The sequence below is a fragment of the Bradyrhizobium sp. cf659 genome (assembly GCF_900113725.1).
Taxonomy (GTDB): domain Bacteria; phylum Pseudomonadota; class Alphaproteobacteria; order Rhizobiales; family Xanthobacteraceae; genus Bradyrhizobium.
The window spans coordinates 338,188-565,298 of the sequence record NZ_FOQJ01000001.1 but is presented as its reverse complement, the minus strand read 5'-3'; the positions used below and the strand labels follow the sequence as shown (position 1 = coordinate 565,298).

Here is a 227,111-nt window from a genome sequence, read left to right as displayed (position 1 = left end):
GGCGAGGTGGCTGTTCAGCCCCCTCGCCGATCCTCACTGCTGGCTTCGCTCGAACGCGTCCTCGGCCTCGCCGTCGAAATACCCGCGGCGGCCCTGGTGGTCGCCGAGATCGTGATCCTGTTTGCCGGCGTGGTCGCGCGCTACGGACTGCACCGGCCGCTGATCTGGTCGGACGAGCTCGCCTCGATCCTGTTCCTGTGGCTGGCCATGCTGGGCGCGGCGGTCGCATTCCGCCGCTCCGAGCACATGCGCATGACCGCGGTCGTCGCGAGTGCCAAGCCCGCGATGCGGGCCTATCTCGATCTGGTCGCGACCGCTGCGGCATTGGCATTTCTGGCGCTGATCGTCTGGCCGTCCTGCGACTACGCCTATGAGGAAAGCTTCATCACCACGCCAGCGCTCCAGATCCCGAACATCTGGCGTGCCGCGGCGCTGCCGGCGGGCATCTGCCTGATGGCGGCGTTCGCGCTGCTGCGGCTGCTGCGCGCCGCCGATTACCGCATGGTGCTGACGGCCGTGATCTCCGTTGCCGTCGTCGTCGGTCTGTTCTGGCTGGCGCAGCCTTATCTGAGGCCGCTCGGCAATCTCAACCTGGTGATCTTCTTCGTCGGCGTCGCCGGCTTCTGCGTCTTTGCCGGCGTTCCCATTGCGTTCGGCTTTGGCCTCGCGATCTTCGGCTATCTGGCGCTGACCACGCGCACGCCGGTCATGGTGCTGATCGGGCGGATGGACGAGGGCATGAGCCATCTCATCCTGCTCTCGGTGCCGCTGTTCGTGTTTTTGGGGTTATTGATTGAAATGACCGGCATGGCGCGGGCCATGGTGGCGTTCCTGGCGAGCCTGCTGGGACATGTCCGCGGCGGCCTGCATTATGTGCTGGTCGGCGCCATGTACCTAGTCTCCGGCATTTCCGGCGCCAAGGCGGCCGACATGGCCGCGGTTGCGCCCGTGCTGTTTCCGGAGATGAAACAGCGCGGCGCCCGCCCCGGCGATCTCGTCGCGCTGCTTGCGGCCACGGGGGCCCAGACCGAGACCATTCCGCCGAGCCTCGTGCTGATCACGATCGGCTCGGTCACCGGCGTCTCGATCGCAGCGCTGTTCACTGGCGGCCTGCTGCCCGGCGTCGTGCTCGCGATTACGCTCTGCATGCTGGTGTGGTGGCGCTACCGCCATGAGGACATGAGCCATGTCCGCCGCGCCACGGGCAGCGAGATCGGCAAGACCTTCGTCGTCGCCCTGCCCGCGCTCGCTCTGCCCTTCGTGATCCGGTACGCCGTGGTCGAGGGCATCGCCACTGCCACCGAAGTCTCTACCATCGGCATCGTCTATGGCGCCCTGGTCGGCCTCCTGGTTTATCGCCGCTTCGACTGGCGGCGGCTGTTTCCGATGCTGGTCGAGACCGCGGCGCTGTCGGGCGCCATCCTCCTGATCATCGGCACCGCCACCGGCATGGCCTGGGGCCTGACCCAATCCGGCTTCTCGCGCTCGCTGGCGGCGGCCATGACGGGATTGCCGGGCGGCTCGGCGACCTTCATCGCCGTGTCCATCCTGGCCTTCACTATCCTCGGCAGCGTGCTGGAGGGCATTCCGGCGATCGTGCTGTTCGGGCCGCTGCTGTTTCCGATTGCCCGCGCCGTCGGCGTGCACGAGGTGCACTATGCGATGGTGATCATTCTGGCCATGGGTATCGGGCTATTCGCCCCGCCCTTCGGCGTCGGCTATTATGCCGCCTGCGCCATCGGACGCGTCGACCCGGCCGAAGGCATCAGGCCGATATGGGGCTATCTGCTGGCGCTGCTGGTGGGATTGATCATCGTCGCGATCTTCCCGTGGATCTCGATCGGATTTCTTTGAAGCGCTTTGAGGAGGATGTCGATGAGCGAGCGGCAGAACCCGTACAATATCGGCCTCGACAAGACGCCCGCCAACTACGTGCCGCTGAGCCCGCTGAGCTTCCTCGCGCGCAGCGCCGCGGTCTATCCCGATCACGTCAGCACGGTGTATGAAGGCCGCAGCTTCACCTGGGCGCAGACCTATGAGCGCTGCCGGCGCTTTGCGTCTTACCTCGCGGGCAAGGGCATCGGCGTCGGCGACACCGTCGCGGCAATGCTGCCGAACATCCCGGCGATGAACGAGGTGCACTTCGCGGTGCCGATGACCGGCGCCGTGCTCAACGCGCTCAACATCCGCCTCGATGCACCTTCGATCGCGTTTCAGCTCGATCATGGCGGGGCCAAGATCATCCTGGTCGATCCCGAGTTTTCGGGCGTCATCACCGATGCGCTGGCGCAGATGAGCGGACCGAAGCCGTTCGTGATCGACGTCGACGATGCCGCCTTCACGGGCGGCAAGCGCATCGGCGAGATCGAATATGAGGCCGCCGTCGCGCAGGGCGATCCCGGCTTCGCCGCGATCCCGCCGAAGGACGAATGGGATGCGATCGCGCTGAGCTACACCTCGGGCACGACCGGCAATCCCAAGGGCGTCGTCACCCATCATCGCGGCGCTTATCTCAACGCCGTCAGCAACATCCTTGCCGGCAATCTCGGCCAGCATCCGGTCTATCTCTGGACGCTGCCGATGTTCCATTGCAACGGCTGGTGCTTCCCCTGGACCATTGCTGCGGCCGCCGGCATCAATGTCTGCCTGCGCAAGGTCGAGCCGACCAGGATCTTCGAACTGATCAAGCAGCACGGCGTCACCCACATGTGCGGCGCGCCGATCGTCTACAACACGCTGATCAATGCGCCCGACGCGCCGAAGGGCAATGCCGCCCGCCGCGTCGTCGGCCTGATCGCAGGCGCGGCGCCACCCGTTGCGGTGCTCGAAGGCGCAGAAAACATCGGCATCAAGCTGACGCATGTCTACGGCCTGACCGAGGTCTACGGCCCAGCCTCCGTCTGCGCCGAGCAGCCCGGCTGGGACGAGCTTCCGCCGGCCGAACGCGCACGCATGAAGCGCCGGCAGGGCGTGCCCTACCCGCTCGAGGAAGGCGTCACCGTCATCAATCCGCAGACCATGCAGGAGGTGCCGCGTGACGGCGAGACCATCGGCGAGGTCATGTTCCGCGGCAACATCGTGATGAAGGGCTACCTCAAGAACGAGAAGGCCACGAAAGAAGCCTTCGAGGGCGGCTGGTTTCACACCGGCGATCTCGGCGTGCTCGACGAGCACGGCTATGTCATCATCAAGGACCGCTCCAAGGACATCATCATCTCCGGCGGCGAGAACATCTCGTCGGTCGAAGTCGAGGACATCCTCTACAAGCACCCGGCCGTGCTGTTCGCCGCCGTCGTCGCCAAGCCCGATCCGAAATGGGGCGAGGTGCCTTGCGCCTTCGTCGAGCTGAAGGACGGCGCCAGTGCGACCGAAGCCGAGGTCATCGCCTTCTGCCGCAGTCACATGTCGGGCTTCAAGACGCCGAAGGCGATCGTGTTCGGGCCGATCCCGAAGACGTCCACGGGCAAGATCCAGAAATTCCTGCTGCGCAACGAGGTCGGCTCGGCAAAGGCAATCTCGGCCTGAGCCGACGCCGATATCCCGCAATCACGTAAAGACGCGGATTGACGTTGTGTCTCTGCGGTCATCGCGATTCGCCCTGAAACCGATCATGCATGTTCGACGACATCGGGACATGACAGGAAAAGATTGGAAAACATTAGAGACACATTTACGATTCTGCCTCGTCGGATTCGCTGCTTCCACCTGATTCGCCGCGCGGGCTGCGCGGCCGGCGTCCGGCGCGGTTGGGGCGCTTCATGCGGTTTGTGTCTTGAGCGCAGACGTACGTGCGCGTCTGGCGCTGCTGCTATTGACGGCCGGATTGCTGCTGCCGCGCGCGGCTGACGCGCAGGTCATGCGCGAGTTCGGCGCGTTCGGGGGTGCCGAGAATCCTGGCCCTCCAGGTCCGAACGCGCCGGGCAGCGGTTTCAATAATTTTGGCGGCGGCAACAATTTTGGCGCCATGGGCGGCCCCATGTTCGGCGGCCCGCCGCCATCCGGCTTTGGCGGAGCACCGCCCGGCAATGGCAATGGCGGCGCCGGCGGCATGCAGCCGAACTATGGCTGGAACGCTGAGCCGCCGGGATTTGCGGCGCGGTTCGGCATGCGGCAGGCATTTGGCGGCGGCTCTGACGCCGCTTCGCAGGGCGGGACGGCGCAGGCCACGTTCCTGGCGATGACACAGTTCACGCAGACCCTGCTCGATCCCGCCATCGACGGCCGCGGCATCGGCTCGGCCGAGCTCGACGCAGAGCTCGCCGCCTACGCCGATATCGGCAACGACCCGACGCATGGCGGCATCGGCCGCGAGGCCTATGGAGCGATCTACGGCCGGCCCTCGCTCGCGAGCCCGCACTGGAACGTCTGGGCGGCCGGCTTCGGTGGCTCGCAGGTGTCGACCGGCGGCACCGGCTTGGCCAGCCGCAGCTTTGGTACCGTGGCCGGAGCCGATTACTCACTCTCGCCGCAGACCCGGATGGGCTTTGCGCTGGCCGGCGGCGGCACCGGCTTCGCCAACAATTTTTCGAGCGGCCGCTCCGATCTGTTCCAGGCCGGCGCCTTCGTCAGGCACACGGTCGGATCAGCCTATGTTTCGACCGGTCTGGCTTACGGCTGGCAGGCCATCAGCAACGATCATCCGGTGACGCCGGCCGGCTCCGGCCAGTTCGCCGCGGCGACCAACGCCAACGCCTATTCCGGCCGCCTCGAAGGCGGCTATCGTTTTGCCACGCCCTGGCTTGGCATCACGCCCTATGCGGCGGCGCAGGTCACCACCTTCCGCCTACCCTCCTCCTCCAACGCGCCGCAGCCACCTGGGCCGCCTGGCGCCGCCAATGCGTTTTCGGCCGCGCCCGGCAGCGACAGCTTCACCGACAGCCGCACCGAGCTCGGCCTGCGCACGAGCGCGTCGCTTGCCTTGCCGGGAAGCGTGGTGAACCTGCGCGGACGGCTCGCCTGGGCGCATGATTTCAGTGCGGGCCAATCGATCCCGGCGGCGTTCCAATCCCTGCCCGGTCAGGGATTTATCGCAGGCGGCACGGCGTTGGCGCCAAACGCTATGCTGACAGGCGTCGCAATCGAGTTGCGCGCCGTGAACGGCTGGTCCGCCGCGGCGAACGTCGACAGCGAAATGTCGAGCCTGATGCGCTCCTATACCGGCAAGGCCGTGCTGCGCTACGCTTGGTGACCAGGCGCATCGATCGGTGACGGTGAGCGGGCATCGTCACCGGCTCGCACTGCGATTCTCCTTGCCCTCACATCTTCTTGTAGGCGTCGACCAAGGCCTGGCCGTCGGCGCCAGCCTTCTTGAGCCAGTCGGCCGTGAGTTGCTCGCCGATCTTCTGGAAGCCGGCCTTGAGCGCCGGGCTGGGCGGCTCGATAGTCATGCCTTTGGCCTTGAGCTGATCGATGTACCAATTGGCCTTCTCTTCCCAGGCCTTCCAGCCGCGCGTCTCCGCGGTGGCGGCGGCCTTGAGGATCGCCTCCTGGGTCGGCTTGTCGAGCGCATCGAACGCGGCCTTGTTGACGAAGGTGTAGTCCTTCGGGATCCAGGCCTGCACGTCATAGAAATATTTCAGCGACTCCCAGGCCTTCGCATCGTAGCCCGTGCCGCCCGACGACATGAACGAGTTCACGACGCCGGTCGCCAGCGCCTGCGGCAGCTCGGCCGCCTGGATGGTGACCGACTGCGCGCCGACCAGTTCGCCGATGCGCGCGGTCCCGACATTGTAGGCGCGCCATTTCAGGCCCTTCATGTCCTCGATCGTGGCCAGCGGCTTGTTGACGTAGACGCCTTGCGGCGCCCACGGCACCGCGAACAGGAGCTTGAGACCCTGCGCCTCGAGCTTCTTTGTGATCAGCGGCTTGGAGGCCTGATAGAGCTTCATCGAGCCCGGGAAGCTCGTCGCAAGGAACGGCACGACGTCGACACCGAACACCGGGTCTTCGTTCTCGTGGATCGACAGCAGCACCTCGCCGATTTGCGCCTGTCCAGTCATGACCGCGCGCTTGATGTCGGGCGCCTTGAACAGCGAGGCCCCCGGATGGACCGTGATCTGAAGTTTGCCGGACGTGGCTGCGTCGACGTCCTTGGCGAACGCGACCAGATTCTCCGAGTGCGGATTGTCGGCGGGATATGCCGCCGGAAGATTCCATTTGGTCTGGGCCAAGGCCGGCGTTGCGGCCACCATGGCGCCGGCGATCAGGCCTGCACGGACGAAACGAGACTTCATCGGACTTCTCCTCACGGTCGAATTGAGATCAATCGGGGAAAGCGAGCTTAGGCAGCAGCAATACGATCTGCGGATACTCCGTGATGATGAACACGGCGCCCAGCAGGAGGACAAAGAACGGGAATGCCGCCCGCGCGACGGTGAACGTATCGCGACCGCTCATGTTCTGGAGCACGAACAGATTGAAGCCGACCGGCGGTGTGATCTGCGCCATCTCGACATGGATGATGAGATAGACGCCGAACCAGACCAGATCGAGACCGGCCTGCTTGACCATCGGCAGCACGATGACGGCGGTCAGCACGATCATCGAGATGCCGTCGATCAGGCAGCCGAGGATGATGTACATGATGCTCAGATAGAGTGCGAGCATGCCCGGTGTGAGCTGCTGCCCCTGAACCCAGGTGGCGAGCGCCGCCGGAATGCCGGTATAGGCCATCGCCGCCGTGGTGTAGGCCGCGCCTGCCAGGATCAGCATGATCATACAGGTCAGACGCGTCGCGCTCATGATGCTCTCGAGGAAGTTCTTGCGCGTGAGCGTGCCGCTCCACCACGCCAGCAGCAGCGCGCCGGCGACGCCCCACGCCGCGCATTCGGTCGCGGTCGCAAAGCCGAGCACGAGCGAGAGGAAGACCGCCAGGATCAGCAACAGGCAGGGCGCAAGCCTCGCCGACTCGCGCAGCTTCTGCCGGAACGGCATTGGCGGATCGCGCGGCGGAATCTTGTCCGGGTTCAAGAGCGACCAGATGATGATGTAGCCGGAATAGAGCGCCATCACGAGCGCGCCCGGCAGGAAGCCGCCGAGGAACACCTGGAGCACGGAGACGTTCGCCGTGACCGCGTAGACCACCATCGGGATCGAGGGCGGGATCAGGAGGCCGAGCGTGCCGGAGCCCGCGAGCGAGCCGAGGCTCAGGCCCTTGTCGTAGCCGCGCTTGTCGAGTTCGGGCAGCGCGATCTTGCCGATGGTCGCACAGGTCGCCGCCGAAGAACCCGACACCGCGGCGAAGATGCCGCAGCCGATCACGTTCACATGCGTCAGCCGTCCCGGCAGCCACTGGACCCAGGGCGACAGGCCGCGGAACATCTCCTCGGACAATTTGGTGCGGAAGAGGATCTCACCCATCCAGATGAACAGCGGCAGCGCGGCCAGCGTCCAGGACGAGCTTGCGCTCCAGGTGGTGGTCGCGAGCACCGAGCCGAGCGGCAGGCTCGTGGTCAGTGCCATCGCCGCGAAGCCGACGAGCCCGAGTGAGACTGCGATCCAGACCCCGCTCCCGAGCAGCAGGATCATGACGCCGAGCAGGATGAACGACAGCTCGATCATGCCGAGATTGGCCATGGTCAACCTCCGCCGCCCTGCGAGATGCGCTCGATGAATTCGTCGGGCGTCTCGTCCGGCGAGCCCTTCTCGTAGCTCGGCCGATTGCCTGCGATGACATTGATCATCTCGTCGATCAGCGCGATCGACAGGATCACGAGGCCGCCGGCAAAGCCGAGCTGGGGAATCCAGAGCGGCAACGCGACGACGCCTTGCGCCACGTCGTTGAAGCGCCAGGAGTCGTACGTCATCTGCAACGCATGTCGGGTGAAATACAGAATGAAGGCGGTCGCAATCCCAAGCGCCACGATCTCCGCGACCTGCTTGGTCCGCCCGTGCAGGCGCTCCAGCAGCAGGCCGACACGGATCATCTCGCCGCGTTTGAACGTGTGGGCGAGGCCAAGAAACGCCATCGCAGCCATGCACCAGGATGCGAAATCGTCTCCGGCCGGGATGTTGAGCGCAAACTGCCGCCCGACCGACATCACCATCATGATGGCGAAGATCGCGACCAGGAAGGCGCCGGCGGCAAAGCCCGAGCCAAGATAAAGCAGATCCAGAGCGCGTCGGAGCAGTCCGACAGCCTTTACGTCGTCGCCGTGCCCTGCCACGCGGCCCCCATCCTCATACTGCGGCGCAATCAAGCCCGGCGATATGCTGGCCTTGCCTGATTATCGCCTCCCGCCAACGTCTGTCTTTGAGACGTTAGACCAACACGATGCGGCTCGCGAAAGCAAGGAGCATGCCGTCTCGGCAGATTTCCACTGGATACGCTCAGCGCGTCTCCAGCCGCAGGCCGTCGTAAGCCGGCACCACGCCCGATGGCAGCGACTGCCGGATGACTTCGTAATCGACGTCGGCCGTCATGTTGGTGATGACCGCGCGCTTCGGCTTGAAACGTTCGATCCAGGACAGCGCGTCGTTGATGCTGAAATGGCTGCCATGGCTGGTGTAGCGCAGCCCGTCGACGATCCAGAGGTCGAGATTTTCCAGCGCTCCCCAGCTCTCGCGCGGGATGTCGTTGAGGTCGGGCGTGTAGGCGGCGTCGCCGATGCGATAGCCGAGCGCGGGAATGGCGCCGTGCTGCACCAGGAAGGCCGTCATCGTCACGGCACCACCCTTCCCCAGAATGGTCCGGCTTTCGCCGGCCTCGATCGAATGCCGGGTCAGGATCGGTGGATAGTCGCTGCCCTCCGGCGAGATGAAGCAATAGGAGAACCGCGCCATGATGTCCTTGGCGGTCGACAAGTTGAAGTAGGTCGGGATACGCCGCCGCATGTGCATGACGACCGAGCGCAGATCGTCCATGCCGTGGGTCTGGTCGGCGTGCTCGTGGGTCAGGAACACCGCGTCGATGTGGTCCACATTGGTCGAGAGCAATTGCTCGCGCAGGTCTGGCGAGGTGTCGATCACGATCCGTGTGGTGCCGTGCTCGGACGTCCGTTCGACCAGCAGCGAGCAGCGGCGGCGGCGGTTCTTCGGATTGCTCGGATCGCAGGCGCCCCAGCCGAGCGCCGGGCGCGGCACGCCGGCGGAGGAGCCGCAGCCCAGGATCGTCAGCGTCAGCGTCATGCGGCTCCCGGATTCAAGCTGGCACCTTGGAGAACAGGCGGAAGAAGTTTTCGGTGGTCTGGCGCGAGATCTCCTCAAACGACACGCCGCGCGCCTCAGCCAGCACCTTTGCGACCTCGACCACATAGGCCGGCTCGTTGCGCTTGCCGCGGAACTTGCCGGGCGCAAGATAGGGCGAGTCTGTTTCAACCAGAATACGGTCAGGCGGCAACTCGGCCGCGAGCGCGCGCAGGGCCTCCGACTTCTTGAAGGTCAGGATGCCTGTGAAGCCGATGTACAGGCCGAGCGACACCGCCTTCAGCGCCAGCTCGCGCCCGCCGGTGTAGCAATGCAGCACGGCGCGAAACGAGCCGCGTGCCGCCTCCTCTTCCAGGATGCGGGCGCAATCCTCGTCCGCCTCGCGGGTGTGGATCACCAGCGGCAGGCCGGTCGCGCGCGCGGCCGCGATGTGGGCGCGAAAGCCCCTCGCCTGCGCTTCCGGCGAGCCGTTGTCGTAGAAATAGTCGAGCCCGGCCTCGCCGAGCGCCACGACCTTGGAATGCTGCGTCAACGCGATCAGCTCGTCCGGCGCGATGCCGTCCTCCTCATCCGCGTTGTGCGGATGGGTGCCGACCGAGCAGTAGACATCCTCGAAGCGCTCGGCGATGGCCAGAAGCTGATTGAGCTTACGCACCCGCGTCGAGATCGTGACCATGCGCCCGATGCCGGCCGCTCGCGCACGCGACACGATCCCGTCGAGATCTTCCGCAAAGTCGGGAAAATCCAGATGGCAATGACTGTCGACCAGCATCGTGCGAACGCCTCAGGCTGCCGGCTCGATGTAGCGCGGGAAGGCCGGCGTCGGCGCGGGCAGCGTCGAGCCGGGCGCGATGCGCTTGGCGCCGCCGAGCGTCGCAAATTTGCGCTCGCCTTCGGGGACACCGAGGCTGTCGAGCAGCAACCCTGAAGCGGTCGGCATCGCCGGCTGGGCCAGGATCGCGATCTGGCGCACGACCTCGGCGGTGACATAGAGCACCGTCTTCTGCCTGGCAGGATCGGTCTTGGCGAGCGCCCACGGCGCCTCGCCCGCGAAATAGCGGTTGGCTTCCGCGACCACGGCCCATACGGCGTTGAGCCAGTGATGGATCTGCTGCGTCGCCATCGCCTCGCGGCTTGCTGCGATCATGCCGTCGGCCATCGCCAGGATGGCCTTGTCGTTGTCGCTGAACTCACCGGGCTCCGGCAGCACGCCGCCGAGTTGCTTGGCGATCATCGACAGCGAGCGCTGCGCAAGGTTGCCGAGATCGTTGGCGAGATCGGCATTGATGCGCGCGACGATGGCCTCGTGGTTGTAGTTGCCGTCCTGGCCGAACGGCACCTCGCGCAGGAAGAAATAGCGCATCTGGTCGACGCCATACTGGTCGGCAAGGTTGAAGGGATCGACGACATTGCCGACCGACTTCGACATCTTCTCGCCCCTGCTGAACAGGAAGCCGTGGGCATAGACCCGCTTCTGCACGGGAATGCCGGCCGACATCAGGAACGCCGGCCAGTACACCGCATGGAAGCGGATGATGTCCTTGCCGATGATGTGCACATCGGCCGGCCAATAGCGCCAGTTCCTGTCGCTTTCGTCGGGGAAGCCGACCCCGGTGATGTAGTTGGTGAGCGCGTCGACCCAGACATACATCACGTGCTCTTCGTCGCCGGGCACCTTGACGCCCCAGTCGAAGGTGGTGCGCGAGATCGAGAGATCACGCAGTCCGCCCTTGACGAAGCTCACCACCTCGTTGCGGCGCGAGTCCGGGCCGATGAAATCGGGTTTATCGGCATACAGCTTGAGCAGCTTGTCCTGATAGGCGGACAGGCGGAAGAAGTAGCTCTTCTCCTCGACCCATTCGACCGGCGTGCCTTGCGGCCCGAGGCGCACGCCGTCGTCGTTCAGGCGCGTCTCGTCCTCGGCGTAGTAGGCTTCGTCGCGTACCGAGTACCAGCCCGCATAGGTGTCGGCATAGATGTCGCCGTTCGCTTCCATGCGCCGCCAGATCTCCTGGGTGGAGCGGTGGTGTTGTTCCTCGGTCGTGCGGATGAAACGGTCGAACGACACGTTGAGCCGCTCGTCCATCGCCTTGAAGCGGGCCGCGTTGCGGGCCGCCAGCGCGGACGGGGTCAGGCCCTCGTTCTGTGCGGTCTGAATCATCTTCAGGCCGTGTTCGTCGGTGCCGGTCAGGAAGAACACGTCCTTGCCGTCGAGCCGAGCAAAGCGTGCCAGTGTGTCGGTGGCGATCGCCTCATAGGCGTGGCCGATATGCGGGTTGCCGTTGGGATAGGCGATCGCGGTCGTGATGTAGAAGACGTTGTCGCGCGCAGGGGCCGCGGCGGGCGCTGCGGCCTGCGAAGTTGCAACCGGCTTCGGCGCGCTTGGCGCTTTTGGCTTCGACACCTTGGGCTTCACGGCCTTCGGCGGCGTGGCGACAGGCATCGGTGCGGCGGCGGTCACGGCAGGCGCAGTCATCTTTGCCTTCCTGGCCACCTTCTTCGCAGGAGACTTCTTCGCAGGAGATTTGGCCGGCTTTTTGGCCGCTTTCTTCACCGCCTTCTTGGCGACGACCTGCTTCTTCGCAGCCTTCTTGCCGGCCTTCTTTGCCGACTTCGCGGCGCTCTTCTTCACGCCCTTCTTGGCGGCAGCCTTCTTGGTCTTCTCGACCTTCTTGGCGGCTTTGGACGCGCGCGCCTTCACGGCCTTTTTGGTGGCCTTCTTCGCAGCTTTCTTGCCGCTCTTGCGCTTGACGGATTTTTTAGCTCGCGTTGCCACGACGAATTCCTTTACCGGCTTCTCAAAATTTGGAAACGAACCTGCGTTAGGTTATTGTTTTGAGCATGATCCTCTCGGAAAACCGCTACACACTTTTCCGGATCATGCTCTAGCGCGTTGCGTCCGCCAGCCAGCCGAACACCGAGAAAACCAAGGGCTTTCGCTCCAGATTGTAGGTTTCGGTGTCGCGCGCGGCGCGGACGATCTTTTCCCATACCTCAGCTAGGCGCGCAAGGCGCGGCAGGTTCTGGTTGGCATTCGCCTCATCCGCATGCAGCCGTTCCGCGATCCAGCGGTCGATGCCGTCGATGAAGGCCGCAAGCGCGACGCGGTCGCTGGTGCCGAGCGAATCGCCGAGCGTGTGCAATTCGCGCGGATCGACCTGTGGAAGTCGCGCCAAAAGCGCCGCCGTACGCTGCTGAAGTTTCAGCGCATCGCCGCCGAGCAGCGTCAGCGCCCGCGCGACGCTGCCCTCCGAGGTCTCGGCCGCTTCGCGCAACGCCAGATCGGTTGGAGCGAGGCCGGCCGCTTCGGCTGCTGCACTGATCACCTCGTCCGTTCCGAGTGGCCGCAGGCGCAGCTTGCGACAGCGTGACTGAATTGTGGCGAGCACGCGCGCCGGCGCGTGGCTGACCAATAGGAACAGCGATTGCTGCGGCGGTTCCTCCAAAATCTTCAGAAGCGCGTTGGCCGCATTCGGATTGAGCTCGTCCACGGTGTCGACGATGCAGACGCGCCAGCCTTCGGCGGCTGCCGTCGAGCCGAAGAACGAGATCGTCTCGCGCGTCTCGTCCACGGTGATCACGGTGCGCATCACGCCGCGGTCGTTCGCCGTGCGCTCCAGTGTCAGCAGCCCGCCATGGGACTCTGCGGCGACCTGGCGCGCCACGGCGTCATCAGGGTCGACTGCGAGGCTCTCGGCGCGCTGCACGGTCGGCGCTAGCGGCTGCCCGTGCGCCAGCACGAAGCGCGCCATGCGATAGGCCAGCGTCGCCTTGCCGATCCCCTGCGGCCCGCCGATCAGCCAGGCATGCGGAATGCGCCCGCTGCGATAGGCCGACAGCAGCGCCGTCTCGGCCTCGCGATGGCCAAACAGACGGCTGGTCTCGCGCGGATGCGGAATGGCGCTCTCGCGCTCGGCCTGGCGCGGGCTCATGCCGACACCACAGAGGCCGGCGTCGGAAGGAGACGGTCACGCAGTGCGTTCCAGACGCGCCCGGCAACCGTGTCGGGGTCGGAATTGGCGTCGATCAGCACGCAGCGCGCGGGCTCGTCCGCAGCGATCTTGCGATAGGCCTCGCGCAGGCCCTGGTGGAAGCTGAGCTGCTCGCCCTCGAACCTGTCAGGCGTGCCGCTGCCGCGGCGGGCGGCCGCGCGCTGGAGGCCGATCTCGACCGGCAGGTCGAGGATGATGGTGAGGTCCGGCTTGAGATCGCCGATCGTGACGCGCTGCATCGCGTTGATCAGACCGGGCGAAACCCTGCCGAGGCTGCCCTGATAGGCGCGCGTCGAGTCGGCAAAGCGGTCGCACAGCACCCAAATGCCCTGCTTGAGCGCGGGCTCGATCACGGTGTGGACATGGTCATCGCGCGCGGCCGCGAACAGCAGCGTCTCGGCTTCGGGGCCGAGCAGCTTGCCCATGCCCGACAGCACCAGGTGGCGCATGATCTCGGCACCCGGCGAACCGCCCGGCTCGCGCGTCACAAGGGTGCGCATCCTTGCTGCCTTGAGGCGGTCGGCGAGCTTCTTGATCTGGGTGGACTTGCCAGTCCCCTCGCCGCCCTCAAAGGTGATGAAACGTCCGCGTCCGGACGGCCGCTGTACCGTACTGTCACTCATTGTCAGAGCTTCTCGGCGCCTGCGCGGAACATGCCGATCACGAGCTCGCTGGCGCCGTCGATGGCGCGGCGCATGGTCGAGCCGGTGCCGACTGCCTCGGCGGCATAGACCGGCGTCTCCACCGCGATGTTGCCGCTGCGCCAGACCTTGACCACACCGACCTTCTGGCCGGCTTCGACCGGGGCCCGCACCGGACCACTATACACGACGCGCGCGATCAGCTTGTCGCTGCCGTTCTTGTGCACCATCACCTTCACGGGCGTCTTGGCGACCAGCTTCACCGAACGGCTCTCGCCGCCGAACACCTTGGCGTAGCCGACCTGCTGATCGGCCGCGATCAGCGTGCGGGTCTCGAAATTGCGAAAACCCCATTCCAGCATCTTCTTGGCTTCCGTGGCGCGATCCTCGGGATCTTCGAGCCCGTTGACGACGACGATCAGCCGCGTGCCATTCTGTACGGCCGAGCCGACCATGCCATAGCCGCCCTCCTTGGTGTAGCCGGTCTTCAGGCCGTCAGCGCCCTCCATCGAATTGAGCAGCGGATTGCGGTTGGGCTGCCGGATCTTGTTCCAGGTGTACTCCTTCTCGCCGAACAGTTTGTAGAACTCCGGAAAGTCGAGGATGATGTGGCGGGCGAGGATGCCGAGCTCGCGCACCGTCATCTTGTTGCCGGGGTCGGGCAGACCGTTGGAGTTGCCGAAGGTCGACTTGGTCATGCCGAGCTCGCGGGCGCGCTTGGTCATGAAGTCGGCGGCAAAGATCTTCTCATTGCCGGCGATGCCTTCGGCCAGCGCGATGCAGGCGTCGTTGCCGCTCTGGATGATCGCGCCGTGCAGGAGATCGTCGACCGAGACCTTGCTGTTGATGGCGGCGAACATGGTCGAGCCGCCCGACGGCGCCCCGCCCCTGCGCCAGGCGTTCTCGCTGATCCGGTATTCGTCGGTCAGCTTCATGTCGCCCTTCTTGATGGCGTTGAAGACGACTTCCGCCGTCATCAGCTTCATCATGCTGGAGGGCGCGCGCAGCTCGTCGGCGTTCTTCTCGAACAGCACGCTGCCGCTGGAGGCCTCGATCAGGATCGCGGTGGGGGCATCGCCGTCAAAGCCGGAATCGTCCGCCTTCTTGGCGCCCTGGACGCTCTGGTTGGCAGCGTAGAGCACTCCGCACCAACCGAGGCTCGCGAGCAGCAGCCCGGCGACAAGCGCGCGCACCAGCATGCCGGAGGTGAAGCGGCTGCGACGGAGCGAAATGAGACGAAATGCCATGGCCAAGCCCTGAGAGCGGCGTTCTAACAGTTGGAACCGGCGCGAACAACATGAGGCTGGTGCCGGAACCCGAGATTGCACGATTCTCGTCACGCCCCTATCGTGGCACCTTATATTTCTCGACCAAACCCCTGAAACAAGGCGGAAAAGCGATGTCTTCCACCCGCGTGATCAAGGCCAATGGGATCGATCTGTTCATCCGCGAGGCCGGCCAGGGACCGCTGGTGGTGCTGTGCCACGGCTGGCCGGAATTGTCCTATTCCTGGCGCCACCAGATCGCGGCGCTGGCGGCCGCCGGGTTTCACGTCGTCGCCCCCGACATGCGCGGCTACGGCCAGAGCGCGGCGCCGTCTGACGTGAGCGCCTATTCGATCTTCGATACGGTCGGTGACATCGTCGGCCTGGTGCAGGCGCTTGGCGAGAGCAAGGCGATGGTGGTCGGCCACGATTGGGGGGCGCCGGTCGCCTGGCACGCGGCGCTGTTCCGCCCCGACATCTTCACGGCGGTGGCGGGCCTGAGCGTACCGCCGCCATTCCGCGGCCGCGGCAAGCCACTCGACCTGCTGCGTCAGGGCGGCGTGACCAACTTCTACTGGCAGTATTTCCAGGCGCCCGGCGTTGCCGAAGCCGAGCTCGAGCGCGATGTCGCCCGCACCATGCGCATCGTGCTCGGCGGACGCGGCCTTGCCGATCCCTCCGCGGCCATGTTCGTGCAGGAGGGCAAAGGATTTCTCGGCCACGCGATTTCCGATGAGCCGCTGCCGGACTGGCTGAGCGAGGCCGACCTCGCCTACTTCACCGAGACCTTCCGCAAATCCGGCTTCCGCGGCGGGCTAAACTGGTATCGCAACCTCGACCGCAACTGGGAGCTGACGGCGCCCTGGCAGGATGCACAGATCCACCAACCGTCCCTCTTCATTGCCGGCTCGAAGGACGCCGTCATCACCGGCCTGATCGGCGCCAAGCGCGTCAACGAACTCGAGCGCGTGCTGCCAAATCTCGCACGAAAACTGATCATCGAAGGCGCCGGCCATTGGGTGCAGCAGGAACGGCCCGACGAGGTCAACGCGGCGCTCCTGAAATTCCTGAGCGAAGCGTCGGCGCGCTAGCCGATATCCTTTCTCATCGTGATGTGCGCGGCGCCCGCCTGCCCCGTCTCGGCAAATCGGTGCCGCAGGTAAAACCGGCGTGCGGCCAGATTGCCCGCGAGCACCGTAAGCGTCAGCGCTCCGACACGCCGCCGGCGCGCGCTCGCCTCGAGCGCGTCGAATATCTCCGAGCCGACGCCGCGATTGCGCACAGCCGGCAACAGCGCGATGTCGATGACGTGCCAGCGCACGGGCACGCAATCGAGCAGGAGCCGGCCGATGGCCGTCGCCTGTCGCGTGATGATCAGCGAGATCGCACCGGGATATTGTGCGGCGTAGCCGGCAGCCTGGCTGCGCAATTGTTGCGCGATGACCTGCTCGAGGATCGGTCCGGACAAACCTGCTGCGGTGAATTCTCCCGCTCGCACCTCCCGGAAGAGCTCACGGACGAACGGCTCGTCAGCCGGGCTTGCTGGCCGCAGCCGCAGACCCGGATCGTCCGGGAGGATGTCGAGCGGCGCGCCGTCAATCATCCCGTCGCTTGATCCCGATCGATCAGGCGTTGTTGAAAGACGGGAATGTCCCGGCATAGGCGATGCACCAGACCAGCGCCTGGGTCGGCTGCATATTGTCGTGGGGCAGCCCCTGCCCGGTCATCGTGACGGCGTTAGGCGACAAAGTGAGATTGCCGGGCGGAGCCACGAAGCCGTTGAAGTTCGGATTGAGCGCGACCATGTTCATTCCCGTTCCAGGACCGGGCGCCGCATTTTGCGCCGTGCTGCTGCCAAGCTGTAGCGCGTGCGTATGTATCGCCATGTTGTCGGTGGTCAGGCTCACCTGACTGCTGCCGACGGTCTCGCCGACGACACGCGGCTGCAATCCTGGCCCCGTCCCCTGGCTGATCGTCACCGAACCGTTCAAGTTCGGCAAAGCGAAATTGGTTGTGCCATTTCCCCCGTAATAGGTGCCGATAAGTGCAAATAACGGAGAAAAAGCCTGAATCGGCAGGAGCTGGCCGAGGCAAGGCAGCCAGGCGCTGTTGAAGCCGCCGGTGGCAAAGGGAAACGGAAACGCCTGGATTTCGCCGACGAAGGGATCTGACATGTTGGCTTTCCTTGGGACGGACGCAATGCGCGGGCGGCCTAGCCCGGTGATGGAAAAATGCCGGCGTAGCAGATGCAGTAGTTGGCAACGACGGACGGCATCATGTTGTCGTGCCCGATGTTCTGGCCTGCCGTGGTGACGCAAGCAGCCATCGTCGCGTAGGGAGCGGCATTCATGACCGGGGCATAGAGATTGCCGGACGAACCGGTTGCAAGGTGCACGGTCGGTCCTGGCGTCGCAGTGGTGCCCGTGGCCGTCGAAGACAGCAGCGCATGACTATGCGTCGGCATCTCCGTCTCGATCAACGTATGGGCTTCCTCTCCGGCGATCTGGCCCAGGATGTAGTTCGGGAGGCCCGGCCCGGCGCCCTGGCCGATCGGAACGCGACCACGCAGATCGGGGAGATTGAAGCTCTGCGCTCCATCGCCGCCGTAGGTCGTACCAATCACCGCATAGAGGGTGTCGTATTGCGAGATCGGCAACGACTGTCCGCTGCAAGCCAGCCAACCATCCGGGACGCGCGGAAAGCCGAACAGGCGTATCTCGCCGATAAACGGATCTGCCATCTCGAATATCCCCCTGCCTGTGCGCGCCAGCAGATCGGTGCTGGTGCACCACGGGCGCTATTGTTCAAAGCCTTGAAAAGCTGGATCTGGCTTGCGGAAACTCTGCTCTGATGACCGTCTAGTTTCGCGACGGATAGAGTCCTTGCATCGCGATCAAATAGTTGATGACGAGATAGGGCTGCATGTTGTTGTGCGGCTGGCCACCGCCCTCATTCACCAAATTCGTGCCGACGGCCAATGGGGTTTCCGCACTTCCGGCAGCCAGGAAGATATATCTGTCGGCCGGCGCGGTAGTTGTGGCGAAGATATTGTTGGTGGGAGCGGCGCCTCGCCCCTGGCCGTTCGCAGCTGTCGCCTGGATCATGTGATTGTGCTGCGGGAGCTGCAGCCCCGTCATGTTGACCGACACCGATCCGCTGATCATGCCGGCAGGATATTGCCCGCTGCCGCCGCTCGAGCCGAGTATGGCGCGGCCGCGCAGATCGGGAAGCGCGAAGGTTCTGACGCCGTCACCACCATAATAAGTGCCGAGCAACGAGAACAGCGCCTGATTGGTCTGGATCGCGAGCAACGCTCCGTTGCAGAGTGCCCAATTCCTGGGAATCATCGCGCCGGCAAAGGGCATGATCTGCCCCATAACGGGCTGGTACGGCATAACCCCTCCCAAAAAAAATCAAGCGACCCGTCGTATGACGATGCGAACGACGGCAAGACTTAAATTAAAGAATGAATTCCGAGCGGCCTACTCGCTGAGATTGTTTCTCAGCCTGCGCTAACAGTCAAGCGCTGGCACAACCATAACTCGTCTATGTGCCGTTGCGGCAATCTTTACTCTAGCACGCACTTGTTGCCACAATGCAACGGTTCGCTGGAAAGTAGTACCCCCGAGTGGGTTTTCGGGGCGTTCAGCCTGCACGCGCTTGCAATTGGTTGCGGCGTCCGGTCCTAACTACACGCTAGAATTTACGTGACCATTTACACAATCAGGGATTTCAGGGCGGAAGCTCTCTTATCGAGAGCCGCCGCGAGGGGGGCCGGTGAGTCACGCAATTGCTGTGGCCGTGCCAGAAATAACCGGGGAATTGGCGGACTTGGCGCGCAGAAGCCAAACCGAACCTCGGCAGCTATTGCGAGGACTTTGGCGCGCCGCTCAACGAATCTGCATCGCAGCCGTCCTTATGCTCGGCGCCATGACGGCGGCGAATGCAGCCTGTAATTTCACGAGCGCTTCGACCACCGCCGCAACAATCACGTTGACCGGGACCGGCGCAGGGAACGCAGTCGGTCTCTGCGTGACCAACGCTACGGTATCGTTTGGCCTCTACGGCTCATCGAACGGCGCCAATCCGAACATCGACGCCTTCAACAACTACCCGATGACTGCCGGAGGTTTGAATCTAACGAACCTCAGCTATACGTCGTCCAAGGCTACCTACACGCTGGTCCCCGTCAACAATGGGTCCAACAACTCACACACGGACGAATACGACATCCAGATCAACTCCCTGTCGGGAGGCGGCACTGACACGATCACGCTTTGGTACGCGAGCGGTTGTAATCCAGGCAATACGTGTAACTTCACACCTACCTTCACCGATACGTCGTTCACGATCACGGTCAACCTGCCCTCGCCCTCGGTGACATCAATTTCTCCGACGGCGGGTCCGACGGCGGGCGGCAACAGCGTCGTCATCACAGGCACCAATTTCACCGGAACGACCGGCGCCGCCGGCGTGAAGTTCGGCGCCATCAACGCAACAAGCTACACGGTCAATTCCAATACGCAGATTACCGCGGTCGCGCCGGCCGGCTCCGCTGGTACCGTCGATGTGACCGTGACCACCAATGGCGTAACGTCTGCGACATCGGCCGCCGATCAGTACACTTATGTCAGCCCACCGACGGTGACCTCGGTCTCGCCGACATCGGGTCCGCAGACCGGCGGCACGACGGTGATCATCACCGGCACGAACTTGTCGGGTGCGACGGCGGTGACCTTCGGCGCCACGGCGGCAACAGGATTCACCGTCAATTCGGCGACCCAGATCACCGCCACGTCGCCGGCCGGCACTGGCACGGTCGACATTACCGTCACGACGGCCGGCGGAACGTCTGCGACTTCAGCGGCCGACCAATTCACTTACATTCCCGCGCCGACCGTCACCTCCATCTCACCGACGACAGGTCCGGGCGGCGGCGGCACGGTCGTGACCATCACCGGCACCAACTTCTCCGGCGCAACGGCGGTGACATTCGGTGCGACGGCGGCGGCCGGCTTCACCGTCAATTCGGCCACCCAGATCACGGCGACCTCGCCGGCCGGCACCGGCACGATCGACGTCAGGGTCACGACAACAGGCGGAACGTCGGCAACCTCGGCGGCGGACCAATTCACCTATATCCCCGCCCCCACCGTCACCTCGATCTCGCCCACGGCGGGGCCCACGGCCGGCGGCACGTCGGTGACGATCACGGGCACCAACTTCACCGGCGTTACGGCCGTGACATTCGGCGCGACGGCGGCCAGCTTCACGTTCAATTCCGCGACGTCGATCACCACGACATCGCCCGCCGGGACCGGCGTCGTGGATGTCAGGGTGACAACCCCTGGCGGGACGTCCGCAACGTCGGCGGCGGACCAGTTCACCTATCTCGGCCCGCCAACCGTCACCTCGATCTCGCCGACATCGGGTCCGCAGACCGGCGGCACGGCGGTGGTCATCACCGGCACGAATCTGTCGGCGGCCTCAGCCGTGACATTCGGCGCCACGGCGGCAACAGGATTCACCGTCAATTCGGCCACCCAGATCACTGCGACGTCGCCGGCAGGCACCGGAACGGTCGACATTACCGTCACGACGGCCGGCGGGACGTCTGCGACTTCAGCGGCCGACCAATTCACTTACATTCCCGCACCGACCGTCACCTCAATCTCACCGACGTCAGGTCCGGGTGCGGGCGGCACCGTCGTCACCATCACCGGCACCAACTTCTCCGGCGCAACGGCCGTGACGTTCGGGGCGACCGCTGCGACGGGCTTCACGGTCAATTCAGCCACCCAGATCACGGCCACCTCGCCGGCGGGAACCGGTACGGTCGACGTCAGGGTGACGACATCGGGCGGCACCTCCGCAACATCCGCGGCCGACCAGTTCACCTATATCCCCTCGCCGAACGTCACCTCGATCTCACCCACATCGGGCCCGCAGACAGGGGGCACGGTGGTGACAATTACAGGGACCAACTTCACGGGCGCCACAGCCGTGACCTTCGGCCCAGCGGCTGCGACGGGCTTCACGGTCAATTCGGCGACCCAGATCACGGCGACCTCGCCGGCCGGGACCGGCGTCGTGGACGTCAGGGTAACGACCTCGGGCGGGACGTCCGCGACGTCGGCGGCGGATCAGTTCACCTATTTCGGCACGCCGACGGTGACGTCGATCGCGCCGACGGGCGGCCCGCTCGCCGGTGCCACGTCGGTGACGGTCACCGGCACAAATTTCACCGGCGCGACGGCGGTCAAGTTCGGGGCGACGAATGCGACCGGCTTCACGGTCAACTCCGCGACCTCGATCACCGCGACTTCTCCTGCCGGGAGCGGCACGGTGGATGTCACGGTCACGACGCCGGGCGGAACGTCGGCCACCTCCGCTGCGGATCAGTTCACCTATGCCGCGGCGCCGGCGGTGACATCGGTTGCGCCGAATGCGGGTCCGGCGACGGGCGGGACGTCGGTCACCATCACGGGCACCGCGTTGTCCGGCGCGACCATTGTGAAGTTCGGCGCAACCAATGCGACCAGCTTCACGGTCAATTCGGCGACGTCCATCACGGCGGTTTCGCCGGCCGGCGCCGGCATCGTCGATATCACCGTGACGACGCCGGGGGGAACGTCCGCCACATCGGCATCGGATCAGTTCAATTACACACCTGCTCCGTCCGTCACCTCGATTTCACCGACCTCCGGCCCCGCGCTGGGCGGCACGTCCGTGGCGATCACGGGGAGCGGCTTCACAGGCGCCACCGCGGTCAAATTCGGCGCCAACAACGCGACGAGTTTCACAGTGAACTCGGCGACGTCGATCACGGCCACCTCGCCGCCCGGCGCCGGCACCGTCGATGTCACGGTAACGACGGTCGGCGGGACGTCGCTAACGTCGGCCGCAGACAGGTTCAATTATCTGTCCGCCACGACGGCGACGGCGCTCACCTCGTCGCAGAATCCAAGCAGCTACGGCCAGTCCGTCACGTTCACGGCGACCGCGAGCAGCTCGGGCGGAACACCGACGGGCACCGTGACCTTCAACGATGGCGGCACGCCGATCGGCACGTCCACGCTGTCGGCCGGCGTCGCCACCTTCGCAACGACCACGCTCGCCGTCGGCAATCACACGATCACCGCGACCTACAACGGCAGTCCAGCCTTCAATGCCTCGACATCCCCGGCCCTGACCCAGTCGGTCGACATTCCCGCCGACAGCGCCAAGCTGCGCGCGCTGCAGCTCAACGTCACCAAGATCGTGGCGCAAAGCTCGGGACAGGCGATCTCCGGCGCGATCGACACCGCGATCTCCGAAGGATTCAACGACGGCGGGCAATACATCACGCCGGGCGCGGGCGGCCTGCGTGTCAACTTCGCCGCCCAGCCTGACGGCGACGACGACGACAAGCCTCAGTCCGGGTCGCAAGGCTCGAACGCTTATGCCGGCGACGGAGGCTCCGGCAGGACCGGCCGTGCCGGCGGGCGCGGGTCCTCGCGGATCGACAATGCCTTCGCCGCGATCGATCGGGCAGCGCCGACCAAGGCCCCGCCGATGGCACGCTTCAAGCAGCAGAAGGACTGGCTGTTCTGGATCGACGTGCGCGGCACCGGCATCGACCGCTGGGGCTCGTCCGGCAGCATCGGCCAGGGAGCCACCCAGGCCACGCTCTACGGCCAGCAGATCAACCTGCTGTCGGGCCTGACCTATCGGGCGGCGTCCAATGTGCTGGTCGGCGTGGTCGGCGGCTACGAGAATTTCAGCTACACCGAGACCGACATCAACGGAAAGCTGAAGGGCGACGGCTGGACCGTCGGCGCCTATCTCGGCTGGAAGATCATCCCGACACTCCGCTACGACGCGGCGGTGACCTATTCGGGCATCGGCTATGACGGCACCGCCGGCACGGCCCAAGGCAATTTCAACGGCAATCGCTGGATGTTCGCGACCGGCTTCACCGGCAGCTACCGCTGGGCCAATTTCAACTTCGAGCCATCGGCCAAGGTCTACACGCTGTGGGAGCGGGAAAACGCCTATGTCGATTCGCTCGGCACCCAGCAGGCGGCCCGGACCTTCTCCAGCGGCCGCGCCTCGGCCGGCAACAGGGTCTCCTATCCCATACCGTGGCTCGATAGCGTGCTGCTGGCCCCCTACGCCGGCGTCTATGCCGACTACTACTTCACCCGGGACGACGCGGCCGCGATCATCGCCGCGGGCGGCGTGCCGCTGGCATCGACACCACTGCTCCAGGGCTGGTCGGCGCGCGTCACCGGCGGCATCGGTGCAAGGCTGGCGAGCGGCACCACCGTCGGCTTCGGTGCCGAGCTCGGCGGCATCGGCGGCAACACGCAGATCTGGACGTTCACGGGACGTGCGCGCATCCCGTTCTGATGCGCCACGCGGCGCCGAGGCGCCACTGACCGGATTACCTGCTTAGTAGAGGCCGCGGCCGCTCAGGATGCTGCGGGCCTCGGCGGCGCCGTCGGAGGCCGACGGAGCGGTCTCGGTGGCGTAGCGACCATCCTCGTCATAGGACACGGCGCGCGCGTTCTGGAGCGCCCGGCCCCGGCTGCGGCTCGAGGCCGACATTTCCGAGGTCGCACTGAGTGAGGCCATGTCGGCCGAGCTATTGCCGAGATTGTAGGGCCGCCCCTCCGGCATCGGAACCTCGCCGCGGATGGCGCCACGGTTCGACGAGGGTAGCTCCGGCACGAACGGCCTCGCCGAGGCGACCCGGACCATCGAGGGCGACGGCGCCGGGATCCCGGTGCGCAGGGTCGCCATCAGCTGGCGGTCATCGGAGCCTTCAAGCGGCGCCCGGCCGACATATTCGACGCGGACCTTGGCGACGCCATTGCCTTTGAATTCAAGGAGTTCGGCGGCTTTGTTCGAGACGTCGATGAGCCGGTTGCCGTGATAGGGACCGCGGTCATTGACGCGGACGATCAGCGACTTGCCGTTCGAGATGTTGGTCACCCGCGCATAGCACGGCATCGGCAGGGTCGGATGCGCCGCCGTCAGCGAGGTCATGTCGAACACCTCGCCATTGGCGGTCAGGCGGCCATGGAAATCGTCACCGTACCAGGACGCCATGCCCTCGGCACGGTAGTTGACGTCCTCCTCCGGCACGTAGGTCCGGCCGGCGACGATGTAGGGCTTGCCGACGCGGTAGGTGCCGCCGCCCTTGGGGACCGGATCACCCAAAGCCACGACCCGGGGGCTCGAGGACACGCCGTATTTCGGATCGACGCGGCTGGCGAATTTGTTGGAGGACGCGCAATTGGCGAGCGCGAGGCAGGTCGCGGCCGCCGCAACACCACGCGCGGCCCGCAAAACCGAATCTGACCGTCGGATCCCCATTCGCCCCAAATACCATTCTGCCGGAGGCGTGCCCAACCCGCTTTGGCGACGGGGAGCGCTGTCCGGTCCTTTGCACCGAGGCGGCCCACCACCGCTTCGGACGTCGTGACGATATCGCAACCCGAACACGGCGGAAATGGGGAGCCTGCGGCGATCGCGCGGAGATGGTAAACGCCGCGTTCGTTTTCCTCCGTTCATCTACGGAACGCAGGCCCCTGCTCTGTGCCACTCCTGGACATTCTGTTGCGCCAAATCCTCACTCCACCCCCATTGTCGCGCCGCTCACTGGAATTCTTTTGACTGTGCAAGGCCGCACGCGTTCTCTCGGACGCAAGGGCGGGATTTGGAATTTAATGATGATCGAGACGGTTTCGGCACTGATGGGTCTGGTAAGCGCGGGGATCTTCCTGGCCCATGCGTTTGAAGGTTACCGTACGAGGGCCTGAGGGCACTCGCGCGGGCGGCAAGCATCACCTCTTGCAAGACGGCACGTTCGGACAATTTTAATCGATCCGACCGAGCATTGCAGACGAGAGCGGCAGGTGTCCCATGCGTAACCATGACCTCGTATCGGATGGCTTCCTGGCACTGACCGCAGGCGGTCTGGTGCTGCTGTGCTCGAGCCTGGTCGCGCTGGCCTTCGGCTGATCGCAGACACCCTTTCCTCGCTTTCCAACCACGACCGTACTGCGCCGCAACACAGGTGTTGTCCGGAATTGCTCTGTTCCCGTTTAGTTGATTGAATTTCCGCGTTCGGCGCCTCGACTCATTTCAAGAGGCCATCACCAATGAAGGTGACGCAAATGCTTGCCGAGAAATTCTTCCTGGTCCTGGAATCGCTGATCCGCGGCGACCGGACCTATCCGGACGGAAGTCCCCGGGTCATCAGCACCTCACCGCACGTCCCGGTGAAGCTGCCCGACCGGAAATAGACCGGATCGTTTTCGCTTCCCGTCACGCGTTGCTCAGCGCAGACCGAGCAGCGAGCGACGATAGAAGCTGTCGCGGGCCTCGCCGAGGCAGACGAAGCTGCCGTCAAAACCCTGGCCGTAACGTCTCTGGCCCCTCGCGTAGTAGACGCCCTTCCTGAAATCCAGCCAGACCACCTGATCGCGCGGACAATGGCGCTGCGCTTGCGCCTCGTAGCGAAACGGCGTCAGCGGCGTAGCCGACACCTCGCCGGCGCCAAGCATCATCACCGCAACTAGCGCGATCCTCGCTAGCCCGTTGCCAAAGCCGCTCCGCACGTCCCGCCTCCCGCGATCCAGGCCGTCGCGCGACGGCCGCCCGGCACGGTAGCACGAAACGGCACGATCCCTGGAAGGCTGCAAGCGCACCTCGCCGTCTTCCGCCGGCCATCTTGTCGGGCTACATGAAAGCGAGATTCATCTCGATGCGAGGATGCTGCCTGAATGTCGGTTGAGCCTGTCCCCACAACCGAAGCCCGCCCGCCCTCGCCGCGCCTCGGCCTGCTGCCGATGATCATCTTCGGCTCGCGCTGGCTGCAACTGCCGCTCTATCTCGGACTGATCGTGGCGCAATGCGTCTACATCGCGCTGTTCCTCAAGGAGCTCTGGCATCTGTCCTGGCACGCCCTCGATCTCACCGAACAGCAGATCATGATGAGCGTGCTGGCGCTGATCGACGTCGTGATGATCTCCAATCTGCTGGTGATGGTCATCGTCGGCGGCTACGAGACGTTCGTGTCGCGGCTCGATCTCCAGGGCCATCCCGACGAGCCGGAATGGCTCGGCCACGTCAATGCGAGCGTCCTGAAAATCAAGCTCGCCATGGCCATCATCGGCATCTCCTCGATCGCGCTGCTCCGAACCTTCATCGAGGCCGGCAATCTCGGCTCGAACCGCGCCGGCTTCACCGAGACTGGCGTGATGTGGCAGGTGCTGATCCACATCACCTTCATCGTCTCGGCGCTCGGCATCGCCTACGTCGACAGGCTCAGCGACTCCGGAATGCGCAGACATGCTGACTGAGGACCGCCCGCACACCTTGCAACCCACCGCCTGGCCTGCGAGGCGCCATGTCCGCCGATGACGAGGTGTCTTTCAGGGCAGCACGCCCGGACGACGCTGAAACGGTGTTCGACATCACCAAAGCCTCGATCGCCGGTCTTGCACAGGGATGCTATTCGCCGTCGCAGATCGAGAACTGGATGGGCGAGCGGACACCCCGGTTCTACGAAGACCTGATCGCCAAGGGCCGAATGACCGTCTGCCTTCGCAACGGCGTCATCGTCGGCTTCGTCGATGCCGAGCCCGGCGAGGTCACCCGATTGTTCGTACTGCCCGAGGCGGCCGGCTCCGGTCTCGGCCAGCGATTGCTCGACATCGGTGTGGCCAAAGCGCGGCTGGGCCATAGCGGGCCGATCCGTCTCGAGGCCACGATCAACGCGGAAGCCTTCTACCGACGATACGGCTTCAGAAGCACGGGCAGAGGGCAATTCTCTCATGGCCTCGGCGGCGAGCCCATCGAGATCGTTCAGATGGAGCTGTGAGCATCAAACCGCGCGGCGCTCATTCTTTGGCTTCGAGCTGCTGAATCGCCTGATGCAGGCATTCCTGGAACTTGGCGGCGACCTGCTCGCGCGCCACGCCCTTGGCGGCGAGATCGCCCGACACCTTGTCCAGGACCTCGTCCATCGTCCGGCTCTCCAGATGGTCCGTCGCCAGCGCCGTCGAATAGTTCGCCGCGGCATCGCCGCTGAGCCCGAGCTGGCCCGCGGCCCAGAGCCCGAGCAGCTTGTTGGACCGGGCCGTGGCCCTGAACATGAGCTCCTCGTCGTGGACGAATTTGGCCTCAAAGCCCTGCTCGCGCTTGTCGAAGGTGGTCATGGACAGCTCCATTGCATTTTCGCTGATGAGGATCGGACTGGTTGGGAGCGAACGTCTCCGTCATTCACGTCAGTTGAGGATCATTTGAATCTTCGGGCGGAAGGCAAACGCCGTCAAGCCTGCCGCTCGTGGAAGCCACGGCTCCGCGGCAGACTCAGCGCCGCACGGCCGGAGACATCGAGAGCTGACGTGAACAGAGAGCTGCGGGAGTTTCGACGGATTGAACGGGTCTGCCTGAGGCCCAGTCGCCCTCCGGCGCATTGGCAGGCGCCGTCCAGGCGCGCAAGCTCGTCTCTGGCGCGATGCAACGGCACCAGGTCCAAAGATCAATCCAGGACATCTTGGTGCGACGACCGGGCTCGGTCAGCCCTTTGCCGTCGCCGCTTCGCGTGCAAGCCGCTCGGCCCTCAGCCGTTCCTTGTTGGCGTAGAACTGCTTCTGCGCCTCCTCGTGGTCGCGCATGGCCTTCTCAGCCTCGATCCGGCGTGCCGCATCGCGCGCCTGGCGCTGTTCGGGGGTCAGGGGTTTGCGTCGGAAGGAAAGGTCTTCGGTCATGGCAACACAACGCGGACGCAGCGAAAGAGTTCCGCAGGCTGAACCGAGCGGGCGGTCTGGACCGACCGAAATGCTCGCTTGCTCAGGACCTTACCGGCAGAAAACCTCAACCAATCCGGCGGGCTGCCAATGCGGAAATCCGAGCGGGTCCGCGCTGCCCGAAGGCCGCCCAAAACAAATCTCGAAAAACAACCCCATGCACAGTAGCTAAGTCCTGCTGGCGCAACGGCTTTTACAATTCACGAAACGCCCTTTGACGCGTCGGGCAAAACAGTGGCATCCTGCCACCTTCGGAAAATCCGTTGGCCATGAGCTTCGGCACCGGATCGGGGCACGCCGCAGCCGGATCGGTTGGCGCTCGACGCATCGCGGCAGCCAGCGGAGCAGCCGCAACCGCCCCAGCGCGCAGATGCCCTTCGCGGACAGGTTGCTGTCCACCGATGCCAAGCTGAAAGCTCCGCAACAATTCGCGCGGCGATCGACACCAGACGCTTGGCGCGCCGTCGCGCGAATGGGCCGACACGCAAATCGCCGGCACGAAACGTCAACCGCGTTTCCTCTTTCGCAGGATGAGGCGGCGCGTCGAGAGTTCGCGAGAGCTTCGGAACACGACGTCATTGAGACAGGTCAATACGAGCAGGCCCAAGCTCTGGGATCTTAACTTTGGCAAGCAGATGGAGACGGCCATGTCACAGCAGAGCAGCATGCATTTCTACCTCACTTGGGCCAAGGAGCGGATCGACGAAATGGACGCTGCATTGGCCTCGTTCGAGGTCAAAGTCGGCCAGGCCAAGGCTGAGTCCAAGGTCAAGACTGATCAGCTCCTGTCCGATCTGACGAAGCGCCGCGACGAGTTTCAGGCCCAGCTCAAGACCCAGGCCGAGGCGGGCGAAACCGCCTGGGCGGGCGCCAAGACGGAGCTTGAAAGGCAATGGGCTGGATTCGAGGCCCAGGTGAAGACCTACTTCGAAGGCGCCGGCAAACAGCTCGAGCAACAGCAGGCCACGTTCAAGGACGTTGCCGCTGCACAGTCCAAGGCCTGGCGCGAAGCTGCGGACAAATTCCGCGAGGCCGCGGGCAAAGTGGCCGCAGCCCGCACCGTGGATGTCGATGCCGCGCTCAAGCAAATGAAATCCGATGCGTCCGAAGCAGAAGCGCGTCTCCAGAAGCTGAAACAGGCCGGCAGCGAATCCTGGTCGGTCCTGAGTGCCGCTCTCGCCGAATCCCGGAAGGCGTTCGATCAAGCGAACAAGGCCGCATGGGACGCGCTGAAAGGCGCAGGTCCAAAGAGCTGAAATTTTCGCTTCCGAAGAAAGAGCATGGCGCGCCCGAGTGGCGCGCAGCGACGGAAGCCTTGCTTCTGGTGGTCGAGCGCGGCGGCTCGACCATATTCGCCCGTATCGGCGTCATGCGGGCGCGCTGAACAGACATTACGTCCCGGGGCTCAGTCCCAAGAGCAAGGAACCGCATTGGGGACGACGCAAGCTGAAGCGGGATCAATGATCGTCTTCCTCTGGGGAGACGCCATACGATTTTCATTTTTAGTCGGAATCAAATTGAGCCGTTGCTTCAATTATAAGGACGTCATTCATGACCAAGGAAAATTGCCTGATCGTCCACGTTGCTGGAAGACAGTTGGATCTGCTGCGAGGAGAAGCCTCCCGCATTGCAAAGGACAGTAAACTTGATTGGTGGATCGATCACGCCGATGTCGGCACGCGCTTCTGCTTTGAAGATGCGAAGGCGAAAGAAACCTTCGCTCTCACCTGCGACAATTTCGGCGTTCCGTGCCGCGACGGCTAACCAAGCCCAACGGGAAAGGCCGCAGGGTGGTTCCAGCCCCCACTGCGGCCATCCCGGATAAAGTAGAAATCGGTGCTCAAATCTCGCCGGTGTTCTTTCTATAGAACACCCCGTTCCGAAAATGGATTCCGTACAACTACCGGAGCGCGATGTTCCACGCATTGCTGCCCGAACGGGAACATGGCACGGGTTGCATTCCAGCCCCCTAGGACTCCCGGCTGCCGGTTCAATTGCGGATCAGAGCGCGCCGGGAGTGCCAGGTCCAACCGTTGCGCCCCCAAACCCTTTCCGGCGAACAGGAACGTGGTTGTATTGCCAAGTTTTTCCGATGCCCTTCCCCAAGGGCATTCGCTAGCACCAGCTCACCTGACCCCACTGAGCTGGGTTTTTTTGGGCCTATACTTGGCGATGCAGTCCCCAAAAGGCGATCAGCAGGAGAGCTGCGGCCCCAATTCCCAGCAATAGGAGAATGGCTTCCAGCATGGCGAATCAAGCTCCGCCCCTCTGGAAGGATATACCTTGCCGGATTTTAGTCACCGAGGCTCGCCAGCGGGGTGCCGCTCCCAAGAGGCAAATCCCTCATCTTCGCATTGCTCTTCGACGTCGTAGCCGCTCACGTGCCACGGCCGGCAGCTGCGCAAAGATAATCTGACCGGCATTGAAGCGCTCGACCCCGCGCAGCTCTTGCGCGAGCCGAGCGGAAGCGCTGCCGCAAATCTCTCAATGGTCATGTGTGTGTTGCTCGCTGGCGCGTCGGCGCGCGCGAGTCGGTGTGACGGTCGAGACAGAGGCCGCCCGATGGGCGGCCCTGTCATGCCGAACAGGAAACACGTCAGCGAGATCTGGAGCAGCGCAAATTCTTTCGTCCCCCGTGAGGGTCGTCAGAGGCTTCGCAGGAACCTACTAGCTCGCCTCCAACGGATATCATGATCATTGAGCGACCATAACTCTTCAGGGATCTCGTGAAGCATTGAATTTCGTCTGGCCGCGGCGGCCTCCCATTTTTGCGCATCTCGGCTGCCGCGCGATCCACGACGGCGGAGGGACAGGTGTTCGCCGTGTATGCAGCAGCCGGTAGCACGGCAGGGCCAAGCACCATCGGCGCCAAAACGCTTGTCCAGAATGCTTGACGCCTCACGGTGTTGCCCTCGGCCCCTTCTGAACAGATTAGATCGCTACAAGGTCGGCGGCGCACTGAAATGCATCATTGAGTCTCTGCATTTCTTCTTTGGTTACTTGCTGAATATGCTCGTTCATGTGAGCGGACCTTGTCCGGGCTGCAAGCCATCGCAGTCCTTTTGTGCGCTGCCTGCTCGGCAAAGTGTGCACGTAGATGGTAAACGCGATAAAGCCCCGCCGCCCAAGCGCCGCTGCGCTGCCGGTCGCGGAGGTATGCATCAGTCGTCCCAGACGCGCTTGCCGCAGCGGCATTCGAACATGCGAGTAATGGCTCCGCTTTCAGAGTCCACCACCGCTCGTACAAGCTTCATTTTCTTGCCGCAGATGCGGCAGGTTCTGATTGAGTTGTCCTCGACAACGCAAATCTTCTCAGCACGAAATATTTCCATAAGTCGCGCCCCCGTCCCAGGTGACCTAGTGGAGATTACAAACCTACTGAAGCAGGGAAAATGGAAGAACTGGATGCTACGCCCCGCGAGAAGTTTGCGACTGTACACGGAGCAAATCAAGACGCGCCGGCTATCCCGACGATCCTTTTGGGGTACCTCTTTAGGGTGGCCCGAGGGCCGGAACGGAGCGATCCGGTAATCAGAGCTTGGTCTTAATGTAATCCCTATGCAAAACGGTTGGTCGTTGGGCACCATCGAACAGAACGGTGATGCCGGTTGTACGATGGCCTATGGCGACAACGACGCCAACCTTGTCAGCCAGGTCTGGGCAACGAATTTTTCCGATTTCGCTGAGCTTGAAACGCGCGCCGACAGCAATCCTATCCATTTTCAAATCCATGGTTGCCTCGCAAAGAGACCGATCGCAATGAAACAGAGTGGTAGCAAAGCTCTTCAAAAATACCGGTGATTGTGGCGACTCATTGTTTCAGGACTATTTCGTAATTCGAGAACTATGCTGCGTCGCAGCCAGGTGCCTGGAACAACAATTGGTGACCGCCGTCTTTGGTTCCTAGCCGGCCCCGGCTGACCGCCGCTGCCTGGATAAGGCCGCCTCAGTTGGCGGGAAGATTGAAAGCAACCTCGGCAAGCTGCCCGCACTGTCCGGTGGTCTAGGCCATCGAGCGGGGGGCTGCCGCGCCAGCCCCGCACCAAAACAAGGTAAAAACGTGCCAGGCGCAGGGTCCGCGCTTGCGTCCTGTTCGACACGAAAAGACGGGATTAGGACGGAAATGGACTAGCAGTGGCGGAAGGGGTGGGATTCGAACCCACGGTACCCTTGCGGGCACGCCGGTTTTCAAGACCGGTGCCTTAAACCACTCGGCCACCCTTCCAAACCCGGAATTGCTGTCGCTTAACGCAGTCGACGGCGCATGGCAACGCGAAGTTGGGCCCCTCGAAGCAAGCCTGCCCCCTCGCCTGGCCGATCTGTCAGGCGAGCGTCAGCCTGGTCCTCTAACCTGGCAACAGGCTCGGCGGCCGACAGGCGCCGTCGACTCAGCAATCCCGGACACTGGCGACATCTCCCAGGGCGTCGCTGGTTGCGAGGCCCGGTTGGAGTCGTCTCCATGTCCGGGCCTCGTTTGCTGGCGCGCAAAAGAAAACGCGGCGCCCCATGGGAGCGCCGCGCGAAATTCGCTGATTGTTGCGCTGGCTCAGTAGCCGCAGGACGCGCAGCCCATCTGCACCGGGGCGTAGTAGGAATAGCCGGGCGAGACCATCTCGACGCGCTGGCGCGTGGCGTATTGCGGCGGGATGCGCTCGTACTGGACGCTGGGCGGGGCGACCATCACGGTCTGCGGCACCATCACGGTGCGGTACTGCGCCGGCGAGCGGTGCGCGACCACGGAGCCCGGCGACACCATCACGGTCTCGTCGACGGTGCGGTATTGCGGAGCGACGTACTGCTGCTGATAGCAGGTCGTGCACGGCGGCGGCGTGTAGCAATTGTAGCAGCCGGCGGAGGCAGCGCCCGTCATCGAAATCGCGGCGACGACCGTTGAGAAAACGACAGCAAGAGTACGAGACATTATTGTGGTGCCCCAGTTGCCCGAAATGGATTTGCGAAGGTCGCCGCAGTATACGCCGCAAAATCCTGCGCTGCCGAACTTCGTGGAGGCATCCTTAATGCGAACGGCCGGCTTACGCCGGCCGCTAAGGACTCGTTGACCATGCACGCGAGGCGCGAACGGTGCAGCGCTCAGTTCGAACGCCGCTTCACCTCGCGCACCGCACCGCGCGCGGCGCTGGTGGTGAGCGCAGCATAGGCCTGGAGCGCGGTGGAGACGTTGCGCTTGCGGCCCGTCGCCTGCCAGGCCGCGTCACCCTTCGCCTCTTCCGCCGCGCGCCGCTTGGCGAGCTCCTCGTCGGAAACCTCCAGGGTGATGCTGCGGTTCGGAATGTCGATCGCGATGCGGTCGCCGGTCCGCACCAGACCGATGTTGCCGCCTTCGGCGGCTTCCGGCGACAAATGTCCGATCGACAGGCCGGACGAGCCGCCCGAGAAGCGTCCGTCGGTGACGAGCGCGCAGGCTTTGCCGAGGCCCATCGATTTCAGATAGCTCGTCGGATACAGCATTTCCTGCATGCCGGGGCCGCCACGCGGACCTTCGTAAATGATGACCACGACCTCACCGGCGACGACCTTGCCGCCCAGGATGCCGTCGACGGCCGCGTCCTGGCTCTCGAACACGCGTGCCGGGCCGGAGAATTTCAGGATCGAGGCATCGACGCCGGCGGTCTTCACGATGCAGCCGTCCTGCGCGAGGTTGCCGTAGAGCACGGCAAGACCGCCATCCTTGCTGAAGGCGTGCTCGAAATCGCGCACGACGCCCTTCTCGCGATCGGCATCGAGTTCGTCGTAGCGGCGCTCCTGGCTGAAGGCAACTTGCGTCGGGATGCCGCCGGGCGAAGCGCGAAAGAAGGTGCGCACCGCCTCGCTCTTGGTGCGCTTGATGTCCCAGCGCTCCAGCGCGTCGGCCATCGTCGGCGCATGCACGGTCGAAACCGACGTGTCGATCAGGCCGGCGCGATCGAGCTCGCCCAGAATCCCCATGATGCCACCGGCGCGGTGCACGTCCTCGACATGCACGTCGGCGACCGACGGTGCGACCTTGCACAGCACGGGCACGCGGCGCGACAGCCGGTCGATGTCACGCATGGTGAACGCGACCTGCCCTTCATGGGCAGCGGCGAGCAGATGCAACACCGTGTTGGTCGAGCCGCCCATCGCGATGTCGAGCGTCATCGCGTTCTCGAACGCCTTGAAATTGGCGACGTTGCGCGGCGCCACCGAGGCGTCGTCCTGCTCGTAGTAACGGCGGACGAGATCGACGATGGTGTGGCCGGCCTCGACGAACAGGCGCTTGCGGTCGGCATGGGTCGCGACCACCGAGCCGTTGCCGGGCAGCGCGAGGCCGAGCGCCTCGGTCAGGCAGTTCATCGAATTGGCCGTGAACATGCCCGAGCAGGAGCCGCAGGTCGGGCACGCCGAGCGCTCGATCACCTTGACGTCCTCGTCGCTGACCTTGGAGTCGGCCGCGGCGACCATGGCGTCGATGAGGTCGACGGCCTTGGTCTTGCCCTGGAGCTTGACCTTGCCGGCCTCCATCGGGCCGCCCGAGACGAACACGGCGGGGATGTTGAGCCGCAGCGCCGCCATCAGCATGCCGGGCGTGATCTTGTCGCAATTGGAGATGCAGACGAGGCCGTCGGCGCAATGGGCGTTGGCCATGTACTCGACGCTGTCGGCGATCAGCTCGCGCGACGGCAGGCTGTAGAGCATGCCGTCATGGCCCATGGCGATGCCGTCGTCGACCGCGATGGTGTTGAATTCCTTGGCGACGCCGCCGGCCTGCTCGATCTCGCGGGCGACGAGCTGGCCGAGGTCCTTGAGGTGGACGTGGCCGGGCACGAACTGGGTGAAGGAATTGACGACCGCGATGATCGGCTTGCCGAAATCCGCATCCTTCATGCCCGTCGCGCGCCAGAGGCCGCGGGCACCCGCCATGTTGCGGCCGTGGGTGGTGGTGCGGGAGCGATAGGCTGGCATGGCGGTTTCCGTCCTCGGTTTGGCTGGCCGGGCGGGAAAATGGAAGCCGCCTCAGGCCTTTCCGGCCGGATAGCGCACGGGGTGGGTTGGTGCAACGGGAACTTGGCTTGGACAGGGCCGGATCGGCCTTTCGCAGGCCTCCCCTGCTCCCGACGCGGGCTACTGCAAGGTCGCGTCAGCGCCGGACAGACGCTGTAGCTAGCGCTTCGGCTTGGGCAGCACAATTCTACCCTGGGAGGCAATGCCACCCCACTTGGCGGACCAGCCGATTTCCGAGCCCGAGGATGGCTCAATGCTTGTCTGACCTCGTGCGCCTTGCAATGCAAACAGGGCGCCCTGGGGATCGACACATCGTGCGATCCAGCAGCCATCGGGCAATTCGATCGGACCCTGGAGGATCCGGCCTCCGCCAGCATTCACATGTTTCGTGGCAGCACCGATGTCGTCGACATTGAAGTAATGCAGCCAGCTCGGCTGCGCTACGCTCGGAAGTTTCGTGAGCATTCCGCCGACCGTCTGCCCACCCGCCGAAAACAGTTGATACCAGGCCGCTGGCTCGCTTTGAGCGTCGGCCTTCTGCCAACCGAATAATTCTCTGTAGAAATCGAAGATCACGGTCCGGTCGGCGGCCAGTAACTCATGCCAGCCTACGCGCCCCGGCTCGTCCGGCCGGCCCGGTTTCCGTCGGCCATATGCTGGTTCTTTGATCAGCCCGAACGTCGCCTCCTGCGGATCGGCAACGACTGCTATGCGGCCAATATTGGTGTCGGTCGGCGGCACAAGGACCGTGCCTCCAAGACGCCTGATCTGCGCTGCGGTTGCGTCCAGGTCGTCGACGGCGACGTATCCCATCCATCTCGGCGTCGCCCCCAATCTCCGCCCCTCTTCCGGGATATCCATAAGTCCGCCCAGCGGAGCGCCGCCGCTACGAAGCACCATGTAAGGCAGTTCCGGGGTCGATTCATCCTTCACGCCCCAGCCGACGGCCTTGCGATAAAATGCGCCCGCCGCCGCGACATCCGTGGTCAGGAGTTCATACCAAGCGAAACGCCCTGATCGATCTGCCACGCCGATCTCCGTTCAAGATTCGATGCGCTTGCGGCACTGCACCAAGCTGCACGCGCACCGAGAGCGTGGATCGTTGACGCGGTGTGTCAACTGGCCGTGCCGATTGCCGTTCATGAAGATGAATACATCCTGAACTTGCGGCGCCGCGCTTTTGTGCGCGTAATTGTTGCTCGCGTTATTTCCTGGGCGTAGACTTACCGCGGCTGGGATACTTCTTGCAATGCTCGGAGGTTTGACCATGCGGCAGGCGAAGAAGACTTCCAAAGGGAAGAAGCGAGTAACCAAAGTCGCCGTTCCAGCGTTCGGAGCCGCAGGGTTGACGTTCTCGCTGGCGGGAGGCGCATCGGCGTCCGCCGTGCCGCCACCCGACGCACAACAATTGCCGCACTTTGGAACGGGTCTGGCAATCACGCTCGATGAAGAGGAAATGGCTGACGTCTGCCTAGCCACCTTCCATCTCTTCGACAAGGAAAACGCCGGTAGCCGCGTGCAGCTGGCATGGCGCGGATGCGGCGGCTGCCGCGGCTGCAGAGGCTGTCGGGCTTGCCGTAGTTGCCGATGTGGCGTCGGTTGCCGATGTGCAGGTTGTGCAGTTGGTGTGGTGGGATGCGCCGTATCATGCGCGGGTTGCTGCGCATCGTGGGGCCGCTGCCGCTGGTGCTAGGCCTCGGCGCGTTCCGAATGTCAAACTCACGGGTTGATAGGTCATTGGCCGGCCTCAGGAAAGGGTCCGGCCAATTGCTTGATTTCGCTACGACGCTTGCATCGGCGGCTTGCGGGTGACAGCCCAATTCGTTTCAATTCTCTGGGAAAATGCCGGCGCGCGGGCGCGACGATCCGTCTTGCGCCGGGAATCTAGCGTAACGGCAACAGGATCAGCGTGCTGACTCAATGACTGCAACTCGCAAGACCCGCGTTGCGCGGCAGACCCGCCAAGACACTCTCCGATTTGCACCGAACTTCACCGCTTACGTATTGCCTCCCGATGCGGTTTGTCTCTATTCCGAGAACCGCAAATTCTTCCTGCACGGCGAACTCTACTGCGCCCTCGCCACCGCGATCGGGCAACACGGCAAGGCCAGGCCGGAGATCATTCGCCAGCTTTCGAAGCACTTTCCGGCCGACAAGATCGAGGAAGCGATCAAGCGGCTGCTCGATCGCCGATATGTCGTTGCGCGGACCCCGAAAGCGTTCGACGACGCCGTCGGCGGTTTCCTGGCAAGCCTCGGCATGCCCTTGGAGATCGCGGAACAAAATCTTCGTAATTGCCCCGTCCAGGTCGAGTCGATTGATGTCAAAGGCGCCAACGAGCTGACCGCGGCGTTGAGCAAGCTCGGCGTTCAAATCGCCAAGCGAGCGCCGAAGTTCACGATCACGCTGGCGAACGACTATCTCGACCGGCGACTTGCTGAACTGAACCAGGAACGTGTGGCCGGCAAGACGCCCTGGTTGCTGGTACAGCCATCCGGCCCGTTTCCGCTGGTCGGGCCCGTGTTCAAACCGGGCGAGAGCGCCTGCTGGACCTGCCTGTTCGATCGCATGATCCGCAACCGGGAGATTAAGGGGTTTCTTGACCGGGGACCGGCGCGTGCGGTTGCCACATCGCCGCTCGTCAGAGAAAGCGTCGGCCAGACTGGAATCCATTTTGCGGCCGTCGAGATCGCCAAGGCAATTGCCTCGGATTTTCGCACCGATTTGTGTGATCACATCGCAAGCTTCGACCTGACCGGCGCCGCCATCGCCAAGCACTACGTGACGCGACGTCCGCAATGTCCGACCTGCGGCAACAGGAAGCTGAACAACCCGCGCCGATCTCCGGCCCTGGTCGAGATTGCCGAGGGCAAGAGGCTCGTCATGACCAGCGGTGGATATCGCACCGTGACGTCGCGGTCGACGGTGTCGCGCTTCCGCAAGCATGTGAGCCCACTGACAGGGGTGGTGACCAGGCTCGAACGAATCGACGTCGACCTGCCGATGAACACCAACTACTTCGCCCAGCACAATTTCTCCGCGCCGGCCCACAGCATCGACCAGCTCAGATCCGGATTGAGCGGGGGCAGCTTTGGCAAGGGCTCGACCGCCGAGCAGGGCGAAGCCAGCGCGCTGATGGAATCGATCGAACGCTATTCGGGCATTTTCCAGGGCGATGAGATCAGGACGACGCGTCGATTTGCTGATTTCGCGCCTGGCGACGCGCTTCTTCCCAACGATATCCAGCTCTTCAGCGAAACGCAGTTCAAGAACAGGTTTTTCCAGCAACCGGACGATCCCCATCCGGTTCCCGAGCCGTTCGATCCCTCGACGAAGACCGAGTGGTCGCCGGTCTCATCGCTGCGCGACAAACGCTTCAAATATCTGCCGACGGGACTCCTGTACTTCTTCTATGGCGGCTTTCATACGGATTCCAACGGCTGTGCGGCCGGCAACACCCGCGACGAAGCAATTGTCCAGGGCTTCCTCGAACTGATCGAGCGCGATGCCTACGCGATCTGGTGGTACAACCGGGTGCAGCGCGCTGAGGTCGACCTCGAGCAGTTCGACGATTTCTATGTCCGGGATCTCCAGACTCAATTTGCGGAAGCCGGGCGCAAGCTGTGGGTGCTCGATATCACCACTGACCTCGGCATTCCGACTTACGTGGCGATCATGCACTGGATGCAGGATGGACACGAAAATATCGAGTTCGGCTCCGGCGCGCATTTCGACCGCCGCATAGCCCTGCTGCGCTCCCTCACCGAGCTGACCCAATTCATGTCCGTTAGCATGATGGGCGGTGCGAGCGACGAGAAGCCGACCCTCGACGGTGTCACACCGTTGCGTCTGGAAGACTACCCGTTCCTGACACCGAGCGATCGCCCTATCGTCCCCCCAGCGCCGAGCCTCAAGCTTCACGACAATACGCGGGACCAGGTCATCGCCTGCATCGAGATCGCAGCCCGTGCGGGCTACGATTTCCTCGTCCTCGACCAGACGCGACCCGACGTCGAGGTTCCGGTCGTCAGAGTGCTCGTTCCCGGCTTGCGTCATTTTTATCGCCGCTTCGCACCGGGCCGCCTTTACGATGTGCCGGTGAAGCTCGGATTGTTGGACCGGCCGCGACCGGAAAGCGATCTGACTTCATTCCTCCCACACACCTGAAGGGCTGCTCTTTCGTGCGCGCTCCCGGGAAAAAGCCGACCAGGAAGATCGCGCCGGACATTGCTGCCCGATTGAGCCATCGTTTCTCCCTCCAGATGCAGCCGGACGGAAACATCGCCGCCTCTCTGGGCGACTATTCCGTCAACCTCGGACAATTCAGCGCGGCTGCGATGGACCGGGCGCGACATCTGAGCACTGGTCTTTCGCTCGCTTCGTTTGCTGGCAAGAGCATCCTCGCCAGGGAAATCGACGCCCTGGTGCATCGCTTGGCCCGGCAGGGGCTTCTGGAATACCGCCTCTCCTCTTCGCGTAACACGCAGGACTTCGTGGTCATCGAGCCCCAGGTCCCCGAATACTGGCCGCGGCGCGCGAAACTGGGCAGCCGTGACACCGTTGCGTTGTCGCGCTTTGCCTATCTGCGTCGTCGCGGCAATGAGATGGTGCTGGAATCGCCACGCGCCGGCGCGCTGTTCCGGATTGGTGATCCCGCCATCGCCGCCACCCTTGCTGCGCTGTCGCAGCCTCGGAAGGTCGGCAAGCTCAACCAGAAGATAGCTTCCTCCACCCTCCATCTGCTCGAACTGTTGCTGGACAGCCAGATCCTGCTCAAGCTCGATGCGAAAGACGGACAAGGCCTGCGGGTGAACGAAGGCGACGGCAACTTCGTACTCTGGGATTTCCACGATCTGGTGTTTCACACGCGGAGCACGGAGGGTCGGCAAGCCAATCCGGTCGGCGCCGCCTTCACCTATGCCGGCGTCGTTCCGCCGTCGCCGGCGGTGCGTCCGCCCTGGGCCGGCAGCAAGATTGACCTGCGCAAATTCTCCTCCGCGGAGCCGAACTCTCTCTTCCCGAAGCTGTTGCGCGAACGCCATTCAACACGGGATTTCGACGACAGGAATCCGGTCACGCTCGGCGAACTCGCGCAGTTTCTCGACACCACCGCGCGCGTCGTGTCCGAATGGAAGAGCGAGCCGTATTTCGAGGGCGGTTCCGACGTCACCTACAGCACAAGGCCTTATCCGTCGGCGGGCAGCGCGTACGAGCTAGAATTGTACCTTACCGTCGCGAACTGCGACGGGCTTGCGCGCGGACTCTACCACTACGATGCAGGCAGCCACGCGCTAGTCGCGATCAGCGCTTCCCCCCAACAACTCCAGGCGCATTTGGCGGCTGCCCAGTTCGCCATGGACGCGCCGGGTCAGCCACAAATCCTCATCACGATCGCGGCGCGTTTTGGGCGGGTCTCCTGGAAATACAGCTCAATCGCATATTCGTTGATCCTGAAGGATGTCGGCAGCCTGATTCAGACGCTTTACCTGGCGGCGACCGATATGGGCCTCGGCGGCTGCGCCATTGGCAGCACCAACATCGATCTGTTCGCAAAGATGACGGAGTTGGAATTCCATATCGAGGGCCCGGTCGGTCAATTCGCGCTCGGGCGCGGCAAAAAACCGGAGGTCCAAGGCTAGAAGCGGGTGTCCGACGGCAAATCGGCGCACGCCTCAAGCCAGTCGCGCTATTGCAGGGTCGGATCGAGCCGGTCGCGCAGCCAGTCGCCGATCACGGAGACCGCCAGCGTGGTCACGACGATGGTGGTCGCCGGCGCCAGCATGATCCAGGGCGCCCGGGTCAAATATTCCCGGCCATAGCCGACCATGTTGCCGAGGCTGGTCATCGGCGGCTGCACGCCGAGGCCGAGGAAGGACAGGCCCGATTCCATCAGGATCACCTCGGGGAAGACCAGCGTCGTCGACACGATCAGCGTCGAGGCGATGTTGGGCAGGATGTGCCGGAGGTAGATCCGCGACGGCGTCGCCCCGAGCTGGCGGACCGCGGCGGCATAGCCTTGCGCATTGGCGGAGATCGCCAGTCCCCGCGCGATGCGGGCATAGCGCTCCCAGCCAAAAAATCCCATCAGGCCGATCAGCAGCGGCAGCGAATTGCCGAAGAAGGCGAGCACGGCAAGCGCCATGATCAGGAAGGGCATGCTGGCCTGGAAGTCCGACAGCATCAGCACGAGCTGCTCGACGAACCCGCGAAAATGTGCGGCGAGAAAGCCGAGCGCGGTGCCGACGATCGCCGAGATCGCGGTGGCGCCGAACGCGATCAGCAGCGAGATGCGGATCGAGACGAGCAGCCGCGACAGCACGTCGCGCCCGAGCTCGTCGGTGCCGAGCCAGTGCGCGACATTGCCGGGCGCAGCCAGACGATTGCGCAGGTCGAGCTGGGTGAAGCCATACGGCGCGATCTTCTCGGCGAGGGCGGCGATCATCAGCATCGCGACGATCCAGCCGACCGCAAGCGCGACAGACAGCGGGATCGCCGGCAGGCCGATGCGGCGGCGGACGCTAGAGCCCTTTCCGTTCCGATGAAATCGGAACGGGGCTCTAGATTCTAATTTTGACGCGTTTTCTTTACGCGAACCGGTATCCACTTCGCTTGAAAACGCTTCGGTGTCCTTCAGCGTCGCGTCGGTCATGCATGCGCTCCCTTGGCGCGCAGCCGCGGATCGAGGAAGCCGTACAGAAAGTCGACGACCAGGTTGGACGTGACCATGGTCAGCGCGACCAGCAGCAGGATGCATTGCACGACGGCGAGGTCGCGGTTGGCGACGGCGACGACGAGCAGGCGCCCTACCCCCGGCCACGAAAACACGCTCTCGACCACGACGGCGCCCGCGATCAGCGTTCCCACCATGAAGCCGAGAATGGTCACCGTCGGGATCGCCGCGTTCGGCAGCGCATGCGAGGTCACCACCTTGCGCCACGGCACGCCCTTTGCGGACGCCGTACGGATATAGGGCTGGCCCAGCACCTCCAGCATCGCGCTGCGGGTGAAGCGCGCCAGCACCGCTGCGCCGCCGAGGCTCAGCGTCGCGATCGGAAGGATCGCGTGGCGCCAGCTGTCCTGTCCGCCCGAGGGCAGCCATCCCAGCTGCACGGCGAAGACGAGCACCAGGAGCAGCGCGAGCACGAAGCTCGGCACGGTAAAGCCGGCGACCGCCGTCATCATCACGGCACGGTCGATTCCCGAGCCGCGATGCAGCGCGGCGTAGATGCCGGCGGGAATGCCGAGCGCGACCTTGAAGAAGAAGGCCGGCAGCGTCAGCGCCAACGTCGCCGGAATTCGCTCCAGCACGAGCTGGATCGCGGGCCGTCCGTCGCGCATGGAGCGCCCGAGCTCGCCTTGTGCGATGGCGCTGAAGTAATCGAGATACTGGAACCAGATGGGATCATCGAGGCCCCAGGCCTTGCGGAAGGCCGCGATGACCTCCGGTGGCGCTTCCGGTCCCAGGATCATCAACGCGGGATCGCCTGATAGCCGCAGCACGACGAAGGCGAAGGTGACGACCAGGACGATCGTCAGGGCCGCGCGTCCGATCCGGATGGCCAGATAACGCCCCATCACGCGGCGTCCCGTGTTTCGACCTGCGGACCCGTCACCAGATGGCACGCGACCTGCCTGTTGCCGCCGACGGCCGATAGAACCGGCACTTCGCTCGCACAGCGCGCGATCGCGCGCGGGCAACGCGGATGGAAGGCGCAACCCCGGGGGCGCGCGGCCGGGTTCGGTGGATCGCCGGCCAGCACGATGCGGCCCGCGCTGCGACGGCCCGGCGCCGGCGAGGCCGAGACCAGTGCCTGCGTATAGGGATGCTCCGGCCGCGCGAACAGGTCGTCGGCGCTGCCGATCTCGACGATGCGGCCGAGATACATCACGGCGACGATATTGCTGATCTGCCTGACAACGCGCAGGTCGTGGCTGATAAAGAGCAGCGTGAGACCAAGCTGAGCCTGAAGATCGGCGAGCAAATTCACCACCTGCGCCTGGATCGAGACATCGAGCGCGCTGACCGGCTCGTCGCAGACGAGGAAATCGGGTTTTGTCGCCAGCGCCCGCGCCAGCACGATGCGCTGGCGTTGTCCGCCGGAGAGTGCGCCCGGATAGCGCTCGCCATGCGCGGGCGTCAGCTCGACTGCCCGCAGCAACTCGCGGACACGTTCCTCGCGTTCGGCGGGCTCACCTACCCCATGAATGTCCAGAGGTTCCCGGATCTGGGCCGCGACCGGCAGCCGCCGGTCGAGCGCACCCAGCGGGTCCTGGAAGATCATCTGCATGCGCGCGCGTTGTGCACGCCAGGCAGCCGTCCCGGGTGCGGCCATCGGCTTGCCGTCGAACCGCACCTCGCCGCCATCGGGCGGCTCGAGGCCGAGCACGATGCGACCCGTGGTGGATTTGCCCGAGCCGGACTCGCCGACGAGACCCAGCGTTTCGCCCTTGGGGATGGCCAGCGACACGCCGTCGACGGCATGGACGGCCGTGCTCCGGCCAAACATCCCGGAGCGCATGGCATAGCTGCGCGAGATCGCGGCCACCTCGACGAGCGGCGCGCTCATTCGGCAGCGATCCCGAGCAGCGCGCGGCGCGAGGCCTCGGCGCGGATGCACGCGACCGCACGGTCGTTCGCGATCGGCGCCAGGCTCGGCGCGGCGAGGCCACACGGCTCAGCCGCCAACGCACAGCGCGGCGCGAACGCGCAGCCATCAGGCATATTCGCGGGATCGGGCACCGTGCCGGGAATCGCGGTGAGACGGCGCCGCGGTCCGTCGAGCGGCGGCAGTGCGCCGATCAGGCCCTGCGCATAGGGATGCACGGGATCGGCGAAGAGCTGGTTGGCCGGCGCCTCCTCGATGATGCGGCCGGCATACATCACCGCGACGCGGTCGCAATTCTCGGCCACGACGCCGAGGTCATGGCTGATCAGGACCATCGCCATGCTCATCTCGCGGCGGATCGACGAGAGCAGCTCCAGGATCTGGGCCTGAATGGTGGCGTCGAGCGCGGTGGTCGGCTCGTCCGCAATCAGCAAATCGGGATTTCCGGCGAGCGCCATCGCGATCATGATGCGCTGGACCTGACCGCCGGAGAATTCGTGCGGATAAGCCGACAGCCGCCGGCCTGCGTCGGGAATGCCAACGAGATCGAGCAGCCGCCGCGCTTCGGCTTTCACCGCTTCTCCGGAGAGATCGCGATGCAGCGCCAGCGCCTCGCACAGCTGCTTGCGGATCGTCAGCACCGGGTTGAGCGCGCTGGCCGGATCCTGGAAGATCATGGCGACCCGCCCGCCCCTGACCTGATCGAGCGTGGCGGCGCGCGCGCCCAGGATTTCACGTCCGTCGAGCCGCACCGAGCCCGAGACCCGCGCATGCCGCGGCAGCAGGCCCAGCGCGGCAAGCCACGTCACCGACTTGCCGGAGCCGGACTCGCCGACGAGGCCGAGGGCCTCGCCCTTCCCCAGGGCGAGATCGACGCCACGCAGCACCGGCACGCCGTTGAAGGCGACGCTCAGGCCTTCAATGCTGACCAGCGGCGACACCTCAAACCTCGAAATTGCCGGCGCGGAAATCCATCGCGAAGGCGGGCGAGGCCTTCCACTTGATCGATTTCGGCTTGGCCGTGAAGGTCGCATTCTGGTGCAGCACCGTGTAGGCGGGGTCCTCGCGCTCGGCGATCTCCAGCATGCGGCGGAACGCCTTCTTGCGCGCCGCCCGGTCGGTCGAGGTCTCCAAAAACTCCGAGAGCTTGTTCAGCTCGGTGTTGGTCCACTCGCCGATCTGCTGCTGCTGGCCGTTCGGCCCGTGCTGGGCGACCAGCGAGGAGACCGGATCGTTGAAGGCGGCCGAGTTCGACCAGTCACGCACGGCGCGCGTCGGCGCACGTTCCATGATCTGCGACCAGTTCTCCTTGGTCTCGATCTGGACGTTGAGGCCGACCGACTTCCACATCTCGACCAGGACCTGCGCGGTCGCGACCTGGTTGGTGTAGTAGTTGTTGAGCAGGCGATAGGGAATCGGATCGCCCTTGTAATTGGCCTGCTTCAGCAGATCCTGCGCGAGCTTCGGATCGTAGGCCGGCACGCTCCAGTCGGCGTTGAACATGTCGCCGTAAAATTCCCACTGAAGCCCCTTCGGCACGCGGGTGCGGCCGGCCCACAGGCTGTCGACGATGGCCTGGCGGTCGATCGCATGGGTGAAGGCGCGCCGCACCAGCGGATTGGCGAGCTGGGCGTGGTTCTTGTCGAACACGGTCAGGCGGTGATTGAGGATGGTGCCGCCCTGCACTTCGAACGCCGCGTTCTTCTCGATGCCGGCGATCTGGTCCGGCGGGATGTCGCAGGCGAACTGGTACTCGCCCGAGAGCAGCCCGTTGATGCGGCTCGCGACCTCCGGCACTTCGAGGAAGCGGATGCGCTTGAGCGGCGGACGGCCACCCCAATATTCGTCATGCGCTTCCAGCGTCAGCGAGACGTCGGGCTTGAGCTCTACGACCTTGTAGGGGCCGGTCGTGATCGGCTTGCGCGCCCAGTCGAGATAGCTTGCGGATTCGTCCCAGGCGCGGCGGTTCATGATGTCGGAGCCGTAGCGCGACAGCCGGCCTTCGATGGTGACGTCAGGCGTCGCGTTGTAGAAGCGCACGGTGTACTTGTCGACGGCGTCGACGCGCACGAGGTCCGGCCAGATGCGGCGCGCGACCGCAGGCACATCGGGCGGCAGTTCCTTGCCCGGACGCGGCGACGGGATCTTCTCGAAGGCCTGGATGGTGGAGCGGCTCTTGGCCTCGGTCTCGCCGAACATGCGCTCACGGCTGAAGGTGAAGACCACGTCCTCGGCGGTCAGCTCGTCGCCATTGTGGAATTTCACGCCCTGGCGCAGCTTCACCTCGACGGTCTGGTCGTCGATGCGGCGCCACTCGGTCGCAAGGCCCGGCACGGCCTCGAGGCTGCCGCGCCAGTTCTTCGAAATCAGGCCCTCCCAGATCGAGGAGAAGAACACGCGCTCGCCGACATTGGACTGCTCGCGCAGCACGTCGAGCACGTTCGAGTTGGTCACCTTCTGCACGGCGATCGTCACCGAGGGACGGTTGTCGCCTTGCGCGATGGCAAAGCGCGGCAGCAGCAGCGTGCTCGCGGCCGCGGTGCCGGATTTCAGGATGGTGCGACGAGTGAGTTTGCTCATGACGATAAGCCCTGCCCTTGATGAGGTCGGTTATTCAGCGAGGCCAAGCGCGGCGAGATGGGCTGCGCCGGCGCGGACGTCGTCGTGGTTGCGGAGTTCGAGGATCAGCCGCGGGTTCGAGGTCAGCCGGCCCAGCGCGCGGAACACGGCGACCCACGGGATGTTGCCTTCGCCCGGCGCCCAATGCCGGTCGGCGAAGCCGTCGGTGTCCTGGAGATGCACATGCGTCAGCATGTCGCCTGCGGTCTCGGCGTAGTAATCGACCGGCGGCGCGCCGGTGGAGATGTGCGCGTAATTGGCATGCCCGGTGTCGAGCGAGACGCGGACCTTGCCGCTCTCGAGCGCCTTGGCGAGGCGCACGCGGTCGCGCGGGTCCTTGTCCTCGATGTTCTCGATGACGATCTCGCAGCCCGTCGTCTCGGCCCGCGCGATCACTTCGGCAAGCGTCGCCCTGACCCGTTCGACCAGATTGCCGCGATTGTCCGGATAGAGATCGAGATTGTTGTGGTCCCAGGTCGTGAACGGCGAATGGATCACCATCTGCGTCGCACCGAGGAATTCGGCGGCCTCCAGCCCCTGGAGCAGACGCTTGGTCACCGCCTGGCGGATCATCGGATCGTGGCTGTCGATCTTGAAGCCCCAGAACGGTCCGTGGATGCCGAGACGGCCGGTGTGGCCCGCGAGCATCTGCTTGATGTCGCCGGCGGTCGCGCGCCAGTCGCTATCGAGGAGATCGGCGCGGAAAAAATCCTGGATCTCGAGGTCGCGCTGCCGCTCCAGAAGCCAGTCGCGATGCGCGGGGATCGATTTGATGGACAATGCGGCGCCCAGTACCGGCTTCGACATGGCTTGCTCCTTGGCCGTCAGCGATGACGGGAGCAGCGCTAGACCAGTTCAATGACAGGCCCGTGAAATCGAAGTTCCGCGGCAGCGAGGAGATGTGGACATCCTGCGCATCGCCAGCATCGATCTTGTGCAGCATGCCGTCGGCTTAGGCGCCCGCAGCTTCGCGCGCAGAAAGAAGCTCGCTCGTGTCCGTAGTGATCCGGAATGGAAACCTATTCCGATCTCACGTACATCGCGGGACATCGATCGGCGGCCACTTCCAAGGGCATCACCCTCTGATCGCGCACCACGGGGTTGGGGGACCACATGGGGCGGGAGATTGAAGGCTGGGGCAAGGTGACGAGGTCCGGACTCCTAGGCACTCCGGACCTCGAAACTTTCTACATCGAACGCAAACGCGCCGCCGAGCTGATTCAGCCCGGCGGCGCGTTGTCGTTTCAGCGCGTCTCGTCAATTCCGGCGCTTAGCGCGCTTGCGGCTCGATCGTCACCGTGCAGTCGCCCTGCCCTTGCGTCGCGACCACGATGTCGCCCGCCGGGACAACAACAGACGCGAACGTTCTGTCGGTGCGAAGGTTCCTGAGCAGGAACGAAGCCATTCACCGGTGAGCCGATCAGATCGCGCTCACACCGCGTCCTTCAGCGTCAGCCGTGCCGTGAACGTCACGCTGATCTTGCCGACCAGCGCCATGCCCTCGACTTCCGCGCCGCCGGGGAAATAGTCGCCGGAAAAGCCGCAGGTGACCTCCCTGCCTCCGAAGACGAGAGACCGGCCGACCGCTTCGGTGTGCTGATTGACGGTCATGTCGCCACGCCACTTCCCGTTCCGGAACGTGTAGCTGCCGGTGTAGTAGAAATAGCTGTCGCCGCCCATGATGCGTCCGTCGCAGAGCACGACCACGCCCCTCGCCTGCCCGCGCTTGCCGTCACGCATTTCGATGTCGAAGATGTAGAGGCCGTTGACGACGCTGGCCTCTTCACCCGCCTCTGAGCCTTCCCCGGCCGACATCAGATCGTCTCACCGGCAATGTCGATCCGCCGCGCCATTCAGTTCGGTACGTTCCGTTCGAGATCCTCGAGCCATGCCGCTGCGCTCGAATCCGACGGCGCGCGCCAGTCGCCGCGCGGCGACAGCGAGCCGCCGGCCGAAACCTTCGGGCCGTTCGGCATGGCCGAGCGCTTGAACTGGCTGAAGGCGAAGAAGCGGCGCAGGAACACTTCGAGCCAGCGGCGGATCTCGGGAAGATCGTAGGCCTTGCGCCGATCGTTCGGAAACGCTGGCGGCCATTCGCCCTTGGCGACATCCTTCCACGCCTGGAGCGCCATGAAGGCGATCTTGGACGGCCGCATGCCGAAGCGGAGCGTGTAGAACAGGTTGAAATCCTGGAGCTCGTAGGGGCCGACGGAAGCTTCGGTGCTCTGCGGTTTCTCGCCCGGCTTGACCGGAACCAGCTCGGGCGAGATTTCGGCCGACAGGATCGAGGCGAGCGTCCGGTTGACGTCGTCGCCGAACTGCTGCGAGGCGATCACCCAGCGGATCAGATGCTGGATCAGCGTCTTCGGCACGCCGGCATTGACGTTGTAATGCGCCATCTGGTCGCCGACGCCATAGGTGCACCAGCCCAGCGCGAGCTCGGAGAGGTCGCCGGTCCCGATGACGATGCCGCCGTGATGGTTGGCAAGGCGGAACAGATAGTCCGTGCGCAGACCCGCCTGCACGTTCTCGAAGGTGACGTCGTAGATCTTCTCGCCCTTGCCGAAGGGATGGCCGATATCCTTCAGCATCTGGGTTGCCGTGGTGCGGATGTCGAGCTCCTGCCAATTCGTCTGCAACGCCTTCATCAGCGCCAGCGCATTGCTCTTGCTCTCGCTGCCGGTGGCAAAGCCCGGCATGGTATACGCGAGGATGTTCTCGCGCGGCAGGCCGAGCAGGTCGACGGCCTTCGCGGCGACGATCAGCGCGTGGGTGGAATCGAGCCCGCCCGAGACACCGATGACGACGCGCTTGGTGCCGGTCGCGCGCATGCGCTGCACGAGGCCGGCGACCTGGATGTTGTAGGCCTCGTAGCAATCCTGCTCGAGCAGGCTCTCGTCGCTCGGCACGAACGGGAAGCGCTCGACCTTGCGCAGGAAGCCGATGTCGGAGGCCGGCGGCTTCAGCGCGAACGTCACCTTGCGGAAGAACGCCTCACGCTGCCGGCGGTTGTCGTCGAACGTCCCCATCAAGGCGCGCTCCTGCCTGAGCAGGTCGAGATCGACGTCGGCGAACGTGATCTGGCCACCCTGGCGGAACCGCTCGCCTTCGGCCAGCAGCACACCGTTCTCGTAGATCGAGGTCTGGCCGTCCCAGGCCAGATCGGTGGTCGATTCGCCTGCCCCGGCGGCGGAATAGACGTAGGCCGCGAGGCAGCGCGCCGAGGTCGACTGGCATAGCAGCGCGCGCGAGCGCGCCCGACCGATCGTGATCGGGCTGCCCGAGAGGTTGATCAGCACGCTGGCGCCTGCGAGCGCGAGCTCCGAGGCCGGGGTCACCGGGATCCACATGTCCTCGCAGATCTCGACGCCGATGGTCAGGCCCGGAACGTCCTCCGCCGCGAACAGCAGATCGACGCCGAACGGCGCGCGCAGATCGCCGATCGCGATCACCTCGCCGGCGATGCCGGCTCCGGAGGCGAAATGGCGTCCCTCGTAGAATTCGCGGTAGGTCGGCAGGTAGCTCTTGGGCACCACGCCAAGCAAATTGCCGCGATGGATGACGACGGCGCAATTGTAGATGCGATGGCCAAAGCGCAGCGGCGCACCGACGATCAGGACGGTCATCAGCGCCGAGGAGGCCTCGACGATCGCGGCCAGCCCTCGCTCGACCGCATCGAGCAGCGGGTCCTGCTTCACCAGATCTTCGATCGCATAGCCGGACAGGCACAGCTCGGGAAACACCGCAACCGCCGCCGACTGTTCGTGGCAGGCATTGGCGGCCGCCAGGATGGCCTTGGCATTGGCCGAGGGATCGGCGACGTGGGAGGTGGTCACGCAGGCTGCCACGCGCGCAAATCCGTGGGCGTAGATCGAGTGGAAAGTCATCGAGCGCAGTACCTTTATCTCTTCCCGGCCGGCCGCAGCCGTCAGCTCCGCACCCTATGTAGCCCATCGATCTGGCCCCGTGCAGGCCATCCGCCGTCATGCATAACGGATTTGCGTCTCGCTCTGGCCGGCGAGCTCAGGCGCTGCGGGCCAGGACGCCGGTCAGATCGTTGCGCAGCCACTCGGCGATCCGGAGCCAGGCATGCACGTGGGTTCGTGCGCCCATGAACAGGCCGAGATGATTGCTCGGCTCGGAGGCCGCCGCAATGAAGGCTGGCGGCGTGCCGACAAGGCCGGCGGTGGCGAGCGCCTGCGTCACCGGCACCACTTCGTCGTCGAGCCCGGCCAGCAGGAAGATCGGCGCCCTGACGTCCTTCAGATCAATCGCGCGGCCGAGCGCCACGAAGTCGCCGCCGGCAATCCGGTTCTCGCGGAAAATCCGGTTGACGATCTCGAGGTAATAAGTGCCCGGCAGATCGAGCGTCTCCACGTTCCACTGGTCGAAGCGCGCGAGCAGCGCCGCGCCTTCCTCGTCGGATAGCTCCTTCTGCAAGGCGGCTGCGATATCCTCGCGGCTTGGCGTCCTGGACCAGAAGCGCAGCATCTCCTCGCCACTGACATTGCCGCCGCCACGCGCGACGAGCTGGTCGTAGACCATTTCCGGAGCATTGCGGGCGAGCCGGGATAGCGAGGAATCGATCGACAGGTCGACCGGAGCGCCGACCAGGACCAGCCGTCGCACCTTGGCCGGAAAGCGCGCCGCGTAGAGCAGCGACAGCCAGCCGCCCTGGCACAGGCCGACGAGGTCGACCGGCGCGCCGATCTCGTCGACGGCGACGTTGAGATCGGACAGATAGCTGTCGATCGAGAGATAGCGCATGTCCGGGGTGGCCGAGCGCCAGTCGGTGAGATAGACCCGGTCGATGCCGCCATGTTGCAGCGACTGCACCACGCTGTGGCCGGGTGCGAAGTCGGCGATCAGGGCCCGATGCAGCGCATAGGGCGCGCAGACCAGCGCCGGCTGGCCGGACCGGTCCTTCGTGCAGTCGCGCAGGCGCATGGTCGCAAGCTCCAGCGCGACCGTGTTGGGCGTCGTCCATGGCAGGCTGCTGTCGGCCGGCTCGGCCGGCCCGCGCTCCATCCACCAGAAACAGGCTTCCATGGCGAGCCGGGCGGCCGCAAACGGCCACAGCAGCGGATCGCCAGGAATCTGATCCGGCCCGCCCAGCTGTTTGCCCGTCTTCTCCGCCATGGCTATCTCGCGCTTCTCACAGGAATGCCTCGAAGCTGATCACGGAAATGCCGAGCTCGCCAAAACTCCGATGGGCTGCGGAGACGGAACCGTCGAGGTCGATGCCACGGCAGGCATCCTCGATCACCACGACTTCGAACCCGGCCTTGCGGGCGTCCTCCGCCGAAAAGCGGACGCAGAAGTCGAGCGCGAGCCCCGCGACGAAGACGGTCTTCAACTGGCGCTCGCGCAAGTACCCGAGCAGGCCCGTCGGCGTCCTGTGGTCGTTCTCGAACAGCGCCGAATAGGAATCGATGCCGCGGCGAAAACCCTTGCGCACGACCAGGCTCGCCCGGGTCACGTCCAGTTCGCCATGGAATTCGGCGCCCGCCGTGCCCTGCACGCAATGCGTCGGCCAGAGCACCTGGGTGCCGTAATCCAGCTCGATGGTCTGGAACGGCTGCTTGCCCGCATGGTTCGCCGCGAAGGAGACGTGGTTGCCCGGATGCCAGTCCTGGGTGAGCACCACATTGGCGAATTTTTGGGCGATGCGGTTGATGGCTGGCACGACTTTCTCGCCACCGGGCACGGCCAGCGCCCCACCGGTGCAGAAATCGTTCTGCACGTCGATCACCAGCAGCACGTCGCGGTCGGAAATCTTCATCGCAAGGGCCCATTCCACCTGCCCGGCGCGACCGGCGCCTGACGCTCCCTCCAATGTCGATCTTCCGGCGCGGCTTCGCAACCACCGACTGCGTGTGGCCGTATCGCGCTGGCGGCCAAGGATCGCCTCCAGGATGCAACGGTTTAGCCTCGTCCGTGTTGACTAGGCACAATCAAGCGAGGATTCTCAAACCGTCCGCAAACTGCGGATCGGATCAGGAGCGGAGGCAAAGGTTCCCGAAGGCCGGCAAGGCCGCGGCAACCGAAGGACCATGGATCTCGGCAAGACAGGAAAAATTCTTCTCGCCGATATCGGCGGCACCAATGCGCGCTTTGCGCTGAGCCAAGGCGAACCGAGCAACGGCGACCAGACCGGACCAATCGACTATGTGAAGGTCGCCGACTTCCCGACCGTCCAGGAGGCCATTGTCGACGTGCTGGCGCGCCGGGCCGGCGGCGAGCCGCCCCAAAGAGCCGTGCTGGCCGTCGCGGGTCCCGTCACCAACAACCGCTGTGTCATGACCAACAGCCCCTGGGTCATCGACGGCAACGAGCTCCAGCCGACGCTTGGCTTCGACAGCGTTCATGTGCTCAACGATTTCGAGGTGGTCGCCTGGTCCCTGCCCGCCTTGCGGCCCGCCGATCTGATCCCGCTCGGCGGACAAGATGGCCTCCCCGGAGAACCGTTGCTGGTGGTCGGGCCCGGAACCGGTTTTGGCGTCTCCTGTCTGGTCGAGCGGCATGGGGCGCGGCTGGCCGTCGTCACCGAGGCGGGCCATGCCACCCTGCCGGCAGAGAACGAGCGCGAGGAACGGGTGATCGCGTGCCTGCGCCGGCGTTTCGGCCATGTCTCCATCGAGCGCGGCGCGCTGTCGGGCTCGGGCCTGCAAAGCCTCTACGAGGCACTCGCGGAGATCGACGGCGCCGAGGTGCCGCACCGCGACGCGGCCGCCATCACCAAGGCGGCCCTGGACGGCAGCTGCCCGGTCAGCCGTGCGACGCTGGAGATGTTTTGCGCCATCCTGGGCTCGGTCGCGGGCAACCTCGCGGTGACCTTCGGTGCCCGCGGCGGCGTCTATATCGCCGGCGGGATCGTGCCGCGCTTCCCGGACTTCCTCGCAGCCTCAGCCTTCCGCGCACGCTTCGAAGCCAAGGGACGCTTCCAGGACTATTTGCGCAACATCCCGACCCGGCTGGTCACGAAGCCCGATGCCAGCTTCGTCGGCCTGAAGATGTTCGCCGACCACAATGTGGATTGAGGCGCGAGCGCCCGGCAGCGCGGTTCCGGTAATTCACAGCTGATTGCAGCGCGCGAACGGTTCCACGCAGGATCGTGCTTGCTCGTTTGCACGCGATGAGAAACAATCCCCTTTGAGTGTGTGGCGTAGTTGCGGGGGCGTGACATGCGTAAGCAGGATCTGGGCTTCGACTATCACCGCTATCACCGCCTGCTGACCGAGGCGGATGATGAGGACAAGCGGCTGGCGCTGATCGAGCTCCTGATCGAGGAAAAGGCGCGAGACCGGCTGGCCGCCCAGCGCGCCTCGGACCGCGCCGCCATGACCGCCCATACCATCGCAACGGTGCTGAAGAACGGCCGCACCTGAGACTTGCAATTCCGCGCCGGGAGGGCTCGACTCCGCGAGCCGATTGCGATTCCGTTAACGATCCCTCGCAATCTCGCGTCAAACTTTTTGCTCTAAGAGTTCCCTCACCTGATGCAATTCAGGGGTCAACAAAGGGGGGAATGAACATGAGCATGATTTCGCTCGCCGCGATGCCGGCCGCCGTCGAAACGCGTTTCGCCGCTTCTTCGTTCAAGACCATCTTGCTGTTCTGCTGCACGGGCCTCGTCGCCTCGTTCGGCCTGATGGCGCGCGGCATCGACCTCACCGCCGGCCTGATCTGAGAACCCAACGAATTCCGTCGTCGATCGGCCGCCCCTGACGGGCGGCCATTTTCGTCGGTGCTCTCAGCGCGGCGCCGTCGCCCAGCGCGGCGTCTTCGCCGTCGCTCAGTGCGGCGCCTTCGCAGTGGCTTCCGGGAACATCGAATCGATCATCGCCTTGAGCTGATCGATCGAAATCGGCTTGCGCAGGATCGGCCTGCGGCGGAGCAACGACGGCAGCAGTTCCGGCCCGTAGCCGGTGGCGAACAGAAACGGCTTTCCGCGGCGCTCGATCAGGTCGGCGACGGGATCGACGTAGAGCCCCATGAGATTGATGTCGAGGATGGCGAGATCGTACTGCGCGGTCATCGCAAAGGCGCTTGCGTCCCGGACATTGTCCGCTTCCGCGACGACATGGTGGCCGAGCTCCTCCACCATCTCAGCCATCATCATCCGGATCAACGCCTCGTCTTCGACCAGGAAAACGGAGAGTCCGTCCGCCATATCAACCCCGCAGTCAGCTTGCGAAGCTAATCATACCCGAATTGCGGAGAGGATTCACGAATTCGTGGCGGGCGCCGTTAATTCGGACGCCGGCGATCCGATTCAACTTGATCAATCCAACCCGCGCTCGTGGCTGAGGCGGACCATCTCCTGGATGAAGACCTGCTTCTGCTTGTCGTCGAGGCTCGAATAGAGCGGTTCGGCGGCATCGGCGACATTGCGCTGGTCGGCGGCCCGGTCGATCAGGAACTGCGCCTCGTTGCGCATCTGCTCGATGATGTCGTCGGGCGGATCCCGCTTGGCGCGCGCAACCCGCAGGTTGAGCCGCTCTGCACCATTATGCCCCAGGTAGTGCATGGCGCTGGAGAACCCGTACCAGTGCTTCTCCTGATCGGAGGTGAGATTCAGTTCGGTCTTGATCCGCTCGATATAGGAATCGCTGTTGGCGACGATCTGCTCGGCGCTCTGTTGCGGCGCGCCGCTCTGGGTGAGGACCGTGACATCCTTGTTGTCCTGCGGCGCATTCTTGGCTTCCTTGCTCGCCTTGGCGCCCTTGCCCGCCTTGGCGCTCTTGGCATCCTTGTCCTTGCCGGCGCCCTGCTGCTGCTTGGCATCCTTGCTGGCGTCCTTGGCCGCCGGCGCCTGATTGCCATTGTTGCCGACGCCGAGCACGCCGGTGAAAACGCCGACCACGCCGCCGATCGCACCGCCGAGCACGCCACCGACCGGACCCGCCGCCTTGTTCCCGGCGGCCGCCCCCTCCTGAACGCCTTTGACCAATCCTTGAGCGTTCGCGACTGCGGCTGCGCCGAGCAGCAGCGCAAGCACGGACCCCAGCGCGAGCGATCGTCGCAGGTAGAGCCGCGCTGGCGGCGCCGGGTTGATCATTCTCGTCTCCATCGTCGAACTGATTAGCCTGTGCAACACTATCGTTTCCGCCGCTTCGAGGTCCAGACGCCGCCAATTGCTGTCCACGCCCGAAAAGTCTTTCTCGCGAAGCGGTTATGCAGGCTTATTCGAAACTGCGGCGTAATTGCGCACGGATCGTTCCAGGCCGGGTCGCGTAACGTGTGCGTCGCAAAAGGAGCAGCCGCAGTTCACGTCCGGCGCGTCGCACCGCAAGCACTGCCGCGCTTTCGGGCACAACGTTAGTTCTAGACGATCGCCATTCGGGCTTTCTCGACAGACGCGATCAATCATGATCTGATCGCGCTACCAATTTGCCGCGCTTCGCGTGACCTGCGATCGAAGCTGACGGCACCAACGAGGAGCGTTCGACAAGAATTCCAACAAGAAACGCCAACAAGAAAATGAAAATCAAGAGCAAGACTCGGAAGAGTTCAGAGGAAACACCAGAACAATAAAACACCCAAGCGAGGAAACGAGATGTCACGCAAGGCACTGACGCGACGTCAATTTGTGGCTGCCACTGCAATGTCCTCCGCGGCGCTGATCACGGCGCCCTATGTCCGGGGCGCTTACGCCGCCGGCAAAGTCTCGATCGGCTTCTGGGACCACTGGGTGCCCGGCGCCAACAATGCCTCCACCGCCCTCGTCAACGAGTGGGCGGCGAAGGAGAAGGTCGAAGTCTCGATCGACTACATCACCAGCAACAACAACAAGATCCAGCTCACGGTCGCGGCGGAAGCCCAGGCCAAATCCGGCCACGACATCCTGCAGATGCCGACCTGGTGGCCGCATGCCTATGCGGAAAATCTCGAGCCGCTCAACGACGTCATGGAGCCGCTCATCAAGCAGAACGGCGACGTCAACGGGACCGTCAAATATCTCGGCCAGGCCGGCGGCAAATGGCTCGCCATACCTGCGACTCCGGGCAGCCAGATCAAGGGGCCCTGCTCCCGTATCGATCTGATGAAGAAGCACGCTGGCATCGACGTCCAGGAAATGTATCCTGTGGGCGGGCCGCCGAAAGCCGACAACTGGACCCTGGACACGTTCCTGAAGGCGGCCGAGGCTTGCCAGAAGGGCGGCTTCCCCTTCGGTATCGGCCTCGGCGAAACCACTGACAGCGTCGACACTGCGGGTGCAATCTTCCAGTCGTTCGGAGCGGAGCTCGTCAACGCCAAGGGCGACGTCACGGTGAAGACCGACGCGGTTCGCCAGGCCCTCGAATACTACAAGAAGCTGATTGCCTTCCTGCCGCCGGACGCGCCGTCCTGGGATGACGCCTCGAACAACAAATGGCTGATCTCGGGCCGCGGCGCGATGATCCTGAACCCGCCGAGCGCCTGGGCCGTCGCCAAGCGCGACGCACCTCAGGTCGCCGAGCAGTGCTGGACCCACGGCTTCCCCGCCGGGCCGAAGGGCCGCTACGCGCCCTATCTTCCCTACTTCTGGGGTCTCTGGAGCTTCAGCAAGAACAAGGAAGCCGCCAAGAGCCTCCTCACCTATCTGTCACAGCCGTCATCGATCGAAAAGTTCGTCGCGGCAAGCGGCGGTTACGATCTGCCCGCCTATGCCAACATGACGACGCTGAAGACGTGGCAGGAAGAAGGGCCGCCGAAAGGCACACTCTATCACTATCCGAACCCGTACAACCATCAGACGCTGTCGATTGCAGCGTCACCGGCGCCGCCCAAGATCGCGCAGCAGATCTACTTCCAGGCGACGCTGACAAAGATGGCGCTGCGTTTCTCGCAAGGCGAGAAGATGGAGACCACGCTCGCCTGGGCGGAGGGCGAGTGCGAAGGCTTCATGCGGAGTTAGCCGGAGGTGTGCCATGGCGGTTCACGCCTCGCGCGTGAGCCGCCGGGCAACTCCTGGTTCCGGATCTGCCGCCGCAGGGAAGCCGACCGACAGGGCCGGCTTCCCGTTCGACATCCTTCAAGGAAGCTGTCTTCAAGGAAGTTATGTCATGGCTGACGTCGTCGTTGAGCAAGGTCGCGTGGTTCGTCCAACGGGCGCCCGCAAACGCACCGGCCTCCGTAATGCCATGGGACGCAAATCGACGGTGGCGTTCTTCCTGACGCTGCCGCTGATCCTGCTGATCACGCTGCTCGTGCTTTATCCCGCCGTCTATTCCATCCACCTCGCCTCCCTGAACAAGTCGATGCAGAAGTTCGTCGGCTTCGGCAACTTCACCTTCCTGTTCAATCGCGACACGTTCTGGATGGTGGTGAAGCAGTCCTGCATCTTCGCGATCACCGCCGTGTTCTTCAAGGCGCTGATGGGCTTCATCGTCGCGCATTTCGTGCACAACATTCCGGCCAAGGGCCAGCGCAAATGGCGCGGCATGCTGCTGGTGCCCTGGGTCATCCCGCCGGCGATGAGCACGCTGGCCTGGCTGTGGCTGTTCGATCCGTCCTACAGCGCCTTCAACTACACGCTCTCCTTCTTCGGCATCGGCCCCATCAACTGGCTCGGCGATACCTTGTGGGCGCGGTTTTCCGTCATTCTCGTCAACGTCTGGTACGGCGCGCCGTTCTTCATGATCATGTATCTGGCGGCGTTGAAATCGGTACCGGACCAGCTCTATGAGGCGGCCGCGATCGACGGTGCCAATTGGTGGCAGAAGATCTGGTTCATCACCCTTCCGATGATGCGCAACATCATCGCCATCACCACCCTGTTCTCGCTCATCGTCACCTTCGCCAATTTCGATATCGTCCGGATCCTGACGTCGGGCGGTCCGCTGGATCGAACCCACATCTTTGCGACCTGGGCCTTCAAGGTCGGCATCGAGGGCAGCGACATTCCGCTCGGCGCCAGCGTCTCGCTGTTCATGGTCCCGATCCTCGCCGTCGCGGCGATCTTCATCCTACGCGATGTCTCCAAACGCGGGAACGAAGCCTGATGAGCACGCTCGCAATCGACAAGTCAGGACCGACGCGCAAGGTCAAATATGGCAGCATGAGCCGCGACCGCGCCTGGGCGCTGCGCTGGTCCTACTTCTTCCTCGTGCTGTTCGCGATCTTCTCGCTGACGCCGCCGCTCTACATGCTGATCACGTCGCTCAAGAGCAGCGCGGAGATATCGGCAGCGACCAATCCCTGGTGGGTGTTCCACCCCACGCTGTCGAACTATGTCGAGCTTTTGACCTCGAACCAGTTCCTGCGGTTCTTCTGGAATTCGTCGATGGTCTCGATCGTGGTCGTGATCATCACCATGCTGATCAGCATCCCGTCGGCCTTCGCGCTGGCGCGGATGAAATTCTGGGGCTCGACGACGCTCGCCACCGGCGTGTTTCTCACCTACCTGATTCCCGACAGCCTGCTGTTCATTCCGCTGTTCAAGATGCTCGCTGCCGTCCAGGACATCACCGGCATCACGCTGCTCAACCGATGGTACGTGCTGCTGTTCGTCTATCCGACGCTGACGGTGCCGTTCTGCACCTGGATCATGATCGGCTATTTCGCCTCGATCCCGAAGGAGCTCGATGAGGCTGCGATCATCGACGGCGCCTCCTGGCTCCAGACCCTGACGCGGATCTTCATCCCCGTCGCCCTGCCCGGCCTGATCGCCGCCACCATCTTCGCCTTCACGGTGTCCTGGGCGCAGTTCCTCTATCCCCTGGTGTTCACGACGTCGATCGATCAGCTCGTGCTGCCGGTCGGCATCACCACCACGCTGATCAAGGGCGATGTCTTCAACTGGGGGCAGATCATGACCGGCGCACTGCTCGGCGCGGCGCCGCCGCTGATCATCTATGCCTTCCTGATGGACTACTACATTGCCGGCCTGACCGCCGGCGCGACAAAGGGTTGATGTCTCATGGCTGACGTTGCATTGCGGAAGGTGGTCAAACGTTACGATGATGTCGAAGCCGTGCGCGGCATCGACCTTGATATCGCCGACCATGAGTTCATCGTGCTGGTGGGGCCCTCGGGCTGCGGCAAGTCGACGACGCTGCGCATGATCGCAGGTCTCGAGGACATCAGCGACGGCGACATCATGATCGGCGGCGACGTCGTCAACGACGTGCCGCCGAAGGACCGCGACATCGCGATGGTGTTCCAGAACTACGCGCTGTACCCGCACATGACGGTCGCCGAGAACATGTCGTTCGGCCTGCGCCTGAAGCACTATCCCAAGGCCGAGATCAAGGCGCGGGTGACGGAAGCCGCACGGCTCCTCGACATCACCGACCTGATCGACCGCAAGCCGAAGCAGCTCTCCGGCGGCCAGCGCCAGCGCGTCGCGATGGGACGCGCCATCGTGCGCAATCCAAAGGTCTTCCTGTTCGACGAGCCGCTGTCCAACCTCGACGCCAAGCTGCGCGTGCAGATGCGCATCGAGATCAAGAAGGTGCACCAGAAGGTGCGCACCACCACGGTCTACGTCACCCACGACCAGGTCGAGGCGATGACGCTGGCCGACCGCGTGGTGGTGATGAACAAGGGGCGCATCGAGCAGATCGGCACGCCGAACGAGCTCTACCACAAGCCGGCGACGCGCTTCGTCGCGGGCTTCATCGGCTCGCCGGCGATGAACTTCATCCCGTGCCGGCTGGAGGACGTCGGCGGCACGCTCCAGATCCGCCTCACCGATCGCATCGCCTTTGCGCTGCCGCCGGCCCGCGCCGCGCGTTACAACGCGCTGCCGCGCACCGACAAGCTGCTGCTCGGCCTCCGGCCCGAGCACCTCACCGAGGCGCATGCGCATCTGGGGCCGGGCGTCGAGACCTTCGACACCGTGCTCGACGTCACCGAGCCGATGGGGATGGAGACCCTGGTCTATTTCGGGCTCGAGGGCACGCCGGTCTGCGGCCGCGTCGATCCCAATGCCGGCGCCAAGGACGGGGCACCCATGCGTTTGGCGATGGACCTCAACAATATGCACCTGCTAAACGAAGACAGCGGCGTCGTGTTGTGACGCCGACCTAAGAAACGCGAGCAGGCGGGGAGCGATGGCGACCAACAAGAAGAAGATTTTCGTTACACAAACTTTGTCGCAAGGGGCCCGCGCCCTCCTCACCCGGCGAGACGATATCGAGCTCGTCGAATTTGCGAACCTGATCTCGGCGAAGGATTTCGAGGCACTGTTGAAGAGCCATGCCCCGGTCCATGGCGTGGCGCTCGGCGCCACCGCCTTCGGCGAGACCGAGCTCGAGGCATCCAGGGACATGAAGGTCGTGACGCGGATCGGTGTCGGCTACGACGCGGTTGACGTGCCCGCCCTCTCCCGCCGCAAGGTGCCGCTGATGGTCGCCGGCAGCGCCAATTCGCCCTCGGTCGCCGAGCAGGCGCTGTTCATGATGCTGACGCTGGCAAAACGCGCGCAGGAGATGCAGGCCTGCGTCAAGGACGGCAAATGGGCCGACCGGCTCGGCATGCTGCCGTTCGATCTTTACGGCAAGACCGTGCTGGTGATCGGCTTCGGCCGCATCGGCAGCCGCACCGCCAAGCGCTGCCTGGCGATGGAAATGAAGGTGCAGGTCTACGATCCCTACAAGCCCGCCGCCGAGGTCAAGGCCGCCGGCTGCGAACCCGTCGCCGATCTCGACGCCGCGTTGCCTCACGCCGACTTCGTCACCATCCATTGTCCGAAGACGCCGGAAACGGTCGGCCTGTTCGACGCGGCCCGGATCGGCCGGATGAAGCCGAGATCCTATCTCATCAACACCGCACGCGGCGGCATCGTGAAAGAAGCGGCGCTGTACGACGCGCTCACGTCCGGAAAGCTCGCCGGCGCCGGCATCGACGTGTTCGAAGTGGAGCCGCCGCCGGTCAGCAATGCGCTGTTCGCGCTGCCCAACGTCATCATGGCCCCGCATGTCGCGGGCGTCACGGTCGAGGCCGTGAGCCGCATGAGCGAGCAGACCGCGCGCAACATCCTGAGCGTGCTGGACGGCGATCCCATCCGGCAGAACGTCATCAATCAGGACGTGCTGGTCTGAGCAGACCGCAAGGCGGGCGGCTAAAGCGCGATGAATCATCATCGCGCTTTAGATTATTGTTTGAGCATGATCTTTTCGGAAAACCGCTGCGCACTTTTCCGGATCGTGCGTTAGTCCGCCCGCCTTCGGAACGCCAGAATGCGTCCCATTTTGGTGCAGATCGAGCCCCAACTCAGCCTTAATCAAACCCGCGTAATAAGCCGAGCCGCGGCGGCAGTGGGACAAACTTGCCGGCCGCGTCGAGCTGGAGGATGGACCCTTGTCAGAAATCGACCCGACCGACCACGCGCTGGCGACCATCGCCAGCATCCTGGAGCACCCCGAGCCCGTTCTCGTCGTCCGCGACGCCGAAACGGAAACGGCGGCTGGCCATGAGGATTCGGTCGTCGACGAGCATCCGGTTGCCGATGAGCATCCGGTGGTCGAGGAGCAGCCGCTGGTGCCGGAGCACACCGATGCCGACGGCTACAGCAAGGTCGGTCCCGGGCCGATGGTCGCGATCCGCCTCAAATGGACGGTCCACCGCGGCGATGACGGCCAGTACTACGTCCACGAGACCATCGGCGAGCAGTCCGCACCGGTCATCAGCGGCCCGATGACGAGCGACGCCGCCGTGCATTTCGTCGACACGCACGAGGACGAGGCGCATCGGCGGTTCGAGCTGCTGCGCAGCGAGATCGCCGGCCGCAGCTCGCTCGCCGAGTTCGAGCGCAAGGGCGAAGCCTAAAGCGCGATCTAGCGCTCGCGGGGCCCGAGAAAATCCCGCTTCACGAGCTCGACGCCTGCGTGCCGCAACAGGTCGTAGGCCGTCGTGACGTGAAAGAAGAACTGCGGCACGCTGAACGTCAGCAGCAGCGTCCGCCCGGTGAAGGGCAGCTCGGTCCCGTTCTTCAGCCTGAAGAAGACATTCAGCTCCGTCGCCGCATCGATCTCGGCCCGCGGCAGGCCCTCGATGAACTCAATTGACGTTGCGATACGCGCCTGAAGCCCGGCCATGTCGTGCTCCAGCGCCGGCAGCGTCACCGGCTCGCGCTGCGCCAGCAAGGCCGGAGCGACCGTGGCGTGACGGCAGGCCTCGCCGACCTGCTGCGCCAGATCGTACATATTTGGCGCCAACCGCATGCCGAGCAGGACCGCCGGGTTGAACTTGCGGGTCTCGGCGTAGGCCACGCCCTTGTCCAGCAGCGCGGACAGGTTGCGCAAGTACGGAACGAAGAGGCCGACCGAGGCCTCGTACATCGAGATCGTCACTTCAAAATTCCTCCCAATTCCGTCTCGCCAGCGACTGGCATCTGGTCTAAATCCACGTCCGAAGAGCTGCACAATGACAGCTCGGGCTTGGGTAGAGAAGAGATGACCGTTCGATTCCTGTCGGCTTTGGCTGTGGCGTTGCTGGTGAACCTTTCGGCCCATGCACAGCAGGCGGCGCCCTCGCGCCTCGATGAGATCGTCAAGCGCGGCACGCTGCGCGTCGGCATGACCGGCGACTACAAGCCCTTCACCTATCTGGACAAGGCCACGCAGCAGTTCAGCGGCTTCGACGTCGACATGGCGGAAGCGCTCGGCAAGGCACTCGGCGTCAAGGTCGAATTCGTGCCGACGGCCTGGCCGAAGCTGATGAAGGATTTCGAGGCCGATCAGTTCGACATCGCCATGGGTGGCGTCTCGGTGACGCTCGACCGGCAGAAGAAAGGCTTCTTCTCGACGCCGATCATGCGCGAGGGCAAGACCCCGATCGCGCGCTGCGCCGACGTCGGCAAGTACCAGACGCTTCCTGATATCGACAAAAAGGGCACCCGCGTCATCGTTAATCCCGGCGGCACCAACGAGCGCTTCGCGCGTGCCAACATCAAGGACGCCGACATCACCGTCTTCCCCGACAATACCGTGATCTTCGACGAGATCGCCAAGGGCAATGCCGATTTGATGATGACCGACGCTTCCGAGACGCGCTACCAGCAGAAGCAGCATGCCGGCGTGCTGTGCGCCGTGCATCCGGAAAAACCGTTCGACTTCTCCGAGAAGGCCTATTGGCTCCAGCGCGACATGGCGCTGAAGGCCTTCGTCGACCAGTGGCTGCACATTTCCATGGAGGACGGCAGCTACAGGAAGATCTACGCCGCCTGGTTCGACTAGGGCATTTTCGAGCGAAGCGGGTATCGGCTCGCGTCAAGAAAACGCGTCAATACCAGAATCTGGAGCCCATTCCGATTCCATCGGAATGGAGCCTTAGACCGCGTCCACCTGTCGCTGCTTCGGCCAAATTGTGGACGGGTTCCGGGCGCATTGAACCCGAACCTGCCGGAGCACGACTCATACGGATGAAAGTGATCTAGATCACTTTTTGCGATCGAGCCGGGGCGTATGCGTCGGTCCGGGGACCATCTGTTCAGGAGAGGCGAAATGAGGAAGCTGTTGGCCACGGCCGCATTCCTTTTGGTGAGCACCGCTGCGCAAGCGCAGTACACTTTCGAATATGGCGGGCGCACCATCCGCATCGATCCCGACCGCGGCACGGTGCAGATTCCCGGCGTCTATGACAACACCGGCCAGGGCAAGGCCAAGAAGGCCAAGAAGAACGAGACAAGTCCGGGCCAACAGGCGCCGCAAGAGGCCAAGGCCGATCCGCAAGCCCCGGCTGCTCCTGTGCCGGCCCCTGCTCCCGTTGCGGCGCCGTCCGCAGCCGCAGCGCCGCCGCCCGCTGCGCCGCCGCCCCCGCCGGCTTCACCGCCGACCACCACCGCCAACACCGCGCCGGCCGACACGGCCGTGCTGCCACCGCCCGCACCGCCTCCAGCTCCTGCCGCGGTCGAGCAGCAGGCGGCTCCCGCCGTGACGCCCCCGCCGGCGCCGACCGTGGCTGCCGCCCCCCCGGTGCCGCCTCCGCCACCCGCGCCGACGCCTGCCCCCGCACCCGTTCAGTCCGCCGCTGTGGCGCCACCGGCTCCCGCAGCCGCACCGACGCGCGACCTCAATTCTCCGCTCGGCATCTGGCTCACCGAGGAGAAGGAAGGCAAGGTTCGCATCGAGCAATGCGGCAACAACCTCTGTGGCTATTCGGTCGACAGCAAGTCGAACCAGAACGGCGAGCAGGTCCTGATCAACATGAAGCCCGGCAAGGACCAGAAATGGTCCGGCCGTATCCTCGATCCCAACACCGGATCGACCTACGATTCGACGATCGCCTTGAAGGGCACGGATCGCCTGCGCGTGCAGGGCTGCGCCTTCGGCGGCATGTTCTGCGGCGGCCAGACCTGGACGCGGGTGAACTGAGTTCGGCTTCGACACTTTGACGGAGACAGGGGGGCCCGCGATCCGGGCCCCTTTGCTTTTGCCCGCGGTGTCATGGCGAGGTGCGCCACCTCACTGAGCCCGTAGCAGGCGTGACAGCCCTCACATCGCCGGTTCCGCAACCCGTGCCACGATCCTCGCAGGTCAACCCAAGGGGCGTGTCATGAACGGTTTTCGCAAAGGTCTCTTCGCCGCCATTGTCGCCATCGCCTTCCCGCTCACGCAGGCAGGCGCAGCGACAAGCACTTTCGACGGCACATGGAATGTCCGTATCTCGTCATCGAGCGAGACCTGCGGCAACGGCGCGACCGTCGCGATCGGCATCAATAACGGTCAGATCGCTTCGAGCAGCGCTGCGGTGTCCGCATCCGGCCGCGTCGCCGATGCCGGCAGCATCAACGTCACCTTGAGCACTGGCATCAAGCGTGCGGTCGGCTTTGGCCGGCTGAGCGGCGCGTCCGGCTCCGGCACCTGGCGCGGGGCCCTGTGCACGGGCACATGGACGGCGGAGCGGATGTAGGTATTGTGTCCCGGACAAGCAGCGACGCCATAAGCGCGTACACGCGCGTCTTCGACACGCTATGGCGTTGCTGCGCAGAGCCGGGACCCAGCGTCGTTCGTCGCAAAGCAGCTCCAGGCCCCGGATCGGCGACGCATCGCCATGGGGCGATGCGTCTTGTCCGGGGCACGAGAACTAGCCGACCGCGGCTCCGTACTCCGCGTCGGTCACCGGCTCCAGCCAGGTCGAGTAGACGCCGTCGAGCGCTTCCTGCATGGCGATGTGGCACATGCCGTTGGTCGGCGATGCGCCGTGCCAATGCAACTCGCCCGGCGGAATCCAGACGGTGTCGCCCGGGCGGATCTCTCTGACAGGGCCGCCCTTGGTCTGCACGCGCCCGACGCCGGAGATGACGTAGAGCGTCTGCCCGAGCGGATGGTGATGCCAGTTGGTGCGCGCGCCGGGCTCGAACGCAACGCGCGAGCAGTTCAGCCGTGCCGGCGCGGGCGCCATGATCACGGGATCCTGCCACACGGTGCCGGTGAAGTTTTCCTTGGGCGCGCGGCGGGTCGGCCGCGTGCCTGCGACGGTGATCTCCATGGGGTCCTCGCTTCTGTTACTTCTTGCTGGCGGCGTAACGCGCCTTGGTCTCGGCGTTCATGGGATAGAGGCCCGGCAGCACCGCGCCGTTGTTCACCTCGTTGACGATCCAGGCTTCCATCCGCTCCTGCTCGACGCCCTCATTGAGGACGTGATCGAGCATCGCCTGCGGGATCAGCACGCAGCCGTCCTGGTCGGCGACGACGATATCGTTCGGGAACACCGCGACACCGCCGCAGCCGATCGGCTCGCCCCAGCCGACGAAGGTCAGGCCCGCCACCGACGGCGGCGCGGCATAGCCGTCGCACCAGACCGGAAGATTGGTGCCGAGCACGCCCTCGACGTCACGCACCACGCCGTCGGTGACGAGCGCAGTGACGCCGCGCTTCATCATGCGCGCGCAGAGGATGTCGCCGAAGATACCGGCATCGGTGATGCCCATGGCATCGACCACGGCGACGCAGCCCTCCGGCATTGCCTCGATCGCGGTGCGGGTCGAGATCGGCGACGACCAGGATTCCGGCGTCGCCAGATCCTCGCGCGCCGGCACGAAGCGCAGCGTGAAGGCCGGTCCCACCAGCCGCGGCAGGCCCGGGCGCAGCGGGCGCGCGCCGCGCATCCATACATTGCGCAGGCCCTTCTTCAGCAGGACCGTGGTGATGGTGGCAGTGGTGATGCCGGCGAGGGTCTTGCGGGCTTCGGGGGACAGCGACATGGAAACAGACGAGCTCCGGATGGGCGGGAAAGAACGCGCGCATCTTGCGAGCCGGGCGCTTTCCGTCAAGGGCCAAGAACGCAGGGCCGCAGGGCGGTTATGCGACGCGATAACAAGGCCTTATCGCGTCCCCTTGCATTAATTTATTGGACTTGCGGACGCATTTACGCGAAGCAGGGTCCAGCGGAACTCAAGGCTGAGGCCGCGTTTCCCGAGAAGCCCGATTTCGACAGCCCATGGCCGCGACGCTTCCCCCGCCCCGCCTTCTGCCCAGTGGCGACAGCGCCGTCACGGTCGAGTTCAGCCGCACCATCGACGATGCCGCCAACCAGCGCGTGCTGGCACTCGACAAGGCGCTCGCAGCAAGCCCCATCGACGGCATCACCGAGACCGTGCCGACCTATCGCTCGCTGCTGGTGCATTACGATCCCGGCAGGATCGGCTTCGACGCGCTCGGCGAAAAGATCCTCCCGATCGCCACCCAGCCGCTGCCACCGGTCACCAAGGCGCGCCGCTGGCGCATCCCCGTCGCCTATGGCGGCGAACATGGCATCGACCTCGAGGATGTCGCCAAGGCGCTGAACACAACGCCTGACGACATCGTCGCCCGGCATGTCGGCGGCGACTACAAGGTTGCCATGATCGGCTTCACGCCGGGCTGGTCCTATCTCAGCGGCCTGGACAAATCCCTGCACATGTCGCGGCGGCAGAACCCGCGGCTGCTGACACCCGCCGGCACGATCTCGATCGGCGGCATCCAAGCTGGCATCCAGTGCCTGGCCGCCCCGAGCGGCTGGCATTTGCTCGGCCGCACGCCGGTGCGGACCTATCAGCTCCACCGCAATCCGACCTTCCTGACCGAACCCGGTGATCGCGTGACGTTTTTCGCCATCGACCACAAGACGTTCGCGGAACAGGACCGCGCCGCCGAGGCCGGCGAGATCATCGCCGAGCAGGTGGTCGCATGAGCCAGCTCATCGTCGCCAGCATCGGGCCCGCAAGCTCCGTCCAGGATGGCGGGCGGCTCGGTGCGCAGCGCTACGGCTTGACCGTGAGCGGGGCGATGGACCGGCTGGCGCTCGCGGCAGCGAACACGCTTGTCGGCAACGAGCCGCTCGCGGCCGCCGTCGAGATCGGCCCGTTCGGCGCCACCTTCACCGCCCGTGACGGCGCCGTGCGCGTGGCGATCGCCGGCGCGCCGCGCAATGCCGACGTCGCGGGGCGACCGGTCGCCATGGACACATCGGTGACGCTGAAGGACGGCGAGACGCTGACGCTGGGCTTTGCCCGCGGCGGCGCCTTCACCTATCTTGCGATCGAAGGCGGCATCAAAGGCGAGCCGGTGTTCGGCAGCCTCGCAGTCAATGCCCGCGCCGGCCTCGGCAGCCCCTACCCGCGCCCGCTCCAGGCCGGCGACGAGTTCAACGTCGATGCCGCAACCGGTGCGCCGGAACTACGGATCGAACTGCCGAAGCCCGCGAGCGGTCCAATCCGCGTCGTGCTGGGCCCGCAGGACGACGAGTTCGACGACGCCAACAAGGCGCTGTTCCTGGACAGCGAGTGGAAGATCTCGGCGACCTCCGATCGCATGGGCTACCGGCTCGAAGGCCCCGCGATCAAGCATCTGCACGGCCACAACATCGTCTCGGACGGCACCGTCAACGGCAGCATTCAGGTGCCCGGCAACGGCTCGCCGATCGCGCTGATGATGGACCGCGGCACCTCGGGCGGCTACCCGAAGATCGCCACCGTGATCACGGCCGATGTCGGCCGTCTCGCGCAGACCTCGGCGGGAACCGCGTTCCGCTTCAAGGCAGTCAGCATGGCGGAGGCGCAGGACGAGGCGCGCAAATTCGCGCAAGCCATCCGCAGCCTGCCCGATCGCCTCCGCTCCGCCGACACCGTCGCGCTCAACATCGAGGCGCTCAGCGATGCCAACGTCGCGGGCTATGCGGTCAGCGCGGTGGACGCCGGAACGTGGCAGGTCACGGCGGAGCCGTAACGACAAGACGACCAGAGGCGGAGAGCAACCATGAAGACGATCGATCTCAATTGCGACCTCGGCGAAGGTTTTGGCGCGTGGGAGATGGGCAACGACGCCGCGATGATCGAGCTGGCGAGCTCGGTCAACGTCGCCTGCGGCTTCCATGCCGGCGATCCCGACATCATGCGCCGGACGGTCGAGCTGGCGAAAGCGCGCGGCGTCTCGGTCGGAGCGCACCCTGGATATCGCGACCTGCACGGCTTCGGCCGGCATCCGATCGCGGGCCTGAAGGCCTCCGAGATCGAGAACCTCGTCGCCTACCAGATCGGCGCGTTGCAGGCGATCGCGACCGCGGCCGGCCACAAGGTCACGCATGTGAAGGCGCATGGCGCGCTGTCCAACGTCGCTTGCGAAGACGACATGACGGCCAAGGCGATCGCCGCCGGCATCAAGGCGGTCGATCCCAGCCTGATCTTCGTCGTGCTCGCCAATTCGAAGCTGGTAAAGGCCGGCGAAGCCGCCAATTTGCCGATGGTGCACGAGGTGTTCGCCGACCGCGCCTACGAGGACGACGGCAACCTCGTCTCGCGCAAGAAGCCCGGCGCGGTGCTGCACGATGCCAAGGCGATTGCCGAGCGCGTGGTGCGCATGGTGCAGGACGGCGCGGTGGTCTCGGTCACCGGCAAGGTCATCAAGATGCGCACCGACACGGTGTGCATCCACGGCGATACGCACGGCGCGGTCGAGATCGCGCGGACCTTGCGTCAGGCATTGAAGGATGCGGGGATCGAAGTGGCGCCGTTCAAGCGCGGGGCGTGAGGTCTTCCCGTCATTCCGGGATGATGCGAAGCATCAACTGCGCACCTGGGAATCTCGAGGTTCCGGGTTCGGCTTCGCCGCCCCGGAACGACAACAATTTAAAACGGGTGCACCGAGAGCGTGCCGAACACGATGGCCGCGATGACCGCGAAGGCGCTGTAGAGCCCAACGTGATGCATGCTCGCCCCGGTCCGACGCGAGAGCGAGCGCGCGTAGAAGTGCAGCCTGGCTTCCGCAGATAGTTCGCGCATGGTGGATCTCCAACGCCCCATTTGTGGGAGTATGAAGGATCAACCCTGGCGGGAGGCAAGATGGCGGCGGAAATAGCGATGACAGTTCTCTGAAGGCGCCCCGTCGCAGGCGCAAATTCTCTTCAACCGCGGGTTCCGAGAATCTTATTCGTTAAGATCCGAGCCAGTTGGAACCGGCCCGGATGACGATGGGATGACAGCCGGACTCAAGGCCCTGGACCCGGTCCAAATAAAACCGTCGAAAACAACCCCATGCACAGTAGAAACGCGCTTTCGGCGTAACGCCCGGCGCCTGCGCCGCCGGGACGATTCGCGCTGATCTTGTCGCGGCTTAGTAGACGTCAGCCTGGAAGCGGCCGGTCTTCTTGAGCTCGGCGACAAAACTGACGGCTTCGTCGGTCGAACGCGCACCGAACTGGGCGACAATGTCGACCAGCGCACGCTCGACGTCCTTGGCCATGCGCTTGGCATCGCCGCAGATGTAGAGATGCGCGCCCTCGGCGAGCCAGGTCCACAATTCACGGCCGACCTCGCGCATGCGGTCCTGGACGTAGAACTTCTTCTCGCCGTCGCGCGACCAGGCCAGCGACATGCGGGTGAGCAGGCCCGCGGTCTTCATCGCGTTGAGCTCTTCCTGGTAGAAGAAGTCGCAATCGCTGCGCTGGTGGCCGAAGAACAGCCAGTTCTTGCCGGGCGCGCCGGTGGCCTTGCGGTCGAGCAGGAAGGCGCGGAACGGCGCGATGCCGGTGCCGGGGCCGATCATGATGACAGGTGTTTTCGGATCCTGCGGCAGGCCGAAACCGTGCGCCTTCTGCACATAGACCTTGAGCTTCTCGCCCTCGGCGATGCGCTCGCCGAGGAAGGTCGAGGCGACGCCGATCCGTTTGCGCTTGCCGATGACGTAGCGCACGGAATCGACCGTCAGCGACAGTTTTCCCGGCGTCGCATTGTGCGAGGACGAGATCGAGTAGAGCCGCGGCTGGAGCGGCTCGAGCGCCTCGACGAAGGCCTCGGGATGCGGCCGGATGCCGGAAAACTTCTGGAGCGCTGCCATCACGTCGAGGGTGGCGGCATCGCCATCGGGATCCTCGCCCTGCGCCAGCGCCCGCGCCTTCTCGCGCTGCGCGCCGCCGGTGATGAAGGAGATCAGCTCGAACAGCGAGTCCGGCGCCGGCGACAGCGAAACGTCGTCGATCAGCACCTCGCGCAGCGTCTTGCCGTTCACCTTGGTGGTGTGGGAGGCGCCGAGCAGCGCGATGACCTGGTCGACGAGGCCGACGTCGTTGCGTGCGAACACGCCAAAGCTGTCGCCGACGACGTAATCGAGCTTGCTCGCCGAGAGATCGAACTCGACGTGATAGGTCTCCTTCTCCGACTTCCCCTTGTTGAGAAGGCGCCGCGACAGGAAGGTCGCTTGGGCCGGATTGTCGCGCGAGCGGCCCGGCTCCGCGATCGTCACGGTCACGGCCGGCGCTGCCACCGCATCCGTCTTGTCACTCGTCTTGGCCGCCGGCGCCTTGTCGAGCTCCTCGTAGAGCGACTTCAGCATTCGCGCGGTTTCCTTGCCGCCGGGAACGCAAAGGTTGAGCCGCGCTTCGCTGCGGGTGGCGATCGCCTCCGAATAGTCGTGGCAATTGTAGCCGCACTGGCCGCAATCCTGCTGCGCCATCGCCGCCATCATCTTGCGGCGGACGGGACGCCCCTCTGCAAGCTTCATCCGATCGGCGATCGGCATGGTCTGGTCGTGCCATGGCGCTTCGCCATCGTCGCCGTCGCCGGCTTGCATGACGGCGGCACCCTGCTCCGCCGACAAGGGCGTAGCCACATCAGGCGACAGCAGCCCGGCAAAGAAGCCGTTCAGCCAGGAGCGCTGCGCGTCGGAGAACGGCGCGCTGGCGGGAATGATATCGAGTTTCGGCGGAGGGGTGATCTGGTTCATGCGGACACCTGTGCATCGGCAAGCTTGCGCAGCGTCTCGCCGTCATGGCGGCGCGCAAAGGAGAGGAAGGTTTCGTCGGGCGAGGCGCGATGGGCGATATAGGCCTTGAGCAGCGCTTCGACCGTCTTCGGCGCGTCTTCGGCCTTGAGGTCGTGATAGACCTCCTGCCCGACGTCGGCATCGGGACCGAACCCGCCGCCGGTGAAGAGGTGGTAACCCTCGACCGTGTCGTCCTCGTTGACCGGCACCCGCGCCCCGATCAGTCCGATGTCGCTGATGTAGTGCTGCGCGCAGGAATGGTGGCAGCCGGTGACGTGGATGTTGACCGGCTTGTCCATGTCGACGCGCGGCTCGCACCAGTCGCCGATCTCGGCGGCATGGCGCTTGGTGTTGGAGGCGGCGAAGCGGCAGCCGGCATTGCCGGTGCAGGCGATCAGGCCGGCGCGGACATGCGAGGCCTCGACCGCAAGCCCGATCTGCTTGATCGCGGCAATGGCGAGCTCGACGTTCTCGTCGCGCACGCCTGATATCAGCAGGTTCTGCCAGACCGTCAGGCGGATCTCGCCGTCGCCGAGGTCGCGCGCGACCTTGGCGAGGCCCCGCATCTGGTCGCAGGTGAGCTTGCCGAGCGTCAGCGACACGCCGATCCAGTTGAGGCCGTCCTGCTTCTGTTTGTGCACGCCGATATGCGCCATGCGGTCCGACGCAGGCCGCGGCTGGAACGCCTCTTCCGGCACGCGCGTGAACGGCGTCTTCAGCCGCTCTTCGACGAGCTTCAGGAAGCCGTCATGGCCCATGGCGTCGAGCACGTATTTCAGCCGCGCCTTGTTGCGGTTGGTGCGGTCGCCATGGTCGATGAACACGCGCACGATGGCGTCGGCGACAGCCGTCGCCTGCTCCGGCTTGACGATGATGCCGGAGTATTTTGCAAAATCCTTGTGTCCGGTGATGCCGCCGAGGCCGAGGCGAAACCAGACCCCGGGCTCGACGCCGAAACCGTCCTTCACCTCGAACGCCGTGAAGGCGATGTCGTTGGTCTCCTCGAGCACGGCGATCCTGCCGGCACCGTCGAAGGCAACGTTGAACTTGCGCGGCAGGCCGTAGAGCGAGCGGTCGTTGAGGATGTGGTAGTGCCACTCGCGCGCAAATGGCCGCGTGTCGATCAGCTCCTGCGGATCGATGCCGGCGGTCGGCGTTCCCGTCACGTTGCGGATGTTGTCGGCGCCGGAGCCGCGCGAGCACAGGCCGAGGTCCTGGATGCCCTCGATCAGCTTGATCGCGTGCTTCGGCGGGATCTCGCGAAGCTGGAGGTTGGCGCGCGTCGTGACATGGCTGTAGGGACCACAGAGATCGTCGGCGAGATCGGCAAGGCCCGACAGCTGCCAGTGCTTCATGATGCCGTTCGGGATGCGCAGGCGGCACATGTAGGAGTCCTGCGTCGGCGCGACGTAGAAGATGCCGTAATAGCGCCAGCGGAAATTGTCCGCCGGGCTCGGCGGCGCATTGTCGAGCGCCTGCTGGCGCAGCCGCGGATAGGCGTCGAACGGATGCTCGTCGCGCTTGAACTTCTCCTGGTCGGCGAGCTTCTTGCCCGAGGCGATGACCTTGTCCTGCGCCTTGATGTGCACGGCGTCCGGACCGGTCGGCTCGGCATTCGCCTTGCCGGAGCCGCCACCAAGACCGCGACCGACCCGGCTGATTTGCAGGCCGGTCGTGAAGCCTTCGAGATAGCGCTTCTGCTCGTCGGTAAAGTCGACTGAGACTGTTTCGAGTTTCATGGTCAGTAACGAAGCTCCTGCGGCCACCGGGGTGGTATCGACGGAAAATTGCACGACCCGCGAGGCACTCGGCTGGCTCAAGAGCCTGCTCTGCACCCAACGGTCCGGTCAGCTTCGTTGCTGCGGGACTCGGCTCAGCAGGCGTCTGTGACAAGCTGGCCGCAGTGCAACATACAAGTTGCGTGCCAGCTTCACCGAAATGAGAATTGCTGTAGATTCAGACGATTAGGAGTGCCCCGGGAACTCCCGGGCGGGGAACTCTCACGAAATTCGAGCAGCCAGCCCAAAATTTAGACGAGGAGCCCAGGCGCCCAAAAACGATGCAGGGTCCGAGCGAGACCTTGTAAGTCTGAAATTCAGACATATAATCGCTGCATCGTCCCAAATACACACACGAGTGATGGTATGACGGTCCTCCTCACTACGCCTCTTGTGGTCGCTTTTCCCGCGACCGCCGTTGCCGCGTGTCTGCACGACGAACTGGCTGAGGCGGTGAAAGTCGAAGCAAGCCTCAGGGGCCTAACCTTACCCTCATCACCTGCCGATCTCGCGAAGGCCCCGGTCTCCATCGACTCCCTCGTCGCTGTCTCAATCCTCTCCGCAGTCGAGCCGATCGTGGGGTTCGAACTTCCGGACCATTTGGTGCGGACAGGTGGATACAGCTCGATCGAAAGTGCACTCGGACATCTGCTGCCCCGCATCGAGGGGCAATGGAAAAAGAAGAACGGAAGCTAACCATGAAAAATCCAGTTCAGCAGAATGAGACCGATGAACAGGAGCGTCGGCGCCTCGGCGACAAACTCCGGGAAGCTAGAAAATATTTGGGGCTCAAACAGGAGGAGGTTGCGGCCTACTTGAAGATACCTCGGACCGCTCTGACGGACATTGAAAATGGACAGCGTCGTGTCGAGGCTATCGAACTTGCTCGTCTCGCAAGGCTATATCGGCAGCCGATGGGATATTTCACCGGCGAGGAGGACGCTTCTGCCAACCTTCCTGTTGATGTCGCACATCTAGCGAGGCGTGCCGCTAATCTGTCACAACAAGACCGCGACGAATTGAGCCGGTTTGCGGAATACTTAAGGGCTCGGTCTCTCGCAGGGAGGCAGTAAGGCATGGCAACCAGCTACGCAGGCGCCGTCCGGGCTGGAACCATGGCCGCAGCTAGGGTGCACCGCCAACTGGGTCTCCAGGAGAACATCACCCAGTTCGGCGGAAACGTTGACGTCTTCGCCGCCATTCACGCACTAGACCTGCCTTTGCTGGTCCGCCCTCTAAAGGGACTACTCGGAGCTTATCTTAGCCAGCCGGCCCCGGGCGTCCTTGTAACGACAGAACGCCCGATGAGCATCCAACGCTTCACGGCCGCTCATGAGTTGGGGCATTTCGCAATGGGCCATGAGCCAAGTCTCGACGACGAAAACATACTCAGACGCATGCCATTAAAGGGAGGCAAGGACGAAAACTTCCAGGAGGTGGAGGCCAATGCGTTTGCTGTCGCCTTCATGCTACCTCGATGGCTGATCGCTTGGCATTCACAGCGTCAGGGTTGGACGGTCGATGCGTTTCGTCGTCCCAGCACGATTTATCAACTGTCGCTTCGGATGGGAGCCAGCTATGAGGCTACGTGTTGGACTCTGGCCCAAAACCAACTGATCAAACCTAACCAGGTCCAAGAGCTGCTTCAAACGCAGCCACGCGAAATGAAGGTCGGCCTACTGGAGGGCTACAAACCTCAGGACTATCGCGGCGACGTGTGGCTGTTGACCGAACGCGACGCCGGCACTCGGATCGACGGAAGCCGAAATGATCTATTTGTTCTTCGGCTCGAAGAGCACAGTGGGGGTGGCTACCTGTGGGATATCGATCAATTGAGGGCGAGCGGTTTCGCGGTGGTTCGCGACGCGCTTGAGTCCCACAATGATGACGGTGTTGGCAGTCATGTCATTAGGCGCGTTACCGCAGCTCCAAACGAAAGTCGTCGCGGTAGGATGTCGCTAGAGGAGCGTCGCCCCTGGGAAACTGATCAACCACTAGCGACACTGAATGTAGATTTCGACCTCACTGGTCCGGAAGAGGAAGGGCTGTCGCGAGCCGAAAGAAGAGTTCTACTTGAGGCGGCATGAGTAAGATTGTGCCGGCTAAAGACCTACGCTCGATGTTTGGCCCCGCACGGAACCAACTGGCGCGCCCAACGTGCCTCGCGTTTGCGGCCAGCGATGCGCACGCTGCGATGAGGTCGGGATGGGCTCCCTTGTCTTGCGAGTACATCTTCTTCCACGCTCAGCGCCGTGCAAACCGCTTACCGAGCGTTGGTGCTATTCCCTCCAAAATGTTGGAGGCGATCCGCCTTGACGGCCAACCTGAGGAAAGCGGGTGGCCGTACTTGAGCGCGACGCCAGTAGACTCGGGATCATGGATGCCACCTGCGGAGGTGGGCGCGTTGTACCGACGAAATGGAACAACCCCTGTCCCTACCTTCGATGCTATCGTCGGCGAGATCACAAACGAGCATCCCGTTATCCTTCTCACTATGCTGTCTCGCTCTTTCTTCCGACCATCATCGGAGGGCGTCGTTCATCCGGAGGCAGCTGAGGATCCTGAGCCGGAACGTCGTCATGCGGTGATCGGAGTCGGTCACGGTACTGCCGACGGGCATCGCGCCATTTTGGTACGGAACAGTTGGGGGGCCGGCTGGGGTAAGGATGGTTATGCCTGGCTGACGGAAGCTTTCTTAAAGCCGCGGCTGTTTGCCGTTGCGATGTTGACGGAGAACCTGAATGTACCTGCCAATTCCCCAGCAGCATGATTGTGCAAGCGCTTGGCGCGAGGCAGTTCGTGAGGTCGATGCTCGCCCCGGGCATTCGGCATACAACGTCATAATTGACGTCGCTGATCCGCTCGCAAGTACAACGCGGCAAGATCCTCGGGTCGCGGTGGTCGACGATTTCTTGAACGGTTTTGACAAGTCGGTTGAGACCGTTGCGAACACTATTATGCCCGCCGGGCTTTACCGCCGGTACGGCGCACCAGCATTCTTCGAGGTGTTTCATCAAAAGGTACTGCCAAAGGTCCAGAGAAACAGCCGATGGTCCGGATACTATTTCGAGAGAATGACCCGAATACCGAATCCGCCTGACGAGCCGATCAATCAGCTTTGGGAGATAGTAGAGCGCATCCGTGACGACAATGTCCGGGCGCTCAACAAATTCGAACTAACCGTCTTTGACCCTGCGCGTGACGTTGACGATTCTCCCTACGGCGGACAATGCCTCAGCCATATGAGCTTCAAGCTATTGCCCGGGGCAACAAAAACACTGGCGCTGACGGCAGTGTACCGCAATCACTTCTATATCGAGAAACTGCTTGGCAATCTGATTGGGCTCGGTCGTTTGATGGAGTTCGTGGCGAAGGAAGGCGGCGTCTCCGTAGGAAATCTAACCGTCGTATCCACGCACGCCGAGATCGATCAACCCGGCAAATGCAAGCGCCCCGCCATCAGCGGCTTGCTGACACGCTTCGATCAGGAATGTTTAGCCTTGGGAGCTACACAATCACCATCGAAGGGCAACTCCAGCACTGTCGGCTCGACGATAGCTGGTAGCCCATAAATTGCGTTGATGCCTGCAATGAACTCGGCTTGCCCTCCATAACTCGGATGGCGGACAGTTTCGACCGGTATGCTCAGACTGTTCAGCGCAATGCTTGCATCGCGTCCGATTGCAACGATACGGCGCGGCTTGAGCATAGAAATGAGTGCAAGCAAGAGCGGCCAAGTCGCCTCACGTTCTTGGCGAGTGTGGCAGCGATTGGAGAGCGGGTTCGCGCCTTCGTACGGATGGAAGGGAAATACGTTCCACAACATCGCCGGCTGATTGATTCGCGCCAGGACGGTCCAAATGATCGCCGCGGTGCGTTCCGCGACCGGAGGTCCCGACGTTGCCCGATCCAGCGATATGCCACCTAGCATCGCAGCAGCTCGGCCAAGGTGCACTTCGTCGGTGAGCGGGATGCCTGTTCGGCGACCGCCACGGTATCCCAGGTCGCGGGCAATCCAGAGGGTATCGACACGAGCATCTACAGCCGCTTCAAGGAAGCGTATCAGGTTCCTCTTTCGGACCCTCGGCCCATCACGTCGATCATGAAGCTCACAGCATTCGACGTAAGGGTTGAACACAGAAGGAAGACGCACCTGAGCCAAGGTTTCGGCGAATAGCTTGGGTGTGTTCAAGGTAATTTCTCGACCGTAAGCGTGTGGCGGTTCATATCGATCTTGACGAGGCCGCGACGGTGCTCTCTCAAGAATCGGAAAGCAGCATACCCCGTTAGAATGGCTTCTTCCCAGACCCACAATGGCCTGCTCTCGACTTCATAGCCGGAAACGAATTGACGAACGTGCTTCAATAGATCGAACGGCAAGTCACCGGCAGCCATGCCCGCGAAGAGATTGAGGTTTACTGCTTGCCCAAATATCCAGGTCGTCACTCCCTCCTCGATGAGCATAGCTCGCGCACCGTCTTGGGCTTCATCAATTTTAGGAGCGCTTTTTCTTTTGAGCCGGAAGAGCCCTCGAATCACCGGTGACCAGCTCAGGACCGCGACATAAGCATAGTGGAACACGTCATGAAAACGGTAGTCGTCCGGAGTCATTGCGTTATCGGTCAAGCGGTCGCCTATATTGATACCATTGCACCGCTGAAAGACGTACGTCTTGCCTCCGACTTCTCGCTCAAAAACTTCGACAGACAATGTGCGGGGTAGCTGTTCTTGCTCCGCTGCCTCGGCATCAAGAGCTGCGGGATAGATCCGTTCCTTGGGCCATCGGTCGAAGATTTTCGACAGGTTTTTGACAGCTGCAGCTTCCAGTGTAACGCCTGCCTCGGTCGCGGCCTTGATCAGGGTGCGAGTGATCGGAATAAGGCGCCCGGCCAGCGCGGACTGGTTATCTCTCAGCCGCCCAGCCTCCTGGTCAATGATCAGCAATCCAACTTCACCAGCCAGTTGAAGCAGGGTCTGTTCGAACGTTGGGCTGGGTGAACCGGTCTGGGGCATAATCGGGGGCTGTAACGCCGCAAACGACGAAACCTCCTGACCGAAGCTTTTCGAGATGATCTCCTGAAGAGTGAGGCCACCCCTGGCAGCGACCACTGTCAAATACCAAAGGACGTCTCCAAGTTCATCTACCACAGCGCCCGCATAGCCGATGTAAGAGGCTCGGTCGCGGTGTTTCTTTTTGACCTCGCTGAGAAGGCTACCAGTTTCGCCGAAGAGCCCGAGGAGCGGGAATGTCAGTGACCCAGCATCGCTCCGCTGGTCCGTCGTCAGAGCCTGTTCCACGTAACCCTTGATACTGAGAGGAGCAAAGTCGTCCTTCACTGCGTATCCCCCGCTTCTTGCCGCGTAAAAGCTGTACTACAGCAAGGGGACGACTGCTGGTAGTTAGACGAATTGCCGCCTTTCCAGTGCGCTCGACAACCAGTCAGAGGCGACAATTGGATTAGTTGCTTTGGCCCTTTCCGACATGGACGTAAACGGGCGCCCATTCAGAGAGAAATAACTCTCAGAACTGGCCGGATTTGCCCCCATCAATCGATGACAGAAGAATCGACTATTCTTAAGTAATATCAATAGCTTATAGTTATAATCGCCAGGCCCCATACATCCCAGCTGAAGTCGATGGGAGGAAACTCACTGAGAGTTGGATTTTAAGCCTTCCAACGCCCGACTTCGAAGGCCTCGAGATGCCCCCTGATATTGTCGGGATCGAACACGGGGCCGGCGAATGCCCCGAACGCCGCGGGAGCCTCACTGGGCGGCCGGCTCCCCAAGGCTGCATCATAAAGATCCGGCCTGAACACGGCCATCGCCGTCTTGACGCCATCCGGCGTCAGCGCCGTCTGCCCCCAGCGCACCATCTGCGCGTAGAGCCAGGCGGCCTGGACCGGGTCGGGGCGCCCTGCCCCTTCGCGTCCGACCAGCAAGTAACGGCCGCTTTCGCGGAAGGTGCCGTCGGGCGAGATCTTCAGCCGTCCCGTGAGCGTGCGCTGGATCACCTCGGCATCGACGCCGATCCGCTCCGGCTGCGCCAGGATGCGCGCCGCCTCGATGCGGTTCTCCGGATGCTCGATGAACTCGGCGGCCTTCACGGCCGCGCGCACGAGGCTGGCGACCATGTCCGGGTTTTTGTCGGCCCAGGTCTGGCGGACCGCCAGCACCTTCTCCGCCGCGTGGACGAGGATGTCGGAGACGAAATGCAGGATGTGGCCGATGCCGAGATCGACCGCGATCGAATTCCAGGGCGCGCCGACGCAGAACGCATCGACATGGCCGTTGGCGAGGCTGTCCACCATGTAGGGCGGCGGCAGCACCACCAGCCGCACGTCCTCGTCGGGATCGACGCCGGCCGCCGCCATCCAGAACCGCAATTGATAATTGTGGGTCGAGAACGGAAAGGTCATGCCGAAGGTCAGCGGATCGGCGCCGGCCTTGCGCCGCCGGGCAACCACCCGCGCCAGCGCTTTCGCCGTGACGAGCGGATCAAAGCGGTCGCCGTCGATCTGCTCCATCAGCGCGGCATGGAGCGCCGGCGACACCGTGATCGCGTTGCCGTTGATGCCGAGATTGAAGGGCGCGGCGATCGGCACCTTGACGTGGCCGAGCCCGAGCGAGGACGCGATCGCCACGGGCGCCAGCAGATGCGCGGCGTCGAACAGGCCGATATTGAGCTTGTCGCGGACGTTGGACCAGGACACCTCGCGCACCAGTTCGACGTCGAGGCCTTCGGCGGCGGTAAAGCCCTTGTCGACGGCGACGATCAGCGCGGCGGCATCGACCAGCGGGATGAACCCGATGCGGAGCGGTCCGGTCATTTCAGCATCTCCGACGCGGTGATGATCGACTGGGCGATCTCGCCGATTTTCTTCTTTTCGCGCATCGCGGTGGAGCGCAGCAGCACATAGGCCTCGTCCTCGGTGAGGCCCTTCACCTTCATCAAGATGCCCTTGGCGCGCTCGATGATCTTGCGGTCCTCGAGCTGCGACTTGGTGCGCTCGAGTTCCTCCTGGAGCTTGGCGAAGGCGTTGAAGCGGGACACGCAGAGGTCGAGGATCGGCTTGATGCGCTCCTTCTTCAGCCCGTCGACGATGTAGGCGGATACTCCCGCCTCGACCGAGGCCTGGATCGAGGCTGAATCGCTCTGGTCGACGAACATCGCGATCGGCCGGCGCACGGCGCGGCTGACCTGGAACATCGCCTCCAGCACGTCGCGGCTGGGGTTTTCCAGATCGATCAGGATGATATCGGGATCGACCGCATAAATACGGGCCAGCAGGCTCTGCATCTCGCGGATATGGGCGACCTGCGTGAATCCGGCCTCCCGCAACCCCTCCTCGAGGATCGCGGCCCGGATCGGACTTTCGTCGACGATCACGATTTTGGGCGACTGTTCGGCGCTCATGGCTCACTCACGACAGGTGATTCATCCATAGCACGCCGGAACGCCCTGCAAAGGGTTGTAATTGACAGCATTTAGGACTAGCTCCTGCCGATCAATCAGGCAGATTCAACAGATATGCAACAGACGGCTGCGCCCAAGGTCAGCTTCGTGTCGCTCGGGTGTCCCAAGGCATTGGTGGATTCCGAGCGCATCATCACGCGCCTGCGCGCCGAGGGCTACGAGCTCGCCCGCAAGCATGACGGGGCCGACATCGTCATCGTTAACACCTGTGGCTTCCTCGACAGCGCCAAGCAGGAATCGCTCTCGGCGATCGGCGAGGCCATGGCCGAGAATGGCAAGGTGATCGTGACGGGTTGCATGGGCGCGGAACCCGAGCAGATCGAGCAGGCCTATCCCGGCGTGCTCTCCATCACCGGCCCGCAGCAATATGAGAGCGTGCTGGACGCGGTCCACCGCGCGCTGCCGCCCGCCCATAATCCGCATCTCGATCTGGTGCCGCCGCAGGGCATCAAGCTGACGCCGCGGCACTACGCCTATTTGAAGATCTCCGAGGGCTGCAACAACCGCTGCACCTTCTGCATCATCCCGAAGCTGCGCGGCGATCTGGTCTCGCGCCCGGCCGACGACGTGCTGCGCGAGGCCGAGCGGCTGGTCGGCGCCGGCGTCAAGGAGCTGCTGGTGATCTCGCAGGACACCTCGGCCTATGGCGTCGATCTGAAATACGCCGAGAGCCCGTGGAAGGACCGCCAGGTCCGCGCCAGATTCCTCGACCTCGCGCGCGAACTCGGCGAACTCGGCGCCTGGGTCCGGCTGCAATATGTCTACCCCTACCCGCATGTCGACGAGGTCATCGCGCTGATGAACGAGGGCAAGGTGCTGCCCTATCTCGACATCCCGTTCCAGCACGCGAGCCCCGAGGTGCTGAAGGCGATGAAGCGCCCGGCGGCGCAGGACAAGACGCTGGCGCGGATCAAGCGCTGGCGCGAGGAGTGCCCTGACCTGGCCCTGCGCTCGACCTTCATCGTCGGCTTCCCCGGCGAGACCGACGCGGACTTCGCCTATCTGCTCGACTGGCTGGATGAAGCCGAGATCGATCGCCTCGGCTGCTTCAAGTACGAGCCGGTCGCCGGCGCGACGTCGAACGCGATCGCCAATCCGGTGCCGGAAGAGGTCAAGCAGGAGCGCTACAACGCGCTGATGGCGCGCCAGCAGAAGATCTCCGCGCGCAGGCTGAAGCGCAAGGTCGGCACGCGCCAGCAGATCATCATCGACGAGGTCGGCCCGACCGTCGCCAAGGGGCGGTCCAAGGCCGACGCGCCTGAGATCGACGGCGCCGTCTATTTGTCGAGCCGCCGCCCGTTGCGCGTCGGCGAGATCGTCACCGCGAAGATCGAGCGCGCCGACCAATACGATCTGCACGGCAGCGTCGCGGGGTTTTGACGCGTCAACGATCGCTGCTCCTACCGATCCAGCCGCGAACTCGTCGCATGTGAACATGCACAAGAGGTCGTCGTCATGCCCGGGCTTGTCCCGGGCATCCACGTTCTTCGTGCTGCGCGGCAAGGCGTGGATGGCCGGGACAAGCCCGGCCATGACGCTGCGGGAGCCTCGGTGCCCCAAACTCTCGAAGATCAGACCGTCGCTGGGCTAACGTGTAGTCACGCCCGCCATTTCGGGACCCAGCCGCCGCTCCAGTTGGACACATAGACCATTCCGTCGGCGCCGACGGCAAGTTCGTCATGTCGCTTCTCCCGACGCCTGCCATCCGTCATGCGCGGAAAACACCTCCTTGGCTGCGAACAGCCCGTTCACCGCCGCCGGGAAGCCCGCATAGACGGCCATCTGCATGATGATCTCCACGATCTCGTCGCGAGACAGCCCGACGTTCAGACCCGCCTCGATATGCACTTTGAGTTGAGGCGCGGCATTTCCGAGCGCCGTCAGCGCGGCGATCGTCGCGATCTCTCGATCGCGCAGGCCGAGGCCCTCGCGGCTGTAAATGTCGCCGAAGGGAAACTCGATCACGTATCGTGCGAAATCCGGAGCGATGTCGGCGAGTGAGGCGACGACCTTTTCGCCGGCCCTGCCGTCAATGCGTGACAGGGCCCGCTGGCCGCGATCGAAGCGGCTTTCGGCTTGTGGTTGGGCGTGCGTCATTTTCCTTCGTCCTCTGTTCGTCGCCGGCATAGCCGGCGATCTTGGTATCAAGGACGAGCAGGCATTCCTGGAGTTCGGCAATCTGCGTGCGAACCTGTTCCCGGTGGATTTCCAGCATCTGCCGCCGGGCTGGCCCGGTGGCTTCGCCTTCATCACGAAGCGCAGCATAACGCAACATGTCCCGGATCGGCATTCCCGTAGTCTTGAGCCGATCGAGGAATGCGATCCATGTGAGGATCGATGCGTCAAAGTCGCGCTGGCCGGAACGATCCCGGTCTGCGTATGGCAGCAGCCCGATGCGCTCGTAATAGCGCAACGTGTGAGTCGACAAGCCGGTTCGTTTTGCGAGGTCGCCGATCTTCATGTGTGCCCGTTCTCGTACTGACGCACGTACAGATACCCCTTCGAGCGCGCTCTAAGTCAAGGGGGATCGAAGGTGCCGTTCCCGCGAGGTCAAGATGGCACGACAGCAGAAGATTTCGGCGCGCCGGCTGGGCGGCAGCATCGCGGGATTCCGAGCTTCAGGATGCCGCCAGCCATTTCGGCACCCAGCGTGCCGGACGCGGTGCGCGGGCGAGATCGGCCTTCGCCTCGGACAGCAGCGCAGGCGCGCCGTCGATGATCGGGCGCAGATCGTATTCGAAGTTCGGCATGACGCGGCCGTCGGCGTAGAGCCCGAAATTCATCGCGTACCACAGCCCGAGCTCGGGCTGCGCGCGGCGCATCTCCTCGCGCAGATCACGCAGCAGGGATTCGATCGAAGCTGCTTCCTCGAACGGCTGCGGTCCACGCGTGAGGACGCGCGCCTGATACTGCGCGCCCGATATCGCGACCTCGAAGTTCGTCTTGTCCCAGGGCTTCTTCCCCTTCGGCAGATGCGCAGCCAGCCGCCAGCCGAGCTCGGCCATCAGGCGATGATTGGCCCAATAGTCTTCGCGGTCCCGGCTCCATTTTTCCACGAAGCCGCGAAAGTCGGGAAGCTCCGACGGTGCGTCGTCCGGCGTCATCGGCTCGCCGGCCGGCCGTCCGGCGAGCCACCGCGCGAGCTCGACTGTCTGACACTCGACCTCGTCATGCGGCAGCAGGTCGCTCCAGGCGTTCCCGAATTGCTGCGACGTCAGTTTTGCGAGCAGACCGTCGAGGCTCGGCGCGAGCAGCTCGTAGTCGCCTTCCGACCCGAGACCGACGATCGGCGGATTGTCCCGGTCGAGACCGGCACCGTACCACCCGCCGACGGCCGAGCCGTCGGGCAGCCGCATGAACAACGAAAACCTGTCGCGCAGGGGACTGCCGTCGACGATCGGCGCATGATCGGAGAACTGCCCTTGCAGGGAGAAGCAACCGACGCTGCCCCAGGGGCGCCCATTCAGCCAATCGGCGAAATCGACAAGCAGGGATGGCGCTTCGATGCCCGGCGGAAATGCGCCGCGAATGCTGTCGAGGTCGATCGGGTAAGGCGTGTCGGACAAGGCTGAATACTGTCTGGTTGGTCCCGCCAGTGTTGGTCTCAACGATCCGGCGTCCGGTTCGAACCAATTCGCGTCCTTCGATCACAAACGCGCCAGAGGCTCAATGGTTTCTGCGCGGCAATCGATGAAATACAATCACAAGGCTGGTATCCGGGGCGGGCTGTGCGCGACCGGCACTGCATTGATCCTGCTTGCACTTCCCGCCGCGGCGCAATCACCCTCACCCGCGCAGGCGCGGCAATGGTGTTTCGGCACCGACAAGGTCGGCGACGACCGGCGCCTCGCCGGTTGCTCGGCGGTGCTGCAAGCCAATCCGTCCAATGCGCTCGCGCTTGCCAACCGCGGCGAGATCTTCCGGCGCAAGGGCGAAACAGAGCGGGCCGTGGCCGATCTCAACCGCGCCATCGATCTCGATCCGAAGGATGCCGTCGCCTGGTACAATCGCGGCATCGCCTATGACGATCTCGGCGATCGCGACCACGCCATCGCCGACTATACGAGCGCGATCCGGCTCAAGCCAAACGACGCGCTCTATTACAACAACCGCGGCAATTCCTACATCGGCAAGAACGACTACGCGCAGGCGCTCGCCGATTACGATCGGGCGATAAAGATCGATTCGAAATTCGCGCTCGCCTATTTCAACCGCGGCACGGCCTATCGCGAGCACGGCGAGGCCGACCGCGCGCTCGCCGATCTCGACATGGCGATCAGGCTGGATCCCAACTATGGGCCGGCCTATGGCAACCGTGCGCGCATCTTCCGCGACAAGGGTGACCGGATACGGGCACTGGCCGATTTCGGCAAGTCGCTTCAGCTCACGCCGAACAACGACCGCGACGCCTATGCGCGCGCGAACATGTATTTCGACGACCACGATTACGCGCGGGCGCTGGAGGACTACGACCGCGCGATCAAGGCCAATGCGAGCTACGCCGGCGTGTTCAATGCCCGCTGCATGACGCGCGCAATCGTCGGCCGCCTGCAGGAGGCATTGGCCGATTGCGAACAGTCGCTGCGGATGCGCCCGAACGATCCCAACACGCTGGACAGCCGCGCCCTCGCCCACCTCAAGCTCGGCAATCTCGACGCGGCGATTGCGGACTACGACGCGGCGCTGAGCGCAAAGCCGGAGCTCGACAGCGCACTCTACGGCCGCGGCCTTGCGAAACGGAAAAAGGGCGATGCTGAAGGCGCCGAGCGGGACATCGCGGCGGCCAAGGCCATCAACGCCGGCATCGCCGATGTGTTCTCCCGTTACGGCGTGCAGTAGCTTCTCTGCCGCAACGCCATCGTGCCGCGCACGACCGCATGCCGGAATGTGACACTATAATGCATTCACGCGGAGGTCACGGACTCGTCCTAACTCTGCCGCGCTTTCAACGCGAGCGAGGATGATGATGAGCCGCCTCTCGGACATGCTGCGCACGCAGCGCTTCGACGATTACCGCTTCTACCACCAGAGCACCGTCAACCAGACGCTGCATCTCTTCAGCGCCGTGATCTTCCTCGGGTGCTATGCGCTGCTGTTCAGGGACCCAGCGCTCGCCGGCATCGTCGGCTGGGTTGCGATGCTGACGCGGCAGACCGGGCATTTCTTCTTCGAGCCGAACGGCTATGACGCCGTCAACGACGTCAGCAACGCGTACAAGGAAGCCGTCAAGGTCGGTTACAACCAGACCCGCAAGATCATCCTGCTCCTGGTCTGGGGCAGCGCGCCGCTCGCGCTGTACGCGTTCCCTACTCTGTCCGGACTGTTCGATCCGCCCGCCACGCGTCTCGACTTCATCCGCCACGTCGGCGCGCTCTGGCTGGCGATCGGCGTCGGCGGTGGACTTGCGCGCATGATCCAGCTCTTCGTCACGCGCGATGTCACGACCGGACTGGTATGGGGATTCAAGGTGCTGACCGATCCATTCCACAACATCGCCCTGTACTGGACATCTCCGCTCAAGCTCATGCGCGGCGAGCTCATCGACACCGCGATTGCGGATGCGGATTGGGGTGCGGATGACGCCGAAGAAGCTGCGCATCCGACCTGAGCGATGCACGCCAGGGATGTGTCTCGCAAAACACCCGCTTGACAAGCCCTGCCGTTCGGCTGTAGGGACGCGGCCCATGATCAACTCTCGGACCCATCTGCGCCAGGCCATGCGTCGTCGCTCCCGCGACGATGATGGGGTGCGCCATGTCCGACGACGCCGCTGAAGCACTGATTTCAGCCAGTTTTCGAGAAAGGCCGCACCCGCAAGGTGCGGCCTTTCTGCTTTTTGCGCGCCTTTTCCACCCGCCTCCAGAGGAGTTCGACATGACCACCGCCACCCATCCGTATGACGCGCTGATGGACATCACCGCCCGGCCGAAGGCCGTGTTCGTCCGCGGCGCCGGCTCCTACCTCTGGGACGACAGCCGCAAGCGCTATCTCGATTTCGTGCAGGGCTGGGCCGTCAACTGCCTCGGCCACTCCCCGCCCGCGATCGCCGATGCGCTTGCCAGTCAGGCCCAGCGGCTCCTGACGCCAAGCCCGGCCTTCTACAACGAGACCAGCCTCAAGCTCGCGCAGGCGCTGGTCGCAAACAGTGCCTTCGATCAGGTGTTCTTCGCCAACTCCGGCGCGGAGGCCAATGAGGGCGCGATCAAGCTCGCGCGCAAATACGGCAGCCTGCACAAGGGCGGCGCGTTCGAGATCATCAGCTTCGAAGGCGGCTTCCACGGCCGGACACTGGCGACGATGTCGGCCTCGGGCAAGAAGGCGTTCGAGCCCCTGTTCGAGCCGAAGGTCGCCGGCTTCAAGAAGGCGAAGCTCAACGACATCGCCTCGGTCGAGAAGCTGATCAACGACAACACCGTCGCTGTCATGCTGGAGCCGATCCAGGGCGAATCCGGCGTGTGGCCCGCGAGCGATCAGTTCCTAAAGGAGCTGCGCGAGCTCACCGAGGCGCACGGTCTGCTGCTCATTTTCGACGAGATCCAGACCGGCATGGGCCGGACCGGAAAGCTCTTCCACTACGAGCATGCCGGCATCGCGCCCGACATCATGACGCTCGGCAAGGGCATCGGCGGCGGCGTGCCGCTCGCGGCCCTGCTTGCGACCAAACGCGCCGCCTGTTTCGAGCACGGCGACCAGGGCGGCACCTTCAACGGCAACCCGATCATGTGCGCGGCGGGCCTTGCGGTGCTGGAGGAGGTCGGCAAGCCGGACTTCCTGAAGGCGGTCACCGAGACCGGCCTCCTGCTCGAAAGCGAGTTGCAGAAGGTCTCGGCACGGCACGGCCTCGGCGCCGTGCGGGGGCGCGGCCTGCTGCTGGCGCTCGACCTCAAGCTGCCGATCGCGCCCGGCATCGTTGCGCAGGCATTCGAGGCCGGCGTGCTGCTGAACGCACCGCAGGTCGACACGCTGCGCTTCATGCCGGCGCTGAATGTCACGCGGGCGGAGATCGCCGAGATGATCGACTGCCTCGACGCGATCTTGACCAAGGCCGGCGCGGCGAGACGCGTGGCGTAAGGCCAGTCTCGTGCCCCGGACGCAGCGCAGCGCCCCTTCGGCGGTGCGCTGCAGAGCCGGGGCCCATCTCGCCGCATCGTGTGTCGCATCTGGGTCCCGGCTCTGCGCCGCAACGCTTGCGCGTTGCGGCTTGTCCGGGACACGGGAGCTACGGCTTCAAGATCGACGCGCCGGTGGTCTTGCGGCTCTCGAGATCGATATGCGCCTTGGCGGCGTCCTTCAGCGCGTAGGCATGGTTGATCGGCACGTGCAGCTTGCCGTTGATGACGGCGGCGAACAGCGTGTCGGCGCCTTCCAGCAACTCCTTGCGCGTGCCGACGTAGTCGTTGAGCTTCGGCCGGGTCGCGAACAGCGAGCCGTGATTGTTGAGCTCGGCGATCGCGAACGGCGGCACGGGGCCCGAGGCGTTGCCGAACGAGACGAACATGCCGCGCGGCTTCAGGCAGGACAGCGAGCCCGGGAAGGTCGCCTTGCCGACGCCGTCATAGACGACATCGCAGCCCTCGTTGCGGCTGATCTGCTTCACGCGCGCTACGAAGTCCTCCTCGTTGTAGAGGATGACGTGGTCGCAGCCGTTGGCTTCCGCAAGCTCGGCCTTCTCGCGCGAGCCGACCGTACCGATGACGTGTGCGCCGAGCGCACTCGCCCATTGGCAGGCGAGCAGGCCGATGCCGCCGGCGGCGGCATGGATCAGCACGCGATGATGCGGCTCGACCTTGAAGGTCTTGTGCAGCAGATACCAGACCGTGAGCCCCTTGAGCATCAGCACGGCGCCCTGCTCGTGGGTGATGTGGTCGGGCAGCTTGACCAGCTTCTCCCAGGGGATGTTGCGCTCGCCGGTATAGGCGCCGAGATTGTGGTAGTAGGCGACGCGGTCACCGGGATGGAAATTCGTGACGCCCGGTCCGACCGCGATGACCTCGCCCGAGGCCTCGTTGCCGGCGATGAAAGGCAGCTCCGGCGCCTTGTAGAGGCCGGTGCGGTAATAGACGTCGATGAAGTTCAGGCCCACCGCATGCTGGCGGATGCGCACCTCGCCGGGGCCGGGCGCCGGCACGTCGACGCTCTCGTAGACCAGGGCTTCGGGGCCTCCGACCTTGTGCACACGGACGGCTTTGGTCATTGCCTGACCTCCTCTCGGTCGTCTTGACGGCAAGCGAAAGACATCACGACCACGTTGTCAACTCGACGCGGAATGGAACGGACCAAACGCGACTATTTGCTGGCCTTCCTGCGGTTACGCTTGGCCAGCACGTTGAAGAATTCCACCGCCGCCGAGAACGCAATTGCGAAATAGATGTAGCCGCGCGGGATGTGGAATTGGAAGCCATCTGCTACCAGCGCGACGCCGATCAACACCAGGAAGGCCAGCGCCAGCATTTTCGTGGTCGGATGCTCCGCGACGAATCGCGACACCGGCCCCGACGAAAGGTACATGATCAGGCAGGCGATCACGACGGCCGCGATCATGATCTCGATCTCCTGCGCCATGCCGATCGCGGTGATGATCGAGTCCAGCGAGAACACGATGTCGATCACGATGATCTGGACGATCACCCAGAAGAAGGCGTTGCGGCCGGAGGCCTGATCGCCCTCGCCGTCATCGGCTTCGACCTCGGCGTGGATCTCGTGCGTCGCCTTCGCGATCAGGAACAGGCCGCCGCCGATCAGGATGAGGTCGCGCCAGGAGAAGTCGTTCCCCTTCATCGAGAACACCGGCGCGGTCAGGCCGATCAGCCAGACCAGAACGCTCAGCAGGATGACGCGGAAGACCAGCGCCAGCGCGAGCCCGATCTGGCGGGCGCGTTGCGCCTGCTTCTCGGGGATGCGCGAGACGATCACCGACAGGAAGATGACGTTGTCGATGCCGAGCACGATCTCGAGCGACGTCAAGGTGAGCAGCGCGGCCCAGGCCTCGGGGCTGGTGAGCAGATGCATCATACGAAGGATCTTGCGAAGCGGATCAATGCGTCGCTGAAGCTGATCCAGAGCGCGATGCCGCACAGCGCGAGCGTCACGCCGGTACCGACGTGAAAGTCCATGTCCAGCGTGTAGAGGGAAAGCACCGCCCAGATCGCGATCAGCGACATCGTCAGCCAGCGCAGCCGCACGACGCGGACCGGATGCAGCACGTGGAACGGCACGAAGGTCAGCACCACGAGGGCCGCGACCAGCAGCGTCGACCACAGCGGCGGCCAGTGCAGCAGAAACAGGTAGAACGCGGCCGCGTTCCACAGCGCCGGGAAGCCGCGGAAATGATTGTCGTCGGCCTTCATGCGCAGGTCGGCGAAATATAATGCGCTGGTGACGATGATGGCGACGCCGAGCAAGGGAGCCGCGATCGGCAGCAGCAGCCCGCTCGCCACGATCGCGTAGGCCGGCACGAACACATAGGTGACGAAGTCGACCACGAGATCGAGCACGTCGCCCGACCAGTTCGGCTGCACGTTCTTGACGTCGAGCCGGCGCGCGATCGGACCGTCGATCGCGTCGATGATCAGCGCGACGCCCAGCCATTGAAACATCGCCGCCCAGTGCTCGCGGACGGCCTCCAGCATCGCCAGCAGCGCGATGGCCGCGCCGAAGGCGGTGAAAATGTGCACCGAGAAGGCCGCGGCGCGGATCGCCGGTCTCGGCTTCAGGGAATCCTGCTGGGTATCCATGGCTTCTGCTATCAGAATGAGACTGGTTTGCACATAAGCCATTGTGGCGCCCGGTCGCACAATTCGCCATAAAATCAGGGAAAAATAGGTGGGCTTGAATTTGCCGCGGGGCGTGTCAAATGTCGTTCCATGACAGACGCATCGACACTCTTTGACGCAGCCGTGATCGGCGGCGGACCGGCGGGCCTTGCGGCGGCCGTCGCCTTGGCGCAGGCAGGTGCACGGACCGCACTGGTGGCGCGCCGCGTGCCCTATGCCGACAATCGCACCACCGCGCTGCTCGGTGCCTCGATCGAGCTCCTGGAGAGCCTCGACGTCTGGCCGCGCTGCAAGGACAAGGCGGCCGCGCTCGAAATCATGCGGCTCGTCGACGACACCGGCCGGCTGTTCCGGGCGCCGGAGGTCCGTTTCTCCTGTCACGAGATCGGGCTCGACGCCTTCGGCTACAACATCGACAACCGCGCGCTGATGCTGGCGCTGGAAGAGCGCGCGGCCGAGCTGCCCGGGATCGTCCGGTTCGACGACGAGGCCGAATGCGTCGTCGTCGAGGCCGACGACGTCGCGATCCGCACCGCCTCCGCGCAATTCCTCACGGCCCGGCTCGTGGTCGGCGCCGACGGCCGGCATTCGCTATGCCGGGAGGCAGCCGGCATCGAGGTGACGCGGCGCGAGCTGACGCAGACCGCGCTCACCTTCAACGTCGGCCATGCGCGGCCGCATCGCAATGTCTCGACCGAGTTCCACACGCCGCACGGTCCCTGCGTGTTCGTGCCCCTGCCCGGCAACCGCTCCAGCATCGTCTGGGTCGCAGCTCCCGCGGACGCCGAACGGCTGCGCGGTCTAAGCGACGAGGAGCTGTCCGCGGCGATCGAGAAGCAGTCGCATTCCATTCTGGGACGCATGGCGGTCGAGCCCGGGCGCAACCTGTTCCCGCTGACGATCGAACGTCCCAAATCCTTCGGGCGCGACCGCATCGCACTGGTCGGCGAAGCCGCCCATGTCGTTCCCCCGATCGGCGCCCAAGGCCTCAACCTCGGCCTGCGCGATGCCGCCGACATTGCCAGGCTCGCGGGCGAAGCCATCGCATCGGGCCAGGACCCCGGCGCAGCCGACGTGCTCCAGCGCTACGACCGGGCGCGGCGCCCGGACATCCTGAGCCGGACCTTTGCAATCGACATCGCCAACCGCTCCCTGCTCAACGATTTCCTGCCGCTCCAGCCGGTCCGCGCTGTCGGCATGCACCTGCTCGGCGCCATCGGCCCGCTCCGGCGTTTTGCCATGCGGGAGGGGCTGACGCCGACCTGGCGGCGGTAGCTGAACCTGGGGCGCGACTAGAACAACGGGTCGCTCGCCATAAACTTATGTTTTAACAACGCTTTTCGAATCTCCACCGCCATCAGGCCGCGAGATCGACGCAGCTGCGCCGATCCGTAGCGAGCTTCTGGAGTGCCTCGGCAACCGCCGCGACCTTGCCGACCTCGAGGTCGCGCAGCGGCGGACGTACCGAGCCGCCGCTGAAGCCGCGCAAATTCATCGCGGCCTTCGTCGTCTGGGGCTGCCCAAACTCGCGCGCCAACGCGCGGAGCGGATACCACAGCCGGTGAAGGTTTCGCGCCGTCGTCGCGTCGCCGGCTTCCAGCGCCCGATAGGTCGCGAGAATGAGCTCGGGCAAGGCGCAGCTGTTGGTCGAGCTGACGCCGTCGAAGCCGCACATCACGGGTCCGAGGAATGCGAGGTCCGAAGCACAGAACAACCGAATGCGTCCGAACAGCCGATTTGCGATCTGATCGATGGCCGTCGGCGAGAGATCGCCCTGCTTCACACCGACCACGCCCGGAATGTCCGCAAGCTGCTCCAGCGTCGACGGCGACAACGTGATGCCGATGCCCGGCGCATTGTAGACGAGCACGCCGGTCCGAGAGAGCGGAACCACGTCTCGAAAGAACGTCACGATCTGAGCATCGGTGACTTCCGAGACGTAAGGCGGCGTCACCATCGGCAAGCCGCCGAGATCTCCGGCAAGCGTCGTCAGTTCGCGAACCACGCGAACATCGGAATCGGCGGTGCACAGCATCACCGGAACACGATCGCCGACGATATCCATGACGCGCCGGAATAGAGCAGCCCGCTCCTCGGTCGACATGGCCGGAAACTCGCCATAGGTACCGCCAATGAGGATGCCGTCAAAACCGAGACCGATGACCCGCTCGATATTGCGCGCCAGGCCCGCATGGTCGAAGGCTCCGTCGGCCCTGAACGGCGTAACCGTGATGTTGAAGAGCCCACGCAGTCGCGCGTGGCATTCAGTGATGTCCTTCATGAGGTCTGTCCTCGGCTCAAGTTGACGTCAGCCCGCGACACGCAGGATGGAGCGATCGATGGTGCTGAGCGGCCGGCAGCCGGTTTCGGTGACGATGACGGTCTCGCTGACGCCGACGGTGAATTGGCCGAAATCCCGCATTGCGACCGGCAGATGGAACGTCATGCCCGGGCGCAATTCGGTGGTCACTCCCGTGTACAGGCTGAGCACGCCTCCCTCGCCCCAATCGGGCGCAAAGGCGATGCCGATGCTGTAGCCGACCCGCTTCTTGAAGTTGTCGGTATAGCCGGCGCGATCGATGATCCGCTGACAGGCCAGGTGTGGCGCCTCGCAGGGCGCGCCCGGCTTGATCGCCTCGAGCGCCGCGGAGAGTCCATCCTGACAGGTCTTCTCCATGTCGATCGCGCGCTGCGGCATGGCACCAATCCAGGCGCTACGCATCAGCGCCGCGTGATAGCGATCATGGCTGGCGGCCATTTCCAGAAACGCGGGATCGTCGGCTCCGATCCGTCCACGCCGCCAGGTGCCATGCGGCACACCGCTGCGGCGGCCGACGGAGACCAGCGGCTCCATGCCGACATATTCGGATCCCGCGGCGATCGACGTTCCCACCATCGCGGAGACGAGGTCGTTTTCGCTGGCGCCGAGCTTCACCGCGGCAAGTCCTGCGCGCATGCCGGCTTCGACATAGGAAGCGGCCGTTGCGATCTTCTCCAGCTCGGCCGCCGACTTCACGATACGGAGCTGCTCGATGATCCCAGCCCCGTCGTGGAGCTTCCCAAGCTTGTCCTGGAGCGCCTCGTAAGTCGCGACCGGCAGGAACCAGCCGCGCTTGTCGATCGCAATGCGTTTGGCGGCCCAGCCGCGCGCCTTGATGACGTTCACCAGGAAATTCACCGGCTGGTCGCCGTCCTGGTAAACCTCCGCATCGGCAATGAACGTGTTCGCGATGAAGTTGAAATATTCGAGCTGACGGATGACGAAGGCCGGCTCGCCTTCGACCGGCAGGACCAGCGCCTGGAAGGTGTAATAGCCCGGTGTCTGCTGACCGGTGAGGTAGAAGATGTTCTCCGGTCCGGTGACGACCATGACGTCGATGCCGGCCTTGGCGAGGAGCGCGCGTGCACGTGCGACCCGTCCGTCATATTCCTGTTTCGGGAAGGCTGATTCAGATCCCTGCTGCACGCTCTCGTTAGTCATATCTCTCGTCTCCGATAAGCTTGGTGGTGGCAGCGTCGAACCTGACCCCGAGGCCAAGGGCGCCTTCTGCATGGACCGTTCCCGCGGTGTAGGAGATGCCCGAGGCCGGATCATCGAGCAGCCCGTCGGCCCCGTAGAGCTCGGCGAATTCAGGCATGGTCGCGCAGGCGACGTGCAGCGCCGCCGCGGTGGCCGCGGCTCCTTCGTTCATCTGGCCGATCATGAAGGGCACGCCGGCCGCCGACAGCTTCCGCGCCGCCGCGACGGTCGGCGCAATGCCGCCGAGCTTCACCAGCTTGAGGTGCGCAAACACCCGCCCCTCATAGGCACATATCCGTGTGACATCGCCGATTGAGGCGATGCTCTCGTCGAGCATCACCGCAATCGAGCTTCGCCGCGCGAGTTCATCGATGCCCGCCCAATCGCCGGCCGGCACCGGCTGCTCGACATAGACGAGATCGTAGGCGGCGAGCGCGTCAAGCCTTGCCAGCGCCTCGTCGGCGCTCCATCGCCCGTTGGCATCGGCTGCAATCTTCACCCGCCCGCCAAAACGCTCCCGCAGAGCCGCGATGCGACGCAGATCCCCGGCAAACTCCCCGACCGCGATGCGCACCTTGAGATCCGTATAGCCGCGGTCGACATAAGCCTGCGCCTGCGCGAGAAAATCCTGGTCGGAAGACCAGAACAGGGTCTGGTTCGTCTTGCAGGCCACATCCTGCGCCGGGGCGCCGAGCCAGGCGGCAACAGTCTTGTTCGCCCGGCGCGCGACGAGATCATGCAACGCGCAATCGATCAAGGTACGGACCGGCGCGATATAGGGCGTCTCCCAAAGCGTCATCATCGCGATCAGATCGAGCGGAGCGCGCCGCCAGTCGACGTCGCGAATTGCGGCGATAGCGGACTCCACCACGGTGCCTTCGTCATAGCCGTTGAGGTAGGCGATGTTGGCCCTCACCTCGCCGACGCCGACCGTCTCGCCGTCGTCGAGCCGCAGGTAGACTTCCTTCAGCGAGGGAACGCTGCCTGACGAGGCGGTGTGCAGGACGAGCCCGCCGCCATAGTGCAGATCGGCCAAGTGCAGTGAAACGCGCAAATGTGCGGATCCTAGTTGCGCAGCATGGCTTTCGCCACGTCGCGATAGATCAGGCTGGCGGTGATGAATTCATCGACGGGCACGAACTCGTCGGGCTTGTGGGCGACCGCGAGATCGCCCGGGCCGATCACGGTCCCCTGCGCACCGATGCTGCGGAAATGCACGAGATCGCAGGCGCCCTGGAAGCCGAACGGGCCCGGCTTGGCCACACCATGGGCCCGGCTCGCGGCAAGGCTCGCACTCACGATCGGACTATCCGGCGCGGTTTCCGTTGCTCCGCCCGTCGTCGCCTTGTAGTCGACGACTTCGGCGCGCAGGCCGAAACGCTCGCGCGCGATCACGAGGATCTCGCCGATCTCGCGCTTGACCGTCTCCTCATCCTCGCCCGGCACCATCCGGCGATCGAGCAGCAGATCGCAGGCGCCGGGCAGAACATTGTCAGCGTGGCCGCCATTGATCCGCGTGACCGTGAGGCTCGCCGCTCCGACCAGCGGATGGCTGCGGTGACAGATGACCTTGTCGTGATGCTCGGCGACAAGCCCCAGCAATTCGCCGGCCCGGTAGATCGCGTTCTCGCCAAGGTGCGGCGTTCCGGAATGTGCCGACACGCCAAAGACCCGCACGATTGGCCGCAGGCTGCCCTTGTGCGCGGAAAACACCGCATTCGATGTCGGCTCGCCGACCACGGCAGCATCGATCCTGGGATGGCCGGCGGCGTAGAACCTGGCGCCCTCGCTGGCGATCTCCTCGTCGGCCACGAAGACGCCGAGCAGTGTGCCCGACCATGCCGTGCGATCGCCCGCCAGCATGCGCATGGCCTCCAGCATGGCGGCCAATGGCCCCTTGCAGTCGCAGGCGCCGCGGCCGTAGAGCCGTCCGTCCTTCTCGGTCAGGCCGAAGGGATCCGAGGACCAGCCCTCGCCTGCGGGCACGACGTCCATATGAGTATTGAACGCGAAGACCGGGCCTGCGCCATTCTCGAGCCGCGCGATCACGTTGACCCGTCCCGGCTTGTACTCCTGCACCGTGACGCCGAAGCCGCCACCGACCAGCAGCTCACGCAGATATTCCGCCGCAGGCGCCTCGTGACCGGGAGGATTCTGCGTATCGATCGCAATGAGCCTTGCGAGCTCGTGCTTCATGCGTGCGACGTCGGGAGAGCTGGACATCAAAGGGTTCCGGATATCGGGAGTCAGTGGAGGATCTGATCGAGAAAGCGCTGCGTCCGGTCGTTGACCGTGCCGCCGAAGAACCGGTCGCTCGGCGCGCTCTCGATGATCTCACCGTGCTCCATGAACACGATCCTGTCGGCCGCTCGCCGGGCGAATCCCATCTCGTGGGTGACCACGATGCTGGTCATGCCTTCGGCGCTGAGCGTTGCCATGACGTCAATCACCTCGCGGATCATTTCCGGATCGAGCGCGGAGGTCGGCTCATCGTACAGCATCAGCTTGGGCCGCATCGCGAGCGCACGCGCGATGGCGACGCGCTGCTGCTGGCCGCCGGACAGCTCGTCCGGGAACGCGTCCGCCTTCTCGGGGATCTGCACCTTGCGCAGAAGCTCGGTCGCGATGTCGTGGGCATCGGCACGGCTCATTCCGAGAATCTTCACGGGCGCCAGCATGACGTTCTCGGCGGCCGAGAGATGGGCGAACAATTCGAAGTTCTGGAACACCATGCCGATCTGCCGGCGTAAGAGATGAGCCGTACGCCGGGCGCGCGTGACGTTCTCGCCTTCGAAGAAGATGTCGCCGCTGTCGACCGTCTCCAGCAGGTTGACGCAGCGCAGCAGCGTCGATTTGCCGGAGCCTGACGGACCGATCACGACAACCGTCTCGGAGGGCTCGACGGCCAGCGTGCACGTCTTCAGCACCTGCGTCGCACCAAAGCTCTTGCTGACGCCGATGATCTCGAGAAGGTGCTGCATGTCGCTACCGCACCGCCACGATCTTCGATGTGCCAAGCATCCGTTCGGTCAACGAAAGCCGTCGCATGCCCCGCCGTTTCTTGGGATCGAGGGCGATCTCCATGAGGATCTGCAGACCCATGAAGATCGTGGTCATCGCGAGATAGTAGATGCCGGCCGCGGTCAGCGCCTCGAAGTAGCGGAAATCGGCACTCGCCGCCTGGTTCGCGACCAGCAGCAGCTCCTCCACGGCGATCACGGAGACGAGCGCGCTGAGCTTCAGCATCCCGATCATCTGGTTGCCGATCGGCGGCAGCACGATCCGCGCGGCCTGCGGAATCACGACATGGCGCATCATCTGCATCCCGGTCATACCGAGCGCGAGACCGGCCGTGCGCTGCCCTTTCTTCACCGCCTGAAGCCCCGAGCGCAGGATCTCCGCCATATAGGCGCCCTCGTTCAGCGACAGCGCCAGCACCGCGCATACGAACGCCGAGAGCCTGATGCCGAACGACGGCAGCACGTTGTAGATGAAGATGATCTGGAACAGCACGGGCGTGCCGCGGAAGAGCCAGAGATAGGCGACCGTCACGACGGCGCCGATCCGCGTCTGGCTCTCCTGGATCAGCGCGAGCACAAGGCCGATCAGGATGCCGAAGACGAGTGACGCGAGCGTGAGCAGCAGCGTCATCTCCGCGCCGCGCAAGAAGTTCGGCGAGGTCAGATATTTCAGGACGAGCTCGATGGACATCGGCCGGCTCCTTCAGTCGAACAGCGCTACCGAGGCGGGAAACTTCCAGGTTTCGATCAGCTTCTTGTAGGAGCCGTCGGCGACGATCTCCTTGAGCGCGGCTTCGATCGCCGATTTCATGGCGCCATCGCCCTTGCGCACCGCCATGCCAATCTGTGTGTTGGCCTCGAACTCCGGGCCGGCCACGGCGTAGACGCCCGGCACCTTCTCCATCAGCTCCACCACGCCCGGGGTCGAATTGAACAGGGCGTCGGCGCGTCCCTGCCGCAGCGTCAGCGCCGAATCCTGCGCGGTGGGGAGCGTCATCACGTTGATGGCGGCAAGCCCCTTGTCGCGGCAGCGCTTGTCGTCCTGGCGCGCGTAGCTCTCCTGAATGCCGCCGAGCGTGACGGCGATGGTCTTGCCGCAGAGGGAATCGTCGCGACCGGTGATCTTGGCGGGATTGTCCGCCTGCACCACCACCAGCGTCCCGATCTTGAGATAGGGAACGAAGTCGACCTGGCCGGCGCGCTGCTCGTTGATGTACATGGCGGAGTTGATCATATCGACGCGGCCGCCCTGCAGCGCGACGATCAGCCCCTTGAACTCCATGTTCATCGGCTTGGCCTCGGCCCCGAGTTTCTTGCCGAGCAGCCCGATCATATCGATGTCGAAGCCGGAGAGCTTGCCGTCCTTCTGGAATTCGAACGGCGCGAAAGTGCCGGCAACGCCATAGGTCAGCGCGCCTTTCTCGACCAGCGAGACCGAAGACAGATCCGCGGCCAGCAACGGCCCGGACAGAACAAGCGACAGGACTCCGCAGGCAAGGCGCAAACGAGACATCGGTGGCTCCTGACTTGATTGTTCTATTGTTGATTATTATACAATCATTGCTGCCTTCAGCGTCAAGCCTGTTCAGCGGGCAATTCCTGACCAAGGCTTAGTCAGGAGTTTTGGCGCGGATCGCAGCCTGCGGCTATTGTATCAGTCGCTACAATTTGTACTTTAGGACGGATTCGAGAGCCCCTTCCATGGCGCGGTCAACGCAACAAAGTCGCTTTCGCCTCGCCAACCAGATTCTCGATGTCATCCGGAATGCCAGGCTTGAGCCCGGCCATCATCTGCGCGAGCAGCAGCTGGCCGACCTGATCGGCGTCTCGCGAACGCCGATCAGGTCGGCGCTCGACCTCCTGGCCGAACGTGGCATCGTGGAGACGCGGAAGAACCACGGGTTCTTCCTGCGAAAGCCGTTCGAATCCCTTCACCGGATCGAGATCGAGGTCCCCTCGACGATCGACGAGGAGCTTTACACGAGGCTCGTTCGCGATCGCCTCGAGCATCGCATTCCAAACTCCGTGACACAGAGCGAGATCGCGCGGCGGTACAATGTCGACCGGGCGGCGCTGGCGCGCACCCTTTCGCGGCTCGCCGAGGACGGCTTGATCGCACGCAAGCAGGGGCATGGCTGGACTTTCCTGCCGACGCTCGATTCACTTGTCTCGCTCCGAGCCAGCTACGAATTCCGGCTGACGCTCGAGCCCTCGGGCTTTCTGCTGCCGACGTTCAAGCCGGACCCCGCCGCGATCGAACGGATGCGGCTGCAACATCTGTATCTCGCCTCTCATCCCGACATCGCCTCGATCTCCAGCACGCAATTGTTCGAGACCGATGCCGCGTTCCATGAGATGTGCGCCGAGTTCTGCGGCAACGCCTTCTTTGCGCAGGCCATCCAGTACCAGAACCGGCTGCGGCGCCTGCTCGAGTTCGGCAGCTATTTCGACAGCCGGCGCGTCCGCGAATGGTGCCGCGAGCACCTCGCGATCATCGAGGCCATTGCCGAGGGAAACGCTGAGGTGGCATCAACCCGCATGCGTGCACACCTGGAACAGGCCTTTCTCGCCGCACGGACGGCAGCACCATGACGCAAGAGCAGAATTCCTGAATCCGGCGCCCGTCAGCTCTCGCTGAGCGAGCCTGGCCGCCTTCCCTCACGGAAACGCCAGCCGGCCGGTCTGGATCGCCCACATCACGCTGGTCAGCGTGACCACGGACGCAAAGGTCCCGAGCAGCACCGCGACGGAAGCGGATTCGATCCAGGCCCCGTTCTGCCGGGCGATCACGAACACGTTCAGCGCCGGCGGCAGCGAGGCCATCAGCACGGCGGTCGCGGCCCAGGGCTGCGCGAACGGGCCGAACGCCAGCATCAGGCCGAACGCTGCGAGCGGATGGATCAGGAGCTTCACCACGATCACGCCCGGCACCTCCCACGGCACCCGGTCGAACGGGCGGAGCGCCACGGTCACGCCGAGCACGAACAGCGCGGTCGGGGCGGCTGCGTTCTGGAGGAAGGTGATGGTGCGGTCGAGCGCGACCGGCAGCTCGATATGCAGCGCTGCCACCGCCGCGCCGAAACAGGCCGACATGATCAGCGGGTTGAGCACGATCTGCTTCAGCACCACGCCGAAGGCGTGCACGATCGAGGGATGATCGCGGTCGGACAGCTCGATCAGGAGCGGCACGATCGTGAACAGGAAGATGCTGTCGCAGCAGAAGATCAGCGCGGTCGGCGCCGACGCCTTCGTCCCGAGCACCGCGAGCGCCAGCCCCGGCCCCATATAGCCGATATTGCCGTAACCGCCGGAGAGCCCTGCCAGCGTCGCCTCACGCAGCGTCAGGCGGCCGAGAACCTTGCCGACGACCAGCGCCAGCGTGAACGCCGTAACCGTCGACAGCGTGGTCGCCACCAGGAACGGCGGGTTGTTCAGCTCCGCAAACGGCGTCTTCGACATGATCGCGAACAGCAGCGCCGGCAGCGACACGTAGAGCAGGAAGAAGTTCATCCAGGCGAGGCCCGTTTCCGGCAGCGCCTTGACCTTGCCGCAGGCAAATCCGACGAAGATCAAGCCAAAATAAGGTAATGCCAGATTGAGGATATCGGCCATTTCTAAGGTTTTTTCTGAAGACTTGAGGGCTATCCGCCCCCGAGGCGAGCATTAATTCCAGGTGAGGCCACTAGCATCGGCCACAATCCTGGTCTATCGACGGAGAATGATTAAAGCGCGGACCGCGAAATTCCAGATCGGACAGGTCGTTCGCCACCGGATCTTCTCGTTCCGGGGCGTGATTTTCGACATCGATCCGGAATTCAACAACACCGAGGAATGGTGGCTGTCGATCCCCGAGGAGGTGCGGCCCCACAAGGACCAGCCGTTCTACCATCTGCTCGCGGAGAACGCGGAATCGGAATACGTCGCCTATGTCTCGGAGCAGAACCTCTTACCCGACGATTCCGGCGAGCCGGTCCGGCATTCCCAGGTGGCCGAGATCTTCATCAAGGACAAGGCCGGCGGCTACCGCCCGCGCAATCCGTCGCTGAACTGAGTCAAGCCGCCGGCATGCGGCCAATAAAAAAGGCGCTCGAAGTGAGCGCCTTTTTTCATGTCCGGGATCTGGTCCCGATTATTTCTGGCCGGCCGGAGCCGCACCGGGCGCAGCGCCGCTCTGCTCGAGCTTCTTGCGCTGCTCGTCGGCCTTCTTCTGAAGCTCTTCCTGGAGCTTCTTCTGGGTTTCCTCGAACACCTTCGGATCGGTCGGCGGACCGTCATAGGCCTTCTGGAATTCGCCGGCGAGCGGCAGCGGCAGGGTGAGCGGCGCGCCGTTGGCGTTGATCGCCTGGACGACGAGGTTCTGGCCCTTCTTCATGTTGGCGATGAGCTCGGGCGTGGCCTCGTAGTCCGACATGCAGCCGTTCTGGAAGCAGATCACGTACGGACTCTGCAGCGGCGCGTTGCTGTCCACGATGATGCGGGTGCCGTGCACGAGCTGCATGCCGAGCGGCAGCGTCACGCGCAGGATCTTCTTCGGCTCGCCTTCCGGCTCGATGATCACGGCGGCGATGACCGGCTGGCCTGACTCGATGCGGCCGTCCTTGCCGGTGAAGCAGACCTGCTTGGCGTTGGCGTCCTGGCCCTTGAGGCAGAACTTGGTCCAGGGGGCGTAGATCAGCTGAATCTGCTGGTCCGCGGGCTGGCCGGCCTGCTGCGCCGGAGCGCCTTGCGCGGGAGCCTGTGGGGCGGGCGCCTGGGCCGACGGTGCGGGAGCCTTGGGGGCAGCCTTCGGAGCGGCGGCCTTCGGGGCCGGAGCTGCCTTGGGCGCGCCGGGAGCCGGCGTCGGGGTCTGGGCCTCGGCAGCAAACGGAACGGCCAACGCCGTCGCCGTCAACAAGGCGAGAAGTCGCCCGCGCGGCCGGACGGACGCGGCCAAGTAACGAAAATTCATTGCGGAAAACCCTTTCTAAACGGGAAGTGCCCGAACCGCTCCGAAGCGCCGAACCTGGCCGCCTTGGGCGCGGCTCTCTCCCCGTCAATTGAGGCGGATAAGTGACGGGCTCGACGCTCTTGCGCGATTGCCCGCCTTCTTAACGTGGCCGACGAAAAGATCAATGCCGACAACCGTCTTTGGCCGCCCTGGCGCCAGCGCCCCACCAAATTCCCTGTGATAGGATTCAGGTCCGCCGGTCCTCGAATCAACGTGTGCCGATGTTCATGTTCCAGCGCCTTCTCGAGGGCCCCGGCATCCGCCATTGCATCATCCTCACCTCGGTCCTCGTTATGGCCCTCGCCGCCGGGCTGCCGGCAGGCGCACGGGCCGAGGAGGCCCATGCCATCGCCATGCACGGGGAGCCGGCGATGCCCGCCGGTTTCACCCACATGCCCTACGCCAATCCCGATGCTCCCAAGGGCGGCCGGCTGACCTGGGGCCTGCTCGGCACCTTCGACAGCCTCAATCCCTTCATCGTGAAGGGACTGGCCGTGCAGCAGATGCGCAGCTACGTGGTCGAAAGCCTGCTCGCGCGCGGCCAGGATGAGCCGTTCACGCTCTACGGCCTGCTCGCCAAATCGGTCGAATCCGACGATGGGCGGAGCCATGTCACGTTCCACCTCGATCCCCGCGCCCGCTTCTCCGACGGCAAGCCGGTGCTCGCCGAGGACGTGCTGTTCTCCTGGCAGCTTTTGCGCGACCACGGCCGCCCGAACCTTCGGCAATACTACGCCAAGGTCGCCGGGGCCGAGGCGCCCGATCCCCTCACCGTCCGCTTCGACCTCACCGGCGCCAATGACCGGGAGCTGCCGCTGATCCTCGGCCTGATGCCGATCCTGCCGAAGCACGCGGTCGATGTCGCGACCTTCGAGGAGACGACGCTGACGGGGCCGGTCGGCTCGGGCCCGTATCGCGTCACCGCGGTGAAGCCCGGCGCGAGCGTGACGCTCAGGCGCAATCCCGACTATTGGGGCCGCGACCTCGCCGTCAATCGCGGCCTCTACAATTTCGACGAGATCAGGCTCGACTATTTCCGTGAGGCCAACGGCCAGTTCGAGGCCTTCAAGCGCGGCCTCTACGATTTCCGCGTCGAGAACGAGCCGCTGCGCTGGCACGACGGCTACGATTTTCCGGCCGTCAGAAGCGGCGAGGTGATCCGCGACACGGTCAAGCCCGGCGTGCCGCAGCCCTCGGAATTCCTGGTCTTCAACACCCGCCGTCCGATGTTCGCCGACATCCGCGTGCGCCAGGCGCTGACGCTGCTGTTCGATTTCGAGCTGGTCAACCGCAACTACTTCTTCTCGCTCTATTCGCGCGTCGCCGGCTATTTCGCCGGCTCGGAGCTGTCGGCCTATGGCAAGCCTGCCGACGCGCGCGAGCGCGAGCTGCTCAAGCCGTTCGCCGCACAAATTCCGCCCGATGTCATGGACGGCAGCTACCGCCTGCCGGTGACCGACGGCTCCGGACGCGACCGGACCACGCTGCGGGCCGCGCTGAAACTGTTGTCGGAGGCCGGCTACGATCTCGACGGCACCGTCCTGCGCAACCGCACGACCAAGGCGCCCTTCACGTTCGAGATCCTGGTCACGACCCGCGACCAGGAACGCATCGCGCTCGCCTTCCAGCGCGACCTCAAGCGTGCCGGCATCGAGCCGAGGGTACGGTCGGTCGATCCCGTGCAATTCGACCAGCGCCGGCTCGCTTACGAGTTCGACATGATCCAGAACCGCTGGGACCAGTCGCTGTCGCCCGGCAACGAGCAGTATTTCTATTGGGGCAGCGCTGCCGCCGACAATCCGGGCACCCGCAACTACATGGGCGCCAGGGATCCGGCGGTCGATGCCATGATCGGCGCCCTGCTGGAGGCCCGTGAACATACGGCCTTCGTCTCGGCGGTGCGCGCGCTCGACCGCGCCCTGATCGCGGGCTTCTACACAATCCCCCTGTTTAACGTATCGGAGCAATGGATCGCGCGCTGGAATCGGATAGAACGGCCGAAGGCCACCGCGCTGTCCGGCTACCTGCCGGAGACTTGGTGGTCGAAGGGTGAGCCCAGTCAAGCGAAGTGACGCCGTGAACCAGCCAGCCGTATCGCCGACGCTCGACACGCTGTTCCAGCGCACGCTGATGCGGCAGCCGCACGCGACCGCCCTGCTCGATCCCCTCAACAAGGCGCGCGTGACCGGGCACCAGCCGCGGCGGCTGAGCTATGCCGAGGCCGATACCGCCATCGAGGCGCTGTCGGCCTATTTCGTCGAATCGGGCCTGCCGGCCAATTCCGTCATCGCAATCCAGCTGCCGAACACGGTCGAGTTCGTGCTGACCGTGCTCGCCGCGCATCGCGCCGGCCTCGTCGTCGCCGTGCTGCCGCTGCTCTGGCGCCACGCGGAACTGACCGCAGCGCTCAACCGCACCGCGGCGCGCGCCATCGTCACCATGAGCAAGGTCGACGGCATCAGCTATGCCGACCTCGCGATGCACGCTGCGGCCGAGGCGTTCTCGATCCGCCATGTCTGCGGCTTCGGCACCGACCTGCCCGAAGGCATGGCATCGCTCGACGAGGTGCTGGCCCGCCCGCCCGGTACCACGCGTGCCGTGATCCAGGACGGCCGCAAGGCGGCGATGATCTCCTTCGACGTCACGGCGGAAGGCTTTCGCCCGGTGCCGCGGCCGCATTTCAGCCTGATCGCCGGTGGCCTCGCGATGTCGCTGGAGGCCGACATCAAGCAGGGCGCGACCGTGATGGCGGCGTTCACGCCGATGTCTTTCGCCGGCCTCGCCTCCTCGCTCGCGGTGTGGCTGCTGTCGGGCGGCGCGCTGGCGCTGCATCATCCCTTCGAGAACGACGTGCTGGAGCAGCAGATCAACGAGCATGAGTGCGAGGTGCTGATCGCGCCCGCGCAGCTCGCGCTGCGGCTTGGCGATTCCGACCTGGCGGCGCGGATGCCGACCTTGCGCAACGTCATCGGCCTGTGGCGCGCGCCGGAGCAGGTAGCGGCAAGCGATGCCTGGATCGCGCCGCATGCACCGCTGACCGACGTCTATCTGTTCGGCGAGGCCGGATTGTTCGGCGCCCGCCGCGGCGAGGACGGCATGCCGGTGGCGGTGATGCCGGGGCCGCACGGCGCCCCGCGCGAACAGTCCGGCTCCTCCATCGCCGGCGAGATCCTGCTGACGCCGAAGGGCACGCTCGGCCTGCGTGGGGCGATGGTGCCGATTGCGGCCTACGCCCCGCCGCAGCCGGTCGGCGAGACGCTGATCGCGCAGCCGCCGCGCGACTATGTCGATACCGGTTATGCGGCGCGGCTCGACCGTCCAAGCGGTGCGATCTGCATCACCGCGCCGCCCTCCGGCATCATGGCCGTCGGCGGCTACCGCTTCCTCTCCGACGACCTCCAGGAATGGGCGCGCCGGCTCGGCCAGGGCGCCCTGCTCACCGCGCTGCCCGACCGCCTCTCCGGTCACCGGCTGGCGGGCCGGGCCCAGGACAACGCCCGCGCCCGCGAGGCGCTCAACGAGCTCGGGCTTAACCCACTGATGGTCGAGGCTTTTCGCGACCGCTCGGGGGCGGCCTAGGTGCATTTTCGACCCATCCGTTGACGCTGCATTAAGGCGGCCAAACTAGATTGCGCAGCATCTGTCGCGTGATCAGAGTTTGCGATGTCCCAGGCGGGCCCGATCCTCTTTGTGTCCAATGCCGAGCGCCCCACCTTCGTTGCGGCGCTGGACGAGGCCCGTCTCTTTCCCGTGGTCGACACCGACTGGGCCAGCGCGGCGCGCGCGGTCGAGCAGGTGCAGCCGGCCGCGGTTCTCGCCGCAATGAACAGTGGATATGAGCCGCATCTGGCGCTGCTCGCCAGGAAGATCGCCGACCAATCGCCCTACCTTCCCTTCGTGGCCCTGGATGCGGCGGGCACGCTGCCACACAACGCCCTGCCCTTCTCCTCGCGCGGCAATCCCGACCGCCTGAGCGCGCGGCTGCGCGCCGCGCTGCGCGTCCGCACCCTTCATGCCACCGTGCTGCGCCGGCTGCCGGAGGTGAAGGTCGCGCTGCCGCAGAGCGATCCGTCGCGCGATGCCACCGTGCTCCTGATCGGCCGCGGCGCGGCCTATCCCGCACTCTCCGTCGCTCTCGGCGAACGCGTCGGCGTCATCGGCGCGCTCTCGATCGAGGCCGCGGCCAAGCATCTCAACACCCGCGACATCGACGGCGTCGTGCTCGCCGAAGGCTTTACCGCGCGCGTCACCGACGCCTTCCTCACGGTGCTGGCCGAGGACACCCGCTTCCGCAGCCTGCCCGTGATCGTCACCGCGCACCAGCTCGTTCAGACGTACGACCTGCCCAATCTCGAGCTCATCCCGGGCGAGCCGGCGAAAGTCGCCGCCAACGCGCTGCCGCTGATCCGCCAGCACGCGCTGGAAGCGCAACTGAGCCGCACGCTGCGCTCGATCGATGCCGGCGGCTGGCTCGATCCGCGCAGCGGCCTGCTCACGACGGACGCCTTCGCCCGCGATTTCTCTAGGGCTGTCGAGCAGACGCTTGCCCGCGGCAGCGGCCTGTCGGTGGCGCGCTTCGCCTTCGATCCCTCAAATCCCCGCGCCCAGCTCGATGCCGCGCGCATCCTGAGCCGCCTGATGCGGCAGATGGACTTCGGCACGGCGCAGAAGGACGGCTCGGTCATCGTCGTCTTCGCCGAGACCGACTTCCGCACCGCCCACATGATCGCTCGCCGCCTCTCCGCGGTGATGCGGCACACCTCCAACGGCAAGCACGAGATGCGCAGCGATCCCGTGGTCAGCGTGGATTCGCTGTCGTCGTCGGATACGGCAAGATCGTTGCTGGCGCGGCTGTCCGCCGACGCTTCGCGCGCGGCATCGTAAATATTCATCCAAGCTGGGTGTTTGCTTCGAAACTGGTCCGACAGCGCCATAGGCGGACCCAGCTTTGATTCTCCACCAATTTTGCCGATCGCAATGAAGCGCGCTGAGGCGTGCACAGAATTTGCACCTCGACAGGCCAGCTCGAAGCTGCGAAGGGAAAGGATTGAATTCGTAATTTTATAGAGCGCGAACCATGATCAGGATCGTTCTTTCAGGCCCTGCCTCAGTTCTGTTCACGTTTGGGTACTCACCATAGATTTCAATCCATTTTGAGGTGTCTTAAATGCGCCGATCAATTGTCATCGCCACCGTGTTGCTCGCCCTTGGCTCAGGCTCATCGCCGGCCGGCTCGATGCCTCCAGATAAGGCCGAGGCGATCAGCGCGATGGGAGCGCTGATAAATGCTCCCGATACGGGGAAGCTGTACGCCCCGCTGCAAGCGAAAGAGCCTTACGAAAACGTAGTCGTCGAGAGAAATGTCAAGTACGGTCCACATGACCGCAATCTGTTGGATCTGTTTCGAGCAACGACGTCCCGGAATCGCCCAGTCCTCATCTTTGTTCATGGCGGTGGCTATGAGAGAGGCGACAAGCGGAGCGGCACAAGCCCCTACTATGACAATGTCATGCTGTGGGCGTCGAACAATGGCATGCTCGGCGTCAACATGACCTATCGACTTGCACCCGACCATCCCTGGCCGGCGGCCTCGGACGATGTCGCGTCAGCGGTTGCTTGGGCAAGAGAGAAAATCCGGGACTTCGGAGGCGATCCAGATCGTATCTTTCTGATGGGCCACTCCGCGGGAGCATCCCATGTTGCAAGTTACCTTGCACGCGCAACCGTGCCGACGGTCGTCGGCGCGATACTCATATCAGGCACATTCGACCTTCGTCCCCAAGTCCAAGTTCCGGGGCAGAAATCCTATTTTGGCCCAAATACCGAATTGTGGCCGGAGCGATCCTCGATTAAGGGCCTGGCGCGTTCCAACGTGCCGTTGCTCGTTGCGCACGGAGAAGTCGATGTACCATACTACATCGACCAGGCAGAAACTCTGAAGGCTGCAATGTGCGCCGAAAACCGCTGTCCAGGTTTTGTGGCGCTCAAAGGCCACAGCCACATGTCGGAAGTCTACTCAATCAACACCGGCGACACGACTCTTACGGACGCAGTCCTCGCATTTGTAAGAGAGCAGAGATAATCGCACGAGCAAGCTCAGCGCTCGCTCCCTTCGTGGCCGACGCCGCGCGCGCGGCGTCGTGGTCATCCGCCGGCGTTTCCTGATCTGATGCGTGTCCTGACGTCCGCCGCCGGGCCTCGGCGGCTCAATTCATCATGAGCTTGATCTGGCCGTCCTCAACGGCTCCCATCGCGAGAGCGTCGCGAGCCATCTTTTCGACGGCCGGCCAATTCGCGAGAAGGTATTTTTGCGCCTGCGCCTTGGTTGGGAGCGTGGTCTGCAAAATACAGGTCTGCCGCGCGTTCCCGTTCGCGATCTGAAAGGACACGGCCTGAGGCCCCTCTTTGAGCTCTTGTTCGGTGGGCTTCGGAAACTTGCGCATGCGGCTCCTTCTCGGGGCTCAGCGAACCGGTGCGGTGACCCCGGACGCTTGATCGGCCGCGATCTTCCTGGCTTTCGCTGGGCCATTCGCCTCCCGGCTGGGCTGCGTGTTACGGACTGCCTCAGTCAGCATCAGGCGAAGCTCAGCCTTCGTCTTGGGTGCCTGCCGTGGACTCGACTTCTGCCAATTGGTCATGACCCCTATATGGGGACGCTCGCGCTAAATGCCACTCTTCGCGTTCGTGCTGGCCGATAGGGTGGGAGTAGCCAAGAGAAAGCGGACAGAATCGTGCAGGAGTTCGTGGGCACGGTCGACAATATCGTCCAGGGATATGGTCTTGGCGAACATGCGCTGCGCCTCAGCCAGCAACTGCTCGCGGGTCGGCATGCTGGACAGGCGCAAATCGGCACGGTGCTGCAACAGACTGAGCGCGTCCCGGACCGACAATTCGGTCTCGTGAATCGACGTTCTGATCGCGAGCGCGATGTGTTCAGGATCAAAGCGAGCGGCGAGCTGCTCGGCCGCTTGCTTGACCACGCGTGATCCCAACCGATGCTCGTTGCGCAGAACCTGCCTGGGCGGCAACTTCAGATCCCGGACGATCCCGAGCCAGGACAAGGCCACCAGGACGTAGTAGGTCAGATCAACCTCATACCAGTAGAACCCCTGACGGGCGCTGGCCTGGTAGGCGTGATGGTTGTTGTGCCAGCCCTCGCCCATCGTCAACAGAGCGAGCAGCCAGTTGTTGCGGGAGTCGTCACCGGTCACATACCGCCTGCGTCCGTGAACATGTGCGAGCGAGTTGATGCAGAACGTGGCGTGATACAGAAGCACGGTGCTCCAGAGGAATCCGACCACGAGTCCTGACCACCCGGCAACGAGGAAGCACAGCCCCGCTAGCACGACGGCCGGCAAGAGCTCAAGCCTGTGCAGCCACATCAACTCGGGATACGACGCCAGATCCGACACTTTCACGAGATCAGTCGCATCGTGCTGCCGGTAGAAGATCCAGCCGACATGACTGTACACGAAGCCCTTGTGTCGGGGTGAGTGCACATCATGCGCCGTATCCGAGTGCAGATGATGATGACGGTGTTTGGCGGCCCACCACAGCACGCTCTTCTGAGCGCTGCTCTGGGCAAGGAAGGCAAGGATAAACTGGAACACCCGGCTCGTCGCGTAAGCCCGATGCGAGAAGTACCGATGATATCCGGCAGTGATCCCAAACATGCGCAACCAATAAAGCGCGGCGCAGATCGCGATGGCTTGCCACGAGACGCCCGACCAGATCGCCGCGACGCATCCCGCATGGATCAATACGAACGGCAGGACCTGCGGATACATGACGTCGTCGTGTTCCTGATCTGATTCCTGGCCTGAATCGATATTGATGGACACGCTCGCGACCTCAGCTGTTTCGATGGGCGGGCGAACCCGCAACCGGTGTAAAAAAACCCGCGGCCGGTAAACCAGTCGCGGGTCGAGAGAACCAGAAGCTCTGCCAGTACATCCGTGGTCAAAGCAACATAGTGCCGATTGCGGCAGCCTATACGGCGCGCAGATTTTCCGCGGCAGACTTGCCGGTCCGGCGGTCCGCGACGATTTCGAAGGAAACCTTCTGCCCTTCGTTGAGGGTGCTCATGCCGGCGCGTTCGACTGCGCTGATATGAACGAAAACATCCTGGCCTCCCTGGTCCGGCTGAATGAAGCCGAAACCTTTTTGGCCGTTAAACCACTTCACAGTTCCCGTATTCATGGGGTCGTCCTTTAACGTAGATAAGTCTTTGGAACCGCGCTCAAGCGCGCAGTCAGCGAATTCGAGATCTGGAGGGAGGGTCGTCAGTCAGGCACGCTTATCAGCGGCGAGGCCAAGTCGTTCGGCCGAAACTCGATCAGGCCAATATGGCTGTTGTTCGGGCATTCCACAAGGGGCCATATGTCGCTGTTTTCGGACCCAAATGCCCCGTGGACGGCCGCGCGGGCGCCCCATCCGTGTGGGAGAGGCTCGGTGGCGGCTTGAGCGCTGCGGCGTTGGAGCCAATCCTTGTCAGCTTCGGCGCTTACGGTTTGTAGCGGAGCGCGCCGATGAATGCGGCCAATGCGGGCGGCGTCTGCCGCCGGCTGGGGTGATAGAGGTAATAGCCGGGGAAAGTCGGACACCATCTCTCCAGAATTCGCTTGAGCCGCCCGGCCCGGACGTCCGCCGCCACCTCATCCGCGTAGACATACGCAATGCCTTGCCCCGCGAGGGCGGCCTCCCGAGTCAGATCGGCGTTGTTGAACACGAGCGGCCCCTCGACGCGCACCTGGAACGGCCGCCCCTTCTCCTCGAAGTCCCAGGCGTAAAGCCCACCCGACCTGACATGCCGGTAGTTGATGCAGCGATGGCCGGCGAGCTCGCGGGGCGTCCTGGGCACTGGATGATCGGCGAAATACGAGGGCGCGCCGACCACAGCCATCCGGATGTCGGGCCCGATGCGGACCGCGATCATGTCCTTCTCGACGATGTCGCCGAAACGGATGCCGGCGTCGATGCGGTCCGCGACGATGTCGGTCAGATTGTCATCGACGATCATGTCCACCCGGATATCGGGATGGGCTGCGAGGAAGCGCGGCAAGACCGGCATCACCACGGACGAGACCGCGTGCTTGGTTGCCGTAACGCGGACGGTGCCGGACGGCTTGCCGCGCAGAGCGCCGACTGCATTTACGCCTGAGGAAATCTCGTCCAGCGCTGGACGCAGCGAACGCAGCAGCGTCTCGCCCGCCTCGGTCGTCGATACCGAGCGCGTGGTCCGCGACAGCAGCCGCACCCCGAGCCGTTCCTCCAGGCTCTTCATGGCGTGGCTCAATGCCGGCTGGGACATGCCGAGCTCGGCCGCCGCGCGCGTGAAGCTGCCCTGCTCCGCGACCGCCGCAAAGGCGGCGAGGTCATAAAGATCGTCCCGTTTCATTCATGCACCACATGCATAAGCTTAAGCGGATTATAGCGCCTAATCGGAATCGACAACCAGGGTTATCTGACTGTGTGCGGGCCCCGGCCTCTGGCCTGCTCGATAGTCCGCAAGGAGCAAATTCATGAAGCTTGTAGTGAACAACCGAGAGGTCACGATCGATGCCGATCCTGCGATGCCCCTGCTCTGGGCGCTGCGCGACGTCATCGGGCTGACCGGCACCAAGTTCGGCTGTGGCGCCGCCCAATGCGGCGCCTGCACGGTGCATATGGATGGCGAAGCCATTCGTTCCTGCATCACGCCGGTCTCCGACGCCGAGGGCAAGAAGCTCACCACCATCGAAGCCGCGACCGACGGCACCGATCGCGTCGGTGCCGCCGTGCATGCAGCCTGGATCAAGCACGACGTGGCGCAGTGCGGCTACTGCCAGAGCGGCCAGATCATGAGCGCCATTGCCTTGCTCAAATCGCTGCCGCGCGGCCAGCAACCCACCGCCGACAGCATCGACGCGGCCATGGCCGGCAACATCTGCCGCTGCGGCACCTATGTCCGCATCCGCGCCGCCGTGGCCGACGCCGCCCGCACGCTCGCCTGAAGGAGCCGCCATGTTACCCAACATCGACTACAGTGAACTGCCGCGCGCGCTCCAGCACATGCTGGAACGGGGGCAGACCGTGAAGACGCTGCCGCGCCGCAGCTTCCTGAAACTCGCCGGCGCCACCGGGCTGGCGCTCGGCGCCTTTCCTCACGTCGCGATGGGCGATGCGGCCGCTGGTGGCAAGGCCGCCAGCAGTCTCAAGCCGACGCAGCAGCCGTCCGCCTTCGTGCAGATCGCCGGCGACGGCGAAGTCACCGTGACCATCAACCGACTGGAATTCGGACAGGGCGTCCACACCGCGTTGCCGATGATCCTGGCGGAGGAGCTCGACGCCGACTGGAGCCTGGTGCGCAGCCGGCACGGCACCAACGACGCCGCCTATGTCGATCCGCTGTTCGGCATCCATCTCACTGGCGGCTCGCATTCGATCAAGAACAGCTTTTCGCAATATCGCGAGCTCGGCGCACGCGCACGGGCCATGTTGCTCGGCGCCGCCGCGGCGCGCTGGAAGGTCGACGTAGCCACGCTGCGCACACAGGCCGGTACGGTGCTCGGTCCCGGCGGCCGCAAGCTCGGTTACGGCGAACTGGCCGAAGCCGCCATGGCGCAGCCGGTGCCCGAGAAGGTTACGCTGAAGGATCCGAAGGATTTCCGCATCATCGGCCGCTCCACGCCGCGCCTGGATGCGCGGGCCAAGAGCAGCGGGCGACAGGATTTCGGCATCGACATGCGCCTGCCCGGCCAGTTGACCGCCGTCGTCGCACGTCCGCCGGTGTTCGGCGCACGCCTTGCCGCGGTGGACGACGTCGCGGCACGCGCCGTCAAGGGCGTCAGGGCCGTGCTGCGCGTGCCGCTGGATGGCGGCGCCGAAGGCGTCGCGGTGGTGGCCGACGGATATTGGCAGGCCACGCAGGGCCGCGACGCGTTGAAGCTGACTTGGGACACCGCGAAGGTGGAGAAGGTCGACAGCGAACGGCAGCTCGCCCAGTATCGCGAGCTGGCCAGCCGCCCCGGACCGCGCAAGTTCGACGCCGACATGGCGCCGCTCGCCACAGCACCCCGGCAATTGGAATCCGAGTTTGTATTCCCCTACCTCGCCCACGCGGCGATGGAGCCGTTGAACTGCACCGTTGCCCTCACCGAGGGCCGCGCCGAGCTGTGGGTCGGCAGCCAGTGCGCCGGATTGGACGCCGGCGCGGCGGCGCGTGTGCTGAACCTCAAGCCCGAGCAGGTGACGGTCCATGTGCAGATGGCCGGCGGCGGCTTCGGCCGACGTTTCTCCAGCACGAGCGACACCGTGGTCGAGGCCTGCGAGATTGCGAAGGCCGCACGTGCCGCCGGGCTGAACGCACCGGTGCGCACGCTGTGGAGTCGGGAGGACGACATGCGGGGCGGCTTCTACCGTCCCATGCATCTGCACCGCGCCCGCGTCGGCTTCGACGAGCGCGGCAACGTTCTGGCCTGGGATCACGTCATAGTCGGCCAGTCTATCACCACGGGCTCCGTGTTCGAACAGTTCCAGGTCAAGAACGGCATCGACGGCACGGCCACGGAAGGCATGCGGGGTCCCTACCCGCTGCCGATGCGACTGACCGTGCATCATCCCAAGCTCAACGTGCCGGTGTTGTGGTGGCGCAGCGTGGGCTCCACCCACACCGCCTTCGTGATGGAGACCCTGCTCGACGAAATCGCCCGCGCGACGCAGCAGGATCCGGTCGCCTATCGGATGCGCATGTTCGGTGACAAGCATCTGCGCCACAGGGACGCGCTGCAACTGGCGGTGGACAAGAGCGGCTACGGCAAGACGCGCCTGGCTGAAGGCCGAGCCTGGGGCGTGGCCGTGCACGAGTCCTTCGATTCCGTGGTGGCCTATGTGGTGGAAGCCTCGGTGAAAGACGGCCGGCCGCTGCTGCACCGCGTGACGGCGGGCGTGCATTGCAATCTGGCGGTAAACCCGCGCACCGTGGAGGCCCAGGTGCAGGGCGCGGCGGTCACCGGCCTGTCGATGTGCCTGCCGGGTTCGGCGATCACGCTCAAGGACGGCGTCGTCGAGCAGAGCAACTTTGACGGCTACACCGTCGCGCGCATCACCGACATGCCGGAGTTCGATGTCCACATCGTGCCCAGCGCCGAACCGCCCACGGGCATGGGCGAGCCCGGCTTGCCAGCTCTCGCCCCCGCGTTCGCCAATGCGATCGCCCGGTTGACCGGCAAGCCGCTGCGCCAACTGCCGTTCAAACTGGCCTGACGAGCTGACCAACGGCTCGACACATTTTCCGAAGATCCACATCACCAATGAATAGAGATGATGTCATGACACCAGAGGCGAGCAAGCGAGTGATGATCCGCTTCACGGAATTCATCAACACGGCTAGCGAGACTCTGGCCGCAGAGCTGATCTCTCCGGATGCGACCTTCCATGTCCCCGGGCGTAGCGAGCCGATGCGGGGGCCGGCGGGCTATCTCGCCATCATCCAGATGATGCGGGGAGGTTTCCCGGATATTCAATGGACACTCGAGGAGATGGTCGCCGAAGGCGACAAGGTGGCTGCTCGCTTCACCATGCGCGGCACCCACCTCGGCACCTTCTTTGGCACCCCATCGACCGGGAAGACAATCGCGGTCCAGGCGCTGAACATCTACCGTCTGTCTCACGGACAGATCGTCGAGGAAACCGGCCAACCCGATCTGCTCGGACTGCTTCAGCAAATCGGCGCGGTCCCCGCAAACCAGCGCTGAACGGCAATCCGCGGCGCTGCGCCCTTTCGACACCGAGAACAGGAATTAAACATGAGCAAGGTCTGGTTCATCACGGGTGCCGGCAGCGGCATTGGCGCTGCAACCGCCAAGGCGGCGCTGAAGGCCGGTGACCGCGTGGTCGCGACCGGCCGCAACCTCGACAAACTGCGCAATGCCCTGAACGACATCGCAGGCGATAACCTCGCGTTCGCTCAGCTGGACGTCGCCAACGAGGCACAGGCGAAGCCTTCGATCGACGCGGCGATCCGCGCGTTCGGGCGCATCGACGTTCTCGTCAACAATGCCGGCTACAGCCTGCTCGGCAATTTCGAGGAATTGAGCACCGCTGAAATCGAGCAGCTGATCGCGACCAATTTCTACGGCGTGATGTCCATGATGCGGGCGGTGCTTCCAGTCATGCGCAAGCAGAGGTCCGGCCGGATCATCAATATCAGTTCGCTTGCAGGTGTCGTCGGATTCAAGCATTGCGGGGCCTACAGTGCCGCAAAATTTGCGGTCGAAGGCCTGTCGGCATCGGTGGCCCATGAGGTCGAGCCGTTCGGTATCAAGATCACGGCCGTCGAACCCGGCTTCTTCCGGACGGACCTTCTCGAAGCTCACAACGCCAAATATGCCCGGAGCTCTATCGAGGACTACGCGGCGGAAGGCCCTGCTGAAAATATGTGGTCAGGCTATCACGGCGCCCAGCAGGGTGATCCGGCCAGACTTGGCGATGTCCTGGTCAAGATCGCCGGGATGGACAATCCACCCAGGCAGTTCGTGGCCGGCAGCGACGCGCTCGCAGTGGTCAAGCCAGCGCTCGAAGCTCGGCTTGAGGAGTTGCTAGCTCACGCGGATCTCTCCAAGTCGACGGACGGCTCCTTCTGAAGTCGCGTCGCGCTGACGGATCTTCGCGAGTGCCCGCCCTCTTCAGCGCATGATGAAGCCGCCGTCGACCGAGACGGACTGGCCGGTCACGTAGCTGGCTGCGTCGCTACAGAGCCACAGCACTGCGCTCGCAATCTCCTCGGGGCGGCCGACCCGTCCCATCGGCACGCTCTTCTCTAGAGCTTTGAGAGCATCGCCCTGACCGGCGGCAACCATCTCGTCGGCCATCGGGGTCCAGATCAGCCCGGGGCATATGGCATTGATACGGATGCCGCGTGCCGCATATTCGAGCGCCGCGCTCTTGGTGAAGCCAAGGACGCCGTGCTTGGCCGCGTGATAGATGCCGCGCTCGGCGCCTCCCACAAGTCCCCCGAGAGACGAGCAATTGACGATCGCGCCGCTTCCCTGTTTGCGCATCTGTTGCAGCTCGAATTTCATGCAGCTCCATTCGCCACGGAGATTGATCCCCATGACGCGGTCGTAATCCTCGCGGGTGGTGTCGGCTGTCTCTGCGAGGACATTCTGGACGCCCGCGTTGTTATAGGCGGCATCGAGCCTGCCGAAGGCGGCGACCGTCTTCGCGACCATGGCCTCGACCTGCGCGTCATTGGAGACGTCGCAGCGGATGGCGATGGCCTTGTGACCCCGGGTGGCCAGCTCGCCTGCCACGGCCCGCACCGCGTCCTCGTTCCAGTCCGCCAGCACGACCGACGCCCCGGATTCCGCGAAAGCCTTTGCCGTGGCGAGGCCCAGCCCGGACGCAGCGCCCGTCACCAGCGCGACCTGTCCCTCGAATGAAATGTTCATGGATATCTCTCCTATGCGTGTGTCGGCTTGGCGTACGCGCTGTCAGCGCTGCGTACGCGCGGCTTCCGCTTGCGGGTACCGGTCGCCTGTGATGGTGATCCGTGCGACCGAGGCGTCGATGAGCCTGATATCATCAGGTGTCAGCGCGACCGCGGCCGCAGCGATGTTTTCGTCGAGGCGGCCGAGCTTGGTCGTGCCGGGGATCGGGACGATCCACGGCTTCTGCGCCAGCAGCCAGGCCAATGCGATCTGCGCCGGCGTCGCACATTTCTGGGCGCCGATCTGAGCCAGCAGGTCCACGACCGGCCGGTTCGCCTTGCGGGCCTCGGGCGTAAAGCGCGGCAAGCCGGCGCGGTTGTCATTGCCGCCGAAGCTGGTGGTCTCGTCGATCTTGCCGGTGAGGAATCCCCTGCCCAGGGGACTGAAGGGGACGAAGCCGATCCCCAGCTCCTCGCAAGCCGGCAACACCTCCGTCTCGGGCTGGCGCCACCAGAGCGAATATTCGCTCTGGATGGCCGTGACCGGCTGGACCGCATGCGCACGGCGAATGGTCGTGGCGCCGGCCTCGCTGAGGCCGAAATGCCTGACCTTGCCCTCGGCGATCAGATCCTTCACCGCGCCGGCGACGTCCTCGATCGGGACATCGGGATCGACGCGGTGCTGATAGAACAGGTCGATCGTCTCGACCCGCAGCCGCTTCAACGAGCCCTCCGCGGCCTGCCGGATGCGTTCGGGGCGGCTGTTGAGCCCGCCAGCCCCCCGGGAGCCGGCAGGACCAAAGTCATGGCCAAACTTGGTGGCGATGACGACGTCTTTCCGGAACGGCTCCAACGCTTCGCCCACGAGTTCCTCGTTGGTAAACGGGCCGTAGACCTCGGCGGTGTCGAAGAAGGTGACACCACGCTCCACCGCCGCCCGGACCAGCGCGATCATCTCGTGACGTTCCGGCGCGGGGCCACGATGATAGTTCAGGCCCATGCAGCCGAGGCCGATGGCCGAGACCGCAAGGCCGCTATCGCCAAGCTCGCGCATCTGCATGTTCAATCCCCTCGGCGTGCCGGTCGCACCCGCGCGCAATCACTTGCGATACTGTTCGTCGCTGACCTTCTCCATCCAGTCGACATTCTTGCCGTTGAGCGATTCCGTGATGGCGATATGCGTCATCGCGGTTGTCGCGGTGGCGCCGTGCCAGTGTTTCTCGCCGGGCGGAAACCAGACGACGTCGCCGGGGCGGATTTCCTCGATCGGTCCCCCCTCGCTTTGTACCCAGCCCAGGCCGGACGTGACGATCAGGGTTTGGCCGAGCGGATGGGTGTGCCACATGGTTCGGGCACCGGGTTCGAAGGTTACTTGACCGCCGCTCAGACGTACCGGGTCACCCAGCTGAAAGAGCGGATCGACGCGGACCGTGCCGGAGAACCATGCTTCGGGGCCCTTGCCAGAGGGGCGTGAGCCGTTGCGTTTGATATCCATCGTTGCGTGCCTTCCGGTTGTCGGGCCAGTCTCTTCCGAGGCCCTCGCAAAGCCCCTATGCGACGATGCCAGCATGGCCAATCCGGCAGCGCCTGAGAGCATGCTTCGTCGCGTCAGCGCGCTCGGGGCGTCCGCCGCGCTGCTCTCGTATTGCCGGAAGGGAACGTCCGATCGATCCATATGCCGAGCTCGCCTCACCTCGCGGGACTGCGCCATATCTAGCGCGTGCGGTTATGCGGACTAGCCACTATCATCCGCATGGACCTATAAGGAGGATCGATAAATGCAGCGCGGAAATCTCGACGACCTCTCGGCCTTCCTGATCGTCGCCCGCGAGGGCAGCTTCACGAGAGCCGCCGCGAAGCTCGGCATTTCGCAGTCCGCGCTCAGCTACACCATCAAGGAGCTCGAGGCACGTCTGAAACTGCGCCTGTTGACACGCACCACGCGCAGCGTGTCACCAACGGCCGCGGGTGAACGTCTGTTGCGCAATGTGGGTCCACGGATCGCGGAGATCGAGACGGAGCTCGCCGCCCTGACGGAGCTTCGGGAAAAGCCCTCCGGCACCATTCGCATCACGGCGACCGAATATGCCACCGACGCCGTCCTTCTGCCGAAGCTTGTGAAGCTTTTGCGCGATTATCCGGACATCAAGGTCGAGATTGTCAGCGACTACGGCCTGACGGATATCGTCGCGCAGCGTTTCGATGCGGGCGTGCGCGATGGCGAGCAGGTCGCGCGGGACATGATTGCGGTGCGCATCGGGCCCGATGCCCGCATGGCCGTCGTCGGGACGCCATCCTATTTCCGGAGCCGGCCGGAGCCGAAGAAGCCGTCGCAACTGGTCGAGCACAATTGCATCAATCTGCGCCTGCCGACCCACGGTGGATTGTACTCCTGGGAATTCGAAAAGGGCTCGCGGGAGCTCAAGGTTCGGGTCGATGGCCAATTATTCTTCAACACCACGACCCAGATGCTCCAGGCGGCGCTTGCCGGCCTGGGCCTGGCCTATCTGCCGGAGGGCCTCGTACAGCCCCACATCAACAAGGGCCGCCTCAAGCGGGTGCTCGAGGACTGGTGCCCTCCCTATCCCGGCTACCACCTCTACTACCCGAGCCGGCGCCAGCCTTCCGCGGCCTTTACCCTCCTTGTCGAGGCGCTGCGCCACCGGGACTGAGCGTCACCTCGGCAAAGCGCCAAAGGCGATGGGCGTGATTCGGATCAGCTTGAGCGACCGGACCATCTTCTCCACGGTCACCTTGTATGTCTTGAAGTGAGCGGTTTCCAGGTGAGACCGGTAAGCATCCTGATCCCGGTAGATCTCGAACACCCTGACGCGCGTGGGATTGTCGTTTTCGGAGACGGCATAGAGCGCAATAATACCGGGCTCAACGCGCGTGGCAGTCTCGATGTGCTCGGTCACCGCAGCCTTGTAGGATTCAAGCTGTGCGGGATCGATCTCGATCTCCGCTTCCTGCACGTAGAGCGGCCGCACTTCGGCGGCGGCAGCGGCCCCGGAAACGGCTGCCGTGAGCACGGACGCGCCGATCAGGAGAAGATGGGAGATACTCAAGTCAGCCTCCTCGTGAATGAGAAGCGCGAACGCCGATCTCCGGCGTGGTATTCGATCTTCGCGATGGGATGCGGCTAATGTGGCCGCTTCGCAAACACATCCTTGGCGACGGGCATCGCCGAAAACACGTTGGGCCAGCCGACATAGAACGCCAGTTGCGTGATGGCTTCCGAAGCCTCCGTCTGGGTCAGGCCGTTATCCATCGCCCTGTTGAGGTGCGGCGTGAGCTGCGCCATCTGCCCGTTGGCGATCAGCGCGCTGACAGTGACGAGACTTCGGTCCCTGGGCGCAAGGTCCGGACGCAGCCAAAGATCACGAAACAGCACGTCGGTGGTGTACTGCACGACGCCCGGGAAGGACGCGCCGAACTGGTCCTGGACGAACGTCGCGCGCTGCGCCTCGGCAGCCTCGTCGAGCGGCAATGGCTTCACCGTGACGGTCGGAAGCTCCCCGGCGCCGATGTTGCGGGCGGCGAAGACGTCCTTGGCAACAGCGACCGCGGACATCGCATTGGCCCAGCCGGCGTAGAAGGCGAGATGCGTGATGATCTCCGAAATCTCGCGCGGCTTGACACCGTTATCGAGCGCCAAATTGAAATGATACGGCATCTCGATCGACTGATTGCGCGCGATCAGCGCTGCCAAGGTGACGATGCTGCGGTCGCGCGGCGCGAGGCCGGGCCGTTTCCAGACATCTCCGAGGAGACGGTTCTGCGTGTAGGCCTCCAGCGCCGGGGCGACCTTCCGAACATCCTCATACGTGAGCGCAGGCTTCGATCCGGTCATGGCGACAGTCTCCTCCGTGCGGGCCGATGGCATGGCCATCAGCAAAAGCAATGCGATGACTGCGGCTTGCGGTTTCATGATGATCTCCTGTGCGCCACAGCTTGTTCCCGGACGCTCGCGCGCCAGTGGGGCGTGGTCGCCCTTCGCAGGCTTGTTATAGGCAATCGGTCGGCATGCGATTAGATGGTGCAATTCGCATGGACTTATCGAGCAGACTCATGAATCTGTCCGATGGAGCGCGCTTCGCGATACGCCGGAGCACCGGGACCCATCCTCGTGACCGGGAAAGAACTGGGTCCCGGCTCTGCGCGACGCTTCGCTGCGCTTGTCCGGGACACGGTAGACTGCCCCAGGCCACCTTCTTGCTCTGCGCCAATTGCGCCAGCGGCCGCATGATCTCCGTGGTGCCGGCTGCTGTTGCAGTGCGCCTCGCTCTCATCTATCAAATTGAACAGGCCGGCAGAACCACATTCGTCCACGTCGCAACGCGCCGGTCTTGCGACAACGCTTCACAGCGACGCGCTGTTGCGAGCTCGCCAAGGACCCTCAGATGCATCCCACCGATCTGCCTACCCAACCCGGCGTCGTTCGTCCTGGCGCGATCGGTCACAGCCGCGCGGTCGTCGGCCGCAATTTCGCGTTCATGCCGCCTGAAGGCGTCTTGAAGAGCCGGCTGCCGGCGTGGGAGTCAACGACTGTGCGTTTTCTGGCGGCGCCGACCCTCGGAGCCGATTTTGCCCAGTTCATGCTGGAAATCGAACCTTCGGGCGGCACGGCCCAGCCGATCTGCGTGGACATTCAGCACTTCTTCTACGTCGTCACGGGAGCCGTCGACATCAGCATCGGCACCGAACCTCCGACCTCACTGACAGCAGGCGCCTTTGCCTACGTTCCGGCCAACACGTCCTTCACGATGAGCTGCCATCCCGCTGCTCCCGCCCGCGTTCTCGCGGTCAAGAAGCGTTATGAAACGGCTGACGGCATCGCGTCACCGGCGGCAATCATCGGTCAACAACAATCGATGCCGATAACGAACCATACCGGATTGGAGGGGCGCGGCTTCAAGCACTTGCTTCCAATGGGCGACTTGCGGTTCGATTTCGAGATGAATCTGATGTTCTTCCAACCCGGCGTCTGCTTTCCAGCCGTCGAGACCCATATCATGGAGCACGGGTTGTTCATGCTGGAGGGGCAAGGTTTGTATTATCTTGGCGATAGCTGGCACGAAATCTGGGTTGATGACTTCATCTGGATGGGATCGTTCTGTCCGCAGCAATTCTATCCGACCGGCTCGAACCGCTCGGTCTACCTTCTGTACAAGAACGTCAACCGGGATGTGATCCTCTAACGAGGCGCCGCGCAGGACTCACGTGGTGGCGCGACAAGACTTCGACCAGGCTGTAGGCGCCGATCTTGCCCTGGACCAGCGGCATGTATCGGCAGACGATCGCGTCGCGCAATGGAGGGAGCTTGTCACTCTGTTCGACGACCGTCAGGGCCTTCTCGTCAGGCGGCTCGAGATATCCCTGATCGGCGAACACGCCTCCTATTTGCCCTGCTCGGCGGAATAGGCGGCGATATGCTCGAGGAAGGCTGCGGACCTGCTGTCTCCCTTGAACTGCGCGTAGTCCCCGCGCGCAAATTTCCGCAATCCCAGAACGATGCTTTCCGGTGAATCGTGCAACGTCCTGTCCACATTCTTCGGCGTCCCATCGATCAGCTGGTAGGTGCGATGGAAGTCTGCGGAACAGCCCGAGGACAAGCTGCCGCCGCTCAATCCACAGCCGATGAGCGGCAATGGAAGTGCCGACAGCCGCCAGACCGACGCCGTCCGATACGTCGCGAAGACCCGACCGTCGATGCTGAAGTCGAAGAATTGCTCCATGATCGCGCGCCCGTGCTTCCACACGGCATTGTCACCGCGCTGAGCGACGACGATCTGCTGCAATTGCGGCTTCTCGGGAAACCTGAGGAGGCAGGCCTCGCTGAGGAAGGCATTGTCGAACCGGACCGGGCCGACGAGGAATGCCGCGGGCGAGATTTTCTGTCCGCGAAGTCCGTCCCGCAAGCTGCGGGCGCGCACGCATTGCTCGCGATCGATCAGGCGATACGAGAGATATCCCTCCGGCCGGAAGTTCGCATTGACCTCATAGGCCACCGAAACATCGTAGTATTGCGCCAGGTTCTCCGCGCGCGACGCAGGCAGCACCAGCGAATATTGATCGGGATCGAATCGCAGGACGGCCGACGGATTGCTCAGTTGCATCTCCCGGGCCTTGTCGTCGATGTCCTTCCCCTGTTGCAGGTACAGATAAAAATAGCCGCCATAGGCGGCGAGCGGGATGATCATCAGGATGCGGGGGATGCGCCCGAGCACGGTTTCGAACAAAAGACACAGCAGTAAGCCGTGCACGAGCAGGCCGCACCACGCGGCGGCCCCGACCACCATCAGGATGAGGTTCAGGTAGGGAACCTGCTGAAGGAGGAGCAGCAGGACCAGGGGACCCAGGATCCAGAAGGAAAACCACCTCGGGGGCACGCGAGCATCCGCAAAATTGCTACCAGATCGCGAAACCCTGCCAGACCTTTACTAACAATTCCGAACCTGAAAGGGCGGAGTTTGCCAGCTGGTGCAAGCTATCTCCGTAACAATTGCCGCGCCACGACGGCCCGGCGGCGCATCAATTGGTGCTGCCCCGCGTCCAGGACATAATAGCCCTCCCCTACGCCGCCTTCTTGGCCTGCGCCAGTTGCGCCAGCTGCCGCATGATCTCCGTGGTGCCGGCGAGCCGCTCTTCCGGGGTCTCCCAGTCCTGCAGGAACACCACCTTCATGTCGGGACGCACCTTGGCGGCCTGGCCGTGGCTGCGGATGAACGTCACCAGCCGATCGGGATAGGCAAAGGAATTGTCGCGGAAGACGATGACCGCGCCCTTCGGACCGGCATCGATCTTCTCGACATTGGCCCTGCGGCAGAACGCCTTGATCGCGGCGACCTTGAAGAGATAGCGCACCTCGTCGGGCAGCACGCCAAAGCGGTCGCGCATCTCGGCGCCGAAGTTCTCGATCTCCTCCTCGGTGTCGAGATCGGCCAGGCGCCGGTACAGCGACAGACGAACCGAGAGATCGCTGACGTAATCCTCCGGGATGAGCACGGGCATGCCGATGGTGATCGACGGCGACCAGCGGTCGGCGGCCGGCTCGGAGACGCCGGCCTTGAGGTTGACGATCGCCTCCTCCAGCATCGACTGGTAGAGCTCGAAGCCGACCTCCTTGATGTGGCCTGACTGCTCCTCGCCGAGCAGATTGCCGGCGCCGCGGATGTCGAGGTCGTGCGAGGCGAGCTGGAAGCCGGCGCCCAGCGTCTCCAGCGATTGCAGCACGGTGAGCCGGCGCTCGGCCTGCGCCGTGATCTTCTGCTGCGCCGGCAGCGTGAACAGCGCGTAGGCCCGCAGCTTGGAGCGGCCGACCCGGCCGCGGAGCTGATAGAGCTGGGCGAGGCCGAACATGTCGGCGCGATGCACGATCAGCGTGTTGGCATTGGGAATGTCGAGGCCGGATTCGACGATCGTGGTCGACAGCAGGATGTCGAACTTGCCGTCGTAGAACGCGGTCATGATGTCCTCGATCACGGCGGGCGGCATCTGCCCGTGCGCGACCGCGACCTTCATCTCCGGCACGTTCTTGTCGAGGAAATCCTTGACCTCGGCGAGGTCGTCGATGCGCGGCACCACGTAGAACGCCTGGCCGCCGCGATAGCGCTCGCGCAACAGCGCCTCGCGGATCATCAAGGGATCGTGCGGAGCGACGAAGGTGCGCACCGCAAGGCGGTCGACCGGGGGCGAGGCGATGATCGAGAGCTCGCGCACGCCGGTCAATGCGAGCTGAAGCGTGCGCGGGATCGGCGTCGCCGACAGCGTCAGCACGTGCACCTCGGAGCGAAGCGCCTTCAATCGTTCCTTGTGAGTGACGCCAAAATGCTGCTCCTCGTCGACGATGACGAGGCCGAGATCGCGGAACTTGATCGCCTTGCCGAGCAGCGCGTGGGTGCCGACGACGATGTCGACCGAGCCGTCGGCAATGCCCTTCTTGACCTGGTTCAGCTCCTTGGTCGGGATCAGGCGCGAGGCCTGCGCCACGTTCACTGGAAAGCCCTTGAAGCGCTCGGTGAAGGTTCTTGCGTGCTGGCGCGCCAGCAGCGTGGTCGGCACCACGACAGCGACCTGCTTGCCTTCGAGCGCCACGGCAAAGGCCGCGCGCAAGGCCACCTCGGTCTTGCCAAAGCCGACGTCGCCGCAGATCAACCGGTCCATGGGACGACCGAGTTCGAGGTCCTTCAGGGTCGATTCGATCGCCCCCAGCTGGTCCTCGGTCTCGTCATAGGGGAAGCGCGCACAGAATTCGTCGTAGAGGCCCGGCTGCACCGGCAGCTTTGGCGCCTCGTGCAAATGGCGCGCGGCGGCGATCTTGATCAACTCGCCCGCGATCTCGCGGATGCGGTTCTTGAGTTTCGCCTTGCGGGTCTGCCAGCCGCTGCCGCCGAGACGGTCGAGCTCGACCGTGGTCTGGTCGGAGCCGTAGCGCGACAGCAGCTCGATGTTCTCGACGGGGAGGAACAGCTTCGTCTCGGCGGCGTAGTGCAGCTCGAGACAATCATGCGGCGCGCCGGCGACGTCGAGCGTTTGCAGGCCGACGAACCGGCCAATGCCGTGATCGACGTGCACCACGATATCGCCGGCGGCAAGGCTCGTCACCTCCGAGATGAAATTGTCGAGCTTGCGGCTCGCCCTGCGCGGCCGCACCAGGCGGTCGCCGAGGATGTCCTGCTCGCTGATGAGCGCGATCTCGTCGGTCTCGAAACCGCTCTCCAAGCCGAGCACGGCGAGCATGGTCTCGTTGCGCGGGGTCGCCTGCACGGTGCGCCAGCTGTTGACGCTGGTGGTGTGGGTCAGCTTGTGGTCGCGCAGCATCGAGGTCATGCGGTCGCGCGAGCCTTCGCTCCACAGCGTGATCACGACCTTCTTGCGCTGCGCCTGCAAGCCCATCACGTGGCTGACCACGGATTCGAACACGTTGACGGTGGTGTCGTTGCGCTCCGGCGCGAAGTCGCGGCCCTTGCGTGCGCCGGCATCGACGACACCAGTGCCATCCGCCGGCACGGAGAATTGCGTGAGGCGCGCCAGCGGGATGTCGCCGAGGCGCCTGGTCCACTCCTCTTCGGTGAAATACAGCCGGTCCGGCGGCAGCGGCTTGTAGATGGCGCCGCCGCCCGGATGCTCCATCGCATCGCGGCGGGCCTGGTAATAGTCGAGGATCTGCTTGAAGCGCTCGCGGACGGCGTCCTCGGCCTGCGGCTCGATCGCGACGGCCGCGCCTTGCAGATAGTCGAACAGCGTGTCCATCCGGTCCTGGAACAGCGGCAGCCAGTGCTCCATGCCGGGATGGCGGCGGCCTTCGCTGACGGCCTCGTACAGCGCATCGTCGCGCTCGGGCGCGCCGAACTCGGCGACATAGCCCATGCGGAAGCGGCGGATGGTGTCGGTGACGAGCTGGAATTCGGAGACCGGGACGAGGTCGAGCGAGCGCATGTCGAGCAGCGTGCGCTGGGTCTCGGCATCGAAGGAGCGGATCGATTCCAGGCTGTCGCCGAAGAAGTCGAAGCGCACGGGCTGATCGAGGCCGGCCGGAAACAGGTCCAGAATGCCGCCGCGCACGGCATATTCGCCGGGCTCGCGCACGGTCGAGGAGCGGTTGTAGCCGTTGTGCTCGAGCCAGGCGACGATGGTGTCCATTGGCACGACGTTGCCGGGGGCGACCGACAGCGCCTGCGCCGCGACGATCTCGCGTGCCGGCACGCGCTGCACGACGGCGTTGACCGTCGTCAGCACGATCAGCGGCTTGTCGCTACCGGTCAGGGGGGCAAGCCGCGCCAACGTCGTCAGGCGTTGCGCCAAGATGCCGCCATGCGGCGAGACGCGGTCGTAGGGCTGGCAGTCCCAGGCCGGGAAGGTCAACACCGGCAGATCGGGCGCGAAGAATTGCAGCGCGCGTTCGAGCTGCTGCATCCGCGCGCCGTCGCGGCAGACCACCGCAAGGCTGACGGCCGGCTTCTTCGGCCGCGCCGCAATGGCGCGCGCCAGATCCGAGATGACGAGGCCTTCGGCACCTTCCGCGACATTGGCAAGCGTCAGGGCGCGGCCGGGCGTGAGCAGCTCGGCCGGCGATTTCATTCCCTGCTTCATGCGTCGCGGTCCGCGATCGGAAACGCCTTGATGCGGGCAAACAGCGCGCCGGTGACGTCGGCCGGCAGCACCTTGTCGCTGGTGATGGCGGCATAGAGGTCGGGATCGTTGACCTCGAGCAGGGTCTCGAGCTCGGCGAGCTCGGTATCGGACAGGTTGCCGATCTCGGCGTCCGCGAAGCGGCCGAGAATCAGGTCCATCTCGCGCGTGCCGCGGTGCCAGCAGCGGAACAGCAGCCGCTTGCGGCGGTCGTCCAGCCCGTTGCTCGATCGTGTCGTTCCCGTCATGTCTCAATTCCAGTCAAACGCCGAAAGCCCGGACGTGCCGGGCGGGGGTGATATAGCTACTTGGGCGGCCGGTGTCAGCTCTTTGTTTTTGCAATTGTTTGGGGACCGTCATTGCCGGGCTTGACCCGGCAATCCATCGTCATTGAAAGATGGATGCGCGGGTCCCTGCTCCGCCAAAGGCTCCGCCGGGCTTTCGATCTCGGGCCGGCGAAGCCTAAGCGAAGACGGCAAGCCCGCGCATGACGAATGTTGCGAGAAATGCGCCCCAGCCTGCTCAATCCGCTGTTTGCTCCCGTGACCAGCCTGCCCGGCGTCGGTCCGAAGCAGGACAAGCTGTTGCAGTACCTGCTCAGCCGCAACGAGACGCCGCGGCTGGTTGACCTTCTGCTGCACCTGCCGAGCCAGGTCATCGACCGCCGCGCCCGGCCGAAGATTCGCGATGCCGTGCAGGGAACCATGGTGACGCTGGAGGTGACCGTCGACCGCCACCGCCCGCCCCCGCCGCGCAACGCGCGGGCGCCATATCTGGTCTACGCCAGCGACGATACCGGCGACGTCGTGCTGGCGTTCTTCCGCGCCAAGCCCGGCTATGTCGAAAAGCTGCTGCCCGTCGGCGAGAAGCGCTACGTCTCCGGCACGCTCCAGATGTATGACGGCATGCCGCAGATCGTGCATCCCGACCGGGTGCTCGACGAGGAGGCGATCTCAAAACTCTCAGGGATCGACCCGGTCTATCCCTTGACGGAGGGCCTGGCGCTCGGCTCGCTGCGCCGCGCGATCGCGCAAGCGCTCCAGAAATTGCCCGCCTTGCCGGAATGGATCAGCCCGGAAGTGATGCGCCGCTGCCACTTCCCGCCAATCGCGGAAGCGCTCACCCGCGTGCACCAGCCGGTCGAGCTCACGGACATTTTGCCCGATCAGCCGTTCTGGTCCCGCCTCGCCTTCGACGAACTGCTGGCCGGCCAGCTCGCGCTGGCCCTGATCCGCGCGCAATTGCGCCGCCCGGCCGGCGTGCGCAATGCCGGCGATGGGCATCTGCGCAACAAGATCATCGACGCCCTTCCTTACGCGCTCACGCCCTCGCAGCGCAACGCTGCGGCCGCCATCGCCGAGGATCTGCAACAGCCGGTGCGCATGCTGCGCCTGCTCCAGGGCGATGTCGGCTCCGGCAAGACCGTGGTGGCGTTGCTGGCCGCCGCAGCCGTCGCTGAGGTCGGCAAGCAGGCCGCGCTGATGGCCCCGACGGAAATCCTGGCGCGCCAGCACATCAAGACCATCGCGCCGCTGGCCGAGCGCGCCGGCATGCGCGTCGCGATCCTCACCGGCCGCGAAAAGGGCAAGGAGCGACGCGAGCTGTTGGCGCAACTTGAAGCCGGCGAGGTCGATCTGCTCGTCGGCACCCATGCGCTGATCCAGGACGACGTGATCTTTCGGGACCTCGCGCTTGCCGTGGTCGACGAGCAGCATCGTTTTGGCGTGCGCGAACGGCTCGCGCTGACCTCGAAGGGCGAAGCCGTTGACGTGCTGGTGCTCAGCGCAACCCCGATTCCGCGCACGCTGGTGCTGACCTATTTCGGCGACATGGACATCAGCGAGCTTCGCGAAAAGCCCGCCGGCCGCCAGCCGATTGACACCCGCGCGGTAGCGATGAGCCGCCTCGGCGAAGTCATGGACGGCGTCGGCCGCGCGCTCGAGTCCGGCAAGCTGGTCTACTGGATCTGCCCGCTGGTCGAGGAATCCGAGGCCGAGGGCACCGAACACCTCACCAACGCGACCAAACGCTTCGAGAGCCTGCAGAAGCGCTTTGGCGACCGGGTCGGTCTGGTCCACGGCCAAATGAAGGGCACCGAGAAGGATCGCGTGATGGGCCAGTTCGCGGCCCACGAGATCGGCCTCCTCGTCGCCACCACCGTGGTTGAAGTTGGCGTCGACGTGCCCGCCGCCACCATCATGGTGATCGAGAACGCCGAGCGTTTCGGCCTTGCGCAGCTGCATCAGCTCCGCGGCCGCATCGGCCGCGGTTCGGAAGCCTCGACCTGCATCCTGCTCTACTCGGAGCCGCTCGGCGAGATGTCGAAGGCACGACTGAAGGTGATCCGCGAGACCACCGACGGCTTCCGCATCGCCGAGGAGGATCTAAAGCTGCGCGGCGAAGGCGACGTGCTGGGCGTACGCCAGAGCGGCCTGCCCGGCTACCGCATCGCGCGCTCGGAGGTGCACGGCCAGCTCATCACGCAGGCCCGCGACGAGGCGCTGCGCATCCTCAAGGACGATCCGAAGCTGAAGGGCGAGCGCGGCGAAGCGCTGCGGTGCCTCTTGTATCTCTACGAGCGGGACGAGGCGATCCCGTTGATCGGGGCGGGCTAGTTTCCCTTATTGCGCAGAAGCTCTTTGTCGCCCGACCTCGTAAGCCGCCACATGCGCACGGGCCAGGTCCAGCAGTGGCGTGTCGATGCTCAGCACACGGGCACGATTGGCCATATCACCGAGGATATGCTCGGCCTCGGTGATCGAACCGCGTTCAATATCGCGCAGCATCGACGCCTTCAGCGGAGAGTCCAGGGTCGTGAAGAGCTTCCGATCAAACTCGATAAACGGAGCTCGTGGCTCAAAACCCGAAGCCGTTGCGACGGCGCAGCATTCCGCGAACAGCCGGAAGATCGACTGCTCGCCGTTCGGCACGGCCAGGATGTCTCCGATGCTCGCGCGCATCAGGCAGGTGATGCCGGCGAGCGTGCTGAGCTGGACGAACTTTTCCCACATGTCCTGCATGATCGCTTCGCTGGCGCGCACATCAATACCGGGGACCTGAAGCAGTGCCTCCAGCGCGAGCGCACGCTCGCTCAACGAACCCTTGATCTCGCCAAAGACAATCGTCTGATTGGCCATGAACTGAACGACACGACCATCCGCATCGAGGCCGGCGCTGACGTTCGCCAACCCGCCGAGAACGGGCGCCGCGCCGAACCGCGCGGTCAGAGCGTCGATATGTTTCAACCCGTTGAGTATCGGCAAAATCATCGTGTCGGCGCCAACTACCGGGGCAAACTGGGCCATCGCATCGTTGAGCGAGTAGGATTTCACGCCGACGAGCACGACGTCGAACGGTTCCTTGAGATCACTTGCCAGGATGATCTTCGGCTGCACGGCAAAGTCGCCGTGCGGGCTCACAACTCTCAATCCATCCCGCCGCAATTGCTCCGCCCGCGCGGACCGCACCAGAAAGGCCACGTCGCCGCCGGCTCGAACCAGGCAAGCTCCGTAATAGCCTCCGAGCGCTCCTGCGCCGATCACCAGCACTCTCATTCGAACTCCCGTTGCAGAAGAACTGCTTCCGCAGAGACAATAACAGATGAGCCTCGCAACGTCTCCTCCTCGTCATTGCGAGCGAAAGCGAAGCAATCCAGATTGCCTCCGCGGAAAGGTTCTGGATTGCTTCGCTTCGCTCGCAATGACGACGTGGATAGAGCCGTTTCAGAAGACTTACCCTTTCGCCGCGGCCGGCTTCATGCAACCTTCCCACCATGCGCCGGATCATCGTCGTTGGCTGCCAGGGAAGCGGAAAGACGAGCCTTGCCCTGAAGCTCGGGCAAAAGCTCGCGCTGCCGGTGGTGCATCTCGACGTGCTCTACTGGCGGCCGGGCTGGAAGTCATCCGACACGGCGAGTTTTCGGACACGCGTTACTGAAGCGATCGCGGGCGATGATTGGGTCGTTGACGGCAGCTTCTCGGGGCTCGCCTTCGATCTCACACTCGCGCGCGCCGATATTCTGGTCGTGATCGACCGGCCGCGCTGGCTGTGTCAGTGGCGCATTCTGTGGCGCTCGGCCTTCGATCGCGACACGGCCCGGCTCGATCTGCCGGAGGGGTGTCCGGAACAGTTCGACTGGAAATTGATGCGGGAGGCGTGGCGCTACGACACGGAGCGCGCGCCCGTCATTGAGGCCGAGCGCTTGCAGTATGGCGCGGATGTCCCGGTCGTGCGCTTGAAACGCGACCGGGACATCCAGGGTTTTCTGGATTCAGTACCGATGCACAGCCAGTGATCCATGGCGATGGCGTCAGGCGGGACGACTAGGCCTTCTTCTGCGCGATGCTCGCGGCGAATGCCTTCATCAGCGACGCATCCGCCGCCTCGCCCTTCGCATCCTCGGCGAGATGCTCGAACCAGCGCGCAAAACCCTCGTAGATCTGGCTGGCCGGATGATCGGCACCGAGGAAGCCGGAAATCTCCCGCATCTCCGCGACCCAGCGATAGGCCTTCGGGATCATGTCCGGCAGCGCGACTTCCAGCCGGGCCAGAACCGCGGGCTGGCTCAGCGCGAGCTCGTCGCGCAGCGCATCCGCAGCGCCTGCTTTCGTTGCCGCTATCACCATGGCCGAGCCGATGCCGGCCAGGCCCTTGACGATGCCGGCATAGGACATCTTGAGCGCGGAAGCCGCGCCAACGGGGCCTTCGACGATCCGCACGTCGAGGCCGAGGTCCTTCAGAACCGCCACATCGCCGGCGTGCTCGCCGGACATGTAGAAGGCCGGGCTTTTGCCGCCGGGCTGCGGCGGGAAGCCGATGATGCCGGCGTCGACGAACGGCGCCTGCGCCGAACCGATGATCTCCTCGATCCTGAGCACGGTGTCGACATTGACGGCGTTGCAATCGACCACGACGGGCTTCTTCGCGCGCCGGACGATCAGCGCGGCCAGGCGCTCGGCGAGCGCCACCGCCTCATCCGGCGGCACGATCGAGAGGATGATGTCGGCCTCGGCGATCGCCTCGTCGTCCGCGCCGATCATGCCGGCGTCCGCCGCGCGTTTTTGCGTCGCCTCGCTCCGCCCCTTCAACGACGTCAGCACGCGCGCGCCGTTTTCGCTGAGGCGGCGGGCCACGGCGCTGCCCATGGCGCCGGGCGCGAGGATCGCAATGGTCTTGGACGTCGTCTTGGACATCGTGCACTCCAGGTCGAACGCCGAGCAATACGCCCGGTTCAGCCCGAAGAATAGCAGAGGATGCGAGTGCCTGCGTGAACGCGGCCATCCCGCACGGGAATGGCCCTACTCCACCTTCGCAGGCTGGGGCTGAAGCGCCGACGCATTGGCGATGCGCGCGGCATTCGCCATGCCCGCGAGCGCCGCGGCCTTCTTCGGGTCGGGCGCCGCGCCCGGCTGCACCACGCCGGCCGACATGATCAGCGTCGCGGCATCCTCGGTGCTCATATCGACCTCGACGATCTTGCTCTTGGGCACGTAGAAGAAGAAGCCCGTGGTCGGGTTCGGCGAGCAAGGCAGGAACACCGAGACGTGCTCCTCCTGCCCCGGCAGGCTGCGCGCGACCTCTTCATTCGGCGACTGCGAGATCAGCACGATCGACCACATGCCCGGCGAGGGAAACTCGACCAGGCCCACTTTGCGGAAGCTCGAGCCCTTGCCCGAGAACAGCGTCTCGAACACCTGCTTCAGGCCGCGGTAGATGGCGCGCACCGCCGGGATCCGGCCGAGAAAGGTCTCGCCGATATCGACCAGCGTCCGGCCGATCAGATTGGCCGCGAGGAATCCGACCAGCGTCAGCGTGAAGAATGCGACAATCAGTCCCCAGCCCGGAACGACATACGGCAGGTAGGTCTCCGGCCGGTAGGCCAGCGGCACGAACGGCCGCACCACGCCGTCGACCCAGGTGACGAACCACCAGACCAGATAGAACGTGATCGCAATCGGCCCCGTCACCACGAGGCCGGTCAGGAAATAGTTGCGGAAGCGGCCCATCAGGCCGGTATGCGGTTCCGGGATGGGATCAAGCGGCGCAGGCGCGTCGTCGCGGGCGGTCATTCGGGTTCCAGGTCGGTCGCTACACTCAAGCTAGGGTTTTCTAGCAGGTTTTGGAAGAGCGCGGCCTGATCCGTTCTGCCTATTCCACGGTCACCGATTTCGCGAGGTTGCGCGGCTGGTCGACGTCGGTGCCCATGATGACGGCCGTGTGATAGGCGAGCAGCTGCACCGGGACGGCATAGACCATCGGCGTGAACGCCGCCGCCATGTCGGGCATGACGATGGTGACGAGCGAATCGACGGTCGCCTCCGCCGCGCCCTTGGCGTCGGTCATCAGGATGATCCTGCCGCCGCGGGCGGCGACCTCCTGCATGTTCGACACCGTCTTCTCGAACACCCGGTCGTAGGGTGCGATGACGACGACCGGCATGGTCTCGTCGATCAGCGCGATCGGGCCGTGCTTCAGCTCGCCGGCGGCGTAGCCCTCGGCGTGGATGTAGGAGATTTCCTTCAGCTTCAGCGCGCCTTCGAGCGCAAGCGGGAAGCTGGTGCCGCGGCCCAAGTAAAGCACGTCGCGCGACTTCGCGATTTCGCGCGAGAGCTTCTCGATCTGCAGCTCGGTGGTGAGCGCATCCGACATCAGGCGCGGGACCTCGACGAGGCCATGGACCAGCTTGGTCTCGTCCTCGTCGGACAATTCGCCTCTAGCCTTGCCGGCCGCGATCGCAAGGTTCGCGAGCACCATCAGCTGGCAGGTGAAGGCCTTGGTCGAGGCAACGCCGATCTCGGGGCCGGCCAGCGTCTGCAGCACCGTCTCGCTCTCGCGCGCGATCGTCGAGGTCGGCACGTTGACCACGGCCACCGTGTGCACGCCCTCGGCCTTGGCATAGCGCAACGCCGCCAGCGTGTCGGCGGTCTCGCCCGATTGCGAGATGAAGATGGCGAGATCGCCCTTGCGCAAGGGCGCTTCGCGGTAGCGGAATTCGGAGGCGACGTCGACCTCGACCGGCACGCGCGCGAAACGCTCGAACCAGTATTTGGCGACGAAGCCGGCATAGCTCGCGGTGCCGCAGGCGGTGATGTTGATGCGCTGGATGTTCTTGAAGTCGAACGGCAGCTTGACCGGCAGCGAGACGCGCTCGGTCGCCATGTCGACATAGCGCGCCAGCGTATGGCCGACCACTTCCGGCTGCTCGTGGATCTCCTTGGCCATGAAGTGGCGGTAATTGGCCTTGTCGACCAGCGAGGTCGATGCGGCGTGCTTGATCTTGTCGCGCCGGACCGCGCGGCCGTCCTTGTCGAAGATCGTGGCGCTCTTGCGGGTCAGCACGACCCAGTCGCCGTCCTCGAGATAGCTGATCGTGTCGGTGAACGGGCCGAGCGCGATGGCGTCGGAGCCGAGATACATCTCGCCGTCGCCATAGCCGATCGCGAGCGGCGGGCCGTTGCGCGCGCCGATCATCAGATCGTTATCGCCGGCGAAGATGAAGCCGAGCGCAAAGGCACCGCGCAGCCGCGCCAGCGCCAGCTTCACCGCCTCGACCGGCTTGTTGCCGCGCGTGAGCAAATCGTCGACGAGATGCAGCACGATCTCGGTGTCGGTCTCGGTGTGGAACACCGCGCCCTTCTTCTCGAGCTCCTCGCGCAGCTCGCGGAAATTCTCGATGATGCCGTTGTGGACCACGGCGACGCGCTCGGTCGCGTGTGGATGGGCGTTGTTGACGGTCGGCTTGCCGTGGGTGGCCCAGCGGGTATGACCGATGCCGGTCGTGCCCTTGAGCGGCTCGGCTTCGAGCCGCTTCTCCAGATTCTTCAGCTTGCCCTCGGCGCGGCGGCGCTCGAGATGCTTGCCCTCGAGCGTGGCGACGCCCGCGGAGTCATAGCCGCGATATTCAAGACGTTTGAGCGAATCCACCAACTGCTCTGCAACCGGTGCGCGCCCGAGAATGCCGACAATCCCGCACATGCCGATCAATATCCCCCAAATCGTCGAAAAATCGCCAAAACGACGCGCTCAGTTTTTAGCGAAGTTCCTAAGGAACCAGATACTCAATAATTATTGCTGATTGAGACAGCATCCGGCCGGAACCATGTTCAGCCTGCGTCGATGTGGCCGGCCTTAACCCGCGCACATTAACTTGTTGTCAACATATTTGGCCAACGATTCCCGGTCAGGAGAACAAGGCCATGAAAGGCTCGTCCGACCGCAAAGGTCTTTCGTCGATGTATCTGCGTGCCAGCGAGACCTCGGGCACGCACCTGGCGCATTGGCCGCCGCCCCAGCGCGGCAAGGAAAGCAAGCCCGTCTTCGTCAAGCACCAGGAAGGCGAACCGGTCAAGCGCGCCAAGCCGCGCGGCTGGCGCCTGACCCGCGCCATCTTCTCCGAATTCGCCGACGACGAATAGTGTTCACTTCTCCGGCTTCTTGCCGCCCGTCTTCATCTCGCGATAGCGCGCCGCGCCGCCTTCCCTGATGGTCTGCTGGTTGCGCTCCAGCGCCATCGCATCGTCAGGCACGTCGCGCGTGATCACCGAGCCGGAGCCGATATAGGCGCCGTTGCCGATCTTCACCGGTGCCACCAGCGAGGAGTTGCTGCCGACGAAGGCGCCCTGCCCGATCACCGTCTTGTGCTTCTTGAAGCCGTCGTAGTTGCAGGTGATGGTGCCGGCGCCGATGTTGGAATTGGCGCCGACGGTGGCATCGCCGATGTAGGAGAGATGGTTCACCTTGACGCCGGCCTCCAGCGTCGCCGCCTTGGTCTCCACGAAATTGCCGATCCGCGCACCGTCGCCGAGCGAGGTGCCGGGGCGCAGCCGCGCATAGGGTCCGATCGAGACGTTCCTGCCGAGCCTGGTCTCGACGATGTGCGAGAAGGAATGGATCACCGTGCCGTCGGCGATCGAGACGCCCGGGCCGACCACCACGAACGGCTCGATGGTGACGTCCTTGCCGAACACGGTGTCGGCGGACAGATAGACGGTCTCGGGCGCAATCAGCGTCACGCCGGCCTCCATCGCCGCCTTGCGCAACCGCGCCTGCATCACGCTTTCGGCTTCCGCGAGCTGCGCCTTGGTGTTGATGCCGCGCACCTCGTCCTCGCTGGTCTCGATCACCACGGACTCCCATCCCTGTTCGCGGACGATCTCGACCGCATCCGTCAGATAATATTCGCCCTTGGAATTCGCATTGCCGATCTTGTCGAGGATCGCGAGCGCGCGGCGTCCGTCGATCGCCATCACGCCGGCATTGCACAGATCGATCTTGCGTTCTGCTTCGCTGGCATCGGCCTGCTCGCGGATCGCGACCAGGCGGTCGCCCTCGACGATGAAGCGGCCATAGCCGGCGGGATCGGCGGCGCGGAAGCCGAGCGCGGCGATCGCGGCGCCGTTGGCCAGCGGCGCGCGCAGCCGCGCAAAGGTCTCGGCCGAGATCAGCGGCGTGTCGCCGAAGGCAATCAGCAGATCGTCCACGCCGCACGCGATCGCCTCGCGCGACGCCAGCACCGCATGCGCGGTGCCGAGCCGTTCGTCTTGCACGAAAGTGAGTGCGTCGGGGCGGATGCGCCTCGCCTCATCGGCCACCGCCTGATGATCCGGGCCGACCACGACGGCGAGCGCGGTGCCGGTTCCCTTGGGTGCGGCGGCAAGCACATGGGCGAGCAGCGTCTGGTGGGCGACGGGATGCAGCACTTTCGGCAGGTGTGAGCGCATGCGCGTGCCTTCGCCGGCGGCGAGCACGATCGTGAGGCTGGAGCGGGCGGTCATCGCAATCCTGTCAGATACGGCCGAATCAACTGCGCGGCAGGCGGCGGGCCGCCCTCATGCTGCCCGCCTTGCTACCCCCGCAAACGCCCGGAATTCAAGTGCGACACGCTTTTCCTGTTAATGTTCCCTGATTGATTCGGGGAAGCTGAACGGGGCTGGGCACTTAACGTTCATGGCAAAGGATTCCGACCCACTGGCGGATGCCTTCGGCACCAAGGAGACTGGCGGGCTGTTCTCCGGACTTTTGGCCGAGGAAAGCACGTTCGACCGCCGCATGATGTGGCGGCTGGGCTCCTGGGGCGTTGCGGCCGTCGGCGCCGTCGTCATCGCGGTGATGGCCAATCAGGCTCAGCTCGGCTGGCGGCGCGACCAGGTTGCGTCCGCCGATCTCGCGCGCCAGGCCGACCGGCTCCAGCTGCTGACCAGGGAAAGCCAGAACGAGGCCCGCCGCCTCGCCGCCGCCGTCGAGACGCTGAACACCGATCGCGACCGGCTCTATTCGCGCGTCACCGTGCTGGAGCAAGGGCTCGATTCCGTCACCGGCGCCATCGCCAGGCAGACCGCGAAGCCGCAGGACACGTCGGCGCCGGACGCACAGCCTGCGGCGCCCAACGTCGCGCCGGTCGCCTCGATGCCGGTGCCATCCAGCGACAAGCCGCGCGCGGCAGCCGCCAAGGAACTTTCGAAGGAACAGGCGAAGGAGCCGACAAAGGACACTACGAAGGACGCCGCAAAGGAGCCGTCGAGCCCGCCGCCGCAGAGCGCGGCCGCGGCCTCCCTCGTGCAGCCGTCGCCGGCGACGACATCGGCGCTGCCGATGCTTCCGCTGGTGTCCTCCAAGTCGATCATGTCCCCGCCTGATCCGGCTGCGTCGAAACTGATTCAACCCGAGACGGCCGAGAAGACAACAGAGAAGGCCACGGAGAAAAAGCCCGAGCCGACACCCGCCCCGACCGAAGTCGCAGCCGCATCGGCCAAGCCTTCGGAGGCAACCGAAAGCGAGGCTCCCGCGATCGCGGTTCAGCAGACGCGTTTCGCGATCGATCTCGGCGGTGCCAACTCGATCGACGGCCTGCGCGCGCTCTGGCGCGGCGTGACCAAATCCAATCCGGAGATCGCAGCTCTGCGGCCGATCATCATGATCAAGGAAGGCACCACTGGCCTTGGCATGCAGCTCCGCCTGGGTGCCGGCCCGCTGATCAACGCCGCGGCCGCCGCAAAGCTCTGCGCCGGGCTATCCGAGAGCAACCGCCACTGTGAGACTACCGTGTTCGACGGCCAGCGGCTGTCGATGCGCGGCGGTTCGGAGAAGGCACAAGACAAGGGACAAGAGAAGTCCCAGGACCGGGTTCAGGAGAACAACTCCGAGAAGACGCAGGACGCGGCGCCGCAAGCCGAGACCGCTCCGGCGCCCGCGCCAAATGCAAAACCGGACAAGCGCCGCCGCAGCTATTCCTCCAAGCGCTCGTCGAAGCGCGAGGAGCCCGCGCCTGCACCTGTGGCGCCGCAGCCAGCGGCTCAGGCCAAGCCCGAGACCGCGTCGGCGGGATCGACGCTGACATCGTTCTTCAGGCGGTAAACGCCGCACCTGCGGCGGGCTCCTTTGCACCGATTGCCGAACGTTGGCTTGGTATCCTCGCCAAAGATTCGACCACCTCCATGACCGCCACTCTCCTCGAGAATTGCTCCATGAGATACGCCCCGGTTAAGCGTTGCATCTATTGCGGCGACACCTCCTACTCGCAGAGGAGAGCGAAGCTCGGGGATGAACACATTATCCCCGAGGGGTTGGGAGGAGACCTAATACTTCCTGAAGCGAGCTGCGCTGAGTGTGAACGCGTCATTAATCGAGCAGAGCAATTCTGCCAAAAGAACATGCTGGGCGCCTTTAGATATCAGGTCGGCCTTCCAACGAAGCGCCCCAAAGACAGACCGAAGACCCTCCCTGCCCAGAAAAAAATGCCTGACGGATCGGAAAGAACAGTCCAAATCCCTATCGCTCAGTATCCGGTTCATCTGCTGTTACCAAGATTGCCGCTGCCACAGCTCTTGCTTCCTCACCCGCTACGCCAGAGCAACCTGGAGATGTATTTCCAGTTTCCCCAAAATCATCCTGCGTGGACTGGCTCTACGCCAAGAGTGCTTGGGGTGCCAAACGGACAACTTTTTGCAATCTTAGAAGACGCCGGAATTTCAGTCCCGACAGGTCGAACCGATCCCCTCCGTTTTGGGCGAATGCTCGCTAAGATTGCTCATGCATTTACTGTCGCAGAACTAGGCGACAAGAACTTTCAACCTCTGCTGACCCCGACTCTCGTGGGGGCGCCCGAAACTCCTATTCATTGGCTCGTTGGCGGATTAGTCAAAAACAGACCGGCTGAGAGCCCACGACATGCCATCCGGCTCGACATGGAAACCCATCATGGCCGCCGCTTCTACGTCGTGCGAGTAAGATTGTTTAGCGATCTTGGATTCCCAGACTACGTTGTCGTGAGCGGGGTACACAACGACCACCCCCACAGGCTCGTTCGAAAGATGATGAAAGCAACATCGAGGACGGTCTTATCATTCCAACGCGTCACTCCGCTTATTGGTCAAGATATCCGATTTCGACCTGGATTGACTGACTTTATATGCTCCCGCTGTGACCACATCGTATGTCGCGGAGGCGACATACCAGAGGGCATAACTATTCGCTGTCTTTCCTGCCAAACCTGGAACGTGGCCTTCAATGACGAACGGCCATGGCGCATTCCCTACGCAGATCTGGAAAACGTGCCGGAGCTACCCGAAGAAAATCCGCGCGCCGAGTGGAACGCCTCATAGTATCGGTTTGGGGTGCTGCCTGCGTCGGCGGGACCTAAGCCATTTGACGGCCGAGAGCGGCGCGCTTTGCGGATCACCTCAATCGCCGGCAACTCGCCCGAATCCGCAGAAAACCTCCACCTTCCCTGTTGCCCCCTCCCCCCATCCCGACCATATTGCGCGCATGACAAAAAAGCCCTTCCGCCTCTCGCCCTACCAGGTGCAGTTCCTGCTCGTCGTCGGTTTCGTCACAGTCGGCTGCGCGCTCTATGTGCGCTATCTCGCGATCGAGTTCTCGCAAGTCGCGCTCGCCTGCGATGCCGGGCTTCAGACCCTGATGTGCAAGGCGCGTTCGGTCTCGACCGTGCTGTTCAAGAATTCGGTGTTCGGCATCGTCGCGCTGGTGGTTGCGACGCTGAACCTGATGCGGCCGTCGATCGTGCTGCTCACCGTCGGCATCATCGCCGCCGGCCTCGGCATCGTGCTCTACAATGTCGTGCTGTCGGGCCTGGCGATCGGCCTGCTCATTCTTGGCTTTGCTCGGCCCGCGCCCGCCACAGCGTGAGCGCGAACAAGAGATACATCGCGCAGGTCCACAGCGACTGCCAGTTGTCGCGGCCTTCGTTGAAGAGCACATAGGCCGCCGATAGCGCCAGCACGCCCGCGAACACCGCTTCCGCGATCGGACGCACGCCGATCTGCGGACGGTTCAGCATCAGGATCGCGAACGGCACCACCGCCATCGTCAGCGAGGCGTAGGGGAAATCCTTGTAGCGCGGGTCGAACACGAAGCCGAGCGCGGTCTGTGCCGCGATCACCGCCGCGACCGCCAGCGTCAGGCCGAGCACGGCGGTGAGCTTTGACCATTTCCGTCCCTCGCTCGGGCCGAGCAGGTCGAGAAAGGTCGGCAGGCTGCGGCCGATCACCAGCGCCTGCGCGCAGAAGATCGGCGACAGGATCCCGGCCGCGAGCAGCGTGCCCCACAGCAGCCAGCCGCCGATGCCGTAGCTCTCGTAAAACACCTTGTCGGCGCCGACGCCGAGCAGGCTACCTGCCGTCGTCGCCGAGATGGCGACGCCGAGCCAGGCCGAGAAGCGCGGCGTCCAGGGCCGCCGGCGCAGCGTGATCAGCGCGACCGCGAACACCAGCACACTGAGGCCCATGCCCGCGCCCATGTACCATTTCCAGTACGGGAAATTGCTGATCGGCTCACCCGGCGGATATTTCAGGCTCCGCCGCACCGAGTCGTACAGGCCCCAATAGCCGCCGACGGTGCCTTCCAGCTTGCGCTTCCACGGCTGGTCATAGGACTCGATCAGATTGACGCGAAACTTCTGCGCCTTCGCCAGGCTCAGGATTTCCGAGACGACGCGCGCCTGGTTGGTGCGCGACGGCAGCGCGCCGTCGCGCATGCGGCCCTCGCTCGGCCAGCCGGTTTCGCCGATCAGGATCTCCTTGCCGGGAAACGCCACCGCCATGCGCTCGCGGATCGTCTCGACATGGGCGCTGGCGAATTTCGCCTTCACCGGGAAATCCTCCCAATAGGGCAGGATATGGATCGTGACGAAGTCGACCGCGTCGTAGACTTCGCGGTTCTTCAGCCAGTACTCCCACACGTCGGCATAGGTGACGGGCACGCGGACCTGCGCCTTCACCGAGCGGATGATGGAGACGAGATCGGCCGTCGTCATCTCGCCGCGCAGCAGCACCTCGTTGCCGACGACGAGCGCGGTGATGAGGTCGGGGAACTCCTTGGTGAGGCGAACGGCGAGCGCGACCTGCTCAAAATTCTTGGTGCGGTTGCTGGAGAGCCAGATGCCCTGGAGCACCTTGAGCCCGCCGACCTTTGCGGCGATCGCCGGAACCTGGTCGAGCCCGTTCTCCATCGAATAGGTGCGGACGCAGTTGGTGATCTGCTTGAGCTGGCGAAGGTCCTGCTCGATCTGGTCGGCCTCGATATGGGTCCATGCGTCCAACGGCGACTGCTCGCCGCGGAACGGCGCATAGGAGACGCACTGAACCTTGTCGGCGGGATCGATCGGGGCGCGTGCGAGCGTGATTGGCGTGGCCAGCCACCACCACACGGCAGCAATCGCACCCAGTGAAACGAGCAGAAGCGCCAGTGGCGTACGAAGTGAAATCGGTTCCGTCCTCCGCGAAGCGCCGTCGATTACCTGCTCGCGCGCCGTCTGCCAAGGGGGGTGGCTCGAAGCGGATCCCTCCCTCCCACGGAATTTACCTGCGGCCGTTCGACAGAGGCCTAGGATCGTGACTTTGCTGGACAAAATTCGAAATACAGGTCATGCAACTCGCCGGGAATTTTCCGCCGCATTGGAGACCCATTTGGACGCCATCACCGACGCGTCCGCGGGATCCTGACGCGGCGGTCAGCGGAGAAGTTGGGGAATTCATGCGGCAACGGGTGCGTCAGTCACGAAATGCGGTCCTGCGGCAGTTCGCCGCCACCTTGGCCGTGACCTCTCTTCTGGCCCTGGCTGGTCTCGGTGGCGCCTCCGCCCAGAGCGGCACGCCCGCCCCTGATCAGGGCAAGGCCGCCGCCCAGCCCGCCGACGCTGCCGCCAAGGACGCCGCCCAGAACCAGCGCCGCACCGACGAGTTCGCCGAAGCCGCCCAGGTCATCAACGGCCCGGCCGGCAACCCCGAATGCGTCTGGCTCGGCCGGCGCGTGGTGCGGCTGATGTGGCGGGACGACCTCGATACCGCGTTCCGTCATCTCGACCTCTACGACCGCTTCGGCTGCCCCGGCGGCCACATCCAGGCCGCCTTCCGCTGCCTGACCCGCTTCGGCGGCCAGATCGATCCCAAGGTCGCCGAAACCCTGGACAGCCGTGTGCATGCTTGCTGGATCAATCCGGCCTCCCAGCCGCAGCAGGCGGCGGCCGCGGCCTCCCAGCCGGCGGCGCCGACATCAGGCAATGCGCAGGCACCGCAGCCGGCCGCGAGCCCCTCGCCTGCGGCAAGCCCGACACCTGCGCCCCAGAAATAGAAGCGGGTCGCTTCAGCCTCCGTTCAGGAACGATCGGCCATAGAAACGATTGGCACTGCCACGCGTTTTTCGAAAAAGGCCATGCCCTCGTAAGGACATGAGGCCATGACAGTTGTGAAACCGCGCGGCAGAGGTATGCTCCATTTGCCGCGGACTCGGTCGGATCTCGGGGTCAGATCCGCATCCCTGCCACCTCAGCCCCTTTTGGTTTAGCCGCGATGCGCGTTGTCGCCGCCGTTCTGTTGCTTGTGTCCGCGCTTCACGCCGGCATCTGGGGAGTCATGCGCGACAGGGAACCCGCGCCCGACTTCAGGGGCCTGCTCCCCAGCGTCTCCTACGCGCCGTTCGAAGGCTCGGCCCATCCCGACATCGACAACATCCCGACGGTGGAGAAAATCCGCGCCGACCTGAAGACGCTGTCGACGATGACGCGCGCGATCCGCCTCTATTCGTCCACCGGCGGCGTGGAACTGGTGCCGGCGATCGCGGCCGAGTTCGGTCTCAAGGTCACCGTCGGCGCCTGGATCGACAAGGACAAGGATCGCAACGAGCGCGAGATCAAGGCCGCCATCGAACTCGCCCGCAAGAACAGCAACGTCGTCGGCGTCGTGGTCGGCAACGAGGTGATCTACCGCGGCGAGCAGAAGGTCGAAGACCTCATCGACATGATCAAGAAGGTCAAGGGCTCGGTCCGCGTGCCCGTCACGACCGGCGAGATCTGGAACATCTGGCGCGACAATCCCGACCTGGCTTCCAACGTCGATTTCATCGCCGCGCACGTGCTGCCCTATTGGGAAAACTTCCGCTCGGACCAGGCGGTCGACCAGGCCGTCGACCGCTACAACCTGCTGCGCAACCTGTTCCCCGGCAAGCGCATCGTGATCGCCGAGTTCGGCTGGCCGAGCCAGGGCTACAACTTACGCAACGCCGACCCCGGTCCGTTCCAGCAGGCGCTGACCTTGCGCAACTTCGTCAGCCGCGCCGAAGCCATCGGGATGGAATACAACATCGTCGAGGCGATCGATCAGCCCTGGAAATTCTTCGAAGGCGGCGTCGGTCCGTACTGGGGCATCCTCAACGCCAGCCGCGAGCCGAAATTCGCCTGGACCGGCCCGGTCGAGAACCCTGATTATTGGAAGCTGATGACGATCGCGCTGCTGGTCGGCATCCTCTTGTCGCTGCCGATCCTGCGGCTGCAGCAGCCGACCGCCAAGCAGGCGTTCCTGCTGTCGGCGACCGCCAACGGCGTCGGCGCCTGGGCCGCCACCGTGTTCGCGTTCTGGAACGGCCACTATTTCATCTTCGGCTCGGCCTTCGCGCTGACGCTCGGCATGATCCTGCTTGTTCCGCTGGTGCTGATCGCGATGGCCCGCGTCGACGAGATCGCGGCCGTGGCCTTCGGCCGGCCGCCGCAGCGGCTGCTCGCCAAGAGCAAGCCGGTCGAGAACGTTCCCGAGAATTACTACCCGAAGGTCTCGATCCACATCCCGGCCTACTTCGAGCCGGTCGAGATGCTCAAGCAGACGCTCGATGCGCTGTCGCGGCTGAACTACCCGAACTACGAATGCGTGGTCATCATCAACAACACGCCGGATCCCGCCTTCTGGCAGCCGATCCAGGACCATTGCCGCACGCTCGGTGAACGCTTCAAGTTCATCAACGCCGAGAAGGTGCAGGGCTTCAAGGCCGGCGCGCTGCGCATCGCGATGGACCGCACCGCCGTCGATGCCGAGATCATCGGCATCCTCGATGCCGACTATGTCGTCGACCCCGACTGGCTGAAGGACCTCGTGCCGGCTTTCGCCGACCCGCGCGTCGGCCTCGTGCAGGCGCCGCAGGAGCATCGCGACGGCGATCTATCGATCATGCACTACATCATGAACGGCGAATATGCCGGCTTCTTCGACATCGGCATGGTCCAGCGCAACGAGGCCAACGCCATCATCGTGCACGGCACGATGTGCCTGATCCGCCGCGCCGCGATGGACATGGCCGGCGGCTGGTCGAGCGACACGATCTGCGAGGATAGCGATCTCGGCCTTGCGATCCAGGAACTCGGCTGGGTCACGCATTACACCAACCACCGCTACGGCCAGGGCCTGCTGCCCGACACCTACGAGGCCTTCAAGAAGCAGCGTCACCGCTGGGCCTATGGCGGCCTCCAGATCGTCAAGAAGCACTGGCGGCACTTCCTGCCCGGAAGGAGCCGGCTGACGCCGGACCAGAAGCGCGAATATGGCCTCGGCTGGCTGAACTGGCTGGGCGCCGAAAGCCTCGGCGTGGTCGTGGCGCTGCTCAACCTCGTCTGGGTGCCGATCGTCGCCTTCGCCGACATTGCGATCCCCGACAAGATCCTGACGCTGCCGATCATCGGCGCCTTCGTCGTCTCGCTGGCGCATTTCCTGTCGATGTACCGCGCGCGCGTTGCGATCAAACCCGGCCAGATGCTCGGCGCGATGATCGCGGCGATGAGCGTGCAATGGACGGTGTCGCGCGCGGTGGCGCAGGGACTGATCACCGAGCACATCGCGTTCGCGCGCACCTCCAAGGGCGGTCTGTCCAGGATGTCGATCGAGTTCCAGGCGTTCTGGGAGGCGGTGATCGGCGCCCTGCTCCTGATCGGCGCCGGCGTGCTGATCGCCTCCAACAGCTTCAGGCAGATCACCGAGATTTACATCTTCGCCGGCGTGCTGGTGCTGCAAAGCCTGCCGTTCCTGGCCGCGGTCGCGATCGCCATCCTCGAACTCAGCCGCATCAACTCGTTCCAGTTCTGGCGCGACAGCGCGATCCGCACCGCCGAGCTGATCGGCCTGCGCCCGGTCGCGCTGCCGACCCCCGCCGGCACGCCGCAAGCCGTGCCGAACGAGGTCCGGCGCGAGGCGAACTGACGGTACGAACGCCTCGCGGCGCGGGCGAAACCTCCGCGCCGGCGAGCCACCTGCGCTGTTCGGCGGGGATAGCGAGCCGCCAGTCGGGTTGAAAATTCCGGCTTAAGCTGCGGATGCCGCGAGCAAATCCCCGCTCCTGCCAGGAGTTTCGGCAGCCACCCGTGCTATTGACCTCAGCGCCCCATCCCCCTACACAGCGCGGGCCGAAAGCATGATCCGGAAACAGCCGGTTTTTCCCCGCGACGCAAGCTTAAGCGCAGCGGCAAGACATGCTTCTCGAATGTCCGAAGACGATGGTGATATCTTTGAAGCCATCAGCGGCCATGGGAGCGCGTAGCTCAGCCGGTAGAGCACGTGACTTTTAATCACGGGGTCCTGGGTTCGAGCCCCAGCGCGCTCACCAATAAATAGAATAGATTCATAGCGTTACATCCGGCAGCGTCTAGGCGATATCGGCGACGCTCTTATCGTGCAACGCTCATGCAACAACTGAGATATTCCCAACATCGTCTCGCTGCCTTCCCAAAGGCCGTTTCCAATTACGTTGTTTCAACCAATGCGACTGCTGGGCTTCTGTGCTTCTAGTCTGAGATGAAGCGGTCGTGCTGGTTTTGATGTCGCTGGATTTCTCAAGGCTGAAATAGAGCGGAGCCATCCGCGACGTCCTACCCGCGTCGATGGCCGCCCGGTGAAGATCACCTTCGGCGAGATGGGCGTCCGAGGCGTTCTGATCTATTGCACTGACTACCGCTGCGGACATTCTACCGCGCTAAGCGCGAACCGCTGGCCAGATGACGTGCGGCTGTCCGACATCGAGCCGCGCTTCATTTGCACTGCCTGCGGCGAGCGCGGCGCTGACGTCCGGCCAGACTTCAATAGGGACAGGCCGCCGATGCCGGCAATGGGCTATCGATAGCGCGGAAAAACGGCCCCGGCCGTGGGGTTTCGTGGTGGGCGTTGAGGCCGGGGCCGTGGGGTGCTTGGACCTTGGGGAAGCTCAAGCAGTTCCGAGCTTACTCACAGCTCGGAGCGCCGTTCTGTTCGTTTCCCAACATTGGCAGTAGTGTTCCGGACAGGAACGGCAAACTCTTGCGCAACGAACGACCGAACGAGGCTAGGGGGCCGCAGCGGTTCCCTGTTGCGGCCCTTCTGAGCCGGGCGGCCCCTCACGGATAACGTCTCGGTGAATGAAACCGTTTACCGCATCACGCGAAGCACTCAGGAAACAATCCGCGCCCAGTCTCCCGTCATTCACGAGGGGATCTCAAGATGATCGTTCTCAAAATCTTTGCTGTCGTTCTTGGTGCTGGCATCCTTTTCACGATGTACTCAGGCGACCTGGGCGCCGAGGTCGTGCTCGCCATCGTGGCCTGCTTGGCATGACGAGAAGACCCGCCAGCGTGAGCTCGAGGGCCAGTCGTCCCAAGCGATTTGCCTGACCTATCTTCAGCTTTCCGGAGCTGAAACCGTAGCAGGCGTACTCAGCGGCGCTCCTCCAACCGAAACTGGCCCTACGGATTTCGACTGCCGGACCATCCGCTTGCGCAGCGCTGCGGACAGTCCATAGCGGGCCTGCGCTCTTCGGATGGAGGACGTGACGTCCGACATCATTGTATTTTGCAGCGTATCGACCTTCGCAATGAGCGCGGACAACTGCGAAGATATCTTCCTCACATCGACCCGTTCGTCCGTGATGCTCTGTCGCAGAGACAGGAGCACCATTGAATCCTGCTGCAGCAGAGCAGCATTTTGCTGCAAAGCGTTGTTGTTCTCCTGCAGCGAAGCCGTGTGTTGCTGCTGGGCCGACTGGATATCCTTCAAGGCAGCGACAACCGGATCCGGTTTCGGCACGGAAGCCTCCCGGCGCGGAAGCAGTTCAGCCAGACTGCCGACATTCAGCGACGAAAAATCAGACGGCAATGTATAGATGGCCGCCGAGCCGTTGATGGCCAAGGCACACACCGACAGTGCCAGGACCGATGTCCGGCTGGACTGCTTGATCGGTGCTGGAGCTTCCGCGGCTGCGGGCTCGGATGCTGCTGCGGCGGCTGCAAGTGCTGCGGGGTCGAGTTGTTCGACGAGGCCTTGCGCTTCGAATGTCGTGGTCACGTGCATTGACCTCAAATGAGCGAGCAAAAGGAAGCCGTCGCCGAAACGTCCTCGCGACGCCTCCTTTACGCAGCACCCATCTACACAACTGTCTAAAATTGTGAGCTTTTTGGATTAATTCCACGTTAGCGGCCTGGCCACCTGGCAGGCCCAGCCACCCCGGCCGATTACGGGGTCCATGCGAGGGAACGAGCAATGCGGCAGCCGGCTTCGAAGCGCCACAAAGCCGCGAGACAACTCCCCAGAATGGTGTAGGATTCAGCAAAACAGGAGGGAGCGGCATGTTTGAAATCAACGGTTTCGACACGGCAGGCATCGTCAGCCTCAAGCGGCTGTCACTTGAGGCCGCCCTCAAGAAGGCCAGAGAGCTTGTCGAGGACGGATGCTGGGACGTTCAGATCGTTGATCCGACTGGCCGCGTATACACCTCGTTCGAGGAGCAGGCCGCGTAGCCGCACCGCCTGCACTACCCGGGGCACGAACCGGCGCTCGACGCCCGCGCGCCGCGCCGTTGCCAATCAACTCATTTGGGAGCACGCTCTCTCCAGGCGCTGAAGACGCCGCACAGGGAGAGACCCATGAAGGAATCGGGCCTGGACGCTCGCCATCGGGACAAGGATGGCGGGATCAGCAAGAAGCACGGCAACACGCTGGTCGGCACGTTGCGCAAGATCTACGGAAAGGGTTTTGCGGCCGGCTATCCCGATGCGACCCAGCTCAGCGAGGTCCTGCTTCAGCTGAACGAGACGTCGCTGAGCCAGCTGCGCCGCGATCACGACACCGGGCATCTGGGGCACAAGATCGACCACGCCTCGAAGTGACGGGCTCCGCCCGTCTGATGCACCTGTCTAATTCACTTGGCCGATTCATTTGGCCGATGCACTTGGCCAGGTTCATCCGGCGCGTCCGCCCCTCAGGTCTCGTCCAGCGCCTCGAACAACTCCTCCACCCGCTCGAACGGCGCATCACGCATCTGGCTGTGATAGACGACGCGATCGCCGTCGCGCTGGAGTGACTTTCCTCGCGACTTCCGCAACCGTCCGGGCAGGAATGTTGCGGCCACCGCCCCGAGGCCGACGTCGAGCCGGATGATGCCCCTTCGCTTGCATTCGAGCCTGAGCTCCGCGGCGGCGAAGAAATCGCGCGCGACTTTCGGCAGCGGGCCGAAACGGCGGGAGGTTTCCTCCTCGAGGTCGACGAGGTCGTCCTCGCTGCTGCATCTTGCGGCGCGCGCATAGAGTTCGAGCCGCACGGGCTCCGACTGCACATAGGTCTCGGGCAGCATGTCTGCGACCGGCAGGTTCAGGTCGGGCACCCACACCGCGGCCCGCTCCTCGTCGACCTTCTCCGAGGCCATTTTCAGCAGGTGGCTGTAGAGCACGGGCCCGAACACCTGGACATGGCCGGATTGCTGCTCCGAAAACAGGTCGCCCGCACCTCTGAGATCGAGATCGCGCTCGCTGATGGCAAAGCCGGCGCCCGGCCGGCTGAACTCCTCGAGCACGGCCAGCCGTTTCTCGGACTGCCCGGAACTCGTCTCGGTCAGCAAATGGGCGAAGGCGCGGATGCCGCTACGGCCGACCCGTCCGCGCAGCTGATGCAGCTGGGCAAGGCCGAACTTCTCGGGCCAGCAGACCACGATGGTGTTCGCACGCGGAATGTCGAGGCCGCTCTCCACGATGTTGGTCGCGAGCAGGACATCGGCCCTGCCCTCGACGAAGCTCATCATCCGGTCGTCGATCTCGTCGGCCGCCAATCTGCCGTGCAGGCACACGATGCGAAGATCGCCGGCCACCGCCTGCACCCGCGCCAGCATCGGATCCAGATCCTGGATGCGCGGACAGATCAGAAAACTCTGGCCGTGGCGCCGCTGCTCGCGCAGCAACGCCGACGCAATGGCCGCATCCGACAGCGGCGCAATCCTGGTTGCGACCGGAAGCCGGTGCACCGGTGGCGAGGCGATCACGCTGAGATCGCGGAAGCCGGCAAGGCCGGCGGCCAGCGTCCGCGGGATCGGCGTCGCGCTCATCATCAGCACGTGGACATTTTTGGCGAGGCCGGCGAGCTTGGTCTTCTCCGCCGCGCCAAAATGCTGCTCCTCGTCGATGATGACGAGGCCGAGATCGTCGAACTTCACGTCTTTTGCCGTGAGCGCCTGCGTTCCGACCACGACCTGGATCCGGCCGCTGCGCAATCCCTCCCTGGTCTCGCGCAGCTCCGCGCCGGAGGTCGCCCGCGACAGGTTGCCGACCTCGATGCCAAACGGAGCAAAACGCTTCTGGAACGTGGCGACGTGCTGCCGTGCCAGCACCGTCGTCGGCACCGCGATCGCCACCTGCTTGCCCGACAGCACCACGGCGGCGGCCGCCCGCAGCGCCACCTCGGTCTTGCCAAATCCCACGTCGCCGCAGATCACCCGGTCCATCGGATGGCCGGAGGCAAGATCATCCAGCACGTCGTGGATCGACTTGGCCTGATCGATCGTCGTGAAATAAGGAAAGCGCGCGACGAACTTCTCGTAGGCCGATCCCGGCGGAACCAGCTTTTCGGCGCGCCGCCTTCGGCGCTGGCTGATGTGCTTGGCCAGCGCCTTGCCGGCGATCTGGATTTCGCGCTCGGCCACGGTGCGGCGGGCCCACCAGGTGCTGCCGTCCGCCTTGTCGAGCGCCAGCTTGCCGGGCTCCGTCGCGTAGGGCCACATCAGGGCCAGATCGGGCGGCGGCACGAGAACCGCATTGTCGCCCGCGAACACCAGGCGGATCATCTCGCGCAGCGCGCCGCCGCCCGTGTTCACGGTCTGCAGGCCGTCGAGCACCGCAAGGCCGCGCTGGAGATGCACGACCACCGTGCCCTGCTCGGGCACGTCGGCATGGTCGAAGGCCGCGCTCCAGGCCCGCGCCATCGGCTGCGGATGATGCGCCCGGCTGCCGAGCACGTCGGAGGCCGTCACGACAACGAGAGACTTTTTCCCCGGCACGACGAAACCCGCATCGAGATCGGCCAGAAGCGCCGCCTCGCCGCCCCGCCCGCGCGCCGCCGCGTCCCAATCCGCGCAGCGCTGCGCCTTGACGCCGCTCATCCGCTCCATCACGCGCAGGTCGTCCTCCTGCGCCGCGACCAGGATCAGCCGCGAACCGGCCCGCCGCGTCTCTTCGACGAAGGCACGCAGCGCCTTCCTGGCGGAGGTCAGCTTCGAAAACTCCGGGATGGGCTGGAAGGACGCCGTCCGCGGCAACACCTTCATGCCCCTGGAGAGCTGCTTCCAGTCGCGCCGTCCGATGTATTCGCGCTCCCTCTCCGCGCGAGGCGCCGCCTCCTCGATCGTGCTCAGCCAGCCGTCGACGTGCAGCGGGACCCCTGCATCGGCGATCCATTTGGCGCGCCCGCAATAGTCGAACAGCGTCGCGCGCTTGCCGCGTTTGCCGGCGAAGCCAAGCCGCTCCGACATGGGATCGACGAGAAGCTCGCTGGTCTCGAAGATGATGTCGTGCTCTTTCGGGTCGAACGCCACGATGCGGCTGATCGCACGGCCTGAATGCTCGATCCGGAACGGCCCCAGCGCGCCCGCGGGAAATATCTCGAAGGTCTGCCCGTGAAACAGGGCTCCGCCCGGATAGTCCGGCGCGTCCTCGAGATCGTATCCCAGGGCTTCGAGGCGTCCGCGCAGGTCGCGCTCGGAAAACGCGCCGCCCACCTTCAAGCTCACGCTCAGGCGCGACAGGCTCGCAGGCGGCGGCAGGCGCTCCATCACGGCTTCCGCCGTCGAGACCAGAAACAGCGGCTTCCTGGATTTTGCGAGGCGTCGCAGCACGGAGGCTCTGCGCCCTGCGAGTTCGTGGGACGGTTCGAGCTGATCGAACGGCAAAGTGTTCAATCGCGGAAACACCAGGACCTCGCAGGAGGGATCGAGCGCGTGAATGACGCTGCCGAGCCGCTCCGCCCTGTTCTCGCTCTCGGCGAGAAAAACGATGCCGCTGCGTCCGGACTGCTTCCATTGTGCAAGCAGATGGAGAGCCATCGAACCGAGGGGCGACGAAGACGAGATCGTGGCGCGCTGCGACCCTTTGCCTTTCTTCGGCGATGTCTTGGTCGCCTTCGCCTTTTTGGTAAGCCTCACTTGAATCCGTCTCTGATCGTAAACTGTCACCCAACGCGAGCCGCCTCATTGTCGATTCGGCTGCTCGCCGCCATGCATATGGGATTTGCCCTGCCAACGCACGCCTCGTGGCAACGTTCGGGGCGCCATTGCGCTTCCGAAATTTTTGGCTGTTGATCGCCCCACGGACGGGGAACTCGCCGCTGCTGAAGCATCCGACGCGGCGCGGGATCTGCTTCTCTGGATGCAGTGGCTGCTGCAATCGCGCGCGCCCTGCCCGCATGGCCGGCACGAAAAACCCCAGCGCTTGGACGCTGGGGTGTTTCGTCAAAAAAATGAATTGGTCAGGCAATGACGCTTTCATAGCAGCGAATGCACCGCGCGCGTGTGAACTGGTTCACACGCCTTGTTGGTTGTTGGCGCGGCCCGATCATCCGGAACGGGGTACCGCACCTCCGGTTTGAGCCTGCGCGCGCCGCGCGCTAGGATGCCCCCTTTTACGGAGGCTCATTTGAAACCATTCATTTTCATCGCCGCCATCGCACTCCTTGCGACGGCCCCCGCCCGCTCGCAACCGCTGGTCGATCCGAACAAGGTTGCTCCTGAATACCGCGAGGCGGCCGAGAAGCGCCGCGCCGAGCAGTTGCGGCAGCGCGAATGCGCGATGAAGGCGGATCTGGAGAAGGTGCTGCCCAGGGATCGCACCGCCTTTCTCAACCATTGCCTGGACACGATGGCGGCCAAGCAATAGCGGCTGGTCGGGCAGCTTTGACGACCTGAGGCTGCCGCCGGTCGCGATGGGCCGATGGCGCCTCGCCGCGTTTTGCGAGCATCGCCGTCGCGCACGCGACATCGGCCGTGGCAAGACCTCCCGGAAATCCGCCAAAGCCTTCAGGCTTTCTTCAGACATTTGCGATCACCTGACGATCCATTTCCATCAGTCATTGTCGGTCGCGCATGAGTTTCATCCAGATTCAGTGCACGCGCTGCAAGTCGGTGTTCCGCGATCGCGCGGGACGGTTGCAGGACGGCTATTCCAGGCAATGTCCAAGTTGCGAGGTGGTGCTGTTCTTCGCCGAGGATTCGCAGCACCCTTTCGTCAAGCGCGCGATGCGCAACGCGCGCAAGGCCCGCAAGGAGCAGCGCGAGGCCGAGGCGATAAGGCGCGTCGCGCCCGAGCCACGCGCGGCGCGGTCATTCGCCGGGCGGGGCCGTTCGGTGGGCCGAGAAGACTAGAGGAAATGGCTTTGGGTTGAATCGATTGGCCGCAGGCTCGTCGACCTCCCCCGCCTTCGCCAAGGCTTCGGCGGACAAGAGCGGGAGAGAGAGCGCACCTCCGTTGTCGCGGCCATCAAACCTGATCTCATCGTGCTTTGGCTTACCGCTGCCGCTTCCTCGGAAACAGGCGGTCGCGGATATAGCGCGAGGTCGGGGTCAGGCGGATGCCGCGCGGCTTCTGCCAGGCGGCGCGGTCGATCTCCTTCTTGTCGCCGATCGCGAGCCTGCCCTTGGCGCCCTTGGCGATGAAGATCGCATCGCTCATCTTGCGGCCGGATCGCTTGTTCCTGGCCTTCACTTCCTTCCAGAGGCTGATCCTGCCGAGCTTCAGCTTGGGCAGCTCCTCCTTGATCTCCCGCCGCAGGCAGTCCTTCTCGGACTCGCGCGCACGTCTGCGGCCGCCCGGGAACATCCACAGGCCGTCCGACCGGCGTCGAACCAACAATACCTTGCCGCGCTTGGCGGCAACCAGCTTGGAAGACTTCGCCATTGCTGCCGTAATCGAAAATAGAATCGTCCCAATCGTAACTTGTCTAGTCGGATAGACAAGTTCGGGACGCGCCTTGATCACAGGCAGCGGACCGAGGGCGCGAGATCAGCCTTTGTTCGCCCTCGCGCCCGCCTCCGCCCGATCCTCCGTCCTGATCCAGGCCATCATCATCTCCCAGGCCACCGACAAGATGATCGGCCCGATGAACAGGCCGACGATGCCATGGGCGAGCGTGCCGCCGATCACCCCGACGAAGATCACGATGGTCGGCGTGGTCAGGCCACGCCCCATCACGAGCGGCTTCAACATGGTGTCGATGAAGCCGACCAGGACGAGAAACACCGTGAGCAGCAGCGCAGTGGTGACGTCCTTGGCGGTCCAGATCCAGATGATCACCGGCAGCAGCACGAGGAAGGCGCCGATCTGCACGATCGAGAGCAACAGCACGAGGAAGGCGAGAAGCCCGGCGCTCGGCACGGCCGCGAGCTTGAAGCCGATGCCGGCGAGCAGTGCCTGCACGATCGCGACGCCGATCACGCCTTGCGCCACGGCGCGGATGGTCGCGCCGGCGAGCCCCAGGAAATGCTCGCTCTGCTCGGGCACGATGCGAAACAGGAAGCCGCGGCCGGCCGCAACCAGCCTCGGTCCATGCGGGAACAGGAAGCCGGCCACGAACACCGAGACCAGAAACTGGAGCGTGCCGACGCCGGCATCGCCCGCGAGCGACAAGAGCGGCCCCGCCAGCGGCTGGAGATACGGCGCCACTTCCCGCAGCACCGCGCGGATGTTGGTATAGGCCTGGTCCCAGAGCTCGTAGAGCCACGGGCCGACGATCGGCCACGACTTCAGCTGCTCCGGCGCCGACTGGAGCGCGAGATCGCCGGTGCCGAGCTGGTGCGCCAGTTCGCGCGCGCCGTCCACCGCGCTGATGCCGAGCCAGGTGGCAGGGCCGATGACGATGCCGAGCGTGATCAAGGTGAGGATCGCCGCCGCGGTCTTGGGCCGCCCGCCGAGGATCTTGGCGACCCAGCTGAAGGCCGGGTAGAACGCGACCGCGAGCACGCCGCTCCAGGCCAGGATCGGCACGAACGGACGGATGATCAGGAAGGTCCAGATGATCAGCAGGGCGAGCAGGCCGAGCCGGATCACGAGCTGGATGATGTCCTCTCCCGTCAGGAGCTGACGGAGACTTTTCACGGGCACGACCTTCCTTGCGGCATCGACGCGGGTTCCGGCTCTTGCACGGGCAAGCCGTTATTGCCAGCCACGGGCCGGGCGTCAAGACGAGGCGGGCCCGCGCCCGGCCCTCACCCGGGAAAATCCCGCAAGGGGCGGGCCCGGTTTGGCTAACGGCGATTAACCGGATTTCCTTGCGCCGGTTTACGCCGATGCAAAGGCCCGCCCCTACCGTGCACCGAGGTCCCAAGAAACATTCCGTGCAATGGCCAACAGCATCTGGACGATCGAAGAATTCACCTGCAGCGGTTGCAGCATGAACTACACCGCGACCCGGGAAGAGCACAGCGAGGCGCATTCCGGCAGCTTCAAATGCCGAATCTGCAGCGGCGTGGTGCACGCATGGTCCGGCAACCATCACTTCTTCGGCTGGCAAGCCGTGAAGACGAGGCCGCCGGTGTTCGGCCGGCGCTGGGCCGGCGTCGGGTGGTAGGCGACACCCTCGCGAAACACTCCGGCCATGCCATCCCCTCGCTGTCATTGCCCGCGCAGGCGGGCAATCCAGTATTCCAGAGACAGCGCGGTGATCCAGAGACGCCGCGGCGTAGTGGATGCCCCGGGGCATGACGGCGTTGGGTGGAGCGGCACCTCGCCCGTCGGGCAAAACACCCGCACAAAATCCCATTCCGCCTGTCAACCCGCCGCCGCAAATATATTCCACTTTACCGAAATTCGGATTTATCGTACACACTGGACACCCTGGCCCGAGACAAGGGGCGGATCGCGATCGTCACGAACCGCGGGCCGGGCAGCGATGGACGCGACGGCGTCGGGCGCGAGCAGCGTTGCAGGGCGGGAAACCGTGAGCAATTGCCTTCGCGCGAACGACACGGCGCCGACAGCGTCTTCGCATGGCTTCGGGCGCGAGCACACGCCAGCTCTCGAAGTCCCAGCGAGGACGTGCGCGGACGGCGAAGTCGTGTGGTCCTGACGCCCGGGGTCTGTGCGTCAAGTCTCGTGGTGATGTGTGGCGCCCAACCGGGCGCGCGCATCAGTCATCCGCGAGCCGACGGGGGCAATAGTGCATCGCTCCCCGAGGAGAGCACGAAGGACACCGTTAAAACCATTCGCGCAGGGAAGGCCGGGCGACCGGCATCACCTGTGGTCCACCCCGTGTGCATCTTTTGTAGCGCACGGACCTGCGGGTGCCAGCCGGCGCCCGGCCTTCCCTGCGCCCTTGTCTCGATAAGGGCAATGCTAGAGGTAAAACTCGGGCGACATGCGCCGCGAGAAGGTGGAGGTGTGTCCAGTGTTTGAAGAACCGCTCGAGGTTCTCCGTGTCCCGGACGCAGCGCAGCGTCTCTTCGACGGTGCGCTGCCGAGCCGGGGCCCATCTTTCAGAGCCCTCGCTGAGCATGGGTCCCGGCTCTGCGCCGCAACGTGAAGGACGTTGCAGCGCGTCCGGGACACGAGGCTGAGTTGCGCCCTCGCCCACACTCCGTCATTGCGAGCGCAGCGAAGCAATCCAGACTGCCGCAGCGGAGGGACTCTGGATTGCTTCGCGGAGCCTGTCATCGGGCCGCGCACAGCGCGGCCCCGTTGGCTCGCAATGACGAGTATGTTGAAGCGCGGATTGAGATCTCTGCAACGTCGTCCTGGCAAAAGCCGAACCCCATTAGCCCTGTCAGAGCTCCGTGCGCGAGCCGCGGCTTCTGCTCCACAGCGACACCCGCTACACTCCCCCTCCCCGCAACCAAATCCGACACGCAATGACCGCCCCCTTCGTTCCCCAGATCGCCCTCTATCGCAACTGGCTCGCCGAGCAGCGCGGCCTCGCCTTCGGCAGCTACGAAGAGATGCGGCAATGGTCGGTGCGCGATCTCGACGGCTTCTGGCGCAGCATCTGGGATTATTACGATCTGCAATCGCCGACGCCGTTTGCGGCCGTGATCAGCGAGCGCAAGATGCCCGGCGCGGTCTGGTTTCCCGGCGCACAGATCAACTATGCCCGGCAGGTGTTCCGGCATGTCGAGGCGGCCGACGCCGCCGGCCTGCCCGCGATCGTCAGCGGTGGCGAGGACGGCAGGCTGAGGGAAACGAGCTGGCCGGAGCTGCGGCGCAAGGCGGCCGCGCTCGCGCTGCATCTGAAGGATAACGGCATCAAGCGCGGCGACCGCGTTGCGGCCTATCTGCCCAACATCCCCGAGACCATCATCGCGTTTCTCGCGACCGCCAGCATCGGCGCGGTCTGGAGCGTCTGCGCACCCGACATGGCCGCGCCCGCCGTGATCGACCGCTTCAAGCAGATCGAACCCAAGGTGCTGATCGCCTGCGACGCCGTCACCTATGCCGGCCGGCAGCACGACCGGCGCGCAATCGTCGCCGAGCTGCGGCGATCGCTGCCCACGGTCGCGCATGTCATCCTGCACAGCGAGGCCGGCGCGCCTGCCGCACCGGATGCCCTGCTCTCCGAGATTGTCGCGAGGACAAGCGCGGTGATCGACGCGTTCGAGCCGGCCTGGCTGCCGTTCGATCATCCGCTCTGGATCGTCTATTCCAGCGGCACCACCGGCCTGCCCAAGCCGATCGTGCACGGCCATGGCGGCATCGTCATCGTGGTGCTGGCGCTGCTCGGCCTGCACAACGACATCGGCTGCTCCTATCACCAGAATTCCTTCGGCGAGCGCTATCACTGGTACTCTTCGACCGGCTGGATCATGTGGAATTCGCAAGTCGGCGGCCTGCTCAGCGGCACCACCTGCTGCATCTTCGACGGCAGCCCCGGCGGCACCAAGGACAAGCCGGACTGGACCACGCTGTGGCGCTTCGTGGCGCAGTCGAAAGCGACCTTCTTCGGCGCGGGCGCGGCGTTCTTCGCCAACTGCGCCAAGGCCGAAATCGATCTCGCCGCCGCCGGCGATCTGTCGCGGCTGCGCTGCCTCGGCTCGACCGGCTCGCCGCTCAGCGCCGACACGCAAGCCTGGTTCAACGACCGCTTCGCCGCACTGTCGAAGACCAACGGCAGCAAGGCGCAGGCGGACATCTGGTGGGCGAACATTTCCGGCGGCACCGATTTCGCCGGCGCGTTCATCGGCGGCAACCGCGAATTGCCGCAGACGCCGGGCGCGATGCAGTGCCGCCTGCTCGGCGCCGCCGTCGAAGCTTTCAGCGAACAGGGCCGCGCCGTCACGGGCGAGGTCGGCGAGCTCGTCTGCACCGAGCCGATGCCGTCGATGCCGCTCTATTTCTGGAACGACGAGGACGGCGTGCGTTACCGCTCCAGCTATTTCGAGACCTATCCGGACAATTTCGACGGCAGCGGCCGCGGGCCGGTGTGGCGGCACGGCGACTGGCTCAAGGTCAATCCGGACGGCTCCTGCGTCATCTACGGCCGCAGCGATGCCACCATCAACCGGCACGGCCTGCGCATGGGCACGAGCGAGCTCTATTCCGCCATCGAAGCCTTGCCGGAGGTGCTCGACTCCCTCGTCGTCGACCTCGAATATCTCGGCCGCGACAGCTACATGCCGCTGTTCGTCGTGCTGCGCGACGGCGTCGCGTTCGACGACGCGATGCAGGCCAAGATCAACAAGGCGATCGAGGCCGGCCTGTCACGCCGCTTCCTGCCGAACGAGATCTTCGCCGTCGCCGAGATCCCGCGCACGCTGTCGGGCAAGAAGCAGGAGCTGCCGATCAAGAAGTTGCTGCTCGGCCACCCCGTCGAGAAGGTCATCAACAAGGAGGCGATGGCCAATCCCGCCTGCCTCGACTGGTATCTCGCCTTCGCGCACGACTATCTGGCGCGGAACGCGGCCTGAAGGGGATCGCCCCAATTGCGTCGATGCCGTTTGCACTCCGTTCACCGATCGCCGCTAGATCAGGATGGATCTACCGCAACGAACACGTGCCATGGCCGACCTCAACGCCGTCCTCTCCAGGCTCAACGACCGCCTGCTCCGCCTCGAAGGCGAGCTGTTCGTGCTGCGCTCGCTGGCCCGCGCGACGCTGACCGCGGGCGACGACCATGCCGAGCGCATGCGCAAGCTGGTCGAGGCTGCCAAGGTCGCGCTCGACGACGAGGCGCTGAGGCCCCTGGACAAGCCGACACGGAAGTATGTCGAGGCTGCGAGCGCCATGGTCGACGAACTACTGGTCGAACCGACCAAGGCCCGGCCACTGTTCACGGTGATCGACGGCGGGAAGTCCTAACGCCCGTACAAGCCGGGGGCGTGTGCGCGGTTCGGATAGCAATTGCCGTTCGAATAATTGTAGTCGTAGCCTTCGGGACAAAGTCCGCCGCGGCGCCCATACTCGGGTTGCCCGTACATGCCGGGGGCCCGCGCGCGGTTCGGATAGCAATTGCCGTTGGAATAATTGTAGTCGTACCCTTGCGGACAGAGTTCGCGTCGGTAGGTCGGCTCGGGAGCCGTGTAGTAGCCGGGCGCATGATAGTTGTTCGGATAACAACGGCCGTTCGAGTGGTTGAAATCATACCCCTCCGGACATTGCCCACCTGGACCACCTCGGAACTGGACCTGCTCCACGACGGGCGCCGGCGATGCCGCAGGCGCGCTTGCAAACGCAATCAGGCCAGCCAGCGCAAGCTCGATCATGACGTCTCCTCCAAATCGCCGGGCCAGGCCTAGCCGGACTCGTGTCCCACGCAATGACCTGCCGATAGAGACATGGCCGGGCTGAACCACGTATGAACCGCAATCGACCAGCGACGATGCGCAGCGCCCTCGGTCCGCGCAAGAGTTCACCTCGCTGAGCCGCGCTAGGCTGCCGTGGAGTTCGCCGCCTTCAGCCGGCTGAGGCCCGCCTCGATGATCGCGATCTCCTCGTCGATCTGGCTGATCGGCAGGCTGAAATCATAGCCCGACCTGCTCTTCAGATCGACCGCGAGCCGTTGCCGGTGCATCATCAGCTGGTCGAGGCCGCGCCGGTTCTTCAGTCGGACATAGATGTCGACGATCTGCTCAATCGCGCTCGGCATGAAATCGGTCCCGGCGAAAAGGCCCGCACGGCGCACCCACGCCGGCGGGACATTTTCGGTGTCGCGGTACGCAATACAAATCCGCGACGGATTCGTCGATACGCCAGGCTGGTTGAGAACGTATTACCGTCAGACGATTTCTCGATCGCCGAGCATGAAAAGGCCGCTGGCGATCAGGCCAGCGGCCAAAGCCGGGTTCGAAAACGGATGCGGGTTGAAATGTCGCCAGCCCCGGTATCGCCATTCTAACGGCGGTATGAATTCCTTGACTGTTCGAAATGAAACACAGGAACCGTCGCATCCATCACTTGCCGTCCGACCGTGGCCGTGCGGCAACGCTGGTCGGTGGCGCAATCGTGGAATTCATCGTGTCCCGCGCCCGGCACATTGTTGATAACCGGCGCAAATGGCCCGCGGGTGGTGACACGGCGTCCGGACGTGTTATCGGGGGTATGACGCAGTTGCGAGACGGATCGGACACCCATGCGCATCACCCTCGTCGGCTCCCGCCATTTCGGCGTAACCACCCTGAACATGCTCCGGGAGCACAGCATCGCGGTCGCACGGGTCGTCGTGACCGACGCCGAGGATCGCCTGGCCGCTGCGGCCAGGGCTGCCGGCATCGAGGTGGTGGTGCAGGCCAATCCGAAGCTGGTGGTGGCCTCCGAGATCGCCCCCGACACCGATCTGATCATCACGGCCCACAGCCATGCCCGGATCGGCAGGGATGCGCTCGCCGCGGCCAGGTTCGGCGGGATCGGCTATCACCCCTCGCTGCTGCCGCGTCACCGCGGCAAGGCCGCCGTGGAATGGACCATCAAGGAAGGCGATCCGATCGCCGGCGGCACGATCTATCATCTCGCCGACCGCATGGACGCCGGCGCCATCGCCGCGCAGGACTGGTGCTTCGTCAAGAAGGGCGAGACCGCCCGCGAACTCTGGGAGCGCGCGCTCGCCCCGCTCGGGCTCAAATTGCTGGCCGACGTGATCGACTACGTCAAAGTTCACAAGGCACTGCCGGCCAAGACCCAGGACGAGCAGTTCGCGACTTCCGCACCGAGTCTGGCCTGACGTTTACCCTTAATGTGAAGCCGCATTGATTCTGCTTGGAAAATTGGAGTCAAAAACACAAATAAACCATTGTTTCCACAGGAACAATTTTCGATTTGGCATCGCAACAAATTTCCGTCACATTTCGCCCGAATAAGCGTCAGCATATCAGACAAATTCAAGGACGGAATTCATGCGTTTTGATCGCATCGCGGCGTTCTGTGCCGCTTCAGTTTTCGCCGGCACCCTCGCTGCCTCCGCCTTCGCCCAGACCCCCTATGACGGCAACTGGCAGGTCACCATCGTGACCAAGTCCGGCTCCTGCGAACCGACCGCGAGCTCGATGCTGACGGTTGCCGACGGCAAGATCACCGCGCCCGGCGCTAACGTTTCCGGCACCATCGGCCGGGAGGGTCTTGTGAAAGTTTCGATCAATGGTGCATATGCCAACGGTCAACTCAGCGGCAACGCCGGATCGGGGAAGTGGAATGGAGCATCTGCAGGCATACCGTGCAGCGGGCGGTGGGAAGCATCGCGCCAATAAACCAACTGAGGCTCGCATCGGAGGCCGGCGGCTGCTGATCGCGGCCGCCGTTTTGCTTGCGGCAGCGTTTGCGAACACTGAAAGCAAGGCCCAATCCAGCCCGTTTGCCCCGCTCGCGGGCAACTGGAGCGGCGGCGGCACAGTCGCCTTGGATGACGGCTCCACCGAACGGATCCGTTGCCGGGCCAAATACGCCCCGATCGGGCCCACAATGGAGATGTCGCTGACCTGCGCCAGCGACGCCTACAAGTTCAACCTCGGAGCCAACGTCAGGGCCGAGGGCAGCGCCATCACCGGAAGCTGGTCCGAGTCCAGCCGCAACATCTCCGGCTCGCTCCAGGGCCGCGGCGGCGGCGGGAATTACGAACTGCTCGTCAGCGCGGCCGGCTTCAACGCCAATCTCGTGTTGAGGACGAGCGGCACCAAGCAGACGGTCTCGCTGAAGGCCGACAGCCAGTTCCGCGGCGCCAACATCTCGCTGTCGCGCTAAGCCGATACAGCCACGTCACAATCGATCCGGCGCCCAGGCCGGATCGATTTTTTTATGCGCTCGGAACGAACGCCGTCACCTCGATCTCGACCTTGGCCCGGTCGTCCACGAGGCCTCCGATATAGAGCAGCGTCGAGGGCGGGAAATTGCGTCCCAGCGTCTCCTTCCAGGCCGCGCCGATGCCGGCACCTGCGGCTTCATATTCGCTGCGGCTGGTCAGGTACCAGGTCAGGCGGACGATGTGCTCGGGGCCGGCACCGGCCTCGCCCAGGAGCTTGATGATCCGCTTCAGCGCGACGTCGACCTGCGCCGCCATGTCAGGGGCGTAGTCGCCCGCCTCGTCGCCGCCGGTCTGCCCGGCCAGCACCACCCAGCGGCCCGGTCCTTCGACCACGACGCCATGGGAAAAGCCGCGCGGTTTTTTCCATTCGGCCGGCTGGAGGATATGCATGAGCTGTTTCTCCCATTTCGCTCGTTGACCTTCCCTTAGCACGCACCCGCGCATCGCTGCATCCGCAGTTTTGGCCGTTGCAAACCGTATTGATGTCGCCGATACCGGCCTGCCCTCCAACGCACGTTCCTGCTGTATCCCGCGCCAATGACCACTCCTCCGTCCAAGACGATGGCTGCATTGTGGATGGCCGGCTGGCTATCGCTGACGCTGGTGATGGCGGTCGCGGGCCGCGAGGCCGTGCGCGAGATGAACGTCTTCCAGGTCATGGAAGTGCGCTCGCTGATCGGCCTCTGCCTGCTCTATCCGATGATCCGGCGCGCCGGCGGCTTCGCGACGCTCAAGACCACGCGCCTGCCGCAGCACATCGCGCGCAATCTGATCCACTACGTCTCGCAGCTCGGCTGGTTCTTTGCGCTGACGGTGATTCCGATCGGCCAGGTGGTGGCGATCGAGTTCACGATGCCGATCTGGACCGCGATCCTCGCCGCCAGCTTCCTGTCCGAACGCATGACATCGTGGAAGATCGCCGCGATCGTGCTCGGCCTCGTCGGTGTGATCGTCATCGTGCGGCCCGCGACCGGCGAGATCAATCAAGGCCAGTTGATCGCGCTCGGCGCGGCGGTCGGCTTCGGCGTGTCCATGGCACTGGTCAAATCGCTCACCCGCACCGAGAGCGCGCTGGCGGTCCTGTTCTGGATGCTGGTCGTGCAGTCGGTCGCAGGCTTCCTGCCGACGCTCTATGTCTGGGCCTGGCCGCCCACCTACGTCTGGGGTTGGGTGGGCGTGATCTCGGTCTGCGGCACCTTTGCACATTATTGCCTCGCGAGCGCGATGCGCTACGCGGACGCGACGGTGGTCGTTCCGATGGACTTCCTGCGGGTTCCCCTCACCGCCGCGGCCGGCTGGCTGCTGTATTCAGAGCGGCTCGACGGCTGGACCGTGCTCGGGGCGGCGCTGATCCTGTTCGGCAACCTCCTGAATCTGAAGCCAGCCGCCCCGGTTCCGGCCCGCGCGCCGTGAACCTGCGCGCTGCCTCGCGCGACAAAAACAAAGTGGCCGAGAGTGATCTGGATCACGTTGGAGGGGGCATCCCATCGTGCACATTCGGCCGCGAAGCAATGGGTTGGGCGAACGGTCGTTTCGCTAGCGCGAAGCCGGGCGTTTTCGTGTAGGTTCGCCGCCAATTTGTTGCTGCCTGCAATTCGATTCTGGGGATTTCAGATGCGCTATCTCACCCTCATCGCCTCGCTGATGTGCATGGCACTGTCGGTCAGTGCCGCGAAGGCCGACCGCCGTGTGGCTTTCGTCGTCGGCAACGGCTCCTACAAGAACGTCGCGCAATTGCCGAACCCGCCGATCGACGCCAAGGCGATGGCCGCAACGCTGCGCAATGTCGGCTTCGATGTGATCGAAGGGTCCAATCTCAGCCGCGACCAGATGACGGAAAAGCTGCTCGACTTCGGCCGCAAGGCGCAGGGCTCCGACATCGCATTGTTCTACTATGCCGGTCACGGCATCGCCGTCGGCGGCACCAACTACCTGCTGCCAGTTGACGCCGACATCAAGTCGGAGATGGATGTCAAGCTGGGCGCTGCCATCAACATCGACCTCACACTCGAGCAGACCATGGGCGATGCCAAGGTCAAGCTCGTCTTCCTCGATGCCTGCCGCGACAATCCGTTCGCCGCCAAGATCAAGTCGAACTCCGCGACCCGCAGCGTCAACGTGCAGAGCGGCCTTGCCGAGATGAAGTCCGGCGAAGGCACGCTGATCGCGTTCGCAACCGGCCCCGGCCAGACCGCGCTCGACGGCCAGGAGGGCAACAACAGCCCGTTCACCCGTGCGCTGATCGACAACATCACCAAGCCCGGCATCGAGATCCAGCAGGCGATGACGTCGGTCCGCGCCCAGGTCAATGAAGAGACCCGCAAGGGCCAGCTTCCCTGGGGCCACACCAACCTGATCGGCGCCGTCTATCTCAACCAGGCTCCGACGACCCAGGTCGCCAATGCCGCGCCGACCGCTTCCGGCAGCGTGCCGGCGGCGACGGCCGGCAGCTCTGATGGTGTCGAGCTCGAGTACTGGCGCTCCGTGAAGGAGTCCAACAAGCCGGAAGAACTCAACGCCTATCTCTCCGCCTATCCGAACGGCCAGTTCAAGGCGCTGGCGCTGGCGCGGCTTGCCGCGATCAAGAGCGGCCCGTCGACGACGACCCGCACGCTCAACGCAGGCGTCGATCCCGCCACCTTTACCGATGAAGCCACTCAGCTCACCGAGGACCAGATCGGCCTCGACAAGAGCCAGCGCCGCGACGTGCAGCGTCGTCTCTCCGGGCTCGGCTTCGATACCAAGCAGACCGGCGTCTTCAGCGACGAAACCCGGTCGGTGCTCAAGCGCTGGCAGGCAGCGCGCGGCTATCCGTCGTCCGGCTACCTCAACAAGTTTCAGCACAAGGCGCTGCTCTCGGAGGTCGTGGCTGGCCCGCCGACCGCGAGCGACAACAGCCAGAAGGCGGCTCGGCGCGCCGCCAGCGCCCCCGCAGGCAGCAGCGCGCCGGCACCAGCTCCCCAACGCAACAACGCCGGCGATGCAGCCGGCGCGGCCTTCGTCGGCGGTGTCGTCGGCGGCATGATGGGCGGCATGTTCCGCCGCTGAGGCGAGATCAGACACCAAATACAAAAGCCCGGCTCGCGCCGGGCTTTTTCCTGCCGGTCTAGTAATCCTGGGTGAACCAGGGCACGAGCGTCCGGATGCGCGGCATCGCCTGCGTCGTAATGCTCGTCCGAGCCATCTCTGCGATGCGCGGCGCCAGTGATGAGAGATCTCCCCGGCGGGTCACCAGAAGCAGTTCGCGAAAAAATCCAGGACCCGGCAGCGGGAGCGCGCTGACCTGAGCGGCGTGAGCGAGCCCCTGCAACAGACAGAGCGGCGTGGTGATCGCCACGCCCATGCCGGTAGCGACCATGGCGACCAAGCTGTCCGAGGTGTCAAACTCAAAGGCCCGTGGCGGGCGAATCCCCAAACGGCTGAGATGACGCTCGACCTGGGCACCGACATAGGAACGTTCGCTATGCCGGACCAGACGATGCCGGACAAGGATCTCGCGCAAGTCGAGGTCGGCAAATTCGGCTTCCAGTCCGCGCGGCACCACGAGCAGGTACGGCTCGCGGTAGAACGGGAAACGCTCGACATCATACAGATCGTCCATGGCATCGCATGTGATCGCCGCGTCGATCATGCGACGAACCAGGGCCTCAGCATGAGAATGAGCAAGACCCGACCATGCGGACAGGCTTAGCGCGATCGAACCCGTCATGAGCTCCTTGACGAGGTGCGCACCGACCGTGCCCGCGTAGGAATCGACGAGCCCGAGCCTGAGATCAACGCGCGCGGACTATTCGGCCGCAGCCCGGAGCGTGCTGAGAAGCACGTCGAAGTCGCGGTTCAGATCGAGAACGCGGTCGGCGAGGATGCGCCCCGCCCGGGTCGGCGTGAGCGGCCTGCGGCTCCGGTCGAAGAAGGCGACGCCGACCGCGGCTTCGGCACGCCGGACCGCCTGAGAGACTGCGGATTGCGTCATCCCGAATTGGCGGGACGCCTCGAGCATGCTGCCGGAGTCGGCGACAGCAGCGACAATCTGCAGGCTTCGCAGGTCTGGAACGGGTGGCTGCATCTCGATGACTTAAGCAGAAGTCATATAGGGATGCAAATTCTCTTCATTCCATGAATTATCCTTGTGTGAGGGCCGCATTTGAAAGCAGATTTTATGCTGTCCTAACAATTAAGCAGTCCCGATCCATGAGCGAGCGAACGGACATTCTGGTGATCGGCCTCGGTGCCATGGGCAGCGCGGCCCTCTATCAATTGGCGAAGCGAGGGGTCAAAGCGGTCGGCGTCGATCGCTTCGCCCCTCCCCACGTGATGGGATCCAGCCACGGTGAAACCCGCATCACCCGGCAGGCCGTCGGTGAAGGCCGCGATTACGTGCCCCTGGTCCTGGATACGCACCGGATCTGGCGTGAGCTCGAATCCGAGACGTCCGTCCCGCTCATGAACCCGTGCGGCGTCATCGTCATGGCGCCCGGCGTCGGCGAAACGTCGCACCACGGCAAGCCGGATTTCGTCGCCCGTTCGATTGCGGCAGCTCGTGACTTCAACATCGCCCATGAAGTGATCGACGGGCGAGAGGTGGCTTATCGCTTCCCGCAGTTCCTGAACCTCGAGGGCAACGAGAAGGCCTATTACGAGCCCGGCGGGGGATACGTTCTTCCGGAGAACTGCATCAAGGCGCAACTGACGCGCGCGGAGCAGCTCGGAGCCATGATCCGCACGGGGGTCGAAGTTCTCTCGATCGCCCAGGCCGGCTCCGTCGTTCGTGTGGAGACGTCCTCAGGCAGCTTCGAGGCGGACCAGGTGGTCGTGTCGGCAGGCGGCTGGAATGCTCGCCTGCTGGGCCCGCCGTTTGATCGTTTGCTCACGGTGAAGCGTCAGGTGCTTCATTGGTACGAGCTCGATGACGTGAGCGCGTATCGCGCAAACGCCCCCGTGTTCATCTGGATGCATGGCGCGACGGATGTCGACTACCTCTACGGCTTCCCGCCACTGCCAGGCGATCATCGCATCAAGGTGGCGACCGAGCAGTATGAGACGAGCACGACGGCCGATACCGTCGATCGCACCGTCGATCCGGCGGAGTCGGCCAAGATGTACCGGCAGCACGTCAAGGGGCGGCTCGCAGGCGCCACGCCACGCGTCGCGCAGGCGGCCGCCTGTCTCTACACGACAACACCCGATCGCGGCTTCATCATCGACCGGCATCCCGACCAGGACAGAGTCTTTGTCGTCTCGGCGTGCTCCGGTCACGGCTTCAAGCACTCGGCCGGCATCGGAAACGTCGTGGCCCAGATGATGGCCGATGGTCGAAGCTCGATCGACCTTACTCCATTCTCCGTGTCCCGTTTTTCGTGACGTTTGGCACGAACCTTGTAACGCAAAGAATACGCGCGGCGCGCGTCGTGATTGCAATCCTGGAGGTGTCGTCCCATGAGAAATGTGCTTCGGTCCATGATGGCAGGTGCCGCGGCGCTGCTGATGCTTGGCGGCGCTCAAGCGGCCGATGGCGTCGATGCCATCAAGCAGCGCGGCACGTTGAACGTCGGCGTCAAGGCAGACTACAAGCCTTTTGGATACCGCGATCCCACCGGAAATGTGGTCGGCATCGAGCCTGATCTTGCCGCCGATATTGCCAAGCGCCTCGGCGTCAAGCTCGAGCTCGTTCCGGTCGCGGCGTCCAACAGAATCGAGTTTCTTCAGCAGGGAAAGGTTGATCTGCTGATCGCGACCATGTCGGACAGGCCGGAACGCCGCCGCGTCGTTCAAGCCATCGAGCCTCTGTATTATTCGGACTATGTGAACATACTTCTCAACAAGAAGGCCGGCATCAAGGACTGGGCCGAGCTCAAGGGAAAACCCGTATGTGCAACCTCGGGGGCCTGGTACAACAAGGACGTTGCCAAATCCTACGGCCCCGAAATTGTTGCGTTTGACGGATCGGAGAAGCCTCTGTTCGCCATGAAGCAGGGCAACTGCATCGGCTACCTCTACGATCAGACCTTCCTGCAAGGCAAGTTGCTCGAGGACGAGTGGAAGACGGACTACGCCCTTCCCCTGAAAGGTGTTCTGCCTTCGCCATGGATGATCGCTGTCGCGCTGGAGAATACCAGCCTTCAGAAGCTGCTCGAAGATACGACAAAGGATTGGATGAAGACCGGCCTCATCGTGGAAGCGGAAAAGAAGTGGGGCATTACGCCGACCGAGTATTCACTCCTCATGCACGAGCAATACAAGGACAAATAGACGCGTGAAGCGGAGCGCCGGATCCATCTCGCGCTCCGAAGAGGTCAAGCCAATGCACTGATCCGAGGTGATTGCCTCAACAATTCGGTGTCGCGCAAAATGCAGGCAATCGGCAACTGGTTTCAGCGCCTCTATGAATCGACGGGGCTGAATTTCTCCGTATTCTACGATGCGTACGACTGGGACCGTTATCTCGGCGGACTCAAGATGACGCTGTTTCTGAGCGTCACGACCATCATGCTGAGCCTGGTCATCGGCGCGGCAGGTGCCTTGATGCAGGGTAGCCCGTCCCGGTTGTTGCGGCTGGCCGTCAATATTTTCGTCGTGGTCTTCCGCAACACGCCGCCGCTGGTCCAGATCTTCTTTTTCTATTTCGGGCTCGGCACCATGCTTCCGGCCGTCGAGACGGCGGGCATGCGCGTTCCACTGCTGAGCAACGTTCAGTGGGCCATCATTTCGCTGTCACTGTTTGCCGCCGCCTTCAACGTGGAGATCTTCCGGTCCGGCATCGAGGCCGTGCCGAGGACAACCGTGGAAGCCGCCGAGGCGCTGGGATACACACGCTTCAAGGCCTACATCCACATCGTTCTTCCGCTGGCCGTTCGCGTCTGCCTTCCCGCACTGAACAACAACCTCGTCAACCTGCTCAAGACGACCACGCTCGCCTACGCGATCGCCGTTCCCGAGACGCTGTATGCGGTCAAGCAGATCTGGTCGGAATCACAGAACGTTTTCGAAATGATGGTCGTGTTGCTTGCGACCTATGGCATTCTCGTAGGTGTCCTCGTCTGGTTGATGCATCGCTGGGAGCGGGCAATGCACATTCCCGGGTATGCACGATGAAGACCGCCGAATCCGTGCACAGGCTTGCCGTCCTTCTGCCGTATCGTCTCGCACCGACCCCGATGTCCGTTCGGATCAGCCCGCTATCCGCGGCGATCCTCTGCTTCTGCGTCATGATGGCTGCGTCCACGGCATGGGCGCAGACCGCACCGACGATGCTGTCCCCGCTTCAGGTCATCGTGAAATGGTCGCCGCTCCTGCTGCGAGGGTTCGCGTTCAACATCCTGATCTCCTTGCTCGCCATGCTGCTGGGCACCGTCGCCGGTCTCGGCCTGGGTCTGGCCCTGTTGTCACGGTACCGGTTGCTCGCCACCGCGAGTTGGTTCGTAACTCAATTCTTCCGCAACGCGCCCTGGCTGGTGTTGTTGTTCTTCGTCATGTTTCTGGTGCCCTTCCAGATCACCATCTTCAACACGACCATCCCTTTGCCGGATTGGATCAAGGCAACCGTGGGCTTCGCCCTGCCCGTCATGGCGAACGTCGCCGAGGTCGTACGCGGAGCCGTGCGGTCCATTCCGTCGACGCAATGGGAGGCGGCTGAATCGCTGTCATTCACACGACGCCAGACCATGTGGCTGATCATGCTGCCGCAATGCGTCAAGCGAATGCTGCCGCCCTGGATGAACATCTATGCCCTGGTCGCGATGGCGACGGTGCTTGCATCGATCGTGGGCGTCTCGGAAATGCTCACGCTGACGGCGCAGGTGCATGCTGCCGAAGGTGGCAGACCGGAACTGTTCGCGCCGCTCTACGGTTTCGCACCGCTGTGCTTCTTTCTCTACTGTTATCCGATCAACCTCTGGACCGCTCGTCTTGAGCGTCGATTCCGCGTGCGCTGAGGGAGCAGAGCATGGTCGCGACCTGGACTCCGGATCAGCCCATCGTTCAATGCGTTGAAGTCAGAAAATCGTTCGGCGCTCTCGAGGTTCTGAAGGGCATCAGCCTGTCGGTGAAGAAGGGCGAGGTGATCTGCATCATCGGCCCGTCGGGATCAGGGAAGTCCACGCTGATCCGCTGTATCAACGCCCTCCAGCCGATCTCGTCCGGCAGCATTCAAATCGAAGGTATCGAGGTCACCGATCCCAGGCTCGACAAGCTGGCACTTCGGCGCAAGGTCGGGATGGTATTTCAGCAGTACAACCTGTTCCCGCACAAGACGGCGCTCCAGAACGTGATGATGGCGCCGATCCACGTGCTCGGCCAGAAACGCGCCGAGGTCGAAGCGCGCGCCCGAGCGCTGCTCGCCAAGGTGCGGCTCGCAGGAAAGGAGGACAGCTATCCTGGCGAACTCTCGGGCGGACAGCAGCAGCGCGTGGCCATTGCCCGTTCACTGGCGATGCGGCCGGACATCATGCTGTTCGACGAAGTTACGGCCGCCCTCGACCCGGAAACCGTCAAGGAGGTTCTGGTGACCATCCGAGAGCTTGCCGAGGATGGGATGACATGCCTCCTCGTCACCCATGAAATGAACTTCGCACGCGAGGTCGCCGATCACGTCTACTTCACCGATCGCGGTGTGATCGTCGAGCACGGGCCGCCGGAAACATTGTTCACGGCGGCCAAGGACGAGCGCACGCAGCGGTTTCTGTCCCAGGTCCTCTGAGCTGGCTGCGCGGATCCCGGGCGCATCGGCCTTCGAACGACCAACCAGATCCGGCGGCTGTAGCCTACTTCCCCGCCGCCTTCCGCAGCGCCTCGTTGATGCGGTCCTGCCAGCCGGGGCCGCCCTCCTGGAAGAACTCCAGCACGTCCTGGTCGATGCGCAGCGTGACCTGCTCCTTGACCCCCGGCGCCACGTTCTGCTTCGGCGGCGCCGCGGCGACCTTGGCCGTCACCTTCTTGAACGCCGCCTCGGCCTCGGTCCTGGCGTCGCCAAGCGTGCGCGGCCGCCTCGGTAGATCCGCCATGTCCTAGATTCCCTCAAACAGAGCCGTCGAAAGATACCGCTCGGAGAACGACGGCACCACCACCAGAATGGTTTTTCCCGCAGCTTCCGGCCGCTTGCCGATCTGGAGCGCGGCGGCGATCGCAGCGCCCGAGGAGATACCGCCCGGAATGCCCTCGTGCCGCGCCAATGCGCGCGAGGTCTCGATCGCCGTGGTCGAGTTGATTTTGACGATCTCGTCGATCACGGAGCGGTCGAGGATATCAGGGACGAAGCCCGCGCCGATGCCCTGGATCTTGTGCGGCGTATGCTGCCCCCCTGACAGCACCGGGCTCTCCTCCGGCTCGACCGCCACCACCCGCAACGAGGCCTTGCGCGGCTTGAGCACCTGGCCGACGCCGGTGATCGTGCCGCCGGTGCCGACGCCGGCGACGAAGAAATCGATGTTGCCGCCGGTGTCGTTCCAGATCTCCTCGGCGGTGGTACGGCGGTGCACCTCGGGATTGGCGAGGTTCTTGAACTGCTGTGGCATCACCGAGTTCGGCGTCGTCTTCACAAGCTCCTCGGCGGCGGCGATCGCGCCCTTCATGCCTTGTGCGGCCGGCGTCAGCACCAACTCCGCGCCGAGAAAGGCCAGCATCTTGCGCCGTTCGATCGACATGGATTCCGGCATCACCAGCTTGAGCCGGTACCCGCGCGAGGCGGCGACGAAGGCGAGCGCGATGCCGGTATTGCCGGAGGTCGGCTCGATCAGCACGGTATCCGGCTTGACGATACCGGCCTTCTCCATGGCGATGATCATGGCCGCGCCGATGCGGTCCTTCACGCTCGCGGCCGGATTGAAATATTCAAGTTTTGCCAAAATCGTCGCGTTCACGCCGTGCATGCCCGGCAGCCGGCGCAATCGCACGATCGGCGTGTCGCCAAAAGCCTCGACAATCGAGTCATAGATCCGGCCGCGGCCGGGTTGGTGCGTTGCACCCGTGGTGGACGATGCGTCCATGATGAACTCCCTGTGACGACAATTGGCGCGCTGATCGCAGCTTTTACGCAGTTAGAGACAGCTTGCGGCGACACGCAAGCAGCAATGCGGCACATGTTAAATACGCTGCATCGCAAAATCACGTGAGATACAAATATCAGAAAACCAACGCTTTTGTGTTGCGACCTCGTCAAGTGATTCTGCTTATGTTAGACTTACGTCTCAAAGCTGGGAGGTCACCACGATGTCAGCAGTTGCTGAAGTGTTGTCGACCGTCGCGCCGAACCGCGATCCGCGTTGCAGCGAGTTGCCCACCTGTCCGGTCTGCGCCGACTCCATGGTCGCCGCCGAAGCATCCGCCTACGTCTCGGACCACATGATCAGCTATCTCTGGACCTGCGACAATTGCGGCTACGGCTTCGTGACCAAGCATGCCGTCAAGCACCGGATCGTGTGCAACTGACCCTCAGTCGACCTGGCGCGGGGCGATGTCGCCCCTCGCCCAATCCTCGCGCGTACGCTGGTAGAACTCGTCGAACGTTCCGTGTGCGATCGCGTCCCTGATGCCCTGCATCAGGGACTGATAGTAAGCGATATTGATCTCGGACAGCAGCATTGCCCCCAGCGTCTCGCCCGCCTTGACGAGATGATGCAGGTAGGCGCGCGCGTAGCTGCGCGTCGACGGCCATGAGCTTTCCTCGTCGAGCGGTCGCGGATCGTCCGCATGGCGCGCGTTGCGCAGATTGACCTGACCGAAGCGGGTGAAGGCGACGCCGTGCCGGCCGTTCCGCGTCGGCATCACGCAATCGAACATGTCGATGCCGCGCTTCACGGCTTCGAGGATGTCGTCGGGCGTGCCGACGCCCATCAGATAGCGCGGCCGCTCTTTCGGCAGCATCGGTGCGGTCTCGTCGATCATTGCCAGCATCACCGCCTGCGGCTCGCCGACGGCGAGGCCGCCGATCGCATAGCCGTGGAAGCCGATCGCGACGAGCCCTTCCGCGCTCGCATGACGAAGCTGTGGCACGTCGCCGCCCTGCACGATGCCGAACAGCATGTAACCGTCTGGCGCGCTCTCGAAGGCGCGCTTGCTGCGCTCGGCCCAGCGCAGCGACAATTGCATCGCGCGCTCGATATCGTCGCGCTCGGCGGGCAGCCGCACGCATTCATCCATCTGCATGGCGATGTCGGAGCCGAGGAAACGCTGCACCTCGATCGAGCGCTCCGGCGACAGCTCGACCTTGGCGCCGTCGATATGCGAACGGAAGGTGACGGCGTGCTCGCTGACCTTGCGCAGATCCGCCAGTGACATCACCTGGAAGCCGCCGGAATCCGTCAGCATCGGCCCGTTCCAGCCGGTGAACCGCTGCAAGCCGCCGAGCGCCGCGATCCGCTCGGCGCCGGGGCGCAGCATCAGATGATAGGTGTTGCCGAGCACGATGTCGGCGCCGGCATCGCGCACCTCGCGCCAGTGCATGCCCTTCATGGCCCCGGCGGTTCCGACGGGCATGAAGGCCGGCGTCCGCACCACGCCGTGAGGCGTGGTCAGGCGCCCGGTGCGCGCGGCGCCATCGGTGGCGAGCAGTTCGAAATGATTGGGAAGAGCTGCGTCAGGACGATTCATGGCGGTGCTTATTGCGTGTCGGAGAAGGCCGATCAACCCGCGGGACCGCACTTCGGCCGGCCTGTGCCTCAGACTGGGACACAAATGGCCCCGGATGGATAGGTTCTCCGCCACCCTTGTTAAACAAAACGATACCGTATAGTTTTAACGTGGGGGCTGGACGAGATGCCGCGGCGAATTTGCCGGCGGCGGTAGATGCGTGATCGCCAGCCACCGACGATGCCCTTGCCTTCATATTCGACTGAAATGTCCGCCCCTTCACATGGCCGGGGCAGGCAGACAGGCGCCCGCCTGATCGGGTTCCTGGTCCTGGCCTGCAGCCTGGCGCTCGGCGCCTGCACCTCCCTGCCCCGCACGCCCTATAACGCCGCCGAGGCCAGCACGTCGCGCGTGCTCGATCTCGATGGCCTGCGGCGCTACGCCGACGACCCCGTCACGAAGTTCAGCTTCGAGAAGGACAACAGCAACGCGGCGAAGTCCTATCTGGCGCTGTCCGGGGGCGGTGCGGACGGCGCCTATGGCGTCGGCGTGCTCAACGGCTGGACCGCGGCCAGAACCCGTCCCACCTTCTCGGTCGTCTCGGGCGTGAGCACCGGCGGCCTGATCGCGCCCTTTGCGTTTCTCGGCTCGCAATATGACGACACGTTGAAGGAGGTCTACACCAGCGGCATCGCGGAGAGCCTCCTGAACGATCCCAGCATCATACGCGTGCTGTTCGGATCCGGCCTGTTCGGCAATACACGCCTGCGCGAGCTCGTCGCCCGCTATGTCGGGCCGGAGATCATGGCACAGGTCGCGCGCGAAAACGCCAAGGGCCGACGGCTGCTGATCGTGACGACCGATCTGGACACCCAACGGACTGCGATCTGGAACATGGGCAAGATCGCGGAGGTCGGCACGCCCGAGGCGCTCAAACTGTTTCGCGACGTGATGGCGGCCTCCGCCAGCATTCCCCTGGTGTTTCCACCGATCATGATCGACGCCGAAGGCCAGGGCCGCAGGTTTCAGGAGATGCACGTCGACGGCGGCGTGACCGCCCCGGTGCTGACGCTGCCGGAAGCCTTGCTGTTCCAGGGCAGCCGCCTGCCGGGCAGTGCGAAGATGGACATCTACATCCTCGTCAACAAGAAGATCGAACGCAACTTCGAGCTCGTGTCCAACAGCACCGTCGATGTCGCCTCGCGCAGCCTGTCGGCAATCACGCAGTCGCAGACCCGCTCGATCATCTTCTCGACCTATGATTTCGCCAGGCGCAACCACCTCGGCTTCCATCTCTCCTACATCGCGCGCGACTACCCCGCACCGCCCTCGGAAGGATTCGACACCGCCTATATGCGGGCGCTGTATCAGTACGGATATGAGAAGGCGGCCGCGGGCCAGGCCTGGACTTCGGCGCTGCCATGAGACCCCGTTAACGGAACGAGGTCGTACCGAGACCGTTGACGATACGGCCAATTCGGCCAGATTCGCGATGACGCCCCGGTTGCTGCGCGTTATAGAGCAATGACTGATGTCACGACCGCGCAGGAATCATTGGGCATGGGATTGACTGCGACCAGGACAAGACCGGCAGCAGCGCGGCGCGAGGTGCCGAAATCGCGCGGCGGCCGGCCGACCAAGACCGCCGCGATCGAGCGCGATCAGCGGCTGATCGAGGTCGCCACCCGCCTGTTCCTGGATCGCGGCTTCGACGCCACCTCGCTCGATGCGGTTGCGGAAGCGGCGCGGGTGAGCAAACCCACCGTCTATTCCCGCTACGGCGACAAGCGCGGCCTGTTTGCCGCCGTGCTGAGGCGCGAGATCGCGCGCTGGCTTGCGCCGCTGTCGGCGGCCGCCGAGACGCAGCTCAGCAGCGCCTCGGACATCCCCGTCGAGCAGCGGCTGGTCGAGATCGGGCGCGAGATGCTGAGCTTCACCTGCGGGCCGGATGCCGTCGCCTTCAGCCGGATGATGACGTCACAGGCCATCAACTTCCCCGATGTCGCCAAGCTCGGCATGGAGGAAGGCTGGCTCAAGGCCGTTGCCACGACGGCGCGCTTCTTCGACCATCTGGTGGCGCAAGGCGCGCTCGACGTCGACGACACCACCATCGCAGCGGAAGTGTTTCTCGACGTCGTCGTCGGTCATACCCACCGCATGGCGACGTTCGGAACGGCACTGGAGTTGAAGTCCGCGGAAAAGCGGATGCGCACGGCGATCAAGCTGTTCCTGGCCGGTGCGCTGGGCCCCGCCGGCCGCGTCCAGGACGCCCCCAAGGGCACGCCGCGGCGACGCTCCGCCCGCTGACAATTCCGTGAGCTGGCGATCTATCCCCAAGGCGGCCGCCGCAACGCCGTTGACCAAAATAAAACGATACGGTATGGTTTAGTTATAAGCCGGTACGGGCCGCTTTTTTCACCAGCCCCAAAAGAGGTCCATACCGCTTCGATCGCCGCGACGGGTACAGCCCGCCACGGCGCTCGGCGGCCGGCCGGTGCCCAAGGCCGGCCGCGAATTCTTTACGATCATCCGGCACACTCGCTGGCCGAGGGTTTCGAGCATGACGACAGCCAAACGATGGACCTCGCGACTGTTTGCGATCGCCTTGCCCGCGCTGCTCCTGGCAGCGCCTGCACGAGCGATCGTGACCACGGGCACACCGACCGCGCTTCACAGCGACACAGATGGTGACACCGAGGCGGACCGCCAAGCGGTCAGCCGCGAGATCGAGCGCTTCCGCGGCTCGCCGATCTCGATCAGCCAGGCCATGGCGATCGCAGAGTCCCGCCACGCCGGCGCCACGACGGCGGACGTGAGTTTTGACGGCGCCTCCGGCGTGCCGGTCTACCGGGTGAAGACCCTGCACCACGACCGGATCTGGCGCCACACCATCAATGCCGCGACCGGCGAGCTCGTCGGCGGCGAAGCCGCCCTCCCCCTCGCCGAACTCGACCACGAAGACCGCGACAATCTCGCAGCGCTTGGCACGATCCGGCACCGCCTCGCCGACGCCGTGCGCGTCGCCGAGCGCGCGGCCTCAGGCAAGGCGATCAGCGGCGGCCTCGTGCGCGAGCGCGGCCGGCTCAATTTCGCGATCGTCGTGATCAGCGGCGACGACCTCAAGGAGGTCATCCTCGAGCCGCCGGGCGCCCGGACGAAGTAGAGACGGGACCCGGCCGACGGCCACAATCCCGCCGAAAAGCCATTGACGGACGCAAGACTCTCCAGCATAAGTCGCCGCCATGTTCACGACCACCAAACGCACAACCAAAACCACCACGGCCTTCGGGGCCCGGGGAGGCGTGCGCGCGTAGTCGTCGACTGAAACGCATCAGCTCTACCGAAGCCCCGCCCTCGATGGTCCGGGGCTTTTTTGTTGTCTGGATTTCAACGCAATGGAGGACAAAGTGAGTAACGATCCCGTCGTCGCGATTGTCGGCGTCACCGGTGCGGTGGGCGCCGAATTCATCGCCACCATGGACAAGCGTGGTTTCCGCGTCGGCAAGCTCAAGGCGCTGGCAAGCGCCCGCTCGGCCGGCAAGACGGTGTCGTTCCGCGGGCAAAACGTCGTCATCGAGGAACTGACCGAACGCGCCTTCGAGGGCGTCGATATCGCCCTGTTCTCCGCCGGCGGCAGCATCTCGAAGAAGTATGCGCCAATTGCGGTCAAGGCCGGCGCGGTCGTGGTCGACAACTCCTCCGCCTTCCGGATGGATCCGAACGTGCCGCTGGTGATCCCCGAGATCAACGCCAACCGCATCCGCGACCACAAGGGCATCATCGCCAACCCGAACTGCGCCGCGATCACCGCGCTGGTGCCGCTCTGGCCGATCCATCAGAAGAACAGCATCAAGCGCGTCATCATCTCGACCTACCAGGCGGCCTCCGGCGCCGGCGCGGCCGCGATGGAGGAGCTCGTCGAGTCCACCCGCGCCAATCTCAACGGGCAGGTCTATACGCCCAAGGTGATGCCGCACCCCTACGCCTTCAATCTCTTCAACCACAACACCGCGGTCGACCCTGAGACCGGCTACAACGACGAAGAGACCAAGGTCATCAAGGAAACCCGCAAGATCTTCGAGGACGAGACCATCGCCGTCGGCGTCACCTGCGTCCGCGTGCCGGTGCTGCGCGCCCATTGCGAGGCCATCACCTTCGAATGCGAGAGGCCGATCAGCGAGGACCAGGTCCGCGCCATCATGGCGCAGGCGCCCGGCGTGAAGGTCGTCGACGACCGCGTGAAGAACTACTTCCCGATGCCGATCGACGCCTCGGGCCAGGACGATGTCCTGGTCGGCCGCATCCGCAAGGACCTCAGCGATCCCTCGGGGCATTCGATCTCGATGTTCGTGGCGGCGGATCAGCTGCTCAAGGGCGCCGCGCTCAACGCGGTGCAGATCGCCGAGCTCCTGCCGCAGCGGGTGATGGCGTAGGCCATCGCACGTCTTGACCCGTCATCCTGAGGTGCGAACCCGGCGGTGCGAGGCACCGCTGGGCGAGCCTCGAAGGATGCACGGCCGAGATGTAGCAGCCGGGCCGTCGCCCTTCGAGGCTCGCCGAAGAGGCGAGCACCTCAGGGTGACGGGGATAGAGCAACGCTCGAGGAAATTACTCTATCGCCCGAAACAGCAAACACGCATCCCCGTAGGAATAGAACCGATAACCTTGCGCGACCGCGTGCGCATAGGCCTGCTTCATCGTCTCCAGCCCTGAGAACGCCGACACCAGCATGAAGAGCGTCGACTTCGGCAAGTGGAAATTGGTCAGCAGAATATCGACGGCGCGGAAGCGGTAGCCGGGGGTGATGAAGATCGACGTCTCGGCCGCAAACGGCTGGATGGTGCCGTCCTCGCTTGCTGCGCTTTCAAGCAGCCGCAGCGACGTGGTGCCGACCGCGATGATGCGCCCGCCGTTCTTCCGCGCAATGTTCAGCCGCTCCGCCGTCTCGGCCGAGATCGTGCCCCACTCGGCATGCATCTTGTGACCTGCGGTGTCGTCCACCTTCACCGGCAGGAATGTCCCCGCCCCGACATGCAGCGTCACGCGGTTGAGGCCGACGCCGCGCTCGCGCAGCGCCTGCTCCAGCGCGGGTGTGAAATGCAGCCCTGCGGTGGGTGCTGCGACCGCGCCCTCGTTGGCCGCGAACATCGTCTGGTAGTCGGCGAGGTCCTGGTCGTCAGGCGTGCGCTTGGAGGCGATGTAGGGCGGCAGCGGCGGGCTGCCGAGATCGGCGATCGCCTGGTCCAGGGCCGGGCCGTGGAACGAGAACGACAGCGTCACCTCGCCTTCGCTGCCCTTGGCCTCGACCTCGGCGTCGAGATGGCCGAGCAGGCAGACCTTGCCCTCGTTGCCGAAGCGGATGCGGTCACCGGCAACAAGCTTCTTGGCGGGCTTCACCAGCGCCTGCCAGCGCGAGCCGTCGAGCCGCTTGATCAGCGTCGCCTCGATCTTCGGCTCGGTCTCGCGGCCGATGCGGCGGCCCTTGAGCTGCGCCGCGATGACCTTGGTGTCGTTGACGACGAGCTGGTCGCCGCCCTTCAGCCATTGCGGCAGCTCGGAAATGATCTGGTCGCGCAGCGCACCGTGCTCCACGACCAGCATCCTCGCGGAGTCGCGCGGGCTCGCCGGGCGCAACGCGATGCGCTCGGCGGGCAGGTCGAAATCGAAGAGGTCGGTGCGCATGCCCAGAACTTGTCATCGCCCGCGCAGGCGGGCGATCCAGTACTCACGATCTTTGATGTAACCACCGCTGGTGATTACTGGATGCCCCGCCTGCGCGGGGCATGACACCGGCGAAGCCGCTTATTCCGCGTCCGCCGCCATCCGCGCCTTGACGATCTTGTCCGGATTCTGCACCGGCTCGCCGCGCTTGATCTTGTCGACGTTCTCCATGCCCTCGGTGACCTTGCCCCACACCGTGTACTGGTTGTCGAGGAAGCGGGCGTCGTCGAAGCAGATGAAGAACTGGCTGTCGCCGGAATCCGGGCTCGCGGCGCGCGCCATCGAGGTGGTGCCGCGCACATGCGGCTCCTTGTTGAACTCGGCCTTCAGCTTCTTGCCGGAGCCGCCGGTGCCGGTGCCGTGCGGGCAGCCGGTCTGCGCCATGAAGCCCTCGATCACGCGGTGGAACACGATGCCGTCGTAGAAGCCTTCGCGGACCAGCTCCTTGATGCGCGCGACATGGCCGGGCGCGAGGTCGGGCCGCATCTCGATGGTGACGGGGCCCTGCGTGGTCTCGAGGATCAATGTGTTTTCGGTGACACTCATGCTGGTCTCTCTTGCGTTGGAGGTGAAGTCTTCCGGTTGCGGAACTGGATCGCGAATGGACGCCCTGCGGCGGCGCCGGCCATTGCATCGGTAAATGGCATCGGCGTGCAGCGTTGCAACGCCTCCATCACCGCGATCCGGTATTGCAGCCGGTCATTGTCGGAGGCCTCCGCGGATTCATAGGTAATCCTCGGATGGCCCAGAATGTTTCCGGACCGGTTAAAGCTCACGACGACGGTGATGTCGATAGGGCGAGCCTTGGCGGGCGGCGGCGGCTTCCAGCAGGTGCGCAGATGCCGGAAGATGTCCTGGATGGTGTTGACCTGCGCGTCCTCGGCGGCCGCGCCGGAGATGCCGAAAAACAGCACCGCGGCAGCCAGCAGAAGCTTGTTGCCGCAGCGCGCCATCGCCCTCTCCCGTTATTTGATGTCGGAGGCGACCTGCACCTTCACCATCTTGTCGGGATCGGTGACGGTGCCGCTCGGCGAACCGGCCGGCGCCTTCTTCAGCTTGTCGACGACGTCCATGCCCTGCACGACCTCGCCGACCACGGTGTACTGGTTATCGAGGCTGCCGCCGTCGGCGAACATGATGAAGAACTGCGAGTTGGCAGTGTCGACGCTGTCGCCGCGCCGGGCCATGCCGACGATACCGCGGGCGAAGTGTACCTTGGAGAATTCCTGCTTCAGGTTCGGGTATTTCGAACCACCGGTGCCGTTGAAGTTCTGGCCGTCGCCGGTCTGCGCCATGAAGCCGTCCATCACGCGATGGAACGGCACGTTGTTGTAGTAGCCCTCGCGCGCGAGCTGCTTGAGGCGCTCGGCGTGCTGGGGCGCAAGGTCGGCCCTGAGCTTGATGACGATGCGGCCCTTGGTGGTGTCGATGACGAGCGCGTTGGCCTTGTCGAGGTTCGCCGGCAGTTGCTGCGCCACCGCCGGGACCGCGCTGAACAGCGCGGCAAAGATCGTGGCAAGAATTGCGAGACGACGGATCATGAAAACTCCGGATCAGGTGAGATGAAGAGGTGCGCCGTTATCCGGCGAATTTGGCCTTGAGCAGACTTGCAACCAGCGGCGGCACGAAGGTCGAAACATCTCCGCCCATGGCGGCGATCTGGCGCACCAAAGTGGCGGTGATCGGGCGGACCATGGGAGAGGCCGGCAGAAACACCGTGTGCACTTCCGGCGCCATGGCCCCGTTCATGCCGGCAAGCTGCATCTCGTAGTCGAGGTCGGTGCCGTCGCGCAGACCGCGAATCATGATGGTCGCGCCGTGCTTGCGCGCGGCGATCACCGACAGATCGTCGAACGTCACGGCTTCGAGCACGCAGCCGGCCTGGGCTGCCACCGGCCCGCAGACGTCCTCGAGCATCTTCAGGCGCTCCTCGGTCGAGAACAGCGGCTTCTTGCCGGGATGGACGCCGATCGCGACCACCAGCCTGTCGCACAGGGGAACGGCATGCCGGACCACGTCCAGATGGCCGTTGGTGATGGGGTCGAAGGAACCTGGGTAGAAGGCAATGCGCGGCATGGCCCCGTCCTACCGCGCCCGGCCCGGCCCGGCAAGCCGGGCTGGTTCCATGTCCGTTTCCCTGCCGTTTCCCTGCCGTTTCCCGAAAAATGTCCCGCCTGCCGCGTCGGCGACGGCCGCTTTGTTTCGTCCTCGGGACGGCGACGAAACAAAACGGAGCGCGAACGAAACCATTTCCCGCGTCCGCGAAGACGTCCGGAAACTGGCCATGGTTACTAATCCGGCCAACGAATGACGGGCCGCATACTGGGCGTAGCGGCCGCATCACAGGGGACTGTCAATGATCAAGGCTCTTTCAGCGATCGCCATCTCTGCGTGTGTTGCCGCAGCCCTCACCCTCCTGCCCGGCTTTGCCCCGACCGTCGAAGCCAGCGTGCCGCAGCCGCTCGCCAAGGCCGATCGGCTCGACATCCGCACTATCGGCCGCGATTGCTCGCAGCAGGCCTGGCCGAATTTCGAAGTGTCCTGCCTCCGCCGTGCCGGCACCAAGGCTGACGTTCGCGTGGTTCGCCTCGTGACGGCCGACCGCACCCCGTAGCCCGGTCTGTCAGTTTCGCGTCAGGTAAACCTCCAAGCTCGAGCCCAAGATCGGCGACAAGATAAACCCCATGGATATTTGCGACGTCTCGTCGCAGACTGCGTGATGTTCGCGCCCGTCGGAATGGCCCGCCGGGCGCGATCCTATCAGGGGGTCGCCATTGTCCAGTACGCCCGCAGTCGCTTCCGGCCATCATCCTGATCCACTGCCGCTTGCCATGACCATGGGCGCCCTCGGGGTGGTCTATGGCGATATCGGCACCAGCCCGCTCTACGCCCTGAAGGAAGCCGCCAAGGCGGCCGCCCACGGCGCCACCCTGACTCCGGACGCTGTCCTGGGGGTTGCATCGCTGATCCTGTGGGCCCTGCTGCTGATCATCTCGCTGAAATATGCGCTGCTGATCCTGCGCGCGGACAACCGCGGCGAAGGCGGCATCGTCGCCCTGCTGGCCCTGCTCCACGCCCGCAACGCCCAGCCCGGCACCTGGCGCGCGCATCTTCTGGTGGTCGGCCTCGTCGGCGCCGCCCTGCTCTACGGCGACGGCGCGATCACGCCGGCGATCTCCGTGCTCAGCGCCATCGAGGGTCTCAAGGTCGACGCGCCCTCGCTCGCGCCGGCGGTCGTGCCCGTGACCATCGCCATCCTGGTCGGCCTGTTCATGATGCAGAAGCAGGGCACCGGCTTCATCGGCCGCATCTTCGGGCCGGTGATGGTGGCCTGGTTCGTCGTGCTCGCCGCACTCGGCATCCACGGCATCGTCAAGGCGCCGGCGGTGCTGGCGGCGCTGAGCCCGCTCTATGCCGTCGAATTCCTGATCCACCAGGATTTTCACGTCTCCTTCGCGATCCTCGGCGCGGCCTTCCTCGCGGTGACCGGCGGCGAGGCCATGTATGCCGACATGGGCCATTTCGGCCGCCTGCCGATCCGGCTCGCCTGGTTCGCAATCTGCCTGCCCGCGCTGGTGCTGAACTATTTTGGCCAGGCCGCGCTGCTGATCACCGATCCCAGCATGATCGAGAATCCGTTCTTCCAGCTCTGCCCCGACGCCCTGCACTATCCGCTGGTCGCGTTCTCGGCGGTGGCGACCGTGATCGCCTCGCAGGCGATCATCTCCGGCGTGTTCTCGCTGACACAGCAGTCGATCCAGCTCGGCTTTTTGCCGCGCATGCAGATCCGCCACACCACCAGCGATGCGATCGGCCAGATCTATGTGCCCCTGGTGAACTGGCTGCTCGCCGCCGCAACGTTAGGGGCGGTCTTGAGCTTCGGCAGCTCGGACGCGCTCGCCGGCGCCTATGGCATCGCGGTCTCGCTGCTGATGGCGATCACGACGCTGCTGGCCGCCCTGGTTGCGATCCAGTGGGGCTATTCGCCCTGGCTCGTGGTCGCGGTCAACGGCTCCTTCTTCGTCATCGACGTCATCTTCTTCTCGGCCAATTCGATCAAGCTGTTCGAGGGCGGCTGGTTTCCGCTGCTGCTCGCGGGCCTCGTCGCCTTCCTGATGCTGACCTGGCGCGCCGGCGTGAAGCTGGTCGAGGCGGCGCGGGGGCGGCTGCGCCAGCCAGAGGAGGACCTGATCGAGACCGCGGTCAACAAGTGCCGCGCCAGACTGCCCGGGACCGCCGTGTTCCTGGCCTCGGCGCCGCGCGGCGTGCCGCTCGCGCTGACCCAGTTCGTCAAGCACAACCATGTGCTGCACGAACGCGTGCTGCTCGTCACCGTGCTGATCGAGGAATCCCCGCACATCACGGACGAGGACCGCGCCGAGGTGATCGACATCATCCCGGGCATCACCCGCGTGACCCTGCATTACGGCTTCATGCAGAACCCGACGATCTATGAGGGGCTGACGCTGACCTGCCGCCAGGGCAAGCTGCCCGGCATCGACCTCTCCGACATCACCTATTACGTCGGCCGCGAGACCATCATCCCGCGCGAGGACGTGCCGGGCATGTGGGTCTGGCGCGAAACCGTGTTCGCCTTCCTCCAGCGCAACGCCGAACGCTCGGCCGCGTTCTTCGGCGTGCCGACCAAGCAGGTGGTGGAGTTCGGGACCGAGCTGGAGATTTAGCGAATGGTGAGTGGCAAACAGCGAATAGGCTTATCCTATTCGCTCCTCGCTATTCCCCATTCGCGCCATTCCCGCTCTCGGCCTCCTCCGTGATGTGCTCAACCGAGACGACGTGCTCGTCCTCGGCGGTGTCGAACACGATCACGCCCTGCGTCGACCGTCCGGCGATGCGGATGCCTTCGACCGGGCAGCGGATCAGCTGGCCCTTGTCGGTGACCAGCATGATTTGATCAGCATCCTCCACGGGGAAGGACGCAACCAGATTGCCGTTGCGGTTATTGACGCTCATGGCGACGATGCCTTTGCCGCCGCGGCCCGTGGTGCGGTACTCGTAGGACGAGGTCCGCTTGCCATAGCCGTTGACGGAGACGGTGAGCACGACCTGCTCGGCCGCCGACATCTCGACATAACGCTCCTGGGCGAGTTGGAAGCTGCCGGAGGCCTCCTCGGCCTCGGCGTCCACTGCCGGCTCCTCGGCCGTGGCTTCGCCGGCCACCGCGCGGCGCATCTTCAGGTAGGCCGAGCGTTCGTCCGAAGAGGTCTCGACATGGCGCAGGATCGCCAGCGAAATCACCTTGTCTCCCTCGCCAAGCGCAATGCCGCGCACGCCCATCGAGGTACGCCCGGTGAACACGCGCACGTCGGTGACGGGGAAGCGGATGCACTGGCCGCCGGCGCCGGTCAGCAGCACGTCGTCGCGCTCGGTGCAGATCTGCACGTCGACGATCGCTTCATTCTCGTCGAGCTTCATGGCGATGATGCCGGAGCGGCGGACGTCGACGAAATCGGACAGCTTGTTGCGCCGGACGTTGCCGCCTGTCGTCGCGAACATCACGTCGAGGTTGCCCCAGGTCGATTCGTCCTCGGGCAGCGGCATGATGGTGGTGATGCGCTCGCCCTGCTCCAGCGGCAGGATGTTGATCAGCGCCTTGCCGCGCGCGTTCGGCGCGGCCATCGGCAGGCGCCAGACCTTCTCCTTGTAGACCTGGCCGCGTGACGAGAAGAACAGCACCGGCGTGTGCGTGGAGGCGACGAACAGGCGCGAGACGAAATCCTCGTCGCGGGTCTGCATGCCGGCGCGGCCCTTGCCGCCGCGGCGCTGCGCCCGGTAGGCCGACAGCGGCACCCGCTTGACATAGCCGGCGTGCGAGACGGTGACGACCATGTCCTCGCGCTGGATCAGGTCCTCGTCCTCGACCTCGCCTTCCTGCTCGATGATCACGGTCCGGCGCGGGGTGGCGAACTCGGCCTTCACCTCGGCAAGCTCGGTCTTGATGATGCCCAGCACGCGCTCGCGCGAGCGCAGGATGTCGAGATAATCGGCGATCTCGCCGGCGAGCTTGTCGAGCTCGTCGCGGATTTCGTCACGGCCGAGTGCGGTGAGGCGCTGAAGGCGCAGGTCGAGAATGGCCCTCGCCTGCTCCATCGACAGCCGGATCGTGCCGTCGGCGCTGATGCGGTGGCGCGGATCGTCGATCAGCGTCAGCATGTCCTCGACGTCCCGGGCCGGCCAGTCGCGCGACATCAGGGTGTCGCGGGCCGTGGTCGGGTCGGGCGAGGTCCGGATGACGCGGATCATCTCGTCGATATTGGCGACAGCGATCGCGAGACCGACCAGGATATGCGCGCGATCGCGCGCCTTGGCGAGCAGGTACTTGGTGCGCCGCGTGACGACCCGCTCACGGAAGTCGACGAAGATGGCCAGCAGGTCCTTCAGATGCATGATCCGCGGACGGCCGCTGTCGAGCGCCACCATGTTGACGCCGAAGCTCGTTTGCAGCGGCGTGAATCTGTACAGCTGGTTCAGCACCACGTCCGGCACGGCGTCGCGCTTCAACTCGATGACGACGCGGTAGCCGTCGCGGTCCGATTCATCGCGCAGGTCGCCGATGCCCTCGATCTTCTTTTCCTTGACCAGCTCGGCGATGCGCTCGACCATCGTCGCCTTGTTCACCTGGTAGGGAATCTCGGTGATGATGATCGCCTCGCGCTCCTTGCGGATGGTCTCGATCGCGACCTTGCCGCGCATGACGATCGAGCCGCGGCCGAGGTGGTAGGCCGCGCGGATGCCCGCGCGTCCGAGAATGACGCCGCCGGTCGGGAAATCCGGTCCCGGCACGATGTTGATGAGCTCGTCGATGGTGAGCGCAGGGTTGTCGATCAGGGCGACGCAGGCGTCGATGACCTCGCCGAGATTGTGCGGCGGGATGTTGGTCGCCATGCCGACCGCGATGCCGCCCGCGCCGTTGACGAGAAGGTTCGGGAACTTGGCCGGCAAGACCGATGGCTCGGTCTCGTTGTTGTCGTAGTTCGGCTGGAAGTCGACGGTGTCCTTGTCGATGTCGGCCAGCAGAGCCAGCGCCGCCTTCGTCAGGCGCGCTTCGGTGTAACGATAGGCGGCCGGGGGATCGCCGTCGACCGAACCGAAATTGCCCTGGCCGTCGATCAGCGGCACGCGCATCGAGAAGTCCTGCGCCATGCGGACCATGGCGTCGTAGATCGACTGGTCGCCGTGCGGATGATACTTACCAATGACGTCGCCGACCACGCGGGCGGACTTGACGTACTTCTTGTCGGGTGTGTGCCCCTGCTCGTTCATCGAGTACAGGATGCGGCGATGCACCGGCTTCAGACCGTCGCGCGCATCGGGCAGCGCCCGCGCCACGATCACGCTCATGGCGTAGTCGAGATAGGACTTCTTCATCTCCTCGAAGATGGAGACGGGGCGAATATCCGAGGGTTGCGCCGGCTGGTCGCCGGGCTTGTCGTCGTCGTCAGCCAAGGGGGAATCCGGTGAGGTTTTATCTGGGAATCATATAGCGCATCGAGCCCCTGATAACCACCCTTGCCGGGGTAAAGGGAAGCGCTTTTTCCGACTGTTTTTCCAGAGACTTACGCCCTCCCCGGTACCGCCCCGGGCGGGGCCCGGACGAGCCGCCCGAAACCACCCCTTACGCCCCGAAAATCACGTGGTGCATGATGCGCCCCGGCATCAACGTGAACAGGCCCGCCACCACCAGCGCGCCGGCGAAGATGAAGATCATCATCCGCCGGTGATCGGCCACGCGATGGGTGTGCGCCCGCCAGACCGCGAGCGGCAGCACCACCAGCGTGAAGATCGACAGGAAATGGATCGGGCTGAACGGTCCGACCAGGCGGATCTGGTGGATCCAGAACGAGGAGGCGGCCACGACCGCCATCAGGACCACCCAGATCCAGCCGATCGTCCGGTGCGGCAGCGTACCTTTTGGAGCGGCAAACTGGACGATGCCGAGCACTAAGGCGGCCATGGCGGCAAAGGCATGCAGCGGGATCGCTGGAGCAGCCTCAAGCAGCGGCGTGAGGCTCATGCGGGGCTTTCTCCGATCAACAGGCGATCCATGTGAATAGGATTAACATAAAGTTAATACCATTCACATGATGACCCGTCAAAGGCTTGAAGCAGCACATGAGGCAAGCCCGGAAAAACCGAGCCTTGCCCGCCAATTGGTCAGAAATCCTGTTGCTTTACGCGAGCAAGACGACATTCGAGGCGAAGCGCCCCGCCCGCCTCAGAACGGGATGTCGTCGTCCATGTCGCTGTTGCGGCCGCCGCCACCGGCAGCAACGGCGCGGCGCGGCGCGCTGCTGACCGGACCGGAGGAGCCGAAATCGCCGCCCGGCTCCTCGCCGAAGCTGCCGCCTCCCCCGCCGCCGCGGCCGTCGAGCATCGTGAGCGTCGAGTTGAAGCCCTGGAGCACGACTTCGGTGGAGTACTTCTCCACGCCGCTCTGGTCGGTCCATTTGCGGGTCTGGAGCGCGCCCTCGATGTAAACCTTGGCGCCCTTCTTCAGGTATTGCTCGGCGACCTTGCAGAGCCCTTCATTGAAGATCACGACTCGGTGCCACTCGGTCTTCTCCTTGCGCTCGCCACTGTTCTTGTCGCGCCAGGTCTCCGAGGTCGCGATGCTCAAATTCGCGATCGGCCGCCCGTCCTGGGTGCGGCGGATTTCAGGATCCTTGCCGAGATTTCCAACCAGAATGACTTTGTTGACGCTTCCCGCCATCGCCGCTCTCCACTCCGAATGCCGCTGAATTCATAAGGCCCGACCGCGCCCCGCGGTCCTCTGCAACCTGTTGAGGCGACCCTATACGCTTGCGCGGGCCGATCAGCCCATCAGCCCTCAGGTTATCCCCATATATAGCATCGGCCACCGGTTTGTTCCAGATTTGTTCCTGCCCGTGCGAGTGCGAAATGTTTGGGCCGGACGGTACCCACGTGCTGCCCAAATAGTTTGCGCTGGATGGAACTTTTCCAGGTTCCCGCGAACGACCAAAAGTACTTAACATTCATCAAGTTACAAACGTTTCAGTTGCCTTGCGACTGTTGCATTTCGGCGACGGACTCTGCCTCCCGATTAAGCTACGTTTGCCTTGGAATTAAGTTCATATGGGCGTCGCGCCTGATTGGCCGCTTCGGGGAACTTCAAGAAGCGGATCGAAACTGGGGAGACTGCAATGAATAAGATTTTGATTGGTGCAATCGGTGCAATGGCGCTGAGCCTGTCGGCTCCCGCAAGCGCGGCGGATCTCGCTGCGCGTCCCTACACCAAGGCTCCGCCGCCGATGGTCGCGGCCATCTACGACTGGAGCGGCTTCTACATCGGCATCAACGGCGGCTGGGGTACGAGCCGCAATTGCTGGGACTTCGTGACGCCGGTCGTCGGCACGCTGGTTGACGACGGCTGTCATGACTCATCGGGCGGCACGGTCGGTGGTCAGATCGGCTACCGCTGGCAGTCCAGCAATTGGGTGTTTGGCGTGGAAGGCCAAGGCAACTGGGCTGACTTCAGCGGAAACAACATCAGCCCGACTGCTCCAGGTCAGCAGAACCGTACGCGGATCGATGCGTTCGGCCTGATTACCGGCCAGATCGGCTATGCCTGGAATAACGTTTTGTTCTACGTGAAGGGTGGCGCCGCCGTCGTGGACGACAAATACGACCTCATCGTCGCGCCAGGATTCGTGGGTGCAGGCACTGTCTTCGGTTCGGCCCGCGACACCCGCTGGGGTGGAACGGTCGGCGCGGGTGTCGAATTTGGCTTCGCCCCGAACTGGTCTGTGGGCGTCGAGTACAATCACATCTTCCTTGGCGATCGTAACGTCGACTTCAACTTCGCCGGCGCGTTCGTTCAGACCGAACGCGTCAGCCAGGACGTCGATATGGCTCTCGTCCGCGTGAACTACCGTTGGGGCGGCCCCGCGATCGCCAGGTACTGATCGCAAGCAGCGCTTCTTCTGACGAAAGGCCGGCCTCGCGCCGGCCTTTTTGCTGCTTCACGGCCTCGAGGAACAATAAGTCAATAACCGTTACGTTTTGTGTCTGTTGTGGCTTTTTAGAGACACAACTTGCAGCTTTGTTGGTGTAAGCACGACATCAGTTGGACCACAGCGTCCGATGCCCTTCCCTATCGTGGAAGGCACAACAGAAACTGGGACTGGGATTAGGTTGAAAATGAAGAAGGTTTTGTTGGCTTCGGCCTGTTTGTTCGCTCTGGCCGCCCCCGCGTCGGCTGCTGATCTCGCGGCTCGCCCGTACACGAAGGCTCCGGTGGCTGTGGCCTCGGTCTACAACTGGACCGGCTTCTACCTCGGTATCGTTGGCGGTGGCGCCTGGGAAAACGCTTCGGGCGACCCGAAGATGAAGGGTGGCTTCGTCGGCGGCACCGCCGGCTACAACTGGCAGACCGGCAACGTCGTGTTCGGTATCGAGGCCGATGGCGCCTGGGCTGACGTCAGCGCTACGGCGACCGGCGCCACCGTTGTCCCCGGCTTCGGCGTTGTGACCGCAACCGCGACCTCGAAGACCGATGCCATGGGCACCGTGCGCGGCCGCATCGGCTACGCTGTCAACCAGGTCCTGTTCTACGGCACCGGCGGCTACGCCTGGATCGACAACAAGATCTCCCTCTCCGCTCTCGGCGTGACCGCGTCGGACAGCAAGTGGCACTCCGGCTGGACCGTCGGTGCGGGCGTCGAAGCGTTCTTCGCGCCGCAGTGGTCGGTCAAGGGCGAGTACCTCTATCGCAGCCTCGGCGGCGAGACCTACTTCTCGGGCGCCCTCCCCACCGGCACGCTCAACTTCCACACCGTGCAGGTCGGCGTGAACTATCACTTCGGGGGCCCGGTGGTCGCGAAGTACTGATCTTCGCCACCGACGTCACATCGTCACGAAAGGCCGGCCTCGCGCCGGCCTTTTTGTTTTTCGCGCCCAAGTATCCAATCCAGCCGGTCGCTAGCGTTTTCGGAGAGGTGTGGCACCTCGGTGACACAACCTTTGGCTTTAGTGGTGTAAAAGCAATGCCATCAGTTGGGTCGTTAGGTCCGCTGCTTTTCGCCGACAAAGAGAAACGAAACTGGGGAATTTGAAATGAAGAGGATTGTGCTGGCTTCGGCCAGTTTGCTCGCACTCAGCGCGTTGGCTCCTGCCTCGGCGGCCGACCTGGCGGCCCGCCCCTATACCAAGGCGCCGATCGCTGTGGCCTCGGTCTACAACTGGTCCGGCTTCTATATCGGCCTCAACGGCGGCGGCGCCTCGAGCCGCAACTGCTGGGATCTCAACTCGGTCCTCGGCGTGGCCATCCCCGTTACGGCTGAAGGCTGTCACAATGCGACCGGCGGCCTCGTCGGTGGCCAAATCGGTTATCGCTGGCAGTCGGCCAGCTGGGTATTCGGCCTCGAAGCTCAGGGCGACTGGGCCGACCTGAAGGGCTCGAACACGAGCTCGCCCGCAGCGCTCGCGCCGCTGGTCAACCAGACCAAGATCGATGCGCTCGGCCTGTTCACCGGCCAGGTCGGCTATGCCTGGAACAACGTGCTCTGGTACGTGAAGGGTGGCGCGGCCGTCACGCACGCCAAATACAACGGCCTGTTCGGCGGCGTGGTCATCGACAGCGCCAGCGAGACGCGCTGGGGTGGCGCGGTCGGCACCGGCCTCGAATTCGGCTTCGCGCCGAACTGGTCCGTTGCGATCGAATACGACCATCTGTTCATGGGCGGCCGCGATGTCAGCTTTACGGTTCTCGGCGCCAACGACCGCATCGACCGCATCAAGCAGGACGTCGACATGGGCACTGTCCGCCTCAACTACACCTTCGGCGGCCCGGTCGTGGCAAAGTACTGAGCTTCGCCACCGACGTCACATCGTCACGAAAGGCCGGCCTCGCGCCGGCCTTTTTGTTTTGGCGGTACATTCAGCGCAGTTCCGCACGCTCTGCTGCTGCCAGATGCCGCCAGCACGCCAACAATCCGTTGACGATTCGCAACTCGCACTGGAAATCCGTCGCCGTTCTTCCTACGTTCGCTGGCAACCCCATCGGCGCCGATCCCGGTTCCGGGCAAAGCGCGCCTTCACCCTCGGCGCGGCCGCGCGTCTTTGGGATTCCCTGAGGACACCGGGATGGATGAAGTGATCAAGGCGAAGCGCCAACAACAGAACGCGGGCTCCAGCCTGCGCGCAATTACGATCCGTGGCGCGCGCGAGCACAACCTCAAGAACATCGACGTCGAGATTCCCCGCGACAAGCTCGTGGTGTTCACCGGCCTGTCCGGCTCCGGCAAATCCTCGCTCGCCTTCGACACCATCTATGCCGAGGGCCAGCGCCGCTACGTCGAATCGCTGTCGGCCTATGCACGCCAGTTCCTGGAGATGATGCAGAAGCCTGACGTGGACCAGATCGACGGCCTGTCGCCGGCGATCTCGATCGAGCAGAAGACGACATCGAAGAATCCGCGCTCCACCGTCGGCACGGTCACCGAGATCTACGACTACATGCGCCTGCTCTGGGCGCGCGTCGGCGTGCCCTATTCGCCCGCCACCGGCCTGCCGATCGAGAGCCAGACCGTCTCGCAGATGGTGGACCGCGTGCTGGCGCTGCCCGAGGGCACGCGCCTCTATCTGCTCGCTCCCGTCGTGCGCGGCCGCAAGGGCGAGTACCGCAAGGAGCTCGCCGAATGGCTCAAGAAGGGCTTTCAGCGCGTCAAGATCGACGGCACCTTCCATGAGCTCGCGGAAGCGCCGACACTGGACAAGAAGTTTCCGCACGACATCGACGTCGTCGTCGACCGCATCGTGGTGCGCGCCGACATCGGCCAGCGTCTCGCCGAAAGCTTTGAGACCGCGCTGAAGCTCGCCGAGGGCCTTGCCGTCGTCGAGTTCGCCGATGCGCCCGCGGCGGCGCCGGCCGAGGAAAAGAAGAAGACCGCGAAGATCCACGACAAGAGCGGACCCGAGCGCATCCTGTTCTCGGAAAAGTTCGCCTGCCCGGTGTCCGGCTTCACGATCCCCGAGATCGAGCCGCGCCTGTTCTCGTTCAACAATCCCTATGGCGCGTGTCCTGCCTGCGGCGGCCTCGGCGTCGAGCAGCATGTCGACGAGGATCTCGTCATCCCCGACAAGGAGCTCGCCATTGGCAAGGGCGCGATCGCGCCCTGGGCCAAGTCGTCGTCTCCCTACTACGTTCAGACGCTGACGGCGCTCGGCAAGCACTACAAGTTCACGCTGACCACCAAATGGAAGGATCTGCCCAAGAAGACGAGAGACGCGATCCTCCACGGCTCGGGCGAGGACGAGATCAAGTTCTCCTACGAGGATGGCGTCCGCTCCTACGACACCAAGAAGCCGTTCGAGGGCGTCATCACCAACATCAACCGCCGCTACCGCGAGACCGAGAGCGAGTGGGCGCGCGAGGAGCTGGCGAAGTATTTCCACGACGTGCCCTGCGGCGCCTGCAACGGCTTCCGGCTCAAGCCCGAGGCGCTCTGCGTCAAGGTCGGCACCAAGCATATCGGCGAGATCTCGGAGCTGTCGGTCAGGAAGGCCGGCGAATGGTTCGAGACCGTGCCGGAGGCGCTGAACAAGCAGCAGAACGAGATCGCCGGCCGCATCCTCAAGGAGATCCGCGAGCGCCTCACCTTCCTGCTCGACGTCGGCCTCAACTACCTCACCCTCTCCCGCTCCTCCGGCACGCTGTCGGGCGGCGAGAGCCAGCGCATCCGCCTGGCCTCGCAGATCGGCTCGGGACTGACCGGCGTGCTCTACGTGCTGGACGAGCCCTCGATCGGCCTGCATCAGCGCGACAACGCGCGCCTGCTCGACACCCTCAAGCGCTTGCGCGACCTCGGCAACACCGTGGTCGTGGTCGAGCATGACGAGGACGCCATTCGCCTCGCCGACTACGTGCTCGACATCGGCCCCGGCGCCGGCATGCATGGCGGCCACATCGTCGCCGAAGGCACGCCCGCCGAGATCATGCGCAATCCGAAATCGCTGACCGGGAAATACCTGACCGGCGAGCTCGAGGTCGAGGTGCCGGAGCGGCGTCCGCCGAACCATCGCCGCACCATCAAGGTGGTCAACGCGCGCGGCAATAACCTCAAGAACGTCACCGCCGAGATTCCGCTCGGCCTGTTCACCTGCGTCACCGGCGTCTCCGGCGGCGGCAAGTCGACGCTGCTGATCGACACGCTCTACCGCGCCATCGCCCGCAAGCTGAACAATGCCAGCGAAGGCGCCGCGCCGCACGACCGCATCGAGGGCCTCGAGCACATCGACAAGATCATCGACATCGACCAGTCGCCGATCGGCCGCACCCCGCGCTCGAACCCCGCGACCTACACCGGCGCCTTCACGCCGATCCGTGAATGGTTCGCCGGCCTGCCCGAAGCCAAGGCGCGCGGCTACGAGCCCGGCCGCTTCTCCTTCAACGTCAAGGGCGGCCGCTGCGAGGCCTGCCAGGGCGACGGCGTCATCAAGATCGAGATGCACTTCCTGCCCGACGTCTACGTCACCTGCGACGTCTGCAAGGGCAAGCGCTACAACCGCGAGACGCTCGAAGTCCTGTTCAAGGGCAAGAGCATCGCCGACGTGCTCGACATGACCGTCGAGGAAGCCGCCGACTTCTTCAAGGCGGTGCCGCGCGTGCGCGAGACGTTCCAGACCCTGCACCGCGTCGGCCTCGATTACATCCATGTCGGCCAGCAGGCCACCACCCTGTCGGGCGGCGAAGCCCAGCGCGTCAAGCTCGCCAAGGAGCTGTCCAAGCGCGCCACCGGCCGCACGCTCTACATCCTGGACGAGCCGACCACCGGCCTGCACTTCCACGACGTCAAGAAGCTGCTGGAGGTGCTGCACGAGCTGGTCGCACAGGGCAACACCGTCGTCGTCATCGAGCACAATCTCGAAGTCATCAAGACCGCCGACTGGGTGATCGACCTCGGCCCCGAAGGCGGCGACGGCGGCGGCGAGATCGTCGCCTGGGGCCCGCCGGAAGACATCGCGAAGGCGCCAAGGAGCTACACGGGCAAGTTCCTGGAGCCGGTGCTGAAGAAGGCGCGCAAGCCGAAGCGCGGGAGGACGAGCGAGGCGGCGGAGTAGATTTTCGCCGTTTCCACTACTTCTGATTTCGGTTGATTTCTTGGCTTTTTTCCGCTCGACTGTCCGAGTCGGAGCGCTTTGACTTGCCTTGTGAATTTGACGTTCGATCCGATAGCCAAGACTGAATATGGCTCTGATGGCGCCGAATCAGCTCGTCATTCGCCCGTTCCAATTCGTTTCGACTACGCTTTTCTGGTAATAATCCCGCCATGGTAGTCTCCTTGTCACCAAGAAACTATTAGCAGATTCTCTGCCCCATTTGATGGCCGATTCTATTCAAAAGATTAAACACCCCGAACTTTTTTTCGGCTTCGTCGCTCCCATTGGAGCCGATCTAATGCCCGTGCTTGAGGCATTCCGGAAATATTTTGCGATGCGCCAATATCGCGTCGTCGAAATTAAAGCCACTGAGATTTTCGACGTCCTTGAAAAATATGTTGCGCCGATCGAGCCATTGATCAAAACGCGGCAACGCGAGCGATACGAAACTTACATCGCTTACGGAAATCAACTTCGCGAGCAGTTCGACGATGCAATTCTTGCCGCGACAACGATTCGGCGAGTAATGGCCCGCCGACTACGTATACAAAAAGGAACTGACAAGTTTAGTCGTACCGTATTTCTCTTGCATCAATTCAAGCGAAAAGAGGAGATCGACCTACTTCGTGTAGTATACGGTCGTCTATTTTTTCAAGTTTCGACCTATTCGCGAAGAAGTGCGCGCGTGGAGTATCTGTCGCGCCGCTTTGCTAGCAGCGATCATGGAGCATCCAGCCAGAAGTATCGTCCGGCTGCGGAGGAGCTCATTCAGAAAGATGAGAACGAAGTTGGACAGCGTCACGGCCAGCGCGTTGCTTCAATTTTCCATGACGCGGATTTCATCGCGAACCTGGACGTTTCTGAATCCATTGATCATCAGGTCAATCGCTTCTGCGAACTGATCTTTGGCTCGAATTGCTTCTCTCCTACCAAATCAGAATATGGGATGTTCTTGGCTAGGGCAGCGGCGCTACGTTCATTGGATTTATCCAGGCAAGTTGGCGCGGCAATATTCTCTCCTAGCGCCGAAATACTTGCACTAGGCTCCAATGAAGTGCCAAAGGCTGGTGGTGGCACATACTGGACTGACGATCAATTTGATGACCGTGACTACGTCAGGAAGGAAGACTCGAATTTTGTAAGGAAGCGCGAAATCTTAATGGAAATCCTGAGCATTATCGCTCCGGATAGCGATGTCGAACGGTTATCTAAGGACAAGCGGATACAAGACTCGCTCCTAATGGACGCCCTCGAATATGGACGCGTCGTGCACGCGGAAATGGGAGCCCTGTCGGACGCGGCGCGTCTCGGGCATCCGGTAAAGGATGGCGTACTGTATTGCACGACCTTCCCCTGTCATATCTGCGCTAAACACATCGTAGCCGCAGGAATTGCGAAAGTTGTATTCTTAGAGCCCTATCCAAAGAGCTTGGCCCCTCACCTGCACTCGGACTCAATTTCCGTAGAAGGAGGCGACAGAGGACATTACCAAAAATATCCTTCAGTCGAGTTTGAACATTTCTATGGAGTATCCCCTCGTCGCTATCGCGAAATATTCGAGCGGTTCAAGAGGAAGAGTGATGATGACGGCCGACTTCTGGAATACAAGGGTGGAGACCCTGCACCAATAATTGAGATCGAATATCCCTCATATGCCGAATTGGAGACGTATATTACCAACCGGGCAATGGCAGAAATCAGAAACGTCGTGGCCGATGAGGAGATTGCGGGCGCATAGTTCCGCTTTTTCTTTGACTAGCCTTCATCCTCTCCTCCCCCCTTCAACTTCAATTCCGGGCTGATGCCCTACACCCTCGCCATCTTCGACCTCGACGGCACCCTCGCCGACAGCTTTCCGTGGTTCCTGCGCACCATCAACGACGTCGCCGATCGCTTCGGCTTTCGCCGTGTGGCCGATGAGGACGTCGAGGGGCTACGGCATGCCTCGTCGCGCGAGATCCTCAACCGGCTCGAGGTGCCGCTGTGGAAGCTGCCGGCGATCGCGCGGCATGCACGGCGGCTGAAGGCGGAGGCAGCTAGCGAGATTTCGCTGTTTGCGGGCGTCGAGACGATGCTGCGGACGCTGGCCGAGAACGGCGTTCAGCTCGCGCTGGTGACATCGGACAGCGAAGCCAATGCGCGCGAAAAGCTCGGCGAGGCCGCGTCGCTGTTCTCGCATTTCGACTGCTCTGCGTCGATCTTCGGCAAGCCTGCGAAATTCCGCCGGGTCGTCCGCCGCGCCGGCGTGGACCCAAGCCGCGTGATCGCGATCGGCGACGAGGTCCGCGACATCGAGGCGGCGCGCGCGGTCGGTATCGCCTGCGGCGCGGTCAGCTGGGGCTATGCGGCCCCGGCGGCGTTGCGGGCGCACGAACCGGACCACATGTTCGAACACATGCGCGACATTGCCGAGACATTATGCGGAAACGTAGGGTGGATTAGCGAAGCGTAATCCACCACTGTGCGTATCCGCAGAGACAAAAGAGGTGGGTTACGCTGGCGGACTGCGCTTCGCGCAGCCGCACGCTAACCCACCCTACGAACTGTTCGGGGAGACGGCAATGACACTCACGGACGCAAGCCGCCTCAAGCTCCTGGCGCCGCCGGTCGGCCGGTTGCGGGTCGTGCTCGACACCGACACCTATAACGAGATCGACGACCAGTTCGCGCTGGTGCAGATGCTGCTGTCGCCGGAACGCTTCGACGTCGAGGCGATCTACGCCGCGCCGTTCTTCAATGCGCGCGCGGACAGTCCCGGCCACGGCATGGAGCTGAGCTACCAGGAAATCCTCCGCCTGCTGGAGCGCCTGCATGTCGCGCCGGATGGCCTGGTTCATCGCGGCGTCACCGACTATGTCGGCCCCGGCAAGACGGCGCAGGCGGCGCCTGCCGTCGATGACCTCGTGGCCCGGGCGCGCGCGGGCTCGCCTGACAACCCGCTCTACGTCATCGCCATCGGCGCCATCAGCAACGTCGCCTCCGCGCTGCTCAAAGCCCCTGACATCATCGACCGCATCGTGGTGGTCTGGCTCGGCGGCCATGCGCTGGAATGGCCGCACACGGTCGAGTTCAATCTGAAGCAGGACGTCGGCGGCGCGCAGGTGCTGCTCGACAGCGGCGTGCCGCTCGTCCTCGTCCCGTGCATGGGCGTCACCTCGCGTCTTCACTCGACGGTGCCGGAGATCGAACGATACGTCGAACCCCACGGCAGCATCGGCGCGTTTCTCGCCATGCGCTTCAAGGAATATTCGTCCGACCACATGGGCTGGGCCAAGGAGATCTGGGACATGGCGCCGGTCGGCTGGCTGCTCAATGCCGATTGGGCGCCGAGCGTCGTCATCCCGGCGCCGGTTCTCACCGATCAGATGACCTGGAGCATCGACCGACGGCGGCATCCGATCCGCTACGTGACCTATGTGGATCGCAACCCGATCCTGAAGGATTTCTTCGTGAAGCTGAAGGCGTTTGCCGAAGCGAAGAATTCGTAGGGTGGGTTAGCCCTGCAGATGCGCGAAGCGCATCTGCTCGGCGTAACCCACCGCCTTGCTCGCCGCGAGAAAGCGGTGGGTTACGCCTTCGGCTAACCCACCCTACGCAATCCCCTACTCCGTCCTGCGTAGCAGCCCGGATGGAGCGAAGTCCATAGCCCGAATGAGCGAAGCGACATCCGGGACCGCCCGTGCTTGAAACGAGACCCGCATATCGCTGCGCTCATGCGGGCTACAGGATGATCTACCCTACTCCGTCCGCCGCAAGAACGCCCCGAACGCGCGCGGGCCGTCGCCGGTCTTGATCTCGCCGATCACCTTCAGTTCAGTGGCGTCGATGATAACAAGCGTGTTGCTCTCCCAGCAGGCGACGATGATGCGCTTGCCGTCGGCGGTCGAGGCGATGCCTTCGGGGTAGTCGCCGACAGTGATGCGCTTCACCGGCTTCAACGTCGCAACATCGAACACGCTGACGGTGCCGCCATACTGGTCGGTGACGAAGCCGCGCCCCTGCGCCAGCGCCACCGCATAGGGACGCATCCCGACCGGCACGCGGCCGATCTCGGTCCCAGTGGCGATGTCGATCACGGAGACGTCGTTGGAGCCGACATTGGCGGTGTAGGCGCGCTTGCCCTCGGCATCGATGGTGACGCCGAACGGGCGCGTGCCGACCTTGATGGTCGCCTTGCGCGCGCGCGTCGCCGTGTCCACCACCGAGACGCTGTCGTCGTCACGGTCCGCCGAGAGCAGCAGCTTGCCGTCTGGCGTCACCGCCAGGCCCGACGGCGAGGCGCCGACCGCGATGCTGGCCGTGACGCTGCGCGTCGCCGCGTCGATCACCCGCACCGCCGCTTCGTACCAATCGGCGACATAAGCCGTCTTGCCGTCAGGCGCCACCGCAATGCCGAGCGGGCCGCCGCCGACCTCGATCCGCCCCACAACCTGCCGCGTTGCTGCGTCCACCACCGTCACCGCCTTGGCATCCGGGCTCGTGACATAGGCAAAGCGGCCGTCGGCGCTGACGGCAACGCCCGCCGGCTTGCCGCCGATCGGGATGGTTGCCACCGCACGTGCGGTGGCGAGGTCCACGACCATCAGATCGTCGCTGAGCTGGTTGGTGACGAACGCCTCTTCGGCGAACGCGCTGCCGAGACAGGCAAGGCTGGCGGCCAGCGCCGCCAGGACCAGGGCCCGCACGGTCAGCTTCCGCTCTCGACCTTCTTCTTCAGCGCCCCGAGGCCGGCCTGATAGAGCCCCTTCACCGCCTTGACCGCGGCCTCGTCGCTCAGCTCCGGCGGCGGATCGTTGTTGGGAAAGCCGCGATAGAACGCGCCGGCCCATTCCAGCGTCGAGGCCTTGCCGTCGGCGCTCGGCGTCACCGTCAGTGTCGAGGAATAGTTGGTGACCGGCAGCACCTTCACGTCGACGGTGGTGATCCGGTAGGAATAGGTCATCGCGGCCGCGTCGAACTTGTAGAGCTCCTCATCGACGGTGGCCCCGCCGGTCAGGGTCAGCCGCCGCGTCGCGCCGATCTCGTTGCCCTTGTCGCCCTCGGTCTTGGTGACGGGCGGGAGCCAGCTCATGTCCTGAAAATTGCCGATCACCGCCCACACCTTGGCCGGGGCCGCGTTAATCTCGATGGATTCGCGCACCTTCTGCCGGGTCGGCCCGTGCGCCCAAACCGGCTCAAACGCGGCCGTCAGAGCCATCCCCGCCACCGCCAGCGCCGCCACCCCGGCGACCGCCGTTCCGATCGTCATCCTCATACCGTTTCCTCACTCCTGGATCTGCGCGACTTGAGGCGCGCTGCGATCATCGTAGCGCATTTTCGGGCCGTGGGGAGACCGGTTCGTGGCACGGCTGTGGCGGCGATCGCTCTTGCATCCACGCCCTCCCTTGCGTTGCCCGACGGGCAAAACACCCAAGAGAGGGGTCAATCCGTCCGGATCAAAACAATTCGCTTTACGCGAATTCGGAATTATCGCATGTTTCGGTCATCCCAGCCCGGCCGAGGGGCGTTATCGCGATCGTCACGACACGCGGGTTGGGACGTGGTGGACGCAGGCGGCGTCGGCGCGACGGTGGTTTGCAGGGCGGCTGCCCCCGTGAGCACCTGCCTGCGCGCACACGACCGGTGCAGCCTGCGTACGGCAAAATCGTGTGGTCCTGGCATCCGGGGTCTGTGTGCCAAGTCTTGCGGTGACGTGCGCTGCCCAACCGGGCGGACGCGTCAGCCATCCGCAAGGTGACGGGGGCAATAGTGCATCGCTCCCCGGGGAGATCACGACATAAGCCGTAAAACCACTGCGCAGGGAAGGCCGGATGTTTGGCTTCACCTGTATGCCGCTGTGCATCTGCTTCCAGCGCATTTCGCGCACAGCGGACCGCGGGTGCCAGCCGGCACCCGGCCTTCCCTGCGCCCTCGGCACTTTCGAGGGTGGTGACGGACAGCAAAGCTCGGGCGCGATGTGCCGCGAGAACGTGAAGTCGCGCGCGTGACTTGGATTGGAATGCGAAGATGGATTTCGCCTCCGTGCCCCGGACGCAGCGCAGCGCCCGTTCGGCGGTGCGCTGCAGAGCCGGGGCCCATGCAGCGGCGATTGCGGCAGCATTCTGGGTCCCGGCTCTGCGCCGCAACGCTTACGCGTTGCAGCTTGTCCGGGACACGAGAATGAGTACGCTGTTGCCTTCTACCCCCGTCATTGCGAGCGCAGCGAAGCAATCCAGACTTTTTCCGCGGAGGGACTCTGGATTGCTTCGCGGAGCCCGTCATCGGGCCGCGCTTCGCGCGGACCCGTTGGCTCGCAATGACGAGGTTGAAGCGGCAGACGTCCCAATCACTCGGCCAGCGTCGCCTCCACGAAGCCCCGCGGGTCGTCACAAAACTCCCGCATCAGCCGGTAATGGTCGGTCTCCTCCACCGTCACCGGCTCCAGCCCGTATTTCCCGAGCCGCAGCAGCCGTGCGTTGGGATAGGCCATCAGCATCGGCGAATGGGTTGCCATGATGACCTGGCAGATGCGGGAATCGTCCATGCGTCGCAAAAGCTTCAGAAATTCGATCTGGCGCGCCGGCGACAGCGCCGATTCCGGCTCGTCGAAGATGAAGATGCCCTGACGCCGGCAGCGCTCTTCGAAGAAGCGCAGAAAACCTTCGCCATGGGAATGCGACAGGAAATCGGGACCGACCTGGCCGGCATCGCGTGCGGCCTTGTCGAGATATCGCGCCACCGAGAAGAAACTCTCGGCGCGGAAAAACCAGCCGTTGGTGATCTTCGGCAGCCAGCTTGCGCGCAACGCCCTGGAAAGCTGGCCGCCCATCTTCTCGCGCGCGTCGGAATGATCGACCGGCATGTACCCCTTGCCGCCACCGGCATCGTCGTAGCCGGCGAGCGCCGCGATCCCCTCGAGCATCGTCGACTTCCCGGTGCCATTCTCCCCGACGATGATCGTGATGGCGGTGTCGAAGTTGAGCTCGAAATCGTCCGGAAAGATCGGCAGGCAAAACGGATAAGCCTCGCGATCGTGAACCTGCGACGGGTCGAGCCAGACCCGCTTCAGGTAAGGCGCCGGCAGGTTGATCGTTCGTCCGCTTCTTCGGCTCATGCCCGGCTTCCAACCCGTTCCGATCCATCTTTTGACCAGAACATATCAGGAACACCATCTTCACGAAAGCTGCATCTGAGAAACATATAGCAATAAAACCCGTTATGCGTCACTTGGACATAGACTGAAACCTCAGATTGCAGGTCAGAATCGCACCAAGAAGACCTAGCTACGAGACAGTTCGCCGGCATGAGGCCGGCCCCACCTCGCGACCCCGCAATGATTGACGGACGTCCGGGACCGTAAGAGCCGCGAGGATGCGCGATGGTGACCACGTATTTCAGTTACAACTACATTACGCGCAATCTCAAGCAATCCCTGACGCGGGTCGAACAGCAACCGGACGTGGCGCGAGAGGCCGCCTACTACAAAGCCAACATCGGCAAGGTGAAGACCGTCGACGATTTCATGAAGGACTATCGCCTGTATCACTATGCGATGAAGGCGTATGGCCTGGAAGACATGGCGTACGCCAAGGCTTTCATGAAAAAGGTGCTGGAGAGCGACCTCTCCGACGGAACGAGCTTTGTCAACAAGCTGGTCGACAAGCGTTATCGGGAGTTTGCCGCGGCATTTTCCTTCAACGGCACTGCGACGCCGGTTGCGCAATCGGAGGACCAGACCGATGAGACGATCGGTCTGTACACGGCAACCAAGAAGAGCCAGGTCGATGCACTCGCCGACGATACGAATTACTACAGCGCCCAGATCGGCAGCATCAGCAGTGCAGACCAGCTCCTGAACAACGATCGTCTTCGCAATTACGTCTATTCGGCATTCGGGATCGATGAGAGCAAGTGGCCGCGCGACACGATAAGTCAGGTCCTGCGCAGCGATCCATCCGATCCAAACAGCTACGTCAACACCACCTTCGCGTCTCAATTGACCGGCCTCAACGCCCAGCTCGCTCAAGCCAAATCGGACGTGAGCGCCACCAATACGAAGATCGCCGACTACACGGCCCAACTCTCGCAACCAGGCGCTGACGTGACCCAGTTGAACGTCCAGATCCTGGTCGAAAAATATCACCTGGAGTCATACACGAAGAGCGTTTCCAGCCTCAACGACCAGATAGCGACGATCGGCGGGTTCGTAGACCTGGCCGGCGCGTTCGAGTTTTCGCCTGACGGGTCCCTGCCGTCCGGCGTGTCTGCGCAGACTGCTGCAAACGTCACGCTCACCAAACAGAAGTTCGACGACAGCAAGGCCGCCGTCTACGATGCGGCAAGTCCGTTGAGCGAAGCTCTGGCAATCACGCGCTTCAGAGCGGCCGTCCTCAAGGTCAACTCGGTCCAGGCGTTCGTCTCGACACCGGCCGTGTACAATTTTGCGCTGGGCGCCGTCGGCCTCGACTCGGCGACAACCTCGCAGGCCACGATTAAGGCTGTCCTCGAAAGCGACCTCAGCGATCCCAAGAGCTTCGTCTATACGCTCAAGGACAATCGGTACGTCGAGCTGGCACGCGCCTTCAACTTCGACGCAAAAGGCAATCTGACGACCCCCTTGGTGGCTCAGGACCCGGCACAAGTCCTCCAGGTCGCCAAGGACTACGTCATTGCAGTGCTGAAACAGGCAAGCCCTGAGCAGCAGAAAGCCGTTCGGGAACAGGCCCAGAAAGACGCGACGTCTTATCAGGAAGCCATCGCAGGAATCGGAAGTGTTTCCGAGCTGCTTGCGAACCGGAAGATGGTTGATTTCGTTCTCGTCGCCAAGGGTTTGGACCCCAAGAAGGTCAGTACCGACTATCTCAAGAAGATCTTCGCGTCCGACCTGAATAATCCAAAGAGCTTCGCGAACACCGAGAGCGATCCTCGCTTTGCCGAAATCGCGGCGTCGTTCAACTTCGACAGCAAGGGCAACGTCGCGCGCCTTGCGATGATGGGTCCGCAGAAGCAAGACCAATTCCGGGACACACAGGCGAACTATCTCGAGCAAAGCCTGGAGCAGCAGCAGGGGGATACGAATCCCGGCGTGCGCCTGGCGCTCTATTTCAAGCGAAAGGCGGGGGAAATCACGTCCGCATACGACATCCTTGCCGACAAGGCTCTTTCGGAGGTGTTCAGGACCACGTTCAATTTGCCAGATTCGATGGCGGCGATGCCGATCGATCAGCAAGCCAAGTTCGTGGACAGATTCATGAAGATCAAGGATCTCTCCGATCCCGCGAAGGTCGAAAAGCTGTTGGGCCGTTTCTCCGCCATGTATGACATCAGAAACAGCCAGAGCACCGGTCAGGGTCAATCGCCCTTGCTCGACCTCTTCCAGGGGGCGAGTTCAGGGATAAGTGACTCTACGTACCTGGCCATTGCCAAGCTACGTTCTCGCTGATGATCGCTCGCCGATCCTAGCCCAATACCTCGAGCACCAGCTCCATGGTCATCAGCACGGGATTGTCGCCACGGATCAGACGGCCCTCCGCAATGCCGCCGGTGTAGTCGATCAGGGCAATGTCGAGCGTGGCCTCCGGTGCGCCCGAAGGGCCCGATGCGATCGTCGCCGCCGTCACCGCAAGCTCCGTCGCAAACGGCTCGGTCACGCCGCCAGCGGTGAAGCGCGCCCCGATGGTCGAGCCGACACCGCCATGGATTTTCGCGCGCGAAATGCCGTGTTCGCGACAGAATGCTTCGAGACAGAAGGCAAAATCCTGATTGGGCCGCAGCCGCAGCGCGAACGCGCGGCTCGTGGTGCGCGCACCGCTGCTCCCAGCCGGCACCGGCCCGAACAGCTTGAAGTTCGTCTCCGGATCAGGCTCGGCGGTGAACATCGCGCCATCAACGCCGAAGGCTTCGACCTCGAACGGCTCGACGACGACAGTCTCGTCCGGCAGCATATGGCCGCCGCCTGGCCTGCCGTCCGCCTCGGTCCAAAGCCCATGGCAATGAAAGAACGGCGCGCCGTCGCGCATGCCGAGCGTCATGCCGCCGAGCTTCGTGCGCGTCACACCCTTGGGCCGGAACGTCTCGCTGTAGAACGCAGCATTCTCGCCGGTCTTCGACAGCGCCGGCATCACATAGGCGAACGGTCCGAGCGTGCCACGGCCAAAATTCAGCACGCCGCTCGTAAAGCCTTCTGCCGCAAAGCCGCGGCGCGCGGCCTCCAGCAGCGGCAGGCCTGCCTGAAGCGTGAATTTGAAAGCGCGTCCCCTCGCCTCCACCCATTGGATCCGTTCTGCGCGAGGTGCGCCCGGCTGCTTGATGCTGCGCATGACCTTCGCTCAGCCTGTTTTCGTCTTGTCGAGGTCGAGCAATCCGCGCGCCTCCAGTTCGTCGCGCACCATGCGCTTCGGCACCTTGCCATAGCCGGACTTCGGCAGCGCCTCCCAGAAGAAGAACCGTTTTGGCATCTTGTAGCGCGGCACCTTCGGACCGAGGAACGCCGCCATCTCCGCTTCACTCACAGCCTTCGCTCCCTCACGCGCAACACACACGGCCACGCCGACCTCGCCCCAGGTCGCATCGGGCACGCCGAGCACGGCGACCTCGCCGACCGCAGGATGCGTCAGGATCTTCTCCTCGATCTCGCGCGGATAGATGTTGGAGCCGCCGGAGATGTACATGTCGGAGGCGCGGCCGGTGATGTAGACGAACCCCTCCTCGTCCATGTGGCCGAGATCGCCGGTGCGGAACCAGCCGTTGCGGAACGCCTTCGCATTGGCCTCGGGGTTATCGTAATAGCCGGCGAGCACCGCAGGACCGATCACGCAGATCTCGCCGCTCTGGTTCGCCCCGAGCTCGCGGCCCTCGTCGTCCTGGATCGAGACCTGCATACCGGTGCGCTCGAAGCCGCAAGTGCCGATCTTCGCATGCGGGCCGTCCTCGAGGTCGTGCAGCGCCGCCGGCAGCACGGTGATGTTGCCGGTGACCTCGCCCAAGCCAAAATACTGCACGATGACCTTGCCAAGCTTCTTCAGCGCGGCCTTCTGGTCCTCGCGATACATCGGCGCGCCGGCATAGATCACGTGACGCAGCGAGGAGTGATCGTATTTGTCGGCGGCGGGATGCTCGACCATCATCTTCAGGATCGTCGGCACGGTGAAGAGATTGCTGACCCGATGCTTTTCGATCAGGCGGAACGCCTCGTCGATGTCGAACTTCTCGGTCGGCAGCAGCACGGTGCGTACACCGCGCGCGGTCTGCACCAATTGATGCACGCCGGCGCCATGCGAGAGCGGCGCCACCACCAGCGAGGCATCGTCCTCGGTGACGCCAGGTGTCAGGTCGGCGAGATGGTTGGTGACGACAAAGCCCATCTGGCCGTGTGTCAGCACCGCGGCCTTGGAGCGGCCCGTGGTGCCGGAGGTGAAGAAGAACCAGCAGGGATCGTCGTGCTCGACAGCGACGTTCTCGACCGCGCGCCCCGCCTGCGACGCGATGGCGTCCGCAACCGAGGTCTCGCCGAACGCGCCCTTGCCGTCAATGCTCCAGGTGAACGCGAGCGCGCCGCCGCTCACGGCCGCCGCGTGCTCGGGAAAATCGACATGGCACAGAAACGCCTTCGCGCCGGAGGCCTGCGCGAGATAGGAGACCTCGTCCGGCATCAGGCGGAAATTGGTGGGCACCCAGACCGCACCGAGCCGGAACGCCGCGAACATCGAGAAGAACATCTCGTCGCCATTCTTGGAATGGACGAGGATGCGGTCGCCCTTGGCGATGCCGCGCGCGGCGAGCGCCGCCGCCAGCGCCGAGACCTGCGCGTCGATCTCGCGCCAGGTCCAGGACTTGTCCCCCCAGACGAAGCCGGGACGCGATCCATGCCGCCGCGCATTCTGGGTCAGCATGTGAGCGAGATTCATGACGCGGCGGGACATGCGCAGGGGCTGCATGGGGCTTCCTCTTCGACGGCGGACAGCGCGCAAGCCGCCCGCTCCTTGCAGCCCATTTATCGCCAACGCCCGCACCGCCGCAAGGCCGCCGGCCGCACCCCTGCTCTACGGCTGCCTGAACGCGAACGGCGTCGCCGTGATCGCCTTCGCCTTGACGCAGGCCTGCGCGCCAAAACCACCGCAATAGCTGCCATGCAGATCGAAGCGGATGGTGCGCGCGGCGCCGCGCTTGATCGGCGACGCCACGATCTTGTAGCTGCGGACATAGCCGTCGAACACGGGGCGCACGCTGCCGTCAGGCAGCGTCACAAGGATGTTCATGACGCAGCCGCCGGTCCCGCAATAGGTGGTCTCGCGGTCCCCGCATTTGGTGTCGCGGAAATCGACGATGTAGTCGTCGCGACCGTCCCCGGTCAGGTCGATCCTGCGCACCGTGTCCGGTGCAAAGGTTACCGCGCCACCGTCCTGGCTGTCGCATTCCTCATTGGCGTAGCGCAGCGCCTTCTGCACACCGGCTGGAAAGTCGGCCGGGTTGAACGGTCTTGCGTCGTCGGCGCGCGCAGCGGTGACGAGCAGAGCAAGCAGGAGGACGAAACAGCGCATGCGCATATGTCGCCGACGCAGCCACGACCGTTCAGGGAATTTTAAACATGATCGGCGCAACCTCAGCCAATTCTCGCGTACAGAGTGCCGCATCATGGTCAAAGCGCCTGCCTTCCTCCTGCTATCGCTGGCGCTCGCCGGATGTGCCGTGGCGCCGCAGGCGCATCTCGCTTCCGATCCCGCCTTCAAGCCTGCGCGCTACGCCTGGGATGGTGCCGGCGAGGATCCCAACCAGCCGCGATCCGTCCCGGGACCATCGCGCGCAACGCGATCCGCCGCAGCATCCGAGCGCGACAGATCGCAAGCAGGCCTTCAGCCCTATTCGAAGGAATGGTGGCAGGCGCAGGACGGCATCGAGGCCGAGCAGGACGCCAGGGTCAATCGCTCCCTCGTCATCTGCCAGGGCTGCCTCCGCCAGCAGCCGCAGCCCGAGGACGCACGGCTGGCCAAAGCGACCGATTGAACCGAACGGCCGCTCCATCAGTCTACAGCGATACGCGCTGACGACGGCCGCGCAGGCCTGTCGTCGCGCGCCATCACCTCAGGGACATTTCATGCTCACCCGCCGGACCTTCGTCGTCGCCTCTCTGCTTGCCACTACCTCCCCGGCATTCGCCGTGACGCCTGCCCCCAGCGATCCCGTCGCCATCCTGACCGCGATCTACACGCGCGCGGCCAAGGGCAAGGGCGATGGCGGTGGGGCCTTCGTCATCGAGAACAAGGCGGCCAAGGCGAAATATCTCTCGAAGGCGCTGGTAGCGCTGTGGGCGAAGGCGGATGCACATACGCCCAAGGGCGACGTCGGACCGGTCGATTTCGACCCCGTCACCAACTCGCAGGAACCGGACGTGAAATCGTTCAAGGTTGACGCCGAGAAGATGGAGGCCGACAAGGCGACACTCGCGGTGACCATCGCCGGCCACCGCAACGACCGCAAACCCGCCGACCTGATCGTGCGTTACGATTTCGTGCGCGAGGCTGGTAGCTGGCGGATCGACGACATCAAGGGCTCTTCCGACGGCGAAGCCTGGTCGATCCGCAAGATGCTGACGGACTCGCTGAAGAGCTGACCGGAGACGACATGAGCGATGTCATCAACAACAAGGCCCATCACCGCTATGAACTGGAGATGGAGGGCCATCTTGCGACCGAGCATTACAAGCTCGACGGCAACGTCATCACGTTCGAGCACACGGATGTGCCGAAGGAGCTCGGCGGCAAGGGCGTCGGCTCGAAGCTGGTCCAAGGCGCGCTCGACCACGTCCGAGCAGCCGGCTTGAAGTTGATCCCGCAATGCCCGTTCGTCAAAGCGTGGATCGAGAAGCACCCGGACTATCAGGACCTCGTGAAAAGATGAGTGGGCGCGGGCCCGCCGATCGGGCGGCGGGCCTGCCGAAATCCGCAGCCTATTGTCCGTGCTTCAGCATATCCTGATCATTCAGATCCCAGTCCTGCCACAGCGAGAGCACGCCGAGGAGCACCGCTGCCGCTCCGAGACCCGTATGGTAGACCCGGAGAAAACCTTCGCCGGAATAACCGAGCGCGTAGGGCGAGACGATGAGCCACAGCCCGACCAGGATCGTCGCCACCTCCTGCCAGCGCTGCAAGGCAACATATTCGAGCTGGCTAAGGCCAAATACGACGAGGCCGATGGCGACCGTGTTCAGAACCATCGTCTCGTATCCGGTGATCCCCGGGCGATCCTGGATGGGGAACCACGGCGACGCAGCAATCAGCGCACCGAGCAGCATCCCGCACCAGTCTTCCCATGTTCGATGAGTATTCAAGAAACCAAAGTCCGACATCGTACCCTCCTACAAGAGAGGCATACGTCTGCGGCTGGCTATCACGACACTCCGAATGTCTGGCGACCGTGCCGGCCGCATTCGGGCGTATGTCCTCTCAAGGACGTGGGAACCGCCGCGGAACTTGCAAGAGCAGGGTCAGGAAATATTGGGGTCGGCAACCTCCCTTGAACCTCCCCTTGGCCGCGCTTGCCAAGTGCGGGGTCGGGCTCCTAGATCGGCGAGCAATACGCACTTTGGAAGGAGCTTGCATGGCGGCACCGGTACGCGACAACAAGGACAGGAGCCGCTTCGAGCTCGATATCGGCAGCGAGGTCGCCTTCGCCAATTACCGGCTGACCCCGTCGGCGGTGATCATCACCCATACCGAGACGCCACGCGCGCTGCGCGGCCGTGGCATCGCCTCCGAGCTGGTCAAGGGCGCGCTGGACCTGATCCGCCGCGACGGCAGGAAGGTGATCGCCGGCTGCGGCTTCGTCGTCGACTATCTCGACAAGCATCCGGAGGATGCGGACCTCGTTGCCTGAACACAAAAGGGCCCGCGATCCCGCGGGTCCTTGGCTGCGTCCGAGCGATCGATCAGTGCTTGATCTCCGGCGGCAGCTTGCCGCCATTGGCGGCGAGCTTGGACATCACCTGCTTGTGCAGCCAGACGTTCATGCTCGCGGAATCGTTGGTGTCGCCGCTGTAGCCGAGCTCACGGGCGAGATCCTTGCGCGCGGCAAGGCTCGAGTCGATGTCGAGCGCCTTCATCAGGTCGACGATCGAGGTGCGCCATTCCAGCTTCTCGCCCTTGTGCGCTGCGACCGCCTTGTCGACGATGGCTGCAACGTCGACCGCTGCCATGGGCGCGGCTGCAGGCGCCGATGCGCCCGGCGTGGCCCCTGCCGGGGCGCCGCCCGGAGCTGCGCCGCCTGCGGGCGCGGCGGACGCCGGCTGGCTGCCGAAGATCGCGCTCATGATTTTCCCGAAAATGCTCATGTCTGCTCCCCGAAAAGGATCCCGTTGGAAGGCCTTGAGTGGCACTTATAGACGAAGTTTCTGCGTTGCGCCCGCGGAGTTCTGCGAACCGACAACCAGCATCAGCTTATCTGCGGCGAAATGACGACCGAATGACATCGCGAAGTTGCGGTGCGGCATCGAATCTCACCCAGGCGTGAGGGACAGGACTCGGAATTGGGAGTACGCTTCCCGTTCAGTTCGCGATGCCTTCCGGAATTCGCGTCTGGTCGGGATCGCGATCATCCAAGAAAAGCGGCTGCTTGCGCCGTTTGCCGGCGCCGGATTCGGCTGCATGGCAAGGGAGCTAGCGACCATGGCCACACTCTACCAGGGCAATGTCCCCACAATGGCCCCGCCCACTGATGCGGCGGGACCAACCATCCGGACCATCCAGCTGTCCGACCTGCATGACGCGCTGAGGCGCGGCTGGGAGGATTTCAAGGCGGTTCCGAGCCACGCCATCGTCCTGTGCTTGATCTATCCGGTGCTGGGCCTCGTGCTCGCCCGCGTGGTGATGGGCTATTCGGTGCTGCCGCTGCTGTTTCCACTCGCCGCAGGCTTCGCCTTGATCGGGCCCTTCGCTGCCTTGGGTCTCTACGAGCTCTCGAGCCGGCGCGAACGCTATGAAGAGGCCAGCGCCTGGGATGCCATGGAGGTGCTGCGCTCGCCTTCGTTCGGTGCCATGCTCGGTCTCGGCACATTGCTGCTCGCACTGTTCGTGACCTGGGTTGCAACCGCACAGGCGATCTATGTCGCAGCCTTCGGCTATGAGGGCGTGACCGGGATCTCGGACTTCATCACGCGCGTGCTGACGACCCCGCAGGGCTGGTGGCTGATCGTGGTCGGCTGCGGCACCGGATTCCTGTTCGCGCTCGCCGCGCTCTGCATCAGCGCCGTGTCGTTCCCCCTGATGCTCGATCGCCATGCCGGTGCGTTCGAGGCGATGGTCACCTCGCTGCGCGTCGTCGCCAGGAACCCGGTGCCGATGGCGGCCTGGGGCCTGATCGTGGCGGTGCTGCTGGCGCTCGGCACGATCCCGGCGTTCCTCGGCCTCGCCGTGGTGATCCCCCTGCTCGGCCATGCCACCTGGCATCTCTACCGCAAGGTGATCGTGTCCGATCCCGGTGCGCGGCCTGTGCCGCCTCCGCCGCATCGTCCGCGCAAGCCCGCCGCCGATTTCCCCGCCAACCTCTTCCCGTGGCGGAATCGGACGGACGCTTGACGATCTCGTGACATCCGGTCCTGCCCGGCTCCGGGCAGGACCGGGCTCGTCATGCGCCTTGCTTTGGCCGCGGTTCCGACCGAGATTGCGCCCCGCCGGTCAGATCACTTCACGGAATCCATTTCATCTGATGACCCCGACGATTTCTCGTCTTGCTCTCGCAGCCTTAGCCCTCACCGCGTCAATCCTATCCGCCGAGCCAGCCCTCGCCGCCGTTGCCTGCGGTTCGGGCAATTTCGACGCATGGCTTGCAGACTTCAAAACCGACGCCGCGGCGAAAGGCATCTCGCAGCAGGCCATTGCCGCCGGGCTCGCCGGCGTGACGCTCGATCAGAGCGTGCTCAACCGCGACCGCTCGCAAAAGGTCTTCACCCAGACCTTCGAGGAGTTTTCCGGCCGCATGGTGCCGCCGCGCATGACGCGCGGCTCCAACATGATGAAGCAATACGGCTCGGTGCTGTCCCGCATCGAACAGACCTACGGCGTCCCAGGCGAGGTGCTGGTCGCGATCTGGGGTCTCGAGACCGATTTCGGCGTCAACACCGGCAAGTTCGCAACCATCCGTTCGCTGGCGACGCTGGCCTATGACTGCCGGCGCACTGAGCAGTTTCGCAGCGAGCTGATGGACGCGCTGCGCATCGTCCAGCGCGGCGATCTCGCACCCGCCGACATGAAGGGCGCCTGGGCGGGCGAGCTCGGCCAGACCCAGTTCATGCCCTCGTCCTGGATGAAATACGCCGTCGATTTCGACGGCAATGGCAAGCGCGATCTCCTGCACAACGCGCCCGACGTGCTCGCCTCCACCGCCAATTATCTCGCCGGCTATGGCTGGCAGCGCGGCAAGGATTGGCAGCCGGGCGGCCCGAATTTCGCGGTGCTACAGCAGTGGAACAAGAGCGAGGTCTATTCCAAGACCGTCGCCTATTTCGCCACCCAGCTCGCACGCGCCCCTTAAGGTCCCTCGACAAAACGCGTAGGGCCGATCGCCCGGCGACCGGCCCTCTCTTGAAGCGTTTACTTGCCCATGGTGGCGTGCATCGCCTTGTTCAGATGCGTGCCGCACGCACCCATTTTGCCGTTGAGCAGCGAGTCCTGCGCAGCCGCGATCTCCTTCTGCGCCGCGAACTTGCCGTCGCCGTCGGCCATGTTCTCGATCGCGGTCTCCGTCTTCTCCAGATTGGCCGAACTGCAGCCGCCCATGGCGTGCTTGGCGGCCTGGGCCGGCGCGACGGCGAACGCGACGGCGGCAATGGCGATAACCCCGAGTAACTTCGTCATGATGTTACTTTCCTTCTCTTGTTCTTGGGACAGACCCAGCGACATTGCCGGAATCTGCGCCACGACTTTGCTGCCGACGCGGCAACTTGCCGCAATAAATTCCCCGCGAGAATTGCGTGATGTTGCGCGCCGCGCAGAGCCGCATGCGGAAATTCTGATTTTCATTACAACCTTGTAATCCAGCGCTCGCACCCTTGGCGTGTGTGCACTGCATCAACGACGAGCGCGCGCGACTCCTGGCGATCGGCCCGCGATATCTGGCCCTCCTCAACCCGTTTCGGTGGCCTTCTAACGGAGCCGAGCGAATCGCCTCTCCGTCTTCCTCAGGCCGGCGGACTCCCTCAGCTCAGCGGAACCGATTCCATATTATGAATATATAATCATTTCTACATTTTCCGATTTATGCGATTCGCGCATGCGAGACTTGGGCTTACAAGCTGCCGCATCGTCTTGCAGGTCACGAGAATGCAACTTATTTCCATCGCCATGGGAACCGCATGGATCCCCATAAACCCGTGATTTCACGGGATTTTATTGCAATCCGCAACGGCTAACGCCCAGCTGTTGGGCGGGACTGCCAAGAGGTTAATCGCCTCTTACCGATGCCATGCGTTCTTCGCTTAGCTGCATCGCAACATCGGAACTTTCGCACTGCACCACTCTCACCTATATTCATTTCAACGATGAGGCCCGGGCAAGGGCTGAATCGAACTACAGGAGACTACCAATGCTGCTCTCGCTCATCCGCATGATCCAGGCTTTCCGGGACTATCAGCGCAATGTTGCCGAGCTGTCCCAGCTCAGCGATCGCGAACTGGCCGACATCGGCCTCGATCGCTCGGACATCCCGCGCGTTGCCGCCGGTCAGTATCAGGGCTGATATCGTTCAGCCCTTCACCCGACGAACCGATAGCGCCCGCCTCGTGCGGGCGTTGTCGTTTCTGAAGGCAGAAAACTCGATCTCGGCGATTCCACTGACCGCCGAAAAGCGCTACCTGTCCGCCCCATGACAGGACCCCATTCCAACATTGTGCACGTGATCGGCGCGGGCCTTGCCGGCTCGGAAGCCGCCTGGCAGGTCGCCAAATCCGGCGTGCCCGTGGTGCTGCACGAGATGCGGCCGGACCGCATGACCGAGGCGCACCGCACCGACGGGCTCGCCGAGCTCGTCTGCTCCAATTCGTTCCGCTCGGACGATGCCGCCAACAACGCCGTCGGCCTGCTGCATGCGGAGATGCGCCGGCTCGGCTCGCTGATCATGCGCGCGGCCGATGCCAACCAGGTGCCCGCCGGCGGCGCGCTGGCGGTCGATCGCGACGGTTTTTCGGCGGCCGTCACCAAGGCGCTGAACGAGCATCCCCTGATCGAGATCGCCCGTGGCGAGATCGCGGGCCTGCCGCCGGCCGACTGGAGCAACGTCATCGTTGCGACCGGCCCCCTCACCTCGGCACCGCTCGCCGACGCCATCCGCGAGCTGACCGACGAGAACGCGCTCGCCTTCTTCGACGCGATCGCGCCGATCGTGCATCGCGAATCCATCGACATGTCGGTCGCCTGGTTCCAGTCGCGCTACGACAAGGTCGGCCCCGGCGGCAACGGCGCCGACTACATCAACTGCCCCATGACCAAGGAGCAGTATGACGGCTTCGTCGCCGCGCTGATCGCCGGCGAGAAGACCGAGTTCAAGGAGTGGGAGACCAACACGCCCTATTTCGACGGCTGCCTGCCGATCGAGGTGATGGCGGAGCGCGGCCCCGAGACGCTGCGCCATGGTCCGATGAAGCCGGTCGGCCTCACCAATCCGCACGATCCCACGACGAAAGCCTACGCGATCGTGCAGCTGCGCCAGGACAACAAGCTCGGCACGCTCTACAACATCGTCGGATTCCAGACGAAGCTGAAATACGGCGAGCAGCAACGCATCTTCCGCACCATTCCCGGGCTGGAGAAGGCCGAATTCGCCCGCCTCGGCGGCCTGCATCGCAACACCTTCCTCAATTCGCCAAAACTGCTCGACGGCCAGCTGCGGTTGCGCGCGCAGCCGCGGCTGCGCTTTGCCGGCCAGATGACGGGCTGCGAGGGCTATGTGGAGTCCGCCAGCGTCGGGCTGATCGCCGGTCTCTACGCGGCGGCCGACGCCCGTGGCGAGACATTGGCGAGCCCGCCTGCTACGACCGCGCTGGGATCGCTGCTCGGCCACATCACCGGCGGCCATATCGAGACCATCGAGCCCGGCACGCGCTCGTTCCAGCCGATGAACATCAATTTCGGCCTGTTCCCGCCGCTTGCAAGCGCTCCGACGAAGAAGCCCGACGGCACGCGCCTGCGCGGCAACGAGAAGACGGTGGCCAAGAAGCAGGCGATGAGCGCACTGGCGCTCGCCGATCTCGATCGCTGGATCGCCGATCACCTGCGCATCGCCGCAGCCGCGTGAGTTGTCGATGAAGCTCCCCAAAGACGACGCCGCGACGCTCTCGGCGCGCTGGACCGAGGGCGTGCTGCTCAAGCGCGACGTGTTCTCGACCGTCGAGCGCGGCCGCTTTCGTGCCGACACCGGTAAGGTCGACGCCGTGCTGCGCCGGCTGGATGAAGTGCCGTGGTGGTCCTTCCTGCTGGCCCGCCATCTGTTCGCGCGCGAGAAGCATGCGCTCGCCCTCGCCAAGGGCCTGAACGTCGGTCCCGAGCTGCTGTGGGCCGGGCGCCGGGCGCTGGTGCGCGGCTTCGTCGACGGCGTCGCACTGCATCTGGCCAAACCGCATGGCGACCTCGCCTATTTCCGCTCGGCCAAGGCGGCGCTGCGCCGGCTGCGCCGCGCCGGCATCTGCCACAACGACCTTGCCAAGGAGCAGAACTGGCTGGTCGGCCGCGACGGCCGCGCCTATGTGACCGACTTCCAGCTCGCCGCCTGCTTTGCACGCCGCGGCCGGCTCTATCGTATCCTCGCCTATGAAGACCTGCGGCACCTGCTCAAGCACAAGCGTTCCTACGCGCCCGAGGCGCTGACGCCGCGCGAGCGCAAGATCCTGGCGAAGAAGTCGTTTGCCGCGAGCCTGTGGCTCGCCACCGGCAAGAAGGTCTACCGGGCGATCACGCGCGGCCTGTTCAACTTCACCGACCGTGAGGGCGGCGGCCGCAGGCTCGTCAACGACGCTCCCGTTCTGGCGGAGCTGATCCGCAAGAATCCCGCCGTGCGCGACACCGCCATCGTCGCCTTTGCCGACCGCCGCTCCGGCGTCGGGCTCTATGCCTTCGTCGAAGCTGATCAGGCCATGCTGGAAGGCCAGCTCCGCAACGAACTCACGGCCGCCAAGGGTCCGAAACCGCCGGAGCACATCCAGGTGGTGCATGCACTGCCGCGCGACACCAGCGGCAAGCCGCGCACCGAGATCCTGCAACTGGTCGCCATGAACCAGCTCGACCTGATCGAGCCGATGATGAAGAACGACCAGGACCGCGCCTTCCTCAAGGACATTCTGGAGCAGCGCAAGAACCTGCGCGACCGCTTCAATTTCGAGGCGGACCTGCCGGCGGGCTGACGTAGGACGTGCGCCTTGAAGCGTCCACATTGGCGATAGAGAAGCAGTCGGATAAAGCAGGCTTGGCGGGGTCATGGGCACTCGGGGGACGATGAGGCATCGTGTGGTTGGCGGCATGATCGCCGGCCTTCTGCTGTTGGCAGCGACGCCCGCGATGGCCGAAACCCCGGCCGAACAGATCTCCAGCTTCCGCCTCAAGCATGGCGAGGTTCGCGTCGTGCGCGATGCCACCCTCGACCGCATCGCCATGGACCAGGCCCGCGCGATGGCGGCGAAGGACGACCTCAGCCACGACGTCCTCGGACCGTTCAACCGCCGCGTCGCACCGGCCGGCGCAGGGCGCGCCGCCGAAAACATCGCCTATGGCTACGACAATTTCGAGAAGACGCTCGGCCAGTGGATCGACTCCTCCGGGCACCGCAAGAACCTCTTGCTGCACAACGCCTCCCGCGTCGGCATCGCCAGCGCCAGAAATGCCAGCGGCAAGCGTACCTACTGGGCGATGGTGATCGCGGGCGACTACGAGCCGAAGAAGGGCAAGGGCAAGAAGGACAAGGAGCCGCTGGTTGCCGTGAAGCGCGAAGCCGCACCCGCCAGCAAGCCGAAATCCAGCAACTGCCACATCAAGCTGCTCAGCCTCTGCATCTGAGACGAGACGCTGCGCGGCAAGCCCTGTTGCGCGCGCTTCTCCGGCCAGCCAATATGGCCCCGCCGCTGTCTTGGACCAATTCGAGGCGATCAATGGCCAAAAAATACACCGCTCAATGCGCCTGTGGCGCCATCAAGTTCGAATTCGACACCGATCCGTCCTTCATCGCCAATTGTCATTGCAACGACTGCAAGCGCGCCTCAGGCGGCGAGATGGCAACTTTCTTTGCCGTGCCGGAGGATGACTTCACGCTTCTCAGCGGCAAGCCGAAGGCCTTTCACTACGTCGCGAACTCCGGCAAAGGCCTCGACCGAAACTTCTGTCCCGAATGCGGCTCGCGGGTGTTCAGCTCGAACCTCGATAGTTTCCCCAAAACGGTCTTCGTTCAGTTGGGAAGCCTCGACCGGCCTGACTTGGTCGCACCGAAGCTCGAGATGTTCACCAAGCGTCGCCTGCGGTGGAATACGCCGCTCGACCTGCCGCAGTTCGAAGAGATGCCGCATTGACGCCGGGCGGCATACCGCGTCAGCCGCGACGCGCCGCCTCGATCGCGGCGACGTCGATCTTCGTCATCCCCAGCATCGCCTCGAATGCGCGCTTGGCCTCGGCACCGCCGGCCGCCAACGCTTCGGTGAGCACGCGCGGCGTGATCTGCCAGGAAACGCCCCATTTGTCCTTGCACCAGCCACAGGCGCTCGCCTGTCCGCCATTGCCGACGATGGCCTTCCAGTAGCGGTCGGTCTCCTCCTGGTCGTCGGTGGCGATCTGGAACGAGAAGGCCTCGTTGTGCTTGAAGATCGGACCGCCGTTGAGGCCGAGACAGGCAACGCCGGCCACCGTGAACTCGACGGTCAGCACATCGCCCGCCTTGCCGGATGGATAGTCGCTGGGCGCGCGGTGCACGGCGCTCACTGCGCTATCGGGGAACGTCTCGGCATAGAAGCGGGCAGCCGCCTCGGCATCCTTGTCGTACCAGAGGCAAATCGTGTTCTTCGCCATCGCGGGCTCCTTCATTTCCCGATCAAATCACGCTCGCTATCAGCATAGGCAGCCGGAGCGGCATGCTCCAGCCGCGACTTCCGTTCGCCAATCTTGCTCGCATGCGTCATTGTGTCTAACTCAGGGAACCCGATGACAGAGGCTCTCACTTGATCGACATGGACCGAATACGTGCCGACACGCCGGCCGCTGACCGGCTCGCGTATCTCCACAACGCGGGCGCATCCCTGATGCCGGCGTCCGTCGTCGCGGCAATGAAGGGGCATATCGACCTCGAGAGCGAGATCGGAGGCTATGCCGCCGCCGATCGCGAGGCGCGCCGGCTTGATTCAGTCTATGGCTCGGTAGGCCGCCTGCTGAATGCCGCGCCCGACGAGATCGCCCTCATGGAGAACGCGACGGTTGCCTGGCAGATGGCGTTCTATGCGCTTTCATTTCGCAAAGGCGATCGCATCCTGACTGCAGAGGCGGAATACGCCGCCAACTATGTCGCGTTTCTTCAGGTCGCCAAGCGGACAGGCGCGGTCATCGAGGTCGTGCCGAGCGATCCCGGCGGCGAACTCGACATCCACGCGCTCGAACGCATGATCGACGAGCGCGTGAAGCTGATCGCCATCACCTGGGTTCCGACCAATGGCGGGCTGGTCAATCCCGCAGCGGCCGTCGGCAAGATCGCGCGGGCGCACGGCATTCCCTATCTGCTCGACGCCTGCCAGGCGGTCGGCCAGATGGCGGTCGACGTCGAAGCCATCGGCTGTGACATGCTGTCGGCGACGGGGCGCAAATTCCTGCGCGGCCCGCGTGGCACCGGCTTTCTCTATGTCCGCCGCGGGCTGCTGCAACGGCTCGAGCCGCCGATGATCGACCACTTTGCGGCGCCCTGGGTCTCGCGTGACCAATATCGCCTCCGCGACGATGCGCGCCGTTTCGAGACCTGGGAGAACAACTACGCGGCACGGCTCGGGCTCGGCGCTGCCGTCGATTACGCGCTCGATATCGGCATGGGTCCTATCGAGCAGCGCTGCCGCCTGCTGGCGGACCGCCTTCGGGGCGGACTCGCTTCCGTTCGCGGCATCACAATTCGCGACCTCGGACGCACACCAGGCGCCATCGTCAGCTTCACGATGGATGGATATGACGCGGACGCGATTGTCGGCAGTGCTGCTGCCGCCGGCATCACCATCGGTGCGTCGCATCCGTCGAGCACCCGCATCGACGCCGAGATCCGGGCGCTGCCGCCGCTCGTGCGCGCCTCCCCGCATTACTACAACACCGAAGCCGAGATCGACCGGCTGATCGGCCACCTCGCGGGCCTGACGCCGCGATAGCGGGACGGCCGCGCCACTCAGGTGCAGCGCGCGCTCAATCCGGATGCACTGAGCCTCGCCATGACCTCGTCGAGATGCGCGCTGTCGCGGGTCTCGATCACGAGTTGCAGCAGCGTCGCCTTGGCCGGCAGGTCGGAGAAGGTGCGCTGATGCGAGACCTCAATGATGTTGGCGCCAGCCTCGGCCAGTAGTGCTGCCACTGCGGCCAATTGGCCGGGCCGGTCGGGGATATCGAGCGACAGCTGGGTCAGCCGTCCCTCGCGCGCCAGTTCGCGGGTGAGAACGGAGGCGATCAGCCGCGTGTCGATATTGCCGCCGCTCAGCACCAGGCCGACCTTCTGGCCGGCAAAGCGGGACGGATCGGACATCAGCGCGGCGAGGCCGGCGGCGCCGGCGCCCTCGACCACCGTCTTCTCGATCGAGATCAGGGTCGCGACCGCGCGCTCGAGCTCGGCCTCGTTGACCAGCGCGATGTCCTCGACGAGGCGCCGGACGATTTCAGTCGTGATCTTGCCCGGCGACTTCACCGCAATGCCCTCGGCGAGCGTATCGCCGCGCGCCGGCAGATTGCCGTCATGGATGGCATTGTACATGGAGGGATAGAGCCAGGCCTCGACGCCCAGAATCCGCAGCGATGGCTTGATCGATTTCGCGGCGATGGAAATGCCGCTGATCAGGCCGCCGCCGCCGATCGGGACGACCAGCGTGTCGAGCTCCGGCACCGCGTTCAACATCTCCAGCCCGACGGTGCCCTGCCCCGCGATGACAAGCGGATCGTCGTAAGGGTGGACGAAGATCATGCCGCGAGCTTCGCCGTGGCTCCGCGCGAACGCGGCCGCCTCCTCCAGCGTCGCGCCCGTCACCACCACCTCCGCGCCGTGGTGCTTCGTGTTCTCGACCTTCACCATGGGTGTGCCGACCGGCATCACGATGGTGGCGGGAATGCCGAGCCGCCTGGCGTGATAGGCGACGCCCTGCGCGTGGTTGCCCGCCGACATGGCGATGACGCCCCGCGCACGCTCCTCCGGCGTCAGTGCCGTGAGGCGGTTGAGCGCGCCGCGCTCCTTGAACGAGGAGGTGAACTGGAGGTTCTCGAATTTGAGCCAGATGTCACAGCCGCAAATATTGCTCAGCGTGCGGCTGTAGCTACAGGGCGTCTCGACGACGGCACCCCGGATGGTCTCGGCGGCCGCGTGAATGTCACTAGGTGCGACCGGAAGGCCGCTGAGATCGGAGGAATTGGTTTGGGACAAGTCAGCCATGGGACAGCATAGAGCATTTGCCCGGCTCGGGCGACAAGCCAACCGCTATTTGGTAAATTCCCGAGAACGTGAAGCCCGCCACAGCGTCCACAGCGTGCGCAACCGCGACGAAGGCTGCGGCGTGAACGGATTGCGTCCCGGACGCGACAGGCGCTTCAGATCGGCCTGCGCCTGGCTCAGCGGCAGGAACGCCGGCCGCACTGACGACGGCACCTGCGCCAGCAGCGACGAGGCCGTCGTCACATGCTGCCGGGCTTCACCCGCAAGCTGTTCGAGCACCGCATGGAGATTGGGCGTCTCCTTGCTGGCGAACACATCCTCCATGTTGCAATTGTGGCTCGCCAGCACTTGCTGCGGCAGGAACAGCTGCCTGTGCGCGGCATCGCGCGGCAGATTGGCGATGACCTGCACGATGCCCTGCGCCAGCCCGGCATGACGGGCAAGATGCTCGACCGCGTCCGACGGCGGTCCCATGATCCGCGCCGCGAGGGCGAACAACGCCGAACAGGTCGCGGCCAGATAGCCTTCCAGCGCCGCCATGGTCGGCATCGGATCGTTGTAGAGATCGAACTGGTGCTCGTCGGCGAGCAGCGACAGCGGCTCGACCGGCAGGTCGAAATCGCGGATCGCGCGCAGCAGCTCGGCCGCGACCGGATTGCCCTCGGCGCTGCCATGGACATGGCCGGAGAGCATGTCGGTCCACCATTGCAGGCGGATTTCGCCGGGCAAGGGCTGGCTTACCTGGTCGCGGACCCGGACGATCTCGACATTGAAGGCATAGAGCGCGAGCAGCGCACGGCGCTCGGCGGCGGGCGCGAACAGGGTCGCGACATAGCGCGGAAAGTCGTGGCTGCGCACGAGATCGGCGCAGAAGGCAACGGAATCGGGCGGAGGTGCAGCGCCGCTCATGGCACGGCGATCAGCGCGGCCGCAACGCGGCGCCGTTCGCCGATCATGATGTTGTAGGTGCGCACGGCCGGGCCGGTCTGCATCGTGTCCAGCACCACCCCTACCGCCTTCAAGGCCTGCCGCAGCGCCGGCGGCGGCAGCCAGACCCCGGTTCCGGTGCCGATCAGGAGCGTGTCGATGCTGTTGGCGGCCGTGAAGACCCGATCCAGCGAATAGCGATCGATCTTCGCGGGGGCCGTCACATCCCAGGCCCAGATCGCATCGGGCAGACAGAGCAGCGATCCCCGGTGCGACATGCCGGCAAAGGCGAAGCCGCCCTTGCCATAGGCCTCGATCGGCGCCGAGCGCGGGAAATGCGGTGCGTTGGGATCGCCGGTCATGAGCTTGGTCCGAATGGGCTTACTGCCCTCGCAAACGCGTGCGAGGGCGTGCGGTTCGGATCATGCCTTGTTTTTCTTCGCCGGCGTAGCGGTATCGGGCGCATCTTCGCGATGCTCGCCGACGCCGAGATAGATCAGGATCGGCGCCGCGATGAAGATCGAGGTGTAGGTGCCGACCAGCACCACGCCGAACATCATCACCGCGGTGAAGCTGTGGATGGCGTGACCGCCGAACAGGAGCAGCGCCAGCAGCGCCAGCGTCACGGTGAAGTGGGTGATGATCGAGCGCGACAGGGTCGAGTTGATCGACTCGTTGAGAAGCTGCGGCATCGGCATCTTCTTGTAGCGCCGCAGCATTTCGCGAATGCGGTCATAGATGACGACGGTGTCGTTGAGCGAATAGCCGAGAATGGTCAGGAGCGCGGCGATGCTGGTCAGGTCGAAATCGACCTGGCTGATCGACATGAAGCCGATCGTCAGCACGATGTCGTGCACGTTGGCGATCATGGCGCCCAGCGCGAACTGCCACTCGAAGCGGAACCAGAGATAGATCAGGATCGAGACGATCGCGAGCATCAGGCCGATCATGCCGTAGGCCAGAAGCTCGCCGGACACGCGCGGCCCGACCACCTCGACGCGGCGATAGTCGACGGAATCGCCGAGCGCGGTGCGGACCTTCTGCACGGCCGCCTGCTGGGCGGCGTCGCCGCCGGGCTGCTCCGCGACGCGGATCAGGACGTCGGCGGGCCCGCCGAACTGCTGGAGCTGGACTTCGCCGAGATGCAGGGCATCCAGCGTCGTGCGCATCGCCGCGATGTCGGCGGTGCCGGACTTGGCCTGCACCTCGAGCAGCGTGCCACCGCGGAAGTCGATGCCGAAATTCAGGCCGTGGGTGAAGAACAGCGTGATCGCGACGATCGACAGCGCCGCCGAGATCGGGAAGCTGATGCGGCGGAAGCGCGTGAAGTCGAAATGCGTATCGTCCGGGACGATGCGCAGCGACGGCAACAGGCCGAACGCCGCGACGACGGTCAGGATGGCAATGAGGACGCCGAGCCCGATGAGAACGGTGTGATTCACGATCAGGCTCCTAGATCGGCACGCTCTGCGGCCGCTTCCACCGCACCCACCCGGCCACGATCAGCCGGGTCAGCGTGAAGGCGGTGAACACCGTGGTGATGATGCCGATACCGAGCGTCACGGCGAAGCCGCGCACCGGGCCGGTGCCGATGTAGAACAGCACCGCGGCGGCAATGAAGGTGGTGATGTTGGAATCGAGAATGGTGGCAAGCGCCCGCTTGAAGCCGGCGTCGATCGCCGAGATCGCGTTGCGGCCGCCGCGCAGCTCCTCGCGGATGCGCTCGTAGATCAGCACGTTGGAGTCGACCGCGATGCCGACGGTGAGCACGATGCCGGCGATGCCGGGCAGCGTCAGCGTGGCGTTGAGCAGCGACAACAGGCCGAAGATCATCGCGACGTTGATGGCCACCGCGATGTTCGCGAACACCCCGAACAGCCGGTAGGTCAGCAGCATGAAGATGATGACCAGGATAGAGCCGACATAGGCCGCAAGCTCGCCCTTCTCGATCGAATCCTGGCCGAGGCCCGGACCGACGGTACGCTCCTCGACCACGGTGAGCGGCGCCGGCAGCGCGCCGGCGCGCAAGAGGATCGCCAGGTCGTTGGCCGATTGCACGGTGAAATTGCCGGAAATCTGGCCCTGGCCGCCAGTGATCGGCTCGCGGATGACGGGCGCCGAGATCACCTTGTTGTCGAGCACGATCGCGAAGGGCAGCCCCACGTTCTCTTGGGTCGCCTGCGAGAACTTGCGCGCGCCCGACGTGTTGAACTTGAAGCTGACGACAGGCTCACTCGTGCGCTGGTCGAAGCTGGCCTGCGCGTCGGTCAGGTCGCCACCGGCAACCAGCACCTGCTTCTTGACCACGTAGGGTGTCGGCGGCGGCGAGGCGCTCATCAGGAGCTCGGATTCCGGCGGCAACCGCCCCTGCTGCGCCTGATCCGGCGGCACGGAGGTGTCGACCATGCGGAATTCCATCTTCGCGGTCTTGCCCAGCAATTCCTTCAGGCGGGTCGGGTCCTGAAGGCCGGGTACCTGCACCAGGATGCGGTCGTTGCCCTGGCGCTGGATGACAGGCTCGACGGTGCCGAGCTCGTTGACGCGGCGCTCGACGATCTGGATCGACTGCTCGATGGTCTTGCGCATGCGATCGAGCATCGCGGCCTGCGGGATGCTCAGGCGGATCACCCCGCCACCGGCATCGGTCACGTCAAGGTCGCGCTGACCGCTGGATCCCATCAACCCGCCCAGCGGTTGGGACAGCTCTCGCAGCTTGGCGAGCGCAGGCTGTACGTCGGTTTCCTTGGTGATACGGACCTCGGCCGCGTCGTTGCGCACGGTGACGCCGCCAGTGAAGCCGATCTTGGCGTCGCGCAGCGTCCGGCGAACGTCGTCGCGGACCTGGTCGAGCCTTTCCTTCTTCACATAGTTGCCGTCGACCTCGAGCAGCAGATAGGAGCCGCCCTGGAGGTCGAGGCCAAGCACGAGCCGGCGCTGCGCCCAGGCCGGCCAGGTCTTCACCTGCGACTCGGGGAAGAAGTTCGGGACCGCGCAGAGGCACACGATCAGCGCCGTCAGGATAATCCCGAGCGCTCTCCACCGCGTGAAATACAACATCGACTGGACCTGTCAGATCAGGAGACTTGAGAGACTCGCGGACGCGCTCACTTCGCCGCGGTGTCGTCCTTGGCGCTTTCCTTCGCGCTTTCCTTGGCCGGCTCGCCCTTGGCGCGCACGCCGGAGATCATCTGGCGCATCTGCCGCACGCGGACGCCATCGGAAATCTCGAACTCGATCTGGTCGTCGTCGACGACCTTGGTGACCTTGCCGACGAGGCCGCCCGAGGTCACGACGGTGTCGCCGCGACGGATGTTCTTCACGAGGTCGGCGTGGTCACGGACCTTCTTCTGCTGCGGACGCAGAATCAGGAAGTACATGATCACGAAGATCAGGGCGAACGGCAGCAGCGACATCAACATGCTGTTGGTGTCGCCGGCGCCCGCGGCCTGGGCATACGCAGGGGTAATCAGCATTCGGACGATCCTCGTGACAACGGGGGAAAGCCGGTCAGGCCCTCAAAGGCGACCGGCTCGGTCAAATTCGCGCGGACTATAGCGGCCACCGCCCCAATTGCAACGCTGCCAGACCGCCCTTTTGGCCACCTTGCGGCGCGGCGTCAGGCCCGATAAGGCTGCATTCTCAGGAACTTCGGACATGCCCAAAAAACCAAGCAAAAGCCCGGCCGGCAAAGGCCCCCGTACCCCTGCCAGGAAGCCTGCCCGCGTCGCGGCAAAACGCCCCACGGCAGCCTCCAAGGCAACCTCCAAGGCAACCTCCAAGGCAGCCCCCGACCTCGCCCAGGAGCGCATGGTCCGCGCCCTCGAGACCATTGCGGCGCACCTCTCCACCCAGGGCAATCCGGCCGCCGAACCCGAGTCGTTCGAGCGGGTGGATGCCTATGTCTGGCACCCCGACGGCCGCCTCTCGGCGGTGCCGCGGGTCAGCCGCGTCGAGCTGTTCCTCCTCAAGGGCGTCGACCGGATGCGCGACATCCTGATGGAAAACACCGAGCGCTTCGCAGGCGGCCTGCCCGCCAACAACGCCCTGCTCTGGGGCGCGCGCGGCATGGGCAAGTCGTCGCTGGTGAAGGCCGCGCATGCCAGCATCAATGCGGACCGCAAGCCGGCCGATAAATTGAAGCTGATCGAGATCCACCGCGAGGACATCGAGACCTTGCCCGCGCTGATGGAGCAGCTGCGCGCCTCGTCCTTCCGCTTCATCGTGTTCTGCGACGACCTCTCCTTCGACGGCAATGACGCCTCGTACAAATCGCTCAAGGCCGTGCTCGAAGGCGGCATCGAGGGGCGGCCCGAGAACGTCATCCTCTACGCCACCTCCAACCGCCGCCACCTGCTCGCGCGCGAGATGATCGAGAACGAGCGCTCGACCGCGATCAATCCCGGCGAAGCGGTCGAGGAGAAGGTGTCGCTGTCGGATCGTTTCGGCCTCTGGCTCGGCTTCCACCGTTGCAGCCAGGACGAATATCTCGCCATGGTGCGCGGCTATTGCAGCCATTTCGGCATCAAGGTCGATGATGAGGCGCTGGAGCGCGAGGCGCTGGAATGGTCGACCACGCGCGGCTCGCGCTCGGGTCGCGTCGCCTGGCAGTTCGTGCAGGAGCTTGCGGGACGCCTCGGCGTGAAGCTGACGGCGACGTAGCGGAAAGTATCGCCTCGCCCACAACTGTCATTCCCCGCGCAGGCGGGGAATCCAGTATTCCAGAGACGATTGTGATCGATCGAGAGGCCGCGGCGTACTGGATCGCCCGCCTTCGCGGGCGATGACAGCTGCCTTGTGGTGATGACCTGCCCTACTCTAAGGGCCCGCGCCTCACGCCCCGTTCAGGAATTGAAGCGGGTCAACCGGACTTGATCCCTTGCGGATCTCGAAGTGGAGCTGCGGCGACGCCACCTCCCCGGATTGACCCGACTTGGCAATGACCTGACCGCGCTTGATGGTATCGCCGCGCTTCACCAACAGCTCACTCGCATGGGCATATGCGGTGACGTAGCCGTTGGAGTGCCGAACCAGGACCAGATTGCCGTAACCTTTCAGCTCGTTGCCGGAATAGGCGACGACGCCGTCTTCAGCCGCCTTGACCGGCGTACCCTCCGGCACCGCGAGATTGATGCCGTCATTGGACTTGCCGTTGGTCTTGGCGCCGTAGGTCGTGACCACCTTGCCGCGCACCGGCCAGCGGAAGGTCGGCAGCGCGCCGGTGGCCTCCGCAGCCTTCGCCGGCGTCTCGGCGGGCTTCTCTTCGACATTGGCCGTGGCCTGGGCCAGGCGCGCGCTCTGCACCGGCGCGGCGGCGGCCATCTTCGTCGCAGGCGCCGGTGCGGCCGCAACGGGCTGCAACGTACCCGCAACCGGGGCAGCCGCGACCGGAGCCGCAGCAACGGGTGCTGCGACAGCGGCGGTCTTTGCACCCGGCACGGTCAGCCTGGTGCCGAGCTTGAGCTTGGCGGACGGATCGAGGCCATTGGCACGCGCCAGCTCAGCCGCCGAGATATGGTTCTTGCGGGCAATGCTGGCGAGCGTGTCGCCGTGGTTGACGAAGTGCGTGCTCGGCGGCGCGGCAACGGCCGCAACCGGCTTCGCTGCTGGCGCCATCGTGGGAGCCGCTGCGACGGGAGCCATCGCCGGCGCGGGTGCAGCCGCGGTCCCGCCCGGATGCGGGATGATCAGCTGCTGGCCGGGCGAGAGCGTGCGCGGACCCTTGTAGCCATTGGCGGCAAGGATCGCTTGCGGAGTGACGCGATAGCGCTTGGCGAGCAGGTCGAGCGTGTCGCTGGTGCCGACGATGATCTTGGTCCCACCGGCCGGTTGGGCGGCCGCGACCGAGCGCGACGGCACGGTGGCCGTGGTCTCCAGACGCGGCTGCGCCGGGGGCGCGTAGGTGCCGACGCCACGCCCGCCACCAGACACCCCGCCACCGGCGGCAACGGGATAGGATTGCGGCGCGGACACCGCGGGCGGCGGCAAGGGCTGCGACTGATAGTAACCGGGCTGCGTCTGCGGCCGCGAATATTGCGGCAGCTCACGCTGCGGCGGCGGCGCCTGCTGCACCGAACCGGTCGATTCAGTCGAGAAGGGGTTGGAGAAGTTCGACTGGGACAGCCGCGACGACATGTCGGCGCTGCACCCTGCGAAACTGACGGAGATCAGCGCCAGCACCGCGACCTGCGGTACGCGGCGCGAGTAAAGCAACTCGGCGACGACAGACATGGTTACTCACTCGTACGCAACAGAACTGGTCTTTTAAGTAAACACGCGCCGAGTAAATAACGGCTTAACCCTCCCAATAAGATGTTGGCAGCACAGCCAATCCGGAAATCTACAGCTCCCGCGCCACGCCGGGCAGCGCCGGCACGAAACGGACCTCGACGAGTTCCTTGCGGTCGATCCCGTTCGCGGTGCGGGTCAGACGGATCAGCGTCTGCACCCCCTGATGCGGCCCGACGGGCGCGATCAGGATGCCGCCGACCTCGAGCCGCTCGACCAGGTTCTCCGGAATCCGCTCCATCGCGGCGGTGACGATGATGCGGTCGAACGGGCCGATGTTGGGAGGCAGGTTGAGACCGTCGCCCAGCATCACCTCGACATTGTGATAGTCGAGATTCTCAAGCCTGGCGCGTGCGGCGTCCGCAAGCTTGCGATAGCGCTCGACCGTCAGCACGTGACCTGCGAGCCGCGACAGCACGGCGGCCTGATAGCCGGAGCCCGCGCCGATCTCGAGCACGCGGTGCTGCTTCTGGAGCTGGAGCTGCTCGGTCATGTAGGCAACGACGAAGGGCTGGCTGATGGTCTGCCCGCATGCGATCGGCAGCGCGCTGTCACGATAGGCCTCCTCGCGATCGGCCTCGTCGACGAACAGCTCGCGCGGCACCTCCTCCATGGTTCGCAGCACCGCCTGATCGCTGATGCCCCGACGCCTCAGCGAGAGCTGAAACATCATCTTTTCCGGCGGGTGCTGATGGGAGGTCATTGCTGCCAGTGTTGTCTCGTCAGGTCCGGATCGTCGCTTGCGGAGCTCAAGGCCTGGGGCAAGAATCCTGTTCCTGCTCAGGAACTCATGATAGCCTTTT

216 protein-coding genes, 2 tRNA genes and 1 pseudogene (1 of these 219 running past the window's edge) are annotated in these 227,111 nt (G+C 64.3%); 104 read left to right on the top strand and 115 right to left on the bottom strand.

All coding sequences use genetic code 11. The features are described from left to right. From BM118_RS02760 to BM118_RS02750, 3 genes are all read left to right on the top strand, one after another. Positions 1-1,854: the 3' portion of a TRAP transporter large permease gene (locus BM118_RS02760; protein WP_092181900.1), read on the top strand. 36 nt of this gene lie to the left of the window's left edge; 1,854 of the gene's 1,890 nt are visible here — the last part of the coding sequence; the start codon falls outside the window, past its left edge; it ends in the stop codon at positions 1,852-1,854. A gap of 21 nt (positions 1,855-1,875) precedes the next feature. Beyond that, complete coding sequence (locus BM118_RS02755; RefSeq protein WP_177233967.1) at positions 1,876-3,525, top strand: acyl-CoA synthetase; 1,650 nt, start codon at positions 1,876-1,878, stop codon at positions 3,523-3,525. A gap of 247 nt (positions 3,526-3,772) precedes the next feature. Beyond that, positions 3,773-5,188, top strand: coding sequence for an autotransporter outer membrane beta-barrel domain-containing protein (locus BM118_RS02750; protein ID WP_143099403.1), 1,416 nt, complete (start codon positions 3,773-3,775; stop codon positions 5,186-5,188). A 67-nt stretch (positions 5,189-5,255) separates the two neighbouring features. On the opposite strand, the gene BM118_RS02745 is transcribed toward BM118_RS02750, so the two are convergent. The 9 genes from BM118_RS02745 to BM118_RS02705 all read right to left on the bottom strand — a co-directional run bounded on the left by BM118_RS02745 (position 5,256) and on the right by BM118_RS02705 (position 15,024). Continuing rightward, the gene (locus BM118_RS02745) at positions 5,256-6,233 is read right to left on the bottom strand and encodes a TRAP transporter substrate-binding protein (protein ID WP_092181890.1); all 978 of its coding nucleotides are present in this window, start codon (positions 6,231-6,233) and stop codon (positions 5,256-5,258) included. A gap of 28 nt (positions 6,234-6,261) precedes the next feature. After that, a complete protein-coding gene (locus BM118_RS02740) occupies positions 6,262-7,575 on the bottom strand; it encodes a TRAP transporter large permease (protein ID WP_092181887.1) in 1,314 nt (437 codons plus the stop codon). A gap of 2 nt (positions 7,576-7,577) precedes the next feature. After that, positions 7,578-8,165 (bottom strand): TRAP transporter small permease, encoded by a 588-nt coding sequence (locus tag BM118_RS02735; protein WP_092184214.1) that lies wholly within the window; start codon positions 8,163-8,165, stop codon positions 7,578-7,580. A 163-nt stretch (positions 8,166-8,328) separates the two neighbouring features. Beyond that, positions 8,329-9,126 (bottom strand): MBL fold metallo-hydrolase, encoded by a 798-nt coding sequence (locus tag BM118_RS02730; protein ID WP_092181884.1) that lies wholly within the window; start codon positions 9,124-9,126, stop codon positions 8,329-8,331. Positions 9,127-9,139: 13 nt separating this feature from the next. Continuing rightward, a complete protein-coding gene (locus BM118_RS02725; protein WP_092181881.1) occupies positions 9,140-9,916 on the bottom strand; it encodes a TatD family hydrolase in 777 nt (258 codons plus the stop codon). Between the two features lie 12 nt (positions 9,917-9,928). Next, positions 9,929-11,920, bottom strand: coding sequence for a methionine--tRNA ligase (metG, locus tag BM118_RS02720; protein ID WP_092181878.1), 1,992 nt, complete (start codon positions 11,918-11,920; stop codon positions 9,929-9,931). A gap of 109 nt (positions 11,921-12,029) precedes the next feature. Further along, positions 12,030-13,076: a DNA polymerase III subunit delta' gene (locus BM118_RS02715; protein WP_092181875.1), complete on the bottom strand. Its 1,047-nt coding sequence runs from the start codon at positions 13,074-13,076 to the stop codon at positions 12,030-12,032. Next, the gene (gene tmk / locus BM118_RS02710; protein WP_092181872.1) at positions 13,073-13,759 is read right to left on the bottom strand and encodes a dTMP kinase; all 687 of its coding nucleotides are present in this window, start codon (positions 13,757-13,759) and stop codon (positions 13,073-13,075) included. Before tmk ends, BM118_RS02715 begins: the two co-directional genes overlap by 4 nt. Positions 13,760-13,761: 2 nt before the next feature. Next, positions 13,762-15,024, bottom strand: a complete 1,263-nt coding sequence (locus tag BM118_RS02705) for a D-alanyl-D-alanine carboxypeptidase family protein (RefSeq protein WP_177233966.1) — start codon at positions 15,022-15,024, stop codon at positions 13,762-13,764. Between the two features lie 152 nt (positions 15,025-15,176). Between BM118_RS02705 and BM118_RS02700 the strand changes: the two genes are divergently transcribed. Then, complete coding sequence (locus tag BM118_RS02700) at positions 15,177-16,133, top strand: alpha/beta fold hydrolase (RefSeq protein ID WP_092181866.1); 957 nt, start codon at positions 15,177-15,179, stop codon at positions 16,131-16,133. On the opposite strand, the gene BM118_RS02695 is transcribed toward BM118_RS02700, so the two are convergent. The 4 genes from BM118_RS02695 to BM118_RS02680 all read right to left on the bottom strand — a co-directional run bounded on the left by BM118_RS02695 (position 16,130) and on the right by BM118_RS02680 (position 18,437). Beyond that, positions 16,130-16,645, bottom strand: coding sequence for a GNAT family N-acetyltransferase (locus BM118_RS02695; protein ID WP_092181863.1), 516 nt, complete (start codon positions 16,643-16,645; stop codon positions 16,130-16,132). The two genes, BM118_RS02700 and BM118_RS02695, sit on opposite strands and share 4 nt — an antisense overlap. 22 nt (positions 16,646-16,667) lie before the next feature. Then, on the bottom strand, positions 16,668-17,216 hold the full coding sequence (locus BM118_RS02690) for a phage tail protein (protein WP_092181860.1): 549 nt from the start codon (positions 17,214-17,216) through the stop codon (positions 16,668-16,670). Positions 17,217-17,254: 38 nt separating this feature from the next. Then, positions 17,255-17,782: a phage tail protein gene (locus BM118_RS02685; protein ID WP_092181857.1), complete on the bottom strand. Its 528-nt coding sequence runs from the start codon at positions 17,780-17,782 to the stop codon at positions 17,255-17,257. 118 nt (positions 17,783-17,900) lie between these two features. Beyond that, positions 17,901-18,437, bottom strand: a complete 537-nt coding sequence (locus tag BM118_RS02680; protein WP_092181854.1) for a phage tail protein — start codon at positions 18,435-18,437, stop codon at positions 17,901-17,903. Positions 18,438-18,960: 523 nt separating this feature from the next. On the opposite strand from BM118_RS02680, the gene BM118_RS02675 reads away from it, so the two are divergent. Then, on the top strand, positions 18,961-23,433 hold the full coding sequence (locus BM118_RS02675) for an IPT/TIG domain-containing protein (protein ID WP_092181851.1): 4,473 nt from the start codon (positions 18,961-18,963) through the stop codon (positions 23,431-23,433). Positions 23,434-23,475: 42 nt separating this feature from the next. Here the strand turns inward: BM118_RS02675 and BM118_RS02670 are convergent, their stop codons facing one another. Continuing rightward, entirely contained in the window at positions 23,476-24,402 is a 927-nt protein-coding gene (locus BM118_RS02670) for a septal ring lytic transglycosylase RlpA family protein (RefSeq protein ID WP_092181848.1), read from the bottom strand. A 788-nt stretch (positions 24,403-25,190) separates the two neighbouring features. Here BM118_RS02670 and BM118_RS41110 point away from each other — a divergent pair. Further along, on the top strand, positions 25,191-25,334 hold the full coding sequence (locus BM118_RS41110) for a hypothetical protein (RefSeq protein ID WP_177233887.1): 144 nt from the start codon (positions 25,191-25,193) through the stop codon (positions 25,332-25,334). A 33-nt stretch (positions 25,335-25,367) separates the two neighbouring features. On the opposite strand, the gene BM118_RS02660 is transcribed toward BM118_RS41110, so the two are convergent. Beyond that, positions 25,368-25,598 (bottom strand): hypothetical protein, encoded by a 231-nt coding sequence (locus BM118_RS02660; RefSeq protein WP_092181845.1) that lies wholly within the window; start codon positions 25,596-25,598, stop codon positions 25,368-25,370. A 216-nt stretch (positions 25,599-25,814) separates the two neighbouring features. Here BM118_RS02660 and BM118_RS02655 point away from each other — a divergent pair, with 216 nt between their 5' ends. Both BM118_RS02655 and BM118_RS02650 read left to right on the top strand, forming a co-directional pair. Next, a complete protein-coding gene (locus BM118_RS02655) occupies positions 25,815-26,393 on the top strand; it encodes a TIGR00645 family protein (RefSeq protein WP_092181842.1) in 579 nt (192 codons plus the stop codon). Between the two features lie 47 nt (positions 26,394-26,440). Further along, positions 26,441-26,914, top strand: coding sequence for a GNAT family N-acetyltransferase (locus BM118_RS02650; RefSeq protein WP_092181840.1), 474 nt, complete (start codon positions 26,441-26,443; stop codon positions 26,912-26,914). 19 nt (positions 26,915-26,933) lie between these two features. On the opposite strand, the gene BM118_RS02645 is transcribed toward BM118_RS02650, so the two are convergent. Both BM118_RS02645 and BM118_RS02640 read right to left on the bottom strand, forming a co-directional pair. Then, positions 26,934-27,251, bottom strand: coding sequence for a DUF1476 domain-containing protein (locus BM118_RS02645; protein WP_177233964.1), 318 nt, complete (start codon positions 27,249-27,251; stop codon positions 26,934-26,936). A gap of 363 nt (positions 27,252-27,614) precedes the next feature. Continuing rightward, positions 27,615-27,806: a hypothetical protein gene (locus tag BM118_RS02640; protein ID WP_092181835.1), complete on the bottom strand. Its 192-nt coding sequence runs from the start codon at positions 27,804-27,806 to the stop codon at positions 27,615-27,617. Positions 27,807-28,492: 686 nt separating this feature from the next. On the opposite strand from BM118_RS02640, the gene BM118_RS02635 reads away from it, so the two are divergent. The 3 genes from BM118_RS02635 (at position 28,493) to BM118_RS39890 (ending at position 31,646) form a co-directional block, all read left to right on the top strand. Further along, positions 28,493-29,101, top strand: a complete 609-nt coding sequence (locus BM118_RS02635) for a sll1863 family stress response protein (protein WP_177233963.1) — start codon at positions 28,493-28,495, stop codon at positions 29,099-29,101. 295 nt (positions 29,102-29,396) lie between these two features. Next, the gene (locus tag BM118_RS02625; protein WP_060912148.1) at positions 29,397-29,609 is read left to right on the top strand and encodes a hypothetical protein; all 213 of its coding nucleotides are present in this window, start codon (positions 29,397-29,399) and stop codon (positions 29,607-29,609) included. A 1,812-nt stretch (positions 29,610-31,421) separates the two neighbouring features. Next, entirely contained in the window at positions 31,422-31,646 is a 225-nt protein-coding gene (locus BM118_RS39890) for a hypothetical protein (RefSeq protein WP_143099402.1), read from the top strand. A gap of 334 nt (positions 31,647-31,980) precedes the next feature. Here the strand turns inward: BM118_RS39890 and BM118_RS02610 are convergent. The 5 genes from BM118_RS02610 to BM118_RS42135 all read right to left on the bottom strand — a co-directional run bounded on the left by BM118_RS02610 (position 31,981) and on the right by BM118_RS42135 (position 37,109). Further along, a tRNA-Ser gene (locus BM118_RS02610) sits at positions 31,981-32,070 on the bottom strand. Positions 32,071-32,391: 321 nt separating this feature from the next. Then, positions 32,392-32,715, bottom strand: a complete 324-nt coding sequence (locus BM118_RS02605; protein WP_092181826.1) for a hypothetical protein — start codon at positions 32,713-32,715, stop codon at positions 32,392-32,394. A gap of 221 nt (positions 32,716-32,936) precedes the next feature. Further along, the gene (ilvD, locus tag BM118_RS02600; RefSeq protein WP_092181823.1) at positions 32,937-34,787 is read right to left on the bottom strand and encodes a dihydroxy-acid dehydratase; all 1,851 of its coding nucleotides are present in this window, start codon (positions 34,785-34,787) and stop codon (positions 32,937-32,939) included. 198 nt (positions 34,788-34,985) lie between these two features. Then, positions 34,986-35,855 carry a VOC family protein gene (locus tag BM118_RS02595; protein WP_143099401.1) on the bottom strand — a complete coding sequence of 290 codons (870 nt, stop codon included), beginning with the start codon at positions 35,853-35,855 and terminating at the stop codon, positions 34,986-34,988. An 888-nt stretch (positions 35,856-36,743) separates the two neighbouring features. Further along, positions 36,744-37,109, bottom strand: a complete 366-nt coding sequence (locus tag BM118_RS42135) for a hypothetical protein (protein ID WP_244550038.1) — start codon at positions 37,107-37,109, stop codon at positions 36,744-36,746. On the opposite strand from BM118_RS42135, the gene BM118_RS02590 reads away from it, so the two are divergent. Together BM118_RS02590 and BM118_RS02585 are read left to right on the top strand one after the other, a co-directional pair. Beyond that, positions 37,086-38,993: a TOMM precursor leader peptide-binding protein gene (locus BM118_RS02590; RefSeq protein WP_244550037.1), complete on the top strand. Its 1,908-nt coding sequence runs from the start codon at positions 37,086-37,088 to the stop codon at positions 38,991-38,993. The two genes, BM118_RS42135 and BM118_RS02590, sit on opposite strands and share 24 nt — an antisense overlap. A 95-nt stretch (positions 38,994-39,088) precedes the next feature. Further along, positions 39,089-40,465, top strand: coding sequence for a SagB/ThcOx family dehydrogenase (locus tag BM118_RS02585; RefSeq protein WP_177234127.1), 1,377 nt, complete (start codon positions 39,089-39,091; stop codon positions 40,463-40,465). Between the two features lie 47 nt (positions 40,466-40,512). Here BM118_RS02585 and BM118_RS02580 read toward each other — a convergent pair whose 3' ends face one another. The 10 genes from BM118_RS02580 to pncA all read right to left on the bottom strand — a co-directional run bounded on the left by BM118_RS02580 (position 40,513) and on the right by pncA (position 51,833). After that, positions 40,513-41,475 carry an ABC transporter permease gene (locus BM118_RS02580; protein WP_092181815.1) on the bottom strand — a complete coding sequence of 321 codons (963 nt, stop codon included), beginning with the start codon at positions 41,473-41,475 and terminating at the stop codon, positions 40,513-40,515. Next, positions 41,472-42,401: an ABC transporter permease gene (locus tag BM118_RS02575; protein WP_177233962.1), complete on the bottom strand. Its 930-nt coding sequence runs from the start codon at positions 42,399-42,401 to the stop codon at positions 41,472-41,474. The genes BM118_RS02580 and BM118_RS02575 overlap by 4 nt, the downstream gene beginning before the upstream one ends. Then, positions 42,401-43,393, bottom strand: coding sequence for an ABC transporter ATP-binding protein (locus BM118_RS02570; protein WP_092181809.1), 993 nt, complete (start codon positions 43,391-43,393; stop codon positions 42,401-42,403). Before BM118_RS02570 ends, BM118_RS02575 begins: the two co-directional genes overlap by 1 nt. Then, entirely contained in the window at positions 43,390-44,373 is a 984-nt protein-coding gene (locus tag BM118_RS02565) for an ABC transporter ATP-binding protein (protein ID WP_092181806.1), read from the bottom strand. Before BM118_RS02565 ends, BM118_RS02570 begins: the two co-directional genes overlap by 4 nt. A gap of 1 nt (position 44,374) precedes the next feature. After that, positions 44,375-46,012 carry an ABC transporter substrate-binding protein gene (locus BM118_RS02560; protein ID WP_092181803.1) on the bottom strand — a complete coding sequence of 546 codons (1,638 nt, stop codon included), beginning with the start codon at positions 46,010-46,012 and terminating at the stop codon, positions 44,375-44,377. Positions 46,013-46,042: 30 nt separating this feature from the next. Continuing rightward, positions 46,043-46,858, bottom strand: coding sequence for a sugar phosphate isomerase/epimerase family protein (locus tag BM118_RS02555; RefSeq protein ID WP_092181800.1), 816 nt, complete (start codon positions 46,856-46,858; stop codon positions 46,043-46,045). A gap of 624 nt (positions 46,859-47,482) precedes the next feature. Further along, positions 47,483-47,866 carry a GrlR family regulatory protein gene (locus BM118_RS02550; protein WP_092181798.1) on the bottom strand — a complete coding sequence of 128 codons (384 nt, stop codon included), beginning with the start codon at positions 47,864-47,866 and terminating at the stop codon, positions 47,483-47,485. Positions 47,867-47,904: 38 nt separating this feature from the next. Then, on the bottom strand, positions 47,905-49,938 hold the full coding sequence (locus BM118_RS02545; protein WP_092181795.1) for an NAD(+) synthase: 2,034 nt from the start codon (positions 49,936-49,938) through the stop codon (positions 47,905-47,907). 136 nt (positions 49,939-50,074) lie between these two features. Then, entirely contained in the window at positions 50,075-51,190 is a 1,116-nt protein-coding gene (locus BM118_RS02540) for an alpha/beta fold hydrolase (RefSeq protein ID WP_092181792.1), read from the bottom strand. Between the two features lie 16 nt (positions 51,191-51,206). After that, a complete protein-coding gene (pncA, locus tag BM118_RS02535) occupies positions 51,207-51,833 on the bottom strand; it encodes a bifunctional nicotinamidase/pyrazinamidase (RefSeq protein ID WP_177233961.1) in 627 nt (208 codons plus the stop codon). 271 nt (positions 51,834-52,104) lie between these two features. Here pncA and glk point away from each other — a divergent pair, with 271 nt between their 5' ends. The 3 genes from glk to BM118_RS41105 all read left to right on the top strand — a co-directional run bounded on the left by glk (position 52,105) and on the right by BM118_RS41105 (position 53,741). Further along, on the top strand, positions 52,105-53,091 hold the full coding sequence (glk, locus tag BM118_RS02530) for a glucokinase (protein WP_092181786.1): 987 nt from the start codon (positions 52,105-52,107) through the stop codon (positions 53,089-53,091). A 144-nt stretch (positions 53,092-53,235) separates the two neighbouring features. After that, positions 53,236-53,439 carry a hypothetical protein gene (locus BM118_RS02525; RefSeq protein WP_092181783.1) on the top strand — a complete coding sequence of 68 codons (204 nt, stop codon included), beginning with the start codon at positions 53,236-53,238 and terminating at the stop codon, positions 53,437-53,439. 146 nt (positions 53,440-53,585) lie between these two features. After that, positions 53,586-53,741, top strand: a complete 156-nt coding sequence (locus BM118_RS41105; protein ID WP_177233960.1) for a hypothetical protein — start codon at positions 53,586-53,588, stop codon at positions 53,739-53,741. A 105-nt stretch (positions 53,742-53,846) separates the two neighbouring features. Here the strand turns inward: BM118_RS41105 and BM118_RS02520 are convergent, their stop codons facing one another. Beyond that, complete coding sequence (locus BM118_RS02520) at positions 53,847-54,224, bottom strand: response regulator (RefSeq protein WP_092181780.1); 378 nt, start codon at positions 54,222-54,224, stop codon at positions 53,847-53,849. 111 nt (positions 54,225-54,335) lie between these two features. Then, a complete protein-coding gene (locus BM118_RS02515) occupies positions 54,336-55,112 on the bottom strand; it encodes a Spy/CpxP family protein refolding chaperone (protein WP_177233959.1) in 777 nt (258 codons plus the stop codon). A gap of 498 nt (positions 55,113-55,610) precedes the next feature. Here BM118_RS02515 and BM118_RS02510 point away from each other — a divergent pair, with 498 nt between their 5' ends. The 6 genes from BM118_RS02510 (at position 55,611) to BM118_RS41100 (ending at position 61,807) form a co-directional block, all read left to right on the top strand. Continuing rightward, entirely contained in the window at positions 55,611-56,951 is a 1,341-nt protein-coding gene (locus BM118_RS02510) for an ABC transporter substrate-binding protein (RefSeq protein WP_092181774.1), read from the top strand. A 148-nt stretch (positions 56,952-57,099) separates the two neighbouring features. Then, positions 57,100-58,038: a carbohydrate ABC transporter permease gene (locus tag BM118_RS02505; RefSeq protein WP_092181771.1), complete on the top strand. Its 939-nt coding sequence runs from the start codon at positions 57,100-57,102 to the stop codon at positions 58,036-58,038. Further along, positions 58,038-58,949: a carbohydrate ABC transporter permease gene (locus BM118_RS02500; protein ID WP_092181768.1), complete on the top strand. Its 912-nt coding sequence runs from the start codon at positions 58,038-58,040 to the stop codon at positions 58,947-58,949. Before BM118_RS02505 ends, BM118_RS02500 begins: the two co-directional genes overlap by 1 nt. A 6-nt stretch (positions 58,950-58,955) precedes the next feature. Then, on the top strand, positions 58,956-60,056 hold the full coding sequence (locus tag BM118_RS02495) for an ABC transporter ATP-binding protein (RefSeq protein ID WP_092181765.1): 1,101 nt from the start codon (positions 58,956-58,958) through the stop codon (positions 60,054-60,056). Between the two features lie 34 nt (positions 60,057-60,090). Next, complete coding sequence (locus tag BM118_RS02490) at positions 60,091-61,080, top strand: hydroxyacid dehydrogenase (RefSeq protein ID WP_092181762.1); 990 nt, start codon at positions 60,091-60,093, stop codon at positions 61,078-61,080. 259 nt (positions 61,081-61,339) lie between these two features. Continuing rightward, positions 61,340-61,807: a hypothetical protein gene (locus BM118_RS41100; RefSeq protein ID WP_177233958.1), complete on the top strand. Its 468-nt coding sequence runs from the start codon at positions 61,340-61,342 to the stop codon at positions 61,805-61,807. 8 nt (positions 61,808-61,815) lie between these two features. On the opposite strand, the gene BM118_RS02480 is transcribed toward BM118_RS41100, so the two are convergent. After that, positions 61,816-62,319 (bottom strand): DUF1993 domain-containing protein, encoded by a 504-nt coding sequence (locus BM118_RS02480; RefSeq protein ID WP_177234125.1) that lies wholly within the window; start codon positions 62,317-62,319, stop codon positions 61,816-61,818. 114 nt (positions 62,320-62,433) lie between these two features. Here BM118_RS02480 and BM118_RS02475 point away from each other — a divergent pair, with 114 nt between their 5' ends. The 3 genes from BM118_RS02475 to BM118_RS02465 all read left to right on the top strand — a co-directional run bounded on the left by BM118_RS02475 (position 62,434) and on the right by BM118_RS02465 (position 64,891). Then, positions 62,434-63,216: a transporter substrate-binding domain-containing protein gene (locus tag BM118_RS02475; RefSeq protein WP_092181756.1), complete on the top strand. Its 783-nt coding sequence runs from the start codon at positions 62,434-62,436 to the stop codon at positions 63,214-63,216. A gap of 267 nt (positions 63,217-63,483) precedes the next feature. Continuing rightward, positions 63,484-64,353, top strand: coding sequence for a DUF2147 domain-containing protein (locus tag BM118_RS02470; RefSeq protein WP_177233957.1), 870 nt, complete (start codon positions 63,484-63,486; stop codon positions 64,351-64,353). A 181-nt stretch (positions 64,354-64,534) separates the two neighbouring features. Next, positions 64,535-64,891, top strand: coding sequence for a hypothetical protein (locus BM118_RS02465; RefSeq protein WP_092181750.1), 357 nt, complete (start codon positions 64,535-64,537; stop codon positions 64,889-64,891). A gap of 174 nt (positions 64,892-65,065) precedes the next feature. On the opposite strand, the gene BM118_RS02460 is transcribed toward BM118_RS02465, so the two are convergent. Together BM118_RS02460 and BM118_RS02455 are read right to left on the bottom strand one after the other, a co-directional pair. Continuing rightward, entirely contained in the window at positions 65,066-65,470 is a 405-nt protein-coding gene (locus BM118_RS02460) for a (R)-mandelonitrile lyase (protein WP_027542853.1), read from the bottom strand. 16 nt (positions 65,471-65,486) lie between these two features. Next, positions 65,487-66,185, bottom strand: coding sequence for a ribonuclease activity regulator RraA (locus BM118_RS02455; protein WP_092181747.1), 699 nt, complete (start codon positions 66,183-66,185; stop codon positions 65,487-65,489). Between the two features lie 236 nt (positions 66,186-66,421). Here BM118_RS02455 and pxpB point away from each other — a divergent pair, with 236 nt between their 5' ends. From pxpB to BM118_RS02440, 3 genes are read left to right on the top strand one after another with little or no spacing between them, the layout of a single operon-like run. Then, on the top strand, positions 66,422-67,153 hold the full coding sequence (gene pxpB, locus BM118_RS02450; RefSeq protein ID WP_092181744.1) for a 5-oxoprolinase subunit PxpB: 732 nt from the start codon (positions 66,422-66,424) through the stop codon (positions 67,151-67,153). Beyond that, positions 67,150-68,187: a 5-oxoprolinase subunit C family protein gene (locus tag BM118_RS02445; RefSeq protein ID WP_092181741.1), complete on the top strand. Its 1,038-nt coding sequence runs from the start codon at positions 67,150-67,152 to the stop codon at positions 68,185-68,187. The genes pxpB and BM118_RS02445 overlap by 4 nt, the downstream gene beginning before the upstream one ends. 30 nt (positions 68,188-68,217) lie before the next feature. Continuing rightward, positions 68,218-68,988 (top strand): LamB/YcsF family protein, encoded by a 771-nt coding sequence (locus BM118_RS02440; protein WP_092181738.1) that lies wholly within the window; start codon positions 68,218-68,220, stop codon positions 68,986-68,988. 98 nt (positions 68,989-69,086) lie between these two features. Here the strand turns inward: BM118_RS02440 and BM118_RS02435 are convergent, their stop codons facing one another. The 3 genes from BM118_RS02435 to BM118_RS02425 form a co-directional block, all read right to left on the bottom strand. Then, positions 69,087-69,239, bottom strand: coding sequence for a hypothetical protein (locus BM118_RS02435; protein ID WP_014495196.1), 153 nt, complete (start codon positions 69,237-69,239; stop codon positions 69,087-69,089). Between the two features lie 331 nt (positions 69,240-69,570). Continuing rightward, positions 69,571-71,178, bottom strand: coding sequence for a sulfite reductase subunit alpha (locus BM118_RS02430; protein ID WP_092181735.1), 1,608 nt, complete (start codon positions 71,176-71,178; stop codon positions 69,571-69,573). After that, positions 71,175-72,956 (bottom strand): NirA family protein, encoded by a 1,782-nt coding sequence (locus BM118_RS02425; RefSeq protein ID WP_177233956.1) that lies wholly within the window; start codon positions 72,954-72,956, stop codon positions 71,175-71,177. Before BM118_RS02425 ends, BM118_RS02430 begins: the two co-directional genes overlap by 4 nt. 405 nt (positions 72,957-73,361) lie before the next feature. On the opposite strand from BM118_RS02425, the gene BM118_RS02420 reads away from it, so the two are divergent. From BM118_RS02420 to BM118_RS39885, 5 genes are all read left to right on the top strand, one after another. After that, positions 73,362-73,691 carry a hypothetical protein gene (locus tag BM118_RS02420; RefSeq protein WP_210189028.1) on the top strand — a complete coding sequence of 110 codons (330 nt, stop codon included), beginning with the start codon at positions 73,362-73,364 and terminating at the stop codon, positions 73,689-73,691. Next, positions 73,667-74,068 carry a helix-turn-helix domain-containing protein gene (locus tag BM118_RS02415; RefSeq protein WP_244550036.1) on the top strand — a complete coding sequence of 134 codons (402 nt, stop codon included), beginning with the start codon at positions 73,667-73,669 and terminating at the stop codon, positions 74,066-74,068. The genes BM118_RS02420 and BM118_RS02415 overlap by 25 nt, the downstream gene beginning before the upstream one ends. Positions 74,069-74,071: 3 nt before the next feature. After that, positions 74,072-75,082 (top strand): ImmA/IrrE family metallo-endopeptidase, encoded by a 1,011-nt coding sequence (locus tag BM118_RS02410; protein WP_092181726.1) that lies wholly within the window; start codon positions 74,072-74,074, stop codon positions 75,080-75,082. Positions 75,083-75,375: 293 nt separating this feature from the next. Beyond that, positions 75,376-75,765, top strand: coding sequence for a C1 family peptidase (locus BM118_RS42130; RefSeq protein WP_244550035.1), 390 nt, complete (start codon positions 75,376-75,378; stop codon positions 75,763-75,765). Continuing rightward, the gene (locus tag BM118_RS39885) at positions 75,737-76,567 is read left to right on the top strand and encodes a thymidylate synthase family protein (protein WP_143099400.1); all 831 of its coding nucleotides are present in this window, start codon (positions 75,737-75,739) and stop codon (positions 76,565-76,567) included. Before BM118_RS42130 ends, BM118_RS39885 begins: the two co-directional genes overlap by 29 nt. On the opposite strand, the gene BM118_RS02400 is transcribed toward BM118_RS39885, so the two are convergent. From BM118_RS02400 to BM118_RS02385, 4 genes are all read right to left on the bottom strand, one after another. After that, positions 76,480-77,187, bottom strand: a complete 708-nt coding sequence (locus BM118_RS02400) for a uracil-DNA glycosylase (protein WP_092181721.1) — start codon at positions 77,185-77,187, stop codon at positions 76,480-76,482. The two genes, BM118_RS39885 and BM118_RS02400, sit on opposite strands and share 88 nt — an antisense overlap. Continuing rightward, a complete protein-coding gene (locus BM118_RS02395; protein WP_092181718.1) occupies positions 77,184-78,332 on the bottom strand; it encodes a nucleoside triphosphate pyrophosphohydrolase family protein in 1,149 nt (382 codons plus the stop codon). The genes BM118_RS02400 and BM118_RS02395 overlap by 4 nt, the downstream gene beginning before the upstream one ends. A 329-nt stretch (positions 78,333-78,661) precedes the next feature. After that, positions 78,662-79,825 (bottom strand): CmpA/NrtA family ABC transporter substrate-binding protein, encoded by a 1,164-nt coding sequence (locus BM118_RS02390; protein WP_092181715.1) that lies wholly within the window; start codon positions 79,823-79,825, stop codon positions 78,662-78,664. Then, positions 79,822-80,412, bottom strand: coding sequence for an ANTAR domain-containing response regulator (locus BM118_RS02385; protein ID WP_011087344.1), 591 nt, complete (start codon positions 80,410-80,412; stop codon positions 79,822-79,824). Before BM118_RS02385 ends, BM118_RS02390 begins: the two co-directional genes overlap by 4 nt. Positions 80,413-80,526: 114 nt before the next feature. Between BM118_RS02385 and rimO the strand changes: the two genes are divergently transcribed. Next, positions 80,527-81,852 carry a 30S ribosomal protein S12 methylthiotransferase RimO gene (gene rimO, locus BM118_RS02380; RefSeq protein WP_092181713.1) on the top strand — a complete coding sequence of 442 codons (1,326 nt, stop codon included), beginning with the start codon at positions 80,527-80,529 and terminating at the stop codon, positions 81,850-81,852. Positions 81,853-82,149: 297 nt separating this feature from the next. Here rimO and BM118_RS02370 read toward each other — a convergent pair whose 3' ends face one another. From BM118_RS02370 to BM118_RS02360, 3 genes are all read right to left on the bottom strand, one after another. Then, the gene (locus BM118_RS02370; protein ID WP_092181707.1) at positions 82,150-82,569 is read right to left on the bottom strand and encodes a carboxymuconolactone decarboxylase family protein; all 420 of its coding nucleotides are present in this window, start codon (positions 82,567-82,569) and stop codon (positions 82,150-82,152) included. Further along, positions 82,502-82,933 (bottom strand): MerR family transcriptional regulator, encoded by a 432-nt coding sequence (locus tag BM118_RS02365; RefSeq protein WP_092181703.1) that lies wholly within the window; start codon positions 82,931-82,933, stop codon positions 82,502-82,504. The genes BM118_RS02370 and BM118_RS02365 overlap by 68 nt, the downstream gene beginning before the upstream one ends. 157 nt (positions 82,934-83,090) lie before the next feature. Further along, positions 83,091-84,038, bottom strand: a complete 948-nt coding sequence (locus BM118_RS02360) for a hypothetical protein (protein WP_092181700.1) — start codon at positions 84,036-84,038, stop codon at positions 83,091-83,093. 124 nt (positions 84,039-84,162) lie between these two features. Here BM118_RS02360 and BM118_RS02355 point away from each other — a divergent pair, with 124 nt between their 5' ends. The 3 genes from BM118_RS02355 to BM118_RS02345 all read left to right on the top strand — a co-directional run bounded on the left by BM118_RS02355 (position 84,163) and on the right by BM118_RS02345 (position 87,543). Then, positions 84,163-85,311 carry a tetratricopeptide repeat protein gene (locus BM118_RS02355; RefSeq protein WP_244550034.1) on the top strand — a complete coding sequence of 383 codons (1,149 nt, stop codon included), beginning with the start codon at positions 84,163-84,165 and terminating at the stop codon, positions 85,309-85,311. Between the two features lie 127 nt (positions 85,312-85,438). Next, complete coding sequence (locus BM118_RS02350) at positions 85,439-86,080, top strand: hypothetical protein (RefSeq protein ID WP_092184208.1); 642 nt, start codon at positions 85,439-85,441, stop codon at positions 86,078-86,080. Positions 86,081-86,346: 266 nt separating this feature from the next. Further along, positions 86,347-87,543: an acetylornithine transaminase gene (locus BM118_RS02345; protein ID WP_092181694.1), complete on the top strand. Its 1,197-nt coding sequence runs from the start codon at positions 86,347-86,349 to the stop codon at positions 87,541-87,543. Between the two features lie 148 nt (positions 87,544-87,691). Here BM118_RS02345 and BM118_RS02340 read toward each other — a convergent pair whose 3' ends face one another. The 3 genes from BM118_RS02340 to pcsA form a co-directional block, all read right to left on the bottom strand. After that, positions 87,692-88,666: a quinone oxidoreductase family protein gene (locus BM118_RS02340; RefSeq protein ID WP_092181691.1), complete on the bottom strand. Its 975-nt coding sequence runs from the start codon at positions 88,664-88,666 to the stop codon at positions 87,692-87,694. Between the two features lie 92 nt (positions 88,667-88,758). Next, entirely contained in the window at positions 88,759-89,484 is a 726-nt protein-coding gene (locus tag BM118_RS02335) for a TerC family protein (protein WP_092181688.1), read from the bottom strand. Then, positions 89,481-90,248, bottom strand: a complete 768-nt coding sequence (gene pcsA / locus BM118_RS02330) for a phosphatidylcholine synthase (protein ID WP_177233955.1) — start codon at positions 90,246-90,248, stop codon at positions 89,481-89,483. The genes BM118_RS02335 and pcsA overlap by 4 nt, the downstream gene beginning before the upstream one ends. An 87-nt stretch (positions 90,249-90,335) precedes the next feature. Here pcsA and BM118_RS02325 point away from each other — a divergent pair, with 87 nt between their 5' ends. Continuing rightward, positions 90,336-91,520 carry a UbiH/UbiF family hydroxylase gene (locus BM118_RS02325; protein WP_092181685.1) on the top strand — a complete coding sequence of 395 codons (1,185 nt, stop codon included), beginning with the start codon at positions 90,336-90,338 and terminating at the stop codon, positions 91,518-91,520. A gap of 82 nt (positions 91,521-91,602) precedes the next feature. Here BM118_RS02325 and BM118_RS02320 read toward each other — a convergent pair whose 3' ends face one another. Genes BM118_RS02320 through BM118_RS02290 form a run of 7 tightly spaced genes read right to left on the bottom strand, consistent with a single transcriptional unit; the run spans position 91,603 to position 98,298 of the window. Beyond that, the gene (locus tag BM118_RS02320; RefSeq protein ID WP_092181681.1) at positions 91,603-92,526 is read right to left on the bottom strand and encodes a dihydrodipicolinate synthase family protein; all 924 of its coding nucleotides are present in this window, start codon (positions 92,524-92,526) and stop codon (positions 91,603-91,605) included. A gap of 27 nt (positions 92,527-92,553) precedes the next feature. After that, a complete protein-coding gene (locus BM118_RS02315; protein ID WP_092181678.1) occupies positions 92,554-93,726 on the bottom strand; it encodes a M24 family metallopeptidase in 1,173 nt (390 codons plus the stop codon). After that, on the bottom strand, positions 93,719-94,819 hold the full coding sequence (locus BM118_RS02310) for a mandelate racemase/muconate lactonizing enzyme family protein (RefSeq protein ID WP_092181676.1): 1,101 nt from the start codon (positions 94,817-94,819) through the stop codon (positions 93,719-93,721). The genes BM118_RS02315 and BM118_RS02310 overlap by 8 nt, the downstream gene beginning before the upstream one ends. An 11-nt stretch (positions 94,820-94,830) precedes the next feature. Beyond that, entirely contained in the window at positions 94,831-95,988 is a 1,158-nt protein-coding gene (locus tag BM118_RS02305) for a M20 family metallopeptidase (RefSeq protein WP_092181674.1), read from the bottom strand. A 23-nt stretch (positions 95,989-96,011) separates the two neighbouring features. After that, positions 96,012-96,746 carry an amino acid ABC transporter ATP-binding protein gene (locus BM118_RS02300; protein ID WP_092181671.1) on the bottom strand — a complete coding sequence of 245 codons (735 nt, stop codon included), beginning with the start codon at positions 96,744-96,746 and terminating at the stop codon, positions 96,012-96,014. A 4-nt stretch (positions 96,747-96,750) separates the two neighbouring features. Then, positions 96,751-97,476: an amino acid ABC transporter permease gene (locus BM118_RS02295; protein ID WP_092181668.1), complete on the bottom strand. Its 726-nt coding sequence runs from the start codon at positions 97,474-97,476 to the stop codon at positions 96,751-96,753. Between the two features lie 12 nt (positions 97,477-97,488). After that, on the bottom strand, positions 97,489-98,298 hold the full coding sequence (locus tag BM118_RS02290; protein WP_092181665.1) for an ABC transporter substrate-binding protein: 810 nt from the start codon (positions 98,296-98,298) through the stop codon (positions 97,489-97,491). 188 nt (positions 98,299-98,486) lie between these two features. Between BM118_RS02290 and BM118_RS02285 the strand changes: the two genes are divergently transcribed. Then, on the top strand, positions 98,487-99,377 hold the full coding sequence (locus BM118_RS02285; protein ID WP_092181661.1) for a GntR family transcriptional regulator: 891 nt from the start codon (positions 98,487-98,489) through the stop codon (positions 99,375-99,377). A 66-nt stretch (positions 99,378-99,443) separates the two neighbouring features. On the opposite strand, the gene BM118_RS02280 is transcribed toward BM118_RS02285, so the two are convergent. After that, positions 99,444-100,397 carry an AEC family transporter gene (locus BM118_RS02280; protein WP_092181658.1) on the bottom strand — a complete coding sequence of 318 codons (954 nt, stop codon included), beginning with the start codon at positions 100,395-100,397 and terminating at the stop codon, positions 99,444-99,446. 106 nt (positions 100,398-100,503) lie between these two features. Here BM118_RS02280 and hspQ point away from each other — a divergent pair, with 106 nt between their 5' ends. Continuing rightward, positions 100,504-100,836 (top strand): heat shock protein HspQ, encoded by a 333-nt coding sequence (gene hspQ, locus BM118_RS02275; RefSeq protein WP_008564941.1) that lies wholly within the window; start codon positions 100,504-100,506, stop codon positions 100,834-100,836. A gap of 78 nt (positions 100,837-100,914) precedes the next feature. Here hspQ and BM118_RS02270 read toward each other — a convergent pair whose 3' ends face one another. Continuing rightward, positions 100,915-101,733 carry an invasion associated locus B family protein gene (locus BM118_RS02270; protein WP_092181656.1) on the bottom strand — a complete coding sequence of 273 codons (819 nt, stop codon included), beginning with the start codon at positions 101,731-101,733 and terminating at the stop codon, positions 100,915-100,917. A 260-nt stretch (positions 101,734-101,993) separates the two neighbouring features. On the opposite strand from BM118_RS02270, the gene BM118_RS02265 reads away from it, so the two are divergent. The 4 genes from BM118_RS02265 to BM118_RS02250 all read left to right on the top strand — a co-directional run bounded on the left by BM118_RS02265 (position 101,994) and on the right by BM118_RS02250 (position 107,854). After that, positions 101,994-103,844 (top strand): extracellular solute-binding protein, encoded by a 1,851-nt coding sequence (locus BM118_RS02265; protein ID WP_177234124.1) that lies wholly within the window; start codon positions 101,994-101,996, stop codon positions 103,842-103,844. Between the two features lie 4 nt (positions 103,845-103,848). Further along, the gene (locus BM118_RS02260) at positions 103,849-105,351 is read left to right on the top strand and encodes a class I adenylate-forming enzyme family protein (RefSeq protein ID WP_092181650.1); all 1,503 of its coding nucleotides are present in this window, start codon (positions 103,849-103,851) and stop codon (positions 105,349-105,351) included. 84 nt (positions 105,352-105,435) lie between these two features. Further along, positions 105,436-106,656, top strand: coding sequence for a hypothetical protein (locus tag BM118_RS02255; protein ID WP_092181647.1), 1,221 nt, complete (start codon positions 105,436-105,438; stop codon positions 106,654-106,656). A gap of 283 nt (positions 106,657-106,939) precedes the next feature. Beyond that, the gene (locus tag BM118_RS02250; RefSeq protein ID WP_092181644.1) at positions 106,940-107,854 is read left to right on the top strand and encodes an alpha/beta hydrolase; all 915 of its coding nucleotides are present in this window, start codon (positions 106,940-106,942) and stop codon (positions 107,852-107,854) included. A gap of 124 nt (positions 107,855-107,978) precedes the next feature. Here BM118_RS02250 and BM118_RS02245 read toward each other — a convergent pair whose 3' ends face one another. From BM118_RS02245 to BM118_RS02230, 4 genes are all read right to left on the bottom strand, one after another. Next, a complete protein-coding gene (locus BM118_RS02245; RefSeq protein WP_092181641.1) occupies positions 107,979-108,215 on the bottom strand; it encodes a hypothetical protein in 237 nt (78 codons plus the stop codon). 219 nt (positions 108,216-108,434) lie between these two features. Continuing rightward, the gene (locus tag BM118_RS02240) at positions 108,435-109,559 is read right to left on the bottom strand and encodes an acyl-CoA desaturase (protein ID WP_177234123.1); all 1,125 of its coding nucleotides are present in this window, start codon (positions 109,557-109,559) and stop codon (positions 108,435-108,437) included. 202 nt (positions 109,560-109,761) lie between these two features. Beyond that, on the bottom strand, positions 109,762-109,971 hold the full coding sequence (locus BM118_RS02235; protein WP_028173969.1) for a cold-shock protein: 210 nt from the start codon (positions 109,969-109,971) through the stop codon (positions 109,762-109,764). Positions 109,972-110,275: 304 nt separating this feature from the next. Continuing rightward, positions 110,276-111,169 carry a LysR family transcriptional regulator gene (locus tag BM118_RS02230; RefSeq protein ID WP_092181638.1) on the bottom strand — a complete coding sequence of 298 codons (894 nt, stop codon included), beginning with the start codon at positions 111,167-111,169 and terminating at the stop codon, positions 110,276-110,278. 124 nt (positions 111,170-111,293) lie between these two features. Here BM118_RS02230 and BM118_RS02225 point away from each other — a divergent pair, with 124 nt between their 5' ends. From BM118_RS02225 to BM118_RS02210, 4 genes are all read left to right on the top strand, one after another. Beyond that, the gene (locus BM118_RS02225) at positions 111,294-111,764 is read left to right on the top strand and encodes a (2Fe-2S)-binding protein (RefSeq protein ID WP_092181635.1); all 471 of its coding nucleotides are present in this window, start codon (positions 111,294-111,296) and stop codon (positions 111,762-111,764) included. A 10-nt stretch (positions 111,765-111,774) separates the two neighbouring features. Next, positions 111,775-114,015: a xanthine dehydrogenase family protein molybdopterin-binding subunit gene (locus BM118_RS02220; RefSeq protein WP_092184202.1), complete on the top strand. Its 2,241-nt coding sequence runs from the start codon at positions 111,775-111,777 to the stop codon at positions 114,013-114,015. A 65-nt stretch (positions 114,016-114,080) separates the two neighbouring features. Then, positions 114,081-114,506 carry an ester cyclase gene (locus BM118_RS02215; RefSeq protein ID WP_092184200.1) on the top strand — a complete coding sequence of 142 codons (426 nt, stop codon included), beginning with the start codon at positions 114,081-114,083 and terminating at the stop codon, positions 114,504-114,506. Positions 114,507-114,557: 51 nt separating this feature from the next. After that, entirely contained in the window at positions 114,558-115,394 is an 837-nt protein-coding gene (locus BM118_RS02210; protein WP_092181631.1) for an SDR family NAD(P)-dependent oxidoreductase, read from the top strand. A 42-nt stretch (positions 115,395-115,436) separates the two neighbouring features. Here the strand turns inward: BM118_RS02210 and BM118_RS02205 are convergent, their stop codons facing one another. The 3 genes from BM118_RS02205 to BM118_RS42020 are packed head-to-tail and all read right to left on the bottom strand — an operon-like array spanning position 115,437 to position 117,674. Next, the gene (locus tag BM118_RS02205; protein WP_092181628.1) at positions 115,437-116,201 is read right to left on the bottom strand and encodes an SDR family NAD(P)-dependent oxidoreductase; all 765 of its coding nucleotides are present in this window, start codon (positions 116,199-116,201) and stop codon (positions 115,437-115,439) included. A gap of 42 nt (positions 116,202-116,243) precedes the next feature. Further along, complete coding sequence (locus tag BM118_RS02200) at positions 116,244-117,239, bottom strand: aldo/keto reductase (RefSeq protein ID WP_092181625.1); 996 nt, start codon at positions 117,237-117,239, stop codon at positions 116,244-116,246. A gap of 39 nt (positions 117,240-117,278) precedes the next feature. Then, complete coding sequence (locus BM118_RS42020) at positions 117,279-117,674, bottom strand: (R)-mandelonitrile lyase (protein WP_210189027.1); 396 nt, start codon at positions 117,672-117,674, stop codon at positions 117,279-117,281. Positions 117,675-117,957: 283 nt separating this feature from the next. Between BM118_RS42020 and BM118_RS02190 the strand changes: the two genes are divergently transcribed. Further along, on the top strand, positions 117,958-118,851 hold the full coding sequence (locus tag BM118_RS02190; RefSeq protein WP_092181618.1) for a LysR family transcriptional regulator: 894 nt from the start codon (positions 117,958-117,960) through the stop codon (positions 118,849-118,851). Between the two features lie 3 nt (positions 118,852-118,854). Here the strand turns inward: BM118_RS02190 and BM118_RS02185 are convergent, their stop codons facing one another. Further along, a complete protein-coding gene (locus BM118_RS02185; protein WP_244550033.1) occupies positions 118,855-119,211 on the bottom strand; it encodes a putative quinol monooxygenase in 357 nt (118 codons plus the stop codon). Between the two features lie 110 nt (positions 119,212-119,321). Continuing rightward, a complete protein-coding gene (locus tag BM118_RS02180) occupies positions 119,322-120,110 on the bottom strand; it encodes a carboxymuconolactone decarboxylase family protein (RefSeq protein ID WP_092181612.1) in 789 nt (262 codons plus the stop codon). Positions 120,111-120,582: 472 nt separating this feature from the next. Here BM118_RS02180 and allE point away from each other — a divergent pair, with 472 nt between their 5' ends. Next, complete coding sequence (allE, locus tag BM118_RS02175; protein WP_092181609.1) at positions 120,583-121,380, top strand: (S)-ureidoglycine aminohydrolase; 798 nt, start codon at positions 120,583-120,585, stop codon at positions 121,378-121,380. On the opposite strand, the gene BM118_RS39880 is transcribed toward allE, so the two are convergent. From BM118_RS39880 to BM118_RS02155, 4 genes are all read right to left on the bottom strand, one after another. Next, positions 121,358-121,573, bottom strand: coding sequence for a hypothetical protein (locus BM118_RS39880; protein WP_143099399.1), 216 nt, complete (start codon positions 121,571-121,573; stop codon positions 121,358-121,360). The two genes, allE and BM118_RS39880, sit on opposite strands and share 23 nt — an antisense overlap. Positions 121,574-121,578: 5 nt before the next feature. After that, on the bottom strand, positions 121,579-122,478 hold the full coding sequence (locus BM118_RS02165; RefSeq protein WP_143099398.1) for a hypothetical protein: 900 nt from the start codon (positions 122,476-122,478) through the stop codon (positions 121,579-121,581). Positions 122,479-122,755: 277 nt separating this feature from the next. Continuing rightward, positions 122,756-126,274, bottom strand: coding sequence for a transcription-repair coupling factor (gene mfd / locus BM118_RS02160; protein WP_092181600.1), 3,519 nt, complete (start codon positions 126,272-126,274; stop codon positions 122,756-122,758). Next, positions 126,271-126,561: an FAD assembly factor SdhE gene (locus BM118_RS02155; RefSeq protein ID WP_092181597.1), complete on the bottom strand. Its 291-nt coding sequence runs from the start codon at positions 126,559-126,561 to the stop codon at positions 126,271-126,273. The genes mfd and BM118_RS02155 overlap by 4 nt, the downstream gene beginning before the upstream one ends. 258 nt (positions 126,562-126,819) lie before the next feature. Between BM118_RS02155 and recG the strand changes: the two genes are divergently transcribed. Beyond that, positions 126,820-128,928 carry an ATP-dependent DNA helicase RecG gene (recG, locus tag BM118_RS02150; RefSeq protein WP_092181594.1) on the top strand — a complete coding sequence of 703 codons (2,109 nt, stop codon included), beginning with the start codon at positions 126,820-126,822 and terminating at the stop codon, positions 128,926-128,928. 6 nt (positions 128,929-128,934) lie between these two features. Here recG and panE read toward each other — a convergent pair whose 3' ends face one another. Further along, positions 128,935-129,867 (bottom strand): 2-dehydropantoate 2-reductase, encoded by a 933-nt coding sequence (panE, locus tag BM118_RS02145; protein ID WP_092181592.1) that lies wholly within the window; start codon positions 129,865-129,867, stop codon positions 128,935-128,937. Between the two features lie 218 nt (positions 129,868-130,085). Here panE and BM118_RS02140 point away from each other — a divergent pair, with 218 nt between their 5' ends. Further along, positions 130,086-130,607 (top strand): P-loop NTPase family protein, encoded by a 522-nt coding sequence (locus BM118_RS02140; protein WP_092181589.1) that lies wholly within the window; start codon positions 130,086-130,088, stop codon positions 130,605-130,607. A 28-nt stretch (positions 130,608-130,635) separates the two neighbouring features. On the opposite strand, the gene BM118_RS02135 is transcribed toward BM118_RS02140, so the two are convergent. The 3 genes from BM118_RS02135 to glmS form a co-directional block, all read right to left on the bottom strand. Beyond that, positions 130,636-131,505 (bottom strand): NAD(P)-dependent oxidoreductase, encoded by an 870-nt coding sequence (locus BM118_RS02135; RefSeq protein ID WP_092181586.1) that lies wholly within the window; start codon positions 131,503-131,505, stop codon positions 130,636-130,638. 105 nt (positions 131,506-131,610) lie between these two features. Further along, the gene (locus BM118_RS02130; protein WP_092181583.1) at positions 131,611-132,381 is read right to left on the bottom strand and encodes a DUF502 domain-containing protein; all 771 of its coding nucleotides are present in this window, start codon (positions 132,379-132,381) and stop codon (positions 131,611-131,613) included. 79 nt (positions 132,382-132,460) lie between these two features. Next, positions 132,461-134,287: a glutamine--fructose-6-phosphate transaminase (isomerizing) gene (glmS, locus tag BM118_RS02125; protein WP_092184198.1), complete on the bottom strand. Its 1,827-nt coding sequence runs from the start codon at positions 134,285-134,287 to the stop codon at positions 132,461-132,463. A gap of 221 nt (positions 134,288-134,508) precedes the next feature. On the opposite strand from glmS, the gene BM118_RS02120 reads away from it, so the two are divergent. After that, entirely contained in the window at positions 134,509-134,727 is a 219-nt protein-coding gene (locus BM118_RS02120; RefSeq protein ID WP_092181580.1) for a hypothetical protein, read from the top strand. 3 nt (positions 134,728-134,730) lie between these two features. Here BM118_RS02120 and glmU read toward each other — a convergent pair whose 3' ends face one another. Then, positions 134,731-136,086: a bifunctional UDP-N-acetylglucosamine diphosphorylase/glucosamine-1-phosphate N-acetyltransferase GlmU gene (gene glmU, locus BM118_RS02115; protein ID WP_092181577.1), complete on the bottom strand. Its 1,356-nt coding sequence runs from the start codon at positions 136,084-136,086 to the stop codon at positions 134,731-134,733. A 172-nt stretch (positions 136,087-136,258) separates the two neighbouring features. Between glmU and BM118_RS02110 the strand changes: the two genes are divergently transcribed. Beyond that, on the top strand, positions 136,259-137,665 hold the full coding sequence (locus BM118_RS02110) for a hypothetical protein (RefSeq protein ID WP_092181574.1): 1,407 nt from the start codon (positions 136,259-136,261) through the stop codon (positions 137,663-137,665). Between the two features lie 1,410 nt (positions 137,666-139,075). Next, complete coding sequence (locus BM118_RS02105) at positions 139,076-139,456, top strand: hypothetical protein (RefSeq protein WP_092181571.1); 381 nt, start codon at positions 139,076-139,078, stop codon at positions 139,454-139,456. Here the strand turns inward: BM118_RS02105 and BM118_RS02100 are convergent. Next, positions 139,416-140,975 carry a glycoside hydrolase family 17 protein gene (locus tag BM118_RS02100; RefSeq protein ID WP_244550032.1) on the bottom strand — a complete coding sequence of 520 codons (1,560 nt, stop codon included), beginning with the start codon at positions 140,973-140,975 and terminating at the stop codon, positions 139,416-139,418. The genes BM118_RS02105 and BM118_RS02100 overlap by 41 nt on opposite strands. Before the next feature lie 326 nt (positions 140,976-141,301). On the opposite strand from BM118_RS02100, the gene BM118_RS02095 reads away from it, so the two are divergent. From BM118_RS02095 to BM118_RS02085, 3 genes are all read left to right on the top strand, one after another. Next, entirely contained in the window at positions 141,302-141,898 is a 597-nt protein-coding gene (locus BM118_RS02095) for a beta-1-3, beta-1-6-glucan biosynthesis protein (protein ID WP_092181568.1), read from the top strand. A gap of 218 nt (positions 141,899-142,116) precedes the next feature. Then, positions 142,117-144,786: a glycosyltransferase gene (locus tag BM118_RS02090; RefSeq protein ID WP_092181564.1), complete on the top strand. Its 2,670-nt coding sequence runs from the start codon at positions 142,117-142,119 to the stop codon at positions 144,784-144,786. A gap of 327 nt (positions 144,787-145,113) precedes the next feature. Beyond that, positions 145,114-145,189, top strand: a tRNA-Lys gene (locus tag BM118_RS02085). A 1,043-nt stretch (positions 145,190-146,232) separates the two neighbouring features. Here the strand turns inward: BM118_RS02085 and BM118_RS02075 are convergent. After that, a complete protein-coding gene (locus BM118_RS02075) occupies positions 146,233-146,901 on the bottom strand; it encodes a hypothetical protein (RefSeq protein WP_177233954.1) in 669 nt (222 codons plus the stop codon). A 275-nt stretch (positions 146,902-147,176) separates the two neighbouring features. Between BM118_RS02075 and BM118_RS41095 the strand changes: the two genes are divergently transcribed. Then, positions 147,177-147,347 (top strand): hypothetical protein, encoded by a 171-nt coding sequence (locus BM118_RS41095; protein ID WP_177233953.1) that lies wholly within the window; start codon positions 147,177-147,179, stop codon positions 147,345-147,347. A 126-nt stretch (positions 147,348-147,473) separates the two neighbouring features. Continuing rightward, on the top strand, positions 147,474-147,716 hold the full coding sequence (locus BM118_RS02070) for a hypothetical protein (protein WP_092181558.1): 243 nt from the start codon (positions 147,474-147,476) through the stop codon (positions 147,714-147,716). Between the two features lie 92 nt (positions 147,717-147,808). Here the strand turns inward: BM118_RS02070 and BM118_RS02065 are convergent, their stop codons facing one another. Next, the gene (locus BM118_RS02065) at positions 147,809-150,913 is read right to left on the bottom strand and encodes a DEAD/DEAH box helicase (protein ID WP_092184193.1); all 3,105 of its coding nucleotides are present in this window, start codon (positions 150,911-150,913) and stop codon (positions 147,809-147,811) included. 589 nt (positions 150,914-151,502) lie between these two features. Between BM118_RS02065 and BM118_RS02055 the strand changes: the two genes are divergently transcribed. Next, positions 151,503-151,742: a hypothetical protein gene (locus BM118_RS02055; protein WP_092181554.1), complete on the top strand. Its 240-nt coding sequence runs from the start codon at positions 151,503-151,505 to the stop codon at positions 151,740-151,742. Between the two features lie 206 nt (positions 151,743-151,948). Then, positions 151,949-152,227 (top strand): hypothetical protein, encoded by a 279-nt coding sequence (locus tag BM118_RS02050; RefSeq protein ID WP_092181551.1) that lies wholly within the window; start codon positions 151,949-151,951, stop codon positions 152,225-152,227. A 142-nt stretch (positions 152,228-152,369) separates the two neighbouring features. Here BM118_RS02050 and BM118_RS02045 read toward each other — a convergent pair whose 3' ends face one another. Both BM118_RS02045 and BM118_RS02040 read right to left on the bottom strand, forming a co-directional pair. Further along, positions 152,370-152,759 carry an NUDIX hydrolase gene (locus BM118_RS02045; RefSeq protein ID WP_177233952.1) on the bottom strand — a complete coding sequence of 130 codons (390 nt, stop codon included), beginning with the start codon at positions 152,757-152,759 and terminating at the stop codon, positions 152,370-152,372. A 105-nt stretch (positions 152,760-152,864) separates the two neighbouring features. Further along, the gene (locus BM118_RS02040; protein ID WP_092181545.1) at positions 152,865-153,962 is read right to left on the bottom strand and encodes an AI-2E family transporter; all 1,098 of its coding nucleotides are present in this window, start codon (positions 153,960-153,962) and stop codon (positions 152,865-152,867) included. 238 nt (positions 153,963-154,200) lie between these two features. On the opposite strand from BM118_RS02040, the gene BM118_RS02035 reads away from it, so the two are divergent. From BM118_RS02035 to BM118_RS02020, 3 genes are all read left to right on the top strand, one after another. After that, entirely contained in the window at positions 154,201-154,428 is a 228-nt protein-coding gene (locus BM118_RS02035) for a hypothetical protein (RefSeq protein WP_092181542.1), read from the top strand. Between the two features lie 1,276 nt (positions 154,429-155,704). After that, positions 155,705-157,753 (top strand): acetoacetate--CoA ligase, encoded by a 2,049-nt coding sequence (locus BM118_RS02025; protein WP_092181539.1) that lies wholly within the window; start codon positions 155,705-155,707, stop codon positions 157,751-157,753. 91 nt (positions 157,754-157,844) lie between these two features. Continuing rightward, positions 157,845-158,144: a hypothetical protein gene (locus BM118_RS02020; RefSeq protein ID WP_092181536.1), complete on the top strand. Its 300-nt coding sequence runs from the start codon at positions 157,845-157,847 to the stop codon at positions 158,142-158,144. Here BM118_RS02020 and BM118_RS02015 read toward each other — a convergent pair. After that, on the bottom strand, positions 158,141-158,548 hold the full coding sequence (locus tag BM118_RS02015; protein WP_092181533.1) for a hypothetical protein: 408 nt from the start codon (positions 158,546-158,548) through the stop codon (positions 158,141-158,143). The genes BM118_RS02020 and BM118_RS02015 overlap by 4 nt on opposite strands. Positions 158,549-158,712: 164 nt before the next feature. Continuing rightward, a complete protein-coding gene (locus tag BM118_RS02010; RefSeq protein ID WP_092184191.1) occupies positions 158,713-158,931 on the bottom strand; it encodes a hypothetical protein in 219 nt (72 codons plus the stop codon). 483 nt (positions 158,932-159,414) lie between these two features. On the opposite strand from BM118_RS02010, the gene BM118_RS02005 reads away from it, so the two are divergent. From BM118_RS02005 to BM118_RS01995, 3 genes are all read left to right on the top strand, one after another. Next, entirely contained in the window at positions 159,415-160,002 is a 588-nt protein-coding gene (locus BM118_RS02005) for a formyltransferase family protein (RefSeq protein WP_092181530.1), read from the top strand. Between the two features lie 172 nt (positions 160,003-160,174). Next, positions 160,175-160,525, top strand: a complete 351-nt coding sequence (locus BM118_RS02000) for a hypothetical protein (RefSeq protein ID WP_092181528.1) — start codon at positions 160,175-160,177, stop codon at positions 160,523-160,525. After that, positions 160,470-161,015, top strand: coding sequence for a hypothetical protein (locus tag BM118_RS01995; protein ID WP_177233951.1), 546 nt, complete (start codon positions 160,470-160,472; stop codon positions 161,013-161,015). The genes BM118_RS02000 and BM118_RS01995 overlap by 56 nt, the downstream gene beginning before the upstream one ends. A 52-nt stretch (positions 161,016-161,067) precedes the next feature. On the opposite strand, the gene BM118_RS01990 is transcribed toward BM118_RS01995, so the two are convergent. Further along, positions 161,068-161,466 carry a RidA family protein gene (locus BM118_RS01990; RefSeq protein WP_092181522.1) on the bottom strand — a complete coding sequence of 133 codons (399 nt, stop codon included), beginning with the start codon at positions 161,464-161,466 and terminating at the stop codon, positions 161,068-161,070. A 147-nt stretch (positions 161,467-161,613) separates the two neighbouring features. Here BM118_RS01990 and BM118_RS01985 point away from each other — a divergent pair, with 147 nt between their 5' ends. Next, the gene (locus BM118_RS01985) at positions 161,614-162,489 is read left to right on the top strand and encodes a DMT family transporter (RefSeq protein WP_092181519.1); all 876 of its coding nucleotides are present in this window, start codon (positions 161,614-161,616) and stop codon (positions 162,487-162,489) included. A gap of 201 nt (positions 162,490-162,690) precedes the next feature. Beyond that, the gene (locus tag BM118_RS01980; protein WP_177233950.1) at positions 162,691-164,124 is read left to right on the top strand and encodes a caspase family protein; all 1,434 of its coding nucleotides are present in this window, start codon (positions 162,691-162,693) and stop codon (positions 164,122-164,124) included. Between the two features lie 58 nt (positions 164,125-164,182). Here the strand turns inward: BM118_RS01980 and BM118_RS42120 are convergent. Next, positions 164,183-164,788: pseudogene (locus BM118_RS42120) on the bottom strand (LysR family transcriptional regulator substrate-binding protein); the annotation flags it as partial. A gap of 12 nt (positions 164,789-164,800) precedes the next feature. Between BM118_RS42120 and BM118_RS42725 the strand changes: the two are divergent. From BM118_RS42725 to BM118_RS01950, 6 genes are all read left to right on the top strand, one after another. Next, positions 164,801-165,196, top strand: a complete 396-nt coding sequence (locus tag BM118_RS42725; RefSeq protein ID WP_441299744.1) for a hypothetical protein — start codon at positions 164,801-164,803, stop codon at positions 165,194-165,196. Positions 165,197-165,267: 71 nt separating this feature from the next. After that, on the top strand, positions 165,268-166,437 hold the full coding sequence (gene solA / locus BM118_RS01970) for an N-methyl-L-tryptophan oxidase (RefSeq protein ID WP_092181513.1): 1,170 nt from the start codon (positions 165,268-165,270) through the stop codon (positions 166,435-166,437). A gap of 75 nt (positions 166,438-166,512) precedes the next feature. Continuing rightward, positions 166,513-167,325: a transporter substrate-binding domain-containing protein gene (locus BM118_RS01965; protein ID WP_092181511.1), complete on the top strand. Its 813-nt coding sequence runs from the start codon at positions 166,513-166,515 to the stop codon at positions 167,323-167,325. Between the two features lie 99 nt (positions 167,326-167,424). Then, a complete protein-coding gene (locus BM118_RS01960; RefSeq protein ID WP_092181508.1) occupies positions 167,425-168,168 on the top strand; it encodes an amino acid ABC transporter permease in 744 nt (247 codons plus the stop codon). A 62-nt stretch (positions 168,169-168,230) separates the two neighbouring features. Beyond that, positions 168,231-169,007: an amino acid ABC transporter permease gene (locus BM118_RS01955; RefSeq protein WP_441299749.1), complete on the top strand. Its 777-nt coding sequence runs from the start codon at positions 168,231-168,233 to the stop codon at positions 169,005-169,007. 11 nt (positions 169,008-169,018) lie between these two features. Then, a complete protein-coding gene (locus BM118_RS01950) occupies positions 169,019-169,771 on the top strand; it encodes an amino acid ABC transporter ATP-binding protein (protein WP_027546656.1) in 753 nt (250 codons plus the stop codon). A gap of 64 nt (positions 169,772-169,835) precedes the next feature. Here the strand turns inward: BM118_RS01950 and BM118_RS01945 are convergent, their stop codons facing one another. Then, entirely contained in the window at positions 169,836-170,075 is a 240-nt protein-coding gene (locus BM118_RS01945; protein ID WP_092181501.1) for a BrnA antitoxin family protein, read from the bottom strand. A 3-nt stretch (positions 170,076-170,078) separates the two neighbouring features. Then, on the bottom strand, positions 170,079-171,056 hold the full coding sequence (cysK, locus tag BM118_RS01940) for a cysteine synthase A (protein WP_092181497.1): 978 nt from the start codon (positions 171,054-171,056) through the stop codon (positions 170,079-170,081). 223 nt (positions 171,057-171,279) lie between these two features. Here cysK and BM118_RS01935 point away from each other — a divergent pair, with 223 nt between their 5' ends. Next, positions 171,280-171,498, top strand: coding sequence for a hypothetical protein (locus BM118_RS01935; protein WP_092181494.1), 219 nt, complete (start codon positions 171,280-171,282; stop codon positions 171,496-171,498). Positions 171,499-171,501: 3 nt separating this feature from the next. Here BM118_RS01935 and tgt read toward each other — a convergent pair whose 3' ends face one another. Beyond that, positions 171,502-172,659, bottom strand: coding sequence for a tRNA guanosine(34) transglycosylase Tgt (tgt, locus tag BM118_RS01930; RefSeq protein ID WP_092181491.1), 1,158 nt, complete (start codon positions 172,657-172,659; stop codon positions 171,502-171,504). 246 nt (positions 172,660-172,905) lie between these two features. Here tgt and BM118_RS01925 point away from each other — a divergent pair, with 246 nt between their 5' ends. The 4 genes from BM118_RS01925 to BM118_RS01910 all read left to right on the top strand — a co-directional run bounded on the left by BM118_RS01925 (position 172,906) and on the right by BM118_RS01910 (position 177,071). After that, complete coding sequence (locus BM118_RS01925) at positions 172,906-174,063, top strand: patatin-like phospholipase family protein (protein ID WP_177233949.1); 1,158 nt, start codon at positions 172,906-172,908, stop codon at positions 174,061-174,063. Positions 174,064-174,198: 135 nt separating this feature from the next. Then, a complete protein-coding gene (locus tag BM118_RS01920; protein WP_092181486.1) occupies positions 174,199-174,945 on the top strand; it encodes a TetR/AcrR family transcriptional regulator in 747 nt (248 codons plus the stop codon). A gap of 253 nt (positions 174,946-175,198) precedes the next feature. Continuing rightward, the gene (locus BM118_RS01915; protein WP_177233948.1) at positions 175,199-175,801 is read left to right on the top strand and encodes a PepSY domain-containing protein; all 603 of its coding nucleotides are present in this window, start codon (positions 175,199-175,201) and stop codon (positions 175,799-175,801) included. A gap of 232 nt (positions 175,802-176,033) precedes the next feature. Further along, positions 176,034-177,071 carry an aspartate-semialdehyde dehydrogenase gene (locus tag BM118_RS01910; protein WP_092181480.1) on the top strand — a complete coding sequence of 346 codons (1,038 nt, stop codon included), beginning with the start codon at positions 176,034-176,036 and terminating at the stop codon, positions 177,069-177,071. Positions 177,072-177,246: 175 nt separating this feature from the next. Here the strand turns inward: BM118_RS01910 and queA are convergent, their stop codons facing one another. From queA to coaD, 5 genes are all read right to left on the bottom strand, one after another. Beyond that, positions 177,247-178,320, bottom strand: a complete 1,074-nt coding sequence (queA, locus tag BM118_RS01905) for a tRNA preQ1(34) S-adenosylmethionine ribosyltransferase-isomerase QueA (RefSeq protein WP_092181478.1) — start codon at positions 178,318-178,320, stop codon at positions 177,247-177,249. Positions 178,321-178,440: 120 nt separating this feature from the next. Next, positions 178,441-178,905: a peptidylprolyl isomerase gene (locus BM118_RS01900; protein ID WP_028171886.1), complete on the bottom strand. Its 465-nt coding sequence runs from the start codon at positions 178,903-178,905 to the stop codon at positions 178,441-178,443. Beyond that, entirely contained in the window at positions 178,902-179,312 is a 411-nt protein-coding gene (locus BM118_RS01895) for a hypothetical protein (protein ID WP_092181476.1), read from the bottom strand. Before BM118_RS01895 ends, BM118_RS01900 begins: the two co-directional genes overlap by 4 nt. A gap of 12 nt (positions 179,313-179,324) precedes the next feature. Next, the gene (locus tag BM118_RS01890; RefSeq protein WP_092181474.1) at positions 179,325-179,900 is read right to left on the bottom strand and encodes a peptidylprolyl isomerase; all 576 of its coding nucleotides are present in this window, start codon (positions 179,898-179,900) and stop codon (positions 179,325-179,327) included. 37 nt (positions 179,901-179,937) lie between these two features. Then, positions 179,938-180,435 (bottom strand): pantetheine-phosphate adenylyltransferase, encoded by a 498-nt coding sequence (gene coaD, locus BM118_RS01885; protein ID WP_092181471.1) that lies wholly within the window; start codon positions 180,433-180,435, stop codon positions 179,938-179,940. Between the two features lie 280 nt (positions 180,436-180,715). Here coaD and BM118_RS01880 point away from each other — a divergent pair, with 280 nt between their 5' ends. Continuing rightward, positions 180,716-180,973: a hypothetical protein gene (locus BM118_RS01880; RefSeq protein WP_092181468.1), complete on the top strand. Its 258-nt coding sequence runs from the start codon at positions 180,716-180,718 to the stop codon at positions 180,971-180,973. Between the two features lie 217 nt (positions 180,974-181,190). Beyond that, the gene (locus BM118_RS01875; RefSeq protein WP_092184188.1) at positions 181,191-183,044 is read left to right on the top strand and encodes a potassium transporter Kup; all 1,854 of its coding nucleotides are present in this window, start codon (positions 181,191-181,193) and stop codon (positions 183,042-183,044) included. Between the two features lie 49 nt (positions 183,045-183,093). On the opposite strand, the gene gyrA is transcribed toward BM118_RS01875, so the two are convergent. The 3 genes from gyrA to BM118_RS01860 form a co-directional block, all read right to left on the bottom strand. After that, positions 183,094-185,826, bottom strand: coding sequence for a DNA gyrase subunit A (gene gyrA / locus BM118_RS01870; protein ID WP_092181465.1), 2,733 nt, complete (start codon positions 185,824-185,826; stop codon positions 183,094-183,096). A 169-nt stretch (positions 185,827-185,995) separates the two neighbouring features. Next, positions 185,996-186,394 (bottom strand): DUF2306 domain-containing protein, encoded by a 399-nt coding sequence (locus tag BM118_RS01865; RefSeq protein ID WP_092181462.1) that lies wholly within the window; start codon positions 186,392-186,394, stop codon positions 185,996-185,998. A gap of 201 nt (positions 186,395-186,595) precedes the next feature. Continuing rightward, positions 186,596-187,090 (bottom strand): single-stranded DNA-binding protein, encoded by a 495-nt coding sequence (locus tag BM118_RS01860; protein WP_011087466.1) that lies wholly within the window; start codon positions 187,088-187,090, stop codon positions 186,596-186,598. A gap of 451 nt (positions 187,091-187,541) precedes the next feature. Between BM118_RS01860 and BM118_RS01855 the strand changes: the two genes are divergently transcribed. From BM118_RS01855 to BM118_RS01825, 7 genes are all read left to right on the top strand, one after another. Continuing rightward, the gene (locus BM118_RS01855) at positions 187,542-188,303 is read left to right on the top strand and encodes an outer membrane protein (RefSeq protein WP_092181459.1); all 762 of its coding nucleotides are present in this window, start codon (positions 187,542-187,544) and stop codon (positions 188,301-188,303) included. Between the two features lie 235 nt (positions 188,304-188,538). Next, on the top strand, positions 188,539-189,228 hold the full coding sequence (locus tag BM118_RS01850) for an outer membrane protein (protein ID WP_092181456.1): 690 nt from the start codon (positions 188,539-188,541) through the stop codon (positions 189,226-189,228). Between the two features lie 225 nt (positions 189,229-189,453). After that, positions 189,454-190,206, top strand: a complete 753-nt coding sequence (locus BM118_RS01845; protein ID WP_092181453.1) for an outer membrane protein — start codon at positions 189,454-189,456, stop codon at positions 190,204-190,206. Between the two features lie 276 nt (positions 190,207-190,482). Continuing rightward, positions 190,483-193,458, top strand: a complete 2,976-nt coding sequence (uvrA, locus tag BM118_RS01840; protein WP_092181450.1) for an excinuclease ABC subunit UvrA — start codon at positions 190,483-190,485, stop codon at positions 193,456-193,458. A 262-nt stretch (positions 193,459-193,720) separates the two neighbouring features. Then, positions 193,721-195,235 (top strand): anti-phage dCTP deaminase, encoded by a 1,515-nt coding sequence (locus BM118_RS01835; RefSeq protein WP_092181447.1) that lies wholly within the window; start codon positions 193,721-193,723, stop codon positions 195,233-195,235. A gap of 63 nt (positions 195,236-195,298) precedes the next feature. After that, positions 195,299-195,949 (top strand): HAD family hydrolase, encoded by a 651-nt coding sequence (locus BM118_RS01830; RefSeq protein WP_092181444.1) that lies wholly within the window; start codon positions 195,299-195,301, stop codon positions 195,947-195,949. A gap of 109 nt (positions 195,950-196,058) precedes the next feature. Continuing rightward, positions 196,059-196,985, top strand: a complete 927-nt coding sequence (locus BM118_RS01825) for a nucleoside hydrolase (RefSeq protein WP_092181441.1) — start codon at positions 196,059-196,061, stop codon at positions 196,983-196,985. A gap of 249 nt (positions 196,986-197,234) precedes the next feature. Here BM118_RS01825 and BM118_RS01820 read toward each other — a convergent pair whose 3' ends face one another. The 3 genes from BM118_RS01820 to BM118_RS01800 all read right to left on the bottom strand — a co-directional run bounded on the left by BM118_RS01820 (position 197,235) and on the right by BM118_RS01800 (position 200,590). Continuing rightward, positions 197,235-198,182, bottom strand: coding sequence for a YVTN family beta-propeller repeat protein (locus BM118_RS01820; protein WP_092181438.1), 948 nt, complete (start codon positions 198,180-198,182; stop codon positions 197,235-197,237). 2 nt (positions 198,183-198,184) lie between these two features. Further along, positions 198,185-198,751 carry an SRPBCC family protein gene (locus BM118_RS01815; RefSeq protein ID WP_092181435.1) on the bottom strand — a complete coding sequence of 189 codons (567 nt, stop codon included), beginning with the start codon at positions 198,749-198,751 and terminating at the stop codon, positions 198,185-198,187. Positions 198,752-199,822: 1,071 nt separating this feature from the next. Continuing rightward, positions 199,823-200,590, bottom strand: a complete 768-nt coding sequence (locus tag BM118_RS01800; RefSeq protein ID WP_092181432.1) for an AAA family ATPase — start codon at positions 200,588-200,590, stop codon at positions 199,823-199,825. A gap of 264 nt (positions 200,591-200,854) precedes the next feature. Between BM118_RS01800 and BM118_RS01795 the strand changes: the two genes are divergently transcribed. After that, positions 200,855-202,918 (top strand): DUF1217 domain-containing protein, encoded by a 2,064-nt coding sequence (locus tag BM118_RS01795; RefSeq protein ID WP_092181424.1) that lies wholly within the window; start codon positions 200,855-200,857, stop codon positions 202,916-202,918. A gap of 16 nt (positions 202,919-202,934) precedes the next feature. Here the strand turns inward: BM118_RS01795 and BM118_RS01790 are convergent, their stop codons facing one another. From BM118_RS01790 to BM118_RS01780, 3 genes are all read right to left on the bottom strand, one after another. Continuing rightward, the gene (locus BM118_RS01790; RefSeq protein WP_092181403.1) at positions 202,935-203,795 is read right to left on the bottom strand and encodes a PCC domain-containing protein; all 861 of its coding nucleotides are present in this window, start codon (positions 203,793-203,795) and stop codon (positions 202,935-202,937) included. A 9-nt stretch (positions 203,796-203,804) separates the two neighbouring features. Continuing rightward, positions 203,805-205,412: an acyl-CoA synthetase gene (locus BM118_RS01785; RefSeq protein ID WP_177233947.1), complete on the bottom strand. Its 1,608-nt coding sequence runs from the start codon at positions 205,410-205,412 to the stop codon at positions 203,805-203,807. Positions 205,413-205,517: 105 nt separating this feature from the next. Beyond that, positions 205,518-206,015: a hypothetical protein gene (locus BM118_RS01780; RefSeq protein ID WP_177233946.1), complete on the bottom strand. Its 498-nt coding sequence runs from the start codon at positions 206,013-206,015 to the stop codon at positions 205,518-205,520. A 94-nt stretch (positions 206,016-206,109) separates the two neighbouring features. Here BM118_RS01780 and BM118_RS41090 point away from each other — a divergent pair, with 94 nt between their 5' ends. The 3 genes from BM118_RS41090 to BM118_RS01765 all read left to right on the top strand — a co-directional run bounded on the left by BM118_RS41090 (position 206,110) and on the right by BM118_RS01765 (position 207,372). Then, entirely contained in the window at positions 206,110-206,478 is a 369-nt protein-coding gene (locus tag BM118_RS41090) for a hypothetical protein (RefSeq protein WP_177233945.1), read from the top strand. Between the two features lie 91 nt (positions 206,479-206,569). After that, positions 206,570-207,085, top strand: coding sequence for a DUF3828 domain-containing protein (locus tag BM118_RS01770; RefSeq protein ID WP_092181394.1), 516 nt, complete (start codon positions 206,570-206,572; stop codon positions 207,083-207,085). Between the two features lie 11 nt (positions 207,086-207,096). Further along, positions 207,097-207,372, top strand: a complete 276-nt coding sequence (locus tag BM118_RS01765; RefSeq protein WP_092181391.1) for a GNAT family N-acetyltransferase — start codon at positions 207,097-207,099, stop codon at positions 207,370-207,372. 49 nt (positions 207,373-207,421) lie between these two features. Here BM118_RS01765 and BM118_RS01760 read toward each other — a convergent pair whose 3' ends face one another. Then, on the bottom strand, positions 207,422-207,820 hold the full coding sequence (locus BM118_RS01760) for an SPW repeat protein (RefSeq protein WP_092181388.1): 399 nt from the start codon (positions 207,818-207,820) through the stop codon (positions 207,422-207,424). Between the two features lie 251 nt (positions 207,821-208,071). Here BM118_RS01760 and BM118_RS01755 point away from each other — a divergent pair, with 251 nt between their 5' ends. Next, positions 208,072-208,347, top strand: coding sequence for a GNAT family N-acetyltransferase (locus BM118_RS01755; RefSeq protein ID WP_092181385.1), 276 nt, complete (start codon positions 208,072-208,074; stop codon positions 208,345-208,347). Between the two features lie 52 nt (positions 208,348-208,399). Here BM118_RS01755 and BM118_RS01750 read toward each other — a convergent pair whose 3' ends face one another. Then, entirely contained in the window at positions 208,400-208,801 is a 402-nt protein-coding gene (locus BM118_RS01750) for a DUF3597 domain-containing protein (protein ID WP_177233944.1), read from the bottom strand. A gap of 334 nt (positions 208,802-209,135) precedes the next feature. Here BM118_RS01750 and BM118_RS01745 point away from each other — a divergent pair, with 334 nt between their 5' ends. Together BM118_RS01745 and BM118_RS01740 are read left to right on the top strand one after the other, a co-directional pair. Further along, complete coding sequence (locus tag BM118_RS01745) at positions 209,136-210,044, top strand: DUF2189 domain-containing protein (RefSeq protein WP_177233943.1); 909 nt, start codon at positions 209,136-209,138, stop codon at positions 210,042-210,044. A gap of 130 nt (positions 210,045-210,174) precedes the next feature. After that, positions 210,175-210,999 carry a lytic murein transglycosylase gene (locus BM118_RS01740; RefSeq protein ID WP_092181377.1) on the top strand — a complete coding sequence of 275 codons (825 nt, stop codon included), beginning with the start codon at positions 210,175-210,177 and terminating at the stop codon, positions 210,997-210,999. Positions 211,000-211,058: 59 nt separating this feature from the next. Here BM118_RS01740 and BM118_RS01735 read toward each other — a convergent pair whose 3' ends face one another. Further along, on the bottom strand, positions 211,059-211,385 hold the full coding sequence (locus BM118_RS01735; RefSeq protein WP_177234122.1) for a hypothetical protein: 327 nt from the start codon (positions 211,383-211,385) through the stop codon (positions 211,059-211,061). 664 nt (positions 211,386-212,049) lie between these two features. Between BM118_RS01735 and BM118_RS01730 the strand changes: the two genes are divergently transcribed. From BM118_RS01730 to BM118_RS01710, 5 genes are all read left to right on the top strand, one after another. Further along, positions 212,050-212,202: a DUF1127 domain-containing protein gene (locus tag BM118_RS01730; RefSeq protein ID WP_007590701.1), complete on the top strand. Its 153-nt coding sequence runs from the start codon at positions 212,050-212,052 to the stop codon at positions 212,200-212,202. Between the two features lie 126 nt (positions 212,203-212,328). Then, positions 212,329-213,756 (top strand): methylenetetrahydrofolate--tRNA-(uracil(54)-C(5))-methyltransferase (FADH(2)-oxidizing) TrmFO, encoded by a 1,428-nt coding sequence (gene trmFO / locus BM118_RS01725; RefSeq protein ID WP_092181371.1) that lies wholly within the window; start codon positions 212,329-212,331, stop codon positions 213,754-213,756. A 7-nt stretch (positions 213,757-213,763) separates the two neighbouring features. Beyond that, positions 213,764-214,858 carry a serine/threonine protein kinase gene (locus tag BM118_RS01720; protein ID WP_177233942.1) on the top strand — a complete coding sequence of 365 codons (1,095 nt, stop codon included), beginning with the start codon at positions 213,764-213,766 and terminating at the stop codon, positions 214,856-214,858. 73 nt (positions 214,859-214,931) lie between these two features. Continuing rightward, positions 214,932-215,507, top strand: coding sequence for a CAP domain-containing protein (locus tag BM118_RS01715; RefSeq protein WP_092181365.1), 576 nt, complete (start codon positions 214,932-214,934; stop codon positions 215,505-215,507). Positions 215,508-215,599: 92 nt separating this feature from the next. Next, positions 215,600-216,013, top strand: coding sequence for a GFA family protein (locus BM118_RS01710; RefSeq protein ID WP_092181362.1), 414 nt, complete (start codon positions 215,600-215,602; stop codon positions 216,011-216,013). Positions 216,014-216,032: 19 nt separating this feature from the next. On the opposite strand, the gene BM118_RS01705 is transcribed toward BM118_RS01710, so the two are convergent. Then, positions 216,033-216,506, bottom strand: a complete 474-nt coding sequence (locus BM118_RS01705) for a VOC family protein (RefSeq protein WP_092184186.1) — start codon at positions 216,504-216,506, stop codon at positions 216,033-216,035. 149 nt (positions 216,507-216,655) lie between these two features. On the opposite strand from BM118_RS01705, the gene BM118_RS01700 reads away from it, so the two are divergent. Then, positions 216,656-217,834 carry an aminotransferase class V-fold PLP-dependent enzyme gene (locus BM118_RS01700; protein ID WP_092181359.1) on the top strand — a complete coding sequence of 393 codons (1,179 nt, stop codon included), beginning with the start codon at positions 216,656-216,658 and terminating at the stop codon, positions 217,832-217,834. 17 nt (positions 217,835-217,851) lie between these two features. Here BM118_RS01700 and BM118_RS01695 read toward each other — a convergent pair whose 3' ends face one another. The 6 genes from BM118_RS01695 to yajC are packed head-to-tail and all read right to left on the bottom strand — an operon-like array spanning position 217,852 to position 223,496. Next, complete coding sequence (locus tag BM118_RS01695; protein WP_092181356.1) at positions 217,852-219,096, bottom strand: threonine ammonia-lyase; 1,245 nt, start codon at positions 219,094-219,096, stop codon at positions 217,852-217,854. Between the two features lie 45 nt (positions 219,097-219,141). After that, positions 219,142-220,005: a phytoene/squalene synthase family protein gene (locus BM118_RS01690; RefSeq protein ID WP_092181353.1), complete on the bottom strand. Its 864-nt coding sequence runs from the start codon at positions 220,003-220,005 to the stop codon at positions 219,142-219,144. After that, positions 220,002-220,385, bottom strand: a complete 384-nt coding sequence (locus tag BM118_RS01685; RefSeq protein WP_092181350.1) for an Mth938-like domain-containing protein — start codon at positions 220,383-220,385, stop codon at positions 220,002-220,004. Before BM118_RS01685 ends, BM118_RS01690 begins: the two co-directional genes overlap by 4 nt. A 60-nt stretch (positions 220,386-220,445) precedes the next feature. Further along, the gene (secF, locus tag BM118_RS01680; RefSeq protein ID WP_092181347.1) at positions 220,446-221,465 is read right to left on the bottom strand and encodes a protein translocase subunit SecF; all 1,020 of its coding nucleotides are present in this window, start codon (positions 221,463-221,465) and stop codon (positions 220,446-220,448) included. A 10-nt stretch (positions 221,466-221,475) separates the two neighbouring features. Further along, positions 221,476-223,080 (bottom strand): protein translocase subunit SecD, encoded by a 1,605-nt coding sequence (gene secD, locus BM118_RS01675; RefSeq protein ID WP_092181344.1) that lies wholly within the window; start codon positions 223,078-223,080, stop codon positions 221,476-221,478. A 47-nt stretch (positions 223,081-223,127) separates the two neighbouring features. Then, the gene (gene yajC / locus BM118_RS01670; RefSeq protein WP_092181341.1) at positions 223,128-223,496 is read right to left on the bottom strand and encodes a preprotein translocase subunit YajC; all 369 of its coding nucleotides are present in this window, start codon (positions 223,494-223,496) and stop codon (positions 223,128-223,130) included. Positions 223,497-223,677: 181 nt separating this feature from the next. Here yajC and BM118_RS01665 point away from each other — a divergent pair, with 181 nt between their 5' ends. Continuing rightward, positions 223,678-224,682, top strand: coding sequence for an ATP-binding protein (locus tag BM118_RS01665; protein ID WP_092181338.1), 1,005 nt, complete (start codon positions 223,678-223,680; stop codon positions 224,680-224,682). A gap of 171 nt (positions 224,683-224,853) precedes the next feature. Here BM118_RS01665 and BM118_RS01660 read toward each other — a convergent pair whose 3' ends face one another. Beyond that, complete coding sequence (locus BM118_RS01660; protein WP_092181335.1) at positions 224,854-226,251, bottom strand: LysM peptidoglycan-binding domain-containing M23 family metallopeptidase; 1,398 nt, start codon at positions 226,249-226,251, stop codon at positions 224,854-224,856. Between the two features lie 109 nt (positions 226,252-226,360). Further along, the gene (locus BM118_RS01655) at positions 226,361-227,011 is read right to left on the bottom strand and encodes a protein-L-isoaspartate(D-aspartate) O-methyltransferase (RefSeq protein ID WP_092181332.1); all 651 of its coding nucleotides are present in this window, start codon (positions 227,009-227,011) and stop codon (positions 226,361-226,363) included. Positions 227,012-227,111: the final 100 nt, after the last annotated feature.

Coding starts and splice junctions, on each gene's coding strand:
- BM118_RS02755 (WP_177233967.1), top strand. CDS start 1,876: ATGAGCGAGCGGCAGAACCCGTACAATATCGGCCTCGACAAGACGCCC.
- BM118_RS02745 (WP_092181890.1), bottom strand. CDS start 6,233: ATGAAGTCTCGTTTCGTCCGTGCAGGCCTGATCGCCGGCGCCATGGTG.
- BM118_RS02740 (WP_092181887.1), bottom strand. CDS start 7,575: ATGGCCAATCTCGGCATGATCGAGCTGTCGTTCATCCTGCTCGGCGTC.
- BM118_RS02730 (WP_092181884.1), bottom strand. CDS start 9,126: ATGACGCTGACGCTGACGATCCTGGGCTGCGGCTCCTCCGCCGGCGTG.
- BM118_RS02725 (WP_092181881.1), bottom strand. CDS start 9,916: ATGCTGGTCGACAGTCATTGCCATCTGGATTTTCCCGACTTTGCGGAA.
- BM118_RS02715 (WP_092181875.1), bottom strand. CDS start 13,076: ATGAGCCCGCGCCAGGCCGAGCGCGAGAGCGCCATTCCGCATCCGCGC.
- tmk (WP_092181872.1), bottom strand. CDS start 13,759: ATGAGTGACAGTACGGTACAGCGGCCGTCCGGACGCGGACGTTTCATC.
- BM118_RS02705 (WP_177233966.1), bottom strand. CDS start 15,024: ATGGCATTTCGTCTCATTTCGCTCCGTCGCAGCCGCTTCACCTCCGGC.
- BM118_RS02700 (WP_092181866.1), top strand. CDS start 15,177: ATGTCTTCCACCCGCGTGATCAAGGCCAATGGGATCGATCTGTTCATC.
- BM118_RS02695 (WP_092181863.1), bottom strand. CDS start 16,645: ATGATTGACGGCGCGCCGCTCGACATCCTCCCGGACGATCCGGGTCTG.
- BM118_RS02690 (WP_092181860.1), bottom strand. CDS start 17,216: ATGTCAGATCCCTTCGTCGGCGAAATCCAGGCGTTTCCGTTTCCCTTT.
- BM118_RS02685 (WP_092181857.1), bottom strand. CDS start 17,782: ATGGCAGATCCGTTTATCGGCGAGATACGCCTGTTCGGCTTTCCGCGC.
- BM118_RS02680 (WP_092181854.1), bottom strand. CDS start 18,437: ATGCCGTACCAGCCCGTTATGGGGCAGATCATGCCCTTTGCCGGCGCG.
- BM118_RS02675 (WP_092181851.1), top strand. CDS start 18,961: ATGCTCGGCGCCATGACGGCGGCGAATGCAGCCTGTAATTTCACGAGC.
- BM118_RS02670 (WP_092181848.1), bottom strand. CDS start 24,402: ATGGGGATCCGACGGTCAGATTCGGTTTTGCGGGCCGCGCGTGGTGTT.
- BM118_RS41110 (WP_177233887.1), top strand. CDS start 25,191: ATGAAGGTGACGCAAATGCTTGCCGAGAAATTCTTCCTGGTCCTGGAA.
- BM118_RS02660 (WP_092181845.1), bottom strand. CDS start 25,598: ATGATGCTTGGCGCCGGCGAGGTGTCGGCTACGCCGCTGACGCCGTTT.
- BM118_RS02655 (WP_092181842.1), top strand. CDS start 25,815: ATGTCGGTTGAGCCTGTCCCCACAACCGAAGCCCGCCCGCCCTCGCCG.
- BM118_RS02650 (WP_092181840.1), top strand. CDS start 26,441: ATGTCCGCCGATGACGAGGTGTCTTTCAGGGCAGCACGCCCGGACGAC.
- BM118_RS02645 (WP_177233964.1), bottom strand. CDS start 27,251: ATGACCACCTTCGACAAGCGCGAGCAGGGCTTTGAGGCCAAATTCGTC.
- BM118_RS02640 (WP_092181835.1), bottom strand. CDS start 27,806: ATGACCGAAGACCTTTCCTTCCGACGCAAACCCCTGACCCCCGAACAG.
- BM118_RS02635 (WP_177233963.1), top strand. CDS start 28,493: ATGTCACAGCAGAGCAGCATGCATTTCTACCTCACTTGGGCCAAGGAG.
- BM118_RS02625 (WP_060912148.1), top strand. CDS start 29,397: ATGACCAAGGAAAATTGCCTGATCGTCCACGTTGCTGGAAGACAGTTG.
- BM118_RS02605 (WP_092181826.1), bottom strand. CDS start 32,715: ATGACGGGCGCTGCCTCCGCCGGCTGCTACAATTGCTACACGCCGCCG.
- ilvD (WP_092181823.1), bottom strand. CDS start 34,787: ATGCCAGCCTATCGCTCCCGCACCACCACCCACGGCCGCAACATGGCG.
- BM118_RS02590 (WP_244550037.1), top strand. CDS start 37,086: ATGCCCTTGGAGATCGCGGAACAAAATCTTCGTAATTGCCCCGTCCAG.
- BM118_RS02585 (WP_177234127.1), top strand. CDS start 39,089: ATGCAGCCGGACGGAAACATCGCCGCCTCTCTGGGCGACTATTCCGTC.
- BM118_RS02580 (WP_092181815.1), bottom strand. CDS start 41,475: ATGACCGACGCGACGCTGAAGGACACCGAAGCGTTTTCAAGCGAAGTG.
- BM118_RS02575 (WP_177233962.1), bottom strand. CDS start 42,401: ATGGGGCGTTATCTGGCCATCCGGATCGGACGCGCGGCCCTGACGATC.
- BM118_RS02570 (WP_092181809.1), bottom strand. CDS start 43,393: ATGAGCGCGCCGCTCGTCGAGGTGGCCGCGATCTCGCGCAGCTATGCC.
- BM118_RS02560 (WP_092181803.1), bottom strand. CDS start 46,012: ATGAGCAAACTCACTCGTCGCACCATCCTGAAATCCGGCACCGCGGCC.
- BM118_RS02555 (WP_092181800.1), bottom strand. CDS start 46,858: ATGTCGAAGCCGGTACTGGGCGCCGCATTGTCCATCAAATCGATCCCC.
- BM118_RS02550 (WP_092181798.1), bottom strand. CDS start 47,866: ATGTCGGCCGGGGAAGGCTCAGAGGCGGGTGAAGAGGCCAGCGTCGTC.
- BM118_RS02545 (WP_092181795.1), bottom strand. CDS start 49,938: ATGACTTTCCACTCGATCTACGCCCACGGATTTGCGCGCGTGGCAGCC.
- BM118_RS02540 (WP_092181792.1), bottom strand. CDS start 51,190: ATGGCGGAGAAGACGGGCAAACAGCTGGGCGGGCCGGATCAGATTCCT.
- pncA (WP_177233961.1), bottom strand. CDS start 51,833: ATGAAGATTTCCGACCGCGACGTGCTGCTGGTGATCGACGTGCAGAAC.
- glk (WP_092181786.1), top strand. CDS start 52,105: ATGGATCTCGGCAAGACAGGAAAAATTCTTCTCGCCGATATCGGCGGC.
- BM118_RS02525 (WP_092181783.1), top strand. CDS start 53,236: ATGCGTAAGCAGGATCTGGGCTTCGACTATCACCGCTATCACCGCCTG.
- BM118_RS41105 (WP_177233960.1), top strand. CDS start 53,586: ATGAGCATGATTTCGCTCGCCGCGATGCCGGCCGCCGTCGAAACGCGT.
- BM118_RS02520 (WP_092181780.1), bottom strand. CDS start 54,224: ATGGCGGACGGACTCTCCGTTTTCCTGGTCGAAGACGAGGCGTTGATC.
- BM118_RS02515 (WP_177233959.1), bottom strand. CDS start 55,112: ATGATCAACCCGGCGCCGCCAGCGCGGCTCTACCTGCGACGATCGCTC.
- BM118_RS02510 (WP_092181774.1), top strand. CDS start 55,611: ATGTCACGCAAGGCACTGACGCGACGTCAATTTGTGGCTGCCACTGCA.
- BM118_RS02505 (WP_092181771.1), top strand. CDS start 57,100: ATGGCTGACGTCGTCGTTGAGCAAGGTCGCGTGGTTCGTCCAACGGGC.
- BM118_RS02500 (WP_092181768.1), top strand. CDS start 58,038: ATGAGCACGCTCGCAATCGACAAGTCAGGACCGACGCGCAAGGTCAAA.
- BM118_RS02495 (WP_092181765.1), top strand. CDS start 58,956: ATGGCTGACGTTGCATTGCGGAAGGTGGTCAAACGTTACGATGATGTC.
- BM118_RS02490 (WP_092181762.1), top strand. CDS start 60,091: ATGGCGACCAACAAGAAGAAGATTTTCGTTACACAAACTTTGTCGCAA.
- BM118_RS02480 (WP_177234125.1), bottom strand. CDS start 62,319: ATGTACGAGGCCTCGGTCGGCCTCTTCGTTCCGTACTTGCGCAACCTG.
- BM118_RS02475 (WP_092181756.1), top strand. CDS start 62,434: ATGACCGTTCGATTCCTGTCGGCTTTGGCTGTGGCGTTGCTGGTGAAC.
- BM118_RS02470 (WP_177233957.1), top strand. CDS start 63,484: ATGAGGAAGCTGTTGGCCACGGCCGCATTCCTTTTGGTGAGCACCGCT.
- BM118_RS02465 (WP_092181750.1), top strand. CDS start 64,535: ATGAACGGTTTTCGCAAAGGTCTCTTCGCCGCCATTGTCGCCATCGCC.
- BM118_RS02460 (WP_027542853.1), bottom strand. CDS start 65,470: ATGGAGATCACCGTCGCAGGCACGCGGCCGACCCGCCGCGCGCCCAAG.
- BM118_RS02455 (WP_092181747.1), bottom strand. CDS start 66,185: ATGTCGCTGTCCCCCGAAGCCCGCAAGACCCTCGCCGGCATCACCACT.
- pxpB (WP_092181744.1), top strand. CDS start 66,422: ATGGCCGCGACGCTTCCCCCGCCCCGCCTTCTGCCCAGTGGCGACAGC.
- BM118_RS02445 (WP_092181741.1), top strand. CDS start 67,150: ATGAGCCAGCTCATCGTCGCCAGCATCGGGCCCGCAAGCTCCGTCCAG.
- BM118_RS02440 (WP_092181738.1), top strand. CDS start 68,218: ATGAAGACGATCGATCTCAATTGCGACCTCGGCGAAGGTTTTGGCGCG.
- BM118_RS02435 (WP_014495196.1), bottom strand. CDS start 69,239: ATGCGCGAACTATCTGCGGAAGCCAGGCTGCACTTCTACGCGCGCTCG.
- BM118_RS02430 (WP_092181735.1), bottom strand. CDS start 71,178: ATGAACCAGATCACCCCTCCGCCGAAACTCGATATCATTCCCGCCAGC.
- BM118_RS02425 (WP_177233956.1), bottom strand. CDS start 72,956: ATGAAACTCGAAACAGTCTCAGTCGACTTTACCGACGAGCAGAAGCGC.
- BM118_RS02420 (WP_210189028.1), top strand. CDS start 73,362: ATGACGGTCCTCCTCACTACGCCTCTTGTGGTCGCTTTTCCCGCGACC.
- BM118_RS02415 (WP_244550036.1), top strand. CDS start 73,667: ATGGAAAAAGAAGAACGGAAGCTAACCATGAAAAATCCAGTTCAGCAG.
- BM118_RS02410 (WP_092181726.1), top strand. CDS start 74,072: ATGGCAACCAGCTACGCAGGCGCCGTCCGGGCTGGAACCATGGCCGCA.
- BM118_RS42130 (WP_244550035.1), top strand. CDS start 75,376: ATGCCACCTGCGGAGGTGGGCGCGTTGTACCGACGAAATGGAACAACC.
- BM118_RS39885 (WP_143099400.1), top strand. CDS start 75,737: ATGTACCTGCCAATTCCCCAGCAGCATGATTGTGCAAGCGCTTGGCGC.
- BM118_RS02390 (WP_092181715.1), bottom strand. CDS start 79,825: ATGACCGGACCGCTCCGCATCGGGTTCATCCCGCTGGTCGATGCCGCC.
- BM118_RS02385 (WP_011087344.1), bottom strand. CDS start 80,412: ATGAGCGCCGAACAGTCGCCCAAAATCGTGATCGTCGACGAAAGTCCG.
- rimO (WP_092181713.1), top strand. CDS start 80,527: ATGCAACAGACGGCTGCGCCCAAGGTCAGCTTCGTGTCGCTCGGGTGT.
- BM118_RS02370 (WP_092181707.1), bottom strand. CDS start 82,569: ATGACGCACGCCCAACCACAAGCCGAAAGCCGCTTCGATCGCGGCCAG.
- BM118_RS02365 (WP_092181703.1), bottom strand. CDS start 82,933: ATGAAGATCGGCGACCTCGCAAAACGAACCGGCTTGTCGACTCACACG.
- BM118_RS02355 (WP_244550034.1), top strand. CDS start 84,163: ATGAAATACAATCACAAGGCTGGTATCCGGGGCGGGCTGTGCGCGACC.
- BM118_RS02350 (WP_092184208.1), top strand. CDS start 85,439: ATGAGCCGCCTCTCGGACATGCTGCGCACGCAGCGCTTCGACGATTAC.
- BM118_RS02345 (WP_092181694.1), top strand. CDS start 86,347: ATGACCACCGCCACCCATCCGTATGACGCGCTGATGGACATCACCGCC.
- BM118_RS02340 (WP_092181691.1), bottom strand. CDS start 88,666: ATGACCAAAGCCGTCCGTGTGCACAAGGTCGGAGGCCCCGAAGCCCTG.
- BM118_RS02335 (WP_092181688.1), bottom strand. CDS start 89,484: ATGATGCATCTGCTCACCAGCCCCGAGGCCTGGGCCGCGCTGCTCACC.
- pcsA (WP_177233955.1), bottom strand. CDS start 90,248: ATGGCTTATGTGCAAACCAGTCTCATTCTGATAGCAGAAGCCATGGAT.
- BM118_RS02325 (WP_092181685.1), top strand. CDS start 90,336: ATGACAGACGCATCGACACTCTTTGACGCAGCCGTGATCGGCGGCGGA.
- BM118_RS02320 (WP_092181681.1), bottom strand. CDS start 92,526: ATGAAGGACATCACTGAATGCCACGCGCGACTGCGTGGGCTCTTCAAC.
- BM118_RS02315 (WP_092181678.1), bottom strand. CDS start 93,726: ATGACTAACGAGAGCGTGCAGCAGGGATCTGAATCAGCCTTCCCGAAA.
- BM118_RS02305 (WP_092181674.1), bottom strand. CDS start 95,988: ATGTCCAGCTCTCCCGACGTCGCACGCATGAAGCACGAGCTCGCAAGG.
- BM118_RS02300 (WP_092181671.1), bottom strand. CDS start 96,746: ATGCAGCACCTTCTCGAGATCATCGGCGTCAGCAAGAGCTTTGGTGCG.
- BM118_RS02295 (WP_092181668.1), bottom strand. CDS start 97,476: ATGTCCATCGAGCTCGTCCTGAAATATCTGACCTCGCCGAACTTCTTG.
- BM118_RS02290 (WP_092181665.1), bottom strand. CDS start 98,298: ATGTCTCGTTTGCGCCTTGCCTGCGGAGTCCTGTCGCTTGTTCTGTCC.
- BM118_RS02285 (WP_092181661.1), top strand. CDS start 98,487: ATGGCGCGGTCAACGCAACAAAGTCGCTTTCGCCTCGCCAACCAGATT.
- BM118_RS02280 (WP_092181658.1), bottom strand. CDS start 100,397: ATGGCCGATATCCTCAATCTGGCATTACCTTATTTTGGCTTGATCTTC.
- hspQ (WP_008564941.1), top strand. CDS start 100,504: ATGATTAAAGCGCGGACCGCGAAATTCCAGATCGGACAGGTCGTTCGC.
- BM118_RS02270 (WP_092181656.1), bottom strand. CDS start 101,733: ATGAATTTTCGTTACTTGGCCGCGTCCGTCCGGCCGCGCGGGCGACTT.
- BM118_RS02265 (WP_177234124.1), top strand. CDS start 101,994: ATGTTCATGTTCCAGCGCCTTCTCGAGGGCCCCGGCATCCGCCATTGC.
- BM118_RS02255 (WP_092181647.1), top strand. CDS start 105,436: ATGTCCCAGGCGGGCCCGATCCTCTTTGTGTCCAATGCCGAGCGCCCC.
- BM118_RS02250 (WP_092181644.1), top strand. CDS start 106,940: ATGCGCCGATCAATTGTCATCGCCACCGTGTTGCTCGCCCTTGGCTCA.
- BM118_RS02245 (WP_092181641.1), bottom strand. CDS start 108,215: ATGCGCAAGTTTCCGAAGCCCACCGAACAAGAGCTCAAAGAGGGGCCT.
- BM118_RS02240 (WP_177234123.1), bottom strand. CDS start 109,559: ATGTATCCGCAGGTCCTGCCGTTCGTATTGATCCATGCGGGATGCGTC.
- BM118_RS02235 (WP_028173969.1), bottom strand. CDS start 109,971: ATGAATACGGGAACTGTGAAGTGGTTTAACGGCCAAAAAGGTTTCGGC.
- BM118_RS02230 (WP_092181638.1), bottom strand. CDS start 111,169: ATGAAACGGGACGATCTTTATGACCTCGCCGCCTTTGCGGCGGTCGCG.
- BM118_RS02225 (WP_092181635.1), top strand. CDS start 111,294: ATGAAGCTTGTAGTGAACAACCGAGAGGTCACGATCGATGCCGATCCT.
- BM118_RS02220 (WP_092184202.1), top strand. CDS start 111,775: ATGTTACCCAACATCGACTACAGTGAACTGCCGCGCGCGCTCCAGCAC.
- BM118_RS02215 (WP_092184200.1), top strand. CDS start 114,081: ATGACACCAGAGGCGAGCAAGCGAGTGATGATCCGCTTCACGGAATTC.
- BM118_RS02210 (WP_092181631.1), top strand. CDS start 114,558: ATGAGCAAGGTCTGGTTCATCACGGGTGCCGGCAGCGGCATTGGCGCT.
- BM118_RS02205 (WP_092181628.1), bottom strand. CDS start 116,201: ATGAACATTTCATTCGAGGGACAGGTCGCGCTGGTGACGGGCGCTGCG.
- BM118_RS02200 (WP_092181625.1), bottom strand. CDS start 117,239: ATGCAGATGCGCGAGCTTGGCGATAGCGGCCTTGCGGTCTCGGCCATC.
- BM118_RS42020 (WP_210189027.1), bottom strand. CDS start 117,674: ATGGATATCAAACGCAACGGCTCACGCCCCTCTGGCAAGGGCCCCGAA.
- BM118_RS02190 (WP_092181618.1), top strand. CDS start 117,958: ATGCAGCGCGGAAATCTCGACGACCTCTCGGCCTTCCTGATCGTCGCC.
- BM118_RS02180 (WP_092181612.1), bottom strand. CDS start 120,110: ATGAAACCGCAAGCCGCAGTCATCGCATTGCTTTTGCTGATGGCCATG.
- allE (WP_092181609.1), top strand. CDS start 120,583: ATGCATCCCACCGATCTGCCTACCCAACCCGGCGTCGTTCGTCCTGGC.
- mfd (WP_092181600.1), bottom strand. CDS start 126,274: ATGAAGCAGGGAATGAAATCGCCGGCCGAGCTGCTCACGCCCGGCCGC.
- BM118_RS02155 (WP_092181597.1), bottom strand. CDS start 126,561: ATGACGGGAACGACACGATCGAGCAACGGGCTGGACGACCGCCGCAAG.
- recG (WP_092181594.1), top strand. CDS start 126,820: ATGCGCCCCAGCCTGCTCAATCCGCTGTTTGCTCCCGTGACCAGCCTG.
- panE (WP_092181592.1), bottom strand. CDS start 129,867: ATGAGAGTGCTGGTGATCGGCGCAGGAGCGCTCGGAGGCTATTACGGA.
- BM118_RS02140 (WP_092181589.1), top strand. CDS start 130,086: ATGCGCCGGATCATCGTCGTTGGCTGCCAGGGAAGCGGAAAGACGAGC.
- BM118_RS02135 (WP_092181586.1), bottom strand. CDS start 131,505: ATGTCCAAGACGACGTCCAAGACCATTGCGATCCTCGCGCCCGGCGCC.
- BM118_RS02130 (WP_092181583.1), bottom strand. CDS start 132,381: ATGACCGCCCGCGACGACGCGCCTGCGCCGCTTGATCCCATCCCGGAA.
- glmS (WP_092184198.1), bottom strand. CDS start 134,287: ATGTGCGGGATTGTCGGCATTCTCGGGCGCGCACCGGTTGCAGAGCAG.
- BM118_RS02120 (WP_092181580.1), top strand. CDS start 134,509: ATGAAAGGCTCGTCCGACCGCAAAGGTCTTTCGTCGATGTATCTGCGT.
- glmU (WP_092181577.1), bottom strand. CDS start 136,086: ATGACCGCCCGCTCCAGCCTCACGATCGTGCTCGCCGCCGGCGAAGGC.
- BM118_RS02110 (WP_092181574.1), top strand. CDS start 136,259: ATGGCAAAGGATTCCGACCCACTGGCGGATGCCTTCGGCACCAAGGAG.
- BM118_RS02105 (WP_092181571.1), top strand. CDS start 139,076: ATGACAAAAAAGCCCTTCCGCCTCTCGCCCTACCAGGTGCAGTTCCTG.
- BM118_RS02095 (WP_092181568.1), top strand. CDS start 141,302: ATGCGGCAACGGGTGCGTCAGTCACGAAATGCGGTCCTGCGGCAGTTC.
- BM118_RS02090 (WP_092181564.1), top strand. CDS start 142,117: ATGCGCGTTGTCGCCGCCGTTCTGTTGCTTGTGTCCGCGCTTCACGCC.
- BM118_RS02075 (WP_177233954.1), bottom strand. CDS start 146,901: ATGCACGTGACCACGACATTCGAAGCGCAAGGCCTCGTCGAACAACTC.
- BM118_RS41095 (WP_177233953.1), top strand. CDS start 147,177: ATGTTTGAAATCAACGGTTTCGACACGGCAGGCATCGTCAGCCTCAAG.
- BM118_RS02070 (WP_092181558.1), top strand. CDS start 147,474: ATGAAGGAATCGGGCCTGGACGCTCGCCATCGGGACAAGGATGGCGGG.
- BM118_RS02065 (WP_092184193.1), bottom strand. CDS start 150,913: ATGGCTCTCCATCTGCTTGCACAATGGAAGCAGTCCGGACGCAGCGGC.
- BM118_RS02050 (WP_092181551.1), top strand. CDS start 151,949: ATGAGTTTCATCCAGATTCAGTGCACGCGCTGCAAGTCGGTGTTCCGC.
- BM118_RS02045 (WP_177233952.1), bottom strand. CDS start 152,759: ATGGCGAAGTCTTCCAAGCTGGTTGCCGCCAAGCGCGGCAAGGTATTG.
- BM118_RS02035 (WP_092181542.1), top strand. CDS start 154,201: ATGGCCAACAGCATCTGGACGATCGAAGAATTCACCTGCAGCGGTTGC.
- BM118_RS02025 (WP_092181539.1), top strand. CDS start 155,705: ATGACCGCCCCCTTCGTTCCCCAGATCGCCCTCTATCGCAACTGGCTC.
- BM118_RS02020 (WP_092181536.1), top strand. CDS start 157,845: ATGGCCGACCTCAACGCCGTCCTCTCCAGGCTCAACGACCGCCTGCTC.
- BM118_RS02015 (WP_092181533.1), bottom strand. CDS start 158,548: ATGATCGAGCTTGCGCTGGCTGGCCTGATTGCGTTTGCAAGCGCGCCT.
- BM118_RS02010 (WP_092184191.1), bottom strand. CDS start 158,931: ATGCCGAGCGCGATTGAGCAGATCGTCGACATCTATGTCCGACTGAAG.
- BM118_RS02005 (WP_092181530.1), top strand. CDS start 159,415: ATGCGCATCACCCTCGTCGGCTCCCGCCATTTCGGCGTAACCACCCTG.
- BM118_RS02000 (WP_092181528.1), top strand. CDS start 160,175: ATGCGTTTTGATCGCATCGCGGCGTTCTGTGCCGCTTCAGTTTTCGCC.
- BM118_RS01995 (WP_177233951.1), top strand. CDS start 160,470: ATGGAGCATCTGCAGGCATACCGTGCAGCGGGCGGTGGGAAGCATCGC.
- BM118_RS01990 (WP_092181522.1), bottom strand. CDS start 161,466: ATGCATATCCTCCAGCCGGCCGAATGGAAAAAACCGCGCGGCTTTTCC.
- BM118_RS01985 (WP_092181519.1), top strand. CDS start 161,614: ATGACCACTCCTCCGTCCAAGACGATGGCTGCATTGTGGATGGCCGGC.
- BM118_RS01980 (WP_177233950.1), top strand. CDS start 162,691: ATGCGCTATCTCACCCTCATCGCCTCGCTGATGTGCATGGCACTGTCG.
- solA (WP_092181513.1), top strand. CDS start 165,268: ATGAGCGAGCGAACGGACATTCTGGTGATCGGCCTCGGTGCCATGGGC.
- BM118_RS01965 (WP_092181511.1), top strand. CDS start 166,513: ATGAGAAATGTGCTTCGGTCCATGATGGCAGGTGCCGCGGCGCTGCTG.
- BM118_RS01960 (WP_092181508.1), top strand. CDS start 167,425: ATGCAGGCAATCGGCAACTGGTTTCAGCGCCTCTATGAATCGACGGGG.
- BM118_RS01955 (WP_441299749.1), top strand. CDS start 168,231: ATGTCCGTTCGGATCAGCCCGCTATCCGCGGCGATCCTCTGCTTCTGC.
- BM118_RS01950 (WP_027546656.1), top strand. CDS start 169,019: ATGGTCGCGACCTGGACTCCGGATCAGCCCATCGTTCAATGCGTTGAA.
- BM118_RS01945 (WP_092181501.1), bottom strand. CDS start 170,075: ATGGCGGATCTACCGAGGCGGCCGCGCACGCTTGGCGACGCCAGGACC.
- cysK (WP_092181497.1), bottom strand. CDS start 171,056: ATGGACGCATCGTCCACCACGGGTGCAACGCACCAACCCGGCCGCGGC.
- BM118_RS01935 (WP_092181494.1), top strand. CDS start 171,280: ATGTCAGCAGTTGCTGAAGTGTTGTCGACCGTCGCGCCGAACCGCGAT.
- tgt (WP_092181491.1), bottom strand. CDS start 172,659: ATGAATCGTCCTGACGCAGCTCTTCCCAATCATTTCGAACTGCTCGCC.
- BM118_RS01925 (WP_177233949.1), top strand. CDS start 172,906: ATGTCCGCCCCTTCACATGGCCGGGGCAGGCAGACAGGCGCCCGCCTG.
- BM118_RS01920 (WP_092181486.1), top strand. CDS start 174,199: ATGGGATTGACTGCGACCAGGACAAGACCGGCAGCAGCGCGGCGCGAG.
- BM118_RS01915 (WP_177233948.1), top strand. CDS start 175,199: ATGACGACAGCCAAACGATGGACCTCGCGACTGTTTGCGATCGCCTTG.
- BM118_RS01910 (WP_092181480.1), top strand. CDS start 176,034: ATGGAGGACAAAGTGAGTAACGATCCCGTCGTCGCGATTGTCGGCGTC.
- queA (WP_092181478.1), bottom strand. CDS start 178,320: ATGCGCACCGACCTCTTCGATTTCGACCTGCCCGCCGAGCGCATCGCG.
- BM118_RS01900 (WP_028171886.1), bottom strand. CDS start 178,905: ATGAGTGTCACCGAAAACACATTGATCCTCGAGACCACGCAGGGCCCC.
- BM118_RS01895 (WP_092181476.1), bottom strand. CDS start 179,312: ATGGCGCGCTGCGGCAACAAGCTTCTGCTGGCTGCCGCGGTGCTGTTT.
- BM118_RS01890 (WP_092181474.1), bottom strand. CDS start 179,900: ATGATCCGTCGTCTCGCAATTCTTGCCACGATCTTTGCCGCGCTGTTC.
- coaD (WP_092181471.1), bottom strand. CDS start 180,435: ATGCCGCGCATTGCCTTCTACCCAGGTTCCTTCGACCCCATCACCAAC.
- BM118_RS01880 (WP_092181468.1), top strand. CDS start 180,716: ATGATCAAGGCTCTTTCAGCGATCGCCATCTCTGCGTGTGTTGCCGCA.
- BM118_RS01875 (WP_092184188.1), top strand. CDS start 181,191: ATGACCATGGGCGCCCTCGGGGTGGTCTATGGCGATATCGGCACCAGC.
- BM118_RS01865 (WP_092181462.1), bottom strand. CDS start 186,394: ATGAGCCTCACGCCGCTGCTTGAGGCTGCTCCAGCGATCCCGCTGCAT.
- BM118_RS01860 (WP_011087466.1), bottom strand. CDS start 187,090: ATGGCGGGAAGCGTCAACAAAGTCATTCTGGTTGGAAATCTCGGCAAG.
- BM118_RS01855 (WP_092181459.1), top strand. CDS start 187,542: ATGAATAAGATTTTGATTGGTGCAATCGGTGCAATGGCGCTGAGCCTG.
- BM118_RS01850 (WP_092181456.1), top strand. CDS start 188,539: ATGAAGAAGGTTTTGTTGGCTTCGGCCTGTTTGTTCGCTCTGGCCGCC.
- BM118_RS01845 (WP_092181453.1), top strand. CDS start 189,454: ATGAAGAGGATTGTGCTGGCTTCGGCCAGTTTGCTCGCACTCAGCGCG.
- uvrA (WP_092181450.1), top strand. CDS start 190,483: ATGGATGAAGTGATCAAGGCGAAGCGCCAACAACAGAACGCGGGCTCC.
- BM118_RS01835 (WP_092181447.1), top strand. CDS start 193,721: ATGGCCGATTCTATTCAAAAGATTAAACACCCCGAACTTTTTTTCGGC.
- BM118_RS01830 (WP_092181444.1), top strand. CDS start 195,299: ATGCCCTACACCCTCGCCATCTTCGACCTCGACGGCACCCTCGCCGAC.
- BM118_RS01825 (WP_092181441.1), top strand. CDS start 196,059: ATGACACTCACGGACGCAAGCCGCCTCAAGCTCCTGGCGCCGCCGGTC.
- BM118_RS01815 (WP_092181435.1), bottom strand. CDS start 198,751: ATGAGGATGACGATCGGAACGGCGGTCGCCGGGGTGGCGGCGCTGGCG.
- BM118_RS01800 (WP_092181432.1), bottom strand. CDS start 200,590: ATGAGCCGAAGAAGCGGACGAACGATCAACCTGCCGGCGCCTTACCTG.
- BM118_RS01795 (WP_092181424.1), top strand. CDS start 200,855: ATGGTGACCACGTATTTCAGTTACAACTACATTACGCGCAATCTCAAG.
- BM118_RS01790 (WP_092181403.1), bottom strand. CDS start 203,795: ATGCGCAGCATCAAGCAGCCGGGCGCACCTCGCGCAGAACGGATCCAA.
- BM118_RS01785 (WP_177233947.1), bottom strand. CDS start 205,412: ATGCAGCCCCTGCGCATGTCCCGCCGCGTCATGAATCTCGCTCACATG.
- BM118_RS01780 (WP_177233946.1), bottom strand. CDS start 206,015: ATGCGCTGTTTCGTCCTCCTGCTTGCTCTGCTCGTCACCGCTGCGCGC.
- BM118_RS41090 (WP_177233945.1), top strand. CDS start 206,110: ATGGTCAAAGCGCCTGCCTTCCTCCTGCTATCGCTGGCGCTCGCCGGA.
- BM118_RS01770 (WP_092181394.1), top strand. CDS start 206,570: ATGCTCACCCGCCGGACCTTCGTCGTCGCCTCTCTGCTTGCCACTACC.
- BM118_RS01765 (WP_092181391.1), top strand. CDS start 207,097: ATGAGCGATGTCATCAACAACAAGGCCCATCACCGCTATGAACTGGAG.
- BM118_RS01760 (WP_092181388.1), bottom strand. CDS start 207,820: ATGTCGGACTTTGGTTTCTTGAATACTCATCGAACATGGGAAGACTGG.
- BM118_RS01755 (WP_092181385.1), top strand. CDS start 208,072: ATGGCGGCACCGGTACGCGACAACAAGGACAGGAGCCGCTTCGAGCTC.
- BM118_RS01750 (WP_177233944.1), bottom strand. CDS start 208,801: ATGAGCATTTTCGGGAAAATCATGAGCGCGATCTTCGGCAGCCAGCCG.
- BM118_RS01745 (WP_177233943.1), top strand. CDS start 209,136: ATGGCCACACTCTACCAGGGCAATGTCCCCACAATGGCCCCGCCCACT.
- BM118_RS01740 (WP_092181377.1), top strand. CDS start 210,175: ATGACCCCGACGATTTCTCGTCTTGCTCTCGCAGCCTTAGCCCTCACC.
- BM118_RS01730 (WP_007590701.1), top strand. CDS start 212,050: ATGCTGCTCTCGCTCATCCGCATGATCCAGGCTTTCCGGGACTATCAG.
- trmFO (WP_092181371.1), top strand. CDS start 212,329: ATGACAGGACCCCATTCCAACATTGTGCACGTGATCGGCGCGGGCCTT.
- BM118_RS01720 (WP_177233942.1), top strand. CDS start 213,764: ATGAAGCTCCCCAAAGACGACGCCGCGACGCTCTCGGCGCGCTGGACC.
- BM118_RS01715 (WP_092181365.1), top strand. CDS start 214,932: ATGGGCACTCGGGGGACGATGAGGCATCGTGTGGTTGGCGGCATGATC.
- BM118_RS01710 (WP_092181362.1), top strand. CDS start 215,600: ATGGCCAAAAAATACACCGCTCAATGCGCCTGTGGCGCCATCAAGTTC.
- BM118_RS01705 (WP_092184186.1), bottom strand. CDS start 216,506: ATGGCGAAGAACACGATTTGCCTCTGGTACGACAAGGATGCCGAGGCG.
- BM118_RS01695 (WP_092181356.1), bottom strand. CDS start 219,096: ATGGCTGACTTGTCCCAAACCAATTCCTCCGATCTCAGCGGCCTTCCG.
- BM118_RS01690 (WP_092181353.1), bottom strand. CDS start 220,005: ATGAGCGGCGCTGCACCTCCGCCCGATTCCGTTGCCTTCTGCGCCGAT.
- BM118_RS01685 (WP_092181350.1), bottom strand. CDS start 220,385: ATGACCGGCGATCCCAACGCACCGCATTTCCCGCGCTCGGCGCCGATC.
- secD (WP_092181344.1), bottom strand. CDS start 223,080: ATGTTGTATTTCACGCGGTGGAGAGCGCTCGGGATTATCCTGACGGCG.
- yajC (WP_092181341.1), bottom strand. CDS start 223,496: ATGCTGATTACCCCTGCGTATGCCCAGGCCGCGGGCGCCGGCGACACC.
- BM118_RS01665 (WP_092181338.1), top strand. CDS start 223,678: ATGCCCAAAAAACCAAGCAAAAGCCCGGCCGGCAAAGGCCCCCGTACC.
- BM118_RS01660 (WP_092181335.1), bottom strand. CDS start 226,251: ATGTCTGTCGTCGCCGAGTTGCTTTACTCGCGCCGCGTACCGCAGGTC.
- BM118_RS01655 (WP_092181332.1), bottom strand. CDS start 227,011: ATGACCTCCCATCAGCACCCGCCGGAAAAGATGATGTTTCAGCTCTCG.